Annotated in this window: 211 protein-coding genes and 7 tRNA genes; 128 read left to right on the forward strand and 90 right to left on the reverse strand. The window is 72.5% G+C overall.

Going from position 1 to position 226,365, the window contains the following annotated elements:
- Positions 1-170 precede the first annotated feature (170 nt).
- Positions 171-1,139 (forward strand): hypothetical protein, encoded by a 969-nt coding sequence (locus ACIA8L_RS41500; RefSeq protein ID WP_395913387.1) that lies wholly within the window; start codon positions 171-173, stop codon positions 1,137-1,139.
- A 130-nt stretch (positions 1,140-1,269) separates the two neighbouring features.
- Here the strand turns inward: ACIA8L_RS41500 and ACIA8L_RS41505 are convergent, their stop codons facing one another.
- From ACIA8L_RS41505 to ACIA8L_RS41515, 3 genes are all read right to left on the reverse strand, one after another.
- Positions 1,270-2,034 (reverse strand): maleylpyruvate isomerase family mycothiol-dependent enzyme, encoded by a 765-nt coding sequence (locus tag ACIA8L_RS41505; RefSeq protein WP_395913388.1) that lies wholly within the window; start codon positions 2,032-2,034, stop codon positions 1,270-1,272.
- A gap of 97 nt (positions 2,035-2,131) precedes the next feature.
- Complete coding sequence (locus ACIA8L_RS41510; protein WP_395913390.1) at positions 2,132-2,566, reverse strand: GNAT family N-acetyltransferase; 435 nt, start codon at positions 2,564-2,566, stop codon at positions 2,132-2,134.
- Positions 2,567-2,638: 72 nt separating this feature from the next.
- On the reverse strand, positions 2,639-3,241 hold the full coding sequence (locus tag ACIA8L_RS41515; protein ID WP_395913392.1) for a histidine phosphatase family protein: 603 nt from the start codon (positions 3,239-3,241) through the stop codon (positions 2,639-2,641).
- 139 nt (positions 3,242-3,380) lie between these two features.
- Here ACIA8L_RS41515 and ACIA8L_RS41520 point away from each other — a divergent pair, with 139 nt between their 5' ends.
- A complete protein-coding gene (locus tag ACIA8L_RS41520; protein ID WP_395913394.1) occupies positions 3,381-3,779 on the forward strand; it encodes a hypothetical protein in 399 nt (132 codons plus the stop codon).
- Here the strand turns inward: ACIA8L_RS41520 and ACIA8L_RS41525 are convergent.
- Both ACIA8L_RS41525 and ACIA8L_RS41530 read right to left on the reverse strand, forming a co-directional pair.
- Positions 3,730-4,389 carry a DUF998 domain-containing protein gene (locus ACIA8L_RS41525; protein ID WP_395913396.1) on the reverse strand — a complete coding sequence of 220 codons (660 nt, stop codon included), beginning with the start codon at positions 4,387-4,389 and terminating at the stop codon, positions 3,730-3,732. The genes ACIA8L_RS41520 and ACIA8L_RS41525 overlap by 50 nt on opposite strands.
- 78 nt (positions 4,390-4,467) lie before the next feature.
- Positions 4,468-5,373 (reverse strand): hypothetical protein, encoded by a 906-nt coding sequence (locus ACIA8L_RS41530; protein WP_395913398.1) that lies wholly within the window; start codon positions 5,371-5,373, stop codon positions 4,468-4,470.
- A 218-nt stretch (positions 5,374-5,591) separates the two neighbouring features.
- On the opposite strand from ACIA8L_RS41530, the gene ACIA8L_RS41535 reads away from it, so the two are divergent.
- Positions 5,592-6,908 (forward strand): condensation domain-containing protein, encoded by a 1,317-nt coding sequence (locus tag ACIA8L_RS41535; protein ID WP_395913400.1) that lies wholly within the window; start codon positions 5,592-5,594, stop codon positions 6,906-6,908.
- Positions 6,898-7,812: a hypothetical protein gene (locus ACIA8L_RS41540; RefSeq protein ID WP_395913402.1), complete on the forward strand. Its 915-nt coding sequence runs from the start codon at positions 6,898-6,900 to the stop codon at positions 7,810-7,812. The genes ACIA8L_RS41535 and ACIA8L_RS41540 overlap by 11 nt, the downstream gene beginning before the upstream one ends.
- On the opposite strand, the gene ACIA8L_RS41545 is transcribed toward ACIA8L_RS41540, so the two are convergent.
- The gene (locus tag ACIA8L_RS41545; RefSeq protein ID WP_395913403.1) at positions 7,809-8,363 is read right to left on the reverse strand and encodes a dienelactone hydrolase family protein; all 555 of its coding nucleotides are present in this window, start codon (positions 8,361-8,363) and stop codon (positions 7,809-7,811) included. The genes ACIA8L_RS41540 and ACIA8L_RS41545 overlap by 4 nt on opposite strands.
- Before the next feature lie 62 nt (positions 8,364-8,425).
- Between ACIA8L_RS41545 and ACIA8L_RS41550 the strand changes: the two genes are divergently transcribed.
- A complete protein-coding gene (locus ACIA8L_RS41550) occupies positions 8,426-9,166 on the forward strand; it encodes a winged helix-turn-helix domain-containing protein (protein ID WP_395913404.1) in 741 nt (246 codons plus the stop codon).
- Positions 9,167-9,370: 204 nt separating this feature from the next.
- Here the strand turns inward: ACIA8L_RS41550 and ACIA8L_RS41555 are convergent, their stop codons facing one another.
- On the reverse strand, positions 9,371-9,943 hold the full coding sequence (locus tag ACIA8L_RS41555; RefSeq protein ID WP_395913405.1) for an HD domain-containing protein: 573 nt from the start codon (positions 9,941-9,943) through the stop codon (positions 9,371-9,373).
- A gap of 31 nt (positions 9,944-9,974) precedes the next feature.
- Between ACIA8L_RS41555 and ACIA8L_RS41560 the strand changes: the two genes are divergently transcribed.
- Positions 9,975-10,631 carry a LuxR C-terminal-related transcriptional regulator gene (locus tag ACIA8L_RS41560; RefSeq protein WP_395913407.1) on the forward strand — a complete coding sequence of 219 codons (657 nt, stop codon included), beginning with the start codon at positions 9,975-9,977 and terminating at the stop codon, positions 10,629-10,631.
- 197 nt (positions 10,632-10,828) lie between these two features.
- Entirely contained in the window at positions 10,829-11,746 is a 918-nt protein-coding gene (locus ACIA8L_RS41565; RefSeq protein ID WP_395913408.1) for an NADP-dependent oxidoreductase, read from the forward strand.
- A 77-nt stretch (positions 11,747-11,823) separates the two neighbouring features.
- Here the strand turns inward: ACIA8L_RS41565 and ACIA8L_RS41570 are convergent, their stop codons facing one another.
- On the reverse strand, positions 11,824-12,255 hold the full coding sequence (locus ACIA8L_RS41570) for a hypothetical protein (protein WP_395913410.1): 432 nt from the start codon (positions 12,253-12,255) through the stop codon (positions 11,824-11,826).
- A 550-nt stretch (positions 12,256-12,805) separates the two neighbouring features.
- Between ACIA8L_RS41570 and ACIA8L_RS41575 the strand changes: the two genes are divergently transcribed.
- Positions 12,806-13,537, forward strand: a complete 732-nt coding sequence (locus ACIA8L_RS41575; protein ID WP_395913411.1) for a dienelactone hydrolase family protein — start codon at positions 12,806-12,808, stop codon at positions 13,535-13,537.
- On the opposite strand, the gene ACIA8L_RS41580 is transcribed toward ACIA8L_RS41575, so the two are convergent.
- Together ACIA8L_RS41580 and ACIA8L_RS41585 are read right to left on the reverse strand one after the other, a co-directional pair.
- Positions 13,523-14,320, reverse strand: a complete 798-nt coding sequence (locus ACIA8L_RS41580) for a sensor histidine kinase (protein ID WP_395913413.1) — start codon at positions 14,318-14,320, stop codon at positions 13,523-13,525. The genes ACIA8L_RS41575 and ACIA8L_RS41580 overlap by 15 nt on opposite strands.
- Positions 14,317-15,438 (reverse strand): DUF418 domain-containing protein, encoded by a 1,122-nt coding sequence (locus ACIA8L_RS41585; RefSeq protein WP_395913415.1) that lies wholly within the window; start codon positions 15,436-15,438, stop codon positions 14,317-14,319. The genes ACIA8L_RS41580 and ACIA8L_RS41585 overlap by 4 nt, the downstream gene beginning before the upstream one ends.
- Positions 15,439-15,775: 337 nt before the next feature.
- Between ACIA8L_RS41585 and ACIA8L_RS41590 the strand changes: the two genes are divergently transcribed.
- From ACIA8L_RS41590 to ACIA8L_RS41600, 3 genes are all read left to right on the forward strand, one after another.
- The gene (locus ACIA8L_RS41590) at positions 15,776-18,436 is read left to right on the forward strand and encodes a discoidin domain-containing protein (protein WP_395913417.1); all 2,661 of its coding nucleotides are present in this window, start codon (positions 15,776-15,778) and stop codon (positions 18,434-18,436) included.
- Between the two features lie 124 nt (positions 18,437-18,560).
- A complete protein-coding gene (locus ACIA8L_RS41595; protein WP_395913865.1) occupies positions 18,561-21,419 on the forward strand; it encodes a CHAT domain-containing protein in 2,859 nt (952 codons plus the stop codon).
- Positions 21,379-21,606 carry a hypothetical protein gene (locus ACIA8L_RS41600; RefSeq protein ID WP_395913419.1) on the forward strand — a complete coding sequence of 76 codons (228 nt, stop codon included), beginning with the start codon at positions 21,379-21,381 and terminating at the stop codon, positions 21,604-21,606. The genes ACIA8L_RS41595 and ACIA8L_RS41600 overlap by 41 nt, the downstream gene beginning before the upstream one ends.
- A gap of 104 nt (positions 21,607-21,710) precedes the next feature.
- Here the strand turns inward: ACIA8L_RS41600 and ACIA8L_RS41605 are convergent, their stop codons facing one another.
- Both ACIA8L_RS41605 and ACIA8L_RS41610 read right to left on the reverse strand, forming a co-directional pair.
- Positions 21,711-22,844, reverse strand: a complete 1,134-nt coding sequence (locus ACIA8L_RS41605) for an SMI1/KNR4 family protein (RefSeq protein WP_395913421.1) — start codon at positions 22,842-22,844, stop codon at positions 21,711-21,713.
- A gap of 27 nt (positions 22,845-22,871) precedes the next feature.
- On the reverse strand, positions 22,872-23,414 hold the full coding sequence (locus tag ACIA8L_RS41610; RefSeq protein WP_395913423.1) for a GrpB family protein: 543 nt from the start codon (positions 23,412-23,414) through the stop codon (positions 22,872-22,874).
- 133 nt (positions 23,415-23,547) lie between these two features.
- Between ACIA8L_RS41610 and ACIA8L_RS41615 the strand changes: the two genes are divergently transcribed.
- Positions 23,548-24,525 carry a hypothetical protein gene (locus ACIA8L_RS41615; RefSeq protein WP_395913425.1) on the forward strand — a complete coding sequence of 326 codons (978 nt, stop codon included), beginning with the start codon at positions 23,548-23,550 and terminating at the stop codon, positions 24,523-24,525.
- On the opposite strand, the gene ACIA8L_RS41620 is transcribed toward ACIA8L_RS41615, so the two are convergent.
- Positions 24,482-25,549 (reverse strand): glutamate--cysteine ligase, encoded by a 1,068-nt coding sequence (locus ACIA8L_RS41620; RefSeq protein WP_395913427.1) that lies wholly within the window; start codon positions 25,547-25,549, stop codon positions 24,482-24,484. The genes ACIA8L_RS41615 and ACIA8L_RS41620 overlap by 44 nt on opposite strands.
- 5 nt (positions 25,550-25,554) lie before the next feature.
- The gene (locus ACIA8L_RS41625; RefSeq protein ID WP_395913429.1) at positions 25,555-27,003 is read right to left on the reverse strand and encodes a diguanylate cyclase; all 1,449 of its coding nucleotides are present in this window, start codon (positions 27,001-27,003) and stop codon (positions 25,555-25,557) included.
- A gap of 93 nt (positions 27,004-27,096) precedes the next feature.
- On the opposite strand from ACIA8L_RS41625, the gene ACIA8L_RS41630 reads away from it, so the two are divergent.
- Positions 27,097-27,783: a nucleotidyltransferase domain-containing protein gene (locus ACIA8L_RS41630; protein ID WP_395913431.1), complete on the forward strand. Its 687-nt coding sequence runs from the start codon at positions 27,097-27,099 to the stop codon at positions 27,781-27,783.
- Here ACIA8L_RS41630 and ACIA8L_RS41635 read toward each other — a convergent pair.
- Complete coding sequence (locus ACIA8L_RS41635; RefSeq protein ID WP_395913433.1) at positions 27,761-27,991, reverse strand: ferredoxin; 231 nt, start codon at positions 27,989-27,991, stop codon at positions 27,761-27,763. The genes ACIA8L_RS41630 and ACIA8L_RS41635 overlap by 23 nt on opposite strands.
- Positions 27,991-29,220, reverse strand: coding sequence for a cytochrome P450 (locus ACIA8L_RS41640; RefSeq protein ID WP_395913435.1), 1,230 nt, complete (start codon positions 29,218-29,220; stop codon positions 27,991-27,993). Before ACIA8L_RS41640 ends, ACIA8L_RS41635 begins: the two co-directional genes overlap by 1 nt.
- Before the next feature lie 195 nt (positions 29,221-29,415).
- Between ACIA8L_RS41640 and ACIA8L_RS41645 the strand changes: the two genes are divergently transcribed.
- The 15 genes from ACIA8L_RS41645 to ACIA8L_RS41715 all read left to right on the forward strand — a co-directional run bounded on the left by ACIA8L_RS41645 (position 29,416) and on the right by ACIA8L_RS41715 (position 44,914).
- Entirely contained in the window at positions 29,416-30,399 is a 984-nt protein-coding gene (locus ACIA8L_RS41645) for a D-2-hydroxyacid dehydrogenase (protein WP_395913437.1), read from the forward strand.
- Positions 30,400-30,407: 8 nt separating this feature from the next.
- Positions 30,408-31,310, forward strand: coding sequence for a dihydrodipicolinate synthase family protein (locus ACIA8L_RS41650; protein ID WP_395913439.1), 903 nt, complete (start codon positions 30,408-30,410; stop codon positions 31,308-31,310).
- A complete protein-coding gene (locus tag ACIA8L_RS41655; RefSeq protein ID WP_395913440.1) occupies positions 31,307-32,077 on the forward strand; it encodes an SDR family oxidoreductase in 771 nt (256 codons plus the stop codon). Before ACIA8L_RS41650 ends, ACIA8L_RS41655 begins: the two co-directional genes overlap by 4 nt.
- Complete coding sequence (locus ACIA8L_RS41660) at positions 32,074-33,186, forward strand: pyridoxal phosphate-dependent aminotransferase (protein ID WP_395913441.1); 1,113 nt, start codon at positions 32,074-32,076, stop codon at positions 33,184-33,186. Before ACIA8L_RS41655 ends, ACIA8L_RS41660 begins: the two co-directional genes overlap by 4 nt.
- 47 nt (positions 33,187-33,233) lie before the next feature.
- The gene (locus ACIA8L_RS41665) at positions 33,234-34,856 is read left to right on the forward strand and encodes an ABC transporter substrate-binding protein (RefSeq protein ID WP_395913443.1); all 1,623 of its coding nucleotides are present in this window, start codon (positions 33,234-33,236) and stop codon (positions 34,854-34,856) included.
- Between the two features lie 114 nt (positions 34,857-34,970).
- Complete coding sequence (locus ACIA8L_RS41670; protein WP_395913444.1) at positions 34,971-35,948, forward strand: ABC transporter ATP-binding protein; 978 nt, start codon at positions 34,971-34,973, stop codon at positions 35,946-35,948.
- A complete protein-coding gene (locus tag ACIA8L_RS41675) occupies positions 35,941-36,729 on the forward strand; it encodes an ATP-binding cassette domain-containing protein (RefSeq protein ID WP_395913446.1) in 789 nt (262 codons plus the stop codon). The genes ACIA8L_RS41670 and ACIA8L_RS41675 overlap by 8 nt, the downstream gene beginning before the upstream one ends.
- Entirely contained in the window at positions 36,713-37,612 is a 900-nt protein-coding gene (locus ACIA8L_RS41680; protein ID WP_395913448.1) for an ABC transporter permease, read from the forward strand. The genes ACIA8L_RS41675 and ACIA8L_RS41680 overlap by 17 nt, the downstream gene beginning before the upstream one ends.
- A 90-nt stretch (positions 37,613-37,702) precedes the next feature.
- Positions 37,703-38,629, forward strand: coding sequence for an ABC transporter permease (locus ACIA8L_RS41685; protein ID WP_395913449.1), 927 nt, complete (start codon positions 37,703-37,705; stop codon positions 38,627-38,629).
- 23 nt (positions 38,630-38,652) lie between these two features.
- The gene (locus ACIA8L_RS41690; protein ID WP_395913450.1) at positions 38,653-39,783 is read left to right on the forward strand and encodes a Gfo/Idh/MocA family protein; all 1,131 of its coding nucleotides are present in this window, start codon (positions 38,653-38,655) and stop codon (positions 39,781-39,783) included.
- Positions 39,780-41,246 (forward strand): TldD/PmbA family protein, encoded by a 1,467-nt coding sequence (locus ACIA8L_RS41695; RefSeq protein WP_395913452.1) that lies wholly within the window; start codon positions 39,780-39,782, stop codon positions 41,244-41,246. Before ACIA8L_RS41690 ends, ACIA8L_RS41695 begins: the two co-directional genes overlap by 4 nt.
- Positions 41,246-42,589 carry a TldD/PmbA family protein gene (locus tag ACIA8L_RS41700; protein WP_395913454.1) on the forward strand — a complete coding sequence of 448 codons (1,344 nt, stop codon included), beginning with the start codon at positions 41,246-41,248 and terminating at the stop codon, positions 42,587-42,589. Before ACIA8L_RS41695 ends, ACIA8L_RS41700 begins: the two co-directional genes overlap by 1 nt.
- The gene (locus tag ACIA8L_RS41705) at positions 42,586-43,443 is read left to right on the forward strand and encodes a DUF4438 domain-containing protein (protein WP_395913456.1); all 858 of its coding nucleotides are present in this window, start codon (positions 42,586-42,588) and stop codon (positions 43,441-43,443) included. Before ACIA8L_RS41700 ends, ACIA8L_RS41705 begins: the two co-directional genes overlap by 4 nt.
- Entirely contained in the window at positions 43,440-44,237 is a 798-nt protein-coding gene (locus tag ACIA8L_RS41710; protein ID WP_395913458.1) for a DUF4438 domain-containing protein, read from the forward strand. The genes ACIA8L_RS41705 and ACIA8L_RS41710 overlap by 4 nt, the downstream gene beginning before the upstream one ends.
- Positions 44,234-44,914, forward strand: a complete 681-nt coding sequence (locus tag ACIA8L_RS41715; RefSeq protein ID WP_395913460.1) for a GntR family transcriptional regulator — start codon at positions 44,234-44,236, stop codon at positions 44,912-44,914. The genes ACIA8L_RS41710 and ACIA8L_RS41715 overlap by 4 nt, the downstream gene beginning before the upstream one ends.
- Before the next feature lie 500 nt (positions 44,915-45,414).
- Here ACIA8L_RS41715 and ACIA8L_RS41720 read toward each other — a convergent pair whose 3' ends face one another.
- From ACIA8L_RS41720 to ACIA8L_RS41750, 7 genes are all read right to left on the reverse strand, one after another.
- Positions 45,415-46,254 (reverse strand): TIGR03619 family F420-dependent LLM class oxidoreductase, encoded by an 840-nt coding sequence (locus tag ACIA8L_RS41720; protein WP_395913867.1) that lies wholly within the window; start codon positions 46,252-46,254, stop codon positions 45,415-45,417.
- Positions 46,255-46,396: 142 nt separating this feature from the next.
- Positions 46,397-47,455 carry a DUF2855 family protein gene (locus ACIA8L_RS41725; RefSeq protein WP_395913462.1) on the reverse strand — a complete coding sequence of 353 codons (1,059 nt, stop codon included), beginning with the start codon at positions 47,453-47,455 and terminating at the stop codon, positions 46,397-46,399.
- Positions 47,456-47,500: 45 nt separating this feature from the next.
- Positions 47,501-48,367 (reverse strand): fructosamine kinase family protein, encoded by an 867-nt coding sequence (locus tag ACIA8L_RS41730; protein WP_395913463.1) that lies wholly within the window; start codon positions 48,365-48,367, stop codon positions 47,501-47,503.
- Between the two features lie 47 nt (positions 48,368-48,414).
- A complete protein-coding gene (locus ACIA8L_RS41735) occupies positions 48,415-49,065 on the reverse strand; it encodes a LuxR C-terminal-related transcriptional regulator (protein ID WP_395913464.1) in 651 nt (216 codons plus the stop codon).
- Positions 49,062-50,249 carry a sensor histidine kinase gene (locus ACIA8L_RS41740; protein WP_395913466.1) on the reverse strand — a complete coding sequence of 396 codons (1,188 nt, stop codon included), beginning with the start codon at positions 50,247-50,249 and terminating at the stop codon, positions 49,062-49,064. Before ACIA8L_RS41740 ends, ACIA8L_RS41735 begins: the two co-directional genes overlap by 4 nt.
- Before the next feature lie 19 nt (positions 50,250-50,268).
- A complete protein-coding gene (locus ACIA8L_RS41745) occupies positions 50,269-50,868 on the reverse strand; it encodes a hypothetical protein (protein ID WP_395913468.1) in 600 nt (199 codons plus the stop codon).
- Positions 50,869-50,998: 130 nt separating this feature from the next.
- On the reverse strand, positions 50,999-52,519 hold the full coding sequence (locus ACIA8L_RS41750; protein ID WP_395913470.1) for a DUF1996 domain-containing protein: 1,521 nt from the start codon (positions 52,517-52,519) through the stop codon (positions 50,999-51,001).
- Positions 52,520-52,704: 185 nt separating this feature from the next.
- On the opposite strand from ACIA8L_RS41750, the gene ACIA8L_RS41755 reads away from it, so the two are divergent.
- The 4 genes from ACIA8L_RS41755 to ACIA8L_RS41770 all read left to right on the forward strand — a co-directional run bounded on the left by ACIA8L_RS41755 (position 52,705) and on the right by ACIA8L_RS41770 (position 54,947).
- Entirely contained in the window at positions 52,705-53,139 is a 435-nt protein-coding gene (locus ACIA8L_RS41755) for a hypothetical protein (protein ID WP_395913472.1), read from the forward strand.
- 81 nt (positions 53,140-53,220) lie between these two features.
- On the forward strand, positions 53,221-53,589 hold the full coding sequence (locus tag ACIA8L_RS41760; RefSeq protein ID WP_395913474.1) for a response regulator transcription factor: 369 nt from the start codon (positions 53,221-53,223) through the stop codon (positions 53,587-53,589).
- Positions 53,590-53,599: 10 nt separating this feature from the next.
- Positions 53,600-54,415: an alpha/beta fold hydrolase gene (locus tag ACIA8L_RS41765; RefSeq protein WP_395913476.1), complete on the forward strand. Its 816-nt coding sequence runs from the start codon at positions 53,600-53,602 to the stop codon at positions 54,413-54,415.
- Positions 54,416-54,611: 196 nt separating this feature from the next.
- Positions 54,612-54,947 (forward strand): STAS domain-containing protein, encoded by a 336-nt coding sequence (locus tag ACIA8L_RS41770; RefSeq protein WP_395913478.1) that lies wholly within the window; start codon positions 54,612-54,614, stop codon positions 54,945-54,947.
- A gap of 25 nt (positions 54,948-54,972) precedes the next feature.
- On the opposite strand, the gene ACIA8L_RS41775 is transcribed toward ACIA8L_RS41770, so the two are convergent.
- From ACIA8L_RS41775 to ACIA8L_RS41800, 6 genes are all read right to left on the reverse strand, one after another.
- The gene (locus ACIA8L_RS41775) at positions 54,973-55,425 is read right to left on the reverse strand and encodes a response regulator (protein ID WP_395913479.1); all 453 of its coding nucleotides are present in this window, start codon (positions 55,423-55,425) and stop codon (positions 54,973-54,975) included.
- Between the two features lie 227 nt (positions 55,426-55,652).
- Positions 55,653-56,285 (reverse strand): DUF4360 domain-containing protein, encoded by a 633-nt coding sequence (locus tag ACIA8L_RS41780; RefSeq protein ID WP_395913481.1) that lies wholly within the window; start codon positions 56,283-56,285, stop codon positions 55,653-55,655.
- 126 nt (positions 56,286-56,411) lie between these two features.
- The gene (locus ACIA8L_RS41785) at positions 56,412-57,041 is read right to left on the reverse strand and encodes an alpha/beta hydrolase (RefSeq protein WP_395913483.1); all 630 of its coding nucleotides are present in this window, start codon (positions 57,039-57,041) and stop codon (positions 56,412-56,414) included.
- 53 nt (positions 57,042-57,094) lie between these two features.
- Positions 57,095-57,364: a hypothetical protein gene (locus ACIA8L_RS41790; protein ID WP_395913485.1), complete on the reverse strand. Its 270-nt coding sequence runs from the start codon at positions 57,362-57,364 to the stop codon at positions 57,095-57,097.
- 86 nt (positions 57,365-57,450) lie between these two features.
- Complete coding sequence (locus ACIA8L_RS41795; RefSeq protein WP_395913487.1) at positions 57,451-58,950, reverse strand: alkaline phosphatase PhoX; 1,500 nt, start codon at positions 58,948-58,950, stop codon at positions 57,451-57,453.
- A 100-nt stretch (positions 58,951-59,050) separates the two neighbouring features.
- Positions 59,051-59,335, reverse strand: a complete 285-nt coding sequence (locus ACIA8L_RS41800) for a DUF1905 domain-containing protein (protein ID WP_395913489.1) — start codon at positions 59,333-59,335, stop codon at positions 59,051-59,053.
- A 75-nt stretch (positions 59,336-59,410) separates the two neighbouring features.
- Between ACIA8L_RS41800 and ACIA8L_RS41805 the strand changes: the two genes are divergently transcribed.
- The 3 genes from ACIA8L_RS41805 to ACIA8L_RS41815 all read left to right on the forward strand — a co-directional run bounded on the left by ACIA8L_RS41805 (position 59,411) and on the right by ACIA8L_RS41815 (position 65,063).
- A complete protein-coding gene (locus tag ACIA8L_RS41805) occupies positions 59,411-62,665 on the forward strand; it encodes a WD40 repeat domain-containing serine/threonine protein kinase (protein WP_395913491.1) in 3,255 nt (1,084 codons plus the stop codon).
- A gap of 11 nt (positions 62,666-62,676) precedes the next feature.
- Positions 62,677-63,570: a tetratricopeptide repeat protein gene (locus ACIA8L_RS41810; RefSeq protein WP_395913493.1), complete on the forward strand. Its 894-nt coding sequence runs from the start codon at positions 62,677-62,679 to the stop codon at positions 63,568-63,570.
- Positions 63,571-63,668: 98 nt separating this feature from the next.
- On the forward strand, positions 63,669-65,063 hold the full coding sequence (locus ACIA8L_RS41815) for a S1C family serine protease (protein WP_395913495.1): 1,395 nt from the start codon (positions 63,669-63,671) through the stop codon (positions 65,061-65,063).
- Between the two features lie 4 nt (positions 65,064-65,067).
- Here ACIA8L_RS41815 and ACIA8L_RS41820 read toward each other — a convergent pair whose 3' ends face one another.
- Positions 65,068-65,460: a MerR family transcriptional regulator gene (locus tag ACIA8L_RS41820; RefSeq protein WP_395913497.1), complete on the reverse strand. Its 393-nt coding sequence runs from the start codon at positions 65,458-65,460 to the stop codon at positions 65,068-65,070.
- 56 nt (positions 65,461-65,516) lie between these two features.
- Here ACIA8L_RS41820 and ACIA8L_RS41825 point away from each other — a divergent pair, with 56 nt between their 5' ends.
- A complete protein-coding gene (locus tag ACIA8L_RS41825; protein WP_395913499.1) occupies positions 65,517-66,404 on the forward strand; it encodes an SDR family NAD(P)-dependent oxidoreductase in 888 nt (295 codons plus the stop codon).
- Here the strand turns inward: ACIA8L_RS41825 and ACIA8L_RS41830 are convergent.
- Both ACIA8L_RS41830 and ACIA8L_RS41835 read right to left on the reverse strand, forming a co-directional pair.
- Positions 66,382-67,563 carry a cation:proton antiporter gene (locus ACIA8L_RS41830; protein ID WP_395913501.1) on the reverse strand — a complete coding sequence of 394 codons (1,182 nt, stop codon included), beginning with the start codon at positions 67,561-67,563 and terminating at the stop codon, positions 66,382-66,384. The genes ACIA8L_RS41825 and ACIA8L_RS41830 overlap by 23 nt on opposite strands.
- Positions 67,564-67,570: 7 nt before the next feature.
- Positions 67,571-68,053 carry a cation:proton antiporter regulatory subunit gene (locus ACIA8L_RS41835; RefSeq protein ID WP_395913502.1) on the reverse strand — a complete coding sequence of 161 codons (483 nt, stop codon included), beginning with the start codon at positions 68,051-68,053 and terminating at the stop codon, positions 67,571-67,573.
- 201 nt (positions 68,054-68,254) lie between these two features.
- Here ACIA8L_RS41835 and ACIA8L_RS41840 point away from each other — a divergent pair, with 201 nt between their 5' ends.
- Positions 68,255-68,473 (forward strand): DUF1348 family protein, encoded by a 219-nt coding sequence (locus tag ACIA8L_RS41840; protein ID WP_395913504.1) that lies wholly within the window; start codon positions 68,255-68,257, stop codon positions 68,471-68,473.
- Here the strand turns inward: ACIA8L_RS41840 and ACIA8L_RS41845 are convergent.
- Together ACIA8L_RS41845 and ACIA8L_RS41850 are read right to left on the reverse strand one after the other, a co-directional pair.
- Entirely contained in the window at positions 68,466-69,122 is a 657-nt protein-coding gene (locus ACIA8L_RS41845; protein ID WP_395913506.1) for a M23 family metallopeptidase, read from the reverse strand. The two genes, ACIA8L_RS41840 and ACIA8L_RS41845, sit on opposite strands and share 8 nt — an antisense overlap.
- Entirely contained in the window at positions 69,119-70,252 is a 1,134-nt protein-coding gene (locus tag ACIA8L_RS41850) for a transporter substrate-binding domain-containing protein (protein WP_395913508.1), read from the reverse strand. The genes ACIA8L_RS41845 and ACIA8L_RS41850 overlap by 4 nt, the downstream gene beginning before the upstream one ends.
- A 220-nt stretch (positions 70,253-70,472) precedes the next feature.
- Between ACIA8L_RS41850 and ACIA8L_RS41855 the strand changes: the two genes are divergently transcribed.
- Together ACIA8L_RS41855 and ACIA8L_RS41860 are read left to right on the forward strand one after the other, a co-directional pair.
- Positions 70,473-72,872 carry a hypothetical protein gene (locus tag ACIA8L_RS41855; RefSeq protein ID WP_395913510.1) on the forward strand — a complete coding sequence of 800 codons (2,400 nt, stop codon included), beginning with the start codon at positions 70,473-70,475 and terminating at the stop codon, positions 72,870-72,872.
- Between the two features lie 611 nt (positions 72,873-73,483).
- On the forward strand, positions 73,484-74,458 hold the full coding sequence (locus ACIA8L_RS41860) for a TerC/Alx family metal homeostasis membrane protein (protein ID WP_395913512.1): 975 nt from the start codon (positions 73,484-73,486) through the stop codon (positions 74,456-74,458).
- 125 nt (positions 74,459-74,583) lie between these two features.
- Here ACIA8L_RS41860 and ACIA8L_RS41865 read toward each other — a convergent pair whose 3' ends face one another.
- Genes ACIA8L_RS41865 through ACIA8L_RS41875 form a run of 3 tightly spaced genes read right to left on the reverse strand, consistent with a single transcriptional unit; the run spans position 74,584 to position 77,230 of the window.
- A complete protein-coding gene (locus tag ACIA8L_RS41865; protein WP_395913514.1) occupies positions 74,584-76,134 on the reverse strand; it encodes a glycoside hydrolase family 9 protein in 1,551 nt (516 codons plus the stop codon).
- A gap of 17 nt (positions 76,135-76,151) precedes the next feature.
- The gene (locus tag ACIA8L_RS41870; protein ID WP_395913516.1) at positions 76,152-76,904 is read right to left on the reverse strand and encodes a helix-turn-helix domain-containing protein; all 753 of its coding nucleotides are present in this window, start codon (positions 76,902-76,904) and stop codon (positions 76,152-76,154) included.
- A gap of 23 nt (positions 76,905-76,927) precedes the next feature.
- Entirely contained in the window at positions 76,928-77,230 is a 303-nt protein-coding gene (locus ACIA8L_RS41875; RefSeq protein ID WP_395913518.1) for a putative quinol monooxygenase, read from the reverse strand.
- A 251-nt stretch (positions 77,231-77,481) separates the two neighbouring features.
- On the opposite strand from ACIA8L_RS41875, the gene ACIA8L_RS41880 reads away from it, so the two are divergent.
- Positions 77,482-79,371 carry a putative bifunctional diguanylate cyclase/phosphodiesterase gene (locus tag ACIA8L_RS41880; RefSeq protein ID WP_395913519.1) on the forward strand — a complete coding sequence of 630 codons (1,890 nt, stop codon included), beginning with the start codon at positions 77,482-77,484 and terminating at the stop codon, positions 79,369-79,371.
- Here the strand turns inward: ACIA8L_RS41880 and ACIA8L_RS41885 are convergent.
- The 4 genes from ACIA8L_RS41885 to ACIA8L_RS41900 all read right to left on the reverse strand — a co-directional run bounded on the left by ACIA8L_RS41885 (position 79,368) and on the right by ACIA8L_RS41900 (position 88,091).
- Positions 79,368-81,404: a DHA2 family efflux MFS transporter permease subunit gene (locus tag ACIA8L_RS41885; protein WP_395913521.1), complete on the reverse strand. Its 2,037-nt coding sequence runs from the start codon at positions 81,402-81,404 to the stop codon at positions 79,368-79,370. The two genes, ACIA8L_RS41880 and ACIA8L_RS41885, sit on opposite strands and share 4 nt — an antisense overlap.
- 159 nt (positions 81,405-81,563) lie before the next feature.
- A complete protein-coding gene (locus ACIA8L_RS41890; protein ID WP_395913523.1) occupies positions 81,564-84,776 on the reverse strand; it encodes an NACHT domain-containing protein in 3,213 nt (1,070 codons plus the stop codon).
- A gap of 203 nt (positions 84,777-84,979) precedes the next feature.
- Complete coding sequence (locus ACIA8L_RS41895; protein WP_395913525.1) at positions 84,980-85,942, reverse strand: AraC family transcriptional regulator; 963 nt, start codon at positions 85,940-85,942, stop codon at positions 84,980-84,982.
- 262 nt (positions 85,943-86,204) lie between these two features.
- Positions 86,205-88,091, reverse strand: a complete 1,887-nt coding sequence (locus ACIA8L_RS41900; RefSeq protein WP_395913527.1) for an ABC transporter ATP-binding protein — start codon at positions 88,089-88,091, stop codon at positions 86,205-86,207.
- A gap of 273 nt (positions 88,092-88,364) precedes the next feature.
- On the opposite strand from ACIA8L_RS41900, the gene ACIA8L_RS41905 reads away from it, so the two are divergent.
- Complete coding sequence (locus ACIA8L_RS41905; RefSeq protein WP_395913529.1) at positions 88,365-88,760, forward strand: hypothetical protein; 396 nt, start codon at positions 88,365-88,367, stop codon at positions 88,758-88,760.
- Between the two features lie 10 nt (positions 88,761-88,770).
- Here the strand turns inward: ACIA8L_RS41905 and ACIA8L_RS41910 are convergent, their stop codons facing one another.
- From ACIA8L_RS41910 to ACIA8L_RS41925, 4 genes are all read right to left on the reverse strand, one after another.
- A complete protein-coding gene (locus tag ACIA8L_RS41910) occupies positions 88,771-90,726 on the reverse strand; it encodes a right-handed parallel beta-helix repeat-containing protein (protein ID WP_395913531.1) in 1,956 nt (651 codons plus the stop codon).
- Positions 90,727-90,870: 144 nt separating this feature from the next.
- Positions 90,871-91,533: a GrpB family protein gene (locus tag ACIA8L_RS41915; RefSeq protein ID WP_395913533.1), complete on the reverse strand. Its 663-nt coding sequence runs from the start codon at positions 91,531-91,533 to the stop codon at positions 90,871-90,873.
- 103 nt (positions 91,534-91,636) lie between these two features.
- Complete coding sequence (locus ACIA8L_RS41920) at positions 91,637-92,287, reverse strand: response regulator (RefSeq protein ID WP_395913535.1); 651 nt, start codon at positions 92,285-92,287, stop codon at positions 91,637-91,639.
- The gene (locus tag ACIA8L_RS41925) at positions 92,284-94,281 is read right to left on the reverse strand and encodes a sensor histidine kinase (RefSeq protein ID WP_395913537.1); all 1,998 of its coding nucleotides are present in this window, start codon (positions 94,279-94,281) and stop codon (positions 92,284-92,286) included. The genes ACIA8L_RS41920 and ACIA8L_RS41925 overlap by 4 nt, the downstream gene beginning before the upstream one ends.
- A gap of 164 nt (positions 94,282-94,445) precedes the next feature.
- Between ACIA8L_RS41925 and ACIA8L_RS41930 the strand changes: the two genes are divergently transcribed.
- Together ACIA8L_RS41930 and ACIA8L_RS41935 are read left to right on the forward strand one after the other, a co-directional pair.
- Complete coding sequence (locus ACIA8L_RS41930) at positions 94,446-95,165, forward strand: hypothetical protein (protein WP_395913539.1); 720 nt, start codon at positions 94,446-94,448, stop codon at positions 95,163-95,165.
- Positions 95,166-95,596: 431 nt separating this feature from the next.
- Positions 95,597-95,947 (forward strand): hypothetical protein, encoded by a 351-nt coding sequence (locus tag ACIA8L_RS41935; RefSeq protein WP_395913541.1) that lies wholly within the window; start codon positions 95,597-95,599, stop codon positions 95,945-95,947.
- A 316-nt stretch (positions 95,948-96,263) separates the two neighbouring features.
- Here ACIA8L_RS41935 and ACIA8L_RS41940 read toward each other — a convergent pair whose 3' ends face one another.
- The 4 genes from ACIA8L_RS41940 to ACIA8L_RS41955 all read right to left on the reverse strand — a co-directional run bounded on the left by ACIA8L_RS41940 (position 96,264) and on the right by ACIA8L_RS41955 (position 100,549).
- The gene (locus ACIA8L_RS41940; RefSeq protein ID WP_395913543.1) at positions 96,264-97,079 is read right to left on the reverse strand and encodes an MOSC domain-containing protein; all 816 of its coding nucleotides are present in this window, start codon (positions 97,077-97,079) and stop codon (positions 96,264-96,266) included.
- Positions 97,080-97,304: 225 nt separating this feature from the next.
- On the reverse strand, positions 97,305-98,723 hold the full coding sequence (locus ACIA8L_RS41945; protein WP_395913545.1) for a hypothetical protein: 1,419 nt from the start codon (positions 98,721-98,723) through the stop codon (positions 97,305-97,307).
- Between the two features lie 66 nt (positions 98,724-98,789).
- Entirely contained in the window at positions 98,790-99,455 is a 666-nt protein-coding gene (locus ACIA8L_RS41950) for a response regulator (RefSeq protein WP_395913547.1), read from the reverse strand.
- Entirely contained in the window at positions 99,452-100,549 is a 1,098-nt protein-coding gene (locus ACIA8L_RS41955; protein ID WP_395913549.1) for a sensor histidine kinase, read from the reverse strand. Before ACIA8L_RS41955 ends, ACIA8L_RS41950 begins: the two co-directional genes overlap by 4 nt.
- 288 nt (positions 100,550-100,837) lie before the next feature.
- On the opposite strand from ACIA8L_RS41955, the gene ACIA8L_RS41960 reads away from it, so the two are divergent.
- From ACIA8L_RS41960 to ACIA8L_RS41995, 8 genes are all read left to right on the forward strand, one after another.
- Positions 100,838-100,910 (forward strand) — tRNA-Trp (locus tag ACIA8L_RS41960).
- Between the two features lie 10 nt (positions 100,911-100,920).
- Positions 100,921-100,992: transfer RNA gene (locus tag ACIA8L_RS41965), tRNA-Glu, on the forward strand.
- 4 nt (positions 100,993-100,996) lie between these two features.
- Positions 100,997-101,068, forward strand: a tRNA-Gly gene (locus ACIA8L_RS41970).
- Between the two features lie 11 nt (positions 101,069-101,079).
- Positions 101,080-101,152 (forward strand) — tRNA-Gln (locus tag ACIA8L_RS41975).
- 39 nt (positions 101,153-101,191) lie between these two features.
- Positions 101,192-101,263: transfer RNA gene (locus ACIA8L_RS41980), tRNA-Gln, on the forward strand.
- Between the two features lie 9 nt (positions 101,264-101,272).
- Positions 101,273-101,344: transfer RNA gene (locus tag ACIA8L_RS41985), tRNA-Thr, on the forward strand.
- A gap of 47 nt (positions 101,345-101,391) precedes the next feature.
- Positions 101,392-101,464: transfer RNA gene (locus tag ACIA8L_RS41990), tRNA-Leu, on the forward strand.
- 26 nt (positions 101,465-101,490) lie between these two features.
- On the forward strand, positions 101,491-101,793 hold the full coding sequence (locus ACIA8L_RS41995; protein WP_395913551.1) for a hypothetical protein: 303 nt from the start codon (positions 101,491-101,493) through the stop codon (positions 101,791-101,793).
- 24 nt (positions 101,794-101,817) lie between these two features.
- On the opposite strand, the gene ACIA8L_RS42000 is transcribed toward ACIA8L_RS41995, so the two are convergent.
- Positions 101,818-102,207, reverse strand: coding sequence for a PPOX class F420-dependent oxidoreductase (locus ACIA8L_RS42000; RefSeq protein WP_395913553.1), 390 nt, complete (start codon positions 102,205-102,207; stop codon positions 101,818-101,820).
- Between the two features lie 9 nt (positions 102,208-102,216).
- On the reverse strand, positions 102,217-102,603 hold the full coding sequence (locus tag ACIA8L_RS42005; protein WP_395913555.1) for a pilus assembly protein CpaE: 387 nt from the start codon (positions 102,601-102,603) through the stop codon (positions 102,217-102,219).
- A gap of 18 nt (positions 102,604-102,621) precedes the next feature.
- Between ACIA8L_RS42005 and ACIA8L_RS42010 the strand changes: the two genes are divergently transcribed.
- Positions 102,622-103,353 (forward strand): NAD-dependent epimerase/dehydratase family protein, encoded by a 732-nt coding sequence (locus ACIA8L_RS42010; protein ID WP_395913557.1) that lies wholly within the window; start codon positions 102,622-102,624, stop codon positions 103,351-103,353.
- On the opposite strand, the gene ACIA8L_RS42015 is transcribed toward ACIA8L_RS42010, so the two are convergent.
- Together ACIA8L_RS42015 and ACIA8L_RS42020 are read right to left on the reverse strand one after the other, a co-directional pair.
- On the reverse strand, positions 103,301-106,999 hold the full coding sequence (locus ACIA8L_RS42015) for a CHAT domain-containing protein (protein ID WP_395913559.1): 3,699 nt from the start codon (positions 106,997-106,999) through the stop codon (positions 103,301-103,303). The genes ACIA8L_RS42010 and ACIA8L_RS42015 overlap by 53 nt on opposite strands.
- Before the next feature lie 13 nt (positions 107,000-107,012).
- Complete coding sequence (locus tag ACIA8L_RS42020) at positions 107,013-107,648, reverse strand: hypothetical protein (RefSeq protein WP_395913561.1); 636 nt, start codon at positions 107,646-107,648, stop codon at positions 107,013-107,015.
- A gap of 45 nt (positions 107,649-107,693) precedes the next feature.
- On the opposite strand from ACIA8L_RS42020, the gene ACIA8L_RS42025 reads away from it, so the two are divergent.
- Genes ACIA8L_RS42025 through ACIA8L_RS42040 form a run of 4 tightly spaced genes read left to right on the forward strand, consistent with a single transcriptional unit; the run spans position 107,694 to position 111,079 of the window.
- On the forward strand, positions 107,694-108,257 hold the full coding sequence (locus tag ACIA8L_RS42025) for a sigma-70 family RNA polymerase sigma factor (RefSeq protein ID WP_395913563.1): 564 nt from the start codon (positions 107,694-107,696) through the stop codon (positions 108,255-108,257).
- Entirely contained in the window at positions 108,241-109,320 is a 1,080-nt protein-coding gene (locus ACIA8L_RS42030) for a hypothetical protein (protein WP_395913565.1), read from the forward strand. Before ACIA8L_RS42025 ends, ACIA8L_RS42030 begins: the two co-directional genes overlap by 17 nt.
- Positions 109,317-110,243, forward strand: coding sequence for an ABC transporter ATP-binding protein (locus ACIA8L_RS42035; RefSeq protein ID WP_395913567.1), 927 nt, complete (start codon positions 109,317-109,319; stop codon positions 110,241-110,243). Before ACIA8L_RS42030 ends, ACIA8L_RS42035 begins: the two co-directional genes overlap by 4 nt.
- The gene (locus ACIA8L_RS42040; RefSeq protein ID WP_395913569.1) at positions 110,240-111,079 is read left to right on the forward strand and encodes an ABC transporter permease; all 840 of its coding nucleotides are present in this window, start codon (positions 110,240-110,242) and stop codon (positions 111,077-111,079) included. The genes ACIA8L_RS42035 and ACIA8L_RS42040 overlap by 4 nt, the downstream gene beginning before the upstream one ends.
- Here the strand turns inward: ACIA8L_RS42040 and ACIA8L_RS42045 are convergent.
- Together ACIA8L_RS42045 and ACIA8L_RS42050 are read right to left on the reverse strand one after the other, a co-directional pair.
- The gene (locus ACIA8L_RS42045) at positions 111,033-112,172 is read right to left on the reverse strand and encodes an NAD(P)/FAD-dependent oxidoreductase (RefSeq protein ID WP_395913571.1); all 1,140 of its coding nucleotides are present in this window, start codon (positions 112,170-112,172) and stop codon (positions 111,033-111,035) included. The genes ACIA8L_RS42040 and ACIA8L_RS42045 overlap by 47 nt on opposite strands.
- Positions 112,173-112,235: 63 nt before the next feature.
- The gene (locus tag ACIA8L_RS42050) at positions 112,236-114,980 is read right to left on the reverse strand and encodes a BTAD domain-containing putative transcriptional regulator (protein ID WP_395913573.1); all 2,745 of its coding nucleotides are present in this window, start codon (positions 114,978-114,980) and stop codon (positions 112,236-112,238) included.
- 24 nt (positions 114,981-115,004) lie between these two features.
- On the opposite strand from ACIA8L_RS42050, the gene ACIA8L_RS42055 reads away from it, so the two are divergent.
- Positions 115,005-117,830, forward strand: coding sequence for a glycoside hydrolase family 2 TIM barrel-domain containing protein (locus ACIA8L_RS42055; RefSeq protein WP_395913575.1), 2,826 nt, complete (start codon positions 115,005-115,007; stop codon positions 117,828-117,830).
- Here ACIA8L_RS42055 and ACIA8L_RS42060 read toward each other — a convergent pair.
- Positions 117,799-118,767, reverse strand: a complete 969-nt coding sequence (locus ACIA8L_RS42060; RefSeq protein WP_395913577.1) for an Lrp/AsnC family transcriptional regulator — start codon at positions 118,765-118,767, stop codon at positions 117,799-117,801. The two genes, ACIA8L_RS42055 and ACIA8L_RS42060, sit on opposite strands and share 32 nt — an antisense overlap.
- A gap of 84 nt (positions 118,768-118,851) precedes the next feature.
- On the opposite strand from ACIA8L_RS42060, the gene ACIA8L_RS42065 reads away from it, so the two are divergent.
- Entirely contained in the window at positions 118,852-120,288 is a 1,437-nt protein-coding gene (locus tag ACIA8L_RS42065; RefSeq protein ID WP_395913579.1) for an MFS transporter, read from the forward strand.
- A complete protein-coding gene (locus ACIA8L_RS42070; RefSeq protein ID WP_395913581.1) occupies positions 120,285-121,220 on the forward strand; it encodes a carboxymuconolactone decarboxylase family protein in 936 nt (311 codons plus the stop codon). Before ACIA8L_RS42065 ends, ACIA8L_RS42070 begins: the two co-directional genes overlap by 4 nt.
- 3 nt (positions 121,221-121,223) lie before the next feature.
- Here ACIA8L_RS42070 and ACIA8L_RS42075 read toward each other — a convergent pair whose 3' ends face one another.
- Positions 121,224-122,120, reverse strand: coding sequence for a LysR family transcriptional regulator (locus ACIA8L_RS42075; RefSeq protein ID WP_395913583.1), 897 nt, complete (start codon positions 122,118-122,120; stop codon positions 121,224-121,226).
- A gap of 92 nt (positions 122,121-122,212) precedes the next feature.
- Between ACIA8L_RS42075 and ACIA8L_RS42080 the strand changes: the two genes are divergently transcribed.
- The 6 genes from ACIA8L_RS42080 (at position 122,213) to ACIA8L_RS42105 (ending at position 128,084) form a co-directional block, all read left to right on the forward strand.
- Positions 122,213-122,836 (forward strand): NADPH-dependent F420 reductase, encoded by a 624-nt coding sequence (locus ACIA8L_RS42080; protein ID WP_395913585.1) that lies wholly within the window; start codon positions 122,213-122,215, stop codon positions 122,834-122,836.
- Between the two features lie 63 nt (positions 122,837-122,899).
- Positions 122,900-123,112: a DUF2997 domain-containing protein gene (locus tag ACIA8L_RS42085; protein ID WP_395913587.1), complete on the forward strand. Its 213-nt coding sequence runs from the start codon at positions 122,900-122,902 to the stop codon at positions 123,110-123,112.
- A complete protein-coding gene (locus ACIA8L_RS42090; RefSeq protein WP_395913589.1) occupies positions 123,103-123,669 on the forward strand; it encodes a 4Fe-4S single cluster domain-containing protein in 567 nt (188 codons plus the stop codon). Before ACIA8L_RS42085 ends, ACIA8L_RS42090 begins: the two co-directional genes overlap by 10 nt.
- Positions 123,670-123,694: 25 nt before the next feature.
- Entirely contained in the window at positions 123,695-125,305 is a 1,611-nt protein-coding gene (locus tag ACIA8L_RS42095; RefSeq protein WP_395913591.1) for an AAA family ATPase, read from the forward strand.
- Between the two features lie 14 nt (positions 125,306-125,319).
- Entirely contained in the window at positions 125,320-127,119 is a 1,800-nt protein-coding gene (locus tag ACIA8L_RS42100) for a hypothetical protein (protein ID WP_395913593.1), read from the forward strand.
- On the forward strand, positions 127,116-128,084 hold the full coding sequence (locus ACIA8L_RS42105) for a hypothetical protein (RefSeq protein WP_395913595.1): 969 nt from the start codon (positions 127,116-127,118) through the stop codon (positions 128,082-128,084). Before ACIA8L_RS42100 ends, ACIA8L_RS42105 begins: the two co-directional genes overlap by 4 nt.
- On the opposite strand, the gene ACIA8L_RS42110 is transcribed toward ACIA8L_RS42105, so the two are convergent.
- The gene (locus ACIA8L_RS42110) at positions 128,074-128,610 is read right to left on the reverse strand and encodes an NUDIX hydrolase (protein WP_395913597.1); all 537 of its coding nucleotides are present in this window, start codon (positions 128,608-128,610) and stop codon (positions 128,074-128,076) included. The genes ACIA8L_RS42105 and ACIA8L_RS42110 overlap by 11 nt on opposite strands.
- Positions 128,611-128,632: 22 nt before the next feature.
- Here ACIA8L_RS42110 and ACIA8L_RS42115 point away from each other — a divergent pair, with 22 nt between their 5' ends.
- Both ACIA8L_RS42115 and ACIA8L_RS42120 read left to right on the forward strand, forming a co-directional pair.
- Positions 128,633-130,231, forward strand: coding sequence for an Hsp70 family protein (locus ACIA8L_RS42115; RefSeq protein ID WP_395913599.1), 1,599 nt, complete (start codon positions 128,633-128,635; stop codon positions 130,229-130,231).
- A 17-nt stretch (positions 130,232-130,248) separates the two neighbouring features.
- Positions 130,249-130,656: a DUF1257 domain-containing protein gene (locus tag ACIA8L_RS42120; protein WP_395913601.1), complete on the forward strand. Its 408-nt coding sequence runs from the start codon at positions 130,249-130,251 to the stop codon at positions 130,654-130,656.
- 4 nt (positions 130,657-130,660) lie between these two features.
- Here ACIA8L_RS42120 and ACIA8L_RS42125 read toward each other — a convergent pair whose 3' ends face one another.
- On the reverse strand, positions 130,661-131,266 hold the full coding sequence (locus tag ACIA8L_RS42125; protein WP_395913603.1) for an NADPH-dependent F420 reductase: 606 nt from the start codon (positions 131,264-131,266) through the stop codon (positions 130,661-130,663).
- A gap of 65 nt (positions 131,267-131,331) precedes the next feature.
- Between ACIA8L_RS42125 and ACIA8L_RS42130 the strand changes: the two genes are divergently transcribed.
- From ACIA8L_RS42130 to ACIA8L_RS42140, 3 genes are all read left to right on the forward strand, one after another.
- Positions 131,332-131,700 carry a winged helix-turn-helix transcriptional regulator gene (locus ACIA8L_RS42130; RefSeq protein WP_395913605.1) on the forward strand — a complete coding sequence of 123 codons (369 nt, stop codon included), beginning with the start codon at positions 131,332-131,334 and terminating at the stop codon, positions 131,698-131,700.
- Positions 131,697-132,530, forward strand: coding sequence for a methyltransferase (locus ACIA8L_RS42135; RefSeq protein ID WP_395913607.1), 834 nt, complete (start codon positions 131,697-131,699; stop codon positions 132,528-132,530). The genes ACIA8L_RS42130 and ACIA8L_RS42135 overlap by 4 nt, the downstream gene beginning before the upstream one ends.
- Before the next feature lie 145 nt (positions 132,531-132,675).
- Positions 132,676-135,120: a glycoside hydrolase family 48 protein gene (locus ACIA8L_RS42140; protein WP_395913609.1), complete on the forward strand. Its 2,445-nt coding sequence runs from the start codon at positions 132,676-132,678 to the stop codon at positions 135,118-135,120.
- Positions 135,121-135,186: 66 nt separating this feature from the next.
- Here ACIA8L_RS42140 and ACIA8L_RS42145 read toward each other — a convergent pair whose 3' ends face one another.
- Positions 135,187-135,540 (reverse strand): ArsR/SmtB family transcription factor, encoded by a 354-nt coding sequence (locus ACIA8L_RS42145; protein WP_395913611.1) that lies wholly within the window; start codon positions 135,538-135,540, stop codon positions 135,187-135,189.
- A 97-nt stretch (positions 135,541-135,637) separates the two neighbouring features.
- On the opposite strand from ACIA8L_RS42145, the gene ACIA8L_RS42150 reads away from it, so the two are divergent.
- Together ACIA8L_RS42150 and ACIA8L_RS42155 are read left to right on the forward strand one after the other, a co-directional pair.
- A complete protein-coding gene (locus ACIA8L_RS42150) occupies positions 135,638-136,657 on the forward strand; it encodes an NADPH:quinone reductase (protein ID WP_395913613.1) in 1,020 nt (339 codons plus the stop codon).
- Positions 136,658-136,717: 60 nt separating this feature from the next.
- The gene (locus ACIA8L_RS42155; RefSeq protein WP_395913614.1) at positions 136,718-137,503 is read left to right on the forward strand and encodes a hypothetical protein; all 786 of its coding nucleotides are present in this window, start codon (positions 136,718-136,720) and stop codon (positions 137,501-137,503) included.
- A 19-nt stretch (positions 137,504-137,522) separates the two neighbouring features.
- On the opposite strand, the gene ACIA8L_RS42160 is transcribed toward ACIA8L_RS42155, so the two are convergent.
- Positions 137,523-137,702: a hypothetical protein gene (locus tag ACIA8L_RS42160; RefSeq protein ID WP_395913615.1), complete on the reverse strand. Its 180-nt coding sequence runs from the start codon at positions 137,700-137,702 to the stop codon at positions 137,523-137,525.
- Positions 137,703-137,862: 160 nt separating this feature from the next.
- Here ACIA8L_RS42160 and ACIA8L_RS42165 point away from each other — a divergent pair, with 160 nt between their 5' ends.
- The gene (locus ACIA8L_RS42165) at positions 137,863-139,524 is read left to right on the forward strand and encodes a M28 family metallopeptidase (protein ID WP_395913616.1); all 1,662 of its coding nucleotides are present in this window, start codon (positions 137,863-137,865) and stop codon (positions 139,522-139,524) included.
- A 74-nt stretch (positions 139,525-139,598) separates the two neighbouring features.
- On the opposite strand, the gene ACIA8L_RS42170 is transcribed toward ACIA8L_RS42165, so the two are convergent.
- Positions 139,599-141,596, reverse strand: a complete 1,998-nt coding sequence (locus ACIA8L_RS42170; RefSeq protein WP_395913618.1) for an FAD-dependent oxidoreductase — start codon at positions 141,594-141,596, stop codon at positions 139,599-139,601.
- Positions 141,597-141,782: 186 nt separating this feature from the next.
- Here ACIA8L_RS42170 and ACIA8L_RS42175 point away from each other — a divergent pair, with 186 nt between their 5' ends.
- From ACIA8L_RS42175 to ACIA8L_RS42185, 3 genes are read left to right on the forward strand one after another with little or no spacing between them, the layout of a single operon-like run.
- Positions 141,783-142,949: an alpha/beta hydrolase family protein gene (locus ACIA8L_RS42175; RefSeq protein ID WP_395913620.1), complete on the forward strand. Its 1,167-nt coding sequence runs from the start codon at positions 141,783-141,785 to the stop codon at positions 142,947-142,949.
- The gene (locus ACIA8L_RS42180) at positions 142,934-144,118 is read left to right on the forward strand and encodes a sensor histidine kinase (RefSeq protein ID WP_395913622.1); all 1,185 of its coding nucleotides are present in this window, start codon (positions 142,934-142,936) and stop codon (positions 144,116-144,118) included. The genes ACIA8L_RS42175 and ACIA8L_RS42180 overlap by 16 nt, the downstream gene beginning before the upstream one ends.
- Positions 144,115-144,774, forward strand: a complete 660-nt coding sequence (locus ACIA8L_RS42185; protein ID WP_395913624.1) for a response regulator — start codon at positions 144,115-144,117, stop codon at positions 144,772-144,774. Before ACIA8L_RS42180 ends, ACIA8L_RS42185 begins: the two co-directional genes overlap by 4 nt.
- Positions 144,775-144,820: 46 nt before the next feature.
- Here the strand turns inward: ACIA8L_RS42185 and ACIA8L_RS42190 are convergent, their stop codons facing one another.
- Together ACIA8L_RS42190 and ACIA8L_RS42195 are read right to left on the reverse strand one after the other, a co-directional pair.
- Positions 144,821-145,402: an SMI1/KNR4 family protein gene (locus ACIA8L_RS42190; RefSeq protein WP_395913625.1), complete on the reverse strand. Its 582-nt coding sequence runs from the start codon at positions 145,400-145,402 to the stop codon at positions 144,821-144,823.
- Positions 145,403-145,513: 111 nt separating this feature from the next.
- Positions 145,514-146,044: a hypothetical protein gene (locus ACIA8L_RS42195; RefSeq protein WP_395913627.1), complete on the reverse strand. Its 531-nt coding sequence runs from the start codon at positions 146,042-146,044 to the stop codon at positions 145,514-145,516.
- 575 nt (positions 146,045-146,619) lie between these two features.
- Here ACIA8L_RS42195 and ACIA8L_RS42200 point away from each other — a divergent pair.
- Positions 146,620-146,760, forward strand: a complete 141-nt coding sequence (locus ACIA8L_RS42200; RefSeq protein WP_395913629.1) for a hypothetical protein — start codon at positions 146,620-146,622, stop codon at positions 146,758-146,760.
- 26 nt (positions 146,761-146,786) lie between these two features.
- On the opposite strand, the gene ACIA8L_RS42205 is transcribed toward ACIA8L_RS42200, so the two are convergent.
- Positions 146,787-148,934 carry an Hsp70 family protein gene (locus ACIA8L_RS42205; RefSeq protein WP_395913631.1) on the reverse strand — a complete coding sequence of 716 codons (2,148 nt, stop codon included), beginning with the start codon at positions 148,932-148,934 and terminating at the stop codon, positions 146,787-146,789.
- A gap of 116 nt (positions 148,935-149,050) precedes the next feature.
- Here ACIA8L_RS42205 and ACIA8L_RS42210 point away from each other — a divergent pair, with 116 nt between their 5' ends.
- Positions 149,051-150,244 (forward strand): WD40 repeat domain-containing protein, encoded by a 1,194-nt coding sequence (locus ACIA8L_RS42210; protein WP_395913632.1) that lies wholly within the window; start codon positions 149,051-149,053, stop codon positions 150,242-150,244.
- 228 nt (positions 150,245-150,472) lie between these two features.
- Here ACIA8L_RS42210 and ACIA8L_RS42215 read toward each other — a convergent pair whose 3' ends face one another.
- On the reverse strand, positions 150,473-151,054 hold the full coding sequence (locus tag ACIA8L_RS42215; RefSeq protein ID WP_395913634.1) for a Uma2 family endonuclease: 582 nt from the start codon (positions 151,052-151,054) through the stop codon (positions 150,473-150,475).
- 330 nt (positions 151,055-151,384) lie between these two features.
- Here ACIA8L_RS42215 and ACIA8L_RS42220 point away from each other — a divergent pair, with 330 nt between their 5' ends.
- Positions 151,385-152,764, forward strand: a complete 1,380-nt coding sequence (locus tag ACIA8L_RS42220) for a DUF1996 domain-containing protein (protein ID WP_395913636.1) — start codon at positions 151,385-151,387, stop codon at positions 152,762-152,764.
- A 150-nt stretch (positions 152,765-152,914) separates the two neighbouring features.
- Positions 152,915-154,312 carry a glycosyltransferase family 2 protein gene (locus tag ACIA8L_RS42225; protein WP_395913638.1) on the forward strand — a complete coding sequence of 466 codons (1,398 nt, stop codon included), beginning with the start codon at positions 152,915-152,917 and terminating at the stop codon, positions 154,310-154,312.
- On the opposite strand, the gene ACIA8L_RS42230 is transcribed toward ACIA8L_RS42225, so the two are convergent.
- Positions 154,293-155,282, reverse strand: a complete 990-nt coding sequence (locus ACIA8L_RS42230; RefSeq protein WP_395913640.1) for a glycoside hydrolase family 5 protein — start codon at positions 155,280-155,282, stop codon at positions 154,293-154,295. The genes ACIA8L_RS42225 and ACIA8L_RS42230 overlap by 20 nt on opposite strands.
- 205 nt (positions 155,283-155,487) lie before the next feature.
- Between ACIA8L_RS42230 and ACIA8L_RS42235 the strand changes: the two genes are divergently transcribed.
- The gene (locus tag ACIA8L_RS42235) at positions 155,488-156,717 is read left to right on the forward strand and encodes an EAL and HDOD domain-containing protein (protein WP_395913642.1); all 1,230 of its coding nucleotides are present in this window, start codon (positions 155,488-155,490) and stop codon (positions 156,715-156,717) included.
- A 14-nt stretch (positions 156,718-156,731) separates the two neighbouring features.
- Here the strand turns inward: ACIA8L_RS42235 and fxsT are convergent, their stop codons facing one another.
- Complete coding sequence (gene fxsT, locus ACIA8L_RS42240; RefSeq protein WP_395913643.1) at positions 156,732-159,218, reverse strand: FxSxx-COOH system tetratricopeptide repeat protein; 2,487 nt, start codon at positions 159,216-159,218, stop codon at positions 156,732-156,734.
- Positions 159,219-159,711: 493 nt separating this feature from the next.
- Between fxsT and ACIA8L_RS42245 the strand changes: the two genes are divergently transcribed.
- From ACIA8L_RS42245 to ACIA8L_RS42265, 5 genes are read left to right on the forward strand one after another with little or no spacing between them, the layout of a single operon-like run.
- On the forward strand, positions 159,712-160,935 hold the full coding sequence (locus ACIA8L_RS42245) for an ABC transporter substrate-binding protein (protein WP_395913645.1): 1,224 nt from the start codon (positions 159,712-159,714) through the stop codon (positions 160,933-160,935).
- Between the two features lie 27 nt (positions 160,936-160,962).
- A complete protein-coding gene (locus ACIA8L_RS42250; protein WP_395913647.1) occupies positions 160,963-161,838 on the forward strand; it encodes a branched-chain amino acid ABC transporter permease in 876 nt (291 codons plus the stop codon).
- Positions 161,835-162,785, forward strand: a complete 951-nt coding sequence (locus ACIA8L_RS42255; RefSeq protein ID WP_395913649.1) for a branched-chain amino acid ABC transporter permease — start codon at positions 161,835-161,837, stop codon at positions 162,783-162,785. The genes ACIA8L_RS42250 and ACIA8L_RS42255 overlap by 4 nt, the downstream gene beginning before the upstream one ends.
- Complete coding sequence (locus ACIA8L_RS42260; RefSeq protein ID WP_395913651.1) at positions 162,778-163,584, forward strand: ABC transporter ATP-binding protein; 807 nt, start codon at positions 162,778-162,780, stop codon at positions 163,582-163,584. Before ACIA8L_RS42255 ends, ACIA8L_RS42260 begins: the two co-directional genes overlap by 8 nt.
- Entirely contained in the window at positions 163,571-164,290 is a 720-nt protein-coding gene (locus tag ACIA8L_RS42265) for an ABC transporter ATP-binding protein (protein ID WP_395913653.1), read from the forward strand. Before ACIA8L_RS42260 ends, ACIA8L_RS42265 begins: the two co-directional genes overlap by 14 nt.
- Positions 164,291-164,306: 16 nt before the next feature.
- Here ACIA8L_RS42265 and ACIA8L_RS42270 read toward each other — a convergent pair whose 3' ends face one another.
- Both ACIA8L_RS42270 and ACIA8L_RS42275 read right to left on the reverse strand, forming a co-directional pair.
- The gene (locus tag ACIA8L_RS42270; protein ID WP_395913654.1) at positions 164,307-164,681 is read right to left on the reverse strand and encodes a hypothetical protein; all 375 of its coding nucleotides are present in this window, start codon (positions 164,679-164,681) and stop codon (positions 164,307-164,309) included.
- A 130-nt stretch (positions 164,682-164,811) separates the two neighbouring features.
- A complete protein-coding gene (locus ACIA8L_RS42275) occupies positions 164,812-165,390 on the reverse strand; it encodes a transglutaminase family protein (RefSeq protein WP_395913656.1) in 579 nt (192 codons plus the stop codon).
- A 126-nt stretch (positions 165,391-165,516) separates the two neighbouring features.
- On the opposite strand from ACIA8L_RS42275, the gene ACIA8L_RS42280 reads away from it, so the two are divergent.
- From ACIA8L_RS42280 to ACIA8L_RS42300, 5 genes are all read left to right on the forward strand, one after another.
- Positions 165,517-166,854, forward strand: a complete 1,338-nt coding sequence (locus tag ACIA8L_RS42280; protein WP_395913657.1) for a condensation domain-containing protein — start codon at positions 165,517-165,519, stop codon at positions 166,852-166,854.
- 153 nt (positions 166,855-167,007) lie between these two features.
- The gene (locus ACIA8L_RS42285) at positions 167,008-168,456 is read left to right on the forward strand and encodes a DUF1996 domain-containing protein (RefSeq protein ID WP_395913659.1); all 1,449 of its coding nucleotides are present in this window, start codon (positions 167,008-167,010) and stop codon (positions 168,454-168,456) included.
- A gap of 135 nt (positions 168,457-168,591) precedes the next feature.
- On the forward strand, positions 168,592-170,808 hold the full coding sequence (locus ACIA8L_RS42290; RefSeq protein WP_395913868.1) for a glycoside hydrolase domain-containing protein: 2,217 nt from the start codon (positions 168,592-168,594) through the stop codon (positions 170,806-170,808).
- On the forward strand, positions 170,805-172,073 hold the full coding sequence (locus ACIA8L_RS42295; RefSeq protein WP_395913661.1) for a glycosyltransferase: 1,269 nt from the start codon (positions 170,805-170,807) through the stop codon (positions 172,071-172,073). The genes ACIA8L_RS42290 and ACIA8L_RS42295 overlap by 4 nt, the downstream gene beginning before the upstream one ends.
- Entirely contained in the window at positions 172,070-173,263 is a 1,194-nt protein-coding gene (locus tag ACIA8L_RS42300; protein ID WP_395913663.1) for a lanthionine synthetase LanC family protein, read from the forward strand. The genes ACIA8L_RS42295 and ACIA8L_RS42300 overlap by 4 nt, the downstream gene beginning before the upstream one ends.
- A gap of 28 nt (positions 173,264-173,291) precedes the next feature.
- On the opposite strand, the gene ACIA8L_RS42305 is transcribed toward ACIA8L_RS42300, so the two are convergent.
- From ACIA8L_RS42305 to ACIA8L_RS42315, 3 genes are all read right to left on the reverse strand, one after another.
- The gene (locus tag ACIA8L_RS42305; RefSeq protein ID WP_395913665.1) at positions 173,292-173,819 is read right to left on the reverse strand and encodes a carbohydrate-binding protein; all 528 of its coding nucleotides are present in this window, start codon (positions 173,817-173,819) and stop codon (positions 173,292-173,294) included.
- An 81-nt stretch (positions 173,820-173,900) separates the two neighbouring features.
- Entirely contained in the window at positions 173,901-174,200 is a 300-nt protein-coding gene (locus ACIA8L_RS42310) for a hypothetical protein (protein ID WP_395913667.1), read from the reverse strand.
- Between the two features lie 105 nt (positions 174,201-174,305).
- Entirely contained in the window at positions 174,306-174,740 is a 435-nt protein-coding gene (locus ACIA8L_RS42315) for a GNAT family N-acetyltransferase (protein ID WP_395913668.1), read from the reverse strand.
- A gap of 35 nt (positions 174,741-174,775) precedes the next feature.
- Between ACIA8L_RS42315 and ACIA8L_RS42320 the strand changes: the two genes are divergently transcribed.
- Together ACIA8L_RS42320 and ACIA8L_RS42325 are read left to right on the forward strand one after the other, a co-directional pair.
- Positions 174,776-175,114 (forward strand): hypothetical protein, encoded by a 339-nt coding sequence (locus ACIA8L_RS42320; protein WP_395913670.1) that lies wholly within the window; start codon positions 174,776-174,778, stop codon positions 175,112-175,114.
- Positions 175,115-175,184: 70 nt separating this feature from the next.
- The gene (locus ACIA8L_RS42325; RefSeq protein WP_395913672.1) at positions 175,185-178,127 is read left to right on the forward strand and encodes an AAA family ATPase; all 2,943 of its coding nucleotides are present in this window, start codon (positions 175,185-175,187) and stop codon (positions 178,125-178,127) included.
- 54 nt (positions 178,128-178,181) lie between these two features.
- Here the strand turns inward: ACIA8L_RS42325 and ACIA8L_RS42330 are convergent, their stop codons facing one another.
- Positions 178,182-178,733: an RICIN domain-containing protein gene (locus ACIA8L_RS42330; protein WP_395913674.1), complete on the reverse strand. Its 552-nt coding sequence runs from the start codon at positions 178,731-178,733 to the stop codon at positions 178,182-178,184.
- 422 nt (positions 178,734-179,155) lie between these two features.
- Positions 179,156-179,926 (reverse strand): enoyl-CoA hydratase-related protein, encoded by a 771-nt coding sequence (locus tag ACIA8L_RS42335; RefSeq protein WP_395913676.1) that lies wholly within the window; start codon positions 179,924-179,926, stop codon positions 179,156-179,158.
- 59 nt (positions 179,927-179,985) lie between these two features.
- Here ACIA8L_RS42335 and ACIA8L_RS42340 point away from each other — a divergent pair, with 59 nt between their 5' ends.
- Positions 179,986-181,302: a PLP-dependent aminotransferase family protein gene (locus ACIA8L_RS42340; RefSeq protein WP_395913677.1), complete on the forward strand. Its 1,317-nt coding sequence runs from the start codon at positions 179,986-179,988 to the stop codon at positions 181,300-181,302.
- A gap of 1 nt (position 181,303) precedes the next feature.
- On the opposite strand, the gene ACIA8L_RS42345 is transcribed toward ACIA8L_RS42340, so the two are convergent.
- Together ACIA8L_RS42345 and ACIA8L_RS42350 are read right to left on the reverse strand one after the other, a co-directional pair.
- Entirely contained in the window at positions 181,304-181,657 is a 354-nt protein-coding gene (locus tag ACIA8L_RS42345; RefSeq protein WP_395913679.1) for an OsmC family protein, read from the reverse strand.
- 416 nt (positions 181,658-182,073) lie between these two features.
- Positions 182,074-183,237, reverse strand: a complete 1,164-nt coding sequence (locus ACIA8L_RS42350) for an SDR family NAD(P)-dependent oxidoreductase (RefSeq protein WP_395913681.1) — start codon at positions 183,235-183,237, stop codon at positions 182,074-182,076.
- A 42-nt stretch (positions 183,238-183,279) separates the two neighbouring features.
- Between ACIA8L_RS42350 and ACIA8L_RS42355 the strand changes: the two genes are divergently transcribed.
- The 6 genes from ACIA8L_RS42355 to ACIA8L_RS42380 all read left to right on the forward strand — a co-directional run bounded on the left by ACIA8L_RS42355 (position 183,280) and on the right by ACIA8L_RS42380 (position 189,706).
- On the forward strand, positions 183,280-184,134 hold the full coding sequence (locus ACIA8L_RS42355; protein WP_395913683.1) for an LLM class F420-dependent oxidoreductase: 855 nt from the start codon (positions 183,280-183,282) through the stop codon (positions 184,132-184,134).
- 236 nt (positions 184,135-184,370) lie between these two features.
- Complete coding sequence (locus ACIA8L_RS42360) at positions 184,371-185,240, forward strand: SDR family oxidoreductase (protein ID WP_395913685.1); 870 nt, start codon at positions 184,371-184,373, stop codon at positions 185,238-185,240.
- Positions 185,230-186,375, forward strand: a complete 1,146-nt coding sequence (locus tag ACIA8L_RS42365; protein ID WP_395913687.1) for an acyl-CoA dehydrogenase family protein — start codon at positions 185,230-185,232, stop codon at positions 186,373-186,375. The genes ACIA8L_RS42360 and ACIA8L_RS42365 overlap by 11 nt, the downstream gene beginning before the upstream one ends.
- A gap of 11 nt (positions 186,376-186,386) precedes the next feature.
- Positions 186,387-187,385, forward strand: coding sequence for an acyl-CoA dehydrogenase family protein (locus tag ACIA8L_RS42370; RefSeq protein WP_395913689.1), 999 nt, complete (start codon positions 186,387-186,389; stop codon positions 187,383-187,385).
- Between the two features lie 123 nt (positions 187,386-187,508).
- Positions 187,509-188,009 (forward strand): GNAT family N-acetyltransferase, encoded by a 501-nt coding sequence (locus ACIA8L_RS42375; RefSeq protein WP_395913691.1) that lies wholly within the window; start codon positions 187,509-187,511, stop codon positions 188,007-188,009.
- A gap of 200 nt (positions 188,010-188,209) precedes the next feature.
- On the forward strand, positions 188,210-189,706 hold the full coding sequence (locus ACIA8L_RS42380) for a S8 family serine peptidase (protein WP_395913693.1): 1,497 nt from the start codon (positions 188,210-188,212) through the stop codon (positions 189,704-189,706).
- 15 nt (positions 189,707-189,721) lie between these two features.
- Here ACIA8L_RS42380 and ACIA8L_RS42385 read toward each other — a convergent pair whose 3' ends face one another.
- The gene (locus ACIA8L_RS42385) at positions 189,722-190,597 is read right to left on the reverse strand and encodes an SDR family oxidoreductase (protein WP_395913695.1); all 876 of its coding nucleotides are present in this window, start codon (positions 190,595-190,597) and stop codon (positions 189,722-189,724) included.
- A gap of 51 nt (positions 190,598-190,648) precedes the next feature.
- Here ACIA8L_RS42385 and ACIA8L_RS42390 point away from each other — a divergent pair, with 51 nt between their 5' ends.
- The gene (locus ACIA8L_RS42390) at positions 190,649-191,275 is read left to right on the forward strand and encodes a TetR/AcrR family transcriptional regulator (RefSeq protein WP_395913697.1); all 627 of its coding nucleotides are present in this window, start codon (positions 190,649-190,651) and stop codon (positions 191,273-191,275) included.
- Between the two features lie 76 nt (positions 191,276-191,351).
- Here ACIA8L_RS42390 and ACIA8L_RS42395 read toward each other — a convergent pair whose 3' ends face one another.
- The gene (locus tag ACIA8L_RS42395; RefSeq protein WP_395913699.1) at positions 191,352-192,128 is read right to left on the reverse strand and encodes an SDR family NAD(P)-dependent oxidoreductase; all 777 of its coding nucleotides are present in this window, start codon (positions 192,126-192,128) and stop codon (positions 191,352-191,354) included.
- A gap of 63 nt (positions 192,129-192,191) precedes the next feature.
- Here ACIA8L_RS42395 and ACIA8L_RS42400 point away from each other — a divergent pair, with 63 nt between their 5' ends.
- Positions 192,192-192,845 carry a winged helix-turn-helix transcriptional regulator gene (locus ACIA8L_RS42400; RefSeq protein WP_395913701.1) on the forward strand — a complete coding sequence of 218 codons (654 nt, stop codon included), beginning with the start codon at positions 192,192-192,194 and terminating at the stop codon, positions 192,843-192,845.
- Between the two features lie 46 nt (positions 192,846-192,891).
- Here the strand turns inward: ACIA8L_RS42400 and ACIA8L_RS42405 are convergent, their stop codons facing one another.
- Genes ACIA8L_RS42405 through ACIA8L_RS42420 form a run of 4 tightly spaced genes read right to left on the reverse strand, consistent with a single transcriptional unit; the run spans position 192,892 to position 195,443 of the window.
- Positions 192,892-193,017, reverse strand: coding sequence for a hypothetical protein (locus tag ACIA8L_RS42405; protein ID WP_395913703.1), 126 nt, complete (start codon positions 193,015-193,017; stop codon positions 192,892-192,894).
- A 36-nt stretch (positions 193,018-193,053) separates the two neighbouring features.
- Positions 193,054-193,398, reverse strand: coding sequence for a hypothetical protein (locus tag ACIA8L_RS42410; RefSeq protein WP_395913705.1), 345 nt, complete (start codon positions 193,396-193,398; stop codon positions 193,054-193,056).
- A 4-nt stretch (positions 193,399-193,402) separates the two neighbouring features.
- Positions 193,403-194,317 carry an SDR family oxidoreductase gene (locus ACIA8L_RS42415; protein WP_395913707.1) on the reverse strand — a complete coding sequence of 305 codons (915 nt, stop codon included), beginning with the start codon at positions 194,315-194,317 and terminating at the stop codon, positions 193,403-193,405.
- Entirely contained in the window at positions 194,292-195,443 is a 1,152-nt protein-coding gene (locus tag ACIA8L_RS42420) for an acetyl-CoA C-acetyltransferase (RefSeq protein ID WP_395913709.1), read from the reverse strand. The genes ACIA8L_RS42415 and ACIA8L_RS42420 overlap by 26 nt, the downstream gene beginning before the upstream one ends.
- A gap of 46 nt (positions 195,444-195,489) precedes the next feature.
- Between ACIA8L_RS42420 and ACIA8L_RS42425 the strand changes: the two genes are divergently transcribed.
- The 4 genes from ACIA8L_RS42425 to ACIA8L_RS42440 all read left to right on the forward strand — a co-directional run bounded on the left by ACIA8L_RS42425 (position 195,490) and on the right by ACIA8L_RS42440 (position 199,881).
- Positions 195,490-196,989, forward strand: coding sequence for a FadD3 family acyl-CoA ligase (locus tag ACIA8L_RS42425; protein WP_395913710.1), 1,500 nt, complete (start codon positions 195,490-195,492; stop codon positions 196,987-196,989).
- 2 nt (positions 196,990-196,991) lie between these two features.
- The gene (locus ACIA8L_RS42430; RefSeq protein WP_395913712.1) at positions 196,992-197,651 is read left to right on the forward strand and encodes an SDR family NAD(P)-dependent oxidoreductase; all 660 of its coding nucleotides are present in this window, start codon (positions 196,992-196,994) and stop codon (positions 197,649-197,651) included.
- 15 nt (positions 197,652-197,666) lie between these two features.
- Positions 197,667-198,857: an acetyl-CoA C-acetyltransferase gene (locus tag ACIA8L_RS42435; RefSeq protein ID WP_395913714.1), complete on the forward strand. Its 1,191-nt coding sequence runs from the start codon at positions 197,667-197,669 to the stop codon at positions 198,855-198,857.
- Positions 198,858-199,011: 154 nt separating this feature from the next.
- Positions 199,012-199,881, forward strand: a complete 870-nt coding sequence (locus ACIA8L_RS42440) for an SDR family NAD(P)-dependent oxidoreductase (protein ID WP_395913716.1) — start codon at positions 199,012-199,014, stop codon at positions 199,879-199,881.
- Between the two features lie 9 nt (positions 199,882-199,890).
- On the opposite strand, the gene ACIA8L_RS42445 is transcribed toward ACIA8L_RS42440, so the two are convergent.
- The gene (locus tag ACIA8L_RS42445) at positions 199,891-200,514 is read right to left on the reverse strand and encodes a hypothetical protein (protein WP_395913717.1); all 624 of its coding nucleotides are present in this window, start codon (positions 200,512-200,514) and stop codon (positions 199,891-199,893) included.
- Positions 200,515-200,754: 240 nt separating this feature from the next.
- On the opposite strand from ACIA8L_RS42445, the gene ACIA8L_RS42450 reads away from it, so the two are divergent.
- Positions 200,755-201,501 (forward strand): metal-dependent hydrolase, encoded by a 747-nt coding sequence (locus ACIA8L_RS42450; protein ID WP_395913719.1) that lies wholly within the window; start codon positions 200,755-200,757, stop codon positions 201,499-201,501.
- On the opposite strand, the gene ACIA8L_RS42455 is transcribed toward ACIA8L_RS42450, so the two are convergent.
- The gene (locus tag ACIA8L_RS42455; protein WP_395913721.1) at positions 201,442-201,915 is read right to left on the reverse strand and encodes a hypothetical protein; all 474 of its coding nucleotides are present in this window, start codon (positions 201,913-201,915) and stop codon (positions 201,442-201,444) included. The genes ACIA8L_RS42450 and ACIA8L_RS42455 overlap by 60 nt on opposite strands.
- Positions 201,912-202,499, reverse strand: a complete 588-nt coding sequence (locus ACIA8L_RS42460; protein WP_223104241.1) for a TetR/AcrR family transcriptional regulator — start codon at positions 202,497-202,499, stop codon at positions 201,912-201,914. The genes ACIA8L_RS42455 and ACIA8L_RS42460 overlap by 4 nt, the downstream gene beginning before the upstream one ends.
- A 151-nt stretch (positions 202,500-202,650) precedes the next feature.
- Here ACIA8L_RS42460 and ACIA8L_RS42465 point away from each other — a divergent pair, with 151 nt between their 5' ends.
- The 15 genes from ACIA8L_RS42465 to ACIA8L_RS42535 all read left to right on the forward strand — a co-directional run bounded on the left by ACIA8L_RS42465 (position 202,651) and on the right by ACIA8L_RS42535 (position 215,083).
- Positions 202,651-203,481: a CoA transferase subunit A gene (locus ACIA8L_RS42465; RefSeq protein ID WP_395913723.1), complete on the forward strand. Its 831-nt coding sequence runs from the start codon at positions 202,651-202,653 to the stop codon at positions 203,479-203,481.
- 8 nt (positions 203,482-203,489) lie between these two features.
- The gene (locus ACIA8L_RS42470) at positions 203,490-204,242 is read left to right on the forward strand and encodes a CoA-transferase subunit beta (protein WP_395913870.1); all 753 of its coding nucleotides are present in this window, start codon (positions 203,490-203,492) and stop codon (positions 204,240-204,242) included.
- Positions 204,239-204,526, forward strand: a complete 288-nt coding sequence (locus ACIA8L_RS42475; protein ID WP_395913725.1) for a hypothetical protein — start codon at positions 204,239-204,241, stop codon at positions 204,524-204,526. The genes ACIA8L_RS42470 and ACIA8L_RS42475 overlap by 4 nt, the downstream gene beginning before the upstream one ends.
- A 2-nt stretch (positions 204,527-204,528) precedes the next feature.
- On the forward strand, positions 204,529-205,581 hold the full coding sequence (locus tag ACIA8L_RS42480; protein ID WP_395913872.1) for an NAD(P)H-dependent flavin oxidoreductase: 1,053 nt from the start codon (positions 204,529-204,531) through the stop codon (positions 205,579-205,581).
- Complete coding sequence (locus ACIA8L_RS42485) at positions 205,581-206,240, forward strand: gamma carbonic anhydrase family protein (RefSeq protein WP_395913727.1); 660 nt, start codon at positions 205,581-205,583, stop codon at positions 206,238-206,240. Before ACIA8L_RS42480 ends, ACIA8L_RS42485 begins: the two co-directional genes overlap by 1 nt.
- A 5-nt stretch (positions 206,241-206,245) precedes the next feature.
- Positions 206,246-206,998, forward strand: coding sequence for an SDR family oxidoreductase (locus ACIA8L_RS42490; RefSeq protein WP_395913729.1), 753 nt, complete (start codon positions 206,246-206,248; stop codon positions 206,996-206,998).
- Positions 206,999-207,064: 66 nt separating this feature from the next.
- Positions 207,065-207,490, forward strand: a complete 426-nt coding sequence (locus tag ACIA8L_RS42495; protein WP_395913731.1) for a MaoC family dehydratase N-terminal domain-containing protein — start codon at positions 207,065-207,067, stop codon at positions 207,488-207,490.
- The gene (locus tag ACIA8L_RS42500) at positions 207,487-207,903 is read left to right on the forward strand and encodes a MaoC family dehydratase (RefSeq protein WP_395913733.1); all 417 of its coding nucleotides are present in this window, start codon (positions 207,487-207,489) and stop codon (positions 207,901-207,903) included. Before ACIA8L_RS42495 ends, ACIA8L_RS42500 begins: the two co-directional genes overlap by 4 nt.
- Complete coding sequence (locus tag ACIA8L_RS42505; RefSeq protein WP_395913735.1) at positions 207,900-208,649, forward strand: enoyl-CoA hydratase family protein; 750 nt, start codon at positions 207,900-207,902, stop codon at positions 208,647-208,649. Before ACIA8L_RS42500 ends, ACIA8L_RS42505 begins: the two co-directional genes overlap by 4 nt.
- A gap of 286 nt (positions 208,650-208,935) precedes the next feature.
- A complete protein-coding gene (locus ACIA8L_RS42510; RefSeq protein WP_395913737.1) occupies positions 208,936-210,075 on the forward strand; it encodes an acyl-CoA dehydrogenase family protein in 1,140 nt (379 codons plus the stop codon).
- A 9-nt stretch (positions 210,076-210,084) separates the two neighbouring features.
- Positions 210,085-211,251, forward strand: a complete 1,167-nt coding sequence (locus tag ACIA8L_RS42515; protein ID WP_395913738.1) for an acyl-CoA dehydrogenase family protein — start codon at positions 210,085-210,087, stop codon at positions 211,249-211,251.
- A complete protein-coding gene (locus ACIA8L_RS42520) occupies positions 211,248-212,090 on the forward strand; it encodes an enoyl-CoA hydratase (RefSeq protein WP_395913740.1) in 843 nt (280 codons plus the stop codon). The genes ACIA8L_RS42515 and ACIA8L_RS42520 overlap by 4 nt, the downstream gene beginning before the upstream one ends.
- On the forward strand, positions 212,087-212,812 hold the full coding sequence (locus ACIA8L_RS42525) for an SDR family NAD(P)-dependent oxidoreductase (protein WP_395913741.1): 726 nt from the start codon (positions 212,087-212,089) through the stop codon (positions 212,810-212,812). The genes ACIA8L_RS42520 and ACIA8L_RS42525 overlap by 4 nt, the downstream gene beginning before the upstream one ends.
- The gene (locus ACIA8L_RS42530) at positions 212,805-214,268 is read left to right on the forward strand and encodes a class I adenylate-forming enzyme family protein (RefSeq protein ID WP_395913743.1); all 1,464 of its coding nucleotides are present in this window, start codon (positions 212,805-212,807) and stop codon (positions 214,266-214,268) included. The genes ACIA8L_RS42525 and ACIA8L_RS42530 overlap by 8 nt, the downstream gene beginning before the upstream one ends.
- A gap of 353 nt (positions 214,269-214,621) precedes the next feature.
- Complete coding sequence (locus ACIA8L_RS42535) at positions 214,622-215,083, forward strand: peroxiredoxin (protein WP_395913745.1); 462 nt, start codon at positions 214,622-214,624, stop codon at positions 215,081-215,083.
- A gap of 414 nt (positions 215,084-215,497) precedes the next feature.
- Here the strand turns inward: ACIA8L_RS42535 and ACIA8L_RS42540 are convergent, their stop codons facing one another.
- Positions 215,498-217,063, reverse strand: coding sequence for a class I adenylate-forming enzyme family protein (locus ACIA8L_RS42540; protein ID WP_395913747.1), 1,566 nt, complete (start codon positions 217,061-217,063; stop codon positions 215,498-215,500).
- 147 nt (positions 217,064-217,210) lie between these two features.
- Here ACIA8L_RS42540 and ACIA8L_RS42545 point away from each other — a divergent pair, with 147 nt between their 5' ends.
- Positions 217,211-217,831, forward strand: coding sequence for a thioesterase family protein (locus tag ACIA8L_RS42545; protein WP_395913749.1), 621 nt, complete (start codon positions 217,211-217,213; stop codon positions 217,829-217,831).
- Between the two features lie 208 nt (positions 217,832-218,039).
- Positions 218,040-218,960 carry a phosphotransferase family protein gene (locus ACIA8L_RS42550; RefSeq protein WP_395913751.1) on the forward strand — a complete coding sequence of 307 codons (921 nt, stop codon included), beginning with the start codon at positions 218,040-218,042 and terminating at the stop codon, positions 218,958-218,960.
- Here the strand turns inward: ACIA8L_RS42550 and ACIA8L_RS42555 are convergent, their stop codons facing one another.
- Complete coding sequence (locus ACIA8L_RS42555; protein ID WP_395913752.1) at positions 218,961-219,881, reverse strand: NADP-dependent oxidoreductase; 921 nt, start codon at positions 219,879-219,881, stop codon at positions 218,961-218,963. It abuts the gene before it with no gap.
- A 266-nt stretch (positions 219,882-220,147) separates the two neighbouring features.
- Between ACIA8L_RS42555 and ACIA8L_RS42560 the strand changes: the two genes are divergently transcribed.
- Entirely contained in the window at positions 220,148-220,555 is a 408-nt protein-coding gene (locus ACIA8L_RS42560; protein ID WP_395913754.1) for a winged helix-turn-helix transcriptional regulator, read from the forward strand.
- Positions 220,556-220,717: 162 nt separating this feature from the next.
- Here ACIA8L_RS42560 and ACIA8L_RS42565 read toward each other — a convergent pair whose 3' ends face one another.
- Together ACIA8L_RS42565 and ACIA8L_RS42570 are read right to left on the reverse strand one after the other, a co-directional pair.
- Positions 220,718-222,127 carry a class I adenylate-forming enzyme family protein gene (locus tag ACIA8L_RS42565; RefSeq protein WP_395913756.1) on the reverse strand — a complete coding sequence of 470 codons (1,410 nt, stop codon included), beginning with the start codon at positions 222,125-222,127 and terminating at the stop codon, positions 220,718-220,720.
- 208 nt (positions 222,128-222,335) lie between these two features.
- Complete coding sequence (locus tag ACIA8L_RS42570) at positions 222,336-223,424, reverse strand: zinc-binding dehydrogenase (protein WP_395913757.1); 1,089 nt, start codon at positions 223,422-223,424, stop codon at positions 222,336-222,338.
- A 227-nt stretch (positions 223,425-223,651) separates the two neighbouring features.
- On the opposite strand from ACIA8L_RS42570, the gene ACIA8L_RS42575 reads away from it, so the two are divergent.
- The 3 genes from ACIA8L_RS42575 to ACIA8L_RS42585 all read left to right on the forward strand — a co-directional run bounded on the left by ACIA8L_RS42575 (position 223,652) and on the right by ACIA8L_RS42585 (position 226,325).
- The gene (locus ACIA8L_RS42575; RefSeq protein WP_395913758.1) at positions 223,652-224,203 is read left to right on the forward strand and encodes a 2-oxoacid:acceptor oxidoreductase family protein; all 552 of its coding nucleotides are present in this window, start codon (positions 223,652-223,654) and stop codon (positions 224,201-224,203) included.
- Entirely contained in the window at positions 224,200-225,258 is a 1,059-nt protein-coding gene (locus ACIA8L_RS42580; protein WP_395913760.1) for a hypothetical protein, read from the forward strand. The genes ACIA8L_RS42575 and ACIA8L_RS42580 overlap by 4 nt, the downstream gene beginning before the upstream one ends.
- Before the next feature lie 125 nt (positions 225,259-225,383).
- Complete coding sequence (locus ACIA8L_RS42585; protein ID WP_395913762.1) at positions 225,384-226,325, forward strand: thiamine pyrophosphate-dependent enzyme; 942 nt, start codon at positions 225,384-225,386, stop codon at positions 226,323-226,325.
- Positions 226,326-226,365 lie beyond the last annotated feature (40 nt).

Raw genomic sequence — 226,365 nt, forward strand, 5'->3', positions numbered from 1 at the left:
ACGATGGCGTAGACGCAGGCAAGCACAGGCCCGAGCCGCTCATTACCGCAAACGACTCGAACCGCCGTAGGACACGACCCGCCGTTGCAGTACTAGCCCGACGCGCGCGCGTGGGCCCGGCCGCGGCGCCGGCGCGGGATAATCGCCGCGGCGCAGGGTAGTCCGCCGCCGTGAGCACACGGACGAGCGAGCCACACGCCGGGATCACCCCGAACTTGTTCGGCATCGCGTACGGCCTGATCGGCCTGGCCGGCTGCTGGGGCTACGCCGCGCTGCTGCGGCTCACACCCGCGTTCGTTTCGGACATCCTGTGCGTGTCGAGTGCCGTGGTCTGGCTGGCGCTCCTCGCCGGCTATGTCGTGCAGGTGCCGCGGCGACCCGGCGGCTGGTCCGCCGAACTGACCGACCCGGTGCTGGGACCGTTCGTCGCGCTGATCCCGATCGTCGGCATGCTGCTGGCCATCGGCCTGATGCGACACGATCGCGCGGCGGGTCAATGGTTGTTCGGGGTGTTCGCCGCGGCCACGATCGTGCTGGCCGGGTGGCTGACCGGCCAATGGATCCTCGGCGGTCTCGACCTGGACCGACTGCACCCCGGATACGTGCTGCCCACCGCCGCCGGCGGATTCGTCGCCACCATGGGCGCGGCCCTCGCCGGTTGGTCAGGCCCCGCCCGGGTGTTCTTCGGCCTCGGTCTCGTGTCGTGGCTCGTCCTCGAGCCGATGATCCTGGCCCGCCTGTTCTTCCGCCCGCCGCTTCCCCCGCAACTGCGACCCACGCTGGCGATCGGGGCGGGGCCGCCCGCCCTCGCGGGCCTGGCGTACCTGGTCCTCACCCACGGCAAGGCCGACGCCGTCGCCTTCGCGCTCGCCGGCTATACGCTCCTGGCCGCGCTCATCCAGCTCCGGCTCATCGGCGTGTACCGCCACCTGCACTTCAGCTCCGGATTCTGGGCGTACGCCTTCCCATATACAGCGGTCGCCACCTTCGCGCTGCACTGGGTCGCATACGCCCACCCGCCGGGCTACCGGCTCTGGGCCTGGCTCGTCATCCTCGCCATCACCGCGTTCGTCGCCGTCCTCGCAGCCGAGACGACAGTCGCCCTCGCCCGGCACCGCTTCCTGCCACAGCCGCACTGAACCACCCGAGTTCCCCGCCACGGGCGGGCCCATGCCGGAGCCCCTCGCAGATCAGCGCCGGCCGTAGTCGCGGGTGTTGGCGGCCGCCGGTTCCCGGCTGACAACGCCGAGCTTGGGCACGATCCCGGCCCTAGGCGTGGAGCCGGTCGAGGATGCCCCGGTCGCCCTCGGTACGCAGCGACTCCGAGCGGATCCGGCCGTAGAAGAACATGACGAGCTCGTTCGCGGTGCCCCAGGCGGCTACGTCAGCCGGCTCCAGGCCGTCACCGGCGGTGGCGCCGTTCGGGAGCCGGTCGGCGCGCGTGTGGCCGTCGGAGACCCGCAGGCGCCATGAGCGGCCCTCGGTGGTGTGGTAGTCGACGACCACGGGCTCGTGCGGCCAGGGTTCCGTTCCCGCGCAGCACGTGGTCAGGAACTCGTCGACCCCGTCGAGCGCCACCTCGCTGGACAGTGGCCGCGGGGCGCCCACCGTGACCTGGGCGTCGTAGGTGTGCACGGCGAGCTGCTGGAGCTGGTGGCGGGCGACGGCACCGCTGGTCTGCGGCGACTGCGAGGTGCCCCACCACGTCCAGCAGGCACGGTCCGGTCCGGCCTCCCGCAGCGCGTCCAGCAGCTCCCGCACCGAGTCGGCGAACCAGTGCAGCACGGCGTCGCGCTCCCGGGGCGCCTCCGGCGCGGACACGACCGCGGGAGCATCGGCCGGCCCCGCGGCGACGATGGCGGCCCATTTGCGGCGCCCTTCCACCAGGTGCTGGACCAGGTCGAGCAATGTCCACTCGGGGCAGGTCGGCACCTGCACGTCGAGGCTGGGCGCCGCGGCGACCGCCGCCTGGAATGCGGTCGATCGGTCCTGCATCAGCCGCAACAGGTCAGGGAACTCCAACGTTGCTTCCACTGCGGCTTCCTAGCACCCGACCCGACCACTCGCCACCGGTTTTCTCGCCCCCGGCGCGAAGCAACGCGGCCCAGCCGGCGAACCGCCGGCGGATCGGCTACACCGGCCGGGTGTACACGATGAGGTCGCGGTGTTCGCCGAGCTGGTCGTACAGGCGGCGGGCGGTGTCGTTGTGCCGTTGGGTGTGCCAGTAGAGACGTGCGCAACCCTGCTCGCCGGCCCACGCCGACACCGCCTCGATCAGGCTCCGGCCGACGCCCCGCCCGCGGACGTCCGGGTCGGTGAACAGATCCTGCAGGTAGCACAGGTCTGATGACGTGGTGCTGGGGTGAACCAGGAAGTGAGCGATGCCGGCCAGACGGCCGTCCAACCGGCCACCGAGTGCGTGCATCGTCTCCGCCCGCGTGAACGCTTGCCAGGCCTGCTCATAGCGCTCGGCCGGCCAGCTACGGTCGTAGAAGGCGTTGTAGCCGGTGAACAGTGTCTCCCAGGTCTCACGATCTTCGGGCCGCAGCGGAGCGACAGCAATCATCGATCCAGTGTGACCGACGGCGGCCATCGGTGTGTTCCGACGCACCTGTCCGGAGCCGGCCGGCCTGGCTCGTCACCTTCTGATCGCTGCGGGGCCGCCGGGCTGGAGGTGACCCGTGTCGTTGAAGCTCACGAGTGTCGCCGGCCGGTCGGGCTCCCACTGCACGATGGTGATGGCGCAGTTGGCCTGGTTGAGGCCTATCCATCGCCACGCTGGAGCGTCCAGCGCGTGGCGGACGAACCAGCCGATGACGAAGTTGTGGGTGATGAGTAGTTCGCAGCGGTCCTCCTCGCCGGTGACCCCGAAGTGCTCGACAGCGGTCCGGAGTGTGACGGCGTCCTCATCGCGCTCCTCGTCGGGCACGCTGTCGAGCCAGGGCAGCCACCGGTCCGGGTACAGATCACGATGCCGTGGGGAGGGCACCGGCGTCCGGTCGGCGGCGAATTCGCAGTGGTGCCGCGGTACCCGTGGAAGATGGCCTCCGACGATGTCGGCGGTCTGGGCCGCCCGGGCCAGCGGGCTGCAATGGACGGCCGAGAACGGCACGGCCCGCAGCCGCCGGCCCAGCCGGTCGGCCTGCTCGCGGCCGAGCGGTGAAAGGCCACCGTCCGGGGCATGACCGGCCGTCGGGTCCTGCTCGCCGTGCCGAACCAGGTACAGCCGTGTCTGACCCATCGACAAACATCCTCCGATCGCGGTCCGGTGACGGGAACGATAGATCACCGGAGCGCCGATGCACCCGCCCACATCAACGTTCAACGTTGTCGCATGGATGTCGCCGTCCGGTCGCCGGGTCGGGCGGTACGCTGGAGTAGTGAGGTGTGTCGATGCACTGCTGCCGTTGGCGCTGGTGGTGCTGACCGCTGCGTGTACTGGGGGCAAGGGGGACGGGGAGCCGACGCACCCGGCTTCGCGGCCGGCCGTGCAGCGGGAGTTGCGGGCGGGTGTGCGGGTTGAGCTGACGGCCGTTGTCAGTCGGGTGTACGGGGAGCATGCCTTCGTCGTGGACGACGCCGATCTGCCGCCCGCCGGGCAGGTCGTGGTGTCCGCCGCGGCGGTGACCGTCTTCGTCGACGACCTCGTCACGGTGTCCGGCGCCACTGACCGCCTCGACCGGGCCGCGCTGCGGCAGTACGGCGTCGCCGACCCGGCGGGCGTGGTCGTCATCGCCACCACCGTCCGTCGCTACCCCGTGCCGTCGCCGACCCCCTGATGGCACGGCCCCGCAGAACGGTGAGACCGGCGGCGGCCATCCACAGCGGCACGGCGAAGGCGGCGACCCGCTCGGTGCCGCCCAGGCCGAGCCCGAGGTAGGTGCCCGACAGGTGCAGCGCCGCCGCGGCCAGGCCCAGCGCGCCGGCCACCACCGCGAGCCGGCGCAGCGACGCGGGCCAGCCGGTGCGGCCGACCAGGAGCAGGCCCGTGTTGCCGGCGAAGAAGATGAGGACCGCGCCGAGCAGATGCCACCCGAGCCGCACGTCGGCCGGCACGAAGCCGACCAGTGTCCAGCCCAGGGCCGCGGCCAGTAGCAGCGCCGGCGCGGCCCGGGTCCGCCAGTACCGGCGCAGCAGCGGCACCCCGGCCGTCAGCAGCAGTCCCGACACCATCAGTGCGGCGTTCATCCAGGCATGCCGCGGCGAGCACACGTACCGCGGGTCGTCGCCCCAGGGGCCGCAGGTCACGTTGCCGAGGTCGCTGATGTTGTGATCGGCCCAGCTGTACGGCTCGGCCCAGGCCGCCTGCACCACGAGCTGGGCAACGAGGAAGATGACGGCGGCGAGCAGCCAGCACGCCGCACCCGACCGGACGGATAATGATCTCATGCCGGTAAGCGTGCGGCCGGGGCCGGCGGCCCCGCATCTACCGAACGGCAGATCCGGCCGTTGGACGGCGGTCGGCGCTCATGCGAGCTTCGGCGTGTACAACGGCTTCTTCTCGGGGGCCTTCCAGCTCGTGTAGTCCTGGGTGAGGTCGACGACCTGGAGGTCGTCGGCGCCGATGGTGCGGAACGGGTGCGTGGAGTCGTCGATGGTCAGGAAGCCGGTGTTGCTGCCGCTGGACCAGTTGATGTCGACGTACCACAGGCAGTCGCACGTGTGGGTGATGCCGTAGACGTGGAAGACCTCGGGGTCGGACTCGGAGACCTTGAACGGGAACGGCCGGGCCGGGTCGTCGCCGAGCGGGCCCGCCATCGCCACGGCGCGCGGGCTGGGCTTGTCGAGGTCGATGCCGAAGTAGGCCGGTTCGAGGCCCCCGCACTCGACGTCGCCGTCGTGGTAGGCCACCCCGGCCGGCGTGCCGCGCCGGACCACGTGCACGGTCATCCCGGACAGTACCGTCGTCACGCCGGGCCGGCCCTGCAGCGTGATGAGCACATCGGTGTACATCGCGTCGGGCGCGCCGACCAGCGCCGGGTCCGGGATCTCGGCCTGGCGCGGCTTCACGGCGGCGACCCGCTCGGGCGGCACCACGTGGTATCCGGTCGAGCCCTCGCACGCGTGCTCGTTGACCGTGACCGTGGCCGTGAACGGCAGGTCCTTGGAGGTCTTGGAACTCACCGACGGCACCACTGACGGCACCACCGACGGTGCCGCCACCGTGCCGGCGCTGCCGGCCGTACCCGTCGCCACCGGTGCGGTCGGTTTGCCGGCGGCGTTGTCGGCGCTGGGCGACTGCGGAAACCACCAGGCCAGCATGGCGACGACGAGGCTGGCGGCGCCGACGATCCCGCCGATGCTCGTCCACGTCAACGCTCGCCGTCGCGGCTTCGGTTGTGGCTGCTCGGGTGCGGTTTCCTGCTCACTCACCGGTCATCCTCCCGGGACGTAGGGTCCGGCGAACGCTCAGATCCGGGCGCACATCATGTGTACTCGGAGCATCACCCGGTGTACATGCATCGATCGGCCACTCATGTGGGCCGATGGGCTACCGGCGGAGCGGTTCGAAACTTGTTTCGGAACGCTTTCAGGTTTCGAGCGGCAACTATTCCTTGACCGCGTCGCCATGGGCGGTCGACGATGGGTGGGTGACGAGCCGCATCCTGGTGCCGTTCCAAGGGGAGGGCGCCGGCGAAGGGCCCATGACGTGGGCGCAGGGCATGATGTGGCGGACCATGCTGGAGTCCGGGCGGTCCATGAACATCGGGGGGACCGTCGCGCTGCCGCCGGGCACCACCGTCGAAGCCATGACCCGCACCCTCCGGTTCCTCATGAGCCGGCACCCGGCGCTGCGCACCCGGCTCCGGTTCACCCCGGACAGCCCGCCGCGGCAGGTCGTGGCGGCGGCGGGGGAGGCGGTCGTCGAGGTCGTCGACGCGGAATCCGACCCGGGGGTGGCGGCCGAAACGTTGCGGGAGCGATACCTCGGCGTGGCGTTCGAGTACGCCGCCGAGTGGCCGGTGCGGATGGGGGTCGTGCGGTGCGGCGGGGCGGTCAGTCACGTCGTGCTCGTGTACTGCCACCTCGCCGTCGACAGTTTCGGGATCGACGAGCTCGTGCGCGACCTCGCCCACCTCGACGACGGCGGAAGTCCCCGGGAGAGCCTCACCCCGCTGGCCATCGCGGCCAGGGAGCGGACGCCGGCCGGCATCAACAAAAGCAAGAAGTCGCTACGGTACTGGGAGCAGCTCCTGCTGTCCCTGCCCGCGCCGCGGGTGGCAGCACACGGCGACGCGCGGGAGCCCCGGTTCTGGGAGCTCACGATCCGCTCGCCGGCGATCCACCTCGCCCTGCGGGCCATCACGCACCGCACCGGCATCGAGTCGACGTTCGTGGCCCTCGCCGCCTATGCTGTGGCCCGGGCCCGGCCCACCGGGGGCACACCGGTCGCGGCCCAGCTGGTGGTCGGCAACCGGTTCCGGCCCGGCTACGCGGACGTCGTCGGCCTGCTCGTCCAGAACGGGCTCTGCGTCATCGACGTGGACGGGCCCTTCGACGACGTGGTGCGCCGGGCCTGGAACGCGGCCACGAACGCGTTCATGCACGGGTACTACGACCCGGCCGCGCTCGCCGCGCTGCTGGAGCGGGTGCCGCGTGACATCGCCTACCTCGTCAACGACCGGCGGCCCGGGAACACCGCCGCCGCCGACCCGGCCGCCGCGGCGATGCCCGCGGCCGGCGAGGTCAAGGCGACCACCAGCTGGTGGAGCCGCAAGCTCGACGCGCTGACCTACACCATGATCGTCAACCTCGACGCGGCCGCCGACGGCACGGACGCGGTCGACGTCGCGATCCTGGCCGACACCCACGCGCTGGGGCCGGACGGGATCGAGGCGTTCGCCCGGGACCTGGAGACGGTCCTGGTCGACGCCGCCAGTGAAGGAGAGCCGACCGTTGCTCAGTGATGCCGACACCGAACACTTCCTCACCCGCGGCTACATCGTCGTCCGGAACTGTTTCAGCCGGTCCGACGCGGAGGAGTACACCCGCACGCTCTGGACCCGGCTCGGCTATGACCCGCAAGACCCGTCCACGTGGGCCGAGCCGTCGGTGCACATGCCCGGGCACCGCACCATCGACGTGGCCACGTTCGCCCCGAAGGCGTGGGCGGCCATCTGCGACCTCGTCGGCGGGCCGCAGCGGATCGCCGCGACGCACCCGCACCAGTGGAACGACGGGTTCATCGTCAACCTCGGCGAGGGCGCCGACCGGCCGTGGGCCGACGCCTCCGCGGACGCGCCGGGCTGGCACAAGGACGGCGACTTCTTCCGGCACTTCCTGGACTCGCCCGAGCAGGGGCTGCTGACCCTCGTGCTGTGGTCCGACGTGCGGCACCAGGGCGGGGCGACGTTCGTGGCGGCCGACTCGGTGGCGCCGGTGGCCCGGTTCCTGGCCGAGCACCCCGCCGGCGTCTATCCGCCCGGTGTCGACGCGCCGCCCGGCGGCTCCGTGCCGGCCGTGTTCGACTACGCGGACCTGATCGCCGGCTGCGGCGAGTTCGTCGAGGCCACCGGTGCGGTCGGCGACGTGTACCTGCTGCACCCGTTCATCCTGCACGCGCGGGCGCAGAACGTGCTGCGGGCGGTCCGGGTCATCACCAACCCGCCGGTGACCCTGGCCGAGCCGATGCGCTTCGACCGGGCCGACCCCGCCGAGCACTCCCTCGTCGAGCGGGCGGTGCTGCGGGCGCTGGGCACCGACCGGCTGCCGTTCACCGCGGCCGGCCCGCGGGAGGTGCTCGTCCCGCCGCGGGTACTGCGCCAGCAGCGGATGCTCGCCGACGAGTCGGCCCGGCTCGCCGCGTCCTAAAGGGCGTCGAGGAAGGCGCGTGAGCGCTCGAGGACCAGGGCGGTGGCGTCGGCGTCGTAGGACGGCAGGGTGCTGTCGGTGAAGAGGTGCCGATCGCCTTTGTAGACGTACAATTGCGCCCGGCTCGTGCTTTTGATCAGTGCCTCGGCGGCCTCGAGGTCACCCTCGCGCGCGAAGAACGGGTCGTCGTCCATGCCGTGGATCTGCACCGGCACGCCCTGCGGCCACGGTCCGATCGCCCACTCGCCGGTGACCGGCAGGCACGCCTCGTAGAGCAGCGCGCCGCGGGCGCCGGGGCGGGTCTGGGCGAGGCGCTGCGCGAGCATGACGCCCCACGACACCCCGGCGTAGACCAGGCCGTCGAACTCGGACCAGTCCCGCTCGTCGATCTCCTTCGCCAGGGCCGCCCCCGCTTCGAGGGAGTCGGGCCGCACGCCGCCGAACAGGTCGGGCGTGTGCACGGTGTGCCCACCGGCCCGCAGCCCGTCGGCGAGCGCCCGCACCCCGTCGGTCAAGCCGCGCAGGTGGTGGAACAGTACAACTTCGGCCATGCCGACCACCTTAAAACGCTCCGCGTAGAGTTGCCCGCGGGGGTACTGCCTGAGGAGGCGGCGTGGCGCGCAAAGCGGAGCGGATCGTCGCGGAGCTGCGCCGGCGGATCGTCGACGGCGAGCTGGCCCCGGGCCAGGCGTTGCCGGCCGCCAAGGACCTCATGAGCGAGTGGGGCGTGTCGATGGGCCCGGCCTACCGGGCGCTCACCATGATGCGCCACGACGGCCTGGCCGAGCGGGCGCCGAAGGGGCGCGGCCTGGTCGTCGCCGAGGGGGCCGGCACCGCCGAGACCGCGTTCGTCATGGCCGAGGGCGCCGAGACCCGGGCCGAGGTGGTCCGCACCGCCATCGCGATCGCCGACGCCGAGGGCCTGGCCGTGCTGTCGATGCGCCGGGTGGCGATGGAGTTCGACCAGGCCAACGTGTGGCTGCTCAGCTACGTCCGGGACCGCGGCCAGCTGGTGACGCTCATGTCGGACACCGTCTTCGCGGCGCATCCGCCACCCGTGGACGCGCGGGGCGGACCACGGGCGCGGCTGGAGTCGCTGTGCCGGCTGCAGTGGTCGATGTACCGCCGCCACCCCTGGCTCGCCGTCACCGTCTCCTTCAAGCAGCCCCAGCTCGCCCCGCACGTCGCCGCCCACACCGACTGGGCCGCCGAGGCCCTGGCCGGGCCGGCCGAGGCCCGCGCCATCGCCGCCACCGCCGCCAACTTTGTGCGGGGCAGCGCCCTCAACCTCGGCGGCGACGACCGCGCGTTCGAGACCGGCCTGGGGCGCCTCCTGGCCGGCTTCGCGCTGTAGCGGGACCTGAGCGTCCCCCGACGTCAGCGGCCGACGGTCACGCCGGGCCCGGCCGGGAAGTCCAGCGTCGTCGGCCCGACCGAGTCGCAGGAGTTGGTGAACGTGTTGAGCGCGACCGCCGCCGGGCCGGCCCGATCAGCAGCTGACCGACCGGCGGCGGCCCCGGCCCGTGATCCTGCATCCGCCCAGCCCAGGCCTGTCCGCTCAGATGAGCAGGTGACGGTGTTCGGCGGCGAGCGGGGCGAGGTCCGGCTCGCCGTACTGCGCGACCATCGCCTTGAACGCCGTGGCCTTGTGCTCGCCGAAGCGCTCCGCCGTCATGGCCGTGAACGTCGCGGCGGTCACGAAGCGCGGCGGGCTCGACTTGCTGTGGAACTTGTCGGCGTACATGACGAGCCGCTCTTCCGGGGTGTCGGCGAGATAATCGTCGGGCGGCAGCGGCAGTCCCTGCGCCGCGACGTCCTCGCGGGTGATGCCGACGCCGGTGTGGTGGGAACAGAACCGGGCCACCGTGTCCGGGAAGCCGAGCTCGGCGAGGGCCTCGTGGCCGAGCAGGCCGTGGCGGACGTACGCCTCCTCGGGCGCGAGCCGGTAGACGCCGATGTCGTGCAGCAGGCAGCCGGCCCGCACGAGTGCGGGGTCGGCACCATACGCCGGGAGGCCCGCCGCGATCCGGGCGACGATCTGGCAGTGCGTGTAGACCAGGTCGAACGCGGCCGGGGTCGGGGCGAGGCGCTCGTGCAGGGCCCGGATCTCGTCGTCGGTGGGGATGTTCACAGCTTCAACGTACTGTTTGTAGGGTGGTCCGGTGCGAGTAGTCGTGGCCGAGGATCTGACCCTGCTCCGAGACGGCCTGATCCGCCTCCTGGAGGCACACGGCTTCGAGGTGGTCGCCGCCGTCGGGACCGGCCCGGATCTGCTGCGCGAACTGCTGACCCGGAAGCCGGACGTGGCCGTGGTCGACGTCCGCCTCCCGCCGACCCAGACCGACGAGGGCCTGCGCGCCGCCCTGGCCGCCCGCGCCGAGATCCCGGGCCTGCCGATCCTGGTCCTGTCGCAGTACGTGGAGCGCCTGTACGCCCGCGAACTCCTCGCCGACGGCCGGGGCGGCATCGGGTACCTGCTGAAGGACCGCGTCTCCGACGTGACCGACTTCGTGGCGGCGGTCCAGCGCGTGGCCGCCGGCGGCACCGCCCTGGACCCGAAGGTGGTCGCGAAACTCCTGGACAGCCGCGAGCGAACGCTCCCCTTGGACCGCCTGACGGCCCGCGAACGCGAGGTCCTGTCCCACATGGCCCAGGGCCGCTCCAACGCCGCCATCGGCACCGCGTTGTTCATCACCGAGAAGGCCGTGGCGAAGCACACGAACAACATCTTCGCGAAGCTAGGCCTGCAAAACTCGGAAGACGACAACCGCCGTGTCCTGGCCGTGCTCGCCTACCTGGAAGGCGAACAGCCCAACTGAGATCCGTGCCTTCGGCATTCCCCGGATGTGAACGGTCCGAATACCGACGATGCTTCGATGTGCACATCCAGCGCAACATCACGCGGCTCCGTAGCTCTTGCCGATGGACGGGAAACGGTGAGTTTGTGGTCCACTCGGGCGGGTAGGCACTCGGGCTGGTCGACGACCTCGGCGGACGCCGGGGGAGGGGGTGCCGGATGAAGGCGATCGTGGTGACCGACCAGGCCGCTGGGACGGCCGGGATGCGGCTGATGGAGCGGCCGGAGCCGGCGGCGGCGATCAACGACGTCGTGGTCGAGGTGTACGCGTCGGGTTACGTGCCGACCGAGCTGGAGTGGCCCTCGACCTGGAGCGATCGGGCCGGGCGGGATCGGGCGCCGGCGATTCCTGGGCATGAGGTGGCCGGCGTGGTCGCGGTGCTCGGGTACGGCACGACGCGTCTGTCCGTTGGGCAGCGGGTCTTCGGACTCACGGACTGGCATCGGGACGGGACTCTGGCCGAGTTCGTGGCGGTCGAGGCGCGCAACCTGGCGCCGTTGCCGGGTGATGTCGACTTCGTGGTGGGCGCCGGCCTGCCGATCTCGGGGCTGACGGCGTGGCAGGGGCTGTTTGAGCATGGGCGGCTCCGGGCGGGGCAGCGTGTGCTTGCGCACGGTGCCGCCGGTGCCGTGGGGACGATGGTGACGCAGCTTGCACGGGAGGCCGGGGCGTACGTCATCGGCACCGGGCGGGGGGCCGACCGGCAGAAGGTGCTTGACTTCGGGGCGCAGGAGTTTCTCGACCTCGATGGCGACTCCCTGGCTGATGTCGGCGGTGTCGACCTGGTGTTCGACGTCATCGGTGGCGATGTGCAGAGGCGGTCCGCGAACCTGATCCGGGCCGGTGGGACGCTGGTGTCCGTTGTCGGGCCGGTCGAGTCGCGGCCCGCCGAAGGGCTGGCGGTGGACTTCGTCGTCGAGGCCGATCGCGCGCAGCTGGGGGAGATCGTCCAGCGGGTGCGGGACGGACGGCTGCGGACCAACATCGGCACCGTCGCGGGGCTCGGGGACGCTGTCGCCGCGCTCAATCCGGCCGGGCGGAGCAACGGCAAGACGGTCATCCGCGTCCGTCCATGACAACCAATCAACTCGAAGGGGAGGCGGACATATCCGCCGAGCGGGGCGATGTCCGAAGCGTTCCGGCCGACCGACGACTACCCGCGGCGGCTGACCGGGCGGGTGCGGAGCTGGTAGGAGATCGCGCAGGTGGTGAGGGCCAGGCCGTAGCCGGCGAAGGAGAGCGGCTGGGCTATGCCGATGTAGGCCAGTGCGGCGAAGCCGCTGCGGCCGTGCCACTCCAGCACGCCGGCCAGGAGCAGGGTGACGTAGACGGCGGCGCCCAGGCCGTACAGCACGAACGTGGGGGCGATGAGCCAGACCGGGACGATCGGCAGGAAGCGGGGCACGCGCCGGCCGGCCAGCCACAGTGTCCAGCGGGGGAAGGCCATGCCCCACGGGCGGACCAGGCCGAGCAGCAGGAACACGGCCAGGCCGAGGCCGGCGCCGAGGGCGACGGCCATGCTCGCGGTCGGTCGGTATCCCTCGGGCTCGAGGCCGGGCACGCCGGCCGCGGACAGCAGGTGCACGCCCCCGTACGGCAGCCACGCGAGACACCCGGCGTAGGCGATCCAGCGGATCCGGGCCGGGGCGGCGTGTGGCGGCGGGTGGACGCCACACGCCGGGCGGGCGGGGGCGCAGGACGGCGGCGACGAGCAGGGCGCCGGCCGCGGTCAGGGCGAGGCGTTGCAGGAACGCGGGCCAGTCGGGGTCGCCGTGGCGGTCGGTGACGGTGCCGGTGAGGGCGAGTTCGACGAGGTTGAGCAGCAGCCAGCAGCTGCCGGCGAGCAGGACGGCGGCCAGCGGCAGTACCGCCCACCGGCGGCCGGTCAGCACGGCCGCGCTCGCGAGCAGCAGCAGGGCCGCGCCGGGCCAGGCCGTGTGCGGGAAGCCGGCGAAGTCGTCGTGGCCGAGGAGGGCCCCGATGCCGGTACCGATGCCGAACAGTGCGGTGCACGCCGTAGCCGCCCCCGCGGGCCAGACCGTCGATCGCATACCCGGCAGTCTCGACGCCCGGCCTGTGCCCCGGCTGAGCCGAACTGAGAGATTCCAAAGGCCGCAGCGGTAGGGTCTCGTGGCATGAAGGTGCGCGAAGCAGATGTCTCGGTGGCCGCCGACGGGTATGCGATCCGGGTTCGAATCATCACCCCGGTCGGCGGCGGGCCGTGGCCGGGGTTGCTGCTCTACACCGACATCTTTCAGCTCACCGAGTCCACGTTGCGCACCGCGCGGCGGCTGGCGGCCGAGGGCATGCTCGTCTGCGTTCCGGAGATCTATCCGCGGGGGGAGCTGGCCGGGGTCGCGCTCGAGTTCGACGATGACGGCAAGCGGGCCGGGCTGGCGGCGGCGGAGGCCACCACGACCGCCGAGTTCGACGCCGACCGCGTGGCCGTCCTGGACTACCTGGCCGGGCGCGACGACGTTGCCGTACTGCTGGCGGCCGGGTTCTGCATCGGCGGGCACCTGGCGTTCCGGGCCGCCCTCGACCCGCGGGTCACGGCCACCGTCTGTTTCTACCCGACCGGGCTGCACGACGGGAAGCTCGGCGCCGACGACCCCGGGTCCCTCGCGGCGGCGGGAGACATCCAGGGGCGGCTCATGGTGATCTTCGGGGCGCAGGACCCGCACGTGCCGGCGGCGGCCCGGGTGCGGATCCTCGACTCGCTGTATTCGGCCGGGCACGACGACCTCGAGCTGCACGTCTACGCGCAGGGGGAGCACGCGTTCATGCGGGACGTCGGCGGGCGCTACGATCCGCGGCTGACCGACCTGGGGCTGGCCGAGGCGGTGTCGTTCCTACGCGGGCGCTGACGGCAGGCTGACCCGCACGGTCGTCGGGCCGCCGGGCGGGCTGTCCAGCCGCAGCGTGCCGTCGACGGCGTCCAGGCGTTCGGCGATGCCGCGCAATCCGGTGCCGGCGGCCAGGGACGCGCCGCCACGGCCGTTGTCGGTCACGGTGATGTGCGGCGTGGTGGCAGTACCCCCGAAGCAAATGACAACCGCGGTGGCGTCGCTGTGTTTGACGACGTTGGCGAGGCACTCGGCGACCGCGAAATAGGCCGCCGTCTCCGCCGCCGGGGACAGGTCCGGCGGCGGGTCGCCGTCCACCGTCACCGGGACCGGCAGGTCGAGGGCCAGGGCCCGGACGGCGTCGTGCAGGCCGCGGTCGGCCAGGACGGCCGGGTGGATGCTGTGCATGACCGCCCGCAGGTCGTCCAGCGCCGCGACGGCCGTGGTCCGGGCCTCCTCGACGAGCTGCGCGGCCGCGTCCGGGTCGACCCGGACCAGGCTCCCGGCCAGGCCCAGGGTCAGCGACAGCGAGACCAGCCGGGCCTGGGCGCCGTCGTGCAGATCGCGCTCGACCCGCTTCAGCTCGGCCGCCTGCCGGTCGACCGCGCCCCGCCGGGACCGGGTCAGGGCGGCGACACGGAACGTCAGCGCCGCCTCCCGCCGCCGCAGCCAGGCCCACCCGCCGAGCAGGACGGCGAGGGCGAGGATCTCCCAGGCCGGCCAGAAGTACCCGCCGCCGGTCAGCACCCACACCAGCAGATCGGCGACGGTGACGACGGCGGCGAGCACCACGGCGCGTCTCATCGGTAGGCGAACTTCCGCAGCAGTACCTCGGCCGGGCCACGCTGCCCACGCACGCTGAGCGCGTGCGCGGCGAGCGCCGACACCGTCCAGACCACGACCGCCGCGGCGAGGGCGGCCCAGGTGCCGCCCAGGTTGAGCGCGAACGGTGCGAAGAGCACGAGCCAGCAGACGGACTGCAGCAGGTACCCGCTCAGCGACCGCTGCCCGAGCGCCACCACGGGCGCGAGGATCCGCGGCGCCCGCCCGCCGAAGCGCAGGGCGAGCAGCCCGAAGAGGGCGACGTACCCGGCGCCGCCGTACTCGCCGGTGATCGCGTGGACCCGGGCCATGGCCTCGACGGTACCGGTCGAGGCGTGCACAACCCCGGCCGACATGAGCGCGTACGGTGCCGCACCCACGGTGGAGATCCCCAGCCCCACCCACGCCGTCCGGCGCAGCAGCCGGCGGTGCCGCGAGGGCTCCTCCAGGACCCGGCGCCGGGCGGCCCAGATGCCGAGCCAGACGATGACGATGAACGGCAGCACGGAGGCGGTGTGCACGGGCCACTCGGCCACCCGGTCCAGCAGCGAGTCCCAATAGGACGGTGCGTCGAGCGAAGGATTCGGTGCGTTGCTGATGCCGGTGGTACCGCCCTGCCAGCCGAGGACCCCGATGACGGCGAGGATCACGGCGTTGACCGTCTGGATGCCCCACAGCCACAGGACGATCCGGTGCACCTTGTCGCTACGCCGCACCAGCAGCAGGGTCGCGACGAGGCCGACGATCCCGTAGGCGCCGAGGAAGTCCCCGAAGTACAACAGCGTCGCATGCGCGAGTCCAAACACGACGAGCCAGGCGTTTCGGCGGTACAGCACGCGATCCGACTGCCGCCGCGAAAGCTGCACGAGCCCGTAGCCGAACATGATCGCGAAGACCGGATAGGCGCGCGCGTCGACGAACGTGGCCATGAGGAAGTTGACGACCCGGCCGAGTCCGTGCGGTGCCGGGTCAAGCCCCGGCTGCCCGGCGAACGCGCAGTTGGCCGCGTTGGCGAGGGCGATGAACAGCAGCATGGCCCCGCGGGCCAGATCGGGCGCGAGCACCCGTGTCGATGGCTGATGGTGCTCGAGAACGGTCATGCCCTCAGCGTCGCGATCACCGGCCTGGCTTTCGAGGACAGTGGAGCCCCAGCCGCGGTGGTAGTAGTACCCCTATCCACGCTTCTGCTTTGCTTTCGCTTTGGCTTTCCAGTCGTCACACAAATGTCAAAGAATCATGCGGAGAGCGCTCCCAGGCATCGACATCGCGCCGGACACCGCAGGCCAGGGCGCCGCCGCACCGCTCCGAGGTGCTCGTGGGCGGGTACTGGTGAAGCCTTAACGGCACCTTGCGGCGCATTGACACTGCTGCACGCGGCGTTCACAGTGACGGTTCTGAGAGCGCTCTCTCACACCCCCGCTCTGCGAAGGAGTTCCCATGGAGTGGTCGGAACCCCGCCCCGGCCATCGACGCCGCCTGCGTCTGGTCGTCATCGTTTCCGCGGTCGCCGCCATGCTGGCCGCCTACATCCTCGTCGTCACGACCCGCGCCGACGCCGCCGAGACCCTGCTGTCACAGGGCAAGCCGACGACCGCCTCGTCGACGGAGAACGCCGGCACCCCCGCCAGTGCCGCGACCGACGGCAACACCGGCACCCGCTGGTCGAGCGCCTTCACCGTCCCGCAGTGGATCCAGGTCGACCTCGGCAGCACCCAGTCGATCACCCGGGTCGCCCTGAACTGGGAGGCGGCCTACGCCAACGCCTTCCAGATCCAGACCTCCGCCGACGGCACCTCCTGGACGAACATCTACTCGACCACGACCGGCCCGGGCGGCCAGCAGAGCCTGGCGGTCACCGGTTCCGGCCGCTACGTGCGCGTCAACGCGACCGCGAAGGCCACCGCCTACGGCGTGTCGCTGTGGGAGTTCCAGGTCTTCGGGGGTACTCCCGACACGCCGGGCGGCTGCGGCACGACGAACGCGGCCCAGGGCAAGCCCGCGACCGCCTCCTCCACGGAGAACGCCGGCACGCCGGCCTCGGCCGCGTTCGACGGCAACACCGGCACCCGCTGGTCCAGTGCCGCCGCCGACCCGCAGTGGCTGCAGGTCGACCTCGGCGCCGCCGTCTCCGTCTGCGGCGTCTCGCTGAACTGGGAGGCCGCGTACGCGTCGGCGTACCAGATCCAGGTGTCAACGAACGGCACCAGCTGGACGAACATCACCGGCACGACCGCCGGCGCCCTCGGCGTGCAGACCCCGGCCGTCACGACGACGACCGGCCGCTATGTGCGCGTGAACGGCACGGCGCGGGCCACGCAGTGGGGGTACTCCCTCTGGGAGTTCCAGGTCTTCACCGGCTCCGGCCCGTCGGTCTCGCCGTCGACGTCGCCCAGCGGCCCGGCCCTGCCCACCTCCGACACCCCGGACCTCGGCCCGAACGTGCGGATCTTCGACTCGTCCTCGTCGGCGGCGACCATCCAGGCCGCGGTGGACCAGGCGTTCAACGCGCAGCTGCGCAGCCCGACCGCGCAGTTCGGCACCCAGCGGTACGTGTTCCTGTTCAAGCCCGGCACCTACGGCCGGGTGTGGGCGAACGTCGGCTTCTACACCACGATCGCCGGTCTCGGCCTCAACCCCGACGACGTGACGATCAACGGCGCGGTCAACGTCGACTCCGGCTGGAACTACGGCGACGAGGCCAACGCGACCCAGAACTTCTGGCGCAGCATGGAGAACCTGTCGATCGTCCCCGAGGGCGGCACCGACCGGTGGGCCGTCTCCCAGGCCGCCCCGATGCGCCGCGTGCACATCAAGGGCAACCTGACCCTGGCCCCGTCCAACCAGGACAACGGGCAGGGCTACTCCAGCGGCGGCTACCTGGCCGACTCCGTCGTCGACGGCCGCGTGTCCTCCGGGTCGCAGCAGCAGTGGTACACCCGCGACAGCCGGATCGCCGGCTGGGACGGCGGCGTGTGGAACATGGTGTACTCCGGCGTGCAGGGCGCCCCGCCCAACGCGTTCCCGAACCCGCCGCACACCACCCTCGCCACGACCCCGGTCACCCGGGAGAAGCCGTACCTGTACGTCGACAGCGCCGGCCTCTACCGCGTCTTCGTGCCCTCCATCCGCCGCAACTCGGCCGGTGCCACCTGGCCCAACACGGCCGGCTCGTCGATCCCGATGCGCGAGTTCTACGTCGCCAAGCCCGGTGACAGCGCGGCCCGGATCAACACCGCACTCGCACAGGGCCTGAACCTGTTCTTCACCCCGGGCACCTACTCCCTCGACCAGACCCTCCGGGTCACCCGCCCGAACACCGTCGTCACCGGCATCGGCTTCCCGACCCTGATCCCGAACAACGGGGTCGAGGCGCTGAACATCGCCGACGTCGACGGGGTCAAGGTCAGCGGCCTGACGTTCGACGCCGGCACGACCAACAGCCCGACACTGATGAGCGTGGGCCAGGCCGGCGCCCACACCGACCACGCCGCCAACCCGATCAGCATCCAGGACGTCTTCTTCCGCATCGGCAGCAGCGTCCAGGGCAAGGCGACCACCACCTTGGCCGTGCACAGCGACGACACGATCATCGACCACATCTGGGCCTGGCGCGCCGACCACGGCGGCGCCCCGACCGGCTGGACCGTCAACACCGGCGACACCGGCCTGGTGGTGAACGGCGATGACGTCCTGGCGACGGGCCTGTTCGTCGAGCATTATCAGAAGTACGAGGTGATCTGGAACGGCAACCGCGGCAAGACCATCTTCTTCCAGAACGAGAAGCCGTACGACGTCCCCAACCAGGCCGCCTGGATCGGCCCGCGGGGCAACGGCTACGCCGCCTACAAGGTCGCCGACGCGGTGACCGACCACGAACTGTGGGGCGGCGGGGTCTACTGCTACTTCAGCGCCAACCCGGCCGTCCGCGTGGACCGGGGCTTCGAAGTCCCCAACCGCACCGGCGTCCGCCTCCACAGCGTCATCACGGTCTCCCTGGGCGACGTCGGCACCATCGCCAACGTCGTCAACGACACCGGCGGCCCGGTCCCCAACCCGGCCGGCAACACCACCCCCCGCCAGGTCGTGAACTACCCGTAACCCCTCGCTGATCGCCACTGCTGTATCGCGGCCACCGGTGCACCAACGACCGGTGGCCGCTCCCATTGCGCCGCCTCCCTGCCCGTCAGCAAGCGGTATGGAGCCGCGCGGTGTTGCGTTGGATGTGCTGTTCGCGGTGACCGAATCGACGGTCCGCCTGGCCGGCGCCGGGGAGGACGTCGCGGCGGCGCACGGCGGGGTCCGACCGGGGCTGGTGCATGCGCTGCACGATGTGCGGCGGGAACGGATCCGGGCCGGCGAAGTGCCCTTGAGGGATTTGGCGCCGGCGCAGGCGCCGGGTACGGGGCCGGGTCTGGTATCGCTGCGGCGGGCCGGGGAGTTGCTGGCGGAGTCGTTCCTGCCCGAGCCGGTGGCGTCGACGTTGCGGCGTCTCGTGGAGCGGGCGACCAGGGAGTTCGCCGTCCTGCGAGTCGGGGTCGAGGCGCCCGGGCTGGCGGGGTTGCCGTGGGAGGCGTTGCCGGACCCGGTCACCGGCCGGCCCTTGGCGCTACATCCGCACGTAGTGGTGTACCGGTGCACCGCCGCGACGGCACCGGCACTGTTGGCGGGGCCGCTGCGGATCGTGGTCGCGATCGCGTCCCCTGACCACGGCGGCGGACCGCTGCTGGACTACGAGCACGAGCTACGCGCCGTCCTCGCCGCAGTGCGGCAGGCCCGGCAGCACGCGGCGCGAGTCGAGGTGGTGCCATTCGCGACCACGGCCGCGATCCGGGCCGCGCTCGACGTCCCCGGCGGCGTCCACGTCCTGCACATCTCCGCGCACGGCAAACCCGGCGCCCTGATCCTGGAAGACGCGACCGGCGCCGCCCGCGAAGTCACCGTCGAGCAGCTCATGACCGAGGCGGTCCCGCCGGGCCGGATGCCACCAGTCCTGGCCCTGGCCGCCTGTTACACCGACGTGGCCGGCGAGGAGCAGGGCACCTCGTTCGCGGGGCAGCTCGCAGCGCGGGGGGTGTGCGCGGTGATCGGCACCCAGACCAGTGTGTCCGATCGGTACGCCACCCTGCTGTTCGCGAAGGTCTACGCGGAACTCGCCGCCAGCCCCGACCCGGACGTGGTCCGCGCGGTCGGCAACGCACGCCGCCTCGTGCAGGAGGAGCTCGCGGTCGGCGGCGACCGGCTGACACAGACATTGGCCGGCATGGACGAATGGGGCGTCGTGACGGTCTCCGCGAACGCCCCGCACGTCAAGATCATCGACCACCGGCAGACCCGGATTCCGGCCCCGACGGTCCGTGGCACGCAGTGGGGCCAGGTTGCGGGCCGCCCGGCCGGGCAGTTCGTCGGTCGCCGGGCGCTGCAGCGCGACCTGCCGGCCGTGCTGGCCGGTGATGAGGGCGCGGGGCTGGTGCTGCACGGCATCGGCGGGATCGGCAAGACCACCCTGGCCGCCGAGGTGCTACGTCGCACGGTGGGCACAGATCCGGCGTGGCAGGTGGTGCCGCTGTATGGCGTGGTGAGCCCCGACGTGATCCTGGCCGCAGTGGCGGCGGCGGCCCGGCGGGAGCAGTTGCGCCGCGGCATCGCGCCCAGCCTGGCGGTGCAGGTCGCCGCACAGCTGGATGTGCCGTGGCCGGACCGTCTCGCCTTACTGCGTGACGACGTCCTGGACGACGTGCCGCTGCTGGTGGTGCTGGACAACTTCGAGGACAACCTCGACCCGGCCACGAACGCCATCCTGGACGAGCCCTTGGCCGCATTCCTCACCGACTGGGTCACCGCCCCCGGCCGCAGCCGCCTGCTGATCACCTCCCGCCACCCGATCGGACTGCCCGGCGGGGCCGAGGTTCGGCTGCGGATGGTGCCGGTCGGGCCGATGTCGGCCGCGGAGACCGGGAAACTGCTGTGGTCGCTGCCCAACATCGACCGGCACGCCACCACCACGGCTGTGACCGAACGGGTGTGGCGGGTCGTCGGCGGCCATCCGCGATCCCTCGAATACCTTGACGCCCTCCTCGGCCACGGCCACGCCCGCTTCGACGACATCACCACCCGCCTCACCACCGCCGTCGAGCACCGCCTCGGCGCACACCAGGCCGAGGTGTGGCTGGCCCAGGACCGCACGCTCGAAGCGGCCCTGGCCCACCGACCAGAACACCGCCGACATCAGCGCGTACCACGCCCGGCGGCGGGCCGCGGCCCCGAGATCGCCGCTCTGCTCACCACCTACGGCCTCACTGCCGACCAAGTCCGACACGCCCTTGGCGACGGCGGTCCGCTCACCTCGGCCGAGCGCGACACCCTTCGTCAGCTCATCGACGTCTTTCGCCAGCCGCCGCCACCGCCATACACCGCACCCGGCGGTCTGGCCGAGATCGTGGACGCGCTGCGAGAGTCCAGTCTGATCCACCTCGACACGGCGGCCCAGACGGTGTTCATGCATCGGTGGACCGCCACGGAACTCCACCACCGCTGGCAGAACACCGCCACCCTCGACGCCGGCAAAGACCCCATCCGGCAAACCCACCAGGCCGCGGCCGCCTACTGGCGGTGGCGGTTCGACACATGGCCTCAGGAGACCGCCGCGGACATCCATGACCTGCACGAGGCCCGCCATCACTACCTCGTAGCCGGCGACCTGGACGCTACCGGCGCCGTCACCGAGCACCTCTGCCTGCAGCTGCAGGAATGGGGTGCGTGGGATCAGGCCGCCGCGCTGATCCACGACGCCCTGCGCTGGCTGCCGACCACCTCCCCGCGCTACCCCGCCTACACCGGCACGCTCGGCAACCTCGCCTACCTGCGAGGCGACTACGCCGAGGCCGAACGCCGCCATCGGCCGCATCCTGCACCAGGTGGGCGTGCTGGCCCACGTCCAGGGCGACCATGCCGAGGCCGAACGCCGCTACCGGCAGTCCCTCACGATCAAGGAGCAGCTCGGCGACCAGGCCGGTATCGCCCTCGGCCGCAGTCAGCTCGCCATGCTCCGCGCCGCCGCCGGCGACGCCATTGCCGCCATTGAGCTGCACATCCACGCTCTCGGTACCCGGCTCGCCATCGGCGTGCCCGAAGCCGTGATCGACATCATCGGCCTCAAGGAACTCCGGGAACGCGTCGGCACCACCACCTTCGCCGAAGCTGCCGGCCAAGCCCTCGACGCCGACTCATATACCAACCTCATCACCTTGCTCGACTCCTACAAGAGGTGAAGAACGGCCGCTCCGGTCGAGCAGCCCGGGCCGCGGGCCCGGCGCGATTGCTGTGGGAGGCGCGGCCGGACCCCGCGCCCGGTCCGCCCCGACAACGTCTCCGGTCAGCGGTTGAAGTGCTCGATCGCGCGGTTCGCCGGCCGTGGTGCTCGGGGGCGGAGTTCGGCGACGCGGCGCGCGGACGAGTGGAGGAGCCAGCCGAGGCCGCCCACCAGGTCCGGCCAGGACTGGGTGGCGTCGACGACGATGTCGCCGCGTTCGCGGATCGTGGCCGGCAGCAGTGGCGGCCGGTTCGCTCGATGGGGTGTGCCGTAGTCCTCGTGGTACGGCCCGCACATCGCGACCAGTCGCTCCCCGGCGTCGGTGAGGTGCCGGCGCACACCGTCCAACCCGCCGTGCCCGGCCACATACGCCCGCAGCGCCGCCCCGTCGTTCGGGTCGGGGTCGTCGTACCGCGCCGACGAGCCGGCCATGGCGTGGGCGCCGGAGTCCAGGAGCGCGTCGACCACGCGGGCGACCCGGGCGACGATCGTCGCGGCGAGTGCCGGGTCGGCGAGGTCGGGCGCGGCGGCGTGGTCGAGCAGCGCGGCGAAGCCACGGGCCAGTTCGCCGGTGTGGATGCGGCCGCGGGCGGGCCAGAGCCCCTCCGGCAGCCGCCATTGCAGGCACCCGGCCTCGTCGACCTCGGGCCGGCACCCGTCGGCGACCCCGTCGTTGACCAGCGCCGCGGCCACGTCGGCCAGCATCCCCGACACGCTGGGCCACGTCGCCGGGGCCTCACAGGCGCCGACCTTGTCGTACTCCACGACGCACCCGTGTTGCTCGCCGGTGCGCAGGTCGACGAAGAGGGTCACGCTGCCGGTGTCGGCCGCGACGGGCAGGAACAGCGGCTGCCACAGCTCGCTGGCGTCCCCGGCGACCGGGCTGAGCGGGTCGTCGGGCGGGAACTGCGCGGCGACGCCGAGCATCATCCGCCGGATGTCCAGCGCCATGGCGAGCGGGTAGGGCCGGAACCACGCCGGAATCAACGTCCCCCGCCACGGGCCGATCCACCGCATCCCGTCGGCGCGCAGGTACCACCGCCGCACGTCCTCGGGGAACGCGGCCCCGACCTCCCGCTCGGCCGCGTCGAGGGCCGCCGGGGAGGTCGGCGGGTTGACCGTCGCCGCCGTGGCCGGCGCGTGCTCCCGCAGCCACGCGAAGATCCGTTCGGCCGAGACATCGACGCTCTCCGTCACGCCGATACGGTATCGCGAGCCCGGCGGTCAGGCGTCGGTCGGGCCGGGGGTCCAGCCGGTGCGCTGGGCCCACGCGTCGGCCTGGCGGATGGTGGCCCAGACACAGGCGTCCTTGGCCTCGACGTAGCCGGGGCGGTCGTGGCGGAACTGGGCCGCGCAGCGGCGCTTCACGGCGGCGTACTCGTCGGCGGCCGCGGGATGCGACCGCAGGTAATCGCGGAACAGCAGCGGGAACTGCTGGGAGAAGCTGCCGAGCCGGCGTACGTGTATATGCGTGCGCCGGCGGCCGGGCGGTTCGCGGAAGTAGCGCTTCGTCCGCTCCGGGTTGGCGGCGCGGTAGATGTAGCCGAGGCGTTCCAGCGGCACGAGGAACGGGTCGGCGGGGTCGAGTGCGGATACCGAGATCTGGATGTCGATGACGGGCTTGGCGGCCAGGCCGGGTACGGCGGTCGAGCCGATGTGGTCGATGCGGGCCGCTACTTCGCCGAGGGCGTCGCGAAGTGCGGCGCCGAGTTCGGTGAAGACGGTCGTCCAGGCCGGGTCGTGGTCGGCGATCTCAACGGGGTCCATGACGTTCCTGGGGATAGCCCCCGGGTCGGTCCGGGGGTGCGTCGGATGGTTCGGGGCGGGCCGGTCGCCGAGGCTGTGGGGGAGTTCGCGGCCGGCTGCGGGCCGGTCGCTCGGCCCAGGTCTGGAGCGTCCGATGAACGGTCTCACGCGGTTCGGTCATGCGGTTCGGGGGTGGCACCGGCCCCTGGTCGTGCACGCGGTGCTCATGTTCGGGCTGGCGGTGTTCGCGGCCGTGGCGGTGTTCGCCGACGATCGGCGGCTGCTCGGCGAGCCGATCTGGGCCAAGCCGATGAAGTTTGGTGTGGCGATGGGGATCTACAGTCTCACGCTCGCGTGGCTGCTGCCGCGGTTGACGAAGGGGCGGCGGACCGGGTGGTGGGTGGGGACCGTGTTCGCGTTCGCCGGGGTGGCGGATGTCGGGGCGGTGGTGTGGGCGGCGGCGCACGGGACGTTCAGCCACTTCAACGAGAATACCGACGGTGTCGCCAGGACCGTGCAGACCGTCTTCTCGTTCGGGATCATGCCGCTGATCCTGACGACGCTGGTCATCGCGATGCTGCTGCTCATCCAGCGGACCGGGGATCGGGCCCTGACCCGGGCGCTGCGGGGCGGGCTGGGGCTGGCGTTCGCGAGCATGGCGGTGGCGTTCTGGCTGGTCGGCGTGTCCGGATCGGCGACGCGGACGGAGGTCGACGCGAACGGGCAGACGGTGTCGCTGGTCGGGGCGCACGGTGTCGGTGATCCGGACGGGCACGGGATGTTCCTGACCAACTGGAGCACGACCGGCGGGGATCTGCGGGTGCCGCACTTCGTCGGGCTGCACGCCGTCCAGGTGCTCCTCGCCGTCGTCGTGGTCCTGAGCCTGCTGGCGAAGCGCCGGGCGTGGCTGCGCGACGAGGGGGTCCGGGCCCGGATCGTCGGGGCCGTGCTGTTCGGTTACGCCGGGGTGTTCGCGGTGCTCAGCTGGCAGGCCTCGCGCGGGCAGTCGGTCCTGCACCCGGACGGCGCGACCATCACGGCGTTCGCCGCGATCGCGGTACTGACCGCGGTGGGGGCGGTGGCCGCGGTCACGAACGCTCGCCGGCCGCTGTCTGTGCGGCCCGGGTCCTGAGGGCGTCGGCCAGGGACGGGGCGCGGCGCAGGCGGGTCGCGCCGTTGCCCTCGTGGTACAGCCGGACCAGGCCCTCCCGCACCAGCGCGAGGTCGCCGTGCTCGATCAGGGCCGGCGTCACCGTCGCGACGAGGTCCTCGACCAGGTCCCAGGCGGGGCGGACGACCCGGTGCCGCAGATCCATCAGGTTGCCCGACAGGCCGGTGTGGCAGGCGTTCCAGTGCGCGGCCCGCAGCAACTGCTCCGGTACATCCACGATCGCACCGACGGAGGCGACGAGGCCACGCACCAGCGCGGCCAGCAGGACGGCGTCGTCGGCGGTGGGGGAGACATCGGCGATGCGGACCTCGACCGTCGGGTAGTCCAGCGACGGGCGGGCGTGCCACCACACCAGCTCGGGCTCATACAGCGCGCCCGTGGCGACCAGCTCGGCGACCGTGCGCTCGTAGTCGGCCCAGGAGGTCAGCGGCGGGGGCGGCCCGAGGGTCGGCCAGCGCTCGACGACCACGCCGCGCCAGCTGTCGTGGCCGGTGTCGGCGCCGTCGGCGAACGGGGAGTTGGCGGTCATCGCCTGCAGCACCGGCAGCCACGGGCGCAGGGCCGTGCAGATCCGCACGGCCCGGTCCCGGTCGTCGACGCCGACATGGACGTGGGCGGCGCACACCGCCGGGTCGCGGGCGATCGGGCCGTAGTGCCGGGCGATGGCCCGGTAGCGGGGGGAGTGCGCGGCGCTGCGGTCCGGCTCGGCGACCGGCGTGGCCCCGACGGCGACCAGGCGCACACCGGCCCGGGCCGCGGCCGCGGCGGCGGCCGTCCGGTTGGCGACCAGGGCGGAGCGCAGGTCGGTCAGGTCGGTGCAGACCGGGGTCACCATCTCCAGGCAGCTGAGCCGGAACTCGTGGCGGCTGGCCGGCCACACGTCGCGGGGCAGCGCGGCGCGGACCTCCCGCACCTTGGGGACGCTGTGCCAGGAGGACGGGTCCAGCAGGAGGAACTCCTCCTCGACCCCGACCGTGAGCGGCACATCGATCAAACTACCGCAGCCGCTTTGCGGGCCGTCTTGATGCGGTACATGTCCGCGTCCGCGTCCCGCAGGAGCGCGTCGAGCGCCGAGGCGGTCCCCGTGGCGACGCCGACGCTGGCGCCGACGAGGGCCATGGGGTACGGCGCGCTCAGCGTCGCCGTCACCCGCACGGCCAGGCGGCGCGCGTCCGCCGAGGTCGCGCCGGGCAGGACGACCGCGAACTCGTCGCCGCCGAGCCGGACGGCCAGATCCTGTTCGCCGACGGCGGCGGCGAGGCGGCGGGCGGCCTCGACGAGCAGGGCGTCGCCGGCGTGGTGGCCCTGGCGGTCGTTGACCTGTTTGAAGCCGTCGAGGTCGAGGACGAGGATGCTCACCGGGCCGTCCGGCGGGAGCGCGGCCAGGTGCTCGGCCAGCAGGGCCCGGTTGGCCAGGCCGGTCAGGGCGTCGTGGGTGGCCTGGTGGCGCAGCTCCCCGTGCAGTTGCCGCAGTTCGGCGTTGCTGCGGTCGAGGCTGGTGAGCAGGCGGTCGTTGTCGTGGAACGCGACGAGCTGCCGGGTCACGACCAGGCCGGTGATGAGCAGCACGCCGGCGGCGACACCCCAGAGGCGAGGGTCGGCTCCGGTACCGCCCAGCGCGAACATCAGCAGGAGTTCGGTGACGGCCACGGCGACGTACGGCATCACGCTGACCCGTCGCCGCACGGCCCGCACCCGCTCGCCCGGCTGCCGCAGCCGCACCTCCTGCATCCGCAGGCTGGCCGCGGTGAGGATGCACGACAGCAGCGACGCGACCGCCTCGGCCCGCGGGTCGGGGCCGCCGGTGATGATGATGCTCGCGGCCGAGCCGAGCGCGGACCCGGCGATGCCGACACAGCCGGCCACCCCGGCCAGGCGGCTGAAGGGCGCCGTGCCGCTGAGGATGAGCTTGAGGACCCCCAGGACGATCACGAGCATGACGACGGAGCTGGCGGCGGCGAGGAACCGGTCGGCGACGCGGGGGCTGCCCAGCTGCGCCCCGAGGGAGAAGTACCACAGCAGCACCGCGACCCCGGCGAGCACGGTGGCCGCGTCCAGCCACAGCCGCAACCGCAGCCGCCCCGTGTCACCGAGCGGATGGCGCAGCATGAGCACGACGACGACGGTCATGGAGCACACCACGAGCGCCGTCTGCACGACGCTGACCGGCGTCCCGGGCCCGCCCCGGGCGACGAGCACGGTCTGCAGCCCGTCCCCGGTCGCGCACATCGCCCCGACGGCGATGAGCCCGCGCCAGAACCGCCGCGCGGCCCGGTCCCCGGCGTTGAGCACCGCCAGCCGGCGCGAGAAGACGATGATGGAGACGTCAAGTGCGGTTTGAATGGCCCACGACACGGTGGTACCGCCTGGTCCCGCCAGGAACCACACCACGACTCCGACGGCCAGCGCGGCCATGCCGAGCAGCACAGGATCGCGCACCAGTGCCGACGACCGCCTCATGCCCAAGCGCATCGGCCACGAGCCACGACAGCTGAGCGGTTCGCAAGGGGGCGCGGTCACTACGATGGCGCCGTGGATGTCCTGGCGGCGGTGCTGCGGCGAGCCGAAGCGGACCCCGGCGTGCTCGGCGTGATCCTCACCGGCTCGCACGCGCGGGGCCTGGCCACGGAGCACTCCGACGTCGACGTCACGGTGGTGGTCGCGGAGCAGGCGACGCCGTGGCGGCACGCGTCCCGCACGGCGGTGCTCGACGAGGTGGTGTGCACGGCCGCCGCGCTCGGGGACACCTCGGTGCAGTGGGCGCGATACGGGTACCGCGGCGCCCAGGTCCTGCTCGACCGGCTCGACGGGGGCATCGCCGCGCTCGTGGAGCGCCAGGCGACCCTGACGCCCGAGGAGGCGGCGGCGCGGGGGCGGGCGGCCCTGGACGCCTACCTCAACCAGCGCTACCGGGCGGCGAAGAACCAGCGGGCGGGTGCCGTGGCCGCCGCCCGCCTGGACGCGGCCGAATGCGTGCCGTGGCTCCTGGAGACCGTCTTCGCGCTGCACGGCCGGCTGCGCCCGTACAACGCGTACCTGCGGTGGGAGCTCGACACCTACCCGCTGCCGGACCCGTGGCGGCGGACGCTGCGACCCGAGCGCGTCGCCGTGGAGGAGCACTTCGCGGCGGTCGAGGCGCTGGCCCGGGCGCGCGGGCACGCGGACGTCCTCGCCGGGTGGGGCGAGGACCTCGGGCTCATCCGGAGTTTCGCGGGTTGACGCCGGCGGCCCGGTTGGTGTGGATCTCGATCACCGACGCCGGGCAGCGGTTCGCGGCCTCGTACGCCGACGCCTCGTGCTCGGCCGGTGGCCGCTCGGCGAGCAGGATCACCACGCCGTCGTCGTCGCGCTGGTCGAAGACGTCCGGGGCGACCAGTGCGCACACACCCGAGCCGATGCACTTGTCGGCGTGGACCTCAACCCGCATCAAGCCCCACCTTCACCGGAAGACACGATCTCGTCCCAGGTCACGGGGACCGCGACCGGCCCCAGCACGGCCGTCGCCACCTTGAACCGGATGTCCGCGAACGGCACGGCCAGGCGCAGTGTCGGAATCCGGCGCGGCAGCGTGCCCAGCACCGCGGTCAGCTCCAGCCGGGCCAGCTGCTGCCCGACGCACTGGTGCGGGCCGTGCCCGAAGCCGATGTGCGGGCCGGTGGGGCGGGCGACGTCGAGCCGGTCGCCGTCGGCGTGCAGGGCCGGGTCGCGGTTGGCGGACTGGATCGCGACCACCACGTAGTCGCCGGCCTTGACCGGCCGGCCGGCGATCTCGGTGTCCTCGGTGACGCCGCGCAGCAGGCCGCCGCCGACGCCGAGGTAGCGCACCAGCTCCTCGGCCGCCGTGGGGGCCAGGGCCGGGTCGGCGCGCAGCCGGGCCAGCTCCGGCGGGTGCTCGAGGAGCGCGAGGACGCCGTGGGCGATCATGCTCGCGGTGGTGTCGTAGCCGGCGACGAGCAGGCCCGCGCTCATCCGGACCAGCTCGGTGTCGGTGAACGGCCGCTCGGTCTCGTCGCTGCGCACGATCATGCGGCTCAGCACGTCGTCGCCGGGTGCGGCCCGGCGGGCGGCGACCATACCGTGGAGGTACTCGAACAGCGGCCGCATGGCGGCGGCCACGTCGGCGCCGCTGGAACTGCCCGCGAAGAGGGCCTCCGCGGCGTGCTGGAACAGCGGGTGGTCGGCCGCGGGCACGTCGAGCAGCTCGGCGATGACGGCGGTGGTGACCGGCTTGGCGAACGACGCGTACAGGTCGACCGGGGGCGCGGTGGTGGCCAGCGCGTCGAGGCGCTCGTCGACGATGCGCTGCACGACCGGGCGCAGCTGGGCGATCCGGCGCATGTTCGACAGCTCCGGCGCCATGTGCCGGCGAAACCGCAGATGCTCGGGCCCGTCCATGCGCGGGAACTCGCCCTCGCCCGGCTCGTCGGCCGCGTAGCCGGCCAGGATGTGCGACCCGGTGCCGGGCCGGGTGCTGAACCGCCGCGGGTCGCCGAGGACCGCGCGGACGTCCGCGTAGCGGGTCACCAGCCAGGCCTCGATGCCGGTCGGGCACTCGACCCGGCGCACCGGCTCGTGTTCGCGCAGCTCGGCGTAGTCCGGCGGCGGCCCGAACGGGCATTGCTGCGCACCGGCGAGCGGCAGCGGCACGACACTCATCGAAAGCCCCCGATCAACGTAATGTGCTCATCCTTGTCGATATCTGGGCGACACGCCAAGCCTTCGCGCCCGCCGGGTTCGGGGGAACCTGTAGAAATCCGGCAAAAGGGCCGGGCTCCGGTGGATCATGTAAAGAGCTGGTAACAGGTGAAAGTCGGTTGTCGACAATCAGCCGTCGACCGTTAAGGTTCTCGCATGCCCCAGACCGCGGCGCTGATCGCCACCTACCTGGAGCCCGAGCTCGTCGCCCGGATCGCGGCCGAGCCGGGCGTCGAGGTGCTCTACGAGCCGGAATTACTGCCCGTGCCGCGGTACTGCTGCGACCACACCGGCACGAAGCGTGACCTGAGCCCGGCCCAGCAGGGACGCTGGACCGAGCTGCTCGGGCGGGCCGACGTCGCGTTCGACTTCGACTGGCAGGACCCCGCCGAGCTCCCGCGGCGCGCGCCGAACCTGCGCTGGGTCCAGGCCACCAGCGCCGGCATCGGCGGGTTCGTCCAGCGCACCGGCCTCGACCGCACCGGGATGACGTTCACGACCGCGGCCGGCATCCACGCCGTGCCGCTCGCCGAGTTCGCCGTCACCGGGGCCCTGCACTTCATCAAGGGCATCCCCGAGCTGCGCCGCCGCCAGGCCGCCCGCACCTGGGAGCGCTACACCACGGCACAGCTGGCGGGACGCACCGTCACCGTCGTCGGCCTCGGTGGCATGGGCCGGCAGGTGGCCGCCACGTTCGCCGCGCTCGGCACGAAGGTGCTCGGCCTGGGCCGGGATCGCATCGGGGAGCTGGACGAGGTGCTGCCCGGCACTGACGTCCTCGTCCTGTGCTGCCCGCTCACCCCGCGGACCGAGGGCCTGATCGGGGCGAAGCAGCTCGACCTGCTCCCCGCCGGCGCGATCCTGGTCAACATCTCGCGCGGCCCGGTCGTCGACGAGCCCGCCCTGATCGCGGCGCTCGTCGCCGACCGGGTGAGCGCCGTCCTCGACGTGTTCGCCACCGAGCCGCTGCCGGCCGGGTCGCCGCTGTGGGACCTCGACAACGTGCTGGTCTCGCCGCACTCGGCCTCGACCGTCGGCACCGAGAACGCCGCGCTCACCGACCTGTTCTGCGACAACCTGCGCCGCTACCGCGCCGGGGAGCCGCTGCGCAACCTCTACCACCGCGACCGCGGCTACTAAGGAGCCTCATGCTCACGGGAACCTGGTACATCAGCCCGACCCCGTTCGACGAGGCCGGCGCCGTCGACTCGGCGAGCCTGGGCCGGATCGTCGCGGCCGCGGCGAGCTGGGGCGTCGACGGGATCACCATCCTCGGCGTCATGGGGGAGGCCACCGACCTCACCGCGGCCGAGCGCGAGACGGTGCTGTCGGCGGTCGCCGCGGCCGCCGCCGGCAAGGTGCCGTTCGCGGTCGGCTGCTCGGCCCCGTCCGCGGCCGTCGTCGCCGCCAATGTCCGCCGGGCCGTGGAGGCCGGCGCGGCCGCGGTCATGGTCTCCGCGCCGCCGCTGCTCAAGGACACCGACCAGATCGCACCGTTCTTCAAACGGACAGCCGATTCGGGGGTACCGGTCATCGTCCAGGACGAGCCGGCGGCGACGGGCGTCAACCTTCCGGTGTCGGCGCTCCTGGCCGCCCTGGACGCGAGCGGCAGCAGCGTGGTGAAGCTCGAGGACCCGCCGACCCCGCCGAAGATCTCGCGGCTGCTCGCCCGGCGCCCCGACCTGACCGTGTTCGGCGGCCTCGGCGGGGTGAGCGCCTACTCCGAGCTGCGCCGCGGCGCCGCGGGCACGATGACCGGCTTCGCCTACCCGGAGATCCTCCGCGCGATCCGCCTGGCGTTCGAGCGCGGTGACCTCGAGGCCGCGGCCCGGATCAACGACCGCTTCCTGCCCTACATCGTCTTCGAGGGCCAGGTCCGCATCGGCCTCGGCATCCGCAAGGAGGTCCTGCGCCGCCGCGGCGTCATCACCACGGCCATGACCCGGGCCCTCACCCCGCGGCCGGACCAGGCCACCCTGGAAGAGCTGGACGACGTCCTGGCCCGCGTCGGCCTGACCCCGTCGATCGAGCCGCTGGAGGTCACCCCATGACGGCGGTGGTCGGCGGCGCCGGCTCCGGCCTGGGCGCGGCGATCGCACACGAACTGGCGGGTCGCGGCCACGACCTGCTGCTGTGGGCCCGCAACCGGGATCGCCTCGACCTGGTCGCGGCCGACCTGCGCGCCAAGCACGGCATCACCGTCCACACGCTCAGCGCCGACGCCTCCCTCCCCGACGCCGCCGCAACCGTCGCGGACGCGGCCCCGCACACCCTCGGCCACGTCGACGTGTGCGTCCTCAACGCCGGTGGCCCGCCGCCCGTCCCCGCCGACCGCACCGACGCCGACGGCTGGCGGACCGCCCTGCAGCTGCTCACCGTCACCCCGATCGACCTCGCCACCCGGCTCCTGCCCGGCATGCGCCAACGCGGCAACGGCCGCATCATCGCCGTGCTCTCCTCCGGCGTCCGCGAGCCCCTCCCCGACCTCGCCTACTCCAACGGTGGCCGCGCCGCTTTGACCGCCTGGCTCAAGACCGTCGCCCGGCTCGTGGCCGCCGACGGCGTGACGGTCAACGGTGTGGTGCCGGGCCGGATCGACACCGAGCGGGTCGCCGCCCTCGACGCGGCGAGGGCCCAGCGCACCGGCCAGGACGTTGCCGAGGTGCGGGCGGCCGCGATGGCCGAGATCCCGACGGGCCGCTACGGACGCCCGGAGGAGTTCGCGTCGGTCGTGGGCTTCCTGAGCTCCCCGGAGGCGTCCTACGTCACCGCGAGCCTGCTCTCGGTGGACGGCGGCCTGATGCGGAGCCTGACGTGATCTCGCCCGAGGTCGCCTCGACGCCCGCCTCCGGCATCCGCGCCGTCGCCAACGCCGCCTGGGCCGTTCCCGACGCGATCCACCTCGAGTTCGGCGAGCCCGACTTCCCGACCCCGCCCCACATCGTCGAGGCCGCCCACGCCGCCGCCCTGGCCGGCCACACCCGCTACGGCCCCAGCGCCGGCCTGCCCGCCCTGCGCGAGGCGATCACCGCGAAACTGGCCCGCGACAACGCCCTCGACGGCATCACCCCGGACCGCGTGGTGGTGAGCGCGGGCGGCGTCGGAGCCCTCTTCTCCGCCTACCGCACCCTCCTGTCCGCCGGCGACGAGATTCTGGTCCCGGACCCGGGCTGGACCAACTTCTCCACCCTGGCCACCATGCTCGGCGCGGTCCCGCGCGGCTACCGCCTGGACCCGGCCGCGAACCACAGCCCCGACTACGACCATCTCGAGTCCCTGTACGGCCCGCGCACCAAGGCGATCCTCATCAACTCGCCGTCCAACCCGGTCGGCTACCAGTGGGACGCCGAGCAGCTCGCCGCGGTAGGTGCGTGGGCACTGACGCACAACCTGGTCGTCATCTCGGACGAGTGCTACGACCAGCTCTGGCTCGACCGGCCGGCGGTGACCTTCTCGGCCGCCGCGCCCGGAGTCCAGTTCGTAAGTGTGTACTCACTTTCAAAGAGTTATGCGATGACGGGCTGGCGGGTGGGCTACGCGGTGACGACCCCGGAACTCGTGGGCGGCATCACCCGGGTGCAGGAGGCCACCGCGTCCTGCGTGAACACGATGACCCAGCACGCGGCGATCGCGGCCCTCACCGGTGATCAGGCGTGCGTAGCGCAGATGCGCGACGCCTACCGCGGCCGCCGGGACGTCGCGCTCGAAACCGCACGAAACCTGGGACTGTCCGCCACCCGTCCGGCGGGTGCGTTCTACCTCTGGCTCAAGTCGGACGTGTCCACATTGGACTTACTGCACCGGACCGGGACCGCGGTAGCGCCCGGGTCCGCGTTCGGTGCCGAAGGAGCCGGGCACGTCCGGCTCTCCCTCGCGGCCGCCCAGGACGACATCGTCCGCGGCCTGACGAACATCGCAACGCGCTAACCCCCAACGAACCCCCCATCCCCCCAGTACGAACGAAGGAGGCGCAGATGCCTTCCAAGCCGAAAATCCTCCTGGCGGCGTTCACCGCCGGCGTGGTCGCCCTGACCGCGGCCTGCGGCGGCGACGCCAAGGACTCCACCCAGAGCTCCGGCGGCGGCGACCAGGCCCGCTACGGCGGCACCATGACCGTGGCCTACCAGAGCGACCCCAAGACCTTCGACCCGGCGGTGTGCTACGACGCCACCTGCTGGAACAACATGCGCATGCTGTACGACCGGCTCTACGACTACGTCGGCGACACCATGAACATCGAGCCCCAGGCCGCGACCGCCCTGCCCGAAGTGAGTGCGGACGGACTCACATACACCATCAAGATCCGTTCGGGCATGACGTTCAGCGACGGCAAGGCGGTCACCGCCAAGGACTTCGTCTCCTCGTTCACCCGGATCCTCGACCCGGCCACGAAGTCGCCGGTGCAGAGCTTCTGGACCGGGATCGAAGGCGCCGCCGACTACGCGAAGGCCCCGTCCGGCTCCCTCGCCGGGATCTCGGCGACCGACGACAGCACCCTGCAGATCAAGCTCACCGCGCCTAACAGCTCGTTCAAGTACGTCCTGGCGATGCCGCACGCGTCGGTCATCGAGTCGGGCTCGGCGAGCAAGCCGGTCGGCTCCGGCCCGTTCGTGATGGACCACTTCACGCCCGGCCAGGAGATCGTCGTCAACCGCAACGCGAAGTACTGGGCCGCGCCCAAGCCGTACGTCGACAAGGTCGTCGAGAAGCTCGGCGTCGACCCGCACGTGCAGCTGCTGTCGCTGCAGAAGGGCACCATCGACCTGATGGGCGACCCGATCCCGGCCGCCGACTACCTCTCCGTCGCGGGCGACGCGGCCCTCAAGCCGCAGATCAAGACGATCGTGAAGCCGTCGACCTACTACGTCACCATGAACACGAAGATGGCGCCGTTCGACAACCCGAAGGTGCGCGAGGCGGTGTCGTACGCCTTCGACCGCAACTTCCTGCTGAAGCTGGTCGCCGGCCAGGGCACCGTCGCCAACGAGTACCTGCCGCCCGGCATCACCGGCTACACCAAGGACAAGCTCGTCCACGACCAGGACATCGCGAAGGCCAAGCAGCTCCTCGCCGAGGCCGGCTACCCCAACGGCCTGTCGACCACGATGTACTCCTGGAACACGTCGCCGTGGACGGCGCTGCTGCCCCAGCTGCAGCAGGACCTCGGCAAGATCGGCATCACGGTCGACGCGAAGCCGATCCAGCAGAGCGCGTTCTTCGACCTCGCCGGCACCCCGGACAAGGCCCCGATGACGCTGACGTTCTGGGTCGCCGACTACCCCGACGCCAGCGACTTCTACCAGGCGCTGCTGTCGTGCGCGGCGGCCATCCCGGGCGGGCAGAACTACCCGTTCTACTGCAACAAGAACGTCGACGACCTGGTCAACCAGGCCCTCGCGGCCAAGGACAGCGACGCCGCCACGGCGATCTACGTGCAGGCCACGAAGGCGATGCTGGCCGACAACCCGGTGGTGCCGCTCTACTACGGCTCCAAGACCGAGGTGTTCGGCAAGACCGTCGGCGGCTACCACTCGCAGCCGATCTGGGGCTGGGACATGACCAACTACTGGAAGACGACGGGCACCGCCAGTCGCTGACCCGGTACTCCCGCCGGGGGCTTTGCGAAAAGGTCCCCGGCGGGGCTGAAGCCGCCGCCGGCCGATCGCGTCTGGAACGACGAGGCCTGTGTCGCCTGAAATGAGGACATCGATGTGACAACGCTTCTCGAGGTTGACGACCTCACCGTCGACTTCGACCGCGACGGCGAGCGCTCCGCCGCCGTGCGCGGCGTCTCGTTCGCGGTCGCGGCCGGCGAGCGGGTCGGCATCGTCGGCGAGTCCGGCTCCGGCAAGTCCGTGACCGCGCAGGCCGTCATGCGGCTCCTGCCGCCGGCCGCGGGCGTCGGCGGGCGGATCCGCTTCGACGGCGACGACGTGCTGACGTTCGACGCCAAGCGCCTGGCCCGGTGGCGCGGGGCCGACATCGCCATGGTCTTCCAGGACCCGATGTCGAGCCTCAACCCGCTGCTGCGGATCGGCACCCAGCTCGCCGAGGGCCTGCGGCACCACCGCGGGCTCGGCAAGGCGGCGGCCCGGGAGGAGTCGGCGCGGCTGCTGCGGACCGTCGGCATCGGCGATGCCGAACGGCGGCTCAAGGAGTACCCCCACGCGTTCTCCGGTGGTATGCGACAGCGGGTCTGTATCGCGATCGCGGCCGCCTGCACGCCGCGGCTGATCGTGGCCGACGAGCCGACCACCGCCCTCGACGTCACCGTGCAGGCCCAGGTGCTCGACCTGCTCGACGAGCTCACCGACTCGCACGGCACGGCGACCATCCTGATCAGCCACGATCTCGGCGTCGTGTCCAGCTTCTGCGACCGGATCCTCATCATGTACGCGGGCCGCGTCGTCGAGTCCGGCCCGACCGACGAGATCGTGGCCCGCCCGGCGCACCCCTACACGCGGGCGCTGCTCGACTCGATCCCGCGGCTACGCGGCGAGCTGCCGCGGCGGCTGCCGACGATCCCGGGCGCCCCGCCGTTCGGTGGCGTCCCGGCCGGGCAGTGCGCCTTCGCCGACCGCTGCCCGCGCGCGCAGGACCTGTGCCGCACGGTCGATCCGCGGCTGGAGTCCAAGAAGCCCGGCGTGTCGGCCGCGTGCCACTTCCCGCTGGAGGGCACCGATGCCTGAGCACGCGGTGGCGGTCCGCGACCTCACCGTCGCCTACCGCAAGCGCGTCGCCGTCGACGCCGTGAGCTTCGCCATCGAGCCGGGCCGGACGCTGGGCCTGGCCGGTGAGTCGGGCTCCGGCAAGAGCAGCGTGGCCCGGGCCATCATGCGGGTCGTCGACCCCGCCGGCGGCTCGGTGCGCATCGGCGGGCAGGAGGTCACCAAGCTCAACGGCGGCGCGCTGCGCACGTTCCGGCGGCACATGCAGATGGTGTTCCAGGACCCGTACGACTCGCTCAACCCGCGGCTCACCGTCGGCGAGAACGTCACCGAGGCCCTCGTCGCCGCGGGCGTGCCCCGCCCCGATCACACGATCCGGGTCCGGGAGCTGTTCGGGCGGGTCGGGCTGCCGGCCGGGTTCACCGGGCGGTATCCGCACCAGCTCTCCGGTGGCCAGCGGCAGCGGGTCTCCATCGCCCGCGCCCTGGCGGTGCGGCCGCAGGTCCTCGTGTGCGACGAGGCGGTGTCGGCCCTCGACGTCTCCGTGCGGGCCCAGATCCTCAACCTGCTCAAGGACCTGCAGGAGGCCGACGGCCTGGCGTACCTGTTCATCTCCCACGACATGTCGACGCTGCGGTTCATGGCCGACGACATCGCGATCATGCAGGGCGGCCGGATCGTCGAGACGGGTCCGAGCGCTTCGGTGTTCGCCGCGCCTTCCCACCAGTACACCCGAAGCCTTATCGCAGCTGTTCCTGAGCCCGGCTCCGGAAGGAGGCAACGCCGTGACCCTTCCCGTTGAGGTCGGCACCGAGGTCGCCGCGCCCGGATTCTGGCGGCGGGCGCGACGCAGCCTGCGCCACGACTGGCCCGCGCTGGTGTCCATCGTCCTGCTGGTCCTGCTGGCCCTGGCCGCGATCCTGGCCCCGCTGCTGGCCCCGCATCCGCCGCTGACCACCTATCCGGAGGGCCTGGAGGTCACCGGGGCGCCGGTCGGCCCGGGCGGCGGGTTCCCGCTGGGCGCCGACCCCAACGGCCGCGACGTGCTGTCCCGGCTGCTCTACGGCGCCCGGGTCTCGCTGGTCATCGGCATCCTCGCCAACGGCCTGGCGACCGTCCTCGGTGTGCTCGTCGGGCTGGTCGCCGGCTACCTCGGCGGCTGGGTCGAGACGGTGCTCATGCGGATCACCGACGTCGTCATGTCGTTCCCGATCCTGCTGTTCTGCATCGCGCTGATCTCGGTCACCGGCCCGAGCGCGCGCAACGTCGTCATCGTCATCGCGCTGATCTACTGGACGGCCCTGGCCCGGATCATCCGCAGCCTGGTGCTGTCGCTGAAGGAGCGCGAGTTCATCGTCGCGGCCCGGACGCTCGGCCTGTCGCACTGGCGGATCATGCGCCGGCACCTGTTCCCGCACCTGGTCCCGACGATCATCGTGTACGCCACCCTCGGCGTCGCCTCCTCCATCCTCATCGAGGCGTCGCTGTCGTTCCTCGGCGTCGGCGTGCCCGTCCCCGACCCGTCCTGGGGCCAGATGATCGAGCAGGGCAAGGAGTACTTCACCATCGCGCCCTGGCTGCTGTTCTTCCCCGGCATCGCACTGCTGCTGACCGTGCTGTCGTTCAACCTCGCCGGCGACTGGCTGCGCGACCTGCTCGACCCGACCGCCCCGGAGCGCCGCTGACATGAGTGGTTCGAAGCGAAGCGGAGAGGCCGCTCATCAATGTTGCAGCGTGGAGCTCAGGCCGGCGCCGGAGCTTGCGGAGGTGACGGCATGAGCCGCTTCCTCTTGCGCCGGCTGCCGCAGGCGATCGTCGTGCTGTTCGGCGTCGTGACCCTCGCGTTCTTCATGACCCACGTCGTCCCCGGCGACCCGGCCCGGCTCATCGCCGGCCCCAACGCCAGCGCGGCCACCGTCGCCTCCATCCACACCCAGCTCGGCCTCGACCGCAGCCTCGGCTACCAGTACTGGACCTACCTGCGCCAGGTCATCCACGGCGACCTCGGCACCAGCTACGCCCTGCAGGGCACCTCCGTCGGCGAGGCCATCTGGCGGGCCCTGCCGGTGAGCGCGGCCGTGGCGCTGCTGGGCGTGCTGTTCGAGGTCCTGCTCGGCGTGCCGGCCGGCATCATCGCCGCCTACCGGCCCAAGGGCGTCCTGGACCGCACGGTCACGCTCACGTCGCTCGTCGGCCTGTCGGCGCCACCGTTCTGGCTCGGACTGCTGCTGTTGTACGCCCTCGCCTACAAGAGCAGCGTCTTCCCGCTGAGCGGATACGAGTCGCCGTACCTCAACTACCTGATCCTCCCCGGCTTCACGCTCGGCCTCGGCGGCGCCGCCTGGTACGCCCGGCTCACCCGCACCAACATGCTCGAGGCCCTCCGCAGCCCCTACGTGCAGACCGCCAGGGCCAAAGGCATGCCGGAGCGGGTCGTGCTCCTGCGGCACTGCCTGCGCAACGTCCTCAGCCCGCTGCTGACGATGCTCGGCATGGACCTCGGCTACTTCCTCGGCGGCGTCGTCGTCATCGAGTCCGTGTTCGGCCTGCCCGGCATCGGCAAGCTCACCTTCGACGCCATCGGCACCCTCGACATCCCGATGATCACCGGCGCCGTGCTGTTCGCCGCGTTCTTCATCGTCCTCATGAACCTCCTCGTAGATCTCGCCTACGCCGCAATCGATCCCCGCGTGCGGCGTTAGCTTTGGAAAGGACCGACCCCCCAATGAGTGACCAGAAACTGCGTGTGGCCGTCATCGGCTCGGGCCGCTGGGCCCAGCGCGCGCACATTCCCGGCTGGCAGCGCGACCCCCGCGCCGAGGTCGTGGCCATCGCCGACACCGACGCGGCCATGCTCGACGAGGCCGGCGAGCAGTTCGGCGTGGCCAAGCGGGTGACCGACTACCGCGAGCTGCTCGACGACCCCGGCATCGACGTCATCGACGTGGCCACCGCCAACCGGGCCCACTTCGAGATCTCCGCCGCCGCCCTCGACGCCGGCAAGCACGTGCTGTGCGAGAAGCCGGTGCACCACGACTACAAGCAGACCCGGGCGCTGTCGGAGCTGGCCCGCTCCAAGGGGCTCAAGACCAAGCTCGGCTTCACGTTCCGCTACGCGCCGGCGATCCAGTACGCCAAGCACCTCATCGACTCCGGGTTCGTCGGGCAGCCGTACGTCTTCAACGGCTACGAGCAGAACAGCCAGTGGATCGACCCGGCCACCCCGATGCGCCAGTACGACCCGGACGCCGACCCGGACGTCATCGCCACCTCCTCCATCGAGGGCTACGGCGCCCCGATCATCGACATCATGCACTGGTGGGCCGGCACCGACCTGCAGTCCGTCGTCGGGACGATGCGCAACTTCGTGCCCGAGCGGGTGGTCCGCGACACCGGCCTCATGCAGCGGCTCAACATCGACGACGGCGACATGTGGATCGCCGAGTTCGGCGGCGGCCTGCTCGCCTCCATCCAGTCCTCCTACGTCACCGTCGGCAACTTCCCCGGCATCGAGGCCCGCATCTACGGCTCCGAGGGCGCCATCATCGTGCGGCTGGTCGAGGAGTTCGGCATCTGCCAGACCATCAAGACCGCGACCCGCCAGGAGGTCGAGTTCGTCGAGCGGGAGATCCCGCAGGAGTTCTTCCCCGAGGGCGGGCACTCCCGCGAGGACTGGGACTTCCTGTTCTACTCCAACCTCTGCGCCGACTTCACCACCGAGATCCTGTCCGGCAACCCGCGCAACCAGGGTGACTTCGGGCAGGGCGCGCTCGTCCAGGAGACCATCAACGCCTTCGAGCGCTCGTTCCGCACCCGCGCGTGGGTGAACCTGCCCCTGACCGAGGAAGCCGCATGACCTGGGGATCGCTCGCCGACGACACCACGGCGGCACGCATCCTCGACTCGGCCCTCGGCGCGGTCGCCGGCCGGGTGCGGTTCGCCGACGCCCGCCTCATCGAAGCCGAGGAGCTGCGGTCGTACCTCCAGAAGGGCGCCGACCCCGACGAGCGGATCGAGGCCAACATCGGCATCGGCGTCCGCGTGCTCGTGGACGGGCAGTGGGGCTTCGCCGCCCGCCCCCTGGCCGAGGAGTCCGACGCCGCCGCGGCCGCGGCCCAGGCCCACCGGGTCGCCGTCGCCCTGGCCGGGCACGGGAAGCCGACCGACCTGCCGCCGCGGGAGCCGGCCGGCGGGCGCTACGAGACCGTCGTCGAGCAGGACCCGTTCGCGGTCGCACCGGCCGAGCGGCAGGAGCTCCTCGCGGCGTGGCTGGCCGCCGCGTCCGCGCCCGCCGAGGTGGCCGCGGCCCAGGCCGGGATCAACGCCAAGCGGCAGCACCGGCACTACGCCGACACCGAGGGCTCCCGCCAGCACCAGCACTTCACCGAGACCGGCGCGATGCTCATGGTGACCGCCAGCGGCCACGGTGACGTGCAGCGGCGCAGCTACCCGAACTCGTTCCACGGCAACACCGCGGCGGCCGGGTGGGAGTACCTCGCCTCGCTGCGCATGCTGGAGAACGCGGCCCGGGTCGGGGACGAGGCCGTGCGGCTGCTGACCGCGCCCGTCGCCCCGGCCGGGCCCGCCGACGTCATCATCGGCGCCCAGCAGGTGTCGCTGCAGATCCACGAGTCCTGCGGGCACGCCCTCGAGCTCGACCGGATGCTCGGCGACGAGGCCAACTACGCCGGGACGTCCTTCATCAAGCCGTCCGATGTGGGGTCGCTGCGGTACGGCTCGCCGGCCGTCACCATCACCTCCGACCCGACCGTGCCCGGCACCCGCGGCTCGTTCGCGTTCGACGACGAGGGGACACCGGCCCGCGGTACCCACCTGATCGACGCCGGCATCGTCACCAACACCCTGTCCAACCGGGACTCCGCGGCCCGGGCCGGCCTCGCGCTGACCGGCGCCGCCCGCTCCGACGGCTGGGGGTACCTCCCGGTGTGCTTCGCCACCCACGTGTTCCTGCAGCCCGGCGACGGCGGCACCCTCGACGACCTCCTGGCCCGGCTCGGCGACGGCTACTACATCGACGACAACCGCAGCTGGTCGATCGACAACCAGCGGCTCAACTTCCAGTTCGGCACCGAGGTCGCCTACGAGGTGAAGAACGGCAAGCGGGGGCGGCTCCTCAAGAACTTCTCCTACGGCGGCGTCACCCCGCGGTTCTGGGGCTCCGTGGAGGCGGTCGCCGGCCCGTCGGAGTTCCACGCGTTCGGCTACCCGTGCGGCAAGGGCGAGCCGAAGCAGTGGGGCTTCCTCAGCCACGGCGCCGCCCCGATGCTGGTCCGCGACCTGCAGATCGGAGTGGCGTGATGACCGGACCGGTTGACCTCGATCGGCTGCGGTCGGCGCTGGCCGGGGCCGCGGCCGACGCGGTCGAGATCGCGCTGCTGGGCAAGGCCGGCGAGTACACCCGCTTCGCCGGCGGCCGCGTGCACCAGCCCCAGGACATCACCGAGACCCAGTACACCGTCCGGGCCCTCGTCGACGGCCACGCCGCCCGGGCCGCCACCGGTGTGCCCGGCGGTCTCGCCGCCGCCGTCACCCGCGCCGCCGAGCTGGCCCGGGCCCTCGCCGAGCGCGCGGGGCAGCCCGGCACCGCGACCATCGCCGAGCCGGCCGCCGCGCCGGAGCTCGAGCTGTGGCACGACGACACGGCCGCGTTCGACGCCGGCGCCCGCTCGGCCCTCGCCGGGGACACCATGCGCCGGGCCGAGGCGGCCGGCGGGCACGCGGCCGGAATGTTCGGCCGGGCCGTCACCGAGCTCGCCGTCGTCAACAGCAACGGCGTCGCCCACCAGACCCGGGCCACGGAGGCGATCGGGACCCTCACCGCCACCGTCGACGAGGGCACCTCGCACTGGATCGACCTGCACCGCTCCGTCGGCGCGCTCAACGCCGGGGAGTCGGTGGCCCGGACGATCCGCGAGGCCGTCGCCGGGCGGGGCCGCGGGCCGCTGCCGGACGGGCACTACACCGTCGTGCTCGGCCCGCAGGCCGCCGGGGAGCTCCTCGGCTTCCTGGAGGCGTTCGGGTTCGGCGGGGATCTGGCCGCGGCCGGCGTCGGCCTGGTCGCGCGGCGGGCGGGGGAGCGGGTCGCGTCCACCCTCGTCACCGTCGCCGACGACGCCACCGCGCCCTACGGGCTGCCGATCGGGTTCGACCTGGAGGGCACCCCGAAGTCGCGGGTGCCGATGCTCACCGAAGGAGTCGTCGGTGCCGCCGTCACGGACCTGCACACAGCCCGGCTCCTGGGTACCGCCCCCACCGGCCACGCGCACGTGGCGCGGGAGGAGCCGCCGAGCCCGGTCGCCGCGAACATCGTCCTCAGCCCGGGCGACCGCACCGAGGAGGAGCTCATCGCCGGCGTCGAGCGGGGCGTCTACGTGCAGCGGTTCTGGTACACCCGGCTCGTCGACCGGGTCGCCGGGACCATCACCGGCGTCAGCCGCGACGGCTGCTTCCTGATCGAGAACGGCCGCCTGGCCGCGCCCGTCGCCGGAGCCCGGTTCACGCACTCCGTCCTCGACCTCCTGGCCACCGTCGACGGCGTCGGTTCCCAGGTGCGTTCGCAGCCGGTCATGAACGTCTGGAACGGTGCCGTCAGCGCGCCCGCCCTGCGCGGCCACGGGTTCCGGTTCGGAGCGGCCACGTGAGCACCGTGCGCACCAACCGCGACCGCCTGGTGACCCAGATCCTGGCCGGCGAGGTCTGGCCGGCCCTGGCCGACCGGCACGGGTATCGCGTCGACGCCGACGGCACCCCGTTCCTGCTGCCCGGCATGGGCGGGGTCACGCTCGGCGCGCACCCGGGGGATCCGGCTGTCGGTCATTCGAGTGATCACCTCGAGCCCGGCCTCTCCGTGCGAGCCGCCGACCCCGGTGCGAACATGGCGCTGCAGTTCCTGTCGTGCGTCGGCAACGTCGTCACCGTGCGCAGCGGGCCGGCGACCGGCGCGACCGGGCGGGTCACCGGGCAGCACGCGTATGTGCTCGTGGACCTGCCGGAGGAGCAGCTCGCACTGGTCAGCTCCGGGGACCGGGTCAGCGTCGCCGCCCGCGGGCAGGGCCTGAAGCTCACCGACCATCCGGACATCGTGGTGAAGAACCTGGATCCGGGGGTACTGGACGCACTGCCGATCCGCACCCGCGACGACGGACGTCTCGAGGTCGGGGTCGCGGCCCGGGTGCCGGCCGCCGCGGTCGGAGCCGGGGCCGGGATGGTGTCGGAGTTCGCCAACACCGACCTGATGGGCGCCTACGCCGGGCAGGCCGAGGACCTCTCCCTGGGCCTGGAGTCCCTCCGCCTCGGCGACCTCGTCGTCCTCGAGGACCAGGACCACCGCTTCGGGCGCGGGTTCCGCCGCGGATACGTCACCGTCGGCGTCATCAGCACGGGCCACTGCCGCCTCTTCGGCCACGGCCCCGGCCCCAGCACCATCCTCAGCGGCCCGGCCGACGCGTTCCGTGTCGTCGACGACGCCGACGCCAACCTAGGAGCGTTCCTGTGACGACCGTGGCCATGAACCTGACCGGGGTGGTGGAGGCGCCGGTCATGGGCTCCTCGCCCTACCTGGTCGACGCCGACGGTGCACCCTATGTGCCCATCGGGACCTCGGGCGTCGTGCTCGGAGTACACCTGGGAGATTCGGTTCTCGCCCATGACGCCGACCACGTCGCGCCCGGCGTCACCCTCGAACACCGCGACCAGGCGGCCCGGCACGCGCTGACCGCGTTCGCGTGCCTTGGCAACGACGCCGTGGTCCGGACCGGGGCGGCCGCCGGTGCGCGGGGCACGGTCCTGGGCAAGCGCGGCGAGGAGGGCCGGGTGATCGTCGTCTTCCCCGACGACGTTTTGCGGTTGTTGTTGCCGGGCGACGCGATCGCCGTTCGCGCGCACGGGCAGGGCGCAACGCTACCCGGACTTTCGGTGCTGAATGTGGATCCCCGGATGCTGCCGCGGCTGGAGCTGCCACTGGGAGTGCGGGGGATCGTGCCGTCCTCCGTGGTGGGCAACGGGATCGGCCGTCCGGCGCAGATGTGGGACCTCGACCTTCAGGAGGTACCAGATGGATTATGTTTGGGGGATTTTGTGGCCATTGACGACCTTGATGTGCGGCACAACGCCGGCTATCGGCGGGGGTGGCGGACCGTCGGCGTCATCGTGCACGGCGGGAGCCCCCAGCCCGGCCACGGACCCGGGCTCATGCCGCTGCTGTGCGGGCCCGCCGCCGCGCTGACCGTGCACGTCGACGGTGACCAGCACCTCGGCCTGCGCGCCGACGACCTAGACTTCCGGCCATGACCGACCCCGCCAACTTCCTGCACCGGTCGCTGCCCGAGGCGGTGTATCTCGTGCTGAGGCGCAAGATCCTCAACAACGAGTTCACCGCCGGGCAGCGCCTCGTCGAGGCCCCCCTCGCCGAGGAGCTCGGGGTCAGCCGCTCGACCGTCCGCGAGGCGCTGCGCCAGCTGAGCGTCGACGGCCTGGTCGACATCTCGCCGCGGCGGCACAGCGTCGTGACCCGGATGTCCTACGAGGACATCCGGGACGCCTGCTATGCCCGCTTCGTCCTGGAGGCCGGCGCGGTCCGCTGCATCACCGGCAACAAGGACGACGTCCTCGGCCGCATGCAGGCCGTCGTCGACCGGATGGCCGACGTCGCCGCCGACAGCGACGTGGCCACCATGATCGACCTGGACACCGAGTTTCACGGCTGCATCATCGACGCCGCCGGCAAGCAGCGCCTGGCCGCGCTGTGGCGGACCCTGGACGCGCAGATGGGGGCGCTGATGCGCTCGTCGATCGACCGGCAGCACATCGGCCTGGACGAGGCGGTGCGCCGCCACCAGTACGTGGTCGACGTCTTCCGGGTCGGGTCCGGTGAGGAGATCGTGCAGATGCTGGAGGAGCACTACCTGGGCGCGGTGGACAGCATGGCCGAGGCGGGGGTGCTGCTCTCGAAGCCCGGCACGGCCTAGCTCCGCTATTCCGAGTTTCACCTCCACCCACGCCCCCGCACGATCTACGCCAGCAGCGGCCGGCCGGCCGGGTCAGCGTGAGAGCCGGCACCGAGGCGATGCGCGATGGCGACCGGCTCGACCGTGTCGCCGGCGACCAGCCGGGACGTGAAGGCCACCCAGACCCCCGTGGCGCGGCACGATGTTGTGCGCGGCGCTCGGCTGCGGCGGGATGCCATCGGATAGTGGCATGTGCAGGACGAGCTCGCCGTGCTCGACGCTCGGAGGCTGGCACGAAACCGTCTTCCGCCGAACCGCGAACCGCGAACCGCCGAACCGCGGAACCCGTCGAACCGCGGAACCCGTCGAACCGCGGAACCCGTCGAACCGCGGAACCCGTCGAACCGCGGAACCCGTCGAGTCGCGGAACCCGTCGAGTCGCGGAACCCGTCGAGTCGCGGAATCCGTCGAACCGCGGAATCCGTCGAGTCGCGGAACTGCCGGTCAATGCCGTGGAGCCGTCATCCGCCGGAGCGCCGGGCGATGAAGCGCTCAGCGAACCGCTCCAGCTCGTCCTCCTCCCCGCCGATGACGACCCGGGTGACGCCCTCGTCCCGCAATCGGTCCAGGGTCTCCTCGTCCATCGTCGCGGAACCCCACCGGGTGTACTGCAACGCCGAAGGGTCCCGCCCGGCCTCCGTGGCCGCGGAGCGGGCGATCGCCAGCTGACGCCGTCGCTCGTCCGGTGGCAGCAGTCCGCCCGGGAACCAGCCGTCGCCGCGGCGCCCGGCTCGGCGCGCCGCAGCCGGGCTCGAGCCCCCGACGTGGATCGGCAGGGGCGTGGCGGGCTGCGGGAAGCTGCACAGCGAGTCGAACGAGAAGAACTCCCCGGCGAAGCTGACGCCGTCCGGGCCTCCGCTCATGAGCAGCCGCAGCACGTCGATCGCCTCGTCGGCCCGGCGTCCGCGGGACGCGAAGTCGACGCCCAGGGCCGCGGCCTCGCCCGGCAGCGAGCCGAGTCCGACGGTGAGCAGCCGCAGCCGGCCCTTCGCCAGCAGGTCGATCGTGGCCAGGCGCTTCGCGAGGACGACCGGGTGGTGATAGGGCAGGAGCAGCACCCCGGTGCCGAGGAGGAGCCGCTCGGTGGCCGCGGCCGCGAACAGCAGCAGGTCCAGAGGGTCGCCGTAGGGCAGTGTCGTCGGCACCGGATGCCCGCCGAACGTGGCCCCCGGATACAGCGCGACGTGCTCCGGCACGTACAGCCCCTCGAACCCGCACGCCTCCACGTGCCGCGCGAACGCGGCCAGCCGGTCGGGGTCGACCCCGAACGTCGGCGTGCTGTAAGCCACCGCGAAACTCATCACGCGAGCACGCTAAACCCTGACACCGTTGGAACCTCAAGCCCCGATCGGCCGGCCCGGCCCGCTCGGCCCCGATCGGCGAAGGCCCCGATCGGCAAGGCTCCGATCGGCATAGGCCCCGATCGGCAAGGCCCCGAACCGCTCACACCTGGATGACGTGCCCGACCCGCGGCGGCGTCCTCCCGGCGAGGACCTCGAGCCAGGCCGCCCGCAACCCCTCCGCCCCGCGCCCTTCCGCGACGTCGACCCAACCCGCGGCCACCTCCGCGAACCGGTCCCAGGCCGCGGCGAACCGGGCGTCGAGCCCGTCGCGCCCCCAGTCGACGGTCCGCTTGCGGATCCGCGTCGGCGCGAAGAACACCTCACCGGCGGCGAAAGCATTGGGCGACCGGGTGGTGAGCCCGACCGCGATGTCCTTGGTCAGCCGCGCCCCGAGGTGGCTCTGGAGCGCGTCCCGGGTCGCGGCCGATCCGGACAGATCCAGATACGTCGTGGGTACTGTCGGCAGCGCTGCGATCTCGTCGTATCCGAGCACCAGGTCGTAGCACCCGAGCGACTCGGTGAAGCCCTTGTTCCCGGCCGCCGTCAGCCCGACGGTCCGCGGCCCCTTGCCCAGCAGTTCGAACGCGGTGGCGTAGGCGGTCTTGCTCGACGCCGACGACAGGACGAGCTGCTCGGCACCGTACCCGTCGTGGTCGAGCACCTGGTCGGCGAGCATGAACGAGGTGAAGAACAGCGGCCGGAACAGCACGAGCAGGTCCTCGCGGTCGGGCCGGTAGGCGGGGTCGCCGGTGGTGAGCCGGTATGCGTTGTAGGGCGACGGCAGTCCCGCCCGGTGCGGGCTCTCGTCCCGGAACCCGGCGTCGTCGACCCGCCCCGGCCGCACGAGCAGGTGCCCGGCCGGCGGGAGGTACCCGTAGACGCGCCCGCCGACCCGCACCTGCTCGTGCCGCGAGGTGACGACCTCGGCGAACCCCCACAGCGGCACGAGCCCCCACCGCGGTTCGAGGCCGGCCGCGCCGGGCGGGAAGAACTCCCAGTAGCGCATGGCGTCCCCGAGCACCGCGTAGGTGACGTTGTTGGCCGTGATCCCGACCCGGTCGACCCGCAGCACCACCTCGCCGTCCCCGGCTTCGGGCGGGTCCGCCGCGCCGATGGTCGTCACATCGAGCTCGTGCCGGTCAACTCCGAACGCCCACATGCGAGCCATTGTGCCCGTCGCGCCCGCCGGGCGGCATCGGCGATTTCACCGGCGGTCCCGGAACGGGGCGAGGGTGGCCCGGATGTGCCCGGCCGCGCCCCAGTCGTCGTCGAACTGGGCCAGCACGGCCAGGTGCTGGCGCAGCTGCAGGATCGGCATGCGCTCCGGCCAGCCGGGGTCGAGGCCGGTCAGCTCGGCGTACACGGCGAAGAACCGCGCCGCTTCGGGTGGTGGCGCGGTCGTCCACACGTGCGCCAGGTCGACCTCGGCCCACATGTACGACACGGCCGGGTCGATGAACGCCGGCCGCCCGTCCGCGGTGGCCATGACGTTCTGGGTCCACAGGTCGCCGTGGGTCAGGCAGGCGGGCCGCTCCGGCAGCAGCTCGGGCAGCCGCGCGCAGAGCCGCTCCAGCGCGACCCGGTCGCCGGCGTCGAGCGCCGCCTCGACCTTCGGCTCCGGCAGCCACCGCAGCAGCCGATGCCGGGCGAAGAACGCGAACCCGTCGTCGTCCCAGCCGTTGACCTGCCGCCGCCGCCCCAGCCAGTTGTCACGGTGCCAGCCGAAGCGGTCACTGACAGTACCCATATGGAGCCCGGCAACCGCATGCGCGACCTGCTCCCAGAACTCCCCGGTGTGCGGCCGCGGCCGCAGCCGGGACAGGGCCAGCACATCGCGGCCGGCCAGCACCACCTCGGGGGTGGCCACCCCGCCGAGCTCCCGCAGCGCGGCCAGCCCCTCGGCCTCGGCCGCGAAGACGTCGTCGTCCGGCGGCTCGGCGAACGCCTTGACGAACACCGCCTCGGCACCGCGCCGGAACGCGATCCCAGCGAGGGCCGCCATCCCGCCGCCCACCGGCACAACCGTGACGACGTCTCCCATACCGGCCCGCCGCAGCCGCTCCAGCAACATCGCCCGACGATAGACGGGCGACGGCCGCACCGGGAGCCCGCCGGCGCTCAGCCGGCCCCGTGGGTCCAGCGGATGACGGCCTCGGTGCGGCTGCGGACCTGGAGTTTCGCGAAGACGTGGTTGAGGTGGTTCTTCACCGTCTTCTCGGTCAGCCGCAGGCGGTGCGCGATGGACGCGTTGGACAGGCCCTCGCACAGCAGCCGCATCACGTCCTCCTCGCGGTCGGTGAGGCCGAAGTGGCGGCGGGCCAGGACCTGCTGGTGCCGGACCCGCTCCCGGGCCTGCTGGTCGCGGACCATCGTGGCCGCGACCGAGGCGGCGATCGGGGACAGCCAGCCGCGGCCGCCCGCCACCTCCCGAACCGCGCGCAGCAGCTCCGGTGGGTCGAACTCGCCGTGCACGAGGTATCCGCGCGCACCCTGGTGCAGCATGCCCCCGATGAGCTCCGCGTCGTCGTCACTGGTCAGGACGAGCACGCTGGTGTACTGCGCGAGCGTCGCAATCACCGACAGGCCGTCCGCGATCGGCATGCGATGGTCGAGCAGGGTCACGGTCGGCTGGAAGCGCCGGACCGCGGCCAGCCCCTCGCGGCCGTTCGCGGCCTCGGCCAGGACCCGCATGTCGTCGTCGCCCTCGACGATCCCGCGCAGCGCGGCCCGCACGATCGGGTTGTCGTCGACGATGACCAGGCTGATCACGACGCGCCGTCCACGGCGTGGACGCCCAGCGGGACGCGGACGGTGATGGTGGTGCCGGCTCCGGGGGCGGAGTCGACGTGCAGGTCGCCGCCCACGTTGCCGGCCCGCTCGGCCATGCCGACGATGCCGAAGTGGCCGCCGGTCTGCAGGCGGGACAGGTCGCGCGGCACCGCGAAGCCCGTGCCGTCGTCGGAGATCTCGACGCGCACGCCGCGGCGGGTCTGGGCCAGGCGGACCACGACCCGCTGGGCGTAGGCGTGGTTGGCGATGTTGGCCAGGGCCTCGCGGACGATGCGGCTCAGCTCGTAGCCGACGGGGATCGGCGGGTCGATCGGCTCCAGGACGGTCCGGACGGGGATGCCGGTGGCGGCGCTCCAGGCGTCGCAGAGCTCGCGGACGGTGGTGGCGAAGTCACGGTCGGGCACGTCCAGGCGCATCGCCTCGAGGAGCTCGCGGGCCTGCCGGGCGGCCGCCGTCGCGCCCTCGGCGACGGTGCCGGCCAGCTGCTCGGCCAGGGCCGGCTGGCGGCGCAGCGAGGTCGGCAGGGCCAGGGCGGCCAGGGAGACGCCGCGCAGGGTCTTGCTCACCGAGTCGTGCAGCTCGCGGGCGAGCCGGGCCCGCTCGTCGGCGGCCGCGGAGCGCTGGGCCGACGCGACCAGGGTGCGCGACAGCTCCAGGTATCGCGCCAGGGCCGAGGTCAGGATCGACGCGCCCAGGCCGGCCAGGGCACCCGCGACCGGGAGGGCGACGACGAACGCGGCCAGTTCGGCGGGCGGGTCGAGGCGGTGCAGGACGTCGCCGATGACGGCGAAGCTCACCGCGGCCTGCACGATCCAGACGGGCACGGCCCACAGCCCGAGCAGCACCCCGGCGAGGGCTCCGGCGCCGGCCGCGAAGCAGAAGTACGCGACGTCGCCGCGGCCCAGCGCCAGCACCGCCAGGACCAGGATCGAGTCGGCGGCCAGGGCGAGCAGCGGGCGGGCGGCCAGGCGGGGCCACCGGGCGAGCAGGCCGACCTGGACGACGGTGCCGGCGGCCACGACGGCCAGGACTTCGGCGATCCGCCACCGGTCGGCGACGAGGAGCAGGCCCGCCGCGCCCGCGATCATCGTCGCGACCGCGCGGCCGATGAGCACGGCGCGGGTCAGCGCCGCCGCGGCGACCGCACGGTCGGGACTCACCACGGCAGGGACGCTACCAGGATCAGGCGATGACAATCTCGTCCAGATCGGGGGCCGGGGAGTCGTCGTTGAACAGGGTCAGCTGCACGTCCCCGGCCGGCAGCTCGGTGGTGAAGCGGAACGACTGCGGCACGGCCCAGTCCGGTCCCGTGACCAGGAACGCACGTGGAGTACCCCCGCCGACGCGCACTTTGATCGAACGGTTGCCGTCGGCCTCGTAGTAGACGGTCACGGTCCGGGTGCCCGCGCTCGGCAGTGTGGCCTTCACGACGAGGGTGCAGGCGGCGCACATGTACCGCACCCGTTTGCCGCCACGGCAGGTCGCGCACGCCACCGTCGAGGCCCCGCCGGTGATCTTGTTGGCCGGGTCCTCGGCCTGGATGGAGATGGGGGTGAAGCCACTCGGCGCGGACGTCGTCGCCGTCGCACTCGGGCTCGGACCGGGCTGGCGGGCACTCGCGGCCGGCTGCGCGGATGGCGACAAGGACAGCGATTGGGACGGCTCGGCCGCGTTGGGCGATTTGTCGGCGTTGTCATGATCGGGCAGCAGGAGCGGCGGCACGACGATCGCGGCGGCGGCGATGCCCACGGCGACGGCCGTCACGCCGATCCACTGCCGCACGCCCACGCTCCCAGTCGCTGCCCATCCGGGTCCTGCGGCCGGCTCTTCGGGGCGGCCCGCTGGCGTCAGAGAATACGCCACGGCGCCGCCGCCCCAGGCCGGGACGGCGGCGCCGTGGTGCTCGAAAGAACTACGGCAGCACGTAATTGTTGTTCAGCACGTACGGTGCGGGCTGCTGGTCGTCCCGCCCGTCGTGGCCCTGGGCGTCGCACTGGCGGGCCGCGACGATGCACCCGTCGATCATCGCCTTGAGGGTCCGGTCGTCCCACGCGTTGACGAAGTCGTAGTGGAACGTGGGGCCGGCGCCGCTGGCGAAGTGCACCTTCGACATGTCCCCGTTGACCGGCCAGGCCATCTTGAACTCGAGCTTCGGCACCGCGACCGGGTGGTCATCGGGGCAGACGACGCCGGCCGCCGAGTGCGTGTCGACCGGGTACGCCATGTGGCTCTGGTGGTCCGGCGAGTCCAGGTGCAGCCCGTCCCAGCAGCTCGGGGCCTGGTAGCGGATGTTGAGCTTCACCGAGCGGTCGGTCGGGCAGCTGACCGGGATGTTCTTGTTCTCGTAGCTGTCGCCGCACTCGAAGCCCTTCTCGGTCGCGGCGAGGAACTTGTCGGCGTCGGTGTTCTTGGCGTTGCCGACGACGAACCGCAGGCCCTTCGGGAACGGCTGGATCGTACGGTAGTCCTGCACACCGGTCTTGTAGTAGATGGTCTGCAGGCCCTCCGGGTTGACCGCGACGTCGCCGTTGTAGAGCGTCGGCATCCAGTACGCGGACAGGTCACCCTTGGCCTTGCAGGTCGTCGAGCCCTTGGTCAGGGAGTCGACGGTGGTGTTGGCGTTGGTGGTCGTGTTGCCCATGAACGTGTGCATGTGCGACGCGCCGGCGAGCCCGGGGAAGACGATCGGGTCGTCCTGCAGGTTGGTCCGCGAAACCGAGCAGTTGGCCTGGAATTCGTGGAAACCGCCTTTGTTCGGGGGTACCGCGTGTGAGGGCTTGATGTTCGTGACGGGATTCGGCGCCATGACCCAGCCGGCCGGTGCGGTCCCGGTGGGGGTCGCGGTCGCCGTGCCGGTCGGGACGGGCCCGGGGCTGGAAGGGCCGGTCGTCACCGGGCCGACCGTCGCCGTCGCCGGGGCGCCGGAGGTGCCGTAGACCTGGAACTCCCACAGCGAGTACCCGTAGCCGGAGGAGCGGGCGGTGCCGTAGAGCCGCACGTACCGGGCGGTGCCGGAGATCGCGACGGTCTCCTGGCCGCCCTTGGAGGTCGTCGTGGAGTACACGGTCGTCCAGGTGGCGGCGTCGGCGGAGGTCTGGATCTGGTACCCGGTGCCGAAGGCCCGCTCCCAGTGCAGCGCCACCTTGCTCAGCGCGGTCGGGGCGCCGAGGTCGACCTGCAGCCACTGCGGGTCGCTGAACGCGCTGGACCAGCGGGTCTTCTCGTCGCCGTCCACGGCCGCCGAGGCCGGGTAGCCGCGGCCCTCGCTGGAGGAGGCGGTCGCCGGCTTGCCCTGGGACACGGGCGCGGCGTCGGCGCTGGCCGAGCGCAGCGGCCCGGTGGCAAACCAGCCGAGCAGCGCCACGAGCGCCACCGCGATGCCGGCCAGCACGAACAGCCGCGACCGCGGCTGATGCCGAAGGGACAGGGTCATCGATACTCCCGTACGTAGGGTCACCAGTTTCGCGACCCGAACGCTAGTGATCGCCGGGCCGGTGATCCTGGGCCTTTGGGCCCAGTCCGGGTCCCAATCCGTGGGCAGTCGCGGGCCGGGGTGCGGTGATTCCGGCCACGGTTTGTGGGGTCTCGACCCCTCGCGCTGCGGGTTACGCTCGGTGGATGGGCGCTGAGGGGGAGAACAGCGGTTTCGAGCCGCGGTCGCGCGTGGGGTCCGTGTTCGTCGCGTTACTGAGCGGCGACGAGGCGGCGGCCGCGGAGGCGGCCGAGCTGCCGCCGGACGAGCACGACGACGAGGTGCTGGCGGCCGCGATCCGCCTGGCCGTGCGGAGCCTCTTCGACGAGGACACCCCGCCGGACGCAGTCGCGGACTTCGTCGCCGCCATGGGCCGCGACGTCGAGGTCAAGCCCGACGTCGCCGAGGCCCTGGTGCGCACGCAGCTCGGCGAGGAGGGGCTGCTCGACGGCTACGGCCCGCAGGACGTCTCCGACGCCACCTGGTCGATGCTCGGATACCTCTGCGAGCACCGGATCGGCCGCGAGGACTCCCTGGAGCTGGTCGAGCTGGCCGAGCGGGAGGCCCTCCCGGCGGCCTGACCCCGTTTTGCACCCGAATTGCCCCTCCGGTGCACCCCGGCCGTTGGACGATCAAGGCCGGACAGCGCACGAGGGGGCAATGTGACCGGGTACATCGTCGCGGTCGACGACGACGAGGACCTGCGTGAGCTCATGGCCACGCAGCTGCGCAAGGGCGGCTACGAGGTGGCGACCGCCCACGACGGGCCGTCGGCGATCGCCCTGATCCAGCGCCGCCCGCCGGACGCGGTCGTGCTCGACGTGTCGATGCCGGGCATGTCCGGGATCGAGGTCTGCCGCACCCTGCGCCAGATCACCTCGACCGTCGCCGTCCCGATCATCATGCTCACCGCGCAGACCCAGATGGACTCGGAGCTGGCCGGCCGGATGGCGGGCGCCGACGCCTACCTCGCGAAGCCGTACTCCGCCCGCACCCTCCTGGCCAGCGTGGAGGACCTGCTGCTGTCCTAGGGTGGGGTCCATGAGCACCGGAAACTACGCGGACGTCAACGGCATCAACCTGTACTACGAGACGCACGGCTCCGGCCGCCCGCTGATCCTGCTGCACGGCGGCCTCGGCTCCGGCGAGATGTTCGGGCCTGTGATCCCGGCCCTGGCCGAGCGGCACCAGGTCATCACCGTCGACCTGCAGGGCCACGGTCGCACCGCCGACGTCGACCGCCCCCTCGACCTGGGCACGATGGCGGCCGACATCGCCGCGCTCATCGGCCACCTCGGCCTCGACCGGGGCGAGCACCGCCCGGCCGTCGTCGGCTACTCCCTCGGCGGCGGCGTCGCCGTGCGCACCGCCCTCGACCACCCGCGGCTGGTGTCGAAGCTGGTCGCGGTCTCCGCGCACGCCTGGACCGAGGCCGTCTACGCCGAGATGCGGGCCCAGCAGGGCCAGGTCAGCGGGGCCGCGGCCGAATTCATGAAGGACACCCCGATGTACCAGGACTACCAGCGGGTCGCGCCGCGGCCGGAGGACTTCCCGCGCCTGCTGGACAAGATCGGCGAGTTCATGGCGAAGCCGCTCGACCTGCGCGAGGCGATCGCCGGCCTGCGGGTCCCGACCATGTTCGTGGCCGCCGACGCCGACATGGCCCCGCCGAGCCACTACGTCGAGGTGTTCGGCCTGCTCGACGGCGGCCTGCGCGACGGCGGCTGGATGGGCGAGGGCCGGCCCAAGGGCGGCCACGCCCTGGCCATCCTGCCCGGCCTGACCCACTACACGATTTTCGCGTCGCCCCTGCTCGCCGCGGTCACCGCCGACTTCCTGAGCAGGGACCAGGTGTAGCGTGGCCGCCCGGCCACCGGTGTTGTAAGCGGGCTACCGCGCTGCGTGCGCACGCCCGGGGCGGGCCGACCCGCGCAACGCCGTCGGGCCGGCCCGGGCGAGGGGATCCGGGCCTGTCGCCGCCCGGGCGCGGCCGCGAAGCCGGTCCGGGTCCAGCGCTGCGGCCCCGGGCCGGGCGGGTTACGCTTCGCTTCTCATGAACAGTGACCAACGTTCCGGCTCGGGGCTGACGATCACGGCTGCCGCGGGCCCGGGCGGGGTCGTGCTGGTGGCGTCCGGTGCCCTGGACTACCACTCCTCCGAGCACTTCGCCGCGGCCGTGAACCAGGCGTTCGCCGGTGGTGCGGCGGAGCTGGTCGCGGACCTGAGCGGGCTGGCCTACTGCGACTCGTCCGGCGTGGCGGCCCTGGTCCGGGCCCACAAGCAGGCGCTGCGCGAGGGGCGCCGGTTCGTCGTGCGCAACCCGGACACCACGCTGAGCCGGGTCCTGGCGCTGACCGGGCTGGACTCGGTCCTCACCATCGAGCACTGAGCGCCGGTTCGCTTCCCGGCCAGGATCAGGCGGCCGCGGCGGCGCCCGGGAGCCGGACGGTGTCCAGCCAGAACTGGTTGATCTGGCGGACCACGTCGACGAACTCCTCGTAGCCCTGCGGCTTCGTGATGTATGCGTTCGTGTGCGCCCCGTAGCAGGCGGCCACGTCCTCGACCGCGCTCGACGTCGTCAGCACCACCACCGGGATGCTGGCCACGGTCGCGTCGGCCTTCACCTGGCGCAGGACCTGCCGGCCGTCGACGCGGGGCAGGTTGAGGTCGAGCAGGATGAAGTCGGGCCGGGGCGCGTCGGCGTGGCGGCCGCGCCGGTAGAGGAAGTCGAGCGCCTCCTGGCCGTCCCGGGCCACGTGCAGCTCGCTGGACTGCGCGTCGTCCTCGAACGCCTCCCGGGCCATGAGCTCGTCGCCCGGGTCGTCCTCGACGAGCAGGATCGTGGCGGCACGGTCGGGGGTCGGCATGGCGCCGAACTGTACGGCAAACCGGCAGGCTTCGCACGGCAACGGCCGCCAGCGCTGCGCGGCAGCGGCGGCGGCCTTCGCAGGGCAACGATGGCGGGCTCTGCGCGGCAGCGGCGGCGGGCTTCGCAGGGCAACGGCGGCGGGCTCTGCGCGGCAGCGGCGGCGGGCTTCGCAGGGCAACGGCCACGGGCGGCTGGACCACGCCGCCCGGGCCGGTGCGGACGGTGTTACGGGCAGCGCTTCCAGGCGATCTGGTACACGGTGCTGAAGGCGGCGTCGGTCGAGTCCATGCTCATGAAGCTGGTCGTCGTCTTCTTGTTGGAGCTGCCGGCGCTGACCCGCAGCTCGGTGTTGATGTTGAGGTGGCGCTGCTCGCCACACTTCTCGAAGACCAGCGCGGTCATGGCGACGGCGTCCTTGGTCTGCCAGTTGTCCTCCATGGGGCCCCGGAACGGGTGGCTGGCCCGGGCCGTCTGCGAGTTGCCCTGGAAGTAGTAGCCGGCCACCTGGGTGGCGGTCGCGCCGCGCGCGAGGCTGGCGAAGCCGCGGTAGTCGGCTTCGGCGATCGCGTAGGTGAAGCCCTGCGGGATGTTGACGTCGAGGGCGAGCTGACAGTTCTTGCGGAAGTCGGTGGGCTTGGTCCCGACCCCGACCTGGGCCATGTACTCGCTGTAGGTGACCGTGAACGCCTTGCGGTCCGGCGACACGTCGACCGCGGCGCTGCCGTCCGGGCAGCCGGAGCCGTTGGCGGTGACGACGCTGATGGTGACCTCGTTCGGCGGTGGCGGCGGAACGGGCGGGGCGGCGGGCGCGGCGAGCGAGGACAGCAGCATGGCACCGGCGGTGACGGCGTGGAACATGAATCCCCCCGAGGTTCGACACTGAACGCATTGACACGGTGACTCTACGGAGTCAACGGCGTCGAGGTTCGGGAGTCCGGCCTGGCTGCTCAGGTCGTTGTCGGGCGCTAAAGGAATGACCGCCGGTCAGCCGTTCGGCCAAATGCCGCGGTGGCCCTGACGCCGCGGCACCGTGCGGGTGAACTCCGTGACGAGGCGGTTCCAGGTCGAGTACCGCCGCAGCATGGTGTGGTTCTCGCCCTTCACGAGCACGAACCGTCCGCCGTGCGCGGCCGCGAACCGCTGTGACCCGGCCGGATCGGTCGTGCGGTCGCGGTCACCGTGCGCGACGAGCAGCGGCACGGCCGGGTCGACGGGCAGCGCGTGGTCGGGCGGCTCGATCCACGGCGCTAGGGCACAGATTCCGGCCACGCCGGGCGCGGTGGCCACGTGCAGCGCGACCCGGCCGCCCATCGAGTGCCCGACCAGGATCACCGGCACGCCCGGGTGCCGCTCGGCGGCCCGGGCGAGGGCCCACCGCGCGTCGGCGACCGGGTGCCGCTCGGGCTCGTTCCAGCCCCGATAGCGGTACCGCAGCCGCCAGACGCCGACACCCGGTCCGCCGCCCGCCGCCGCCCACCCGAACGGCAGCATGCGCAGATAGGCGACTCCGCGCCGGGCCCGCGCCGTGCTCCGCGTCCGGCCGCCGGGCAGGAGCAGCACCAGCACGCGCGGGTCGGCGGCGCCACGCGCTACCACGTGCGGCTCGGGAGGCATGTCTCCGAGGAGATCACATCCCGCGCCGATCCGCCCTGGGAGCCGCCTTCGAATCAGCGCCGGCGCGAACTTGTGCGACCTCGCCGCGCCGGCGTCGCGCGCCGCGACGAGACGTTGCGAGCCTCGATGAACTCGTCGACGTCCATATCGTGCAGGTGCGAGCCGCCGGCGAGCTTCATCAGCGCCCGCAGCGCGGCCGGCGGGTCCTGGCCGACGAGCGGCCTGCACGATCGGCATGGCCGAGCCCCTCGTGGTCCTGCACACGGCAACGCCGCCGCACCGAGGGGATCGGGCGCGGCGGCGTTGCTGTAGCGGTTGGTCACCTCAGCCCCTTACGGCCGGCCGCCGTCGGCGCCGATCGTGCGGGGGTGCGGGTGGAGGCGAAGTCTCCCCCGCCTCGAAAGGAAACTCAGCCGAGGTACTTCTCCCACGGGCCCGTGATGGCGAGGGTGATGCCGGGGACCTGGATGTTGACGAAGAGGACCTTGCCGTCGGGGGAGAAGGTGGGGCCGGTGAACTCCGAGTAGACGTTCGCGCCGTTGGAGGTGCCGATGACCACCTGGTTGCGGGCGATCGCGTAGGTCGGGCCGCCGGGGATGGCGCTGAGCACGTGGGAGGCGCGGACGCCGTCCTCGGCCAGGACCAGGGAGCCCCACGGGGTGACGGTGACGTTGTCGGGGCCGTCGAAGGTCATGTCGGCGTACTTCGGGTTGGCGCCCTCGCCCTCGGCGGCCGCGTTGTGCGGGAAGTACGTGACGAGCGTGATGGTCTCGTCGGCGTAGTTGTAGAACCACACCATGCCGTCGTGCTTGGTGGCGTCGGCCGGGAGGTCGTTGGCGGCGAACGCGAAGCTGTTGACGACGTAGCAGCCCTTGCTGGTCGACCAGACGCCCTCGAACTTCTTGCCGCGGGTGACGGTGCCGTCGGCGAACTGGGTGCGGACCGTCTTGGTCCGGGCGTCGCGGTCGGGGACCTCGAGCCAGGTGACCTTGAACGGGCGGCCGAGCTGGGCCGAGGTCAGGTAGGACACGTCGGGCAGGATGCTGCCGTCGTCGAGGCGGATCTGCATCGCCTCGAGCTTGCCGACGCCCTCGTCGAGACGGTTGGCCAGGCCCGACTGGAGCTTGATCTTCTCGGTGTTGGACCAGCGGTAGAACAGGCCGTTGGGGCCGGACGCGTCCTCGGAGAGGTACACGTGCTTGCCGTTCGGCTCGACCGCGAGGGCCTCGTGCTCGAAGCGGCCGAACGCCTTGATGGGCTTCGGCAGCTGGTACTTCGAGTCGTTGGGGAGCACCTCGAAGACGTACCCGTGGTCCTTCTGGTAGGTGCCGGTCAGGCCGGCCGCGGACCAGGTGGCGCCCGCGTTGATGAAGGTCTCCTCGCAGGTCAGCCAGGTGCCCCAGGGGGTCACGCCGCCGGCGCAGTTGCGCACGGTGCCGGAGATGCCGACCCACTCCTCGCGCGCCTTGCCGCTGCGGTCGGTGGTGATGATCGTGCAGCCGCTGGCGTTCTGCGCGCCCGGGTCGTAGACGGTGCCCTCGATGTGCGGCACGCCGTACTGCGACATGTGCGGCGTCATCTCGTGGTTCTGGATGAGGGTGAGGCCGTTGCGGTCGGAGCCGACGACGCCGGTGCCGTCGTGGTAGGCGGGGGTCTTGCCCTGGCCCTCGGACAGGTCGGTCTGGCCCTCGCGGGTGACGATCGTGTACGAGAAGCCGGTCGGCAGGGCGAGGATGCCGTTCGGGTCGTCGACCAGCGGCGGGAAGGGGCGGCCGGTGGCCGGCTTGTTCTCCGACGCGGTCGAGGCGGCGGCGGCCGGCTCGGCCAGGGTGGGCAGCGCACCCGCAACGGTAAGCCCGACACCCGCGGCGGCGCCGCCGGTCAGCACTTGACGACGAGAAATGGTCATGGTGGCACTCTGCTACGCCACGACCGAATGCAGATGCGTCAGTTCGTAAGTATTCGATGGATGCGAAATGAACGAACGATGAATCAGCACGTAGGTAAGGCTAACCAATCACCAGTCTGACCTGCACAATGTCACCGACGTCAATTTGCTCTTTCCGGCGTACCGCCAGCTTCAGGGGCACGATGTACCCGCCGTCCTTGGCGAACAGGGAGGTCGTCCAGGTCGATGCGCCGACGGTGACGGTCGCCGGGATCATGCCCCAGCCGTAGCTGACCATCCGCGCCGCGTCGGCGATCGCCACGCAGTCGTCGGCGGGCACGGTCACGAAGTGGTGCGGTGCGGGCCCGCGCCAGTGCCACACCTCGCCCGAAAACGAGAGGTCCATCGTTCCTCCGCCGATCGGCTACCCTGTGTGGATCTTATCCGGTTCGATGCCAGAGCAGCCGAAAGGTGACCGTCCGTGTTCCGCGCCGGTGACATCCTCCTCGAAACGTACGAGGTCCGCGACGTCATCCGCAGCGGCGGCATGGGCCTGGTGTACCGCGTCCACCACCGCGGCTGGGGCGTCGAGCTGGCCGTGAAGACGCCGCGGCCGGAGTTCGCGGGCGACGAGCTGTTCCAGGCCGAGGCTGAGAACTGGGTCGGGCTGGGTGCGCATCCGCACACGGTCAGCTGCGCGTACGTGCGGCAGCTCGACGGCCGCCCGGCCGCGTTCGCGGAGTGGGTCGACGGCGGCAGCCTCGCCGACGCCGTCCGGCTGGGCACGATCGCCGAGCTGCCCGACGTCCTCGACGCCGCGATCCAGTTCGCCTGGGGCCTCACCCACGCTCACGCGCAGGGCCTGGTCCACCAGGACGTCAAGCCGGCCAACGCCATGCGCGAGCCCGACGGCACGCTCAAGGTCACCGACTTCGGGCTGGCCGCGGTGAAGTTCGGGGCCGCGCTCACCCCCGCGTACTGCTCACCCGAGCAGATGCGCGCGGCCGCGGGCGAGCCGGTGCGCCTGACGCCCGCCACCGACGTGTGGTCGTGGGCCCTGAGCGTCCTGGAGATGCTGGTCGGGGGGCCGCCGACGCGGGCCGGGCACATCGCCGGGGACGTGTTCGCGGCCCTGGTCGAGGCCGGCTTGCGGCTGCCGGGCGGGCTCAGGGCAGTACTGGAGGAATGCTTTCGCCTGGAAGTCGCGGCGCGTCCGCAGCTCGGTGCGGCGGCTGACCGGCTCGCGGCCGTCTATGCCGAGATCGCCGGCCGGCCGTATCCGCGCCGCCGCCCCGCGGAGATCGAGCTGCGCGCCGACGGCCTGAGCAACGCGGCCCTGTCGATGCTCGACCTCGGCCACCCGCAGCGCGCCGAGGAGCTGTGGGAGCAGGCACTGCGGGCCGACCCGCACCACGCGCACACCGCGTACAATCGGGGCCTGTACCGATGGCGGCACGGCCGGATCACCGACGCCGACCTCGTCGCGGAGCTGGGCCAGGTCCGCGACGCCGGGCCGCTCCTGGCCCGGGTCCAGGCCGAGCGCGGCCTGGAGACCGAACGGTTTCTGGAGCTCGCGGGCGGGCCGTCGGTCAGCGCCGTCGCCTGCACGCCCGACGTGCGCCTGGCCGTGCTCGGCGACGAGGTCTACGGCGGCCGTGACGCCCCACCGGCCGCGATCCGCCTGTGGGACCTCGACACCGGGCACTGCCGCCACGTCCTGCCGGCCCACCCGCGCCGCGTCACCGCCCTCGCCGCCGACCCGGCCGGCCGCTTCGTGGTCTCCGGCGGCGACGACGGCAATGTCGTCGTCTGGGCCGCCGACTCCGGCCGCCCGCTGCACCGCTGGGAGGCCGGCGGCGCCATCCGCTCCCTGGCCCTCGACGCGAACGGCGAAACCCTCGCCGCGCTGAGCGACACCGGCGAAGTCCACCTGTGGACGATTTTCAACCCCTCGCAGGGGTACTGCCTGCAGCGCGCCAACACCACATACGAGCACGGTGCGGTGGCGATCGGCCGCGGCCACGTGGTGCTGTACTCCTCGCGCAACCGGCGCCTGCGCGTGTGGACGGTCGCCGGTGAGCTCGTGCGCTCGGGCCCGGTCGCGGCCGACGCGCTGCTGCTGAGCCCGGACGCCTCCGCCGCCCTGCTCACCGGCGACGACAGTCAGGCGACACAGGCCTCGTCGGTCGGGACGCGATCGGCCGGCGGCGGGTTCACCGAGCTGATGGACCCGGTGACGGGGGAGCGGCTCTGGCGGACTGCGCGCGGGGCGACGCCGGTGACGGACACCGGTGTCCTGCTCGGCGACGGGCGGCTGCTGCTCACGCCGGCCGGCGACACCGTGCAGCTGTGGGACGTCACCCGCGGCCGCTGCCTGCGCACCGTCGACGGGCACGGCGGGCCGGTCCGGGCGCTCGTCCTGGCCCGGCCCGGGATCGCACTGACCGGCTCCGGCGACGCGACCGCGCGGCTGTGGCGGCTGCCGCGGCCCGGCGACCCGGCCCGGTGGAGCTACGCGCGGCCGCGGCCCGCCGTCGAACTGTCCCGCGACGTCGACGTCGTGCGCGCGGCCGCGGCCGAAGCGACCGGTCTGCTCCACAGTGGACAGTACGGGCGGGCCGCGGACGTCCTGCGCGCGGCCCGGGCCACTCCCGGGTTCGAGCGCGACCCGGCCCTGCTGACGCTCTGGGACACCGCCGGGCAGCACGGGCGGCGCGGCGGGCTGCGAGGGGCCTGGCCGGTGGCGCGGCTGCCGGAGGGGTCGGTGCTCACCCCGGACGGGGCGCTCGCGGTGCGGTGGCGCGGCTTCCAGTACACCCTGGAGGTTGTGGATGCGGCGGACGGGTCGGCGAGGCACACGCTGCGCGGGCACGGCGACGCCGTCATCGGCCTGTGGCTGCCGGACGACGGGCGGACCGCGGTCACGGCGGCCGAGGACCGCACCGTGCGCGTCTGGGATCTGGGCACCGGTACCGCCCGGCACGTCCTCGAGGCCCACAAGGAGAAGATCTCGGCCCTCGCCGTCACCGCCGACGGGCGCACGGCGATCTCGGCCGACCGGCGCGGCACCGCCGTCGTCTGGGACCTCGTCAAGGGCCGCAAACGCCAGGTCGCCACCCCGCACGGCGGCTGGATCGGCGATGCCGCGCTCACTGCCGACGGCGCGATCGCGCTGCTGTTCCACCACGGCGGCGACGTCTGCGTCCTGGACACCGCGACCGGGCGGTGCCTGCACGTCCTGCCGGGCAAGGGGGTGCGGCGGGCGGCGACCGCGATCGGCGTCGACGGTACCGTCATCTGCCCCTCGCACACCGGGGCGTCACTGTGGGTCGCCGACGTGCGCACCCGCGACCTGCGGCACATGCTCCTCGGCCACGACGGCCCCGTGCGCGCGGTCGTCCTCAGCGCCGACAGCCGCCGGGCCGCCTCCGCCTCCGACGACGGCACGGTGCGCGTCTGGGACGTCGAAACCGGCCGTGGTACCGCGGTGCTGGCCGGACACGACGGACCGGTCCACGCGCTCGTGGCGATGCCCGGCGACCGGTTCGTGGTGTCCGGCGGCGCCGACGGCACGCTGCGCGTCTGGGACCTCGACACCGGGGAGTGCCTGCGGGTGCTGCCGGCCGGTGCGGTACCCGACCGGATCGGCGTCGCCGCCGACGGCACCGTCGTGTTCGCGACCACTGCCCGCGCCGAGACGGCGGTGTGGCGGCTCGACTGGGACTACTCCTACTGAAGGGACGGCACGTGCTCCTCTCCTGCGCCGGATGGCGCTGCCAGCGGATGATCTCGATCTCCGACATCCCGGGCGGCAACCCCGTCGCCCGCAACGACCCCGAGCACTACTCGATCAAGTTCCAGATCTGCCCGGACTGCCACAAGAGCTTCTGCGACCGCTGCGTGGCCCCGAAGACGATGCTGCGGGCCGCGAAGTGCCGCGAGTGCGGCGGCAAGCTGGTCGACGGGTCGCAGCGGCAGAAGGTCAACGGCACCGCCGTGGCCCCGCTCGTGCAGCTCCACGACGAGGGCTACCGGCACGGCGCCGCGGGCAACATGCCGGCCGCCCTCGGCTGCTTCGACCAGGTCGTCGCCGCCCGCCCCGACTACGTCGCCGCGCACTTCAGCCGGGGGATGGCGCTGCGCAACCTGGGCCGGCACGACGAGGCGATCGCCGCGTTCGAGCGGGCCTTCGCGCTCGACCCGCGCAACCCGCAGTCGATGTTCGACGTCGGCAGCATCTACGCCGCCACCGGGGATTACGACCGGGCCCTGGCCGCCTACGACCGCGCCCTCGCGGCCGAGCCCCGCTACGTCGGCGCGATGGTGAACAAGATGGTGGCCCTGCTCAACTCGGGCCGGGCGCAGCTGGTGCCGCCGCTCGCCGAGCACGCCTTGATGCTGGAGGCGGCCGGCCAGTCGGCCGACCACACCCCGAACGCCACCGGCTACATCAACGGGGCCAAGGGCGCGGCGCTGCTCGCCCTCGGGCACAACCCGCAGGCCCTGGCCGCCATCGACCAGGCCATCAACGACGGCCCCGACACCCCCGACAACTACCGCAACCGGGCCACCGCCCTCGAGCGCCTCGGCCGCGCGGAGGAGGCCGCGGCGGCCCGGCGGATCGCCGAGCAGCTGCGGTGATCCGCCGCGCGGCGGCGCCGGCAGGTTCGTTTGAACCATTGGGCGGGGGTTGCCCGTAGTTGCTGTCAGATGGCCGGCAACCGGGCGGTGGTGGATCGATGACAGCGTCGCGCTATGCACAGGGTGTCGCGACGACCCGGGACCCGGCCGTGCCGGTGACCGCGGTGCCGGTCACGTCCGTGCTCTCCAACGGGCGCTGGGACGGCTGGGGCGACCACCCGGTCCCCCCGCCGCGCCCGCCGGAGTGGACCCGCCCGACGAGCGAATGGCAAGGGCCGGACTGGACCGCGGCCCCGCCCCGGGAGCGATACCCGGACTGGGGCCCGCCGCCGGCACCCCGGCACTCGGCCGTCCGCCGCGGCGGCCGCGCGCTGCGGTGGATCGTCGGCGTGATCATGCTCGTCGGCCTCGCCGGCATAGTCAGCGTCGCCGGGCTGGTGGCGATGTTGGAGGCGCGCTCGGATGGCCCGCAGGCGCGCCCGCCCACGACCGCCGCACGGCCCGGTGCGGCGGTTCCCGCCCCGCCCGGCGACGCGCTCACCGCGACCCAGGAGCCGTCCCTCGCCCCGTCCGCGACCCTCGACACGGCGACGATCGTCAAGTCGGTGAACAAGAGCGTCGTGAACATCACGAGCACCCTGGGCCTGCGCAACGCCCGGGCCGCCGGCACCGGCGTGCTGCTGAGCAACACCGGCCTGGTCCTGACGAACAACCACGTCATCGCCGGGGCCACGGCCATCAGCGGCGTCACGGTGGCGACCGGCCGCTCCTTCACGGCGACCGTCGTCGGCTACGACCGCAGCCACGACATCGCCGTCATCCAGCTCGCCAACGCCTCCGGCCTGACCCGCCTGGCCGTCGCCGACTCCGGCAAGGTCCAGGTCGGCGACGACATCGTCGCCGTCGGCAACGCCGGCGGCCAGGGCGGCGAGTCCGTCACCGGCACCGTCACCGGCCTCAACCGCACGATCACCGCCCAGGACCCGGAGGGCGGCAGCTCCCAGCGCCTCACCGGCCTCATCCAGGTCGCGGCGGCCATCAAGCCCGGCGACTCCGGCGGCCCGCTCGTCGACCGCACCGGCCGGCTGATCGGCATCAACACGGCCGCTTCCACCGACACCGGCGACTCCATCGGCTTCGCCATCCCGAGCAACGCGGCCCTGGCCATCGCCCAGCGCATCACCAACGGCGAGGCCTCCGACACCATCCACATCGGAGCGACGGCCCTGCTCGGCGTCACCACGAAGGACGCCGACGGCCGCGGCGGCGCCGAGGTCACCGGCATCCTCGCGGACACACCGGCGGCCCGCGCCGGCATCGCCGAGGGCGACGTGATCCGCTCCCTGGACGACAAGGACGTTACCGGCGCGGCCGGCCTGACCGCCCAGATCGACGCCCACCGGCCCGGCGACACGGTCCGCCTCACGTGGATCGACCGCACGGGCCGCACCCGCACCGCCAACGTCCGCCTGGCGACGGGTCCCGCCGGCTGATCGTTCACCCGGTCCAAAGTCCGGCGGCGGTACCGCGAGCGACGTGCTCCTCGTACGTGGCGACCTTGCCCTCGATCAGCTCCAGACACGCACCGAGCTGCCGGAGCTGCTCCTCGACCCGCAGCTGATGCCGCTTGAGCAGCTCGAGCCGCTCGGCCTCGTTGCCCGGCCCCTCGCGGACGAGCGCGGCGAAGCGCCGGATCGACTCGAGGGGCATGCCGGACGCCCGGAACTTCGTGCACACGTCGAGCCAGTCGAGGTCCGGCTGCCCGTACACCCGCCGCCCGCTCGGGTCCCGGCGCACCTCGGTGTGGAAGAGCCCCTCCCGCTCGTACATCCGCAGCGCGTGCACGCTGAGCCCGGTCCGCGTCGCCACTTCCCCGATGGTCAGCTCCATCCCGGCAGCGTAATCGTCTTGCGTTAGACCGCGGTCTAGCGGTTAGCGTCCGCCGCATGACGTTCGACGCTTCCACCACCGCCGACGAGGTCCTCGCCGGCGTGGATCTGACCGGCCGGACCGCGATCGTGACCGGGGCCGGCTCCGGCATCGGGCGGGTGACCGCGGCCGCCCTGGCCCGGGCCGGGGCGACGGTCGTGGCCGGGGTGCGTGACCCGGCCGCGTTCGACCTGCCCGGCGTCGAGGCCCGGCGGCTGGACCTGGCCGACCTCGACCAGGTGGCGAAGTTCGCGGGTACCTTCGACACGGCCGACATGCTCATCAACAACGCCGGGGTCATGGCCTGCCCGCTGACACGGGTCGGCGCCGGGCGCGAACTGCAGTTCGCGGTCAACCACCTCGGGCACTTCGCGCTCACGCGGCACCTGTGGCCGGCCCTGCTGCGCGGCGCGGACGCCGTCGTCGTGGCGGTCTCCTCGAACGTGCGGCCCGACGCGCCGATCCGCTGGGACGACCCGTACTTCGTCGCCGAGCCGTACGACCGCTGGGCCGCCTACGCCCAGTCGAAGGCGGCCAACGCCCTGTTCGCCGCGCACCTCGACGTCCTCGGCCGGCCGCACGGGGTCCGGGCCGTGTCCGTGCACCCCGGTGCGATCCTGACCCCGCTGCAGCGGCACCTGACCCGCGAGGAGATGGTCGCGGCGGGGTGGATCGACGCGCAGGGGCGGGCGGCGGAGTACTTCAAGACCGTCGAGCAGGGTGCGGCCACGCAGGTATGGGCGGCCGTGACCCCGTCCGTCGCCGGTGTGCACTGCGCCGACTGCGCGGTCACCCCGTTCCGTCCGGACCCCGCCGACGCGGCCCGGCTGTGGGCGTTGTCGGGGCGGCTCACCGGCCTGCCGCTGGACCGGGTCGGCGCGGCTACTGGGCTCCTTCCGGGGTGATGCCGCGGCGGCGGGCGAAGCGGCGGCTCAACGGTTCCAGGGAGCGGGCGAGGATCGGGCCGAGCACGGCGAGCACCAGCACGTAGGCCGCGGCCAGGGGGCCGATGCTCTCGTTCAGTCCGGCCGAGACGGCCAGGCCGGCGATGACGATGTTGAACTCGCCGCGCGGGGTCAGGGCCACGCCGGCCCGGGCCCGGCCCATCGGGCTGATCCCGGCCCGCTTCGCCGCCCACCAGCCGGTGGCCAGCTTCGTCAGGATGCTCACCAGGGCCAGGAGCAGCGCGATGCCCAGCATCGGCGGCAGCGCGGCCGGGTCGGTGTGCAGGCCGAAGAACACGAAGAAGACCGCGGCGAACAGGTCCCGCAGCGGGCTGAGCAGCTCCCGGGCGGTGTGGGCGAGCGGGCCGGACAGGGCGATACCGACCAGGAACGCGCCCACGGCCGCCGAGACCTGCAGCAGCTGCGCGACCCCGGCGACCAGGACGGTGAGGCCGAGGGCCTTGAGGAGCAGGACCTCCTCGTTGGGGGAGGCGATGAACATCTCGACGTAGCGGCCGAACTTCAGCGCGATGACGAGGATGACCGTGATCGTCGCGGCCGCGATGGCGAGCGTGGTCAGGCCGGCGGCGAAGCCGACCCCGGCGAGGAGGGCGGTGAGGATGGGCAGGTAGACCGCCATCGTCAGGTCCTCGAAGACCAGCAGGGACAGTACCACCGGGACTTCGCGGTTGCCGAGCCAGTTGAGGTCGGCCAGGACCTTCGCGGTGATCCCGGACGAGGTCACGTAGGTCACGCCGCCGAGCGCGACCGCCGCGACCGGGCCCCAGCCCAGGATCAGGGCCGTCGCCACGCCGGGGGCCGCGTTGAGCACCAGGTCGACCACGCCGGATATCGCGTTGTGGCGCAGCGTGCCGACGAGCTCCGGGGCCGTGTACTCCAGGCCGAGCGTGAACAGCAGCAGGATGACGCCGATCTCGGCGCCGGTGGCCGTGAACTCCTCGCTCGTGGCCAGGGGCAGGAACCCGCCGTGGCCGAAGGCGAGGCCGGCGATGAGGTACAGCGGGATGGGGGAGATCCCGAACTTGGCCGAGACCGCGCCGAGCAGGCCGAGGCCCAGGATGACCGCGCCGATTTCGATGAGGACGGCAGCACCGTGCATGCGCGGGTCAGCCGTTGGCGAGGATGTCGGTGACGGCGGCCGTGCCCTCTTCGGTGCCGACCACGACGACGAGGTCGCCGGGGATGAAGACGAAGTCGGGGCGCGGGCTGGCGAGGATCTGCCCGGCCCGGATCACGGCGACGATCGACGCGCCGGTGCGGGTGCGGGCCTGGGTCGCGCCGAGGGACCGCCCGTCGTACGGCGAGCCGGCCGGTATCGGCACCTGGACCGTTTTCAGGCCGGTGACCTGGCGCTGCAGGTCGGCCAGGCGCTCCACGATGCGGGCGGTGCCGAGCAGTTCGGCGACGCCGTTGGCCTCGTCGGTGTTGAGCGACAGGGTGGCCACGACGGTGTCCGGATCATCGATGCTGTACAGCACGATGTCCCGCCGCCCGGAGACGTGGGAGACGACCGCGGCGTGCTGGCCCTTGGCGGTCACGAACTCGTGCCGGAGTCCGATGCCGGGCAGGGCGGTGCGTTCGACGTCCACGGTGCGTCGCTCCTTACATCACGGGTCGCGCGCCAGGCGCGGGTCGGCTCGCGCGAGAGCGCGGGCAGGGGGAGCCCCAACCTTGTCGAATCGATGTGACCGAACCTCCGCGGCGCCATGACAGTCGTATGACAAAAGGTGCCAAACCGTACAGCGTCGCTGGTTGGTTCGTTCGCGCCCGGCCGGGGTAAGGGCCGCCGGATGGAGCCGTTCACCGAGGAGACCGCCCGGGCCAAGGTCCAGGCGGCGCAGGACGCCTGGAACACCCGCGACCCCGGGCGGGTCGCGCTCGCCTACACGCCGGACTCGGTCTGGCGCAACCGCGACCGGTTCCTGCGCGGCCGGGCCGAGATCGTCGCGTTCCTGCGCGAGAAGTGGGCCCGGGAGCTCGACTACGTGCTGCGGGCGCCGGTCAGCTAGCGCAGTTGCGGCTGGTGCGGGTCTGGTCGGGGGAGCTGTCGTCGGACGTGATCCCGGACGGTACCCCGTCGAAGAGGGCCTCCACCTTGTCGCCGTTGCCGCGGGTGCGCTTCGGGTCGCGGCCGTCGTCGAGCTGCTCGTAGTGCAGGTGGTCGACGGTCGTCGAGCCGGTGTGGCCGACGACGCCGATCGGCTGCCCGGCCGTGACCCGCGCACCGGTGCGGACCTTCGGGACGGCGGCGAAATGGCCGTACTCGGTGTACCAGTTGCCGCCGTGGTCGATGATCACGCCGTAGCCGAGGCCGCCGCGGGTGCCCGAGGACCCGGGCGGGGCCGGCTGGCCGTCGCCGAGGGTGGCGCTCCAGCCGGCCCAGGTGACGGTGCCGGCGGCCGAGGCGAGCACCGTCCGGCCGCCGGTGGGCCCGCCGGTGAAGAAGAAGTCGATGTCGAAGTCGTCGTGGCCGGGGTACGTCGTGAGCGTCCACACCTCGCCGCACGTGAACGGCAGCTGGAAGGCGGGCCGCGGCCCGGTCGGCGGCGGCGGCCGGTCGGCGTCGTGCGCGCGCAGCTTGATGACGGTCCACGACACCGCGACGCAGACCGCGATGAGCCCGAGCACGGCCCAGCGGTACGCCGCGCGGCCGGTCATTTGCGCCAGGGCGCCGCGGGCTCGCACGGGTCGGTGCGCTGCGGGTTGCGGTCGATGCGCGGCTTCGTCACCGTGGACTGCACGCCGAGCCGGCCCAGCGAGTCGTCGAAGTCGCTCTGCCAGCCCAGCTGCATGTACTTCTCCAAAGCCTCGTTGATCTTGGCGCACAGGTTCGGCGAGTTGTTCGGCAACCCTACGCCGTACTGCTCGGTGCCGATGTTGACGAAATTCGGCACCTCCTGGCGCTTGTCGGCCGGCAGCGCGTTGACGTACGCCTGCACGATCGACAGGTCCGTCGACACCGTCAGCTCCGGGTCGTCGTTGCGGAAGAACCGCTGGAAGCAGCCCTGCACCGTCGTCTCGACCACCGGCTGGATCTGCAGCTTGCGCAGCCGGTCCTCGGCCGTCGAGCCGGCCGGCACGCACGCCTTCTTCACGTCGGGCAGGCTGGTGGCGCTCTTGTTGTGCGTCGCGAATCCCTCGGCGTCGTTGAAATACGGCCCGGCGAAGTCGATCCGCTTCCGGCGCCCCTCCGTGATGGAGAAGTTGGCGATGACCAGCTTCACCGGCTTGAGCTGGTCGTCACCCCAGGGGCCCTCAAGGGCTTCCAGACGATCGTCGAGCCTTGTCAGCGGTACCCACTGAATGCTCTTCATGTCCGGGAAGTAATCGAGCAGCGCTCGCGCCACGGCGACGTCGAACCCCGAACGGCTCGACGAGGTCCCCTCGTTCCAGCCCGGGTAGCCCGGGTCGACGAAGCCGATCCGCACGTCGCCGGCCATGTAGTCGAACGGGTCCGGCTCGCGCTCCCACAGCCACACCACGACGCTCACGATCGCGAGCGCCACCACCGTCACGGCCGCCACCAGCCGGCGGCGCCGCCGGGGCGGAGCCGGTGCGCCGTCGCCCTTGCGGCCGCCCCAGACCCCGCGGGCGATGAGGATCGACATGACCACGCCGACCGCCTCGACCGGCAGGGTCAGGATCCCCGCGACGTTGGCGCCCCACTTCTGGTTGAGCAGCAGCAGCGCGACCAGGCAGGCCAGCAGCAGCAGGACCGGCGTGAGCCAGTGCAGCTCGTCGCGCAGGGAACGGGGGCGCTCGGCCGGCTCATCGTCGGTCGTGGACATTGACGGATAGTACGTCATTGATCACATTGCGGCCGCCCGCCGCCGTCGCCGCCCGGTGATCACGAGCACATGTCGGGTACCTGTCGGCAACCCCGCGAGAATCCACCGCTATCTGCCGAATCGACACCTAACCGTCACGTGTGCACTGGTCAGGGGGCGGTAATGTAAGTGGCGGCGCAGGGTGGCATCCGGGCAGAGCTGGGGGGCGTTGCAGGAGACCATGGAGCTTGACGGGCGGTACCGTCTCGACCGGCTGGCCGGGACCGGCGGGACCGCGGAAATCTGGCATGGCGCCGACCGGCTTTTGCACCGGCCGGTCGCGATCCGCATCCCGCGCCGCTCCGGCCCGGACGTGACCGACCAGTTCCTCACCGACGGGCGCACCGCCGCCCGTCTCGTCCACGCCAACATCGCCGCCGTCTGGGACGTCGGCCTGGCCGAGCTGCCCGACCGCGGTGAGACGCCCTACGTCATCATGGAGCTCGCCGACGGCCCGTCCCTCGACGTGCGCCTCGAGCCGGGCCACCCGGCCGGCCCCGTCGCCTGGCGCGCCTCGGCCCGCATCGGCGCCCAGGTCGCCGCCGCCCTCGCCCACGCGCACGGCCAGTGGGTGACCCACGGCGGCCTCACCCCCGCCAAGATCCTGCTCAGCGACATCGGCGCGAAAGTCATCGGCTTCACCGGCGACACCGAGTACGACCCGGCCGCGGCCGCCGCCGACGTGCGCGCCCTCGGCACCGTCCTGGCCACCGGCGTCGGCGGCCGCGCCGGCGACGGGGCGCCGGCCACGCTGTTCGAGCTCGTCGAGCGCTGCCTGAGCGCCGACGCCGCCGCCCGCCCGTCCAGCGACGAGGTCGCCCTGGTCCTGGCCGAGCTGTCCGGCACCTCCGTCGACCTGCCGGCCTGGCTCAGCGAGGCCGCCGAGTCCCGCCGCACCGCCGTGCTCGCCGCGATCCGCCCCGACATTCCCCGCGACGGCCACCCGTCGTTGGCCTCCCGGCTGTTCCGCCCCGGCCGCTTCCCCCGCTTCGGCCAGGCGGCGGGCCGCGCCTCCGGCCGCAACGGCAGCCGCCACGCCGCCGCCGACGGAGCCGCCCGCCCGGCCGACGTCGAGTTCGTCAACCTCGACCGGGCCGCGTTCGCCGACCACGCCACCGACGCGGGCGGGCGGGTGGCGCGGCTGGGCTACGTCGACCTCGACCCGGCCACGTTCGGCCGCCACGCCGCCGAATCCCGCGCTTCCGCCGCGGACTCCCGCGCTTCCGCCGCGGACTCCCGCGCGTCCGCCGCGGACTCCCGCGCGTCCGGTGTGGGCTCCAGCGCCTCCGGGGCCTCCGGTGTTGACGGCCGGGTCTCGGGTCTGGACGGCCGGGTCTTCGGGGCCGGTGACCACGCCGCCGGTTCGGGTCGCCGCGTCCACTCGGACTCCAGCCCGACCGTGCACTCCACCTACGCCGACCTCGTGGGGGCGGACGACGAGTTCCGGGACCAGAACCCGACCGTCTTCGCCGCATACGTCCCCGACACCGAGTCGCAGCCCCGCCCGTCCGTCCGCTCCGCCCACTTCACCGAGCCCGACTCCGTCCCGACCGTGCGCGCCGGCCACGTCGCCGACACGGACTCGGACCGTTCCGTGCGCTCGCTGCGTTCGTCGCGCTCGTCCCGCTCGTGGCTGTCCTCGCGCTCGGCTCGTGCGTCCGGCTCGGGTGCGGGTGTCGCGGGTTCGGGGCGGTTCGCGTCGCTGTGGCCGGCTCGTTTCGCATCGGGCGCTGCGGCTTCGGGCGCCGGGGGTTCGGGCGGCGGCCGGTTGGTAGCTTCGGGCGCTGCGGCTTCGGGCGCCGGGGGTTCGGGCGCTTCGGTTTCGGGCGGCGGCCGGTTGGTAGCTTCGGGCGCTTCCGGTTCGGGCGCTTCGGCTTCGACGTCGGCTTCGGGCGGCGGGCGGTTCGCGGGTTGGGGTTCGGGCGGTGGGCGGTTCGCGGGTGTCGGGGGGTTCGCGCGGGCCGGGGCCGTCAGTGGCAACGAGTTCGTGCGGAACGTCCGGGCGTTCGTTCGTGGTGATGGGACCTCGCAGTCGCGGCGGTGGGCGTTCCGGACCGGGGCCGTGACCGCCGGTCTCGCCGTGGTGCTGGCCGGGGCGGTCGGGGCGGTCGGCTCGTCGGTGAACGGTTCGAAGCCGTGGTTCGGCCGGGTCCCGCAGGTCGCCGCCGTCCCGCCGGCCATCGACACGGCACCGACCCCGCAGGACGCCGCCCCGCTGCCGTCGACCGCGCCGACCACCGCCGGTCCCGTGCCGACCGCGACCGTCGCCGCCACCGCGAAGAACCGCCCGGTGACGAGCACGACCCACCCGACCCACACGACGACGACGGCCCCGCCGGTGATCCCGCCGACCGAGTCCTCCCCGAAGCCGAGCACCTCCCCGACGCCGACCGCGACCAAGTCTCCGACGCCGACGACGTCGCCCACCACCTCCCCGACGGCGACCCTCTCACCCGACCCGACCGACACCGACCCGTCACCACCCGCCGACGTCGCCACCGACCCGGGCACCCAGCCGGCCACCAGCGGCCCGCCGCCCGGCTTCACCGACGTGTCCGGCTCCACGGCCATCTCCGACTGACCCGGCGTTCGCCCGCACGAACGCGTCCGACCGCACGAACGCGTCCAATCGCACGAACGCGTCGATTGCGCAAATGCGTTCGATCGCACGAACGTGTCGGGTTGCGCGGAGACGAACACGGCCGGTTGCGCCGATGCGTCTGGTCGCACGAGCGCGTCGGTTTGCACGAACGCGTCGGGTTGCACGGAGACGGACACGGCCGGTTGCGCGAATGCGTCCAATCGCACGAGCGCGTCGGTTTGCACGAAGACGAACACGGCCGATTGCGCAAATGCGTCCGGTGCGCCGAATGCGTCGGGTTGCGCAAATGCGTCCGTCTGCACGCTGACTGACCGCCCGGCCGGCGCTCGACGGCTGGTGATCCGCCGCGTGCGACAAGCCGTCGCGAACGAACGCGCCCGGGGCCGGTCGGGGATCGGAACGTCGCGGGCGGACGGGCCGGTGCTCTCAGGAAACGTCCAGGTAGCGGCCGTATCATCGTGGGCTGAGGGGAGTACCTCGCAAGGCCGACCCGGTCAGTACGAGCCGCCGATGCGGTTCCCGGGCGGCCACCCGCCGCAGGTGGGTGAGGGAGACCTCGGACGTGTCACGCTGCGTTCGAGGAGTCTCGCATGCCTTCTGAGTCCATCGCGTCGCCCCAGCTGTGGGCGGTGACCATCGCCGTCCTCCTGGGGCTGCTCGCCCTCGACTTCGTCATGACCCGGCGGCCGCACGACGTGCCGATGCGCGAGGCCATCGCCTGGTCGGTGTTCTATCTGGCGCTGCCGGCCGCGTTCGGCGTCTACGTGTGGGTCGTCCACGGCGGGGAGCCGGGGGTCGAGTTCTTCACCGGCTATGTGGTCGAGAAGTCGCTGTCGGTCGACAACCTGTTCGTCTTCATGCTGCTGCTGACGGCGTTCGCGGTACCGTCGAAACTCACGCAGCGGGTGCTGTTGTACGGCATCGTCGGTGCGCTCGTCCTGCGTGGCATCTTCATCGCCGCCGGGGCGGCGCTGCTGTCCGCCGGGACGTGGGCGTTCCTGCTGTTCGGGGCGGTGCTGATCGTGACCGCGGCGAAGGTCCTGCGCGACGCCCTGCGCGGCAACGAGCACGCGGTCGACCCGGGGCAGATGCGGGCCACGAAGCTGCTGCGCCGCCTCATGCCGGTCACCGACGAGTATCACGGGACCAAGCTGACGATCCGCCAGGCCGGGCGGCGGGCGCTCACCCCGATGGCGCTCGTGGTGGCGGCGGTGTTCCTGACCGATGTGGTGTTCGCGGTCGACTCGGTCCCCGCGGTGTACGGCGTGACCAGCGACCCCTACCTGGTGTTCGCCACGAACGCGTTCGCGCTGCTGGGGCTGCGTGCGCTGTACTTCGTGCTGCGCAACGCGCTGTCGAAGCTGCGCCACCTCAACCACGGGCTGGCCGTGATCCTGGCGTTCATCGGCGCGAAGCTGGTGCTGCACTGGGCGCACACGGTGTGGTCGTGGGTGCCGGACATCCCGACGCCGCTGTCGCTGGTCGTCATCATCGCCACCCTGGGCGTGGTGACGGCGACGAGCCTGCTCGCCAACCGCCGCGACGCCTTGGCCCAGAGCCCGTGACGGCACGAAACCGGGAGTGAGATCCGTGGCGGCCGGCGGTACCGTCGGCCCCATGGACGACATCGACAGCTTCGACCCCTACGCCGGGGCGGAAGAGTACGACGGGGCGGAGCTGCTCGACGACGTCATCCCGGGTGACGATCCAGAAACGCGGTGACGTAGACCAGCGGCGCGTTCCAGCGCACGCACAGGTCGTTGGTCGTCTCCGAGGTCGGCTCGTCCAGGTAGCACAGCTGCGGCGGCCGGCCCGCGAGCCGCGGGTCGCTCGGGAACCCCGGCGTCGGCACCGAGTTCGCGCCGCCGGCGAGCGCGCCCGGCGGCGGTGGCGGCATGGCCGGGTCGAGGTCGTGGCCGAACTGGCGGGTCCGCAGGTGGCGGCTGGCGTCGGGCCCGTAGCCGACGATGTAGCTCTGCCCGAGGCCGTTGCGGCCGAGCAGGTAGTCCATCCCGCGCGCGACCCCGTCGCGGAACCGCCGCGCACCGGTCAGCTGGTGCGCCACGGCGAGGACGACGAGGTTGTTGAGGATCCGGCCGTTGGAGCCCCACGACCAGCCGCCGGCCGGCGCGTACGGCTGGCCCCAGGGCTGGCGGGCCTGCAGCTCGAGGAGCCGGTCGCCGGCCTGCCGCACGCCGTCGGGCGGGATGCGGCCGGCGAGGGCCAGGTCGAGCTGGGTCGGGCCGCTGACGGCGTCGAAGTCGAACCCGTCGAGGGGGAAGTCGCCGGTCGGGGTTTCGAGGCCGAGCGCGGCCGCGGCGAAGGCGAAGTCGTCGGTGACGTCGGGGTCGCCGTAGGGGCCGCCGCCGTACCGGCCCTCGTCGTCCGGCGCGATGAGGTCCGGGTGCGCCGCGGCGGCCCTGTATGCGGCGTGCGCCATGGGGAGGTATGCCGGCTCGTGCAGTACCAATGCCGCTTTCGCGACAACCGCGGCGAGATGCAGGGTCGCCGCCGTCGAAGGCCGGTGCAGGACCCGTTCCGTCGGGTCCTCGTGGGGCCATCCAGGCATGGGCGACCAGGTGTGGCCGTGGACGCGGTGGAACGCCATCCCGGCGTAGGGCTGCCCGTCCGGCACGCGCATCCGCAGCATCCAGGCGAGCTGAAACCGGCACTCCTGCTCCAGGAGCGGGTCGGGGCGCAGCCGCTGCGCCTCCAGCAGCTGCCAGAGCGCGATCCCGCCGCTGACCGTGTACTTGCCGTAGTCGCCGGCGTCGTACCAGCCGCCGGACACGTCGAACGTCCCGGTGGGCCGCCACCCCGGGTAGACCCGCTCGCCGACGCCCGGCACGGCGGTGTCCGCGGTGTGTCCGGCGGGCCGGCCGTATCCGGGGGCCCGCGCATCGTCGATCGGGCACCCGGACCGCAGCAGATAGAAGACCCGCAGCGCGTCGCGGTACAGCGGCCCGTAGAGCCCGGAGCCGACCCGGAACGGATGGCTGTGGTCGTCGCCGGCGACGAGGTGATACCCGGTGCCGTCCGGCAATGCGCCAAAATCCAGCAGGTGTACTGCCAGTGCGCTCGCGGCATCGACTCCGCGCGGCTGCGAGGCTCCCCGCAGTACCACCGAAGCATCTTGCACAACGGCGAACGGCTCGGCCGCGGCGGAGTCGTGCACCCAGGTGGCGCACTTCGGGCCGGCGGTGAGGTAGCCGACCTGGTTCACCCGGATCAATGGCCGCATCCGGCCCAGGGTAGTGCTCAGGGCCGGAAGCTGCCGCGGTACTGCGTCGGTGTCCGGCCGGTCAGTTCCCGGAACGCGGCGTTGAACGCGGACAGCGAGCCGTAGCCGACCCGGAACGCGATCGTGGTGATCGGGAGGTCCCCGGCCGCCAGCTCCTCGACCGCCCGCAGGACCCGCATCCGGCGCAGCGCCGCCCGCCAGGTCATGCCGGTCTCGTCCTCGAAGCGCCGGGCCAGGGACCGGGGCACCAGGCCGACCGCGGCCGCGATGTCCTCGAAACGGACCGGGCCGCCGAGCCGCTCCTCGGTGAGCCGCAGGGCCCGGCGCAGCTCCGGCGACCGGCCGGCCGGCACGACGACCGGGCTCGGCTCGGTGGCCAGCCGCCAGGTGACCGCGGCGAGCGCGGCGAACAGCGTCTCCGCGTAGGCCGGGAGCGGTTCGTCGCTCTGGCCCCACGGTCCGCACTCGGCGACCAGCGCCCGGGCCAGGGGGCTCAGGTCGAACACGGTCAGCGGCGCCGGGGGTGCCGCGGTGAAGCCGGTGTCGAACAGGACCGACGCGGTGGTGACCGGCTGCGGGATGCTGACCCGGATCGTCCGGCCGGCCTCGATCAGGGCGGCCCGGGCCGGCGGCAGCAGCCAGGCCTGGCCCTGCGCCTCCAGCCGGAGGGTACCGGCGGAGGCGCAGAGCAGGTAGTGGCGCTCGACGCACAGGTCGCGCGGGGCTTCGGCCGCGAAGGTGCGGACGAAGGTGTACGCCGGCCGGGTCACAGCCCCGATCGTAGGCGTGGCGCTCAGGCGACCGTCTCCAGCAGGTCGGCGTGGAAGCGGCGGCTGACCGGGGCCGCGGTCATCATCGGCCGGAGCACGGCTCCGGAGCGGGCGAACGACTCCGACTCCTGGTAGCCGTTGAACGACGCGGCGTCCTGCCATTCGTGCACGATGGTGACCGCGGTGTCGTCGGCGCGGGAGGAGTACACCCGGAAATTGATGTTGCCGGGCATCGCGTTGACCTCGACGCGCTCGGCGTCGAGCTGGCGCAGGGCGGCCTCGCGGTCCGCCGGGGCGACGGTGAAGTCGACGATGGCGATGAGCATGTGTCGCAACCTCCTGGGTTTCTTGTGGACGCTTCGATCGTCGCGTGGCCGGGGCTCGCTGGGCTTCCGTCAGTGAGACGCGTATGCGCTGCCAGCGGACGGGCGATCTACACCTAGGATCCTAGGATGCCCGAAACAATGTGATCCCGATCCGCAACCCGCGGTCCGGTCAACGGGCGGGCCGCGGTGCCGACGATCCCGGTAGTGCAGCCCGCTGTGGGCTTGCGTTCGCGCGGACGGGAGAAGTGCCGGTGCCACGATCGCAAGCCAGACGGCGGGCCGCGTTCACCGGCCTGGCCGGAGTGCTGCTGGTGCTGACCGGGGTGAGCGTGCTCGGGACCGTCGCCACCCGGCACGCGGCGGGCCGCACGCAGACGGCGTCCATGCTGGCCGAGGCGTACCACCGGGCGCACGAGGCGGTCTCGGCGGAGGAGATCGCCGAACAGCAGTACCGCCTGGAGCCGGAGCGGCACGCCCGGGTCGAGCACGCCGAGGCGGCGGCCGAGCTGGAGACGGCGTTCAAGGACATCGAGTCCCGGGGCGGCTCCTCCGGGCGGGCCCTGGTCGCGCGGGTGCGGGTGCTGCAGGGGCAGTACCTCGCGGGTATGGAGGAACTGTTCCTGGCGGTGGACCGGGCCGACCCGGTGGAGATCCGCCGGATCGACCTCGACGACGTGGACCCGGTCGAGGGCCAGATCGCCACGGCGCTGCGCGAGGCCGAGGAGGAGCAGGACCGGGCCGCGCTCGCCGCCAGCGACCGGCTGTATCAGGTCGAGGAGCTGGTGTTCGTCGCGACGCTGTCGACGTTCGCGGTGGGGCTGGCGATGATCGTGGTGTTCGCGGTCGTGGCGACCGGCTACCAGCGGCGGCTGGTCCGCCAGGCGATGCACGACGAGCTCACGGGCCTGCCGAACCGTTCGGTGTTCAACGCCCGCACGGCCGAGGCGCTCGACGCCGGCCCGTCGGTGCTGATGCTGGACCTGGACCGGTTCAAGGAGGTCAACGACACGCTCGGCCACCAGTACGGCGATGAGCTGCTGCGGCAGGTGGCGGCCCGGACGACGGCGGCGGTGCGCACGACCGACACGGTGGCCCGGCTGGCCGGTGACGAGTTCGCGATCCTGCTGCCGGCGACGGGCGCGGCGGACGCGACCCGGCTGGCGGAGCGGGTCCAGGCGTCGCTGCACCGCAGCTTCGACCTGGTGGATGTGACAGTCGACATCGAGGTGTCGATCGGGGTGGCGTCGTCGCCGCAGGAGGATCTGGTGCGGTGCGCGGACATCGCGATGTACGCGGCGAAGGACACGAAGACCGGCATCGTCGCCTATCAGCCGGCGCTGCACACGGAGGACAGCAGCCGGCTGCAGCTGCTCGGGGATCTGCGCCGGGCCCTGGACGCCGACGATCAGATCACGCTGCACTACCAGCCGAAGGTGTCCCTCGCGGACGGGGCCGTGTGCGGGGTGGAGGCGCTCGTGCGGTGGCGGCACCCGGACCGCGGGCCGATCGCACCCGCCGACTTCATCCCGGTGGCGGAGACGACGGGCCTGATCACCCGGCTGACGTTGTACGTCCTGCGGCACGCCCTGGCCCAGGCGCGGACGTGGCTCGACGCGGGCCGCGACCTGCCGGTGGCGGTGAACCTGTCCCCGCGCTGCCTGCTCGACCCGGGCCTGGTCGAGGACGTGACACGGCTGCTGGCGGAGTGCCGGGTGCCGGCGAACCGGCTGCGGCTGGAGGTGACGGAGTCGGCGGTGATGGCGAACCCGGCCCTGGCCACGGCGACGCTGCTGCGGCTGCACGACCTCGGGGTGCGGCTGTCGATCGACGACTACGGCACCGGGTATTCGTCGATGGCGTACCTGAAGGCGCTGCCGGTCGACGAGCTGAAGGTGGACCGGACGTTCGTGCAGCACATGGACACCGACCACGATGACGCGGTCCTGGTCCGGGGCGCGATCGAGCTGGGGCACAACCTGGGGATGACGGTCGTCGCGGAGGGTGTGGAGACGGAGGCGCACGCGGACGCGCTGCGGGCGCTCGGCTGTGACATCGCCCAGGGCTACCACTACGCGCGGCCGTTGGCGGCGGCGGATCTGGAGCTGTGGCTGCACGCCCGGCACCCGGCGTATCTGTTCTAGATGGTGGCGGGTTGCCGCTCGCCCTGTTCGTCGACGAGGCGGACGGCGATGTTGGACAGGGCCTGGTCGAGCAGGACGCGGTCCTCGGCGTCGGCGAGGGTGATGTCGTCGAGGCGGGTGTCGAGCCAGGCCTTCCACGCGGCCCGGACCCGGTCGAGCTGGGCCTGGCCGGCGTCGGTGAGGTGGACGGTGTCGCCGTCGACGTGGGCGAGGCCGGCGTCGGCGAGGCCGGTGAACGTGGGTTCGAGGACTTCGCGGGGCATGCGGTGGCGGCGGGCGATGGCGTCGAGGTTGGCCTCGCCGCGGACGGTCGCGTGCAGGTGGGTCTGGCCGACGGCCCAGGCCTGGGCCGGGCTGAGGCCGCCGCCGGCGGTGGTGAGGATGCGGTTGATGAAGCCGGGGTCGCTGCCGCGGGTCTGGCGGATGGTGTCGCTGATGGCCCGTTCGAGGCGGCCGACACGGTCGCAGGGCGGTGCCGAGAACCCGTCGCCGACGTCGGTGGCGGCGGCGCGGGCGCTGTCGCGCAGCGGGACCTCACGCAGGAACCAGGCGATGACGAAGCCGAGCAGGGCGACGGGGACGACCCAGCGGAACACGTCGGTGATGCTGCCGGCGTAGGCGTCGATGATGGGTGCGGCCTGGGTGTGGGGGAGCCGGTTGAGCAGTTCGGGGTTGCTGGCGGCGGCGGGCGGGACGCCGGGTTCGCCGGCGAGGGCCTTGGCGAGGGCGGGCCCGAAGTGGTTGGTGAAGAGGGTGCCGAAGATGGCGGTGCCGAAGGAGCTGCCGAGGGTGCGGAAGAACGTGACGCCGGAGGTGGCGGTGCCGAGGTCGGCGTAGGGGACGGTGTTCTGCACGGCGATGGTGAGGACCTGCATGGACAGGCCGATGCCGAGCCCGAGGACGAACATGTACAGCGACTCGAGCCAGGCACTGGTACCGGGTTTCATTGTCGACATGAGGAACAGCCCGGCCGCCATGACGGCGCCGCCGGCGATCGGGAACGCCTTGTATCGCCCGGTCCGGCTGATCAGCGTCCCCGACAGGATCGACGTGGTGAACAGCCCGGCGACCATGGGCAGGGTCCGCACCCCGGACGCGGTGGCGGAGACGCCGTCGACGTACTGCAGGTAGGTCGGCAGGAACGTCATCGCCCCGAGCATGGCGAACCCGACAATGAAACTCAGTGCCGAGCAGACGGTGAACACCGAGTTCTGGAACAGCCGCATGGGCAGCATCGGCTCGTCGGCCCGCATCTCGACGGCGACGAACGCACCGAGCAGGACGACGGCCGCGATGAAGAGCCCGATGATCATTGAGCTTTTCCAGGGGTACTCGTTCCCGCCCCACGACAGCGCCAGAATCATGGCCGACGCCCCGGCCGCGACGAGCGCGATCCCGAGGTAGTCGACGACGGGTTTGATGGCCGCCCGGATCGCCGGCAGCGCCCGGGCCGACATGGCGAGCACGACGACGGCGACGGGCACGTTGATGTAGAACGCCCACCGCCAGCTGAGATGGTCGGTGAACAACCCGCCGAGCGTCGGTCCGACGACGGTGGTGACCCCGAAGACGGCCCCGAGCGCCCCCTGGTAGCGCCCCCGGTCCCGCAGCGGGATGACGTCGGCGATGAGCGCCATGGCCGTGACCATGAGCCCGCCGGCCCCGATCCCTTGCACGGCCCGGGCCGCGATGAGCATGACCATGCCGGGCGCGACCCCGCACAGCGCCGACCCGGCCACGAACACGACGGTGCTGACCTGGAAGACGAGCTTGCGCCCGAAGAGGTCCCCGAACTTCCCGGCGAGCACGGTGGCGACCGTCTCGGCCAGCAGGTACGACGTGACGACCCACGACATGTGCCCGGCCCCGCCGAGGTCCGCGACGATGGTGGGCAGTGCGGTGGACACGATGGTCTGGTCGAGCGCCGCGAGCAACATCCCGAGCAGAATGGCCGCGAACACGACGTTGACCTGCCGCCGGTTCAACACCGCCGGGGCATGCTGGGCCCCCTCGGCGATCGCAGAGGTGCTCATACAAGCAGTCTGCGCCGCGGTTGCCGGCCGAGGGGGAGCTTTGCGCCACCCGCACCGCCCCCGCCTGACGGCCCGATCCGGCGTTGCCGGTACGAATCGCGGGTCGCCCCCAGATGCCTTCTCTTGCGCCCGTCGTGCATCGTCCGGCAAGCGCGGATGTTATTGCTCGTCCTGGAGCGTGGCGTCGTCGATGATGCTGCGCCTCAGCACGCGGAGGTCGGACTCCTCGACTCCGTGGTCATCGAGCATGGGCTCGGCAATGGTGGCCAGTCGTTGACGCGTCTGCGGCTGGACGGGCCGACGCGCCAGGAAGTGGATGATGCACCGCACGATGGTCGGGGCGAGCGCGCTCCGCATCGTCACCGGTCTGAACGTCTCCACGAGGATCTCGAGTACGTCAGCGGCGAGTTCTGCAGAAGCGGCGGGGTCGGCGGTCAAGGAGGTGACGAGCACGGCGATGTAGCGGTCCGGGCTGTCGTCGTCGTGTGTGCGCAGGCCGGTGACGGTGGCGATGGTGGCGCAGCGCAGGTAAGCAGTGCGTCGTACGTGGCTGTCGCATGCGGCGGTGGGCAGGAGCAGAACGTCGATGAGGGCGCGGGCCGCCGATGGTGCCGCGCCGTTAAAATGCTCCAAGGCGTAGAAGCGGGTGAGCACACTGGCGCCGAGTGCGGTCACCAGCGGCTCGACGGCGTGCAGGACGACGTCGTCCTGCAGCCCGGCCTGCAGGTGGCCCCGGATCGCGATCGCTTCTGACGGTGCCTCGTCATAGATCCGGTTCGGCTTGCTGTTCGGCGGGACCTTGTGAATCCAGAACGGGTCGATGGACAGTCTGCGGCGCTGGCCGTTGTGGATAGTGAGTGTCAGGGCCCGCTCGGCACCGTTCCAGCCTCGCTCCAGGGCATAGGTGTATATGATGCTGGTGTATTCCGCGTGGTTGAGCTGCGAGTGCCAGAACAGCGTCAAGTTGTGCCAATGATCGACGTGGTCGTCACCGTCGATGGCGAGGAAGCGCTGAACGTTCAGCGATCCCGCAACGATGGTTGCGAGCAGGACCAGGTTGGCGCTGTAGGCGGCATGACGGGCGGAGACGGTGGCGGTGGTCGGCTGGTAGGCGGAGAAGCCGTGCCGGGCCCGGGGATGCCCCGCTGCGGCGTGCAATCGGACCAGCAGTTCGTTCAGCTGATCGCTTTGGTGTTCGGGCAGGTCGCTGAGGCCGGCGGTGAGGAATTCGACGATGGGGCTGCGCCCGGCTAGTGCGGCGAAGGAAAGCAGCGCATGCAGCAGATCGTCGTCGATTGCGGCCGATGGCAACGTGCTGCTGGCATCCCGTGTCGCAGTTTCCAGCAAGGCCTGCACGGTCAGGCGGGCGACGAGGTATTCACCGAACGTGGCGTGCAGGAATTCGTAGGTGCTGATCTGAGTGTCGTCTCGGCTGGCTTGGGCGCGATGGATGAAGAAGAACCGGCCCAGCACCAGTTCTGCGGACCCGGCGCGACTTCGCAGGTCCGGTTCCACTTGCCTATGCTCACCGAATATCGAGGTCAGGTCACGTTCGAGTTCGTGCTGCCCGATCCATTGGGCGCCGCGATTGAACATCGCGAAGGCGACAAGGGCCAGCCGCCGCAGCTGTTCCTCGACTTCTCGTGCGGTGGACTGCGCGTCGAGGTGGGGACGGTGTTTGGCGACCTCCCGCAGGGCGAAGCTGTGCAGCAGGCGTTCGTAGAGGTGGTGGCGGCTCAAGCGGGCGACGTTGCGTTGCAGGGCGTTGGCGTCAGCGTCGTAGAGGCAGAGCATCAGCAACAGCAGTGGCTGAGCAGCCAGTTCCGGGTAGGCCAGGACCGTCTGCGTCGACAGCGGTGCGACGCCGGCAGCGAGGAAATGGGCCCTGTTGGCCCGATTCCAGATCTGCAGCCAGATATGGATCTGGTGGTTGTCGAACGGCTCGATTCTCAGCAGGAGGGTGTCTGCCGGGGCTCGGGAGCGGTCGGCGACGCTGGTCCGGGTTGTGACGAGCACCGCGACTGGTCGGCCTTGGTCGGCTTCGCGTTGCTGGAAGGCCGCGACCCGCGTCAGATAATCGACGTAACGCACCCCGGTGGCTTGGATGAGTTCGTCGAACCCGTCCAGCAGCACGACCGGTAAGGCGCCATCAGCCGCGCGGACAAGGGCCGGCCACGACAGCTGTTCGCCGGTGGCGGCTCGGAGGGCATGTTCAAGTTGGTCCTGCACGTCGGCGTCGGCAGGTACATCACGCAACACCACTCGGACCGGTAGGAAGTCCGCTGGCAGGCGTGCGGCGAGAATGCGGGTGAAGACGGATTTACCGGCGCCCGGCTGACCGAGGACGAGGATGGGCGCCTGTACAGCTCGGACAGAGGTCAGGTAGCCGGCGAGAAACTCGTCAAGATTGTGGTGGACCGGTTGTTTGGACCACCACCGCTCGCTGTTGGGCGGGACGTCGGGATCGGCGTTGCTGACCCGGAATCGCGGTGTGAGGTACGCCTGTTCCAGGGTCGGAACCGACATCCCGGTGGTTACCTCGCCGGACTCGACGATCGGGCGATCGAGCGCGGCTCGGTAGGCTCGTGGCAGCGCGGTGACCTGCGCCGGCGTCGCTCGCCCGGAGGCCACACTGGTGAGGAGCTGTTCCAGATGTGTCAGGGACGGCCGGAGTGCGCGCACGGCATCGCGGGTGCCCTGATGCTCGCGTGTCGCTGTCCAGAAGCCGAACTCGGGAAACTCCGTGGCGAGTGAACGCAGCAGTTGCTGATACCTGGCCACCGCCGCCGCGGGCACATCGCGGAGCCCGGTGGTGAACCTGGCACGCGCCGTGTCATCCAGGTCATCCCACACGGACAACCCCGCCACGAACCGGCCGACCTGCTCGTGCAGTCCTGCATAGTATGTGGCAAGCCGGGCCTGGAAGGCGTCGTCGCCGATGTGCGGCTCGGGCAGCACCACACCGGCTGCGAGTACCGATGTCACGAATCCGCCGGAGCCTCCGGCGGCGCCGTCACCGGCGATCGCAAGCTGTTCCGCACGTGACAGCTCAAGATCAGCAAACCGGATCGACAGCGGAGCTTCACTCATCGCCTCGAAGAAGCTAGTAACAACGATGACGGTGTGTGCCGCGACGAGCCGTTCGGTCCGGTCGAACCGGCCCAGGCCGCCGCGACGCTCGGCCACGTCCCGCACGAGCCGATGGCACAGTCTGACGAACTCCGCTCGCGCATCGAGCCAGCCGAGCACGGCCGGAAACGCCACACCCGCACCCAGCAGCAAGCCGCCCGTCAACCGGTCGAGTGCGCGAACCGTCGGGCCTTCACCACCGAGCAGACGAACAGCATCGCTGTAACTGAGCACTCTTGGCATGCCGTAGCCCCTCCGCCTCGATCCCATTGTCGACTATGAGTGCCAACGCCGGTACCCACAGTTGATGGGGGGCTGTCAACCGACATGCGAAACACCCGGGCGGCTTCATCCTGTCGAGCGACGCCATTGCTCCGAAGAGCAGTGGGTGGAGGTCGAGCTTTTCCCGCTGCGAGCGGAGCCAGTCAGGGGCCAGGGGCAAAAAATCAGGTCCGGAGGGTTCGGCTCGGAAGGTGCCCGTAGACGGTGCGGTATTCGGCGGTGAAGCGGCCCGGGTTGGCGAAGCCCCAGCGTTTCGCTATCGCTTTCACGGTGGTGCCGTTGCCCGGCTCGGCGGCCTGCAGTTCGCGGTGGACGTGTTCCAGGCGGACCCTGCGCAGGTACTCCAGCGGGGTCTGGTCCAGGTGGCGGCGGAAGGCCACCTGCAGGCCGCGTACCCCTATGCCGGCGGCGGCCGCGATGGTGGCGGCGGTGAGCGGGGCGGCGGCGTTGGCGTCCATGTAGGCGATGGCTCGCCTGACCGCGGCCGGCGGGACCTTGCCCGGGGTGGGCAGGCGGGCGGCGGTCATCGTCGTGTTGGGGAAGACGGCCAGCACGGAGGCGGCGGTCAGCTGGCGGAGCTGGTCGAGGACCAGCGGGGGGAGGTTGGCGTCCGGTACGGCCAGCTGGCGGACCAGGTGCGTGACGGTCGCGGCCCAGTAGCGGCGCATCGGCTCGGAGACCGGGGTGACCGACTCGAAGCGCAGGTCGGCGGCGGGCAGGCCGGTGGCGGCCTCGGCGACCTCGGCGATGTCGGCGATCGGCATCCGGACGATGGCGAGGGCCACGTCGTCCCAGTCGACGCTGAAGGGCACGCCGATCGGGTACAGGAAGCCGCCGTTGCGGGGCAGTTCCACCGACGTGTGGTTGCTGTGCAGGATGCCGCCGCCCTCCAGGACGGCCCCGGCCAGCAGGAAGTCGGCCGAGTCGACGGCGCCGGTGTACTGCGCGCCGCCGATGCGGATCGCGTCGGCGCCCAGGTCGGCGTAGTTGGCGCTGCGCAGCGAGACCTGCACCCGGGCCGGGTCCGCGAAACGCATCCGGGGGCGGTGCTCGATGACCTGGTTGAGGGACTCGGCGGCCACCTCCCGGTCGTGGGTGCGCACTTCGAAGTACGCGGGACCTCCCACAGCTTCCTCCTGCCACTGCTACCCCGTCAGCAGTCATCGTGCCGCAACCGTCGCTCGGATGGAGCCGGTCCGCCAAGTCGGACCGGCCACGGCGAGGGCGGCCGGTGCCGCCAGGAGCGCCGAGGCCGCTCCGGGCCGGTGTTGGATCAAGGCGCTGACCTGCGTGAATGCCCAATAGCACGGCAGGGATCGGACCGGTCCGGCGAAACATTGTACGGCCGAGTGGCGGCCAGATCGGGCCGATACGGCGACTGCCAGGGTGCTACGCCAGATACCCGGCGGCCTGCAGCCGGAACAGTTCGCTGTAGCGGCCGCCGGCGGTCATCAGCTCGTCGTGGGTGCCCTGCTCCTCGATCCGGCCGTGGTGCATGACGTAGATCCGGTCGGCGTGGCGGACGTTGGCGAGCCGGTGCGTGATCAGGACCGTGGTGAGCCGCCCCTGCCGGTCCCGGATGGCCTGGAACAGCGCGTCCTCGGCCCGCGGGTCGAGCGCCGACGACGGCTCGTCCATGATCAGCAGGTCGGCGGTGCGCAGGAACCCGCGGGCGGCGGTGATCCGCTGCCACTGCCCGCCGGAGAGGTCCTGGCCGTTGGCGAAGGTGCGGTCCAGGAGCGTCTCGTACCCGTGCGGCAACTCGATGATCATGTCGTGGGCGGCGGCCCGGGCGGCCGCGGACTCGATCCGCGGCTGTGACGGCTCGGCGGCCGCGTCGCCGATCGCGATGTTCGTCGCCGCGGTGAACGGCCACTTGTGGTACTCCTGTGTCACGACCGCGATCCGGGCGTGCAGCGCGGCCGGGTCCCAGTCGCCCAGCGGCCGGCCGTTCCACTCGACGGCGCCGGTGTCGGGGGTGCGCAGCGCGGCCATCATCGATGCGAGGGTCGTCTTGCCGGAGCCGTTCTCGCCGACGAACGCGACCGTCTCCCCGGCCCGCACGCTCAGTGTGACGTCGTCGACCGCCGGGGTGTCCCGGTCCGGGTAGGCCAGCCCGACCCCGCGCACGTCGATGCGGCGCAACCGGTCCGGAGCCGGGTGCTCCGCGACAGCGGCCGACAGGTACTGCGCGGCCCGGGCCATGAACCCGGTGTAGTCGCCGAAGTGCCGGCCCTCGGTGTAGATGTTGTCGATCTGCAGGGTCACCGTCGTGAGTGAGCGCTGCGCCGTCTGCACGGCGATGACGCAGGTGGCCGCGGCCGCGATCGGGATCTGCCCGCGGATCAGCAGCAGCCCGAGCAGGATGTACACGCCGACCGTGGCCAGGCCGCCGATGACGGACCCGACGCTGGTCGTGGTCGTGACCCGCCGGGCCAGGTTCAGCTGGATGTCGGTCTCGGCGCCCATCACCCGGTCGTACTGGTCGAGCAGGAACCGGCGCAGGTCGTAGGAGCGCAGCTCGGTCGCCGAGTCGCGTTCGGCCATGAGCCGGTGCAGCAGCCACAGCCGGCGGCGGCGGACCGACCCGGCGATGAACGTCTGGTACCGCTGGTGCCCGGCCCGCAGCGACGCCCACGCGTTCGGCACGGTCGCGACGAGCAGCGCGAGCAGCAGCAGCGGGTGGATGACGATGACGGCGGCGGCGACGGCGAGAACCCCGGCCAGGCCGGCGAGGAGGTTCATGGCACCCTGGACGAGCCCGGCCGCGGAGTGGGTGCCGCGGGAGGCGCGTTCCATGTCGTCGGCGAACGCGTCGGCGTCGAACGCGTCGAGGCGGACCGCGGTCGTCACCTCGAACAGGGACCGTTCGACCTCGCGGTCGACGCGCGGGGTGAGGCCGTTCTGGGCGTAGCCCATGGCGATCCCGAGCCCGGCCCGCAGTCCGGTCACGGCGGCGAGCGCGGCCAGGGCCGGCAGGGCGGCGGTGACCCGCTGCGGGGTCGGCCCGCCCTCGAACAGCTGCACGAGGACCTGCCGGGTGGCCAGGAGCCCGAACGACGCCAGGACGCCGGAGCCGACGGTGGCCACGCCGACGAGCAGGGTCCGGGCCCGGTCGGCCCGCCAGCTGAGCCGGACCGCGGCGGCGAGGAGTTTCGGCAGTTCGGCGAAGACGGCCCAGGTGCCGGCCTCGGCGCGGGCCCGCACGCCGCTCTCCCACCACATCTCGCGCAGTTCGGGCAGGACAGAGTGTTCGATGCTGCTCGCTGCCACCACGGCCAGCCCCTCCCGTCCGTCGATATCCGACGATGCCTGACGGGCCCGGGCAGGAACAACCTGACTCAACCGGAAGGGTGCGTTCATTCACGGGTCGGCTTCGCGACACGAGTCCCACCGCATCATCGCCGACGGCCCCACACCGGAGATCCTCGACAATGGCGACCTGCTCCTCGAAGCTGACCTGATCCACGCCCGCTCCCCGTTCGGCCCCGGCGAGGAACGGGACGGAACGCCCGGCCTGCGGAAGCGTGTGACGGCGAAGGGGACGGCGTGAACGAGTTCGAGGCGTTACTGGCAGGGTTCTTCCGGGCGGTGTCGTTCGAGGCCGGGGCGGCCCCCGACTACGAGGCGATCCGCGCCGTGTTCGTGCCGCGCGGCCTGCTGATCCGGGCCCTGACCACCCCGGCGGAGGTGAGCACCATCGACGAGTTCATCGCGCCCCGCGTCGAACAGGTACGGTCCGGCGCGCTGACCGCCTTCGCGGAGTCGGAGATCAGCGGCGAGTCGCAGGTTTTTGGCAACGTCGGGCAGCGATGGAGCCGATACGACAAGCACGGCGTGCTCAACGGGGCGGCGTTCGCGGCGCAGGGCTGGATCTCGACCCAGTTCGCCCGCACGAGCGACGGGTGGCGGATCACGTCGATGGCGTGGGACGACGAGCGCTGACGTCGTCCGGCTACCAGATGCGGGTGCGAGCCGGGCCTGGAGGCAGGGCGGCGACCGGGCCGGCCGCGCCGGTCGTCCTCGGCTCGCCGGTCAGGTCGACGGCCATGACCGCGGGCGTGCCGTCGAGCTCCTCGAACTCGGCGTCGGCGACGCGGACCCTCGGCAGGTCGCTTCCGGTGACGGCGGCCACGCGGGTGCCGGCGAAGGGCTGCGGCAGGTCCGTGTCCAGGTACACCGCGTCGCCGTCCTCCGTCACCGCGGCTGTCCCGGTCGGTAGGACCTGCGGGTCCTGTTCGCCGGCGAACGGCTCCGCGCCGGCGGCGTAGACGTTCTGGGTCGCGTAGACGGGCTGCAGTACCCCCAGGAAACGACGATGATCGCCCGGAGGCTGGGCGGCGATGCGGGACAGGTATTCGGCGAACGACGCCGGGTAGTCGTCGTATCCGGCCAGGCCCGCGACCGGGGCGCCCAGACCCTCGGCCTGCGGGCCGTAGGCGGCCGCGGGGTCGGCACCGACGAAGAGGTTGCCGATCCAGCGGTCGTCGCCGCCGGTGATCGTCGCGAAGCCGGCGACCTGCGTGCTGTGCGGGCGGTGATACGGCGTCGCCCGGTCCGGGACCGGCTCGAGGCGGACCGTGCCGCAGATGAGGTTGGCGACGAACGCGCCGCCCTGGCTGAACAGCTCCAGCGCCGCGGGCGAGGCGAAGACGTTGTGCTCGGCCAGATACGGGCCGTGACTGACCTCGACGAACAGGTCACGGTTGTTGCGGTACAACACATTGCGGGAGATGCGGGTGCCCTGCGTCTGCCAGTCGAGCCAGACTCCGAGGGTACAGTCGTGGATACGGTTGTGCCGGATCGTGACGTCGATCGCGGCGTGCAGCTTGATCCCGGCGATCTCATAGCCGTAGAACTCGCGCTTGGTCGCGATGTTGAAGATGTGGTTGTCCTCGATGGTCGAGAACACGCCACCGAGGTGCCCGACGATGCCGTTCTGGCCGCAGTCGTGGATGGTGTTGCGGCGGATCACGTGAGAGCCGATGTGCTCCCGGTCCCACCCGATCTGCCGAGCCGAGAAGACCGATTCCAACTGGTACTGGTAGCCCGGCTTGTCACCCCGCTCGCTCGCGTAGTTGTGGCCGGTCGACGCCTCCTTGCCGATGGAGATCGCCGAACACTTCGCATCGTGGATGTGATTGTCCTCGATGACCCACCCCTTGGCCCAGTTCGGCCCGATGAGCCCCGGCTGGTCGGCGGTCGGCGGCGTCCACGGGCAGGCGGCGTGGGCCAGCTCGAACCCGCGGACGGTGATGTAGTCGAGATGGTGGCGCTCCGGGAAGAACACCGACCGCCGAACGTTGATCTCCACCAGCTCGTCGTTGGGGTCGGCCGCCCCGAAGTTCGCCCAGATCGTCGTACGGTGAGGCCCGGCCTCGGCGTACCAGACGGGCCGCGGCCGATCCGAGTCCGGTGCCGGCACGGTGACCCCGGTCCAGTCGTCGAGCACTTCGGTGCGCGCCACGGCCCGGCCGACCTGCTCGCGCCCACCGACCTCATACCCGCTCAACCCGTTGAGGTACACCTCGCCGAGATGCTTGCGCGGCGCCCCGTCCCGGTAGACGACCCAGTCCCCGGCGATCTCCTCGACGAACGGGTTGAACTCGCCGAACACGGTGTTGTCGACGTCCACCCGCCAGACACCGCTGTCGCTCTCCCACCCCGTGACCCGCTCGGACCCTTTGATCACGACGTGTTCCCCGGCCGCGGCCTCGTACGTGATGCGCCGGCTCTCACTGAGCCCACCGCGGCGCGGCTTCACCCACTCCCGGTACTCCCCGCCGTGCACCACAACGGTATCGCCGGCCCGCGCAACCGAAGCCGCCCGGTTGATCGTCCGAAAGGGCCGCTCAGCGCCGCCGTCATCCCCATCGGAGCCGTTCAGCGCGACATGCAACACCGTGGTCACCGCGGCCACCCTTTCGCCAGCATCAACGCTTGCGAATGCTAATCGCGATCCGCCGGGTCGCACACCCCAACGACTTTTCGAAAAAACCACCGCCCGGATACGCGGATGTTCGGCCGGGATCGGGCCCCGCGCCGGGCCGGGACCTCACTCCTCCCAGACCGGGACGCGTGGAAGCCCACGCTCGTCCCGGGCGGCGTCAACGAGCCGCTGGATGAGCGCAGTCTTCCCGCGCGTGTACCCGTCCCCGTCCAGCCCGGCCGCGGCGAGGCGCTGCTTCAGCCGCCCGTACTCCGCCCGCTCGTCAGCGTGGCGCAGCAGAAAGTCCCGCAGCAGCCGCTCGTTGCGCGTCTCCCACGAAGCCCAGGTCACGACATGCAGGTGCACCGGCAACTCCCACCCACCGCCCGCACTGATTTCGCGCGCGCCGCCCGGCTCCGACTCGCGCGCGCCGCCCGGCTCCGACTCGCGCGCGCCGTCCGGCTCCGCTGGGTGCGCGGTGGGCGGGTCGGCTGGGTCGGGCGCGTTGGTCGAGGTGGGTGGGGTGGGGTCGCGGCGGTAGAAGTAGCGGTCCGGCATGCCGGTCTCGATCAGGGTGAAGCCTTGGCCGAGGGTGGCGGGTACCGCTTCCAGCGTGTCGACGGCGGTCATGAGGTCGATGACGGGCTTGGCGGGGAGGCCGGGGATTGCGGTGCTGCCTACGTGTTCGACGGCCTTGAACAGGGCCGGGTGGGCGGCCTGGAGTTCGGCGATGACGGCCCGGGCTTGTGCCGGCCAGGCTGGGTCGTACTCGTCGATGTGGATCACCATGTCCGGGACAGTACCCGGGTGCTGCGGGCTGTGTGGGTGATGCGTGCGGCGACGGGCAAGGAGCCGGTGTCTTCGCCGGTGCGGATGCGGTCTTCGACGCGGGCTAACCTGCCGATCCGTGACCGAGGCCGGCGTCGCGGGCTCGGACGATCGCCTCGGCTCGGCTGGCGACCCGCAATTTGGCGAAGATGTTGGAGATGTGGTTGCTGACGGTGTTGGGTGACACACTCAGCTGGGCGGCGATGGTGGCGTTGCCCTGGCCGGTGGCGATGAGGTCGAGGATCTCCCGCTCCCGTGGAGTCAGGGTGGGGAAGGGTGCTTCGGCGGTCACCGGCGCGGACAGGTGTGCAATGGCGCGGCGGGCGATGCCGGGGCCGAACACGGCGTGGCCGGCGGCGACACCGGAGATGACGCGCAGGATGTCCTCGGGGTCGGCGCCCTTCAGGACGTAGCCGAGGGCACCGGCGCGCATGGCGGCGAACACCGAGTCGTCGTCGTCGAACATGGTGAGCATCAGGACGGCGACCGCCGGTGCGCTGCGGCTGATCTCCCGGGTCGCGTCGATACCGGACTGGTCCGGCATGTTGATGTCCATGACAAGGACGTCGGGCTGCAGGGTCACCGCTGCCTTGACGGCCTCGCGGCCGGTCGCGACGGCGTCCAGGAGTTCGTACCCCTCCACGGCGCCGAGCAGCGCGCGCAGTCCCTCACGAACGACGGAGTGATCGTCGGCGACGACGATGCGGACGGTCATCGTCGGCCCTGCAGCGGCAGCGTGACCCGCACCTGGCCCCCGCTTGCGCCGGCGCCGGCGCAGCAGTGACCGCCGAGCTCGGCGACGCGTTCCCGCATGGACGTCAGCCCGACACCGGGCTGCCAGGGCCGGCTACCGCCGCCGTTGTCGCTGATCTCGAGGGTCATGGTGGCATTGTCCGTGTCGAGACGGATGGTGGCGGTCGTGGCAGTGGAGTGTCGCGTGATGTTGTTCAACGCCTCCGTGGCGATGCGGTACGCGGCCACCTCGACCGCGGCCGGCAGGTCCGGCAGCGGGCCGGTGGCGGCGACCGTCACCCGCAGCGGGCTGCCGTCGGTCCGCTGCGACAGCACCTCGGCGTGCTCCCGCAGCGCGCCGAGCAGGCCGAGGCCGTCCAACGCCGGCGGACGCAGCTCGTTGACCAGCCGGCGGATGTCGTCGATCGCGGCCGTGGTCTGCACCCGCAGTTGCGCCATGACCTCGGCGGCGCGCTGCGGGTCAGTGAGCGCGATGCGGCGTGCGGTGTCCGCCTGCAGCACCACCCCGGTCAGCGCCGGTCCGAGCCCGTCGTGCAGGTCGCGGCGCAGCCGCCGGCGTTCCTCTTCGCGGGCGGTGACGAGCGCTTCTCTGGTGCGGCCGAGCGCTTCGGCGAGCGCGGTCGCATGGACAGCCACCGCGATCGAGGTGGACACCAGCGCCAAGATCCTCTCGTCGGCGGGGTCGAGCCTGGCCTCGCCGGGGCGCAGGCCGACGATCAGCTCACCGACGTGTTCACCGCCCTGCTGCAGCGGCACCGAGCGGCGCAGCGGCGGGGGCGCACCGTACGTGGCCAGTTCCCGGTGCTGCGCCACGATCGCCGCCGATGGCAGGCGCAGCACACGGCACACCGCCTCCAGGACGCCGTCGAGTCCGGTCGCATCGATGGCACCGATCCGCTCACCGATCTCCGCAATCGCCCGGACCGGGTCGTGCCGCGCTCCGTAGAAGACGCGGTCGAGGCGGTGCTGCAGCCAGACGCGGACCGGGTTGAAGCCCGCCGCGACGACCAGCGTCGCCAGTACCGAGCTGCCGAGGCCGACCTCGCGGCGGACCACCGCGTCCAGGCCGGTGACGAGCAGCGCGTAACCGGCGACGACCGCCGTGGTCAGCAGCAGGTACAGCACCGACCGGGAGATCACCAGCCGGATGTCGAGCAGCTGGTGGCGGAGCACCGCCACCGAGATCGCGATCGGGACCAGCGCGACGACGAAGATCGACCACCAGCCCTCGACCCGCAGGACGTCGCTGACCACGAACGTGGTGACCATGACCAGCGCCGCGAGCAGCAGCCAGAGCAGCTGCCGGCGGACCCGTTCGTCACCGCGCCGGTAGCGCAGCACCAAGGAGAGCACGGCCGCCCCGTACACACCGAACCCCAGCACGGACGTGACGCCGGCGAAGACGGTCAGGTCGCTCGAGGCCGCCGCCGGATATCCGCGGACGCCGAGCTTGCCGCTGAGCGTGTCGGCCGGCGCGACGGCGGTTGCCGCGAAGGCCACCGCATCGGCGACCGCCGCGAGCACCACCCACCGCCAGCCGCGGCCCAGCAGCCGCCCGTCCGGGAAGACCAGCAGGACAACCGGCAGGACCAGACTGATCACCCACGTCCAGCCGACGTTGGTGAGGGTCGCGACCACGCGCCACCCGGCGCCGTGCTCGCCCGGCGCCGCGCCCGCGGCCAGCAGGGCATACCCGGCGGCGCTCAACGCGTAGCAGATGCCACCGGCCAGCAGCAGCCAGCCGACGACGTTGCCCGGCCGGTGCCAGGCGATCGGCCAACCGGCCACCGCCAGTGCCAGGCCCAGCGTCGCGCTGCTCACCGCGAAACCGTCGACGAGCGCGGCCAGGCTCAACCCGGACACCACACCCGCGACGGCGGTCGTGGCGACCTCCGCCACCGCGAGCGCGAATAGCCCCGCGGCGATCGCGGGGCCTGTGACCCGTACACCTGACATCCCATCATCATGACGGCGACGCCGCCACCGGCCGTGGTGGCCCGCCACCACCACGCCCGGGAACAATCCCCGGCCGCACTGGTGGCGGCGCATCTGCCGGGCAACGACGGCCGGGCGCACGCTGGTCAGGACCGCACGCCCCACCTCACCGAGGAGCGCCAACCATGCCCGAGACCACCGCGACCGCAGCCTCGGTGACGACGACCAGACCGCCACGCGACGTACGCGGCTTCTGGCGCACGCTGCTCGCCGTCATCACACCGGTGCCGATGCTCGCCGAAGGCATCTACTACCTGTTCGTCCCGGCCGAGGGAAGCGCCGACTTCGACACCACCGTCGCCGCGTTCGCCGCGCACCAGCAGCTCGTCGACACCATCAGCCGGCTCAGCAGCATCTTCGTGATCGGACTCATCCCCGCCACCATCGCGGTGGCTCTCGCCACCCGCCGCGGCGCGCCACGACTGACCACCTGGGGTGCGGTCATCGCACTGACCGGCTTCATGGTCGGCTTCCCCATGCTGGGAGGACCGTTCACCCCCGCCTACATGACCGTCGAGCACAACCTCGACCGGCCGAGCATGCGCGCGCTGCAGTCCGCGCTGGAGGGTGAGCCGCTGCTGGCGGTCTCCGGGCTGCTGTTCATCGTCGGTGTGGTCTTCGGGCTCGGGCTGCTAGGGATCGCTCTGTGGCGCAGTCGCGTCGCTCCGGCCTGGACCGGAATCGCCCTGGCGGTCGGCGGCTTCACGCACCCGTTCATCCCCAACCACGTCGGCCAGGGCATCGGGCTGCTGGTCGCGGCGGCCGGCTTCGCCGGTGCCGGGTACGCCCTACTGCGCATGCGCAACGACGAGTTCGACCTGCCCGCGACCGCGGCATCGACCTGAGCCGGGCCACGCCGGCCCTACTCCGCCTACCAGTCCGAGGTACGCCGCTGGTTGTAACCCAGGAGCCCCGCCGGCAGGACACGAACTTCGACGGAGGCGTGGACCTCGTCATCCTCGACCCCGACAGTGACGGCCACCCCGGGACCACCCTGTCCCACCACCGGGACCACCCTGTCCCACCAACCGAAATCATTCCCCGCCGAAGGCGCCACGAATAGCGCCCACCGAAAAAAGACCACGACGGCCCGCGCACCGACAGACGAACCGCAACCAAACAAACCGCACCCAAACTACGGTCCGGACCACGCTACCCGGTAGTTCCCATCGGCCGAGCCCACAACGCGGTGCCCCTCCAACCGGCACCTGGCGCACCTGGCCACCCACGAGCGCGACACCCGGCGAACAACCGGACGCGCCGACCGCAGCGGCCCATGACGCACCGGGCCGGTCCGCTCAACGAATTCCGGCTCAGCGGCGCCGGCATCCGCAACTACATCGACATCAAGCGCCGGGGTCGCCGTGGGCTCTTCGACCTGCTCCGGCGGCTCGACGGCTTGCGGCTCGACGACCTGCGCAAGCCGGGCCGCCCGGGCCTGGAGCCACTCCTCCTTGGTCACCGGCACATTGTCGCCATAGATCCGGCGGAGCTTGGCGGCGTGGCGTTGTTCAAGTCCCCAGTCGCGTTGTTCCCGATGCACACGGCGAAACGCTTCCACCATCGGGCTGTATTTCCGCGACCGGGTCCGATCACGCATCGTCGCCGTTTCGCTTTTGCCGAATAGGCTCATCTGCCCCCGCATGAATCAATTATCCCAAATCCGGAGATCAAGTACACTACCCATTTTTCTTGACGTTATCTCAACGAAGAATGGCCCTTCTCCAAGGGCGACATCGGCATAGCGGCGGTATCGGGCGGTGCCGGAGCTGGGCGTGGAGCCATCGGTCGAACGAGAGGGCTCCACCCCGGCGACGGCCGCCCAGCCGCCGGCGGACGCCACACCACCGCCAGGCCCCGCGCACCCGGCGACATCGTCACCGCGGCGCTCCACCTGACCCACTTCGAATACCGATACCTACCGCAATCTTGCTGAGATCACGTCACTGCACCCGGCATTCGTCGTGCAGGGTCACCGCGCCTGGGCGTTCGACCGTCGCGAAGACGCCGAACTCCATGTTGTGGTGCGTGGCCAGAAGTTTCAGCAAGTTGCTGTGGGTGTGTGCGGACTCCTGCGGCAGGTCGATCATCACGCATCTTGTGAGAGGGCGAACTACGCGTAGGACCAGGTTCGGGCCCACCTGCAGGCGTCGGCCCAGCCAGTTGTCTTCGATGAACGTCGACTCGGGGGTGTCGATCAGCAGGTTGGCGCGGAAGCGGGTCGCGGCGGCCGGGGTGCCGTCGAGTTCGGTGCCGCCCAGTGCGGTCAGTGCCCGGAGGGCGGCGGTCGTGATGATGCTGATCGGGCCCTCGTCGTGGTGCGGGATCCTGGCTTCGGGGGTCATGGTGACGGTGTGGCCCAGGACGGCGCTGATCGCGTGGTGGCCCAGCGGGTCGTCGGCCTTGAACCGGCGGCCGTCCGGGAGCTCCACCAGCGGAGGCCAGACCCGGTCGCCGGCCCCCGACAAAGCGCCGTCCGCCCCGAACAAAGCGCTGTCGGGACCCAGCAAAGCGGCGTCGGGCCCGAGTAGCGCGGCGGCGGGCCCCGGCAAAGCGGTGAAAGCGCGGAACCTGAACAAGCCGTCCATGCGGCGGAAGCGCCGGGTCGTCTTGCCGCTGCCGAACTTGCCGTCGGTGCCCCGGACGGCCCACTGCCGGTCGCCGGCCAGGCCGCGAGCGTCCACCGCGGCGGCCGGGAGGGTCTCGCCCAGCATCGACTTCACCGGGTACCGGCGAATCTCAACGATGCGCAAACGCACCCCCGAACAGGTCGACCGGCCGGCCGTGCGGCATCCCCGAGGGGCCGGCCCAAGTCGGCAAAGCATCGAGCGCCATGTGTTTCGAAAATCCACAGTGGACGAGGAGCGAGGGTGGGGCCCCAGGCCGCGTGCCGGCCGGTCGTCCGGTCACCGTGCCGTCACGGCAATCGCCGGGGCGGGGCAGACGCCGGCCGCCCGGGTTATCGCCGATCAGCACGACGCGCATCACGCCAACAGTACCGGCACGGCGGCCGGCCGGCGGATCGCCACCGTCCCCAACGCCACCGTCAACACCGCAACCGCGGCCAGGAACAGCCGGTCCACCGCCCCGTCGGCCTGCGCCACCAAGCCGAACACGCTGTGCGCCGCCAGCGCCCCCGTGCACGCCGCGATGAGATGCGAACGACCCCAGGCCGGGCCCGCACTCCAGCGGCGCAGGCAGTACACCAGCGTCGTCACGAGCGCCGCCGCGGCCGCCATCGGCAGCAGCGACCACCCGCCGTGCGTGAACAGCGGGCCGCTCGCGTGGCCGAACGGCCAGACCAGGAAGAAGAACAGCAGCGCACCGGCGCCGGTGACGACGGCGACCGCGGGGGCCGGCGGCGGCGCCAGTGGTGCGGCGCCCGGCACGTGTACCCGCAGTGCCACCACGGTCACCGCCAGCGCGACGGCCGCGAAGCACACCGCCGCGGCGAGCGGCATCGTGTAGCCGGGGTCCTCGTTGGGCACGACGGTCAGCCGGACGAGCGCCGCGCCCGTCAACGCGATCAGGCCGGTCGTGATCAGGCCGCCGCGGCGCAGGTAGGGCGCGTGGCCGTGGCCGGGGAAGCACAGCTCGACCAGGACGACGGGGATCGTGATGCTGAAGACCGCGTGGTACACCAGGTTGAGCAGCGTGTAGTCCGTGTTGAGGCCGAACAGCCGCGGCGCCCAGTCGGCCGCGTGATACAGGCGCGGACTGGTGAGACTCTGCAGTACCAAACCCTCTTCCACCACACCGTAGGCGACACCCATGAGCAGCAGGTTCGCGTAGCCGCCGCCGGTGCGCCGGACGAGCTCGCGGATGAGGAGCGCACCGCCGCCGTACAACGGTGTGAAGATCAGCAGGGTCCAGGCCAGCCGCAGCGGCACCGTGCCCAGGGTGAGCTCGGCGACCAGCGGTGCGGTGAACACCAGCAGCCACGCCGCCTTCCGGTTGCGCGGCCGCGGGTCCGGCACCCGCGGGAACGCCGAGCGCATCACGGGCCGGTTCACAGCGACGATCAACAGCGCCAGGAGCGTCAGTTGTACTCCCTGCACCCCGCGCATCCACCCCGGGTATTCGGCGGTCAGGAACAGATAGGCCACGGCGACGAAACCCATGGCCGACACGATCCGGATCCGGCGGTATGCGGCCGCGGCACCGGCGAGGAGCTGCCGCGTCACCCACACGTAGAGCACGGCGACGGCGAGGATCGGGACCGGCCGGGTCCACAGTGTCCGCTCCAGCGCGGCCCGGTCGGCGCCGGGGTCCCGGGCCAGCTGGTAGGCCAGCACGTCGTGCCGGAACAGCACCGTGAGCAGGGCGAAACTGACGCTCACCGTCAGGCTGGCGATGAGCAGTGCGACGACGACACGGATCGCGGAACGCTGCTGCGGGGTCATGTGATGAAGGTAGGAATTTCCGGGCCCGGGGGCGTCGGACCACGGTCTGGACTATTTTCTGCGACCTCAGGATGAGGGGCGGGGCCGGACCAGCCCCAAGTCGTACGCGAGGATGACCGCCTGCACCCGGTCCCGGACGCCGAGCTTGCGCAGGATCGCCGACACGTGCGTCTTCACCGTCGCCTCGGCCACGACGAGCTGGGCCGCGATCTCCGCGTTGGCCGCACCCCGAGCCAGCAGCAGCAACACCTCCCGCTCCCGCTCGGTCAGCTGGGCGAGGGCCCCGACCGGCGGTGGCGGTGTCGTGTCGGTGGCCACGAACCGGTCCAGGAGCCGCCGGGTGACCGCCGGCGCCAGCAGCGCCTCACCGCGGGCCACGACCCGGATCGCCTCGACCAGCTCCGCCGGCCGGACGTCCTTGAGCAGGAACCCGGAGGCACCGGCCCGCAGCGCCGCGTAGAGGGTGTCGTCGAGGTCGTACGTCGTGAGGATGATGACCCGCGGCCGCTCCCCGGCCGCCGTGAGCCGGGCGGTGGCGTCGATCCCGTCGGTGCCGGGCATGCGGACGTCCATGAGCACCACGTCCGGTGCCGTACGGGCCGCGAGGGCGACCGCCTCCGCGCCGTCCCCGGCCTCCCCGACCACCTCGAGGTCGTCGCGGGCCTCGATGATCATTCGGAAGCCGGAGCGGACGAGGGCCTGGTCGTCGGCGATGAGCACCTTGATGGTCACGCCCGGCCGCCCGTCGGCAGCGCCGCCTCGACCTGAAACCCGCCGTCGGGGTGCGGCCCGGCCCGCAGGGTCCCGCCCAGCAGCGACGCCCGTTCCCGCATGCCGATGAGCCCCTGCCCGCTGCCGCGGTGCGGCGACGGCCCGGCGCCGCCGAAGTCCCGGACCCGGACCAGCACGGCGTCGCCGTCGACCCGCACCAGCACCGCGGCCCTGGACCCGGCTGCGTGCCGCAGGGCGTTGGTAAGGGCCTCCTGGACTATGCGGTACACCCCCAGCTGCACTGTCAACGGCACGTCCCCATCACCTTCCCGCACCAGGTCGACCGGCACCCCGGCCGCCGTCACCGACTCACCGAGCCGCTCCAGATCCGCGAGGGTCGGCTGCGGCCCGCTGTCCTGACCGCCGTCCTCGCGCACCGTCCGCAGGAACCAGCGCAGCTCGGCCAGGGCCTGCCGGCCGGCCTCCTCGGTCCGGCGCAGCGCCGCCCGGGCCTGGCCCGGATTGCTGTCGAACACGTCATCGGCCGCGGCCGCCTGCACCACCATCACCGACACCGTATGCGACAGCACGTCGTGCAGCTCCCGCGCGATCCGGGCCCGCTCCTCCAGGGCCGCCTGCCGCCGCTCCGCGACCCGCCGCGCCCCGCGGGCCCGGGCCTGCGCACCCCAGCTCCACGCGAGCAGGCACGCGACCAGCCACAGCCCGGCCGGCAGCCACCGCTGCTGCACCAGCGCCGGCCCGCAGACCGCGACCACGGCCAGGGCGAGGCCCCGCAGCGACTCGCCGGCCGGCCGCAGCCACGCGTAGGTGCACAGCACCACGAACGCCACACCCGGCCCGAACGCCGGGAACAGCACCTGGAACCAGGCGCTGACGAACAACACGACCGCGGTCCCGGCCCGCGGATGCCCGTCGAGCCACCACAGCGCCGCGGCCTGCCCGGCGATCAGCGGCACCGCCACCATCCGCGCCCACACCGGCCCGAGCACGGCCGGCTCCAGCGCGAACACCGACCCGGAGACGACGACCGACCCGGCGACCAGCACCCGCCGCCACCGCGGCGCCAGCCGCGCCGAATACCCGTCGTCCCCCATGGCCCGACCTTACGCAGTTAATGCGTTGCCCGCCCGGAGCGGGGCCCGTATCGTTTTCCGTGTAAGCGAACGAGACACCCCCACCGAGAGGCGAGGACGATGACGACGTGGACCGCGACCGGAGCCGGGCAGCAACCGCCCGAGCCGGGTGCCGCGCTGTTCGCGGGCCTCGAGTGGCCGGGACGGTGGCAAGGGTAGGCCTGTTCACGAGGCCCCCGGAGCCGCCCATCCCGTCAGGGACAAGGGCGGTTTTTTCATGGGTACTGCCAGACACGCGTACCGCGACATAGGGGTGTAGCTCAACTGGCTGAGCGTCGGTCTCCAAAACCGAAGGTTGCAGGTTCGAATCCTGTCACCCCTGCGCACGACTTGGCGGGTTCGGCCAGCGGTCAGGCCGCCGCGTTCTCAGCGCGGAAACAGGGGTTCGACTCCCCTACTCGCTACTCGGCCACCGGGGTGTCCACGGTGACATGTCTGTCTTCCAAACAGAAGTGACGGGTTCGATTCCCGTCGGTGGCTCGCGAAGATGTTCCGGGGTACGGCGCTGGCGCCGTAGCCGCGCTTTGAACGCGGAACCCGCAGGTTCGATTCCTGCCCCCGGAGCGGCACAAAGGACACAAGACACAAGTCCACAGTAGACATTCCCTCGTCGTCCAGTCGGCAGGACACAGCACTCTGGATGCTGGAAGCGTGGTTCGAGTCCATGCGAGGGAGCGGCGTCAGGCCAATGCAGCACGAGTGGTGGTGCACCGGATTCGTAACCCGGAGGAGGGAGTTCGATTCTCCCCGTTGGCTCGCGACAAAGCGCTCCGCGTGAGCGAAGTGCCAAGCAGCAAAGCCCGGCCCGGGTGGCCCAACGGTAGAGGCCGTCGGCTCAGAACCGGCGTACTGGGGGTTCGACTCCCTCTCCGGGTACAACCAGAGAACGAGGGGACCGTGCCATGGGTGTCAGGTTGCGCACGTTGCACGTCGGGGCGCGGGACTTCGTGTGGCGCACCGCCGTCCGCTACGTGCCCGGGTCCGAGGGCGCCTGCCTGCGGGTCGTGCGGGTCCGGGTGTGGGGCGGCGGCAAGCAGTCGCGCGTGTTGCAGGCCGACCTCGCGGCGCCGGTGACGGACGAGTCCTGGCATCCGACGCCGAAGGACGTCAAGGCCGTCGTCGAGCGCGCGCTGGCGCATGGGTGGCGGCCCGACGTGCGCGGCGGCATGTACGTCATGCGCAACGCGCAGTTCCCGGCCATGTGACGGGGCTGCGCACCGCGCCGGTCGTCACTGCCCCGTGATGTGCTCCGGCTCGATGGTGATGAGCAGGCGGACCTGGTCGCGGCCCCCGAACCACGGGTAGGGGCCGCCCAGGTAGCGCTGGGCCAGGGTCTCGATGTGCTCGGCGGCGCCGTCCTCGGTGACGCTGACGACCCGGCCGCGGACCTGGAAGTAGCGGCGGGGCTGGGCCGGGTCGCCGATCGCGACGGCGACGCGCGGGTCGCGTTCGATGTTGCGGACCTTCTGATGGCCGCGGACCGAGTTGATCAGGACGTGCTTGCCGTCGGTGTCGACCCAGACCTGGGTGATCTGCGGTGAGCCATCGGGCATAAGGGTCGTCAGGTAGCAGAGGCTGTTGTGTTCGAGCAGCTCGCGCAGCCCATCAGGAAGATCCACACCTGAACCTTACAGCGTGCGCAGCACCGCCAGGGCGTACGCGTCCTGCGGGGTGGCGCCGAACGAGTCGGGCCGGCCGGCGACGGCGACCCGCCAGCCGTCGCCGGAGCGCTCCAGGCGCAGGAACGCCGCGCCGAGCAGCGCCCGCGGCTGGTGCTCGTGCGGCAGCCAGATGGCCTCATCGCGGGAGATGTCGTCGAGGGCCCACTCGGTGGTGCCGTTGAAGCCGATGACCGCGTCCCCGCCGGGCCGGTCGTGCAGCTGGATGATCATGTCGCTGAGGACGAAGGCCTGGTCGTCGAGGTCGCGGTCGGGGATGGCGAAGCGGTCGCCGGGGGCCGGTTGCCAGACGAGCCCCGCTTCTCGCAGCTCGAGGGCAAGTTCGATGCTGAGCATCCAACTAGTATGCAGCTCATGATCGTGTTGGCGGGTGCCGCCGGCGGGGTCGCGAGCCACCTGAACCTCGAGCAGCTCGATACGACGGTGCGGCGGACCGACATCCGCGAAGGCGCCGGCATCGAGCAAGGTGATCTGGCCGACAAGGCGTTCGCGCAGCACATCACGCGGGGCGCCGACGCGGTCGTGCACCTGGCCGGGCAGGCGAACCCGAACACGCCGTGGCCGGACCTGCGGCAGCCGAACGCCGACGTCACCGTCAATATCCTGGACGCCGCCGTCGCCAATAATGTCCCGCGGGTGATTCTGGCGAGCTCGCTGCACGCCGTGGCCGGGCACCTCGACGCCGGGCGCACCACGGTGACCGAGGACCTGCCGCCGCACGCGTGCTGCCCGTACGGCGCGGCCAAGGTCCTCGGCGAGCAGCTGGGCCGCTGCTACGCCGACATCTGGGGCATCTCGGTCATCGCCCTGCGCCTCGGCGGTGTCGCCCCGCGGCCGCTCGGACGGTCCTGGTGCGGCGGCTGGCTGAGCCCGGGCGACCTGAACCGCCTGGTGGCGGCCGCATTAGAAGCCACGGACCGATTCGGGGTGTACTTCGGGGTCTCCGCGAACACACCACGCGTCTACGAGTACACCCTGAAGAACTACGCACCGCGGGACGACTCGGCGGTGTTCACGGACCTGCCCGACGACCTCACCCCACCGTCGCCGCGGCGTCCGCGGTGGGGGATAGCGCATCGGAGCTGACCTGGTCCGCGGCCTGGCGCTGGCGGCGGGCCCGGCCGTGGTGGCCGGCGGCCTCGTCGAGCTCGGCGAGGCGGAGGTGGACGGCGGCCTGGGCCTGGCGGGACGCGGTGTCCTCGGGGTCGAGGGCGGCGCGGCGGCGGCGGCTGGACAGGGCCAGGCGGTAGAGGGCGCGGGCCGCGGCCGGGTCGCCGGTGTCGCGGAGCCAGTCGCCGAGGCGTTCGCGGGATTCGGCGAGGTCGCGATGCAGGGCGCCGGTGCGGGGGAAGCGGTGCACGAGCGACTCGATGATCTCGGTGGCCCGTTCGAGGTTGCCGCGGACCTCCTCGGGCTGGGCGTTGGCGGCGGCGTACTCGGCCTGGCGGCGGTAGGACGCGGCCAGGTCCCGCTGGGCGTCGACGGAGTCGTCCGCGGCGAGGTGCTGGGCCAGGCTCAGGGCGCTGGAGACGTGACCGGCCGCGCACCGGAGGTCGCCGGCGGCGGTGTCGAGGTCGCCGAGGCGCCAGTATGACTGCAGCAGTTTGCGCTGGTAGTCGTGGTTGCCGGGGGCCATGTCGGTGAGCCGGTCGGCGACGGTGAACGCTTCCTGGCCGTAGGCGGGGTCGAGGTCGGCGAGGGCGTTGAGGACGTCGAACTGGTTGGCCAGCAGCGCCGTGTTGTCGGGGTCGTCGGGGCCGAGGCGGCGCCAGATGGCCAGGGCCTCCTCGAGGTACTCGCGGGGGTTGAGGAAGCTGACGGTTCCGAGGCAGACCGCGAGGTCCCAGAAGAGCCGGGGGTCGGCGTCGGCGGCGGCGAGGCGGCGGCGGATGCGCAGCGCCTCCGTGGCCGCCGCCCGGGCCCCGTCGGGGTCGGAGTCGTCCAGGGCGACCTGGACGAGTTTCTGGTGGCTCAGGCCGAGGTTGCGCTGCAGCTGGACGTCGTCGGGGTCGGCCGCGGCGAGTTCGGTGTCGATGGCGAGGGCGCGTTCGTAGGCGCGGCGGGCGTCGGTGAGGCGGCCGAGGCGGTGCAGGAGCCGGCCCTGGGTGTCCAGGGCGGCGCTGAGCTCGAGCTTGTCCCCGGCGAGCCGGACGGCCTCGGCGCCCTTCTCGGCGGCCGCGGCGGTGCTGCCGATGGCCTCCAGGGCGTCGCGTTCCCGTTCGATGAAGCCCTGGTAGGCGGGGTGCTTCGCCGGTAGCCGCTCGGTGACGTCGCCGAGGAACGCCGCGACCGTGCCCTCGCCGGAGAGCTTCGGCAGCACCGCGGCCGCGAAGTCGGCGAGGCCGTCGTCGTCGCCGGCGAGGTGGTAGACGCCCTCCAGGACGGTCGCGAAGTCGGCCCGGCCGGCGTCGACGATCAGGCGGCAGGTGGCGGCGGCCCGGGCGTGGCGTTCGGCGAGGCGGTCGCCCTGGGCCTTCGTGAGGGCTTCGCGCAGCCACGGCTCGACGACGGTGCCGACGAGGGTGAGGTCGCGCAGCCGGGCCAGGTGGGCCTCCATGGCCGCGGTCTCGTCGGGGCGGCCGTGCACGGTGTAGGCGAGGTCGGCCGCGCTGACCGGGATGCGGAACACGGCCAGCTGCAGCAGGGCCTCGCGCTCGTCCGGGGTGACGAGGTCGAGCAGCTCGGTGAGCAGCACGTCCTGGGCGCCGAGGGCGACCGCCTGCCGCGCCGCGGAGCCCGGGTCGGCGGGGCCGATCTTCTCCAGGCGCAGCAGCGTGCGCAGCCGCTCGGTGACCTCGGGCAGCCGCGCCCCGCCGTGCAGCAGCGCGTCGACGAACTCGACCAGGCGCGGGTGCCCGCCGACCGTGGACACGATGAGCGTGAGGTCCTCGGTGGACAGTTCGCGCAGGCCGGGCAGGCGCAGCAGGAGGCGGCCGAGCTCGGCGTCGGTGAGCGGCGGGACCTCGATGCGCACCAGCGAACCGGCCGACGGTACCGGATAACGGGAAGTCACCAGCAGCTTGCCCCGCTCGGCCGCCGCGCTCAGCGCCGCGAACGCCTCGCCGAAGCCCGGGTCGGCGAACGCGTCCCCGCCGACGGTCAGGTTCTGCTCGAAGTCGTCGAAGACGAGCAGGAGCCGCTCGGTGCGCAGCCGCTCGGTGAGCCGGTCGAGGTCGTCGACGACGAAGCCGGCGCCGGTGTGCACGACGATCGTCCACGGGTCGGCGGTGTCGTCGCGCAGCCGCTGCACGACCCGCCCGGCCAGGGCCGTCTTGCCGATCCCGGCCGGCCCGGTGAGCACGATCCCGCCGGCGAGCGGCCCGCCGGACAGTTCGTCGCGCAGCGTCTGCGTGATGACGCGCAGCAGCCCGCGCCGCCCGACGAGGTCGCCGAGCAGCAGCTCGCGCACGCCGGCGCCGGTCGGCAGTTCCGTCGGATTCTGCAGGGGTACCGCCGGTGCGTCCGCATTCCACAAGGGACCGTCGGACGCGGCGAACAGCGCCGGCACCGCATACTCGGGCCGGCGCGGCGGCCGGCTGCCGGAGGTCTCGTCGAACAGCTCGGCCCGTGCCCGCGCCACGGCCGCCGCGACCGTCGTGTTGTCCCCGGCGAGGGTGCGGTACACCTTCGTCAGCAGGCTGGTCGCGTACCAGTCGGTGATCGACGTCTGCATGGCCAGGACCCGGTCGGCGCCGTGGCGCAGCAGCGTGACCGCCAGCCCGGCGTCGGCGTCGGCGGCCCCGCCGCAGCTGGACAGCACGATGAGCGGCAGGGCCCGGCCGCCGCGGCGCAGGGCCCGGACGAGGTCCTCGGCGCTGACCTCGACCGCGTTGCCGTCGCGGTCCTCCAGCTCGACGCCGTACGGCGAGCCGTGGGCCGACAGGTGCATCACGTGGTAGGCATCGCGGCGCAGCGCGTCGGCGATCTCCGCCGCCCCGGCCACCTCCAGGATGGTGATCTCGGCCCGGCCGACCTCGCCGACGACGGACACGATGGCCTGCATCTCGGCCTCGACGTCGAGCGGCGGGTTGTCGGTCCGCTCGGGCGCGCCGACCGCGACGAGGATCTTCAGCGGCCCCGGCGTCGGCTCGGGCCGCGCCACCCGCACCCCGGTGACGGACCGGGTCAGCCGCACCCCGTCGACGGCGACGAGGACCCGCTGGTCGGTGAGGCGCAGCAGCTCGAACGGCAGCTCGTGCGCGGGCCCGTCCCCTTCGACGACGACGTCGAGGGTCGTGCCCGGCACGCCCGCGCTGAGCAGGACCGTCACGTAGTCCAGGGCGTCGGCGTCGAACAGCGCCGCCGACAGCCGCTGCCCGAGCCGGGCCAGACGCGCGTCGGCGTCGGCCCGGTCGAGCAGCTCCCACACCTCGTCCCGCCCGAACGGCAGCGGCTCGTCCCGCTCGCACAGCACGGCCCCGGCGAGGGTGACGGTGCTGCGGACCCGGCCCCCGCCGACCGCGACCCCGATGTGCAGATCGTGGGCCGTCGTCCCGCCCGCTGCGCGGCTGTGCAGCCACGCCAGGTCTTCGTCGGTCAATTGCCCCAGGTGTACTTCCTGAGCCCGCCCGTCCGCCTCGAGCACCACGACGTCGTGGTCGACCCCGTCGCGTTCTTCGAGCCGCGCGTCGAGGCCGGCCGCGCGGACCAGGATCCACAGGTCCCGGACGGCATCGACGTGGGCGGCGTCGCCGGGGGAGTAGGCGACGGTGACGAACCCGGAATCCGACATGCGCGCCATCATGTCAGGACGCCAGGATCACGTCCTCGGGGCGGGTGCCGGGCTCGGCTACGCGCCGTGCGGTGGCGATGACAGCGGCGAGCGCGAAGCCGGCGAAGGTGATGTACAGCCCGGCGTCGAACGGGAAGATGTCCTCCAGGATGAAGCGCTCCATGTATTCCGGATGGGCCAGCCCGAACGAGGTCCGCAGCAGCATCGCCGGCAGCCACACCAGCGCGTACTCGCGGTCGAGCTGAGGATCGTCCGGCGACACCGCCTGCGCCACCGCCACGTCGGCGGCGGCCGCCATGAGCAGCACCCCGGCGATCCACGCCCAGACCGTCCAGCCGGCCCGGGTGAGTAGTCCGGCGACGGCCATCGCCACCGCCAGTCCGCCGAAGTACCAGGCGTAGCCGACGGCGTGCCAGCCCGGCTGCCAGCTGTCGAACGCGTACATCGCGGTCGCCGCGAGGCCGAACGCGGGCAGCACGACCACGGGGATCACCAGCAGCGGCGACTCCCGGCCGGCCACGGCCCGGCGGACGACCACGGCCACCACCACGGCGAGGGCGACCGGCCCGACCGGCGACGCGCAGCCGGAGACCAGCGAGACGACCACCATGACGGGCGAGGCGATGAGGAGGACCCAGACGGGGCGCATCGCAAGACTGTGTCACAAAGACGCGCCCGGCGGTGCTACGTACATGTGAACCAGGAAGTGCTGACCGCGGAGTGGAGGGGCGCCCGGGCCGTGCCGAGTCTGCCGAGGCGCGAGGTGGCCGTGCGGGCCGACCTCGAACAGGTCTTCCGCGCCGCCTACCCGCGGGTCGTGGCCGTCGCGGCCCGCGTCCTCGGGTCGCGGGACCAGGCCGAGGACGCGGCCCAGGAGGCGTTCCTGGCGTTCGGGCGCTCCGCCGTCCCGGCCGGTGAGGCCGTCGGCTGGCTCTGCGTCGCCGCCGCGCACACCGCCCTCAACCAGCTGCGCTCGGGCCGCCGCCGGGCCTCCCGCGAGGAGGCCGCCGCGGGTGTCGCGGTCGCACCCGACATCGCCGACGACGTGGTGGCCCGCGACGAGCGCCGCCGCGTCCGCGCCGCCCTGGGCCGGCTGCCGCGCCGGCAGGCGGTCGCGCTGGTGCTGCGGCACAGCGGTCTGAGCTACGCCGAGGTCGCCGCCGCCCTCGATCTCTCCCCCGGCAGCGTGGGCACGATCGTGCGCCGCGCCGAGTCGGCCCTACGCAAGGAGCTGAACCGTCATGCGCCATCCGAATGACGGCACGCTGCGCCGCCTCCTCGACGAGCCGGCCGCCGTCGCCGACACCGACCGGGCCCACGTGACGACCTGCGCCGCCTGCCAGGCCGCCCTGACCTCCGCCCGCCACGACCTGGAGACCGTCCGCGCCCTGCTCAGCCCGGACGTCGACGTCGACGTGGACGCGGGGTGGCGGCGGCTGGCGGCCGGCCTCGACACGCCCGCGGGCCGCGCGGCGACCGTCGCCCGGGCCCGGCGGTGGCGGATCGCCTGGCGGAGCCCGGTCGTGGCCGGGATCGCCGCGGCCGCGCTGCTCACCGGGGCCACCGCCGCGGCCGCCACGAACTGGCTGCCGATCTTCCGGACCGAGCGGGTCGCCCCGGTGACCGTCTCGCCCGCCGATCTGGTGGCGCTGCCGGACCTGTCGGCGTACGGGGACGTCGAGTTCACCGAACGCGCCCGCGTCCGCGAGGTCCCCGACGCGGCCGCGGCCAGGGCCGTCGCCGGGCTGCCCGTGCCCGAGGTGAGCGCGCCGCCGCGGGGTGTGACCGGCGGGCCGAAGTACTACGCCGGTGACCGGGCGAGCGCCGTGTTCACGTTCTCCGCCGCGAAGGCCGCGCGGACGGCCGCCGCCGCCGGCCGGCCGCTGCCCCCGCCGCCGGCCGGGCTCGACGGCAGCCACTTCCGGCTCACCGCCGGGCCGGGCCTGGCCGTGGTGTGGGCGTCGGGCTCGGGGGCGCCGGCCCTCGCCGTCGGGCGGGTCGTCGCGCCGACCGCGGACTCGTCCGGCATCCCGTTCACCACCGCCCGCGACTACCTGCTGTCGCTGCCCGGCCTGCCCGAGTCCGTCGCCGGCCAGCTGCGGTCGTTCACCGGCGACGGCACGACCCTGCCGCTGCTGGTGAAGTCCGGGAAGGAGACCAGCTCGACCGCCGACGTCAACGGGGCCCCGGCGGTGGTGCTGAGCCTGCGGGACGGGTCGATGGCCGGCGTGTTCTGGGTCGAGCGGGGGATCGTGACCGCGGTCGCCGGGTCGATGCCCGCCGACGAGGTCCTCGCGGTTGCGCGGGGGCTGCGGTGGTGACGGCGCCGTCGGCCGCGGTGTGGTGCTCGGGGCTGCGCAAACGGTACCGGCGCCGGACCGCCGTGGACGGGGTGTCGTTCACCGTCGGGCGGGGCGAGATCATGGGGCTGCTCGGGCCCAACGGCGCCGGCAAGTCCACCGCCATCAAGATCCTGCTCGGGCTGGTCCGGGCCGATGCCGGGGAGGTCCTGCTGCTCGGGCGCCCGGCGGCGGACCCCAGGGCCCGGGCCCGCGTCGGGTACCTGCCGGAGCTGTTCCGGTACCAACCGTGGCTCACGGCCGAAGAGGTGCTGCGGCTGCACGTCCGCCTCGCGGGCGACCCGGTCCCGCCGTCGGCCCGGCGCGAGTCGCTCGGCCTGGTCGGGCTGGCCGACCGCGCCGACGACCGGGTCGGGGCCTTCTCCAAGGGCATGCAGCAGCGCCTCGGTCTCGCCGTCGCCCTCGTCGCCCGGCCCGAGCTCGTCGTCCTCGACGAGCCGACCAGCGCCCTCGACCCGATCGGCCGGGCCGACGTGCGCGACCTGCTGCTGTCGCTGCGCGAGCGCGGCGTCGCGGTACTGCTGAACTCGCACCTGATCGGGGAGGTCGAACGCGTCTGCGACCGCGTCGTCATCCTCGACCACGGCCGGGTCGCCGCCGCCGGCACCCTGCCCGAGCTGCTCGGCCGCCGCGAGCTGCGGCTGCGCCTCGGCGACGCCGGCGCCGCGGCGCAGGCCCGGCTGGCGGCGACGGGGCCGGTGGCGAAGGACGGCGACGAGTACACCGTGACGCTGCCCGCCGAACCCGATGAAGCCCTGGTCCCGGCGCTGGTCGCGGACCTGGTCGCGCTCGGCGTGCGGGTCCACGCGGTCGAGCCCGGCCGGATCACCCTCGAGGAGCGCCTGCTGGACATCCTGCGGGCCGGAAAGGCCGACGAGCAGTGAACACCGTCCTGACCATCGCCCGGCTGACCCTGCACGAGGCCGCCCGCCGCCGCGTGCTGCGCTCCCTGGCCGTGCTCACCGTGCTCCTGCTCGGCCTGAGCACGTGGGGCTTCACCCGCCTGGACGCCGAGTTCGGCGACCTGACCACCGGCGAGGCCCGGATCGCGGCGTCGGTCATCCTCAACCTGGTCCTGTTCGGCCTGTCGCTGGTCGCCGCGCTCGGCACCGCGTTCCTGGCCGGGCCGACCCTCGCCGGTGACATCGAGTCGGGGATCGCCCTGGCCATCCTGGCCCGCCCGGTCCGCCGCCCGCTCGTCCTGCTCGGCAAGTGGCTCGGCCTGGTCGTCTTCGGCGGCGTGTTCGTCACCGTCGCCGGCCTGGCCCAGCTCGTCATCGTCGAGGTGACCGTCGGCTACTGGCCGCCGCAGCCCGTCGCCGGGCTCCTGCTGCTGGCCGGGCAGACGACAGTACTGCTGACGCTCGGTCTGCTGCTGTCGGCCGTCATCTCCCCGATGGCGTCGGGCGTCGTGGCGGTCGGGTTGTTCGGCGCGACCTGGGTCGCCGGCGTCGTCGGGGCCATCGGCGGCGTCCTGCACAACGACAGCGTCCGCCGCATCGGCGACGTGTCGCGGGTCCTGCTGCCGACCGACGGGCTGTGGCGGGGCGCCATGCACGCGCTGCAGAGCCCCGGCGTGACCGGCGCCGACGCCTCGATGGCCGGCCACCCGTTCCTGGGCGCCGACCCGGTCACCGGCGGCTACCTGGCCTGGTCGGCGCTGTGGACATCGGTCATCCTGGGCTTGGCCGCAGCCGCGTTCGCCCGTCGTGACCTCTGACGTCGGGGAACGACCCGTCCCCGAACAGGACGCGCGCGGCCAGGGCCCGCCCGCCGGGCCCGCGCAGCGCCGCCACCGCCGCCTCCACCGCCAGCGGCGAGCGCAGCCCGCCGAACGCGCGCCGCAGCAGCAGCCGCCCCCGGAACCGGCGGCGCAGCATCGCACCGTCGTACCGTCCGAGCGCCGACACATCCCCCGACTTCACGAACGCCCCGGCGACCGCCGCCGCGAACTCCGACAGCCGCAGGCACGGGTCGAGCCCGCCGGCGGTGAGCGGTGACACGGCCCCGGCCGCGTCCCCGACCAGCAGCCCACGTGCGCAGGCCAGCCGCTTGAGCACCCCGCCGACGGGGATCGGCCCGCCCCGCCGCTCGACGTCACCGGCCGGCGCATGGACCCCCGGCGCGGTGGCCGCGAACTCGTCGAGCAGGTGCCGCACCCCCCTGGCCATGCCCCGCGCGTAGCCGGCCACCCCGACGTGCGCGTGCCGGCCGTCCTCGATGACCCACCCGAGGTATCCGGGCGCGATCCGCGGATCGAGGACGCAGTGGAACGTGGGCCGCCCGCCGGAGGTGCGCACCGGGTAGACGACCTCGGCCCCGACCAGCATCCGCCGGTTCACGTCGAGGCCGAGGTCCCGGGCCACCCGCGACCGGGCCCCGTCCGCCCCCACGACGAACCGGGCCCGTACCGCCCCGAAGCCGTGCAGCGCCACGACGTCGCCGACCATCCCGTCGTACCGCACCCCGAGCCGCACCGCCGCCCCGGCCGCTTCGGCCCGCCCCTTGGCGTGCGCGTACACGCCGGGCATGTCCGCGACCCGGTACTCGTCGCGGTCGCTGGTGAGCCGGATCGGGCCCCGCCGCGACGGCGGATACAGCACCACGTCGCGCACCCCCGGCCCGAGCAGGTCCTCGGGCAGGTCGAAGTCGTCGAGGGTCCGCCGGACGAAGATGCCGGTGGTCCGCACCCCCGCGGCCAGGGACCGCCGCTTGTCGACGACGAGCACGTCGAGTCCCTGTGCCGCGAGGAGCCGGGCCGTGTGCAGCCCGGCCAGTCCGGCCCCTACCACCAACACGTCGATCGTCCGCACGACCCGACGCTAGGCCCGCCCGGGCGGCCGGGCGACGGCCTGCACCGAACCTCCGCAGGACCCTCACCGCCCCGACGCGGCCAGCCGCCGCCGGATGGGCTCCGCGGCCGGGTCGCCGAGCTGCTCGTAGAGGTGCACGGCCCGCCGCCACGCGTCGGCGGCGCCGGCCGGGTCACCGGCGGCCAGGCGGGTGTCGCCGAGCTCGACGAGCATGCTCGCGTTGGAGGCGCGGTCGCCGAAGTCGTGCATGAGCCGGATCGCCTGCCGGTGCGCCCGGGTCGCGGCCGGGTAGTCGCCGCGGCGGTGGTGGATGTCGGCGTTGTTGCTCCAGGCGAACGCCTCGCCGTGGCGGTCACCGGCCCGCAGCAGCAGCGCCTGCGCCCGGTCGCCGAGCTCCAGGGCCCGGTCCAGGTCGCCGGACTGCGCCCAGGCCCAGCTCAAGGCGTTGAGGGTGCGGCCCTGCCAGAGCAGGTCACCGGCCGCCGCGGCCAGGGCCAGGGTCCGGGTGAACTCCTCCCGCGCGCGCTCCGGCCGGCCGGCCGCGGACTCGAGCATCCCCACGCTGTAGCGGGCCCGGGCCTCGCCGATCCCGTCGCCGAGCTCCGCGTAGAGGCGCACGGACTCGGCGAGGTGCTCGGCGGCGTCCCGGTCGTGGCCGAGCCGGTGCAAGGTCCGGCCGATCTCGCGGTGGGCGTTGGCCCGGCCCGGCACCTCGCCGATGCGCCGCATGACGCCCAGCGCGGCGGTCTGGGCGGCGACGAGCTCGGGGCGGTGGCCGCGCCAGTCGAGGTATGTCGTCATCGTCCACGGCAGCTGCCAGGCGTGCACGTCGAAGCCCTCGTCGGTGGCGAGCTGGACGGCCGCGGTGAGGACCCGGTGGTTGGCCGCGAACCAGGTCAGCGCCCGCCCGGGATCGCCGAGCCGCGGGACCGTGAGCCCGGCGACCGGCACGGGCGGGTCGAGCGGGCGGCGGCCCGGGTCGATGGCGAGGGCCGCGGCGTGCGCCGTGTGCAGGTAGTGGTCGAGGACCCGGTGCACTGCGGCCGGCCGGTCCTCGGGGGCGTCCTCGGCCTGGCCCAGGCGGTTGGCGTACACCCGCAGAAGATCGTGCAGTGCGTAGCGGCCCGGGCTCGGCTCGGCGAGGAGGTTCGCGTGCAGCAGCGAGCGCAGCCGGGACTGGGTCCGGGTGAGCGGCTCACCGGCCAGGCTGGCCGCTGCGGGCGCGGTGAGGTCGGGGCCGGGGTGCAGGCCGAGCAGCCGGAACAGCCGGGCGGCGGCCGGACTCAGGGCCCGGTAGGACCAGGAGAACACCGCCCGCACGTCGGTCGCCGGGTCGCCGCCGTCGAGGGCGTCGAGGCGGCCGCCGGCGTCGCGCAGCTGCGCCGCCTGCTCGGCCAGGGACACCCCGGGCCGGGTCGCGACCCGGGCCGCCGCGACCGCGAGGGCCAGGGGGAGCCGGGCGCACCGGGCGATGATCTCGCCGGCCGCCTCGGGCTCGGCCGCCACCCGGTCCCGGCCGAGCCGCCCGGCGAGGAGGTCCCGGGCCTCGGCGTCGCCGAGCAGGTCCAGGGCCAGGGCCGCGGCGCCGGGCGGGCCGAGGCCGGTCCGGCTGGTGATCAGCGTCATCGACCGCCCGGACCCCGGCAGCAGCGGCCGGACCTGCTCGGCGTCGCGGGCGTTGTCGAGCACCACCAGGATCCGGCGGCCGGCGACGCTGCCGCGGAACCGGGCGGCGAGCTCGTCCGGCTCGTCGGGCAGCGCCTCCGGCCCGTTGAGCGCGCTCAGGAAGCCCCGCAGCGCCTGGACCGGGTCGGTGGCGGCGCCGCGCGGGTCGAAGCCGCGCAGGTTCACGTACAGCTGCCCGTCCGGGTAGTCCCCGGCCACCTGCTGCGCCCAGTGCACGGCGAGGCTGGTCTTGCCGACCCCCGGCGGCCCGGTGATCGCGGCCACGACCGGCCCCGGCGCCGCGGCCAGGGCATCCAGGCGGGCCAGCTCCCCGGTGCGGCCGCTGAAGCCGCGCACGGCCAGGGGCAGCTGGGCCGGGACCAGCGCCGGGGCCGCGGCCGGAGCCGTCGCGGCGTCCAGCGCCGGGTCGCGGCGCTCGATGGCCGCCTCGAGGTCGCGGATCGGCGGCCCCGGATCGATCCCGAGGTCGGCGCCGAGCGTCTCCCGCAGCCGCCGGGCCGTGCTCAGCGCCAGTTCCGGACCGCCGCATCGGTACTGCGCGATCATGAGCAGCCCGTGCAGGCGCTCGTCGAGCGGATGGTCCGCGGCCAGTCGGGTCAGGTCGGCGACCACGGCCGCCGCCTCGCCGAGCAGGAGCAGGTCCTCGGCCAGGGCGACCCGGGCCCGCAGCCACACGCTGTGCAGCCGCTCCACGTCGTCCGGCCGGCCGGCCACCCCGGACAGCGGCCGGCCCCGCCACAGCGCGCAGGCGGCCCGCAGGAGCCGGACCCGTTCGCGGGGGTCGTCGGCGTCGGCGGTGGCCCGGATGAGCCGGTCGGCCCGGGCCGCGTCGGTCGGGTCGCCGCCGCCGTCGACGGTGAGCACGTAGCCGGGCGGCCGGGCCGCGATCGTGCCGCCACCGGCGAGGGCGCGGCGCAGGTAGGACACGTGCTGCTGCAGCGTGTTGAGCGCGGTCGTGGGCGGGTCCGCGCCCCAGACGGCGTCGATGAGCCGGTCGGTGCTCACGACCTCGCCGTGCGCGAGGGCGAGCACGGCCAGGACGGTCGTGCGGCGCTCCCCGGCGACGGTGCGCAGCTCACCGCCGGCGGCGATGCCGACGGGTCCGAGGAGGCGGATGTACACGCTTGGCAACCTATCCTGAGGAGCGTGACGTACCTGACCGGATTCGGCCGCCCCATCGGCACCGGCGCCCCCCGCGCCGCGTTCGGCACCGACGCGCCCACGCTGAGCCTCAACGGCGACTGGCGGTTCCGGCTCGCGCCGAGCGTCGCCGAGGCCGCCGACGGGTTCTGGGCGCCCGGCTTCGACGACTCGGGCTGGGCCGAGCTGCCGGTGCCGTCGAGCTGGCCGATGCACGGGTTCGGCCGCCCCGCCTACACCAATGTCGTCTACCCGTTCCCGGTCGAGCCGCCGCACGTGCCGACCGACAACCCGACCGGCGACCACCGCCTCGTGTTCGACGTGCCGGCCGCGTTCGGGGCGGCGGGCCTGGGCGCGAGCCTGCGCTTCGACGGCGTCGACTCCTGCGGCCGGGTCTGGCTCAACGGCGTCGAGCTCGGCGTCACCCAGGGCAGCCGGCTGCCGGCCGAGTTCGACGTGACCGGGGTGCTGCGCCCGGGTGAGCCCAACGTCCTCGCGGTCCGGGTGCACCAGTGGTCGGCCGGCAGCTACCTGGAGGACCAGGACATGTGGTGGCTGCCCGGCATCTTCCGGGACGTCACGCTGCTGGCCCGGCCCGCCGGCGGCGTCGACGACGTCTTCGTCCACGCCACCTACGAGCCCGACGGGCACGGCCGGCTGCGGGTCGAGGGCCCGGCGGAGGCTCGGGTGAGCATCCCCGAGCTGGGCCTGGCCGACCTGCCCACCGGGGCCGCGCACGACGCCGGGCCGGTCGAGCCGTGGACGGCCGAGACCCCGCGCCGCTACGACCTGGTCGTCGCCACCGGCACGGAGACGGCGACGCTGCGGATCGGCTTCCGGACCGTCGCGATCGTCGACGGCATCCTCACCGTCAACGGCCGGCGGATCGTGTTCCGCGGCGTCAACCGGCACGAGTTCCACCCCGAGCGGGGCCGGGTCGTGCCGCCCGACGTGGTCCGGGCCGAGCTCGAGCTCATGAAACACCACCACGTCAACGCGATCCGCACCAGCCACTACCCGCCCCACCCGGCCGTGCTCGACCTGTGCGACGAGCTCGGCTTCTGGGTCATCGACGAGTGCGACTACGAGACGCACGGGTTCGGGGAGCTGGGCTGGCGCGGCAACCCCAGCGACGACCCGCGCTTCGCCGACGCCTGCGTCGACCGGATGCGCCGGATGGTCGAGCGGGACAAGAACCACCCGTCGGTCATCATGTGGTCGCTGGGCAACGAGGCCGGCGTCGGCGCCAACCTGGGCCTGATGGCCGACTGGGCCCGGCGGCGGGACCCGGGCCGGCCGCTGCACTACGAGGGCGACAAGAGCAGCGCGCACACCGACGTCTACAGCCGCATGTACGCCAGCCACGCCGAGGTCGACGCGATTGGCCGGGGCGAGCACCACGGGCCGCGGCTGCCGTTCATCCTCTGCGAATACGCGCACGCGATGGGCAACGGGCCCGGCGGGCTCATCGAATACGACGAGCTGTTCGAGCGGTACCCCCGATGCCAGGGCGGTTTTGTCTGGGAGTGGCTCGACCACGGCATCCGGCGGCCGGCCGGCGACTACGCCTACGGCGGCGACTTCGGCGAGCCGCTGCACGACGGCAACTTCGTCATCGACGGCCTCGTCTTCCCCGATCGCACGCCGTCGCCGGGCCTGACCGAGCTGGGGGCCGTGTACGCGCCGGTCCGCCTGGCCGTGCGGCCCGGCGAGGTCACCGTCCGCAACCGGTACGCGTTCCGCTCGCTCGGGCAGGCCGTGCTGCGGTGGGACGTCTCGGTCGACGGTGTCGTCGCGCGGCAGGGCTCGGTGCCGCTGCCGGCCGTCCCGCCGGGGGAGAGCGCGGAGATCGCGGTGCCGTACGAGGCGGTGGTGCCGCCGGCCGGGGAGGCCTGGCTGACGGTGCACGCCGTGGACCGGGCCGGCCTCGTGCTCGGCAGCGGGCAGGCGTTCCTCGGAGCGGCGCCGGCCCGGCCCGCGGTGATGGGCGGGGCGCCGCGGCGGGACGGCGGTGTCATCCGGCTCGGGGCCGGGGAGTTCGAGCCGGTGCACGGGCGGCTGGTGCGGCTCGGCGGTCTCGCCCTGCGGGGGCCGGTGCTCGACGTGTGGCGGGCCCCCATCGACAACGACCGGCTCGGGCCGGACCCCCTGGCCGACCGCTGGCGGGCCGCGGGGCTGCACCGGATGACGCACCGCCTCGTCGACCTCGAACTCGGCGGCGACGCCCTCGTGGTGGCGACCCGGGTCGCGGCGGCGGCGTCGGACTCGGCCCTGCTGACCTGGTACACGTGGCGACTTTGCGGTCCCGGGCTGGAGCTGACCGTGCGGGTCGAGCCGGTCGGGGCGTGGGACATACCGCTGCCGCGGCTCGGTGTGCGGCTGGAGCTGCCGGCCGGGCTCGGGGACGTGACGTGGTTCGGGGCCGGGCCGGGGGAGGCCTACCCGGACTCGCGCACGGCGGCGCTGATCGGGCGGTACACCTCCACTGTGGATGCTCTGGTGACGGACTATGTCGTCCCGCAGGAGAACGGCAACCGCGCCGACACCCGCTGGCTGACGCTGAGCGCCCCGGACGGGACGGGCCTGCGGGTCGACGCCGCGGACCGGATCGGCTTCACCGCCCGGCGCTGGTCGACGGCGGCCCTGGACGCGGCCCGGCACCGGACCGACCTGCTGCCCTCCGACCGGGTCCACCTGCACCTCGACCACGGCCACCACGGGCTGGGCAGCGCCGCCTGCGGGCCCGGGGTGCTGCCGCAGTACGCACTGGAGGCCGCCCCCGCGACCTTCACGCTGCTGTTCACGGCACCAGCAGCGTCCCCGCCTTCTTGAGGCAGCGCACGATCGGCGACGTCTCGGCCCCGGTCACCCCGGGCAGGGAGCCGACCTGCTCGGCCAGGTAGTCGTACAGGGCGTCCAGGTCCCGACAGATCACCGTGGCCGAGATGTTCGCCGGGCCGGTGATCGCGGCCGCGTAGCCGATCTCCGGATGGGTGGCGAGGGCGCGCGTCACCGGCGTCAGCGCGGACGGCGCCACGGTCAGCCACAACAGCGCCTCCGCGTGATAGCCGAACAGGGCGGGCTCCACGTCGACGTCGAAGTACACGATCCGGCTCTTCTGCAGCTCCTCCAGGCGTCGCCGGACCGTCGTCTCCGACCAGCCGGTGGCCCGGGCCAACGCCGGGAAGTCCGCGCGGCCGTCCCGGGCGAGGGCGGCCAGCAGCGCGTTGTCGGCGGCGGTCGGCGGCCCGGTGCGCGCCGGCGGCGACGGCGGCGGTTCGAGGGCGGCGATCTCCTCCGGCGTGAGCGCGGACGTGCGGCCCGGCCAGCCGTTGAGGCCGGCCACGCCGCGCAGGACACAGTGGGCGGTGACGGCGGTGACCTTCGGGGAGCGGGGGAGCCGCTGCAGGAGCAGCTCGCCCTCGTCGGCCTGGCGGCGGGTCCGGGTGATGCACGAGATCTCCGTGCCGCCGGACAGGACCATGACCCAGCTGGTGTCGGCCCGCCGGGCCAGGGCGGTCGCCAGGGGCAGGGCGGCGTCGGGGGTGCACTGGATGCGGACCAGCCAGTCGACGTGGCCGATCGCGGCGGCGTCCGGGAGGCCGATGACGCGGACGACACCGGCCGAGCGCAGGCGGCGGTAGCGGCGGGCGACCGTGCGGTCCGACGCGCCCAGGACCTCGCCGAGGCGGCTGAACGGGGCCCGGCCGTCGATCTGCAGGGCGTGGACGATGCGGCGGTCGAGGTCGTCCATCGTGAGTGGATCCACCGTCCGACGGTATCAGCGTGCCGGATTCCGCCGTTTCTCGACGGGTAGTCGTCGCCGGTCCGGGGCGGCGGCACGCTGACGGGCATGCGCAAATGGCTGCCGCTGCTCGCGGTCTCGCTGAGCACCCTCATGCTGCTGATCGACATCACGATCGTGTCCATAGCCGCCCCCGCCCTGGCCCGGGACCTGCACGCGTCGTTCGGGGCGCTGCAGTGGACCGTCGACGTGTATGTCCTCACCCTCGCCGCCCTGCTCATGGCGGCCGGGTCGTTCGCCGACCGGATCGGGCACCGGCGGGTCTTCGTCGCCGGGCTCGTCGTGTTCGCCGTCGCGTCCCTCGCCTGCGGACTGGCCCCCGGCACCGGGGCGCTGATCGCCGCGCGGGGCGTGCAGGGCCTCGGCGCGGCCGCGATGTACGCCACCAACGCCGCGCTGCTGGGCCTCACCTACTCCGGCCGGGACCGCTCGGTCGCGTTCGGGATCTGGGGCGCCGCCAACGGGGCCGCCGCCGCGGCCGGGCCCATCCTCGGCGGCATCCTCACCGAGCACGTCGGCTGGCGGTCGATCTTCCTGGTCAACCTGCCGGTCGCGGTCGCGGCGCTGCTCCTGGCCCGCTACGTCAACGGTGCGGTCGCGACGCGTCCGGCCGGCCGGGTCGACCACCCCGGCGTCGTGAGCTTCACGGCGGCGGCGACGCTGCTGGTGTACGGCCTGATCCGCGCCGGCGACGCGGGCTGGACGGACCCGCTCACCATCGGTGCGCTCGTCCTCGGCGGCCTGGCGGTGCTCGTGTTCGTGCTGGTCGAACGCTGGAACACGGCGCCGATGCTCGACCTGCGGCTGTTCCGCCGGGCCTCGTTCTCGGTGCTGATGTTCGGGGCGGCCGCGCTGACCGCGTCGGCGTTCGCCGGGCTCGTCTTCGTGTCGGTGTGGGCGCAGACGGTACTGCGGCTCGACGCGATGGACGCCGGGCTCGTGCTCGCGCCGATGGCCGTCGTCGCGTTCGTGGTCGCCGGGGCCGGCGGGCGGCTGCTGCACGCGGTACCGGCCCGGTACAGCATCGGCGTCGGCCTGCTGCTGATCGGCGCCGGGGACGCGCTCGGCCTGCTGGTGGGCCCGGACTCGGGCTGGCCGGCGCTGATGCCGTTCCTGGTGGTGGGCGGGCTCGGGGTCGGCCTGGCCACGCCGGTCATCGCTTCGGCGACCTTGGCGGTGGTACCGCCCGCCCGCGCGGGCATGGCCAACGGCGCGTCGAACACGTTCCGGCAGCTCGGCTACGCGCTCGCCCTGCCCGTCTTCGCCACCGTCCTCGCCGGCGCCTCCGGTGACGTCCTGGGCGGCGGCGCCTCACCGGCCGCGTTCGCCGACGGCCTCGACCGCATCTTCGCCATCGGCGCGATCATCGCGTTCGCCGGCGGGTTGGCCGTGCTCGCGCTGCTGCGTACCACCACGGTTGTACGCGAAAGTGACGACCGTGGGCTGACGACCGAGGCCGCTTCTCCGGCCAGCATTGGGGCATGAGTTCCTACCGGTTCGTCACCCCGGTGTCCGGGCGGTCGGCCACGGGGCCGGTCGCCGCGGTGTATGCCGCGTCCACCCGCGAGCTCGGCGCCCGCTTCGCGCCGCACCTGTCACCCGCACCCGACCTGCACGCCGCGCTGTGGACCCTGCTGCGCGAGTCGCTGCTGGCCGGCACCGTCCCGCGGGCCCGCAAGGAGGCGGTCGCGGCGGCGGTGGCGATGGCGAACCGGTGCCCGTTCTGCATCGACGCGCACACCGCGATGCTGCACGCCACCGGCGACGGCGAGACGGCCGCGGCGATCCTGCGCGACGAGTCGCCGGACCCGCTCGTCGCCTGGGCCCGCTCGACCCGCACGGCCGAGCCGGACCCGTGGCCGTTCCCGGCCGCGCAGGCCCCCGAATACGTCGGCACCGCCCTGGCCAACCACTACATCAACCGGATGGTCGACGCGCTGCGGCCCGGGTCGCCGCTGCCGGGCGGGGTGCTGCGGGCACCGGCCCGGCGGGCGGCGGGGCGGCTGCTGACCCGGACGGTGCGGCGGCCGGTGCCGGCCGGGGCGACGTCGATCGACGCCGCGTGGGGCGAGTTCAGGCGAGTCGCCGGGCGCGGCGGCGAGCTGCTCGGGGCGACGGCCCGGGCGGTGCTGCACGACGTGGTCGGGCGGTGGCGGGGCGAGCACCCGGAGCTCGGCGGCGGGTGGCCGGGCACGGTGCTGGCGGAGGTGCCGCCGGACGAGCGGCCGGGGGCGCGGCTGGCGGTGCTGGCCGCGCTCGCGCCCTACCGGCTGACCGAGTCCGCCGTCGCCGCCTGGCGCAGCACCGTTGGAGCGCGAGGAGATGAGGAGCTGGTGCGGGTCCTGGGTTACGGGGCGTTCGTCGCGGTGGATCGCATCGCCAGGCGGATGGCGATCGCGGCGGAGAAGGTCGGGTGATGGCTATTGGTGCGAGGAGGTCGGCCACATCGTTGCGTTGCCGCATTCGGCCGTGACATAGGCCGTCGCCCGGGCCGCGGCGAGGAAGTCGTCGACCACGGGGGAGGTGCGCGCGGCCGGCACCGCGAGGCACACCTGGTCGGGGGCCAGGTCCGGGATGGGGACGAAGCTGACCTCCGGGTGGGCGTAGAACACGGTCGCCGAACGGGCCAGGAACGAGATGCCCCGGCCGGCCGCGACGTGCTCCAGGGTCTCGTCCACGCCGCGCACCAGGTAGCCCGAGTCGGGGTGGGGGCGCGTGGTCGGCGGCGGGCCCGCGTCCGGCGGCCAGACCAGCGCCTCGCCGCCCAGGTCGGCCTCCGTGATCTGGTCCTTGCCGGCCAGCCGGTGACCGGCGGGCAGGACGGCCACGCGCGGCTCGGTGAACAGCGGGCTGACGCGCAGGCCGGCCTCGTCGATCGGCAGCCGGACATAGCCGACGTCGATGCGGCCGTCGAGCAGCCGGGTGGCCTGATCGTCCCCGTCGATGCGCTGCACGTCCACGAGCACGTCCGGGTGCCGCTCGGCGAACAGCCGCACCGCCGGGGTGACCGCGATGCCGGCCCGGAAGCCGACCGTCAGCCGCCGGCTGCCCCGCGCGGCCACGGCGACCCGACGGCGGACCGCGTCCGCGGAGGCCAGCAGCGGGCCGGCGTCGTCGAGCAGCTGCCGGCCGGCGTCGGTCAGCGCCACGCCGTGACTGTCGCGGACCAGCAGCGGCGTGCCGAGGTCCTGCTCCAGCGCGCGGATCTGCCGGCTGAGCGCCGGCTGGGCGATGTGCAGCGCAGCGGCGGCCCTGCCGAAATGCCGCCGCTCGGCGACCGCGACGAAGTAGCGCACCTTGCGCAGGTCCAGATCCATCGCGCCTCCCCGGTCCGGCGATGCCTTCAGGGTATCGCGGCCGCTACAACAGGTCTTGGACACCGAATCGCGGCGGTGGCACCGTCGAATCCATGAACACCATCAGCATCATCGGCGTCGGCAACATGGCCCGCGCGATCGGCGTCCGCGCGATCGCCGGCGGGCTCGCCGTCGAGGTCATCGGGCGCGACCCGGCCAAGGCCGAGGCCCTCGCCGCCGCGCTCGGCGACGGCGCCACCACCGGGACCTTCGGCGCCGCCCCCGCCGGCGACATCGTCATCCTCGCCGTGCTCAACGCGGCCGCCGTGCCGGTCGTCACCCGATACGGCAACGCGCTGGCCGGCAAGGTCATCATCGACATCACCAACCCCGTCAACGCCGACGCCACGGGGCTGGTCACCCCGGACGGCACCTCCACCGCACAGGAGATCGCCAAGGCCGCCCCGGCGAGCGCGCCCGTCGTGAAGGCGTTCAACACCATCTTCGGCCAGTCCCTCGCCCCGGGCCGCACGCCGGACGTGCTGTTCGCCGGCGACGACCACCAAGCCAAGGCCCGCGTGTCGGCGTTCATCGACAACCTCGGCCTGCGCCCCCTGGACGCCGGCGGCCTGGAGATGGCGCACTGGCTGGAAGGCGCGGCCCTACTGATGATCAATCTGGCCAGGCACGGCGTGGGCAACATCGACTTCACCCTCGCCGTCAACCCCCTCGCCTGACCGGCGGCCGGCCGGCGGAAAAGGGGCGGCTTGGTGGGTGCGGGGCTGTGCGAGGATGTGGGCATGGCGGACGAGATCGTCGATGTCGTGATCCGGGCCGACGGCAAGGTCGAGATGCACGTCAGCGGGGTCGACGGGATGGTCTGCGTCGAGCACACGGAGCAGCTCGTCGGGCTGCTCGGCGGCGAGGTCGAGACGCGGGAGCTGACCGCCGACGCCTACGTGCGGACCGAGGCCGACGTCGACATCGACGAGCGGAACCGGCTGTGGCACTGAGCGAGTCGCTGCTGATCCACGCGGTCGTCGCGCGCAGCCGGGCCAACGGGCCGGGCGAGCGGATGGCGGTGTGGGTGCAGGGGTGTTCGCTCGCGTGTGCCGGCTGCTTCAACCCGGAGACCCACCACGGTGGCGCCGGTGAGCGCCGCAGCGTCGACGGGCTCGTGGCGCTGGCGGCCGGCCTCGGTGTCGAAGGGGTGACGCTCACCGGCGGGGAGCCGCTCGAGCAGCCCGACGGGGTGGCCGCGTTCGGTGCCGAGCTCAAGCGCCGGACCGGGCTGGGGCTGATCATCCTCACGGGCTACTCGCGGCGCGAGATCGAGGCCGATCCCGCGCGGCTGCGGGCCGTCGCCGACGCCGACCTGGTCGTGGCCGGGCGGTATCAGCGCCGGGCCCACCTCGGCGGGGCGCTTCGCGGGTCGGTCAACAAGGTGTACTGGTGGCGCACGGAGCGGTACCGAAGAGCCGATCTGGACGCCGTGCCCGAGCTGGAAGTGATCGTCGGGGCCGACGGGACCATGACGATCACGGGCATGGCGGCCCCGGCGATCGGCTGAACACACCAACGGGGAGGACAGGCGCGTGGCTGGGGTCGGGGACGAGATTCGGCTGTACCTGCGCGCCCGCGTCGCGCTCATCGTGCTGGTCACGATCGAGGAGCAGCGGGCCATCGAGATCCTCGACGACGTGCGCCGGGACCGCGACCAGAACACCGACCTCGTCGTGTGGGACATCGCCGACCATTTCACGTCGGCCGCGCGCCCGCCCGCCGGGCACCGGCCGCTGCCCGAGACCGGCGACCCCGGCACGGCCCTTGACAAGATCAAGGAGCTGGCGAACAAGAGCCCCGACCGCCGCGACCTCTACGTGCTCAAGGACTTCCACGAGTTCTGGGCCCGCGACCCGCGCATCCGGCGCAAGCTCAAGAACCTCGCCCAGCAGCTCGTCTACACCGGAGCGTCGCTCATCGTCATCGCGCCGACCCGCACCGTCCCCGTCGAGCTGCGCAACGACGCCGTCGTCATCGAGCTGCCGCTGCCGAGCGCGCCGCAGCTGCGCCAGGAGCTCGACGGGCTCATCGAGGGCACCGCGGGCGTGAAGGCCTCGCTCGGCGAGCCAGGGCGGGCCAAGCTCGCCCAGGCCGCGCTCGGGCTCACCGTCGCGCAGGCCAAGCGGGCGTTCGCGAAGGCCATCGTGCGCGACGGGGTCCTCGACGACCGGGGGCTCGACACGGTCCTGCAGGAGAAGAAGGCCGTCGTGCGGGAGAGCGGCGCCCTCGAGTTCTACCCGGTCGAGGAGAGCCCCGACGACGTCGGCGGCCTCGACGCGCTGAAAGGCTGGCTGACGCTGCGGGAGCGGGCGTTCTCGGCGGAGGCGACGCAGTACGGGCTGCCCGCGCCGAAGGGGCTCGCGCTCATCGGCATCCCCGGCACCGGCAAGAGCCTCACCGCGAAGATGATCGGCGGGCTGTGGCGGCTGCCGCTGCTGCGCCTCGACGTCGGGGCGCTGTTCGGCTCGCTCGTCGGCGAGTCCGAGGAGCGGGTGCGTCTGGCGATCCAGCTGGCCGAGACCGTCGCGCCGTGCGTGCTGTGGATCGACGAGATCGAGAAGGCGCTGGCCGCGGGCGGCCTCGACGGGGGCACCTCGCAGCGGGTCTTCGGCACCATCCTGACCTGGATGCAGGAGAAGACCGCGCCGGTGTTCGTGGTCGCCACCGCCAACGACGTCGCCGCGATGCCGCCGGAGACGCTGCGCCGCGGCCGGTTCGACGAGGTGTTCTTCCTCGACCTGCCGACCGAACGCGAACGGCGCGAGATCATTGCCGTGCACCTGCGCAAGCGCCGACGCGACCCCGAGGCGTTCGACGTGCACCACCTCGCCCAGATCTCCGACGGCTTCGTCGGGGCCGAGCTGGAGCAGGCCGTCATCGACGCCATGTACCACGCGTTCGCCGAGGACCGCGACCTGCGCACCGCCGACCTCACCGAGGCCCTGCTGCGCACCGTCCCGCTGAGCCGCTCGCAGCGCGAGGTGATCGAGCACCTGCGGGCGTGGCTGCGCCAGGGCCGGGCCCAGCCCGCCTCGGCCGCCACCGACCGCCGCGACCCGGCCGACCGCGGGCCCGGCCTGGAGCTCGACCTGCCCGCCGACCTCCCCCGCGACCCGGACGGCTGGGACGGTGACCTGAACTGAACCTGTTCCGGGCCGTGCGCGTGCGTGACCGGCTCATCGCGGGGGTCGCGGCCGGGAACCGGTGGGCGATCTGGGTCCTGCGGCTCACCGTGCGGCGCCCGCCGGCCGTCGGGGAGTGGCCCGCCCTCGCCGGGGCCGACCTCGTCGCGGCGGCCGGGCGCGGCGACGGGCACCCGGTCGTCGACTACGCCCGCCGGCGCATCCTCGACACCGTCGCCGCGCACGGGCCCGGCGACCTGGTCGAGGAGCTCGGGCGGCACGCGCTGGAAGCGCGGGAGCTGGCCGCCTGGTGCCGGGCGCACGACCTCGAGCCCGCCGAGCCGACGATCGCCGCCGCGTTGCTGCTCGTCACCGGGCATGAGGCCCGGTACCACGCCGTCGACCCCGGCCACGGCCTGCTGCGGGCCGCGTTCGCCGACGGCGGCCCGACGCGGCGGACCCGGCTGCTCGCGGCCCTGGCCGCGGCCGGCCTCGACCCGGCCGTCGTCGCCGGGAACGCGGCCACCGCCGAGCCGATCTGGGACCTGCCGATCGCCGACGCGGTCGCGGCCGTCGCCCGGTTCGGGGCCTGGCGGCCGGCCGGGCCCGCCGCGGCGGCGCTGTTCGAGCGGCTGGCGGCGGCCGACCCGCAGCGCGTCGCCGCCGCCGTGGCCGCACTGCCGGAGGCCTACGAGCTGCCGCTGCCGGGGCGGCCCGGGGACGTGGCGCTGTCGGCCGACGGGACCCGGCTGGCCTACCACTACCGCGACGCCGGCCGGGGCGCGGTGTGGCTGGTGGAGGCGGACGCCCGCACCGGGGCCGGGCTGTACCGGTACCGCCGCGATCGCCTCGCTGACGCCCTGCTGCTGGCATCGCCCAACTGCCGCACCCTGGCGCACCTCGGTGACGCGGTTGTCGGCATCGAGGGCGACGGCCTGTACCGCTACCGCCGCGGCGAGTGCACCCGGCTCATCCGGGGCGAGTTCGGCGGCGTGGTCCGCCTCGGCGCCGGCGGGCGGTTCGTGGCGATCCAGCTCGACCGGGCCCGGATGGTGTCCGGCACCGCGGACGGCGTCACGCCCCGGGCACCGGACGGCCCGTGGGACTTCAGTGACCTGCTCGGGCGGTGGCTGTCCGCGGCCCCGGACGGCCGGCACATCGTCGTCGGCAGCCTCGACCGCCTCGTGCTGCGGACCGGCGACTCCCGCCGCACCATCGTGCAGTGGGCCCGCGACCGCGCGTTCGACGACAACTTCCCGGAGACCGGGTTCGAGGGGGCCGTCTTCCCCGCCCCCGACCGGCTCGTCACGCTCGAGACCTACGCAACCGGCCGCCACAGCCGCCTCACCCGCTGGCGCATCGCCGGTGCCACGCTGGAGGTCGAGGCGGAGGAGACCGTCCCGCCGGGCCTGGGTCTCGACATCGTCGACGGCACCGGCCTGCTCGTGCTGACCGCCCGGGACCGGCAGGGACTGCGCTACTACGACGCCGCGACGCTGGAGCCGGCCGAGCCCGGGCCCCTCGCCGACGCGACGGCGCCGGTCTACCCGCGGCACGCGGCCGGCCGGTCCGCGTTCGTCACATGGCAGGTGGAGCTGCCGCGCGACGCGGTCCGGGTGTCGCCGACCCGGCTGGAGGAGCTGGCGCGGCGGCCGCTGCGGGAGCTGACCCCGGCCGACGCCGAGCTCCTCGACGCGGCGGCGAAGGCGGAGACCGACGGCGAGCTGTACGGGCTGCTGCGCGACTGCGTCCACCTCCGCTACGGCCATGACATCGTGCTCGGCCGCGGGCCACGGCCCGGTGACGACGACATCGCGATCGGGGGAGTGGTGTGAACGCGGCGCTGCGGCTGACGGTGGGGCGGGCGGCGGCCGGGGACCGCGCGGCGGTCGCGGGCCTGCTGTGGCTGCTGGACAAGGACGGCGGTCCGCAGCTGCGGGAGGCGGTGTGGCGCGCGCTGCTGACGGTACCGATGCCGGATCCTGCGCTGTGGTCGGCCGTGCAGGGCGACTGTCTGGCGGCGCTCACGGGCGACGAACTGCTCGCCGCGGCGGAGCGGGAGGACGGGCATCCGGTCGCGGTGCCGGCGCGGCTGCGGGTGCTGGACGGGCCCGCCGGCGACCTGGAGGCGCTGTGCCTGCGCGCGCCCGGGCGGCCGGGGCTGGCCGCCTGGTGTGCCGCCCACGCGATCGGGAAGGTGCCGGCGCCGGTCGCCGCGCTGCTGCTGATCGTGTCCGGGCAGGTGGAGCAGTACCACGCGACCGACCCCGACGGCGGTGCCCTGCGGGCCGCCCTCGAACGGCCCGGGCTGCGGGATCGCGGGGCGGTCCTGGCCGCCATGGCCGCGGCCGGGGTGGAGCCGGTGCTGGTCGTCGGCGGCGGGCCGGCGGCCGACTCGGGGCGGGCCGGGCTCATCTGGAGCCTGCCGGTGGCGCAGGCGGCGGAGGCGGTGCACGGCCTCGGCGGCTGGCGGCCCGACGGGTCGGCCGAGGCGCGGCTCTTCGCCCGGCTGGCCGGGGCCGACGCGGGCCGGCTCGACCGGGCCACGTGGGAGCTGATCCGGCTCGGCCCGCCGGTCGTGCTGGTGCCGGCGCCGGACGGCCGGGACCGCGTCGTCGACCTGTGCGAGCTGCCCGAACGGCCCCTGGGCGAGCTGGGGCCGGTCGAGCTGGGGGTGCTGGAGCGCTACCTCACCGCGAGCCGCCCGCCGGCCGCCGTCCGCGACCTGCTGGAGCTGCTGCGCGACTGCCTGCGGGTGCGCTACGGCGACGAGATCGAGCTGGGCGGGTTCACAGCGTGACGCGGGCCAGCGTCTCGCGCAGGTTGGGCTCGGTGACGACCGCCAGGGCCTCGGCCACGGACAGCCAGCGCAAGGGTGCGTCGGGCTTCTCCGGACGAGCGGCTTCGGGGGTACTGGTGGCAAGCACGAACCGCACATCGGCGTGCTCGTGCGCGGGCTCGTCGCCGCGGGCGTTCACCGGCACCACGACGACGTGCACGATGGCGGCCGCGGCGGGGTCGGGCCACGGCTTGAGATCGGCCAGGCCGGTCTCCTCGGCCCCTTCCCGCAGCGCGATCGCGAGGGGGTCGGTCTCGCCCGGGTCGCCGTGCCCGCCGACCTGCAGCCAGGCCTCCTGGCGGGCGTGCCAGCGCAGCAGCACCCGGCCCGTCGGCGGGTGGACGATCAGCGCGGAGCCGGTCACGTGCAGCGGGGTCGACCGCGACCACACGTCGCCACCGGCGGCGAGCAGCGCGCGGACCCGGGCGACGTCGGCCTCCTCGGCGGGGTCGGTCGGGCGGTATCGGTCCAGGGCATCGGCGAGCACGTCCGAAACCTATCCTGGGGGCGTGACCACGCGCATCGGGATTGATTTCGGGACCGCGAACACGGTGGTCGCCGGGTGGGACGCGGCCGGGCAGCGGGCCGAGCCCATCCCCCTGCCCGGCTACGACGTGGTCCGCGAACCCGTGCCCGGGCTGCTCCAGCGGGTCGTGCCCTCCGTGGTCGGATACCGGATCGGTCCGGACGGCCGGGTCGGCACCGCCCTCGGCGCCGGTGGCCTCACTGACCCCGGCCCCGGCGGCACTGTCTTCCGATCGATGAAGGCAAACCTGGCCGGCCGGGTCGCCGACGTCCCCCGGACCGTCGGCGGGCACCGGATCACCGGCCGGCAGGCCGCGACCGACTTCCTGCGCGGCGTCACCGCCCTCGCCGTGCTCGCGGTCGGCGCCGACGACCTCGAGATCGTGGCCACGGCCCCGGTCGAGACGTTCGACCGCTACCGCGACTGGCTCGTCACCGAGGTCGGCCGCGACCTGCCCCAGGCTCGCCTCCGCGTCGTCGACGAGGCGACCGCCGCCGCGGTGGGCTACGGGGGCCGGATGAGCCCCGGCGACGCGTTCGCCGTGTTCGACTTCGGCGCCGGCACCCTGGACGTGTCCGTGGTCGTCGTCCGCGACGCCGACGAGGCGGCCGGGGGTGCCGCCGTCCGGGTCGTGGCCAAGGCCGGTGCCGACCTGGGCGGCAACCACGTCGACGCGCTGCTGGCCCGCTGGCTGCTCGAGCGTTCGGGCGGCGGGCCCCGCGATCCGGTGCGACACAACAAGATCTTCGCGGGGGTACTGGCCGAGGCCGAGACGGCGAAGGTGACGCTGAGCCACCAGGACGCGGTGCGGGTCGCGGTGCCCGGTGGCGCCCCGGTCACCGTCGACCGGGCCGACCTGGAGCGGCTCCTGCGCGACGAGGACCTGTTGGGCCGGGTCAACCGCACCCTGCGCCGGGTCCTGGACGCCGCCGCCGCGCGCGGCTACCCGGCCGGGGAGCTGGCCCGCGTGTACCTCGTGGGCGGCACGAGCCTGATCCCGGCCGTGCAGGACCTGCTGCGGCTGCAGTTCGAGCCGGGGGTACTGCACCTCGATCGCCCGCTCGAAGCGGTCGCCGTCGGCGCGGCCGGCATCGCCGGCGGCCGCGAGCTGCACGACCACATCCAGCACGACTACGCGATCCGGCACGTCAACCAGGGCTCCGGCGGCTACGAGTTCGAGCCGCTCGTCGCCGCGGGCACCCCGTATCCGACCGAGGAGCCGGTCAAGTCCCTGACCATCCGCGGCGTCCGCACCGGCCAGCGCCGCCTCGGCCTGGCCGTCTACGAGCTGGCCCACGCCACCTACCGCGACGCCGGCGCCGACCTGGAGATCGTCTTCGACCGCGACGGCGGCGCCCGGGCCGCCCCGGTCAGCCCGCAGCAGCGCCAGGAGCGCAGCACCCTGTGGCTCAACGAGGACAGCCCGACGTTCCTGGACGCCGACCCGCCCGCGGTCGCCGGCGCCGACCGCTTCCTCCTCGAGTTCCGCATCGACTCCCAGAAACGCCTGACCGTGTCCGCCTTCGACCTCGACCGCAGCATCTGGCTGCTGGACCGCCGCCCGGTGGTCCAGCTCGCCTAGCCCATTGGAGGCCTCGCATGTCGCACTTCACCCGCGTCCGCACGGCCCTGCGCGACGCCCAGCTGCTGGCCGAGGCCCTGGCCGGGGTCGGCTACCCGGGCGCCGAGGTGCACGACGCCCCGCAGGTCCTCTTCGGCTACCAGGGCGACGCCCGCCCGGAGACGGCCGAGGTCATCGTCCGCCGCGCCCAGATCGGCGACGCGAGCAACGACATCGGCTTCCGCCGCGCCGACGACGGCACCTTCGAGGCGATCATCAGCGACTTCGACCGCCACCGCCACGGCGAGCCCTGGCTGCGGCAGCTCACCCAGCAGTACGGCCGCTCGGCGACCCTGCAATACGCCGAGCGCAACGGCTTCGAGGTGACCGGCGAGGAGCGCCAGACCGACGGCTCGATCCGCCTCCTGCTGCGCCGCAGCTCGTAGGCCGTCAGTTCGCGTTCCCGGCCGGCACCCGCCCCACGGACGGGAACATCGCCCGGGGGGAGCCGCCCGCGAACCAGACGCCGATCGCCAGGGCCGCCGCCGCCTCCAGGTAGGGCGCCCGGTCCAGGCCGCCGCCCGCGACCGGGGTGCAGCCCATCGACGCGATCAGCGCCGCGACCCGCGCACCGGCCTCGGGGGTCGACGCGCAGTAGGGCACGCCGAGCGGCACGCCCTCGAACACCGGCGGGTCGAGAGTCCAGATGCTGGCGTGGCAGAGGTTGAACGCCTTGACCACCGCGGCCGCGGGTGCCGCCGCGGCGATCCGGGCGGCGACCGCGTCACCCGGCGCGACGGTGAGCATCGGGCCGCCGGGGCCGGGCGCGACGGGGTTCGTGCAGTCCAGGACGATCGTGCCGGCCAGCTCCCCGGCCAGGTCCGCGGCGATCTCGGGGGCGGCCGCGGCGGGGACGGCGAACAGGACGAGGTCGCCGTGGCGGGCCGCCTCCCGCCGGGCGCTCCGGCCGCCGACGAGGACGTCGTGGCCGGCCCGAATCCAGGCACGGCCGAGCGAGGCGGACATGTTGCCGGTACCAATGATGCCGATCTTCATGGTTTTTCACGCTAGGCCGTCCGATGCACACCGAATGGTGTCCGGTGCCGCGGCAGAATCGAACCGTGGACGAGGACGACTTCACCGCTGACTGCCAGGCCCGGCTCGCGTTCGAGATCCTCGCGAACCGGTGGGACAGCGTCGTGGTGTTCACGCTCGGCGCGAGCGGCCCGATGCGGCCCAGCGCGCTGGCGGCCCGCATCGGCGGCATCAAACCGAAGGTCCTGCACGACGCGCTGCGCCGCCTCGAGCACAACGGCCTGGTGTCCCGGCAGACGTTCAGCGAGGCGCCGCCGCGGGTCGACTACGCGCTCACCGAGATCGGCCGGGCCCTGCTGGAGCCGATGCGCGCGATGGGCCAGTGGGCGCTGCGCTACGGCGACGCGGTCCTGGCCGCGCAGTGCGCCGCGGCCAGGTCCAAGATGGAGGCGTGAACTCGTCGTCGCCGCCGCCCGATCGCCGCTATCTGCTCGACAACGCCCGGGTGGAGGCGGGGGAGCGGTTCACCTGGATGGCCGAGCTGTTCGACGGTGTGACCAGGGGGCACTTCGACCGGCTCGGTGTGCGGGCGGGGTGGCGCTGCTGGGAGGTCGGCGCCGGCGGGCCCGGCATTCCCGACGCCCTGGCCGCGGCCGTCGGACCGACCGGGCACGTGCTGGCCACGGACATCGATCCGGCCTGGCTGGACCGGCACGGGCGATACGAGGTGCTCCGGCACGATGTGGTCGCCGACCCGCCGCCGCAGCCGGGCACGTTCGACCTGGTCCACGCCCGGCTGGTGCTCGTCCATCTGCCGGACCGGGACCGGGCGCTGGCGACGATGGTGGCGGCCCTGCGGCCCGGCGGGTGGCTGCTGGTCGAGGACGCCGACACCGAGCTGCAGCCCCTCGCGTGCCTCGACGAGACCGGCGAGGACCAGCGGCGCGCCAACCGGCTGCGGCGGGCCGTGCGGGAGCTGATGACCCGCCGCGGCGCCGACCTGCGCTTCGGCCGCACACTGCCGCGGGCGCTGCGGGCGGCCGGCCTGGCCGACGTCCGGGCGGCCGGCTTCTTCCCGTTCGGCGGGGTGGCCTGCGACCGGCTGGAGGCGGCGACGGTGCGCATGGTCCGCGCCGAGCTCATCGCGGCCGGCCTGGCCGACGACGCGGAGATCGACGCCCATCTGGCCGCTGTCGACGCCGGCGCGCTCGACCTCACCCTGGCGCCGCTCATTTCGGCCTGGGGACGCCGCCCGGAGGAGTCCGGCGGTATCGGCCGGCGGTAATTTTCAGGGAATAAGCCCTTGTGACGGCGCAGTCGCGGCCCGTGGGTTGACAGCGTATGGACGTAAATCGAAGGGTTGGGAACGCTCCCACCTGATCGCTGATCAGTTTAGCCCCGCCGCGTCCGCACACCCCGCAGGAGGCTCCATGTCCCGCCTGTCCCGCAGAAAGTTCGTCGCCGTCGCCGGCGGCACGGCCGCCGCGATCGCCGTCGGCTCGAAGGTGATCGAAGCATCGGCCGCCACCAATGCCGCCGCCGCCCCGGACGCCTACGCGCAGCAGTTCCTCGACCTGTACGCCAAGATCAAGAACTCCGCCAACGGGTACTTCCACTCCTCCGGCGTGCCGTACCACTCGGTCGAGACCCTCATGGTCGAGGCGCCCGACCACGGGCACCAGACCACGTCCGAGGCGTTCAGCTACTGGATGTGGCTGGAGGCCACGTACGGCCGGGTGACCGGGGACTGGGCCCCGTTCAACGCCACCTGGGCCGCGGCCGAGAAGTACATCATCCCGACGAACACCGACCAGCCCTCGAACGGCTCGTACAACTCGAGCTCGCCGGCGACCTACGCGCCGGAGTGGCCGCTGCCCAGCAACTACCCCAGCGCCCTGGACAGCTCGGTGAAGGCCGGCGCCGACCCGATCGCGGCCGAGTTGCAGTCCGCCTACGGCACCGCCGACATCTACGGCATGCACTGGCTGCTCGACGTCGACAACGTGTACGGCTACGGCAACACGGCCGGCACCGGCGCCGAGAACGGCCCGAGCGCGCCCGGCCCCTGCTACATCAACACCTACCAGCGCGGCGCCCAGGAGTCGGTCTGGGAGACGATCCCGCAGCCGTGCACCGACCTCATGAAGTACGGCGGCACCAACGGCTACCTGGACCTGTTCGTCAAGGACCAGAGCTACGCCAAGCAGTACAAGTACACCAACGCCCCCGACGCCGACGCGCGGGCCGTCCAGGCCGCCTACTGGGCCTACCGCTGGGCCTCGGCCCAGGGCAACGCCGGTGCCGTCTCCGCCTCCGTGGCCAAGGCCGCGAAGATGGGCGACTACCTGCGTTACGGCATGTTCGACAAGTACTTCAAGCAGGTCGGCGGCTGCACCAGCCCGTCGGGCTGCGCGCCCGGCAGCGGCAAGAACTCGGCGCACTACCTGCTCGGCTGGTACTACGCGTGGGGCGGCGCCGTGGCCGGCGGCGGCTGGGCGTGGCGCATCGGCGACGGTGCGGCCCACCACGGCTACCAGAACCCGGTGGCCGCGTGGGCGCTGTCGACGGTGACCGCGATGGCGCCGAAGTCGGCCACCGGCCGCTCGGACTGGGCGACCAGCCTCACCCGGCAGATCGAGTTCCTGCGCTGGCTGCAGTCGGCCGACGGCGGCATCGCCGGCGGCGCGACGAACAGCTGGGACGGCCAGTACGGCCAGCCCCCGGCCGGCACGCCGACGTTCTACGGCATGGCCTACGACTGGGAGCCGGTCTACCACGACCCGCCGAGCAACAACTGGTTCGGCATGCAGGCCTGGGGCATGGAGCGCTGGGCCGAGTACTACTACCTGACCAAGGACAGCCGGGTGAAGGCCGTCCTGGACAAGTGGGTCACCTGGGTCTCCGGCAAGGTCACCGTCGGCACCAACGGCACCTTCTCGATCCCGTCGACGCTGAGCTGGAGCGGGCAGCCCGACACCTGGAACGCGTCCAGCCCGGGCGCCAACGCCAACCTGCGGGTCAGCGTCACCGAGTCCGGCATGGACGTCGGCGTCACCGCCGCGCTCATCAAGACCCTGCTGTACTACGCGTCGGCCGCCAACAACACCGCCGCGCAGACGCTCGGCAAGAACCTGCTCGACGCCCTGGCTGTGCACACCGACAGCAAGGGCATCGGCATCGCCGAGACCCGCACCGACTACAGCCGGTTCAAGGACCCGGTCTACGTGCCGTCCGGCTGGACCGGCAAGATGCCCAACGGCGACACCATCAACTCCAGCTCGACCTTCCTGTCGATCCGGTCCTTCTACCAGCGGGACCCCGACTGGTCGAAGGTGCAGGCGTACCTCAACGGCGGGGCCGCGCCGTCGTTCACGTACCACCGCTTCTGGGCCCAGGCCGACGTCGCGATGGCGCTGGCGCTGTACTCGGAGTTGTTCCTGGGCGGCACCACCACCAGCCCGTCGCCGTCGAAGAGCGTGTCGGCGTCGGCCTCGGCCAGCGCGTCGGCCTCGGTCTCCGCGTCGGCGTCGGCCTCCCGGTCGACGTCCCCGAGCCCGAGCGGCGGTGGCGGCACGGGCGTCACGGCCACCTACAAGATCGAAAGTGACTGGGGCGCCGGCTTCGTGGCCTCGATCACGGTGAAGAACAACGGCACCACCCCGATCAGCTCCTGGCGCGTAGCCTGGACGTGGGCCGGCAACCAGCAGATCGGCAGCAGCTGGAACGCGGGCGTCACCAGTTCGGGCCGCAACGTCACCGCCACGAACCTCAACTACAACGGCACCATCCCGCCCGGCGGCTCGACCAGCTTCGGCTTCCAGGGCACCTACTCCGGCACCAACGCCGCCCCGACGCTGAGCGCTTCGGGCAGCTGACCCAGCACCTCCGGTAAACCCGGCCCGGTCGCAGCACCACGCGACCGGGCCGGACCGTTGCCGGAGTCATGTGGCGGCGGCCGGCGGCTCCACGGTCGGCCGGGCCGGGCCGGCCTCGCGGAGCATGGCCAGCAGCCCTGGAAAGCGTCCCTCCACGTCGTCGTATCGCAGGATGACCAGCCGGCGGATCCCGTCGACCCGCGTGCGGATCAGACCGGCGTCCCGCAGGACCTTGATGTGGTGCGACAGTGTCGACTTGGCGATGGTGGCGCCGGTGTCCTTGAGCACGTCGCTGCCGCAGGTCCAGTCCCCGGCCGCGTCGAAGGCCCGCACGAGCGCGAGGCGCACCGGGTCGGCGAGCGCGCTGAGCATGACATCGATGGTCACCGTTTCGATGGCCGGTTGGATCACCTCGGTCACGGGACGAAGCCTAACCCGGGCTTGCGAAATGTTCGACCCCCATCGTACCGTTCGATGCGACTCGAACAGTACGATCACGATCGAACAGGGGTCGGCCATGAAAGCGATCATCTATCGGGAGAACGGCGGGCCCGAGGTCCTGCGGCTGGTCGAACGGGACCGACCCGACCCCGGTCCCGGCGAGGTCCGCGTCCGGGTGGTCGTGTCCGCGGTGAACCCGACGGACTGGCAGGCGCGCTCCGGCATCGCTCATCGCAAGCTCTTCGCCGAGGTCACGCCGCATCTCGACGGCGCCGGGGTGATCGACTCCGTCGGTGCTGGGGTTGATCCGGGACGGGTCGGCCAACGGGTATGGCTTTTCATGGCCGCCGCCGGCCGGTCCACCGGCACTGCGGCGGAGTACACCGTCGTGCCCGCCGAGCGGGCTGTGCCGCTACCCGCGAAGGCCGGTTACGACGTCGGCGCCGCGCTCGGCGTCCCCGCGCTGACGGCGCATCGCGCGCTCACCGTCGCCGAGGACGGGCCCCGCCGCCTGCACCCCGGCGCGCTCGACGGCAAGGTGGTGCTCGCCGCCGGTGGCGCCGGTGCCGTCGGGCACGCCGTGATCCAACTCGCCCGCTGGGCCGGCGCCACGGTGATCGCCACCGTCAGCGGCCCCGGGAAGGCGAAGCTGGCGACCGCCGCCGGTGCCCACCACGCCATCAACTACCGCGACGGTGACCCGGCCGCCGCCGTTCGTGCCATCGCGCCGGACGGCGTCGACATCATCACCGAGGTGGCACTGGGCGCGAATCTTTCCCTGGACCAGGCCGTGCTGCGCACCCGCGGCACGATCGCGGTGTACGCCAACCAGGGCGGGCGGACCGTCGAGCTGGACGTCGGGCCGCACCTGGTCCTGAACTCCCGGATGCAGTTCCTGGTGCTGTACACGGCCGGCCCGGACGCACGCGCCGCCGCCGTCGCGGACATCGCCGCCGCCCTCCAGGACGGCGCGCTGCCCGTCGGTGAGGAGCACGGCCTGCCACTGCTCCGCTTTCCACTGCATCGCACCGCCGACGCGCACCGGGCGGTCGAGGGCGGCGAGACCGGCAAGGCGCTGGTCGACGTCACATCCTGAACCCCGGCGGGAGTCATCCACACGACTGCGGCGCGGGTGCTTGTCGATCATGCTGCTGCGATGACCTCCAACCGCGGGCCCATCGGCATGGTGTTGATCGGCTCCGTCGAGCTCGCGATCGGTGCCGCCATGCTCGTCGCGGTCCTGTTCGACCTGGCGCCGGCGGCTGGATCGGTGCTGCTCATCATCGGCATCATCCTGTTCGTCACCGGGGCGCTGTTCCTGCTGATCGGTCTGGGGCTGCGGGGCCACGCCGCCGCGGCCAGCCGGCTGCGGGCGACCGGCGTGGCCGGGCAGGCGCAGGTCCTCGCGGCCCGGCAGACCGGCGTCTTCATCAACAACCAGCCCCAGGTCGAGCTGGAGCTGCGGGTGGTCACGGCGGTCCACGGCTCGTTCGACGTGGCCCTCAAGGTGTTCGTCCCGCTGGTCGCGGTCGGCCGGCTCGGCAACGGTCAGCCGCTGGCGGTGGTGGTCGACCCGACCGACCGGGAGCGGATCGTCGTGGACTGGTCCGGCCCCGCCCCGGCGCCCGCCGCGCCGCCGGCACCCACCGCGGCCGAGGCCGCCCGGCTCCGGGATCGCCTGCTGCGCACCGGTGTGCCGGCGACCGCCCGGGTGCTCGGCGCGACGTACACCGGGCAGCTCGACGAGCAGGGCCGTCCCGTGTACGACGTCCAGCTGCTCCTGGAGCTCGACGGGCGGGCGCCGGTGGCCGGCCCGGGCCGGTTCGCGGTGCCGGCCGACCGGGTGGGCGTCATGCAGCCCGGCGGGGTCATCCCGGTAAAGGTCGACCCGCACGACTCCGCGACGATGGCCGCCGACTGGGACCGGCTGCCGTCATCGTGACGAGCCGGCCGGGTGCCGCTCAGGCGCGACCGCGGCGACCGGTCAGGCGACCGGCGATGGCGCTGAAGAGCCGGCCCACCCATGACGGGTCGCCGCCGCCGGACAGCGAGTGGGCGCCGAGGAACTTCGCATTCGGATCGGGACCGCCGTTGTACTCGGCGTCGGTCTGGCCCGGGACGCGCTTGGGCTGTGCGCTCATGATCGCCACTCCTCCGTCCGGCGCGGCGACGGTACCCCCGCCGCACTCGCATTTGCCGCCTGAACAGCTCGACTGTACCCCTGACGCATAGATGAGGGTTGTGACCTGACATCGGGCTATGGGACGGTGGCGGTCCAGGAGGCACGACTCAGGAGGCGAGATGCATCGGGTCGGTATCGTGGCCGCGGCCGTCATCATCGTTGCGCTCATCGGCGCGCCGCCGGCGGCGGCCGCACCGGCGGAATTCGACTCGACCGGGCTGGAGCGGCTGGTGACGGTGGAGGGCATCACCGCGCATCAGCGGGCGCTGCAGCGCATCGCCGACCGCAACGGTGGCACGCGGGCCACGCGCACGCCGGGCTACACCGCGTCGGCGGCTTACGTGAAGGCCACGCTGGAGAAGGCCGGCTACCGTGCCCACTACGAGATGTTCAACATGCCGGAGTGGCGCGAGACGGCGGCGCCCGTGCTGCGGCAGACCGCCCCGGCCGCCAAGTCCTACACCGCGGGCAGCGCCGCGGACGACGACTCACCGTCGGTCGACTTCATCGCGTTCGAGCACTCGCCGACCACGTCGCTGACCAACGTCAAGGTCATCCCAACCGACGATGTGGTGATCCCGAGTCCCGGCGGCACGACCTCCGGCTGTGAGCTGTCGGACTTCCCCGCGGCCACGAGCGGCGCCGTCGCGCTGATCCAGCGGGGCACCTGCACGTTCACGGAGAAGCTCGACAACGCCCGGCAGGCCGGCGCGGCCGGGGTGATCGTGTTCAACGAGGGCGACACGGCGGCCCGCGGCAACGCGCTGTTCCGATCGGGCCCGGCCGGATACCCGCTGCCCGCGGTGGTGTCGAGCTTCGCCGTCGGGCAGGAGCTCTACAACGCGTACAAGGCGGGCCAGAACCCGACCGTCGACCTCGCGACCAGCGGTGTCGACGAGGACCGGTTCTACCCCAACGTGGTGGCCGAGACCAAGCGCGGTGACGCGAACCACGTGGTGCTGCTCGGCGCCCACCTGGACTCCGTGACGGCCGGTCCGGGCATCAACGACGACGGGTCGGGTACGGCGTTCCAGCTCGCACTGGCCGAGCAGCTCGCCCGGGCCGGCACGCCGCCGCGCAACAAGATCCGCTTCCTGTGGTTCGGCGGCGAGGAGGACGGCCTGGTCGGTTCGCAGTACTACGCGGCCCACCTGTCCGACAGCGACGTCGCGCGCACGGACATGATGCTCGACACCGACATGATCGCCTCGCCGAACTTCGCGCGGCTCGTCTACGACGGCGACGGCTCGACGTTCGGCTCCGAGAACTCCGGCCCCGAGGGCTCCGGCACGATCGAGCGGGTGCTCACCGACTACTGGGCCCGGCGCGGCCTGGTCAGCGAGCCGATCCCGTTCGACGGCCGCTCGGACTACGTCGGCTTCGTCAACCGCGGCATCCCCGCGGGCGGCGTGTTCGCCGGCGCCGAGGCGCCGAAGACCGCCGATCAGGTCGCCAAGTACGGCGGCGTCCTGGGCGAACAGCTCGACCCGTGCTACCACGAGGACTGCGACACCTACACCACGGTCACCAGGCAGCCACCGGCCACGACGATGGAGACGTACGCCACGAACCCCGCGCTCGCCCAGCAACAGGCCAACAGCCTCCGCGGCAACGCACTGCGCTCGCTGCAGCAGTTCAAGAACACACTCGTGCACACCGTCTGGTACTTCGCGCACGCCAAGAACGCCTTCCCGCCGAAGACGAACACGACGAACACCAAGACGGCCGGGAACGCGCACCAGTTCAAGAACCAGGGCCACCGAGGCGACCGGGACCGCTGAACGGCACGAACCGACCGCTGCCCCGGCATCCACGCCGGGGCAGCGGCCTGCGCGGGCACGATGCCGGGCACTGGCTAGGCGGGGGCGAACCGGACCGCGTCGGCGATCACGTACCCCTCGGTGTGGTCGGTGCGGATCAGGACGCTGCCGGTGGTGCCGGCGGCGAACGAGTAGGTGCCGAGCGGCACCCAGGTCCCGCCGGAGGCGCGCTGGTCGACTGTGCGGGTCGTGGTGCCGTCGCTGTGCACGATGTCGACGGGCACGGCCCGGGCCCGGTTCTCGGCCGCGGTCCAGCGCAGGTAGACCGTCCAGCGGCCGGCCTTCGGCAGATTCGGGGTGAACCGGAAGCTGGTGTCGGGGCCGCCGCCGGCGCCGCTGTCGTGCGCGAAGTCGGCACCGAAATAGCCGGCGGTGCCCGAGGCGTCCGTCCAGTCCCCGGTGGCGGTGACGCCGGTGTAGGCGGCGTTGTCGACGACGATGTCGCCGTCGGGCAGCGGCGGCCAGGTGAGCACCTGGCCGTCCCGGGTCAGCCGGGCCCGCAGCGCCGGGTAGCCGACCCGCTGGACCGCGGTGCCGGCCTCGATGGCGAGCACGGCGGCGGTGGCGGCGGACTGGCCCAGGATCATGAAGACCGGCTCCATCCGGATCGAGCCGTACGCGATGTGGCTGGCGGCCAGGCAGACCGGCACCAGCAGGTTGGCGCACTCGGCCTCGCGCGGCACGATCGACCGGAAGCTGACCGGGTAGGGGCCGGGAGTCCGGACCAGCACGTCACCCTCGGTGTAGACCGCGCCGTCCACCACCACCCGTTGGATGTTGTGCGAGTCCATGGTGTAGCTGGCCAGAGCCACCGGGTCGGCGGCCGTCCGGGTGCCCCGGCAGTCGTGTTCGGTCATCACGTACTCCGACCGCATCCGCCGGGCCTCGCGCACGTAGAGCTGCGGCGGCCAGCCGCCGGTGGCGGTGAACTCGTCGGCCGCCAGGCCCCACGACGCGGCGGTCTTGCGAACCGCGGCCGGCAATCGGGGATCGTTGGCCAGGAACCAGACCAGACCCTGCTGGTACGTGCGGTGGGCGGCGACGATCGACTCCCGCTGGGCCCAGGACGCGGTCGGGTAGGTGTTGCTCTGTCCGACGAAGTCGGTGGAGTAGGGGCCGAGGTTGTTCGCGTCGGTCTTGCCGCCGCCGACCGGGTAGGTGCTGAAGAACGGCCCGGAGACGCCGTTCTTGATGTAGCGCCGTAGCAGCTCGTAGGTCGCCGGGTCGTAGCCCTCGGGCTTCGCGAGGGGGATCCGGTCCGCGGCCTGGGTCAGGCACATGCGGAAGGTGTACGCCTGGATGAGCTCGTCGCCGCTGCCGTTCGCGGCGACCGGCGTGGCGGAGACCCCGGGCAGGAGCCCGCTGGCCGCGTTCCCCGGCTCGATGTACGGGTCCACCAGCATCTTGGCCGGGACCTCCCGGAGGAGTTGGACGCCGTTGGCGGTCTCGCCGTGCTCGGAGTTGGCCTCCCGACCGGCGGTCCAGCGCACCCCGGCCGCGGCCATCAGGTCGCCCTCGTAGGTGGCGTCGATGAACATCCGGCCCCGGTAGGCCGGCCCGGCCTCGGCGACCAGCGACGTGATCCGCCCGCCGGCGCGGGTCACCGTGCGCAGCCGCACACCGGTGCGCACGGTCAGGCGCGCCTCGGCGAGCATCTCGCGCAGGACGGCGGTGGCGACCGACGGCTCGAACGTGTAGCGCGGACTGCCGTCCGTGGCGCCGTAGCGGACCGCGATCCGGCGGTAGAACTCGGCCGCGATCCCGCCGACCGAGTCCGGGGCGCCGATGTCGGTGTAGCCCAGCCCACCGGTGGTCATGCCGCCGATGTGGTTGCCGGGCTCGAGAATCAGGGCGGTGCGGCCCATCCGGACGGCCTGGATCGCCGCCATCACCCCGGCCACGGTCGCGCCGTAGACGACCACGTCGGCCTCGGGCGGGGCGGGGCTCGGCAAGCACCCGGCGAGGGCCGCGCCGCCCAGGGCGACGGCGCCGATCCCGAGCAGGTGACGCCGACTGAATGGACGCGACAACATGGCTCCCCCCGGATGGCGTCCCGGACATTCTTGATAGAAGCGGGCATCCGGTCAACTTGGTCCACGTTGCGCGGGCCGCCTCCGTCGGAGGTCGCAAGCGCGGGTTCCGGCCTCCGCCGGATGTGCCCGGCGGCCCGCGGGCGGCACGCTCTGGGTGTCGAAACGACCCGGAGCAGGGAGAATACGATGAGGCTGAGGAAGATCGCGGCACTGGCCGCGGCCGCGCTCGCGATCGGGCTGGTGCCGTTGGCCCGCGCGCAGGCGACCGACCGGCCGGGCGGTGACTGGGACGGGATCGCCCGCGAGGCCGTGACGATCCCGATGGACGGCGGGTGGGTGGCGGCGGGCGAGCTCACCTACCCCAAGGGCGCGAAGGGGCGGCTGCCGGTGGTGGTGCTGCTGCACGGCAGCGGCCAGAACGACATGGACCAGACGCTCGCGCCGGGCGTGGCCACGCTCAGGACGGTCGCGCAGTCGGTGAGCCGCGGCGGGTTCGCGGTCCTGCGCTTCAACAAGCGCGGGGTGGTCGCGGTCGGGCCGAAGCTGAGCGACGACCCGGCGTTGCTCGACCCCGAGAAGCCGTACGAGCAGACCGTGCGGGACGCGGCGGCCGCGGTCCGGTTCGCCGGGGGCCTGTCGCGGGTCGACCCGAAGCGGGTGTTCCTGCTCGGGCACAGCGAGGGCACCCAGGTCGCCGGGAACCTCGTCGCCGACCCGCGCGGCTACGGCATCGCGCGGCCGGCCGGCGTCGTCGCGATGGGGGTGGTCGCCGGTACCCCGCGGGAGGTGCTGTACTACCAGGCGGTGGGGCGGACGCTGGGGCAGCTGCACGAGGAGTTCGACTTCGACGGCGACGGGCGGCTGAGCGCGGCGGAGGTGAGCGACGGGCTCCTGGGCCGGCCGGAGGACGAGGCGGCGCAGTTCCGGGCCGTCCTGACCAACCCGGCGACCGACGCCGACGGCGACGGCCGGCTGGACATCGACGCCGAGGTGGAGCCGGTCGTGCGCGCGGCCGTCGGCTTCGACCGGTTCCCGCACCTGCCCGGCACGTCGGAGCGGTTCGCGCGGTACGTCACCGACATCGCCCGGTTCCGGACACCCGCGCAGGAGCTGCCGAAGTACGACGGCCCGGTACTGCTGCTCAACGGCCAGACGGACATCCAGACCCCGGCCCGGGGCGCGATCGTCACCGACGCCGCCCTGGGCGCGGCCGGCAACCGGGACCACACCCTCATCACCTACCCGGGCGTCAGCCACCTGATGAACGTCACGCCGGAGTACCGCCCCGAGCCCGGCAACCCCGACCCGTCGGTGCTGCGCGACATCACCGCCTGGCTGTGCGGACACCGCTGACCGTGACCCGCAAACAGCTCATCCAGGACGGCGCGCTCGCCGCGGCCGCCGTGCCGTTCACCGGGGTGGTGCTGTGGCTCTCCGCCCCGGACGGCCGGCCCGGCCGCGCCGTCCTGGCGCTGATGGCGGCGCAGGCCCTGCTGATCGGCGTGCGCCGGGTCCGCCCGGTGTGGTGCCTGGCGCTGATGCTGGTGCTGCAGACCGCGATCTCCGCCGCCGCCCCGCACGGCACCGGCCTGCGGGGCGTCGGGCTGGCGATCGCGGTCTACACCTGCGGCACGCTGATGCCGAGCCGCACCGCCATTGCCCTCGCCGTGGCCACGGCGGTCGTGGAGATCGGCGGGTACGCGACGCTCAGCCTCGCCCCGCTGCGCGACCCGGCGCTGGAGCTGACCCAGATCGCGCTGCACCTCGTGCTGTCGGTGCTGCTCTACGTCGGGGCCGCGCTGCTCGGCACGCACCTCGCCATGCGCCGCCGCTACGCCGAGGCGGTCGCCGCGCGGACCGCCGCCGACGCCGAGGCGCACCGGGCCCGGACCGAGGCGGTGCTGACCGCCGAGCGGGCCCGCACCGCCCGCGAGCTGCACGACGTCGCCGCCCACCACCTGACCTCGCTCATCGTGCAGGCCACGCTGGTCGAGCGGCTGCTGGACCGCGACCCGGAAGCGGCCCGCCGGCACGCGGCCACCGTCCGCGAGGAGGGCCGCAACACTCTGCACAACCTGCGGTTGATCGTCGGCGCGCTGCGGGACGAGGCCGGCGCCGACCCGCAGCTGCCCGACGGGAGCGGGCTTGCGATGATCGAGCGGCTGGCCGCCGGCGCCGGGGCGGCACTGACGGTGCACGGCGCGCCCGCCGGGCCGGACCCGGCGGTGGAGCTGGCGCTCTACCGGGTGGCGCAGGAGGCGCTGACCAACGCCCGCGAGCACGCCCCCGGCGCGCCGGTGACGATCGCGCTGGCCTACCGGGAGTCGGAGACCACAATGGAGATCGAGAACGGTCCGGCCGCCGCCGCACCGACCGGCCGGGACCGCCGCCACCGCGGCTTCGGCCTCGTCGGCATGCGGGAGCGGGCCGCGCTCATCGGCGCCGAGCTGGACGCCGGACCCGTCGCCGGCGGCGGCTGGCGGGTCCGGCTCACCGCCCCGCCCACCCGGGACGACGCTTGATCACCGTGCTCCTCGCGGACGACCAGGCGATGCTGCGGGCCGGCTTCCGGTCGCTGATCGAGCTGGCCGGCGACATCACCGTGGTCGGCGAGGCCGCCGACGGACCCGCGGCCGTCCGGATGGCCCGCCGGCTCAAGCCCGATGTGGTCTGCATGGACGTGCGGATGCCCGGCGGCGACGGGCTGACCGCGACCCGCGAGATCGTCACCACCCTCGACCCGGCGCCGGCGGTCCTGGTGCTGACGACGTACGAGCTGGACGAGTACCTCTTCAGCGCCCTCGAGGCCGGCGCCAGCGGTTTCCTGCTCAAGGACGCGGACGTGGACACCCTGCTCGACGCGATCCGCCGCCTCGCCGCCGGTCAGGGCCTGGTCGACCACGCGGTCACCCGGCGGGTCATCGTCGAGTTCGCCCGCCGCCGCCGGGCCGCCGCGCCGCCGGGCCCCGCGCCGGACCTGCTCACCCCGCGCGAGGCCGAGATCGTCCGGCTACTGGCCGAGGGCCGGTCCAACGCCGAGATCGCGGCCGAGCTGGTGGTCGAGGTCAGCACGGTGAAGAGCCACCTGGGCCGGGCGATGGCGAAGATCGGTGCCCGTGACCGCGTGCAGACGGTCATCTGGGCGTACCGCAGCGGCCTGGTGCCCCTGGAGCCGTAGCCAAGGCCTCAGGCCGTCGACTTCGCTGCGAAGACGGGTGCAACGATCACCATAGCGGCCTCTGACCCTGGTCCAGGACGATGCGATGCTGCTGGCGTCCTTCGGCTTCCTCGCGGGTCCAGGACTCGGGACCCAGCCACAGGGCCGGCCGTGCCCACACGGTGTGCGGCTGCCCGGCCAGCCACGCGGCAAACCATTCGGGCAGTGTCAGGTGGAGTTTGTGCCGGTCGCCCTGGTCCCACCACCACATCTGGCCCTGCGGGTGGCGGCAGTCCAGCAATGCCCACATGGCGCAGCCGAAGTCGCAGAAGAACACCACCCCGCGTGGTGGGGCGGGCGGCTCGTCCGGGTCATCCCACGGGCCTGGCGGCTCGTCCGTCGACTCACCGAGCGGGAAGTCACCGTCGGCAATACCTTCGATCCCGCCGAACGGGCCGACGCCGCCGTCGGCGAGTTCCAGGTAGATGCGCCGCGCCAACGGCGGAAGCGGATAGCCGATCGCCGCCTCAGCGAGCCGGACGTCCTCCTCGGACACCGGCGCCGGCGGTCGCGCCTCATGGTCCAGATCAGTCGAGCGTCCCAGCGCTACCCGCTGGCGGATCGCCTCGAAGATCTCATCGTCGGTCACGCTGGCGGACTCTACGTGCGCATCACCCACCCGTGAGCACGAGGGACGTCCGGCCGCGCGAGTCGCGTCAGATCCGTGCAGTCGCTTTTGGCCCGAATGGCGTGGCCCGGGTTACCCCTGGCCGACAGGCTCAGGCGGGCCGGGCTCATGGACCAACGAACGACACGCCGCCAGCCGGCGGAGCGAGGTGATCCCGACGACCATCGCCGACCCGCGGTGCGCCTGTAGCTGGCGAACGGCCATGATCGCGACAGCGATCGAGGCGATGTACAACACGAACGGAAAGGCCAGCAGGCCCCAACCCGACATCACCAGCACGCCACAGACGGTGGCGGTCGCCGCGTTCGAGGCGACATAGCAGCGGGCCAGGCCCTTCCCGAGTCGGTACGCCCACCCGCGGTCGCGGCGCAATCCCTGACAGGCGACCCCCGTCGCAACGGCGAACAGGAACGACGCGACAATGTCGCCGAGCCAGATCGCCGTGCCGATGGTGTGGCCGAGTGCCGGCACAAGCAGCAGGTCGACGGGCCCAAGGAGCGGCCCGACGTTCAAGACCGTGACGACCCACAGGGTTCCACGAAGCAGCACTGATCCGATCAGCCCGATCAGCAGCCAACTACCGGACCACCCGCGTTTGAACACGTTCAGATTCTCTACCGCCCTGCGCCGTGCCGGGAAGGCGCCGACCGGCCATGATCGCGGTCGGCTCGTTGCCTCCGGCGCCGGGTGGCCCAGTCGTCGGCATCCGCGGCGTTGTACGGCCACCAAGGCCGGCCGGGTGAGGTCGCCGACCGGGTGGCCGAGCTAGCGTCGCAACTGTCGCCTTGGGAGGGATATGGCATCTCGGAGGGCAACCGGACCGACACGCTCAGCGTCGATCGTGCTCGGCGGGCCCCGCACCCGATGAACCGCAGCGAAAGGCGGAGAACCGCCATGAGCCAGCAGCAGTACCCCCAGGATCCGAGCCGGCCCGCGCAGCCCGGCACCGCGCCGCCGACCCCCGAATCGCCCCCACCCCCGCCACCGCGGGCGGCTCCCGCGCCGGCGGCGGAAGCGCACGCGCCGGGGAACGGCGCGGGGCCGCAGCGAGCGGAGGGGCCGCTGTGGGACGGCGCCCGGGCCGGCGAGTTCCGGCAGCGCTGGTACGACATCCAGACCCATTTTGTCGAGGACCCGCAGGCCAGCGTCGCCGAGGCGCGCCAGGTGTCGGCGACGCGGTGCGCGGCCTCGCTGACAGCGTCCACGAGCGCGAGGTGCAGCTCGCCCGTTCCGGCGCCCGCGCCTCCGACAGCACCGAGGGCATGCGGGATACGGTGATGCAGTACCACCGGCTGCTCGAACAGGTCCTCTCGGTCTGACGCGGCCAGGCCCGGCCGGTGGCAGGTCAGCGGGAGGGCTGCGGGGACGGGGCGTTGAGCTTCACGTCGGCCTGGTTGTGTACCGCGCTGCTGTAACGGTCGCGGTCGAACAGGCGCAGCGTGTACTGGCCGGTGACCGGGGCGGGAACCACCCACACGGCCTGGATGCCGCGCTTCTGGCCGTCCTTGGGCACCACGTCGCTCGGGGCGTCGTCCGGGGCCAGTTGGTTGCCGTCGGGCAACAGCAGGCGCAGGTTGTCGCCGTAGATGCCGTTGTTGATCTCTGGGCCGCGGTAGCTGACGTCGAACGTACAGGCGACGGCGCGACTGCCGGCCGGGACCTGGGCGCCCTTCTTCGGGTCGTCGCCGCGCTGCTCGCAGGTGAGGTTGTCGTACTGGTACGCGCCGACGGGCACGTTCGTCGGCGCCAGCAGCAGGGTTGGCTTGAGGTCGACGAGGCCGTCGGCGGCGCCGAGCGGGACGCGGGCGCGCAGGTCGTTGTCGGCGCCCAGCGTCACCACCCCCGCGCCGAGGGCCGCGGGCGGGGCGTCGAGATCGAACACGGCACTCGACGGGATCTCGGAGCCGGCGCCGACGGTGCGCGTGTCGCCCGGGTACTCGCCCGGCGTAGGGCGGCCGGCGAGGTCGAGCGTGATCGGCAGGGTCACCGGGGTCAGGGCGCGGTCGGTGCGCAGGGTGTTCTTGACCTTCAGCGCGACGGTGACCCGCCTGGCCGCGGCGTCGTACTCGGCCCGTCCGAACGTCACCTGGAAGCCGGCGAACCAGGCGACCTTACCGCCGATGTCGAGGGCGAGCGCGCCGCCGCTGCCGGCACTCGGCCCGGCGCCGGAGCCGGCGGCGTGCGGGCCGGCGCCCGGGTCGGCGCCGCCGGGCCGGTGCACGCCCCGCCACACCGCGAAGCCCACGAGGGCCAGCGCGAGGACGGCTGCGGCCGCGACCGCGGCGCCCCGGCGCCGCCTCGGTGCTCCAGGCCGGGCCGGAGGCGCGGAGGACGGCCGGGCGGGCGGGGACGCGGAGGCCGGCACGCCGGACGTCGCCGCCGGTGGGGCCGCTGCCGGCATGCCGCCCGTCGCCGTCGGCGGGGGAGCGGAGGGCTGGTCGAGGGGGACCAGCAGGGCGCCGCGAGCGACGACCAGCTCCGGCTCGTCGACCAGCAGCGGCGCGAGGCCGAGGTGGCGGTGCAGCAGGGTCGCCACCAGCGGTACCCGGCTGGAGCCCCCGACCAGGAACAGCGCCTCGGGCCTCACGGCGGCGTCGCGCAGGACCCGGGCCAGCAGCTCGACCGTCGGCTCGAGCAACGGGCGTATCCGGGCCTCGAACTCCTCCCGCGTGACGTGCGTGTCGACCTCGAGGACCGGCACGTGCACCCGCACCGACGGGGTGCGCGACAGCTGCTCCTTCGCGGCCCGCAGGTCGGCCCGGAAGCGCTGCAGGGTGCGCTGCCCGGGCGGGTCGGCGGGGCTGACCAGCCGTCGCCACCCGCGTGTGTCGGGCACGGCAGTGCCGACGAGGTCGAGCAGCGCCGCGTCGAGGTCGAGGCCGCCCACGTCGTCGCGCCCGGCGGTTGCGAGGATGTCCCAGCCCGCAGCGGTGCGGCGCAGCACCGTGCAGTCGAACGTGCCGCCACCCAGGTCGTAGACGGCGAGTGTCTGCCCGGGCGCGGCGGGCCGGCCGGGCAGCGATGCGTGGTACCAGGCGGCGGCGACCGGCTCGGGGACCAGCGCCACCGCCGGGAGCTCCGCCGCCGCGGCCGCCCGCAGCAGCACCCCCCGGCGTCCGGCGGCCCAGGTCGCCGGGCAGGTAAGTACGGTCGCGGCCGGAGCGGCGCCGAGGTGGCGGGTGGCCTCGGCCAGCACCCGGCGCAGCGGCGCGGCGATGAGCTCTTCGACGGGCAGCCCGGCGGCGCCGAGCAGCACCCGGCCGTCGCCGATGCGCAGCTTCGGGTTGGGCTCGAAGCGCGCTGGGTCGAGCTCCCCGGCCCGCAGCGCGTCGCGTCCGGTCAGCAGGCGCCCGTCGACCTCGGCCGCCACCGCCGAGCTGAGCAGCGGCGACGCGTCGAACAGCAGCGGCGACGCGGACCCGAGGACGGCGACGGTGTGGGTGGTGCCGAAGTCGATCCCCAGCCGCGGGCCGCCCAGCGGTACCTCCGGCATCGCTCACTCCTCGCGTGGCGGCGACTCTGTCGGGTACATCTATACGACCCCGCCGCAAGTGCGCAGCCAGCCCCGGGCAAGGCCGACGCTCCGCCCTTCACCGCTACGGTGTGCCGATGGAAACCGTGGCGCGGATCCGTTCCGAAGCCCCGCTCGAGCGGCTGCTCTGCCATCCCAAGCTGCCGTTGATTGCCGGTTGGGACACCGAACGTCCGGCGATTCGAATCTGGGAGTACGCGATCGGGCAGCTGCGTGAGATCGGCGCTGTCGGTGCCGATGCAGCCGTCTATGACGCCATCGGCTATAACCGGTTCAGACGGACACCCAGCGCCGCCTGGCATCCGGACAAGCCGCAGCTCGCGGTAGCGGATGGCGACAATGCGGTCTGCTGGACCCGCGCCAACACCTTCAGAATCGACGGTGTTCCACCGACCAGATACCACCGCAACGTGGCGTTCAGTCCGGACGGTCGGACCCTCTGGTTGTCGCCGGTCGGCGGAGAGGAGGGCTGGGAGTCCTCCATCACGCTCGACCTGGCCTCCGGCGCAACCGCCATGGGCCCGCGCTGGGACACCGGAGTTGTGACGTATCCGGGCGGTGGTCTCGTGGCCACCCTGCAGAGCGATCAGGGTGCCACGCTGGTGCTCTTCTCTCGAGACACCGGGCCTGTGCTGCGGCCGATGCGCCGGGCGTTGGTCCTCGACGGCGACGGCTACGAGGCGCCTGTCTTCAGCCCGGACGGGCGGCAGTTCGCGGTGCAGGGCAACGCCTACCACAACTCGCTGGAGGTGTTCGACTTTCCCTCGCTGCGCCGCGTTCTCGGCCTGACCCTCGGGCAGCCGAGTCCGGGATACCCGTACCCGCAAGCGTGGCTGGACAGGATGCACGCCTGGTCGCGCCACAACCTCGCGTTCGGGCCGCTTCCGGGCGTCCTCTGGATCGGGACGCCGGATGGTGCCCTCATCGAGCTCGGAATCGACGGGCAACAGGCGACCGAACATGAGACGCTGCCCGGGTCGGCCGTGATCGCACTGACGGCCACCGCCACAGGTGAACTGATCGTTGCCGGCCGGGACGGCACGCTGCTCGTGCTTTCGATCGGACGGGCCGGCCCAGCCGAGGCGTCGCCGGCCGCAGTGACCGACTTCCTCACCGGCACCTCTGAGGCTTCGGCCGTCGACATGGACCAACTCGACCTCACCGACGGAACCCGAACTTGGCGGCCGGGCGATCTGGAAACTGTCACCGAGGCGTCCGAGAGTGATCCATCCTGGCTGCAGATCCAGGCGGCCATGAACCGGATCACCTAACCGTTCCGCCGAGGCGTTGCAACGAGTTGCGCGACCGGTGCGCGTCGCCGCTCGGTCGGCAAGGAGGCCGCCAACGTCACGGCCGTTTCAGCGGGACACCATCCGACGATGCCGCGATTGGTGCCGGATCGTCCGCTGCGTCAAGCGGCGCCGAGTGCAGGCTGCGCCAGGCTGCGCTCGCCGCCGGGCCAACTGCGCCTTGTCCGCTCGGCTGGCCGGCGATTGCGATCAGAGGTCTCGGATTTCCGTCAAGTCGAGGTCGATGCTGAATGGAACGATGACCTTGACCCGATCGTGGAATATGCCGGTCAGGGCGTAGGCGTTGCTCGCTGGATCGAGTTCGTAGATGTAGACGATGGCGTTGCCTGAGCCGTCGTCCTCGACACGCCAGAAATGGCCGATGCCCGCGCGGGCGTACAGCTGCGGTTTGCGCTCGCGGTCACGGATTTCGGAGTCGGGTGAGACGACCTCGATCGCGAGCACGACAGCGTCGGCGGGGTACGCCGTCTGATCTGCTCCCGTGACCGCGTCAGCCCGCACGACCGTCACGTCAGGCTCGGGTCGTTGCCGACGGTCGAGAATGACGGACATCTCCCGCCGCACCCGCAGATGTTGGGGAACGCTGACCCGCAGCGACGTGACGAGCAGGTCGAGGACGAGGGTGTGGAACGCCTTCTGCGGGCTCACGAACACCAGACTCCCGTCGATGAGCTCGGTGTGCGCCGGAAGGTCGGTGAGCCGATCGAGATCCTCCGCGGTGAACCCGCCAGGAGGCGGCACCGGCCATCGCATTGAAGCTGGCGCGCTCATCGAACCTCTCTCCACTGACCTGCTGAGGCCAGACTATCAGCGTCGCTGTCTCCAACCCGCGCACGAGTCCGTGAACTGGAAGGCGTCGAGCGGTAGGCGGAGATTCTGCGGGGGTGCGGGTGGAGGCGAAGCCTTCCCCGCCGCGAGCGAAGCGAGCCATGTTACAGCGAGCCATGTTATATCGACCTTGGGAGAGCGCTCTCCGATTCTGCGTAGTTATTGACATGGGTCGAACGGGCGGTCAGAGTGGGAATCTCAGAGAGCGCTCTCTGGCAAGATCGATCGGACTCCGCCCCCGGTCGACACCGCCTCACCCCGGAAGGTGCACTCATGTCTCCACCCGCTCGCGCGGGGCGATCCCGCCTGCGCACGATCCTGTTCGGAGCCGCGGCCACCACGCTCGTGGCCTCATTCATCACTGGGCTCGCGTTGCGTTCCGCCGACGCCGCCGAGACGCCCATCTCGCAAGGGAAGCCGGCCACCGCCTCGTCGGCCGAGAACGCCGCGACGGCCGCCTCCGCGGCGGTCGACGGCAACGCCGGCACGCGGTGGTCCAGCGCCTTCAGCGACCCGCAGTGGCTGCAGGTGGACCTCGGTTCCAGCGCGACCATCAACAAGGTCGTACTGAGCTGGGAGAACGCCTACGCCAAGGATTTCACGATCCAGACCTCGGCCGACGGGGCCGCCTGGACGACGATCAACACGACGGTGAACGGTACCGGCGGCACCCAGACGCTGACCGTGAACGGCTCCGGCCGCTACGTCAAGCTCAACACGACCAAGCGCGCGACGCAGTACGGCGTGTCGCTGTGGGAGTTCCAGGTCTTCGGCACCGGCGGCACCCAGCCGACGCAGGGGGCCGGCTGGGTCAACATCGACCCGGCGAAGTGGCAGGCGCAGGTGGCGGCGTTCAACGCGCTGCCGACGCACCCGTACCCGGCCAACGCCGTGCGGGTGTCGGAGTTCAACGCCGCGTGCACCTACGACCACTCGTTCAAGGATGACCCGATCGTGTTCCCGGGGCTGGCCGGTGCGTCGCACATGCACAGCTTCCTGGGCAACAAGAGCGCGAACGCCAACTCGACGACCGAGTCGCTGCTGGGCTACACCCAGACCAGCTGCGGGCCGGCGAACGACCTGTCGGCGTACTGGATCCCGACGCTCTACGAGAACGGTGTCGCCGTCGAGCCCAGTGGTGTGACCGTGTACTACGGCTCGCGCCTGCCGGACCCGAGCGTCACGATGCCGTTCCCGCAGGGGCTGCGGATCATCTCCGGTGACGCCAAGCTGCAGGTCGCCACCCCGGCCGGCTCGCCCAACCAGTTCTGGTGCGCCGGGGCCGGCGGCGAGATCGGGCGCAGCACGGACGGCAACTGGCCGCGGTGCGCCCAGACGGCGTTCCTCAACTACCAGCTCGTGTTCCCCGACTGCTGGGACGGCGTCCACCTGGACAGCCCGGACCACAAGTCGCACATGGGCAACGCCGTCAACGGCAAGTGCCAGGGTGCCTACCCGGTCGCGGTCCCGAACATCTCGTTCGTGATCGCGTACCCGACCCACGGCAGCGCGGCCGGCTTCACGCTCGCGTCCGGTATGGCCTCCTCGATCCACGGCGACTCGTTCCTCGCCTGGGACAACACGGCCATGGGCCAGCGGGTGAAGGACTGCATCCGCCAGAAGGCGAAGTGCAACACGGCGGGCCAGTTCTAGCCCAAAAACGGCGAATACCCCGTCGGGCGAAAAATCCGATATGTCGAGCGCAGCGCGGCGCGCAGCGCCCGACATATCGGCCATGAGCACGCCAGGGGCACGAGCAAGGCGCCCGGGAATGGTCCCGCCATTCCCGGGTAGCTCGCCGCGGTGGGAGCATCGCAGCGCTGGCGGCCCGCGTACGCACCGCTGATCCTCGCGTACCTCGTCATCGTCGTCAGCGAGACCTGGCTCACCCAGCCCCATCCCGGCGTCCTCGGCTGGCCGCTCACGATCCTGTGGACCTGGCCCATTTTCACCACGCTCACCGGCATCTTCGGCCTGAGCCGCACCCGCAAACGGCTGCGCGCGTCGGCCCGGCGGTGGAGCGGGCACGGCCCGACGCGGACCGGCGAGCAGCTCATCGTGGTCGTCCCCACCGTCGGGCGGTACGACACGCAGCCGGCCCTGGAGCGCTCGGTCCGTTCGTACATCAGCTGGCTGCCGCCATGCTTTGCGAACCTCCGGGTGGACATCGTCGTGGACGCCGGGTGCGAGGCGGAGCACCGGATCAAGGAGCTGGCGGCCGAGGACGGGCGGGTGCGGGTCGTCGCCGTGCCGGCCGACTACCGGACCGCGAACGGCACCCGGTTCAAGGCCCGGGCCGCGCACTACGCGCACGAGCTGCGCATCCACGAGGGCGAGGCCCGCGACGACGTGTGGGTGCTGCACATGGACGACGACACCGGCGTCGGGCCGGACACCGCCGTGGCCATGGCCCGGTTCGTGGCGGAGCAGCGGGCCGCGGGGGCCGACGGGAAGCATCTGGCCCAGGGCATCCTGACCTATCCGCGCGAGTACGCCGTCAACCGCCTCACCTGGCTCGCGGACTCCGCGCGGCCGGCCGAGGACGTCGGGCGGTTCTCCGCCTGGACCGGCAGCGGCACGCCCCGCGCCGGCGTGCACGGCGAGCTGCTGCTCGTGCGCGCGTCGATCGAGGCGGCGATCGGCTGGGACTTCGGCCCCCGCAGCCTCGTGGAGGACGCGCAGTTCGCCCTCATCTTCAGCGACCGCTACCCGGGCCGCAGCGCGTGGTTCGGCGGCCGCTGCTACGGCGCGTCCCCGGCCCGCCTCAAGGACTTCTTCCGCCAGCGCGAACGATGGTCGTGGGGACTGGCCGCACTGGTGTTCAACGGCAGCCTGCCCCTGCGCAACCGGATCCTGCTCGGTTACTCGGTCCTGTCCTGGGTCATAGGACCATTGCAGAACGTCGCGGTGGTACTGCTTGTCGGCGCGCTGATCGCAGACCCCAACACGTCACCGACGACCGTGCTCATCATCCCGCTCTGGGCGGTCAACATGGCCTACGTCGTCTGGATGTACTGGGAGGGCCTGCGGGTCAACGCCAGCGTCTCCGCCGACGGTCGCCGCCGCTGGTGGGAGCCCCTGGCCGTGGTGGCCCTCATCCCGGTCTTCGGCCTGATGGAGGGCCTGCCGGGCCTGCGCGGGTTCATGAAGTTCGCGCGCCGCGCGGAGAACCGGTTCACGGTCATCGCGAAGCCTTCCTGAACGTCGCCGCCTCCGTGGCCGTGGCCCGGATGTCGGCGAACAGGCTGCGGCCCCAATCGGTGAGCCGGTCGGGGTCGAAGCCGTTCGCCGCGTCGAGGTACTCCACCCCGCCGCTGTTGCCGCTCCACGACCAGCCCAGGTAGCCGACCCCGCGGGCACCGGCCGCCCGCATGATCGCGTCGGCGGCGACCGGTCCGTCGGTGTGCCGCCGCCCGAACTCGCCGACGACGAGCGGCAGCCCGGCCGCGCGGAACGCGTCGAGGTAGTCCGTCACCTTCGCGGCCGTGTCGTAGACGCCGTACATGTGCACCGAGAACACCGTGTTGTGGTGCGGGTCGTCAGCCAGTACCCCCGCCGCATTGCTTTGCATGGTTTTTGACCAGTCCTGGCCCCAGTTCGGGCCGTCGGCCATGATCAGGTGCCGGACCCCGGCCGCGCGCACCTTGGCGATGGCGGCGCTCGTGTCCCGGGCCCAGCCGGAGGTGTCGCCGTTGCCGTAGGGCTCGTTGCCGAGGTTCACGACGACGAAGTCCTCGGTGCCCCGCAGCGTCGGCGCGAGCCCGACCCAGAAGTCCGCGGCCCGATCGAGGGTGATCGCGCCGGCCCGCTCGCCGTAGCCGGTGGTGTCGTGGTTCTCGAGCACGCAGACGAGCCGGCTCGTCCGGCACCGGTCGACGATCGTGTCCACTTCCTGCGCGACCGTGTCGCTGGTGAGCACGACCCGCACGGTGTTCGCGCCGAGTCGCTTGATGTCCGCGAACGCCGCCATTCGCTCACGATGCCACGCGTACGGATGACTGATGCCGCGCATGACGAACGGCTCGCCACCCCCCTCCACGATCGCCGTTCCCCGCACACGCAGCCCGCCGGCCTCATGCCCGGTGGCGGTGTGGGGCCGCTTCCAGTACGCGGCCAGGCCCAGCATGATCACAACGCCCATGATCGCGGCGATAAGGGTCGGTTTACGCATCGCGGCGAGTCTGCCCGCCGGATCACCCGCTCGACCACCCCGCCAGCCGGAGTCCCGGCCGCGCGTTTCGTGCCGCGACTCAACGGATTCACCGCCTGTGTCCGGTTCGCTACAACCGTCCGGCAACTGGGTTCGGGGGTGGGGCGCAACCCGGGCGGCGGAGGCTGAGGGCAGTCGTTGGCGGCGTTTGTATCCGGGACGGACCATGCTTGAGCACCCACACGCGCAGATGATCGAGCCGGCCTCGCCCGACGTGGTCGTCGGGCGGCAGGCGATCTACGACGCCGCCGGCGCCGTCGCCGGGTATGAGCTGCTGTTCCGCTCCGGGCCCGAAGCCGTCGCGGCCAACCGCAGCGGTGCCGCGGCGACCAGTCAGGTCATCGTGAGCGCGTTCACCGCGTTCGACTTCGACGAGCTGACCGGGGGGCTGCCGGGGTTCGTCAACCTCACCGACGACTTCCTGCGCGGCGACCTGCCGGTGCCGCTGGTCCCGGGGCGGGTCGTGCTCGAGGTCCTGGAGACGGTGAACGTCGACGACCGCGTGGTGGAGGGGGTCGCGGCGCTGGCCGCGGCCGGCTACGCCATCGCGCTCGACGACTTCGTGGCCGGCTCGGAGCACGAACGCCTGCTGCCGGTCGCCGCCTACGTCAAGATCGACTTCCTGGGGATGGACGCGGCCGGGCGGGCGATCATCAAGAGTCTCCGCGAGCGCCACCCGCACCTGCGCTTCGTCGCCGAGCGGCTGGAGGCCCCCGAAGACATCGCCGAGGCCCGGGAGCTCGGGTATGAGCTGTTCCAGGGGTACGCCCTGGACCGCCCCGTCATCGCCAGTACCCGCACGCTCAGCGCCTCCCGCATGCGCTGCATCCAGCTCCTGGGCGAGTTCATGGCCACGGAGAGCGACGTGTCGGCGATCGTCGCCCACGTCTCGGCCGACCCGGCCCTGAGCTACCGGCTGCTGCGCGCGGCCAACTGCGCCTGGAACGGCTCGGCCCGCCGGGTGGGGACCGTCCACGGGGCCGTCATGCTGCTCGGCATCGCCAAGGTCCGCGACTGGGTCATGCTGATGCTGGTCGGCGACCTCACCCTGGCCGGCGACGAGCGCATGGCCGACACGCTGATCCGGGCCCAGCTGTGCCGCCTGGTCGCGGAGCGCTCCGGCCTCCCAGGCGACGAGGCGTTCGTGGTCGGCATGCTGTCGTCGGTCGCCGAGATGATCGGCCAGCCGGTCGCGGTCCTGTCCGAGCAGCTCCCGCTCTCCGACACGACCCGCGCCGCCCTGGTCGACGGGTCCGGCCCGCTCGGCGCACCGTTCTCGGCGGTCGACGCGTACCTCCGCGGCGCTTCGCCGTCGGCCGAGACCGGCGATCTGGTGACGCCCTACCTGCAGGCGGTCCGCTGGGCCACGGAGACGGTCCGCCGCATCGGCGACTGACCGCCACCAGCGGTTCACGACGGCGGCGGCTCGATGTCGCAGTCGGCCCGCCACCCGCGTAGTACGTCGGCGGGCGACGAGTCCTCGGACCCATCGTCGTCGCCGACCGCCCGCCGGTCGATGGCCGCGTTCCGCGCGCACGCGAGGGTGTCGGGGTGGGCGTGGCCGCGGATCCGGCGGGAGATCTGCAGCGTCTGCTCGGACAGCGCGTGGGCCGCGGCGGGCTCGTGACTGAGGGCGAGGTCGCTGGCGAGGTTGCCGGCCACGGACAGGACGAACGGGTGCTCGTCACCGAGGGTCTCCCGCATGGCGCCGTACACGGACCGGTTCAGTTCCAGGGCGTCGCGGACGTGGCCCCGGCGGCGCAGGATGATGGCCCGATTGGCGTTGGCCGCGAGGGTCAGGCCGTGCCGCCGGCCGAACTTGCCCTCATACAGCGTGCAGGCCGACGCCGCCACCCGGTCCGCCGCCGTGAACCGGCCGGCCGCGCGCAGGGTGTTCGCGTAGGTCATGGCCGAGGCCAGAGTGTGCTCGTGGTCGGCGCCGAGACGCTGGTGGAGGCCGCGGGCGTTCGCCTCGGCCCGCGTGAGCGCGGCGAGGTAGGCGCCGACCTTGCGCAGTGTCATGGCGAGCGTGCGGGCGGCCAGCAGGACGTGCACGTGGCCGGTGCCGAGCCGCGCCCGGTAGACGGGGTAGAGGCTCTCCAGCCGCAGCAGCGCCTCGCGGTAGCGGCCCAGCCCGAACAGGTCGCGGGCCAGGTTGATCCAGTAGAAGATGGTCCGCGGATCGTTGTCGCCGAAGGTCTGCCGGGCTACCTCGACGTTGTGCTCGTCGATCGTCCTGGCCGCCTCGAAGTCGCCGGTCTGCCGGAAGCTGACCGCCACGTTGTTCTGGGCCCGCAGCGCCGCCGGGTCGTCGAGGCTGTAGTGGTTGAGGTGCCGGTCGACGTTGTCCAGCTCGTGCTCGAGGGCGAGCTGGACCCGGCCGGCGATGCGCAGGTCGGCGCCGAGCGCGCTCGCGGCCGCGAGGGTGTGTTCGTGGTCGTCGCCGAACACCTGCCGCAGCACGGGAAGGGTGCGGGCGGTGATCGCGCGGGCGGTCTCGTAGTCGCCGAGGGAGCGCACGGCGGTAGCGAGGTGCCGGGTCGCCAGCAGCGTCCACTCCCCGTCCGGGCCGATGCCCTCGCCCGGCGCGTTCGTCCACCGGTCGACGGCTTCCTGGGCCAGCCCGCGCGACTGTTCGTACTCGCCGGAGGCCCACAGGTAGCGAATCTGGTCCAGCACCGCCCGGCGAGCCGAGCCGGACGGGTCGTTGACCAGGCCGGCGGCGGCCATGTGCGGCCCCAGCTCGGCGTGGGCCGGCCAGTGCGCGGGGTTGTCGGGATCGCCGGGGTTCGCGGCGGCCAGGATTGCGACGACATTGCCGAGACACTCCGCGGCGAGGCCGGGCATCCCTTCGATCCGGTCGCGCAGCACGTGCTGGATCAGCCGGTGCACCTGGACGCCCCGGTTCGAGTCCACCCTGACCAGGCCGATCCGGCACAGGTGGCGGATGAGGCGGTTGAGCGCGATCGGCTTGCGCAGCATGTCGCGCAGCGGCTCGCTGACGTCGCCGCGCTGTCCGCGATGCAGCAGCTCGGTGGAGATCGGCTCCGGGCCCAGGTAGGCGAACAGCTCCAGCAGCCGCGCGGCCGCGGGCCGGTCGGCGCGGAGCTGTTCGTGAGCCATGCCCACGAACGCCGCGACCGTGGTGGGGTAGCCGCGCGGTCGCCCCTCCGAGAGCAGCTCGTTGAGGTGCGCGTCGAGCAGGTCGAGGTACTCCGCCGCCGACATCGCGGTGGCGGCCAGCCACGACGCCGCCTGGTCGAGCGCGAGCGGCAGGTCGCCGAGCTTCTCGGCCAGCCGGTCGGCGTCCTGGCTCGCGATGATCCGGCGTCGCGTGAGCAGCGTGATGCTCTCGCGCCGGTGGAACAGGTCGACCTCGACGAGGCCGGTGTGTCCGGCCCAGGCCTGGTCGCGGGACGTGAGGATGACGTGACCGCCGGCGGACGGGACGAGCTCGGCGAGCTCGTCGGGGTTGTCGGCGTTGTCGAACACCAGCAGCCAGCGCCGCTCGCCGGTGGCCAGCGCATCGCGGACGGCGGCGGCCGTCCGCCGGCGGTCCGCCCGCACCGGCAGGCCCAGCCGCCGGGCCAGCTCTTCCAGCGACTGCAGCACGGCCGCCGGATGCTCCGCCGGAACCCACCAGATCAGGTCGTATTCGTCGAGGTGCCGGTAGACGTACTCCAGGGCGATCTGCGTCTTGCCGACGCCGCCGAGGCCGTGCAGCGTCTGCGGCACCACGTTCGCCGCGCCGCTGCCGTGCAGGGTCCGGCAGAGCGTGTTCTGGGTGGCCCACCGACCGGTGAAGTCCGGGTTTCGTGGCGGCAGTCCGCCCCGGATCGGGATCGGTGCGGCGTCCGGCCGTTCGCGTGGCGATGGGGAGATCGCGCTCGCGCTCATATGCGGCTCCAGGTGGCTGGCGTATCCAAATTATCCGATTTGTCAGTAGTGCACACGTTACTGCGGGTGTGCAACCCTTTGCGGCGGTTGCCGCGGTCCTTCGCCGAGCGCGTGCCGCGCTCTCGGAATGGCCTGTGCCTTAGCCGTCGCGAAACGTATCCGGGCCAGTGAATGACCAGTTCGGCAGGGGCTCCCGGCTTGTCCAAACTTGACAGGACACCGTCGTGTCGGAGTCGCGCCGCCGACGGCGGGTCGCCGCACCGCATTGTCGCGATTACGGCGTGTTTCCGGACGGTGACCCTCATGATGCCCAAGGCGGGCAGGTCAGTGGCCCTCCGACTTTCACAGTTCTGTTACGTCCAGGTGTCCGGCGTGTCCTTGACACGCTCGGCAGGCCTCGCCAAGATGTAAAAACCAAGCGCTTGTTAGGTTTTGAATCACACGAACAAACCACCTGAGGCTGACGATTCGTATAATTCCGACAGGGGTACACATGGGCGTTTTAGCGACGAGGTCTCGTCGGATCGTCAGCTGCCTGGCGGTCGCCGCGATCGCGCTGGCGGGCTGCGGGAACAAGGCCGGAGAAGACAAGCCGAGCAACGGGACCGCGACCGGCGAACCCATCATCATCGGCATGGACGAGGACAGCACCGGCTCCGGCGCCGCCTACAGCGTCATCGCCGGCAAGACGATCCGCCTCGCCATCCAGGACATCAACGACAAGGGCGGTGTGCTCGGGCGGCCGCTCAAGCTCGTCGTCGAGAACGACGAGTCCGACCCGACCAAGGTGCCGGCGACGCTGCAGAAGCTCGCCAGCCAGGGTGCCAAGGCGCTGTTCCTGCAGAGCGGCAGCGCGGCCATCCTCCAGGCGAAGTCGACGCTCACCCAGCTCGGGCTGCCCGCCATCGCACCGACCGGCGTGACCGCCACGCTCGTCACGCCGCCGGACAACGAGCTCATCTACATGCTGGCCAACACCACCAACGACTGGGCCCAGGTCTACTGCGGCGCGTTCGCGGCGGCCGGCATCAAGAAGATCGGCGTGCTCACCGACGACACCACGACGATCGCCGCCCTCGACAAGGCCCTGTTCGCGCAGATGACGTGCGTGGAGTTCGCGGCGACGGAGAAGGGCGCGGCCAACGCCAGCGACCTGTCGGCACAGGTCGCGCGGTTGAAGAACGCCAAGCCGGATGCGGTACTGGTGACAAGCGTCGGCGGTGCCTTCGAAGTGCTCGCGCAGAACACCCTCGGCTCGCAGATGGCCGGCACGAAGCGCTTCTCGCTCGCCTCCATCGGCAACCAGCCGTCCTCGTGGAAGCTGGCCGCCCCCGGCGCGCTCAACGGGCTCATCTTCATGGGCTCCATCAACACCGAGAACCCGCGCACCAAGGATCTCATCAAGCTGCTGCAGGACAAGAACGGCAAGGACTACGACATCACCGCGTACGACGCCCAGGCCTGGGACGCCGTGCACGTGCTCAAGGCCGCCATCGAGAAGGCCGGCGGGGTCGACGACCCCAAGAAGCTCAACGAGGCGATCCAGAGCATCAAGGCCTACCCGGCCACGTTCGGCCAGGGCAACTTCACGCTGAGTTTCAGCGCCGAGAAGCACCTGGGCGCGGACGGTGCGTGCGGTCTGTCCCTGGTGGAGTTCGGCTCGGACAACAAGCCGAAGGGTCCATGGGCGACCTTCCAGCCGCCGTGTAACAAGTAACCCCACCGGGCAGAGAGGTACTACGTCGTGGGCCAGTTGCAGCTGTGGATGTCCGCGCTGGAGATGGGAAGCTTCTTCGGCCTGCTCGCGCTGGCCTACTACCTGACGCTGGTCGGGGCGGGGTTCTTCAACTTCGCCATCGGCCCCTACGCGATGGTCGGCGGCCTGTGCGCGTCCTACCTCGTGCTGTACGAGGACATGAACGTCTGGGCGGCCGCCGGGGTGGCCGTCCTGGCGGCCGTCGCGCTCGCCGTGTTCACGGAGCTGGCGGTCGTCCGGCAGGTGCAGAAACGCTCCGGCCGCGGCGAGCTGCCGGCGCTGGTCGCGGTCGCCGCGATCATGTTCGCCATCCAGCAGCTGGCCGGGTACCTCTTCGGCTACACCACCCTCCCCGGGCAGGCGCTGTTCACGTTCGACCCGGTGACCGTCGGCGACACCGTGGTCCAGCCCAGCACCGTCGTCCTGCTCGCGTTCACCGTCATCGCGTTCGCGGCCGCCGCGGTCTGGATCCGGTACACCCGGACCGGGCGGCTGCTGCGGGCGGTCGGCGACAGTACCCAGGCCGCGACGTTGCTGGGTCTGCCGGTCAACCGGGTCCGGCTCATCGCGTTCCTGCTGTCCGGGCTGCTGGCCGGCATCACCGGCCTGCTGTTCGCCCCGAAGGCCGGCGTGAGCTCGCTGTCCGGGCTCGCCTGGGCGCTGTCGAGCTTCCTGGCGATGGTCATCGGCGGCACCGGCTCGGTGTGGGCCCCGCTCGTCGGCGGCCTGCTGCTCGGCCTGGTCGAGGTGTTCGTGCCGTACTACTTCGGCGGGCAGTCCCACGTCTACGGCCTGCTCCTGGTCGGCCTGCTGTTCTTCGCCTTCAAGCCCAGTGGCCTGTTCGTTCGGAGGATTCGGACATGAAGCGCGTTCCCGGCTCCTTCGGCCTGCTGCTGGGCATCGCCGGTGCCGTGCTCATCCTGGTGTGGGTCGGCGCGGACGGGTACAAGCAGACGCTCGTCACGACAACGGCGACCTATGCGCTCATCGCGCTCGGCATGTATGTGCCGTACCTGATGGCCGGGTCGCTGTCGATGGCGTACGGCGCCTACGCGGGCATCGGCGGCTACGCCGTCGGGCTGCTGTCGTCGCGGACCGGCCTGCCGCTCATCCTGGCCTGGATCGCCGGCCCGGTCGTCGCGGCCGCGGTCGCCGTCCTGCTGGGCCTGGCCACCCGCCGGCTGTCCGGGTTCTTCCTGGCCGCCGTCACACTGCTGTTCGGCATGGCGTTCACCGCGCTGCTGGTCGACGCCGAGAGCCTCTCCGGCGGCTCCGGCGGCCTGGGCTCGCTGCGCAAGCTCAACCTCCTCGGCTGGGAGCCGTCGCACTACCAGATCGTCGTCGGCTCGCTGGTCGTCGTGTGCGTCATCGCGTTCCTGCTCGACCGGCTGCGGATGTCGCCGTGGGGCGTCATCGTGCGGACCATGCGCGACGCGCCCCGCGCCGTCGAGGCGGCCGGCGTGCGCGTCTCGGTCATGAACCTGGTGTCCCTCGCGATCGGCGCGGCCATCGCGGCCGTCGGCGGCGGGCTGTTCACCTACTCGGCGGGCAGCGTCACCCCCGACACGTTCACGCTCAACCTGGTGTTCCTGGCCATCTTCATGCCCCTCATCGGCGGCTCGGGGACGCCGTGGGGGGCGGTGCTCGGCGCGGTCATCGCGGTCGAGCTGACGCTGAACTTCCCGGCCGTGCAGACCAGCGGCACGCTGATCCTCGCGCTGGGCGTGCTGGTGATCCTGCTCCTCGCGCCGCAGGGCGTGATCGGCTACGCCACCCGGCTGGCCAAACTCGTAGGGGGACGACGTGGCTGAGACGCTGCTGGTCGGATCCGGGCTGACCAAGCGGTACGGCGGGGTCACCGCCCTGGAGGACGTCTCCTTCGAGCTGCGGGCGGGCGAGATCCTGGGCCTGGTCGGGCCCAACGGCGCCGGCAAGACGACCCTGGTCGACCTCATCTCCGGCGCCCAGCCCGCCACCGAGGGCGCCCTGACGCTGCGCGGTCAGCGGCTCACCGGGCCCGCGGCGAGACGGGCCAAGGCCGGGCTGGCCCGCACGTTCCAGTACCCGCAGCTCGCCCTCGAGCTCACCGTGGCCGAGAACCTGCTGCTGGGCCGGGCCGCCCGCCGCCACGGCACGGTGTGGCAGATGGTCGCGGGGAGTTTCGCCGGAGCGCTGCGACCCCGTCTCGCCGCCGACGCACAGGCAGTACAAACGCTGGCTCTGGAGCTTGGCATCGAACGGCTCGACCGTCCGGCCGGCGACCTGTCCCTCGGCGAGCAGCGGCTGGTCGAGGTCGGCCGGGCGCTCGGGCAGGACCCCCTCGTCCTGCTGCTCGACGAGCCGTTCGCCGGGTCCGACGCCGGCGGCGTGCACGGCATCGTCGAGGTCGTGCGCACCGTCCAGCGCCGCGGCCACGCCGTCATCCTCGTCGACCACAACGTCGACCTGGTGGCCGGCCTGGTCGACCGCATCATGCTCCTGGACCGGGGCCGGGCCGTGTTCGACGGCAACCCGCAGGAGTGCCTGTCCAGTCCCGAGATGCAGCAGGTGTACTTCGGGGTCGCCGCGACCGAGGACGACGAGGAGGACGCCGAGCATGTCGGCTCATGAGCTGCGCCTGGAGGGTCTGACCGTCCGCTACGGCCACGCCAGCGCCGTGACCGCCCTCGACCTCACCGCGCCCGGCGGCACCGTCACCGCCCTTGTCGGCCCCAACGGCGCCGGCAAGAGCAGCGCCCTCCTCGCGGCCTACGGCTCCGTCGCCGCCACCGGCAAGGTGTTCCTCGACGGCGAGGACGTGAGCCGGCTCAAGCCCGCCGCCCGGGCCCGGGCCGGCATCGCGGTGGTACCACAGGGCCGGCAGCTCTTCCCGAAACTGAACGTCGCCGACAACCTGCAGGTGATGGCCGAACTGCTCCGCCTGCCGCGCTCGGCCGTCGACACCGCCATCGACCGGTTCCCGATCCTGCGGACCCGCCTGCGCAGCCTCGTGGGCGTGCTGTCCGGCGGCGAGCAGCAGATGCTCGTCGTGTCCCGGGCGCTGATGGGCTCGCCGCGGGTGCTGCTGCTGGACGAGATGATGACCGGGCTCGCCCCGCTGATCGTCCAGGAGCTGCTGCGCACCGTCACGGCCCTGGCCGGCGAGGGGGTGGCGGTGCTGATGGCCGAGCCGGCCCTGGGCGCCGTCCGCGGCGCCGTCGACCGCGGCTACGTCCTGGTGCGGGGCGAGACCGTCGCCGTCGTCGAGGACGGCGGCAAGGCCCTCGACGCGGAGTACCAGAAGCGGATGGGCGTCCTGAAGAGCGCCGCCGCCTAGGCCGTGAACCGGGTCCCTAGGCCTTGAACCGGTTGCGGCGCCGTCCGACCTTGTAGAGGATGCCGCCCGCGCCGGCGACCGCGAACCCGGCCACGACCAGCCCGGTCAGCTGCCCACCGGTCGCACCGCCGGTGACGGGCAACGCGGTCGTGGAGGCCGACACCGACCGGCTGGGCGACGGGGACTTCGACGGGGATGTGCTGGGCGACGGGGATCTGGACGGCGACTTGCTGGGCGACGGGGATTTGCTCGGCGACGGGGACTTCGTGTGGGACCGGGAGGACTTCGGGTTCGGGTCGGCGTCGGCCGGGGCGGTCAGCAGGAAGCCGGCGATGACCAGCGCGAGGCCGGCTCCGGCGAGCAGCAGCCCGCGAGCGAAGAATCGTGACATGCCGGGTAGCTAAGCGCCGCGCCCGGTGACCCCGTCCTCACCTTCCGGGGCGATGTTTCCGCCGGTACCGCCTCACCCGGGCGGGTCCGCGAGCACCGCGACAAGCCGGTCGTGCTCCGGTCCGGCGTCGCTACCCGTGGACCTGCTGGGGCAGGCCGCCGTCACGCAGGGACAGCACGTCGTCGGTCGCGCGCAGGACGGCCAGCACGCCGGCGTCGGGCTCGGCGTAGACGGCCGGATAGTCGCACTCGCCGGCCGATTCGTCGAGGGTGAAGGCCAGCCGCGGGCGGTCCAGAGCGAACTGCGCGTCGACGCCGGGCTTGTTGCCGCGCGGGTCCTGGCGGTGCCAATCGCCGTCCAGGTGTACCGCCACCAGGCCGTGCAGGACAAACGAACCGTCTCCGGCGGCGAGGCGCTGGTAGCACAGTCCGGCGCGAATCCCCTGCGCCCGCAGCAGCGCCGCGAGCAGGTGGGACTTCGCGTAGCAGAGGCCGACCCGGTGCTCCAGGACGTCCGCGGCGGTGACGGTGACCCGCGGGTCGCCGGCGTCGAAGGAGTGGCGCACCTCGTCCCGCACGAACTCGTACGCCGCCCGCGCGAACTCCACGTCCCCGGCGTGCCGCGTCCGCAGCCCGGCCGCGGCCGCCCGGATCGCGGGGTGATCGGCCTGCACGACCTCATCGGCCGCCAGGTATGGGTCGGACACCATGCCTCGAGCCTACCGCCGCCCGCCGGCGGCCGCGGTGTGCGCAACTTTCATCGGTGGCCTGGGGCGACGGGGTGCTTCGGCCGCGGGTGTTGACGGTCGGGGCCGGGCGGTCTAAGGGTCTCAGGCGTGGAGATCGCGGTAGCGTTCGAGGGTGACGGGTCCGGCGTCGCGGAGCTGACCTGGGGGCAGCGCGACGTCTGGGATCTGATGCGGCGGACCGGCCGGACGATGAACATCGGCGGCACCATGCCCTGCGTGCCGGGGGAGACCGTCGAGCACCTCGCGGAGCTGCTGCGGTTCATCATGAGCCGGCATCAGGCGCTGCGCACGACCATCATCGACGGCGATCCGCCGCGGCAGCAGGTGCACGCGTCCGGCGAGGCGAGCATCGAGCTGGTCGCGGCCGGCGCCGACCCCGCGGGCACGGCCGAGGCGCTGCGGGTCCGCTATCAGACCGCGCACTTCGACCCGGGCCGCGAATGGCCCGTGCGCATGGGTGTCGTCGTCGACGGTGACCGGCCGACGCACACGGTGCTCATGTACTACCACGTCATCATCGACGGCTTCGGCATCGACGCGATCGTGCGCGACCTCGCCAACCTCGGCGACCCCGCGGCGCCGGTGCGAGGGGTCACACCCCTCGAGCTCGCCGCGCGGCAGCGGGAGCCGGGGGCGGTGCGGCAGAGCGAGAAGGCGCGGCGGTACTGGGAGAAGCAGCTCGACCGCATCAAGGCCGCCGGCGCTGCCGGTGCAGCGAGCGTCGCCGGTCCGGCCGATCCCGGACTCGGCCGGCCACGCCACTGGGAGGTCGTCTGCGAGTCGCCCGCCCTGGCGCTCGCCGTGCGGGCGGTCGCCGCGCGGACCGGGCTCACCTCCGGACCGATCCTGCTGGCCGCGTACGCCGTCGCGCTGGCCCGGGCGACACGGATGGACATCGCCGCTGTCCAAGTGATCGTGAGCAACCGGTTCCGGGCCGGATTCGGGGACGCCGCCACCAGCCTGCGGCAGTTCGGCCTGGTGGTACTGGACATCGAAGACGCCGACGCCGAAAACGCCGGCGCGGGATTCGATGCGATCGCGAAGCGGGCTTGGGCGGGGACGCTGTCGGCGTACAAACACGGGTACTTCGACGGGGCGGGAATGGCGGACGTGCCCGAGCCGACGGCGTTCTTCAACGACCGGCGGCGCGGCATCGACGACCCGGCCGCGGCACCGCCCACAATGGACGACATCGCCGCCGCTCGGGAGAAGACCGGCGTCCGCTGGGGTGGGCGCGAGGACACCTACGACGGCACGTTCTACCTGCACCTGGAGGACGAGCCGGGCCGGACCGTGTACACCCTGTGGGGCGACACGCACCGCTACGAACCCGCCGTGATCGAACGGTGCGCACGCGACCTGGAAGCCGTCGTCATCAGCGCAGCGAACACGCCACCACACGTACCGTCGCTAAAGAAGATTTAAGGTCGGATTCCGCAAAAGATGTAATCGACCGACCGAACGCGCCCTGACAACGATCTTCCAGAGAGCGCTCTCTAAGTTTTCCTTTAGCCTCTTGAACCGGCAATAGGCACTTTGAATACTGGCTGCGCACCCGAGCCTACGAAAAGGATCGACATGCGCAGAACTCGCGTCCTGATAGCCGCTGCCGCGGTCGCAGCGGTCGGCATAGCGGGCGGCGTCTACATGGCGACCGCGAGCGCGGACGAGAACACCGCGCCGAAGCTGGAGGCCGAGGCGTTCTCGGCCCAGTCCGGCGCGCAGACCGAGGGCACCCGCGACACCGGCGGCGGCAAGAACGTCGGCTGGCTCGCCAACGGCGACTGGCTGCAGTACGACAACGTGAGCATCAGCGGCGCCGACCTGAGCGTCCGCATCGCCGCCCAGAACCAGGCCGGCGGCGCCATCGAGCTGCACCTCGGCTCGCCGACCGGACAGCTCCTGGCCACGTTCCCGGTGGCCTACACCGGCAACTGGCAGAGCTGGAAGACCGTCACCGCCACCGCGACCAGCATCCCGGCCGGCAAGCAGACGCTCGTCGCGGTCATGAAGAGCGCCCAGCCGCAGGACTTCGTGAACGTCAACTGGTTCACGCTCGGCACCGGAGGGCGCCCGCCGGCGACGGCGACGGTGGCCCCGCCGACCTCGGCCGCGCCCACGAAATCGGCGACTCCCGCACCTACGGGCAGTACCCCCACCGGCTCTGGCTCTGGCACTGCCGGCTGGGTCGACGTCGACCAGGCCGCCTGGCAAAAGCAGCTGGCCGACTTCGACAAGGTCCAGCAGTTGCCGATCCCGGCCGGCACGACCCGGGTGTCGGAGTTCCACACCGACTGCTCGGTGTCGGGCGAGGCGCCGGACGACCCGATCGTGTTCCCGGGCCTGCCGGGCGCGTCGCACATGCACACGTTCTTCGGTCCGAAGGTGAGCGCGACGAGCAAGCCCGCTGACCTGTTCGCCGAAACGACAAATTGCAACGCCCCGGGCGACAACAGCGCCTACTGGGTGCCGCAACTGCAGCGCAACGGGCAGCCGGTCAAGATGAAGAGCTTCCGGGTGTACTACGGGAGCCGTCTTCCGGACCCGTCGGTGACCAAGCCGTTCCCGCCGGGCCTGGTCATGATCGCCGGGGACGCGAAGAAGCAGACGCCCACCCAGAAGGGCACCAACGGGCAGTTCTGGTGCGCGGGCAGCGCCGAGATCGGCCGCAGCGCCGACGGCAACTGGCCGGTCTGCGCCGCCGGCGGCAACCTGATCTTCCAGCTCACGTTCACGGACTGCTGGGACGGCAAGCACATCGACTCGCCCGACCACAAGTCGCACATGGGCAACGCCGTCAACGGCAAGTGCCAGGGCGACTACCCGGTCGCCATCCCCAACCTGTCGTTCATGGTCAACTACGACTCGCTCGGCGGCGACGGGCTGGCCCTGTCCTCCGGGATGGCCTCGTCGATGCACGGCGACTTCATGAACGCCTGGAAGCCCGAGAACCTCAACCCCCTCGTCAAGGTCTGCCTCGACGCGCACGCCAAGTGCGGCACCACCCCGTCGTTCACCGGCGGCTGAGTCCTTCCTCCACGCAGGTGCGGCGGGCGCTCCCGGCTCAGGGGAGCGCCCGCCGTTTTTCTTCATCTCCTCGAAACCCAAGGCCAGGGGGCGGGAAGGTAGTGTCCCGTCATCCTTGACGACGTAGATCCCTTTATCGGCACCGCCGCGACCGACCTGCCCGCCGCGCATGGTCTGGCCGCCAGTTGGTGGTGGCCCAAGCCGCAGGTCGGCAACACGCACCCCGGTGCGACCTCGCCCCTGGGCATGGTCTCAGCCTGCGCGTACTCCGGCGCGTACCCCACCGGCTACGGCCGGTACGCGAAGAACACCGAGGGGGTGCCGGAGCTGCTCTTCGACCGGCTCCAGGCCTCCGGGTTCACCCACTTCCAGCAGTCGGGCACCGGCGCGATCCGCAAGTACTACAACTACGTCAAGGTCACGCCGATGGTCCAGCAGCTCGACGCGCTCGGCGAGGCCTGGCCCCTGCGCGACGAGGTCGCCGAGGCCGGCTACTACGCGGCGACCCTCGACACCGGCATCCGCTGCGAGATCACGGTCGGCGAGAAGGTCGCCGTGCACCGCTACACGTTCCCCGAGAGCAGCAGCGCCCGGATCGTCATCGACCTGTCCGTGGGCGGGCTGGCGATCGACCTCGGGCGGACGGTACCGCTGCGGGCGCACTGTGAGAGCCTCGGCCACGGGCACGTCCAGGGCACCGTCGTCATGGAGGGCGTGCCGCTGTCCGTGCACGCCGAGGTCGTCAACCCGCGCTGGCGGCAGATGCTGTGGTATGACCGGCGGCTCATCGACGGCGGCACCCGCCTCGACTTCGACAGCATCCGGCACACCACCATGCGCCCGTTCGGCATGCTGTTCATGGGCCCCACCCGGGCCGGGCAGACGGTGGAGATCCGGCTCGGCTTCTCACTGCGCGGCTGCGAGCAGGCGGCGCGGAATCTGCAGCTCGAGTGCGGTACCGAAGAACCCGCGTTCGACCTGGTCCGGGAGGCGACCCGGGACCGCTGGCGCGACCTGATCGGCCAGGTGAAGGTCGACGGGGGTACCGCGGCCCGGCGCACGGTGTTCGCGACCGCGATGTACCACAGCCTGATCAAGCCCTGTTTCGCCGACGACGAGAGCCCGTTCTGGCCGACGTCCGGCCCGTTCGCGTTCGACGTGTGCACCATGTGGGACATCTACAAGACCCAGCTCCCGCTGCTGGCCGCGCTCGCCCCCGATCGCGCCTCCGACCTGCTCGAATCCCTGATCCGGGTGTGCGAGGAGGAGGGCAACTTCCCGATCGGCTACCGGATGGCCCGCGGCGCCGACCGGTTCTTCCGCCAGGCCAGCGCGCTCGCGCACACCGTGCTCGCGGACGCGCAGGCGCTGGGCCGGACCCCGCTGGACTGGAACTGGGCGCTCGTGCACATGGTCGACGACCTGCGCCGGATGTACGGCGAGGACTTCTTCGAACACGGCATCGTCCACCCGATCAGCCACACCCTCGACCTCGCCTACGCCCACCACTGCACGGCCCAGGTCGCCCGCGCCCTCAACGACGTGCACCTGGCCGAGGACCTGGAGCGGCGCAGCCGGCACTGGATCAACGCGTTCGACCCGGTCACCGGCCTGCTGCGGGACTCCGAGTTCTACGAGGGCGGCAAGTGGAACTACTCGTTCCGGCTGCTGCACGACATGGCCGCCCGGATCGCGCTCGGCGGCGGCGACGACGAGTTCATCGAGAATCTCGACAAGTTCTTCGGCTACGGCGCCGGCCCCGTCACGCAGCCGGGAAGGCGCCCGCCACCGGCCGAGATGCTCGCCGGCTACGCCCTCAACCGCTTCGAGGGCCTCAACAACGAGCCGGACATGGAGGCCCCCTGGGCCTACCACTACGCCGGCCGCCCCGACCGCACCGCCGAGATCGTCCACGCGGCCCTGACCTGGCAGTTCGGCACCGGCGCGGGCGGCCTGCCCGGCAACGACGACTCCGGCGGGCTCAGCTCCTGGTACGTCTGGGCCTCCCTCGGGCTGTTCCCGGTCGCCGGGCAGAGCCTGTTCCTCATCAACACGCCCGCCTTCGAGCGCTCCGCCGTGCGCATCGACGACCGGGAGTTCATTGTTGAGACCAGCGGGCACCGTTCGACCCCCATCGGCGCCGATGGCATCGACCGTGACCCGGCCCCGCAGTACGTGCAGTCGGTGACGTTCAACGGCAAGCCCCTCGACGCAACCCACATCAGTGCCGCCGACGTCCACCGAGGAGGCCGGCTGCACCTCAAGCTCGGCCCGGAACCTTCCGATTGGGGGCGCAAGGTCCGGCCCCCCTCGGCGTCAGATGCACTCTTCGGCTTGAAGGAGACCAGGTGACGTACATCAACCGCCGCCTTGTCATCGTGGTCCGCGCGGACCCGGTCATCTGCGGGCACTCCGGGGAGGCCCGGAACCTGGCCGAGGTCGCGCTGCGGCGTGGCTTCGACGACGTGCGGCTGCTGACCTGGCCGATCGCGGCGCTGCAGGCGGCCGGGCTGCCGCTGAAGCCCCTCGACCGGCTGCTGCCCTACAGCCCCGGCATCACCGTCGAACGCCCCGAGCCCGTCGGCGACTACCGCGTCCCCGACGGCCGGCACCTGGCCGGGCTCACCGGCCGCCTCACCGAGCTGCTCCTCGAACCGGTCCCGACGACGTGCCTGTCCATGTACCTGGTGCCGCACGCCACCGTCGTCGCCGACGCCGTCACCGCCGTCCGCGCGGCCGGCTTCAACCCGACGGTCCGCACCGTCGCCAAGGCCGTCGGCTCCGACGTGACCAACGTGATCCGCTCGTGCCTGCGCGACGACCGGATGGGCGCGGCGATCAACCTGTTCACGACGTTCCTCGGCAACGACGAGCTGGTCGCCGTCTCGCAGTACACGGCCGACGAGATCGTGGCCGCGGCCGAGCAGGTCGACGCCCGCTGCGGCACCCGCTTCGCCGAGCAGTGCCGCCACCGCGTCACCATCGGCTACCCGCCGATCGACGCCTCCGCCTACCTCGACCTCGACCCGGCCGACGTCGACCGGGCCCTGGCCCGCCGCGGCCTCGAACGCGACGGCTACATCCTGTTCCTGTCCCGGGTCGCCCGGGCCAAGGGCATCCACGACCTCGTCCACGCCTACCAGCGGATGCGCTGCCGCCCGGCGGTGAAGCTCGTCGTCGCCGGCACCGGCCCGGCCCTCGACGAGATCCGCGCCCTGGCCGCCGGCGACGACCGGATCGTGTTCCTCACCGACGTCGACGACAGCGAGAAGCCGCTGCTCATGCGCGGCTGCGCGGCCTACGCGCTGCCGACCCGGCCCGAGCCCGACTTCGTCGAGACCTTCGGCATCGCCCTGGCCGAGAAGATGCTGGCCGGCGGCGGCCCGGTGATCACCACCCTGACCGGCGGCACCGGCGAGGCCGTCGGCGACACCGCCGTCATCGTCGAGCCGTTCGACGTCGACGGGCTGGCGCTCGCCATCGACCGGGTCATCCTGGAGATGACGCCGGCCGAGCGGGCGGCCCGGGAGGTCCGGGCCCGCGACTTCGCCATGGCGTTCGAGCGGACCGCGGTGTTCGACCGGCTGTTCCCGGATGCGGTACCGTCCGTGCGGTGACCTCGTACCGGACGCTCGGCGAGTCGGCCTGGACGTGGGTGCTCGGCCAGGTCCAGGACGCCGACGGGCCGTGGCTGCCGGTGTCGGTGCCCGGCGCTCTGGGGAAGTTCCGCGACTCGCTCTACGAAGGGATCGCGGGACTGGCTCCGGTGCTGGCCGAGATCCGGCAGTACCGGCCGCTGTCCGGCGGGGAGTCGGCGCTCGCGGACGCGATCGTGGCCCGCCTGGCCCGGGAGGCCGCGACCCGGACCGACGTGTCGCTCTTCGACGGCCTGGCCGGGGATGCCACCGCGCTGCGGCTGTTGGGCTCCTCGTCGGTGCCGGCGCTGGACGTGGAGCCGCCTGAGTACCACGACATCATCTCCGGCACGGCGGGCGTTCTGCTGACCCAGACGTGGCTCGGGCAGGATGTCGGCACGCTGCCGGAGGCGCTGGTGGCCGGGGGCGAACAAGCGCTCGGTGGGCTCGACTGGCGGATGAAGCCCGGCTACCGGTCCAGCTCCCCGAACTACTCCCACGGCACCGCGGGCGTGGCCGCCGCCCTGGCCGTCGCCGGGCACGTGGACGCCGCCGTGCGGGGCGCCGAGCATCTCCTGGCCATCGCCGACCTGTCCGGCGGCGGGTTCATCGTCGAGCACACGATCCCGCGTTCCGAGCGGGAGGTGGAGCCGGTGACGTACACCTGGTGCCACGGCCCGGCCGGCACGTCCCACGCCTTTGCGGCCCTCGCGCACGCCGGCGTCTCGTCGATCGGCGACCATGCGGTCGATGAGCTGCGCCGCCGCTGCCTCCACTCGACGCTGTCCTCGGGCCTCCCGGAGCGCCTGCGCCCCGGCTTCTGGGACAACGACGGACGCTGCTGTGGTACTGCCGGAGTCGGCGACATCCTCCTGGACGCCTACCAGTCCCTCGGTGACGACCGCTACCTCGACGGTGCCCGCACGATGGGCGACGCCCTGGTCTCCCGCGCCGTCGACGGCCGGTATTGGCGCTTCGTGGAGTACCGCAGCGAAGCACCGCTCCTGCCCCCGGGCACCGGCTGGATGCAGGGCGCCGCCGGCATCGCGGCCTTCCTGCTGCGCCTGGAGCGGGTCCTGGCGGAGGGTCTGACGGCCCCGATCGTGGACCGGCCGGACAACTGGTTCGCCGTGCCGGCCGGTCTGCGGGTGTCTGCGGGACCGGCTGCTTGAGGGGCCGGCGCTTTACGGGGCCGGCGCTTTACGGGATCGGCGGGCCGGTCTGCTTGATCATCTGGAAGCTGTCCAGGCGGTAGAACTCGCACCGGCTCGTGCCGCCGAAGGACAGGTACAGGTCGTGGACTCCGGTCGGGGTGGTGGCCAGGCCCAGCCGGGTGCTCGACTGGAACCACTGATCGCAGCCGCCACCGTTGGGCTGGAACGTCAGGAACGGCGTGGCGGTGGGGGAGTCCAGGCGCAGCTCCACGGTCCCGGCCCCGGTCGCGCAGGAGCGCCAGGTCGCGAACCCGCTGGCCTGCCCGGGCACCCCGAAGTCGACGGCGTCGAGGCGGAGCCGGTCGCCCGCGGAGAAGGCGACCCCCTTGCCGCCGGAGGCCGCCGGATCGTTGAAGACCCGGACGCCGTGCTGCGCGTCGTACGACTCGGCCTCGACGACCGAGCCGAACGCGCGCACCGGGGCCGCGGCGGCGGGTGCGGCGGTGGCGGCGGTGGCGGCGGTGACGGCCGCCGCGGCCAGCATCGCACCGGCGATGACGAGTAGTCGTTTCATGCGCCCGAGTCTATTAACAATCATCAATCTTTGCTACGGCGTCTCGGCTGCGCCTCGCTACGGCGTCTCGGCTGCGCCTCGCTACGGCGTCTCGTCCGCGCCGTCGTCGGTCACGCTGTCCAGGCGCGGCACCGGGGGCAGGCCGGGGAGTCGCCGGTCGTAGCGTTCGATCTCCAGCTCGGCCTTGCGCACCTCGAGCGCGGTCTGCCGGTTCTGCTCCTCGACCAGCTTGGCCCGCGCCTGCTCCAGCTTGAGCTTCTCCTTGGCCATCGCCAGCTTGAACCGGTGCCGGCGCGACTGCAGATGCTGCACGAAGCCCGCGGTGCTACCGCCGAAGAGGAACAGGAATACGACGATGTACCAGAACGCGTCGTGCACCACCACAGCACCTCCCGTATGCGACGCGGCAACGTCACACTACGGCCGGGCGTCAAGGTCGATGGAACCGCGTCGATGATCCCGGCGCCCGGCGGCGGCGTCGGTGGGTCAGGTGATCGGCAGGTCGCGGGCGAGGTCGATGAACTCCGCGCCGTCGACCTCGTAGCGCTCGACCTCCGCGAAGCCGTGGCGCCGGGCGAAGGTGAGCCCGTCGGCGTTGGCGGCCAGCACGACCGTGGCCACCGTCGTCGCGCCGAGCTCATCCGCCACGGCCAGCAGGTGCGCCAGGTATTCGGTGCCGTAGCCGCGGCGGCGATGGTCCGGCCGGACGCGGACGATCACCGTCGCCTGCCCGTCGACGACCGGCCGCACCGTGGCGTTGCCGACCACGTGCCCGTCGACGACGCCCAGCGTCAGCAGATTCCGGCCGCGGCGCTCCTCGACGTCCGCCGCCGACAGCGGCGCCGCCGGGACGATCTGGTTGTGGATCTCGCGCCACACTTCGGCGGTCTCGTCGGACACCGGTACGACAGTCAAGGCCATCGACCGAGGGTAGCCGTTGCGTATCGTCAGTACCCGTGCCGCTGTCATTCCTGACCGACGTGCTGCCCGAAGGGTCGGCGGTCACCGAGGTCGTGCCGCGCACCGGCGGGTCGCTCAACGAGGTCCTGGCCAAGACGCTGCAGTTCGAGCTCGGCGAGTCCGCGGCGAAGCGGGCCGCGCTGCTCGACGACTACGGGCCGCTGCCGCCGCGCGGGGCCGAGCGGATCGAGCTGTACCGGCTGTATCACGCGATCGAGCTGTGGACCTGGTACACCTCGATCGGCCGCACCAAAGACCTGGACGCGTTGCTGGGCCGCCTGCGCGCGAACATCGCCCGGCTGTCGGCGTCAGGCCTCGGCGCCGGCCGGGTGTGAGCCGAGCAAGCGCCGCCGGGTACTTCCGCGCGGTCCCGGCCGGACCCCGAGAGGGCGTATTGTCGTCGATGTGATCGGGGATCTCGCCAGTCCCGTGTTGATCGGCCGGCGCGTGGAGCTGGAGCGGCTGCGCGCGCTGCTGGACCGGGCGGTCGGCGGGCAACCCGCGGTGGCGCTGCTCGCGGGCGAGGCCGGGGTCGGCAAGACCCGCCTGGCCCGTGAGATCACCCGGGCCGCGGCCGAGTGCGGGGTGCGGGTGCTCAGCGGCGGCTGTGTCGAGCTGGGCGGGGAGGGCGTCCCCTTGGCGCCCCTGGCCGACGTCCTGCGCGTGATCGTCCGCACCACGCCGCCCGAGCACCTCGACGCGTGTTTCGGGCCCGCGCGGCGAGAGTTCGCCCGGCTGCTGCCGGAGCTGGACCCGGCCGCCGCCGGCGCCGCACCGTCCGACGGATCGGCCGCCCAGCTGCGCGAGCACGTCCTCGGCCTGGTGACCCGGCTCGCCGCGGACCGGCCGATGCTGCTGGTCGTCGAGGACCTGCACTGGGCCGACCGGTCCACCCGGGACCTGGTCGCGTTCCTGATCCAGACCATCCGCGAGCTCGGCGTCTTCCTGCTCATCACGTATCGCTCCGACGAGCTGCACCGCCGCCACCCGCTGCGGCCGCTGCTGGCCGGGTGGGAGCGCAACCGCGGCGTCGACCGCATCGACGTCGAGCGGTTCGGCCGGTCCGAGGTCGCCGCGCAGGTGGCGGCGATCGCGGGTGGTGCGTCCGCGGCCCGCCTCACCGACGTGATCTTCGAACGCTCGCACGGCAACGCGTTCCTGGTCGAGGAGATCCTGGCCGCCGTGGCCGGCGGCGCCGACCCCGGCGACCTCCCGCCGTCGCTGCGTGACGTGCTGCTGGCCCGCACCGAGGCGGTGTCCGGCCCGGCCCAGGAGATCCTGCGGGCGGCCGCGGCGGCCGGCCCGCGGGTGACGGAGCGGCTGCTGCGGATCGTGGCCGACGTCTCGGAGGCCGACCTGCACCCGGCCCTGCGCGAGGCCGTCGAGCACCACCTGCTCGTCGTCGACGCGTCCGGGCGTGGCTACACCTTCCGCCACGAGCTGACCCGCGACGCCCTGTACGACGACCTGCTGCCCGGGGAGCGGGCCCGGCTGCACACCGCCTACGGCCACGCGATCGCGGCCGACCCGGGGCTGCTCGCCGACGACGGCGGCGCCGCCGGGGTCCTGGCCCACCACTGGTACGCCGCCCTCGACCTGCCCCGCGCCTTGGCCGCCGCGGTGGCCGCCGGCACGCAGGACGCGGCCGAGCTCACCCCGGCCGAGGCGCTGCGCCACCTGGAGCGGGCGCTGCGGATCTGGCCGCGCGTCCCCGACCCGGCCACGGTCGCCGGCCGGACCTGGTCCGAGGTCGGCGTGCGGGCCGCCGAGGTGGCGGTGGCCGCCGGCGAGGTGCAGCGGGCCCTGGCCCTGATGGACGAGGTGATGTCCGCGGCCGATGCCGGCGCCGACCCCTTCGGCGACGCCCGGCTGGTCGCGCGGCGGGTGCCGATCCTGCGCGCGCTGGGCCGGGACGAGGAGGCCACCCGGCAGCTGCGCGACGCGCTGGCGAAGCTGCCGGGCACCCCGGTGACGAGCACCCACGCGGAGCTGCTGGCCGCCCTGGCCAGCTCACTCATGCAGATCGGCGAGGAGCACGAGTGCGAGGCGGTCGCCCGCCGCGCCGTGGCCGCGGCGACGGCCGTCGGTGCCACCGCGGCTCAGGCCGACGCGCTGGTCAGCCTGGGCATCACCTGCTATCTCGGCGACCCCGGGACCGGGCTGGCGGCGCTGCGGGAGGGGCTGGCGCTCGCCACCGCGCACGGCCTGCACAACGTCGCCCTGCGCGGCCACATCAACCTGTCGGACTGCCTGGAGCTGCTCGGCCGGCACGCCGAGGCGGCCGACGTCGCCGCCGCCGGCCGGGCCCTGGCGATCCGGCTGGGCCAGGCCCGGTCGCGGGGTGCGATGCTGGCCGGTAACGTCGCCGAGCCGCTGATCCGCCTCGGTCGCTGGCGGGAGGCCCTCGACCTGATCACGGAGTCGCTGGCCGAGGACCCGCGCGGGACGTTCGCGAGCACGTTGCTGATCCTGCGCGGCGAGCTGCACCTGTGGCAGGGCGACGCGGACGCCGCCCGCCGCGACGTCGCCGAGGCCCGGCGCCAGTTCGGTGGCGGTGTCGACCCGCAGTACACCCTGCCGATCGCATACATCGAGGCCGACCTCGAGCGGGTTGCCGGATCGTTCGCCGCCGCGCGGGACCGGGTCCAGGCCGCGATGGGCCGGGCCACGACGGGCCGGGCCAGCGGGGGAATGGCCGTCCGCTACAGCTGGCCGCTGGTGTGGCTCGGGCTGCGGATCGAGGCCGACGCCGGGGCCGGCTCGACCTCCATGCCCGCGCGGGCGGCTCTGCGGGAGCTGGCGGCCACGCTCGACCGGGCCACCGGTCCGGCGCAGGCGTACCACGCGCTGGCCGCGGCCGAGGCGGCCCGGTGCGACGGCCGGGCCGATCCGGCCGCGTGGCAGGCGGCGGTCGCCGCGGCCCGCCGGGCCGACGAGGCCTTTCCACTCGCATACGCCCTATTCCGGCTGGCCGCGGCCCAGGCCGCGACGGGCGACCCGGCGGTCGCGGCCGCGACCGCGCAGGAGGGCCTCCGGCTCGCCGACGATCTGGCCGGCGCCGTCGCCGACGACATCCGGACGGTGATCCGGCGGGCCCGGCTGCGCACCGACGCCGAACGACCGGCCCCGGCCGTCCCGGAGCGCCGGTTCCGGCTCACCGACCGGGAGTACGAGGTGCTGGTACTGCTGGCCGAGGGCCGATCCAACGCGCAGATCGCGGCCGCGCTGTACATCAGCCCGAAGACCGCGAGCGTGCACGTGTCCAACATCCTGGCCAAGATCGGGGCGGCCAACCGCACGGAGGCGGCCGGCACCGCTCACCGCCTCGGCCTGCTGCCCGCGTCGTAGCCCGCCGGAACGGGCCCGGCGCCGCCGAGCCCGCCCCACTGCTGTCCGCGCCGCTCAGATCTCGAACACCAGCTCGTTGTCGGCCGGCGTGGTCCGCGGCCACAGGTGCCACCCGATGATCTCAGCCCCGTCCGCGAGGCTGCCTCCGCCGACGTTGACGAGGTCGCCGGTCTGCACGTTCGCGAGGTACGACAGGTCCTGGCCGTTCCAGTTCGCGTAGCGGACGATGAACCACTGCTCGATCGGGAGGTTCCGGTTGCACGGCCGCTGCTGCAGCCGGTGTCCGCTCACCCCGTCGGTGGCCAGGCAGCCCGTGGACCACTGGTTCTGCAGCAGGAACGGGCCCTCCGGGGTGACCGTCCCGCCGGCCGCCAGCAGGCACCACGTGAACTTCGGGTCCGGCGTTGGCCACTGCTGCACGATGCGCCCGCCGTCGGCGTTGTCCACGACGGTCATCTCCAGCCGGCTGCTGAAGAACTGATACCGGTGACAGCTGCCGACCACCCCGGCACTCGCCGGCGCGGCCACCGCCACCGCGCCGGCCCCGCCCAGCAGGACCGCCGCGATCGCCGCCGCCGCCCGCAGGGCCCGCATCCGCTTCATCATCTCCGTGCTCCCTTCCGGCCCGCTCGGGCCGACACCGAGGAGCCTGCGCGCTGAGGCCGTACCGGCACATTGAGCGCCTGCCCTATCCGGCCGTCAGGTAGGCGACCTAAGGGGTTGCCCAAGGACAGGCCCGGCTCCGGCACCGCCCTGGCGGGTCGCTGACGCCTACCCGACCGGCGCCTAGGGATTTCGTCCGATGCGTGGCTCAGGCCTCGGCCCGGACGAGCCTGGCCTCACCGCGTCGCGGTGTGGGTGGCGCGGCCCGTGCCGCTGGGCGACTATCTGCCGTTGCCGTTGCCGTTGCCGTTGCCGTTGCCGTTGCCGTTGCCGTTGCCGTTGCCGTTGCCGGTGCCCGTGCCGTTGTCGCTGCCGGTGCCGGTGCCGGTGTCGGTGCCGCTGCTGCTGGGCGGCGTCGGGCGGTGTCAGGCGTCGGCCGGGTGTGCGTCGAGGAACCGTCGCAGGCCGGTGCGGACGCCGTCGGTGGGGACGGTAGCGGCGAACGCGGCCGCCTCGACGGCGAGGGCCTCGTCGATCGGCAGGTTGAGGCCGCGGGTGACGGCGCGCAGGCAGGCGGTGATCGCGGTCGGGGCGTGGCGGATCGTGCGGGCGGCCAGGTCGCGGGCGGCCGGCAGGAGCTCGTCGGCCGGGACGACGGCGTTGACCAGGCCGAGTTCGGCGGCGCGGGCGGCCGGGATCGGGTCGCCGGTGAGGATCAGCTCCAGCGCGCGTTTGCGGCCGATGTGGCGGGCCAGGCGCTGGGTGCCGCCGAACGGGGGCGGAAACCCGAGCGTGATCTCCGGCTTGGCGAACGAGGCGTGCTCGGCCGCGATCGCCAGCGGCGCGGCCTCGGTGATCTCGCAGCCGGCCCCGTAGGCCAGGCCGTTCACGGCGACGATCAACGGCTTCGGGTACTCCTCGATCCGCCGCGTCAGCGCCTGCCCCCGCCGGACGAAGTCGTGCAGCGCGCGCTCGGGGCCGAGGCCGATGCTCGCCGCCAGGGCCGGGATGTCGGCGCCGGCGCTGAACGCCCGCCGGCCGGCCCCGGTCAGGATCACGGCCCGGATGGTCCCGTCGGTCGCGATCCGGTCCAGGGCCTCGAGCAGCGCGTCGATCGCCGGATAGTCCAGGGCGTTCAGCTTGTGTTCGCGGTCGATCGTGAGCGTGGCGACACGGTCGTGCAGTTCGACGATCATGCCGTTCACGGTAGGTGCGGTAGGCTGTGACAATCCAACGATTGTCCTAAGGACAGCTCATGTCGTACCGGCCGGTCGCCGCCGAGCTCGCGGAGTCGATCCGGTCCGGGGCGATCCCGCCCGGCACCCGGCTGCCGACCCACCGGGACCTGGCCCGGGAGCGCGGGATCGCGGTCGGCACGGCGACGCGGGTCTACGCCGAGCTCGCCCGCCTGGGCCTCACCGTCGGCGAGCCCGGGCGCGGCACCTACGTCCGCGAGCCGGCCGGCTACGACGGGCCCGAGCCGTCCCGGGCGCTGCCGGTGCCCCGGGTCGCCGACCTGTCCTTCAACCAGCCCTTGGCCCCGGAGCAGGCCGGCGCGCTGCGACAGGCCCTGCGCCGGCTGGCGGCGGCCGGGGATATCGAGGTGCTGCTGCGCCAGGAGCCGCCCGGCGGCCGCCGCGCCGACCGGGCCGCCGTGGCCCGCTACCTGCTGAGCCGGGGCATCGACACGGCGCCGGCGAACGTCCTGCTGACCGCGGGCACGCAGGCCGGCCTGGACATGGTGCTGGGCGCGCTGACCCGGCCCGGCGACGTCCTGGCCGTGGACGCGCTCACGTATCCGGGCATCAAACTGCTCGCCGCCGCGCACGGCCTGCGGCTCGCCCCGATCCCGGTGACCGCCGACGGCCCGGACCTCGACGCCCTGGCCAGGATGATGCCTGTTCGCGCTGTCTATGCCGTGCCGACCGTCCACAATCCGCTGGGCTGGGTCCTTGACGAGCACCAGCGACGACGGATCGTTGACCTTGCACGTGCACATGACTGCGCGATCGTCGAAGACGGCACGTACGCGTTCCTCGAGCCCGCCGCCCCGCCGCCGCTGCAGGCTCTGGCACCCGAAAGGACCTGGTACGTCGCCGGTCTGTCCAAGAACGTCGCCGCCGGTTTGCGGTTCGGCTTTGCGGTGGTGCCGGACGCGCACGCCGGCGCGGCGGTCCGGCGGCTGCGCACGACCGCGTGGGGCAGCCCGGCACTGGTAACGTCCCTGGCCACGGGTTGGCTGGCCGACGGCACGGTGACGAGGCTGGAAGCGGCACGACGCACGGACGCGGCCGCCCGGCAGGAAATCGCGCGCACGGTGCTGCACGGGATGGACACGATCGCACACCCCGGGTCGTACATCGTGTGGCTGAAGCTGCAACCGCACCAGCGCCTGGATCACGCCGCCAAGGTCCTCGCGCGCGAGGGCATCTTGGTCTCCACCGCGGACGCGTTCGCCACCGGCTCCTACCGCCCGCACGCCTTGAGACTGGCTCTGGCCACCCCGCCACGCGACGAACTCGGGCCGATCCTGCGGCGCCTGCGGGCGGCCCTGGACGCGATGCCGCCGTAGGTCAGGCGCGCTCGACCGCCGCGCCGGCGCGGATGGCGCGGGGGATCTCGGCGATCTCATCGACCCGGCGCAGGAGCTCGGCCTGTTCATCGGCGGACGCGGGCGTGTCCAGCTCGACGCGGTACCTGATGCCCGTCGACGACCAGGTGTCCGTGTCGAACCCACCCGAGGCCGTTACCTGTACACCGTCCAGATGTAGGCCGAGCGTTTGCGCCTCGCGGTACACGTCGTTCAGGACACATCCGGCCGCGGCCAGGTGCAGCAGGTGCGCGCCGGTGAACTCGGCCTCGACGGTGACGCCCTCCGGCGTCCATTTGTGCGGAAAGCCGACCGCCCGCTCATCGCCCGACCGCAACGAGCCCGCGCCCACCGTCGCTGAGAAGTCGCTGCCGACCGCCCGCTCGTCGCCGGACCGTGACGAGCGCGGGCCTGGCGTCGTTGAGGAGTCGCTGTCGATCGCTTGTTCGTTGCCGGAGTGTGGCGAGCGCGGGCCTGCCGTTGCTGTGAAGTCGCTGTCGGTCGCTTGTTCGTTGCCGGGCCGTGGCGAGTGCGGGCCTGGCGTTGCTGTGAAGTCGCTGTCGGTCGCTTGTTCGTCGTCGGAGTGTGGCGAGCGCGGGCCTGCCGTCGTTGAGGAGTCGCTGTCGGTCGCTTGTTCGTTGCTGGGCCGTGGCGAGTGCGGGCCTGGCGTCGCCGAGAAGTCGCCGCCGGCCGATCGCTTCCGCGCCGGCGAAGCCTGGGGCGCCCGATTGTCCATGGTCACATCCTGGCTGGTCAGACCCCGTAGCCGCCGTCGACGTCGAGTTTCTGACCGGAAATGAACTTCGCCCGGTCGCTGGCCAGGAAGCAGACCGCCTCGGCGATGTCCGCGGCGGACCCGAACGTGCGCAGCGGGGTGTTCGTGCGCGACGCCTCGAGTGCGCGCTCGTGCAGGTCGCCGTTCGCGATCAGCCGGGTCGCCATGCCGTCGGTGAGCATGCCGGGGCCGACGCAGTTCGCTCGCACCCCGAAGCGGCCCTCCTCGGCCGCGATCCCGCGCACGAGCTGCTCGACCGCGCCTTTCGGCACCGCCGACAGCCCGTCGCGGGCCGGGAACCGGGACGTCGCCGCCGTCGTCACCACGACGATGCTGCCGTGCGCGGCGCGCAGTGCGGGCAGCGCGGCGTGCACGATGTTGAACGAGGCGAGCACGTCCTGCGCGATCTGTTGCGCGAACTGCTCCGGGCCGACGCGGCTCAGGTGCACCATCGGAACATGAGGTCCGGCCGCGTGCACGAGCGTGTGCACTTCGCCCGCCGCGGCAATGAGCGCAGCACACGCCGCCGGATCGGTCAGGTCGGCCTGCACGATTCTGGCGACAGCGCCACGCCCGCTGCCGTTGCGTGCAGCATCGGACACCACGACACTGCGCTTCGTGTCGTCGGGCGCCACGGTGCTGCGCTTCGTGTCGTTGTCCGCATCGTCGGGCGCGACGACGTGGCGGTTTGTGTCGTTGTTCGCGGCGTCGGGTGCCTTGGCGTTGCGGTCTGTGTCGTTGTCCGCCGGGCCGGACGCCACGATGCTGCGCTTCGTGTCGTTGTCCGCAGGTTCGAGTGCCGCTGCGTTGCGCGTTGTGTCGTTGTTCGCCGGGACGGACGCCACGGTGCTGCGGTTTGTGTCGTTGTCCGCAGGTTCGAGCGCCGCGGCGTGGCGGTTTGTGTCGTTGTTTGCGGCGTCGAGTGCCTTGGCTCTGCCGTTCATGTCGTTGTCCGCCGTGGCGGCTGGCCGGGTGGCGTTGAGTTCGGCGGCGAGGGCTGCGGCCGCGGTGGCGTCGGAGCGGTAGGCGAGCACGACCGTGCAGCCGCGGGCGGCGAGCATGCGGGCGACGGCGGCGCCGATGCCGCCGGTGGCCCCGGTGACCACCGCGACACCGGGCCGGGCGGCGAAATCCTGCTGCATGACGCCTACGTTACCAAGCAAGCGTTTGGTAGACTACCGCCCGTGGAGCTGAAACTCGGGGTCATGCCGGCGCACGGCAAGGCGGGCCCGGCCACCGTCGCCCGGTTCGTGCGACTCCTGGAGGAGCTCGGCTGCGAGTCCGTGTGGGCCGTCGAGCACGTCGTGGTGCCCGACGCCTACGACAGTTCGTACCCGTACGACCCCACCGGCCGCATGCCCCTCGCCCCCGGCGACGACATCCCGGACCCGCTGCACTGGCTGACCTTCGCGGCCGCGCACACCACCACGCTCAAGCTCGGCACCGCGATGCTCATCCTGCCCGAGCACAACCCGGTCGACCTGGCCAAGCGATTGGCCACAGTGGACGTGCTCAGCGGCGGCCGGTTCCTGGCCGGGATCGGGGTCGGCTGGCTGCGCGAGGAGTACGACGCCGTCGGTGTGCCGTTCGAACACCGCGGTGCGCGAGCCGACGAATACCTGCAGGCCATGCGCGCACTGTGGACGCAGGCGCCGGCGCGGTACCAGGGGCGCTTCGTCTCGTTCGGACCCGTACACTCCCGGCCCTGGCCGACCCGCGGCACCGTGCCGATCGTCGTCGGCGGGCACAGCCTGGCGGCGGTCCGGCGGGCGGCGCGGTTCGGTGACGGGTGGTATCCGCTCGGTGTGCGCGGCGAGGAGTTCGCCCGACTGCGCCAGGCTTTGCGGGACGAGTGCGTGGCCGCGGGCCGGGAGCCCGACGCCGTCGAGGTCACCGCCCGCGCGCCCGGCAACCGCGGCGAGCTGGAACGGCTGCGTTCCCTCGGCGTGGCCCGCGTGGTGATTCGTGCGGACCCGGACGACCTGGTCGGGGTGCGGGACAAGGTGCGCAACTACCAGCGGGAGGTCCTCGGCATATGAGCGACACGAGCAGCGAATGACCGCCACGAGCAGCGAATGAGCGACACGAGCAGCGAATGAGCGACACGAGCAGCGAATGAGCGACACGAGCAGCGAATGAGCGACACGAGCAGCGAATGACCGGCGCGAGCAGTTTGTGGGCGGCGCGAGCAGTGTGTGGGCGACACGAGCAGCAAATGAGCGACACGAGCAGCGAATGAGCGGCACGAGAGGCAAACGAGCGACATGAGGGGCGTATGAGCGACATGAGAACCGTCGTCGTCACCGGTGCCGGGCAGGGGCTCGGCCGCGCGCACGCCCACGCGTTCGCCGCCGCCGGGCATCACGTGGTGCTCAACGACCTCGGGGCCGAGCGCCTCGACGCGGTCGCCGCCGAGTGTGTCGCGGCCGGCGGCAAGGTGACCGCGGTGCCCGGGGACATCGCCGACTGGGAGTTCGCGGCGTCCATTGTGGAGCGGGCGGTGGCCGCGACCGGGCGCCTCGACGCGCTCGTCAACAACGCCGGGCTGACCCGCGACCGGATGGTCACCAACGTGACCGAGGCCGAGTGGGACGACGCGATCCGGGTCAACCTCAAGGGCCACTTCGCGCCGCTGCGCCACGCGGCCGCCTACTGGAAGGGCCTCGCGAAGGCCGGCACGCCAGTCGCCGCGCGGGTCGTGAACACCACCTCGGGCGCGGGGCTCATGGGCAACGTCGGCCAGGTGAACTACAGCGCCGCCAAGGCCGCGATCGCCGCGATGACCCTCGTCGCGGCGGCCGAGCTGGAGCGGTACGGCATCACCGTCAACGCCATCGCCCCCAGCGCCCGCACGCCGATGACCGCGGACGTGTTCGCCGACGCCATGCGCGCACCCGAGTCCGGCTTCGACGCGATGGCCCCGGAGAACGTCTCGCCGCTCGTCGTCTGGCTCGCCTCGGCGGAGGCCGGCTTCGTCACCGGCCGCGTCTTCGAGGTCTCCGGCGGCAGTGTGAGCATCGCCGACGGCTGGCAGCACGGCCCGGCCATCGACGCCGGCCGCCGTTGGGACCCGAACGAGCTCGGCCCCGTCGTGCGGGACCTGCTCACCCGCGCACCGCAGCCGGCGGCCGTGTATGGAGCCTGACTTCCGCGCCGAGGTGCGGGCCTGGCTGGCCGCGCACCTCACCGGCCGGTTCGCGCCGCTCGTCGGCAGTGGCGGCCCCGGGCGCGAGCACGAGCACCTCGAGCTGCGGGCCGAGTGGGAGCGAGAACTCGGGGCGGCGGGGTGGATCGGGCTGGGCTGGCCGCAGCCGTACGGTCGCGGCGCGTCCATCGCCGAGCAGGTCGTGTTCTTCGAGGAGTACGCCCGCGCCGGTGGACCGGGCCGGCTGAGCCACATCGGCGAGTACCTCCTCGCGCCCACCCTCATCGCCCACGGCACGCAGGAGCAGAAGGCCAGGTTCCTGCCGCCGATCGCGGGGGCCGAGGAGCTGTGGTGCCAGGGCTACTCCGAGCCCGGCGCCGGCTCCGACCTCGCCGGTGTCCAAACGCGCGCGGAGCTCACCGGCGGCCGCTGGCGGATCACGGGCCAGAAGGTCTGGACGTCGCTGGCGCACATCGCCGACTGGTGCTTCGTGCTCGCCCGCACGAGTCAGGAACAACAACGCAAGCAGGGTTTGTCGTATTTCCTGGTGCCGATGCGCCAGCCGCGCGTCGACGTGCGTCCGATCGTGCAGCTGACGGGCACCTCCGAGTTCAACGAGGTGTTCTTCGACGAGGCCGAGACCGACGCCGACCTGATCGTCGGAGCGCCCGGCGACGGCTGGAAGGTCGCGACGAGCACCCTGGCCTTCGAGCGCGGCGTGGCCACCCTCGGGCAGCAGCTGGGCTTCGCCCGGGAACTGAGGTCCATTGTGGATCGTGCACGCACGGGCGGTACCAGTGAAGATCCGATCATCAACGACCGGATCGCCGCCGCCTGGGCGGGACTGCAGGGCCTGCGCCACCACGCGCTGCGCACGCTCAACGCCACCGAACCCGACCCGGCCGCGGCCTCCGTCGCCAAACTGCTCTGGGCCGGCTGGCACCGCGACCTGGGCGAGCTGGCCCTGGCCGTCGAGGGGCCGGCCGCGACGGTGGCCCGGGCCGCGCCGTACGACCTGACCGACGCCCAGCGCCTGTTCCTGTTCACCCGGGCCGACACTATCTACGGCGGCTCGAACGAGATCCAGCGCAACATCATCGCCGACCGTCTCCTCGGCCGCGTCCCCCGAGCGTAGGAGTGTCCACAGTGGAGATCGGCGCCGCGTTCGCCGGAGAGTTCACGCCGGAACAGCTCGCGCTGCGCGATTCGGTCCGGGCGTTCCTGGCGTCCCCCGGCTACAGCTGGGCCCGGCTCGCCGGTGAGCTCGGCCTCACCGCGCTGGCGATCGCCGAGGAGCACGGCGGCTTCGGCGCCACCGCCGTCGAGGCCGGCCTCGCGCTGGAGGAGGCCGGGGCCGCGCTGTTGTCCGCGCCGCTGCTGTCGACCACCGCCGCCGCCCTCGCCCTGGACCCGGCCGAACCGGCCGCGGCCGAGCTCCTGCCGGCCATCGCGGAGGGCAAGTCGATCGCCACCCTAGCCCTCGGCCACGGCGTCGAGGCCCGCCCGGCCGCGCACGGCACGGTCCTGGACGGCCGGGCCGAGCACGTGCTGGACGGCGACGCGGCCGACGTGTTCATCGTCGAGGCCGGCGGCGACCTGTACGCCACCGACGCGGCCGTCGTCCAGGCGGTACCCACGATGGACGTCACCCGCGGCCAGGCCACGCTCATCCTCACCGCCGCGCCGGCCCGCCCGGTCGCCCGGGCCGGCGCCGCGCACGCGATGGCCGTGATGCACGCACTGCTGGCCGCCGAGTCGATCGGCCTCGCGCGCGCTTCGTTGCAGTCCACCGTGGACCATCTGCGCACCCGGCACCAGTTCGGTGTGCCGCTGGCGTCGTTCCAGGCGCTGCGGCACCGGGTCGCCGATCTGTACGTCGTACACGAACAGGCGACGTCCACCGCCCGTTATGCTTTGCGCGTTTTCGGGACTGCGGAGTTCGCGCTCGCCGCGCCGCTGGCCAAGCTGGCCGCCACCGAGGCCGCGTGGACGATCACCCGCGAGGCGATCCAGCTGCTCGGCGGGATCGGCTTCACGTGGGAGCACCCCGCGCACCGCTATCTGAAGCGCGCGACCGCCAACCACCTGCTCTTCGGCGACCCGCCCGCCCTGCGCCGTCTCCTGCTCGCCCGCGCGTTCGCGTGAAGCGTTGGGCTGTGCCGTCTCCTGCTCGCGCGCGTGTTCGCGTGAAGCGTTGCGCTGTGCCGTCTCCTGTGTCACCGTCACCGCTCCGAATGGGGTTCGACCGCGCCGGATAGGGTCGGCGACATGCCGGAACCCCTGATCCGCCCCGCCCGCGAGTCCGACATAGCCGCCCTGGAACGCCACCTGCCGACCGGCCCCAACCGCTATCACGACGCCCGATACGCGCGCCAGCTCGCCGGCCGCAGCACGTTCCTGCTCGCGTTCGTGCACGGTGAGCCGATCGGCCACGCCTCCGTGCTGTGGGACGGCGGCCACGCCGAGGCGGTCCGCACCCGCTACCCCGGCTGCCCGGAGATCAACGCCCTGGCGGTCGCCGCACCATTGCAGTCGCAGGGCATCGGCACCGCGCTGATCCGCGCGGCCGAGACCCTGGCGGCGGACCGCGGCTGCCGGCAGATCGGCCTGGGCGTCGACGACAGCAACCCGCGGGCGGCCGCGCTGTACCGGCGTCTCGGCTACGAGGAGACGGACTTCCACTACACGGACCGCTACTTCTACACCGACGACGCGGGCCACCACGAGGTGGCCGACCCCTGCCGCTTCCTCATCAAGCACTTGACCTGAGCCCGGCCGGGACGGCGGGGAGCGCGGCGGGCGCGGCCCGGTTGCGGCCCGGTCGCCGCCCGCCCACCCGGCTGACACCGGCCGAACGATTCGTGTCGGGTCATCGGCCAGACTTCGGCCGCGACCCGTGACGAACGCCGGCCGGCGGCTGATGGTTGATCTTCGGGAGACACCCATTCCAGGGACGGAGCAACCATCTCGTGAACAGGCGCAAGAAGATGCGGGCGGTCGTCGCCGCCGTGCTGGCACCCGCGGCCACGGTCGCGCTCAGCGCGCACCCGGTCGCCGCGGCCGTCACACCGGCCGGCACCGCGGCGACGGCGACGACGCTCGCGCAGGTCCGATCGAGCATCGGGGCGGACACCGGCACGGCCGCGGCGCTGACCGGCAAGGGGGTCGGGGTAGCGCTCATCGACACCGGCGTCGCGTCGGTGCCCGGCCTGCCGGCCGCGCAGATCGTCAACGGGCCGGACCTGTCGTTCGAGTCGCAGGCGGCGAACCTGCGCTACCTCGACACGTACGGCCACGGCACGCACATGGCCGGCATCATCGTCGGCAACGACAGCACCTCCGGCAGCAAGGGCATCGCGCCCGACGTCAAGCTCACCTCGGTGAAGATCGGCACCGCGACCGGAGCGGTCGACGTGTCGCAGATGATCGCCGCGATCGACTGGGTCGTGCAGCACAAGAACGACGACCCGAGCAGCCCGATCCGCGTGCTGAACCTCTCCTACGGCTCGGGCGGCGCCACGAAGTCCTGGACCGACCCGCTGCAGTTCGCGGTGCAGAAGGCGTGGAAGGCCGGGATCGTGGTCGTCGCGGCCGCCGGCAACAACGGCAACACGGCCGGCGCGCTGACCAACCCGGCGATGGACGACTCGATCCTGTCCGTCGGCGCCACCGCGACCAACGGCACCGCGACCACCGCCGACGACACGCTGGCGACGTTCACGAACCTGGCCGGCACCAGCACCGCCGGCGTGGCCGGGCAGGTCGACCTGCTCGCGCCGGGCACCTCCATCGCCTCGCTGCGCGACCCCGGCTCGAACATCGACAACCTGTACCCGGACGCCCGGGTCGGCACCACCCTGTTCAAGGGCAGCGGCACCTCGCAGGCCACCGCCGTCGTCACGGCCGCCGCCGCGCTGCTGCTGCAGGCCAAGCCGGCCGCCACCCCCGACCAGGTCAAGGACTGGCTGGTCAAGGGCGGCACCGCGCTGAGCACCGGCACCGCCAAGACGCTGGGCCTGTCCGCGCTCAACGTCAACGGTGCGCTCGCCCGCACCGGCCTCGCGGTCACCGCGCCGGCGGTCACGCTGTCCAGTGGCACCGGGTCGCTGCAGGGTTCCCGCGGTACGGCCGGCCTCACCATCGACGGCGTCAAGCTCACCGGCGAGCGGACCGTCTGGGGCACCTTCGGCACCGCGCAGTGGGCGAAGTCCACCACGCCGTCCTGGTCGGGCGGCCTGTGGCTCGGCTACCGGCTGGCCGGCGACGGCTGGACCGGTACATCCTGGGCCGGGAAGACGTGGGCGGCGGCCACCTGGACCGCGGCCCCGTGGGGTGGCAACGCCGCCGCCGGCTGGAGCGACCCGGCCTGGTCCGGACGCACCTGGTCCGGTCGGACGTGGTCGGCCGGCACCTGGTCGGGCCGCACCTGGTCGAGCGACGGCTGGTCCGCGGCGACCTGGTCCTAGAGCGCGATCGAAGGCTCACGCGCGGGCGGGCACAGTACCCCCGGCGGCTTTTGGAAAGTGCGGACGCAGGTCGCGGGCCACGATCCGGTCCAGCAGGCGGCCGGGCAGGAATCGGGACAGCGGGATGAACACGGCGGCGTCGCGGCCGATCGTGTAGCGGATGCGCGGGTTGGCGGCGGTCGTGGCCTTCACGATGACCTTCGCGGCGGCTTCGGCGGACTGGCCGGCCTTCGTGAACGCGTCGGCGTGGGCCATGACCGCCCGCATCAGGTCGCCGTACCGCTGCCGCTGCGGCCCCGTCATCCCGGCCGCGAGGTCGGCAGCGGTCGCGGCGCCCCGTTCGTTCATCGCCGTCCGCACACCGCCCGGCTCGACGACCACGACCTGGACGCCGTGCGGGGCGAGCTCCTGGCGCAGGGCGTCGCTGACGGCTTCGAGGGCGAACTTGCTCCCCGCATACGCCCCGTAGGCGGGCATCGCGACCCGCCCGCCGACGGAGCTGATGTTGACGATCCGGCCGCGGCTGCGCAGGAGGGCCGGTAGCAGGGCCTGGGTGACGGCGATATGCCCGAACAGGTTGACCTCGAACAGGCGGCGCCAGTCGGCCAGGGGCAGCGCCTCGACCGGCGCGTTGACGGCGATGCCGGCGTTGTTGACCAGGGCCCGCACGGCGGAGCCTTCGACCCGGGCGGCGAGGGCGGCGACCTGGTCGGGCGCGGTGATGTCGAGGATGACGGGTTCGACGCCGTCGGCGCGGATGGCGTCACCGTCGCGCTCCCGGCGCACTCCGGCCAGCACGTGGTAGCCGCGCCGGGCCAGTTCGCGGGCGGTGGCCGCGCCCATGCCGGTCGAGGCGCCGGTCACGACGACAATTCCATGTGACGTTGTCATATGAGTGAGGGTAGGCATTTCATATGACAGTGTCAACCGTAGACTGGTGGCATGGTCGCCCGCGCTGAGCACGCCGCCGCCTCCCGACGCGCCGAGTCGGCCGCCGCCACCCGCCGGGCCCTGCTCGACGCCGCCGCCGAGCTGCTCGACGAGGGCGGCCCCGACGCCGTGACGCTGCGCGAGGTCGGTGCCCGGGCGGGCGTGAGTCGCGGCGCCCCCTATGGGCACTTCGCCGACAAGGAGAGCCTGCTCACCGCGGTCGCGGCCGAGGCCTGGGACCGGCTCGGGGACCAGGTGCACGCCCTGCGCGCCGACCCGGACCGGTCCGCGGCCGAGAAGCTGCGCATCGGCCTGGCCGGCCTGATGGCGCTCGGACGCGGGCACCCCCACCTGTACCAGCAGATGTTCATGACCCCGACCGGCGACCCGGACGCCGTGGTCCGCGCCGCCCAGCGCAGCCAGGACGAGTTTCTCGCGATCGTCACCGAGGTGGTCGGCGCGGCCGCCGCCCACCGCTACGGAGCCCTGCTCATGACCAGCGTCCACGGCATCACCGGCATGACCGTCTCCGGCCACCTCAACCAGGAGAAGTGGCGCACCACGGCCGAGGAGCTCCTGGACACCCTCGTGGCCATGGTCGCCGCCGAGCCGGCCGAGCGGGCCGAGCGGGCCGGGTAGGCCGGGCGGGCCGAGTGACCCGGGTAGGCCGAGTGACCCGGGTAGGCCGGGTAGGCCGAGCTGGGCCGGCCCGGTGTCAGTCCACCAGCGCCCCGGCCGAGAGATTGGCCACCGTCCCGGTCACCGCGGCCGCCCGGTCCGAGGCCAGGAACGCCGCCGTCTCCGCGACCTCGGCGAGCGTCGGCAGCCGCTTGAGCAGCGTCCCCTGCGCCAGCCCGGCCAGGTCGGCGGGCCCGAAGAGGTCGGCGGTGTATGACCCCGCCGCCCCCGCGTCGACGACGGCGTGCGGCCGGATCCCGGCGACCCGGATGCCGCGCGGCGCCAGCTCCGCCGCGAGCAGCCGCGCGAACGTCTCCTTCCCGGCCGCGCTCACCCCGTGCCCGAGAATGCCGGGGATCGTCAGCCGCGCGCCCGGCTCGGACAGCGTCAGGATGACCCCCGGCCGCTCCCGCCCCATGTGCCGGGCCACGGCCTGGCTGGTGATGAACAGCATGCGCAGGAACCCGTCGATCGGCCGCATGAACTCGTCCACCGACAGGTCCGCAAGTGGCGTTCCCTGATCGTGCGGCACGCTCACGGCGTTGAGCGCGATGTCGATTCCGTCACCCGCCGCGGCCACCGCATCGGCGTGGTGCACGACGGCGACCTGATCGAACACGTCGACCTGCGCGGTATCGACATCCCCGCCCGCGGCCCGGATGTCGCGCGCCACCGCATCGAGTCGCGCGAGCGTGCGCCCGGCGAGAAACACGCGCGCCCCTTCCCGTGCGAAGACGCGCGCCACGGCCGCCCCGATGGAACCCCCGCCGCCATAGATGACGGCGCTCTTGTTCTCCAACAACAGTCCACTCATGTGCAAAACCCTAACCAAAGCTAGTTGTTAAAAGCAACTGGCAGCTGTGGTACTTTTTGAGCCATGCCGACGAGCAGGAGTTACCGGGACGCGTGCGGCGTCGCCCGGGCGCTCGACGTCGTAGGGGAACGCTGGGCCCTGCTCGTGGTCCGCGAGCTGCTCCTGACGCCGCAACGCTTCTCGGAGCTGCGTCAGGCCCTGCCCGGCGTCAGCTCCAACCTGCTGGCCGACCGCCTCCGCGAGCTCGAGCACAACGGCGTGATCCGGCGCGCCCCGTCGGACGGCTACGAGCTGACCGAACGCGGCCGCGCCCTCGAACCGATCGTCCGGGCCCTGGGCGACTGGGGCATCGAAGCACCCCAGCCACCGGCTCCGGCCGCGCTGAGCGCCACGTCGGTGCTGATCTTCCTGCAGGGCGCCGCCCACCCCGACCCGTCAGCGCCCCCGCTCACCTGCCGCCTCGAGCTCGACGGCCGGGTGTGGACGGTCCGCCTCGCGCACGGCCGGGCGGAGGTCGAGGCGGGCGAGCCGGGCTCCGCCGACGTCTCCCTGAAAACCGACCCGAAGACCTTCGCCGCCCTGCTCACCGCCCCCGGCACGCTCGAGTCCACGTGCGCCGACGGCCACGCCGCCGTGGTCGGCGCCCCGACGGCCATCCGCCGCCTCCTGCACGCCGTCACCGACCCGCACCCGCCCCGCTCCGACGGCGCGCACTGACGCGCTCCGACGGCGCGCGCTGGCCCGTTGCGTCGGCGGCGACCGGTCAGTGGCGGAGCAGCAGGTTCGCGCCGAACGTGCACAGGGCCGACAGCACCAGCGAGCCCAGGACCATCAGCAGGCACCCCAGCGGGCCGCCCAGCACGCGCACTTCGACGTTGCCGATTCGCATAGTCGGCCGGTTACCCGGCCCGGCGGCGCTCACGCATCACTGGCCGCCCGCGGTGACGTCCGGTGTGACGCCCCAGCGGTCCAGGAACTCGCCGGCGGTCAGCTCGTCGAGCTGCTGCTGGACGTGGGCCAGGAGGTGGTGGTCGTCGAAGTCGGCGTCGACGCGCAGGAGCTCCTCGCCGGTGTCGCGGCGGGTCAGGACGAAGTGGCTGAACGGAAGCATCGGCTCGCCCGGGTCGTCGTCGGCGTCGGCGGCCAGGCGGGCCAGGCCGGCGGCGACCCAGCGGGCGGCGGCCCAACGGCCGGCGCGCTTGGTCGTGTGGATGTCGGCGGCCAGCACGTCGGCCGCCCGCGCGGTGAGGTCCAGATCGGTAGCCGTCACCGGGTCAGGGTAGAGCGGGTCCGCCAATCGCGTCCGAGTAGCGGGGGAGCTGGCCGCCGCCGTCGACGAGCAGGGACGCACCGGTGATGTAGCCGGCCAAGGGGGAGGCGAGCAGCAGCACGGCGTCGGCGATGTCGTCGGGGGTCGCCATCCGGCCCAGGGGTACCGTCGCCGCGACCGCCGCCAGTGCCCGCTCGTCGCCGTAGTGGGCGGCGTTGTCGTCGGTCCGCACCACGCCCGCGGTCACCGTGTTGACGCGGACCCGGGGCGCCCACTCCAGGGCCAGGGCGCGGGTGAGGACCTCGAGGCCGCCCTTCGCCGCCGCGTAGGCCGCGGTGCCCGGGGCCGGTCGCAAAGCCGACACGCTGCCGATGTTCACGATCAGGCCGCCGGTGTCCTGGGCCTGCATCACCGCGTTGGCGGCCTGGGCGACGAAGAACGGGGCCAGGAGGTTGAGCCGGACCACGGCCGTGACCAGGTTGGGTGAGGCGGTCGCGGCCGGGACCGGGGGGCCGCCGCCGGCGTTGTTCACGACCAGGTCGAGCCGGCCGAACGCGTCCATGGCGGCGGCGACGAGCGCGGCCGCCTGGTCGGGTTCGCGGATGTCGGCGCGGTGGAAGAGGATGCGACCGGCTCCGGCTCCGGTTTCGGTTTCGGTTTCGGCTCTAGCTCCGGTTCCGGCTCCGGCCCTGGCTCCGGCTCTGGTTCCGGCCCTGGCTCCGGTTCCGGCTTCGGCCCTGGGTTCGGCTCTGGCTTCGGCGCCGGCTAGGTCGCCGGGGTCGGTGCGGCCGCAGGTGACGACCCGGTAGCCGGACGCGGCCAGGCGGGCCACGATGGTCCGGCCGATGCCCCGGGTGCCGCCGGTGACCAGCGCGACCGCACCGGCCCCGGCGTCAGAGCCGTTCGATGATCGTGACATTGGCCGTTCCCCCGCCCTCGCACATGGTCTGCAGACCGTATCGGCCGCCGCGGGCCTCCAGTTCGTGCAGCATCGTCGTCATCAGCCGCGCGCCGGTCGCGCCGAGGGGGTGGCCGAGCGCGACGGCGCCGCCGAGAGGGTTGACGCGCGCGAGGTCCGCGCCGGTCTCGCGCTGCCAGGCGAGCACGACGGGGACAAAGGCCTCATTGATCTCCACCACGTCGATGTCGTCCATGGACAGTCCGCTCTTGCGCAGTGCGTGCTCGGTCGCCGGGATCGGACCGGTCAACATGTACACCGGGTCGTCCGCGCGAACGCTCAAGTGTGCGATGCGCGCCCGCACGCGCAGGCCGTGTTCGCGCACCGCGCGTTCGCTCGCGACGAGCAGTGCGGCCGCGCCGTCTGAGATCTGGCTGGCCAGGGCCGCGGTGACGACTCCGCCGGGCTTGAGCGTCGGCAGGCCGGCCATCTTCTCGAGGGTCGTGTCGCGGCGCGGGCCCTCGTCGGCGGCGACGCCGGCGATGGGCTCGATCTCGCGCTCGAACCGGCCGCTGTCGATGGCGGCGGCGGCCCGGCGGTGGCTTTCCAGGGCGTACGCCTCCATCTCCTCCCGGGTCAGCGCCCACTCGGCGGCGATCAGCTCGGCCGCCCGGAACTGGCTGATCTCCTGCGTGCCGTAGCGCGCGTGCCAGCCGGCGGAGCCGCGGAAGGGGTCGTCGAAGCCGTACTGCTGCCCGGCGAGCATCGCCGCGGAGATCGGGATGGCGCTCATGTTCTGCACGCCGCCGGCCACGACGAGGTCGGCCGTGCCGGACATCACCGCCTGCGCGGCGAAGTGCACGGCCTGCTGCGAGGAGCCGCACTGCCGGTCCACGGTCACCCCGGGCACGTGCTCGGGCAGCCCGGCCGCCAGCCAGCTGGTGCGGGCGATGTTGCCGGCCTGCGGGCCGAGCGCGTCGACGCAGCCGAAGATCACGTCGTCGACCGCGCCCGGGTCGACGCCGCTGCGCTTGACCAGCGCGGTGAGCACGTGTGCGCCGAGGTCCGCGGGGTGGATCGCGGACAGTCCGCCGCCGCGCCGGCCGACCGGTGTGCGCACGGCCTCGACCAGAAATGCCTCCGTCATGACTTGGACCTTACCAAGCGCTTGCTTGGTTGGTAAGGTGCCCTCCATGGAACCGTTGGACGCCCGGACCATCCCCGATCTGGTCCGGGCCGGCGCCGCTCACTACCGCCTGCGTGAGGCGATCGTCGACGGCGACGTCCGCCTCAGCTACGCCGAGCTCGGCGCCGAGGTCACCCGGTGCGCCGAGGCCCTGGCTGCCCGCGGGGTCGGCAAGGGTGACCGCGTCGCCCTGTGGGCCCCGAACGGCTGGCGGTGGATCGTCGCCGCCCTCGGCATCGTCTCAGCCGGGGGCGTCCTCGTGCCGCTGAACACGCGGTTCAAGGGCCCGGAGGCGGCGTACATCCTGGCCCGCAGCGGGGCCCGGCTGCTGCTCGTCGACGACGGATTCCTCGGCAACCGCTACATCGACTCGCTCACCGACGCGGCCGCCGAGACGCCGACACCGGCACTGAACGACATCGTCCCGTTCGCGGAGTGGGACACCTTCATGGCCGTCGGCAAGGGCGTCGACGCGGTCGTGTACCCGGACGACCTCGCCGACCTGTTCTTCACCAGCGGCACCACCGGCCGGCCCAAGGGCGCCATGCTCACCCACCTCCAGAGCACCGAGCTGTACGTGGCCTGGAGTGAGCTCGCGCAGCTGCGCGAAGGGGACCGGTACCTGCTGGTCAACCCCTGCTTCAACACCTTCGGCTACAAGGCCGGCGTCATCGCCTGCCTCCTGCGCGGCGCGACGATCGTGCCCCAGGCCGTCTTCGACGTGCCGACCACGCTGGACATCGTCCAGCGGGAGCGGATCACGGTCCTGCCGGGACCTCCGACGTTGTACACGTCCATGCTCGACCATCCCGCCCGCACGGCGTACGACCTGTCCAGCCTGCGCGTCGCCATCACCGGTGCGACCACGGTTCCCGTGGTGATGATCGAGCGGCTGCGGGCCGAGCTGCGCCTTGAGACCGTCCTCACCGCGTACGGCCTGACCGAGTCGTGCGGGACGGCCACCATGTGCCGCCCCGACGACACCCCCGAGACCGTCGCCAGCACCTGCGGCGCGGCGGTCCCGGGGGTCGAGGTCCGCATCGACGGCTCCTCCGGTGAGGTGCTGATCCGTGGTTACAACATCATGCGGGGGTACTTCGACGACCCGGCCAGCACCGCCGACGCGATCGACGCCGAGGGCTGGCTGCACACGGGCGACGTCGGTGTGCTGGACGAGCGCGGCTACCTGCGCATCACCGACCGGCTCAAGGACATGTTCATCGTCGGCGGTTTCAACGCTTACCCGGCCGAGATCGAGCAGGTGATCGCCCGGCATCCGTTCGTGGCCGAGGTCGCCGTCGTGGGCGTGCCGGACGGGCGCCTCGGTGAGGTCGCGCGGGCGTTCGTAGTACCACGGCCGGGCTCGGTTTTCAGCTCTGACGACCTCGCCAAGTTCTGCAAGGAGCGGCTCGCCAACTACAAGCTGCCCCGGTCGTTCGTGTTCCTCGATGCCCTGCCCCGCAACGCGAGCGGCAAGGTGCTCAAGACAACGTTGCGGAGCGGATAGTCGTGGATTCGGTCGTCATCACCGGCGGGGCCAGCGGTATCGGTGCCGCCATCGCCCGGTTGAGTGTGGAACAGGGCCTGCGCCCGATCGTCTGGGACCTCGCCCCGACGCACGGCGGCTCCATTGTGGACGTCCGCGATCCGGCCGCCGTCGCCGCCGCGTTCGCCGCGGCCGGCCCGGTCCGTTACCTGGTCAACAACGCCGGCCCGGCCAGCGGCGGCCCGGCGCTGCCCTTTGTGGACGGTCTCGCGTTCACCGCGGGCAGCGTGGAGATGGTGACGTCGGCCTGGCTGGCCACCGGCCCGCCGGACGGATCGGCGGTGGTGAACGTCGCCTCCGTCGCCGGGAACCTGGTCGGCACCGACTCGCCGTGGTACTCGGCGGGCAAGGCCGCGATCGCCGGCTACACCCGCCACCTCGCCACCCGGGCCGCCCCGCGCGTTCGCGCGAACGCCGTCGCACCAGGCTTCATCGACACGCCGCGCATGGCCGGCTTCGCGGACACACCGCTCGGCCGTTCGCTCATCGAACGCAACCCGATGGGCCGGGCCGGCCGTCCCGAGGACGTCGCCGCCGCCGTCCTGTTCCTGCTTTCCCCGGCCGCCGCCTACATCAACGGCGTCCTGCTGCCCGTGGACGGGGGCTGGACCGTCTCCCAGTGAAAGGGGTGTTCCACTGTGGACGCCGTCATCGTCTCCGCCGTGCGCTCGCCGATCGGCCGCGCCTACAAGGGTTCACTCGCCGGGGTGCGCGCCGACGACCTCGCCGCCGACATCGTCGCCCAGGCCCTGGCCAAGGTGCCGGCCCTGGCTCCGTCCACGTTGGACGACCTGATCCTCGGCTGCGCGCAGCCGGCCGGCGAGCAGGGGTACAACCTCGGCCGCCAGGTCGCCATGCACCTCGGCCTGGACATGGTGCCCGGCACCACCGTCAACCGCTACTGCGCGTCGTCGCTGCAGGCGATCCGGATGGCCTTCCACGCCATCAAGGCGGGGGAGGGCCACGCGTTCGTGGCCGCCGGCGCCGAGATCGTCTCGCACTACCCGGCCGGCAAGGCGGACGGTATGCCCGACACCCGCAACCCCCGCTGGCCGGCCCGCACATCGACCGTGCCGTGGACCGATCCGCGCACCGAGGGCGGACTGCCGGACGTGTACATCGCGATGGGGGAGACGGCCGAGAACGTCGCGTCGCTGTGCGGCATCACCCGCCGCGAGCAGGACGAGTTCGCCGTGCGCAGCCAGAACAACGCCGAGAAGGCCCAGGCCGACGGCTTCTGGGACCTTGACATCACGCCGGTGACACTGCCCGACGGCACCACGCTGTCCCGCGACGACGGCCCCCGCGCGGGCGTGACCCTGGAGAAGGTCAGCACGCTGTCGCCGGTTTTCCGCCCCGACGGTACCGTCACCGCCGGCAACTGCTGCCCGCTGAACGACGGCGCCGCCGCGCTGGTCGTCATGAGCTCGGCCCGCGCGCGGGAACTCGGCCTCACCCCCCTCGCACGAATCGTGGCCACGGGCGTCTCCGCGCTCAGCCCCGAGATCATGGGCCTGGGCCCGGTGGAGGCGACGCGACGCGCGCTCGCACATGCGCGAATGAGCATCGACGACATCGACCTGATCGAAATCAACGAGGCGTTCGCCGCGCAGGTGATCCCGTCCTACCGCCAGATGAACGCCGACCCGGAGAAAGTGAACGTCCACGGCGGCGCGATCGCGGTCGGCCACCCGTTCGGCATGACCGGCGCCCGCATCGCCACGACGTTGCTCAACGGCCTGTCGTTCCGCGACAAGCAGCTGGGCCTGGAAACCATGTGCACCGCGGGCGGCCAGGGCATGGCGATGATCGTGGAGCGCATGTCTTGAGCACCGGCCACCTGTCCCGCCGGGCGATGGGCGTGCCGTGCCGGAGCGTTTGTGTTGAGCGTCGCGCATCGGTCCGGGCGGGCGATGGGCGTGGAGCGTTGCTCATGAGCGGCGCGAATCTGCCGGGCGGGGCGATGAGTGTGGAGCGTTGCTCATGAGCGGCGGGCACCTGGCCGGCAAGGCGATTGTCGTCACCGGCGCCGGTCAGGGGCTGGGCGCGGCTTATGCCCGCCTGGCCGCCGCCGAGGGGGCGAACGTAATTGTCAACGACGTAGACGAAAATCACGCACTGTCGGTCGCCCGGTCGATCAGGGCCGACGGTGGTCGGGCGGAGACCGCGATCGGCTCGGTCGCGGACTGGGCCACCGCCGGCGCGATCGTCCGTTCGTGCATCGAAGCGTTCGGCACGATCGACGGTCTGGTCAACAACGCCGGCATCTTCCGCCTCGCGCACCCGAGCGAACAGGACCCGGACGAGTTCCGCGCAGTCCTGGAAGTGAACGTCCTGGGCACCGCGTACTGCGGCCTGCACGCGATCCGCGCCATGCTCGAACGCGGCACGGGCTCGATCGTGAACGTGACGTCCGGTTCGCACGCGGGATCGGCCGCGATGGGCGCCTATGGGGCCAGCAAGGGCGCGGTAGCGTCGCTCACGTACTGCTGGGCCGCCGACCTGGCCGGCACGGGCGTGCGCGTGAACGCCGTGTCCCCGAACGCGCACACCCGGATGGCCGACACGTACGAGGCCTACCTGGGTGCCGCCGCGCAGGGCCAGAACGTGCACAAACCGCCGGCCCAGAACGCACCGGCGATCGTCTACCTGCTGTCCGACGCGTCCACAAGCCTGCACGGCCAGGTTGTCCGCATCGACGGCGACGAGCTGTCCATGATCGCTCACCCCACCGTCCAGGGCCCAGGCACCCGGAACCCGGCCTGGACGGTCTCCTCGGTGGCGGCGGCGTTCGGCGCGGGCGAGGTCGGCCCCCTGAGCCCGGTCGGCCTGCACCGGGCCCCAGTCGAGTAGGTTCCCGGGTCAGGCGAACGTCACGCCGGCGGCCTCCGTCAGACGGACGGAACGCACGACGGTCGCGCCGTCGGCGGTGTACCAGCATTCGTAGAACGGACTGCTGAAGTTCACCAGCGAGCGCTCCGGCATCCGCGCATCGCACATCGCCGTGCCGGTCGCGCCCGGGGCATTGGCGGAGACGTACCGATACCACGCGGCATGGACGGCCGTCCGGATGAGCGGCCCGCTGGTCTGGGTGGCGCGCCACTGCGCGTAGGCCCCGCCCGCTCCGGCCGTCACGCTGAACGGCACCGCGAGGCCGTCGAACGTGATGGTGCAGGTTGTCGTCACCGCGGCCGAACCGTCGATCCGCTGGTCGCACGAGCCGAGCAGGCTGCCGTTGGCGCCGGCCTGGCGGAGCGTGCGATCCTCCAGTTTCCAGAGCACCTGGCGCTCGTACACCGGGAGATCGCCGTAGATGTTCTGCTGCTTCTGCGGCGTGATCGGGGCGACGCTCGGGACGGCAATGCCCTGACGGCTCGGCGACGGCGACGCCGATGGCGGCGCGGGCGGCCGCTGTGACGAGGCGGCCGCCGGGCCGGGCGGGGCGGGGTTCGCGCCACAGCCGGCGGTCGCCAGGGCGCCGATCATGCACATCGAGGCAGCGATCCGAACGGCCGCTCGTCGCCGTCGCTTCATGGTGTCGAATCCCCCTACCGGCCGCAGGGGGCCTGCCTCGACTATCACGCACCGTCATCGATATATCAAGAGGATCGTTGAACAATCCTCGAATCATCAGGCCGGTGGGGCCGGGCGGTCGCGACCCGTCGGTTCGTGTCGTTCCCCGTGGGACGAGGTCATTTGCGCGGATGGATCACTATCGAGTGCGTGATGGGATCCTCACATGCCGTGTCGGGTGCGGCGGGCTGGCTGGGCGGGTGCGCGGTACTGGCCGCGGCCGGTCACCCGGTCGGCCTGCCGGTGATCGTCGTCGGTGCGGTGATGTCCGCCGGGGCGGCGCTGCTGCCGGACTGCGATCACCACAGCTCCTGCGTCGCGCGGACGTTCGGGCCGGTCAGCCGGTGGGCCTGCAAGCGGATCGGGCGGGCTTGCGCGGTGCTGCACGCGCGGACACGGACCCGGCTTGACGTGCGCGATCTCGACGGGCATCGGACGCTGACGCACACCGTGCTGTTCGCGCTGGTCACCGGTGCCCTGATCGCGCTCGGCGGGATGCTCGGCGGGCTGGTGTTCGCGGCCGTTGTGATGTTCGCGACGACCGGGCTGGCGGTCCGGGCGCTGTGGCCGCGGCGCAAGCGCGGGACGCTCGGCGCGACCCTGGCCGGGGTGCTCGCGGCGGCGGCGCTGCTCACATTCGCGCCGACCGGCGGCTGGTGGTGGCTCGGGGTGCCGATCGGGTTCGGCTGTCTGGCGCACATCGCCGGTGACATGCTCACCAACACCGGGGTGCCGGCGCTGTTTCCGGTCATGGTGCGCGGGCGGCGGTGGATGCGGCTGCGGGCGCCGCGGCCGCTGCGGTTCGGGACCGGCGGGCGGACCGAGCATCTGGTGCGGTGGCTAATGCTGGTGGGTGCGCTCGTGGCGGGGTGGTCGCTGCAGGTCTCGGCGCAGATGTGAACGGTGCGGACGGCCGGTGCGGGCCAGGCGGCGCAGGTCGGCGCGGGTGTCGTGCATGAGCTGGACGTGGAAGTAGTTCACGTACTCGAGCAGCGCGAACAGCCAGAACAGCACGGCCGGGAGTGTCGGGTCGAGACCGATGACCACCGCGCCGGCCGCTAGAGCGGCCACACCCAGCCAGTTGAGCGCGCGGAATACGTGCATGCCGGCCGGGTGGCGGTGGCGGGCGGCGAGCTGGGCGTACTTGAGCGCCCAGTACGCCGCGCCGATCAGCAGGAACAGCGCGATCAGCGTCATACCGAGCACATTCGGCAATGTCGGGCGCACGTGCAGTACCCCGAAGAAGAGCCAGCTGAGCAGGAAGACGTTGACCAGTTCCAGGACCGCCAGGGTGCGGGCGCGGCGGCGGATCACCGGCGGGACAGGCCGTCCAGGAACAGTGACGTGCAGTCCTCGGCCAGGCGGGTGATCGGGTACTCCTTGGTCGGCTTGAACCACCGAACCGACAGCCACACCGCGTCACGCATCAGGCGGTACAGAATCTTGGGGTCCAGATCGGAACGGATCACGCCCTGGGCGATGCCGGCCTCGATGACCTGGAGCCAGGCCGACTGGACCTCCTTGCCGGCGTTGCGCAGATAGCCGAAACGCTCAATTTGCGTCAGGTAGTTGACATCGTTCTGGTAGATCTCGGTGGCGTGCGGGTGCGCCTCGACCACCTCGAGCGACGCCACGATCAGGTCGTGCAGGCGCGTGCGCGGATCGGTGTCCGCCGCGAGCACCCGCTTGTAACGGGTGCGCAGATCCTCGAGGTAGGAGGTGACGATCTCGTCGACCATCGCCTCCTTGGACTCGAAATGGTGGTACAGGCTGCCGGAGAGAATGCCCACCTCGTCGGCGATCTCACGCACCGTGGTCGCCGCCACGCCCTTGTTGGCGAACAGCGCCGCGGCGGACGCGAGGATTCGCTCGCGCCGCTCTCCAGACTCCCGCGCCATGCCGTGTCCTTTACAGAGAAGAAGGTGTATCCCGCAGACCAACACGGAGTGTACCGATCCCGCGAGAAAACGAGTGTAGCGTAATCAAGCAAGCGCTTGGTACGGTCGTGGGGCAAGTCAGCCTGCGGGAGTAAGGCGGCCAAACACAGCGATGGCGAACAAGCAGATGTCCCCTGACGAGGTCGTGGCGCAGTTACGCTCCGGCATGACCATCGGGATCGGCGGCTGGGGGTCGCGGCGCAAGCCCATGGCCCTGATCCGGGCGATCCTGCGCTCCGAGCTCACGGACCTCACCGTGGTCACCTACGGGGGGCCCGACGTCGGCCTCCTGCTGGCCGCGAAGAAGGTCCGGCGCCTGATCTACGGGTTCGTGTCGCTGGACTCGATTCCGCTCGAGCCGCACTTCCGCGCCGCCCGCCAGGCCGGTGCCGTCGAGGTCACCGAGTACGACGAGGGCATGCTGCAGTGGGGGCTCTACGCGGCCGCCTGCCGCCTGCCGTTCCTGCCCACCCGGGTCGGGCTCGGCTCCGACGTGCTCACCGTGAACCCGGATCTGCGCACGGTCGCGTCTCCCTACGACGGTGAAGAACTGCTCGCGGTGCCCGCTTTGCACCTGGACGCCGCGCTCGTGCACCTCAACCGCGCAGATGTGTACGGCAACGCGCAGTACCTGGGCCCCGATCCGTACTTCGACGACCTGTACTGCAAGGCGGCCGACCGCGCGTATGTGTCCGTCGAGCGCATCGTGTCCACCGCCGAGCTGACCGAACGCGCACCCGTGCAGAGCCTGCTGCTGCAGCGCTGGATGGTGCACGGTGTCGTCGAGGCGCCCGGCGGTGCGCACTTCACCTCGTGCGACCCGGACTACGGGCGCGACGAGGCGTTCCAGCGCGAATACGTGGAGGCCGCCGGCGACCCGCAGCGCTGGCCGGCGTTCTACGAGCGCTACCTCAACGGCGAGCAGGCAGAGGCGGTGGCATGACTTCGGTGATGAGCCCGGTGACCCGGGCCGAGATCTGCGTCGTGGCGTGCGCCGACGCGTGGCGGGGCGACGGCGAGATCCTGGCCAGCCCGACCGGGGTGGTGCCGAGCATCGCCAGCCGCCTCGCCCGCGCGACCTTCGCCCCCGACCTGCTCCTCTCCGACGGCGAGGCCCTGCTCGGCCGCGGCACCTGGGCCATCGGCGAGCGCCCGGCCGAGATCGAGGGCTGGATCCCGTTCCGGACCGTGTTCGACCTGCTCTGGACCGGGCACCGGCACGTGATGATGATGCCGAGCCAGATCGACCGCTACGGCAACGCGAACATCTCCGCGATCGGCGACTTCGCCCGCCCGACCCGGCAGCTGCTCGGCGTGCGCGGCGCGCCCGGCAACACCGTCAGCCACCCGACCAGCTACTGGGTGCCCAAGCACGGCCCGCGCTCGTTCGTCGAAGCCGTGGACATGGTCAGCGGCGTCGGCTACGACCGGGTCGCCGCCCTGCCCGCCGCGGCCAAGTACCACGAGCTGCGCCGGGTCGTGAGCAATCTCGGCGTGTTCGACTTCGGCTCCGAGGACCACCGGATGCGCCTCGTGTCGGTACACCCGGGCGTGTCGGTCGCCGAAGTGCGGGACGCCACCGGTTTTGCTCTGGTGGTACCCGCGGAGGTCCCCGAGACCCGCCGCCCGACCGACGACGAGTTGGCCCTGATCCGTGACGTGATCGACCCGAAGGGTGCCCGGAACCGGGAGGTGGCCGCGTGAGCGGTACTGCGCGAAGCGACATGACCGCTCACCGGGTGTGCCGAGTGGATACGCCGGCGTCGGAACTCGCGCCGGCGTCGGAAGTGGCGCCGGCGTCGGAACTCGCGCCGGCGTCGGAAGTGGCGCCGGCGTCGGAACTCGCGCCGGCGTCGGAAGTGGCGCCGGCGTCGGAACTTGCGTCGGCGTCGGAACTCGCGTCGGCGCTGGAACCTGCGCCGGCGCCCGAACTCGCGCCGGCGTCGGAACTTGCGTCGGCGTCGGAACTTGTGCTGGTGATGGCGTGACGCTGCCGGCTTTGCGGACGCCCATTTGCGAGCTGTTCGGGGTGCAGTACCCGATCGTGCAGACGGGCATGGGCTGGGTGTCCGACGCGAAGCTCACCGCGGCGACCGCCAACGCGGGCGGGCTCGGCATCCTGGCCAGCGCCACGCTGTCGTACGACGAACTGGTCACCGCGATCGCCGACATCCGTGCACGGACGGACAAGCCGTTCGGCGTGAATTTGCGCGCGGACGCACCGGACGCCGCCCGCCGCGCGGATCTGCTCATCCGGGAGGAGGTGCGGGTGGCCTCGTTCGCGCTCGCGCCGAAGCCGGAGCTGATCGACAAGCTCAAGACGGCCGGGGTCGTCGTGGTCCCGTCCGTCGGTGCGCGCCGGCACGCCGAGAAGGTCGCGGCCTGGGGTGCCGACGCCGTCGTCGTGCAGGGCGGCGAGGGTGGCGGGCACACCGGCCCGGTCCCGATCTCACTGCTCCTGCCGCAGGTCGTCGACGCCGTCGACATCCCGGTCGTCGCGGCCGGCGGCTACCACGACGGGCGCGGCCTGGTCGCCGCCCTCGCGTACGGTGCGGCCGGCATCGCCATGGGCACCCGGTTCCTGCTCACCACGGACAGTCCGATCGCCGAGGACGTGCAACGCCGTTACCTGGCCGCGTCCGTCACGGACACCGTCGTCACCGACGCGCTCGACGGGGTGCCGCAGCGCGTCCTGCGCACCGGGTTCGTGGACGCGCTCGCGAAGCCGTCCGTTCCCGGGCGCCGATTCGTGCGGGCGTTCGCGAATGCGCGCGCATTTCGTGCGCTGTCCGGACGTTCGTGGTTGTCGCTCGTGCGCGAAGGGCGGGCGATGCGCGGACAGCACGGGCTGCGGTACGACCAGGTCCTGCTCGCGGCGAACACCCCGATGCTCATTCGCAACGCAATGGTCGACGGCCGCCCCGACGCCGGTGTCATGGCCAGCGGGCAGGTGGCCGGCCTGATCGACGACCGGCCCAGCTGCGCGGAGCTGATCGACCGGATCATGGCCGAGGCCGAGGCCGTGTTGAAACGGCTGGCCTGATGCCGGTGTACTCGCTCGAAGGGGTCATCCCGGTCGTCCATCCGCGCGCGTTCGTGCACCCGGCGGCCGTGCTGATCGGCGACGTGCACGTGCACGCGGACTGTTACGTCGGCCCGTTCGCCAGCCTGCGCGGCGACTTCGGCCGTATCGTCATGCTGGAGGGTTCGAACCTGCAGGACTCCTGCGTGTTCCACACGTTTCCAGGCACCGAGGCCGTGCTCGGCCGGGACGGGCACGTCGGGCACGGCGCCATCCTGCACGGCTGCCGCATCGGCGCCGGCGCGCTCATCGGGATGAACGCCGTCGTCATGGACGGGGCGGACGTCGGCGCGGAGGCGTTCGTCGGTGCGCACGCGTTCGTCAAAGCCGGTTTCGTGGTACCGCCGCGAACCCTCGCCGCCGGCTCACCGGCCCGGATCGTGCGCGAGCTGAACGCCCAGGAGCTCGCGTGGAAGGCCAACGGCACGAAGGTGTACCAGGAACTGACCGTTCGCAGCCGCGAAACCATGCGCGAATGTGCACCGCTGGCCGAGGTGGAGCCGAACCGGCCGGCGCTGTCGACCGGGGCCGAGACCTCCGTGCTGCTCGACGTGCACCGGTCTGGTCCGGGCGGGCCGGAAGTACGGTCTGGTGGACCAAGCAAGCGCTTGGTAGAGTGACCGCCATGGTGGACAAACCTCCAGCTCACGGGCTTCTGGCCGGTCGCACGGTCCTCGTCACCGCGGCGGCCGGGACCGGGATCGGGTTCGCGACCGCGCAGCGCTGCATCGAGGAGGGCGCGACCGTCGCCATCAGCGACCGGCACGAGCGCCGGCTCGCCGAGGCGGCCGAGCGGCTGGGCGCGTTTCCGGTGCCGTGCGACGTCACCGACGAAGCGCAGGTCCAGCACCTGTTCGACACCGTCACCGAACGGTTCGGCGGTCTCGACGTCCTCGTCAACAATGCGGGTCTCGGGGGTACTGCGAACGTCGTCGACATGACCGACGAGCAGTGGTCGGCCGTGCTCGACGTGACGCTCACGGGCACGTTCCGGTGCACGCGCGCGGCGCTGCGGCACATGATGCCCCGCGGCCGCGGTGTCATCGTGAACAACTCCTCCGTCATCGGCTGGCGGGCGCAGGAGGGCCAGGCGCACTACGCGGCGGCCAAGGCCGGGGTCATGGCCCTGACCCGGGTCTCCGCCGTCGAGGCGGCCAAGGCCGGGGTCCGCGTCAACGCGGTCGCGCCGAGTCTGGCCATGCACCCGCACCTGGCCAAGGTCACCACCGATGCGCTGCTGGCCGAGCTGGCCCAGCGCGAGGCCTTCGGCCGCCCGGCCGAACCGTGGGAGGTGGCGAACGTGATCGTCTTCCTCGCCAGCGACTACAGCAGTTACATGACCGGCGAGGTCGTCTCGGTCAGCAGTCAGCATCCATAGCCGCCGCCGGCCGACCGCGTCTCCACCGACGAGGCCCGTGTCGCCTTACTGCTAGGGGGTATCCGCATGGTCGACGACAGCGCCGCCGGCATCACCGGCGAGCCGTTCTCCCTCGACGTCGAACGCGGCAAGATCCGCGAGTTCGCCCGGGCCATGCACTCGGTGAACCCGGCCTACCTGGACGCGGACACGCCGGTGATCCCGCCGACGTTCCTCACCACCGCCTTCTTCTGGCAGCAGGGCAAGGCCGACCCGTGGCTGGAGGTGGCCATGGACCAGCACAAGGGGCTGCACGCCGAGCAGGAGTACGTGTTCCACGGGCCGCCGCCAAGGGCCGGGGACCGGCTCACCGGCGTGTCGCGGATCGAGTCCGTCACCCGCAAGGAAGGGCGCTCCGGCCCACTGGCGTTCGCCGTCATGGTGACCGAGTTCCGCGACGAGACGGGCCGGCTGGTCGCCACCGCGAAGCTCACGGGGGTCGAGACCGCATGAGCGTCTCGGATCGAAGCGGCGGGACCGCGCTCGTCGTCGGGCCCCTGACGCGGACGGACCTGGTGCGGTACCAGGGAGCGTCCGGAGATTTTCAACCGATCCACCACGACGAGGGCTTCGCCCGCGAGGCCGGGCTGCCGGCGCCGTTGTCGCTCGGCATGCTGCAGGCCGGGTTCCTGGCCACCTGGGCGACCGACCGGTTCGGCGCGGAGAACATTCGCGCATTCCGTGTCCGCTTCGCCGCCCGAGTGTTTCCCGGCGACACGCTCACCTGCGACGGCACGATCACGGGCGCACGCACGAACGAACACGGTGAACATGTGCAGGACGTCGAGATGACCTGCACGAAACAGGACGGCACGGTCGCCGTGCACGGCTGGGCGACGTTCACTACTTCGGATGAGGCAGCATGATCCAGTCCACTGTGGATGACCGCGGCGTCGCCGAGATCGTCATGGACAATCCGCCCGTCAACGCGCTGCCGGTCAAGGGTTGGTTCGACCTGGCCGCGGCCCTCGATGCGGCCGGCGCCGACCCGGGGGTACGGGCGGTCGTGCTGCGGGCCGAGGGCCGCGGGTTCAACGCCGGGGTCGACATCAAGGAGCTGCAGGCGGCCCGCGACCACAGCGCGCTCGTCGGTGTCAACCGGGGCTGCGCGGCCGCGTTCACCGCTGTGTACGACTGCCCGGTACCCGTCATCGTGGCCGTGCATGGGTTCTGCCTCGGCGGTGGGATCGGCCTGTGCGGCAACGCCGACATCATCGTCGCGAGCGACGACGCGACGTTCGGGCTGCCGGAGGTCGACCGGGGCGCACTGGGCGCGGCGACCCACCTGTCGCGGCTGGTGCCGCAGCACAAGATGCGGGCCATGATGTACACCTCCGCCACCGCGACCGCCGCCGAGCTGCACGCGTTCGGCTCGGTCCTGCGCGTCGTACCCCGTGCCGAGCTCCGGGGGGCCGCGCTGGAGGTGGCGCACGGCATCGCGGCCAAGGACCCGAACGTCATCCGGGCCGCGAAGGAGTCGCTCAACGGCATCGACCCGTGGGATCCGAAGCGCAGCTACCGCTACGAGCAGGGCTTCACCTTCGAGCTCAACCTCACCGGCGTCGCCGACAAGGTTCGCGACGAGTTCGGCCAGCCGCCGACGTCGACATGACTGCATCGACGTGATTATGCGGACTGACTTGATTGCGCTGACTTTGGTCGACGTTGACGAAAATCAACGTCGGTGCGGGCGGACGGCGGGCGGACTGCGAGCGGCGTGCGGGCGGATTTGCGAGGTCCGCTACGAGATCGGCCGCCCGCGGATGTCGACATGACTGCATCGACGTGATTATGCGGACTGACTTGATTGCGCTGACTTTGGTCGACGTTGACGAAAATCAACGTCGGGGCGGTTGGCGGGCGGACTTGATCGGCTGCTTCGAAGGGCTGGAGTTGCGTTGACTGGGGTTGACCTGGCGGACACGGCGGCCGAGGCGGCGTTCCGGGGTGAGGCGCGGGCGTGGCTGCGGGCGAATGTGCCGGGCGAGCCGTTGCCGTCCGGGGACACCCGGGCGGGGTTCGCCGCGCATCTCGAGTGGGAGCGGCGGCTGTTCGACGCGCGGTGGGCGGTGGTGTCGTGGCCGGTCGCCTACGGGGGGCGGGACGCCTCGCTGTGGGAGTGGCTGGTCTTCGAGGAGGAGTACTACGCGGCCGGGGCGCCGCAGCGGGTCACCCAGAACGGGATCTTTCTGCTCGCGCCGACGCTGTTCGAGTTCGGCACCGACGAGCAGCGCGACACCCTGCTGCCGCGGATGGCGGCGGCCCAGGATCTCTGGTGCCAGGGGTGGTCGGAGCCCGGGGCCGGGAGTGACCTGGCCGGGATCGCCAGCCGGGCCGTGCGCGTCGACGGTGGGTGGCGGCTGTCCGGGCAGAAGACGTGGACGACCCGGGGTGCGTTCTGCACGCATCTCTTTGGGCTGTTCCGGACGGATCCGGACGCCGAACGACACCGTGGGCTGACCTATTTTCTGGTGCCGCTGTCCGCCGACGGCGTGACCGTGCGCGGGTTTGGTCGCCTCGACGGTGACGAGGGGTTCGCGGAGGTGTTCTTCGACGACGTGTACGTGCCGGACTCGGCCGTGCTCGGCGCCGTACACCAGGGATGGAAAGTGGCGATGGCGACGACCGGCTCCGAGCGCGGGCTCACGCTGCGCTCGCCGGGGCGGTTCCTGCACGCCGCCGAGCGGCTCATCGCCCTCGCGGTCGCGCACAAGGACCGGCTGCGGCCGGCGACCCGGGAGCGGGTCGTGCGCGCGTGGCTGCGCGCTCGGGCCTACCGGCACTTCACGCTGCAGCAGGTGACCGGGCTGATCGAGGGGCGTCCGCCGGGTGCGCGTTCGAGCCTGAACAAGCTGTACTGGTCACAGCTGGACATTGACCTGCACGAGGTCGCGCTCGAACTGCTCGGCGCCGGCGCGCTGCTCGACGGTCCGTGGACGAAGGGGTACCAGTTCTCGTTGTCCGGCCCGATCTACGCGGGAACGAACGAGATCCAGCGCAACATCGTGGCCGAGCGTGTGCTCGGCCTGCCGCGGTAGGGAGCTGTCATGCGATTCGCGCACACGGACGAGCAGCTCGCGCTCGTCGACGCCGTCCGCGCGCCCCTGGCCGCCGGTGACTGGAACGCCCTCGCGGAGATGGGCGTGTTCGCCGCCTTCAAAGAGCTCGATCTCGCGGAGACCGACCTCGTCGGGGTGCTGGAGGCGGCCGGGTACGCGGCGATCGCCGAACCGTTCTCCGCCACGGCGTTCGTGGCCGGGCCGCTGCTGGCCGCCATCGGCGACGCGCGCGGCTGGGACGGCTCGCGCATCGCGCTCGCCGGGCCGGACGGACTCACACCGTTCGGGGCGAACGCCGACTGGATCCTGCACCTGGATGCGCGGACCGCACGCCTGGGTGCGGCGGCCGGTGCGCCGGTGTCCGCCGTGGACGGTTCGCTCAACGCCGTGTACTCGACGGGGGCAGAAGTGCTCACCGACGACATCGCACTTGTGCGGACCGCGCACCTGCGGGCCGGGATCGCCCTGGCCGCCGAGCTCGTCGGGCTCGGGCGGCGGATGCTCGACCTGACCGTCGGCTACGTCAAGCAGCGCCACCAGTTCGGGGTGCCCGTCGGCAGCTTCCAGGCGGTCAAGCACCAGCTCGCCGACGCGCTGCTCGGCCTCGAGTTCGCCGCGCCCGAGGTCCTCGCGGCGGCTTGGGCGGTCCAGCACGAATTCGACGCCGGGCGCGGTGAGCGTGGCGTGCACGTCGAGGGCGCTGAGCGTGGCGTGCACGTCGAGGGCGCTGAGCGTGTCTCGGACGCTGGGAGCGGCTTGGGTGGCGTGGACGGTGAGCGTAGTGAGCGTGGCGTGCACGTCGCGCATGGTGAGCGTGGCGTGCACGTCGAGCATGGTCTGCTGCACGTCGAGCATGGTGAGCGTGGCGTGGACGTCGAGCGCGGTGAGCGTGGCGAGCGTGGCTTGGACGCTGGGGGCGGCTTGCGTGGTGTGGACGCTGAGCAGGCTGTGGATGCTGCTGTCGTTTTGGCCGCCGAGGCTTGCCACGGGGCTGGGCGGGCGGCGGTGCAGTGCCATGGGGCGATCGGTTACACGGTGGAGTACGAGCTGCACCGGTACCTCAAACGCGGCTGGGCCCTCGAAGCGCTCGCCGAGACCGGGCGCCGGATTGACCGGCTTGCCGTATCCCTCGACCTTCCGGGAGGCCGTCCATGAGCGACGACGATGTTGTTCTGTATCGCACCGAAGGGCCGGTCGCGGTCGTCACCATGCATCGGCCGCAGTACCGAAACGCGCAGAACTCGGCCATGACTTACGCCCTCGACGACGCGTTCTACCGTGCCGCCGCCGACGACGACGTGAAGGTGATCGTCCTGGCCGGCTCCGGTGAGCACTTCTCGGCCGGCCACGACATCGGCACCCCCGGCCGGGACATCGACCAGAGCTTCGACCGCCGGGCCGGCCTGTGGTGGGATCATGTCGGTAAGAACGGCGCGGAGAGCCGCTACGCGCGCGAGTCCGAGGTGTACCTCGGGATGTGCCGGCGGTGGCGGGAGCTGCCGAAACCCACGATCGCCATGGTCCAGGGCGCCTGCATCGCCGGTGGGCTGATGCTCGCCTGGTGCTGCGACCTGGTCATCGCGGCCGACAACGCGTTCTTCGCCGACCCCGTCGTGCGGATGGGCATCCCGGGCGTGGAGTACTTCGCGCATCCGTGGGTCATGGGTCCCCGGTACGCGAAGGAGTTCCTGTTCCTCGGTGAGCGGGTCGCGGCCGACCGGGCCCTGGCGCTGGGCATGGTGAACCGGGTCGTGCCCCGCGACGAGCTGGAAACGTCCACCATGGACATCGCGACCCGGATCGCGGCCATGCCCCGGCTCGGACTGGCGCTGACGAAGAAGGCGGTGAACCAGGCCGAGGACCTCATGGGGCTGCGGGCCGGGATGGACTCCGTGTTCGGCCTGCACCATGTCGCGCACGCGCACAATGCGGAGGTCGGTCAGGATTCGCTCGGCGGACACGATGCGCGTTCGATGCGCGATCGCTCATCATGAGGTACGCCGGGAGTGTCGCCCTGGTCACGGGCGCGGCCTCGGGCATCGGCGCCGCCACCGTCCGCCGCCTGCGGCGTGAAGGGGCCCGGGTCGCGGCGCTCGACCTGGCCGCGATCGACGAGTCCGCCGACGATCTGCTGCCGCTGCGCTGCGATGTGCGCGACGAGACCGCGGTCGCGGAGGCGGTGGGGGCGGCCGCGGCGTGGGGCGGCCGCCTCGACCTGGTCGCGAACGTGGCCGGCGTCGCCTCCTATCAGCACACGTCCGATGTGGAGCTGGCCGAGTGGGACCGCATCATCGGCATCAATCTGACCGGTACGTTCCTGGTGTCCCGGGCCGCGTTGCCGTTCCTCGTCGCCGCCCGCGGTGCGATCGTGAACGTGGCCTCACTGGCCGGGGTGCGGGGATGGCGGTACAGCGCCGCGTACTCGGCCGCGAAGGGCGGAGTCGTCGCGCTGACCCGGTCCCTGGCGGTGGAGCTCGCTCCGGACGGTGTGCGGGTGACGTGCGTGTGCCCCGGTTCTGTGGACACGCCGTTGCGGTCCGGGCTCAAGGCTGTACCACATCCGCATCCGCGTCTTGAGGGAATCGGTGGTGCGCTCGTCGATCCGCCCGTCGCGGACCCCGCCGAGGTGGCGGCCGCGATCGCTTATCTGGGGTCGGCCGAGGCGCGGTTCGCGACCGGAGCGGTGCTACGACTCGATGGGGGAGCGGGTGTCTGACCGGACGATCGCCGAGTATGTCGCCGCGCACGACCCGGCGGCGGTGGCGTTCTACGCGCCGGAGGGGGCGTGGACGTGGGGGGAGTACGACGAGCTGTCCTCCCGGCTCGCACAGTCCTATGTGGACTATGGGTTCGTCGCGGGGGACCGGCTGGCCGTTCTGCTGACCGGGGGCGCGCTGACTCACATCGCCTACCTCGCCGCGCAGAAGGCCGGCCTCGTCACCGTCGGCATCGGGCCCCGGGCCGGCGACGCGGAGATCACCCATCTGCTGCGGAAGACGGGCGCGGCCCTGGCCACCCGCGAGTCGCACCGGGGCCGACCGGGTGCCGAGATCGCGGCCCGCTGCGGTGCTCCGCGGCACGTGGTGCTCGATCTGGACCGGCTGCCGGCGTCGCGATGGTCCGGGCCGGGGGTGGGGCCGGACGACGTGTTCTTCCTCAACTCGACCTCGGGCACGACCGGGCTGCCGAAGGTCGTGCGCCAGACGCTGAACAACCGCAAGTACTTCGGGCCGCTCGCCCACGCCGCGGCTCGTATGGGCCCGAACGAGGTGTTCGCCAGCGTGCTGCCGGCGCCGTACGGGTTCGGGCTGTGGAGCGCGCACGTGGTGCCCGCGATGTACGGCTACCCGACCGTCCTCACCGCCGAGTTCGACGCGGCCGAGACGCTGCGGCTGATCGAACTGCACCGGGTGAGCGTGCTGTGCGCGGTGACGGCTCAGTTCATCATGTTGCTCAACAGCCCGGCGTTCGCGACGGCCGACCTGTCGTCGCTGCGCGTTATGTTCACCGGCGGTGAGCGAGTACCTCTGGCCCGTGCGCGCGAGTTCGAGGAGCGCACCGGCTGCGCGGTTTTGCAGTTTTACGGCTCCAACGAGGCCGGCCCGATCTCGGTGACCACCGTCGACGACCCGGTCGAGCGCCGCCTGACCACCGCCGGCCGTCCGATCCCGCGGATGCGGCTGCGGCTGTCCGCCGAGGGGCAGATCTCCGTCAACGGCCCTGGCTGCACGCCCGGGTACCTCGACGACGAGGCCGCCAACGCGGCGCTCTTCCGCCCCGACGGCTGGCTGCTCACCGGCGACATCGGGGCGGTGGACGCCGAGGGCTACCTGTCGATCACGGGCCGTATCGCCGACTTCATCATCCGCGGCGGCCACAACGTCAGCGCCCTCGTCGTCGAGGAGGCCGTCGCCGGCCACCCCGCGGTCGCCGCCGTCGCGGTCGTCGCGGCCCCCGACCCCGTGCTGGGTGAGCGAGCCTGCGCGTATGTGGTCACCCGGGCCGCGCTCACCCTGGACGATCTGCGTGCGCATCTGGACAAAGGCGGCGTGAGCAAACAGAACTGGCCTGAGCACCTTGTCGAACTGCCCGTGCTGCCGCTGAGCACCGGCGGCAAAGTGGACAAGGCGGCCCTGCGCGCCGACGCCGCCCGGCGTTTCGGATCTGGCTGAACGGCTGGCGGGTTTGTTCATGCTGCTCGTGGCGGTGCTGGGCGTGGGCGGCGAAGTGGACAGGGCGGTACTGCGCGGCGGCGCCGCGGTGTTTCGGATTCGGCTGGCGGTTTGGTTCACGCCGCTCGTGCTGCGGCTGGGCGCGGGTGGCGAAGTGGACAGGGCGGTCCTGCGCGGCGGCGCCGCGCGGTGTTTCGGATTCGGCTGGCGGTTTGGTTCACGCTGCTCGTGCTGCGGCTGGGCGCGGGTGGCGAAGTGGACAGGGCGGTCCTGCGTGACGGCGTCGTCCGGCGTTTCGGATCCGGCTGAGCGGCTGGCAGTATTGATCACGACGCCTGGGAGAGGAACCCGCTATGAACGTCGGCGACGTGGTCGAGGACTTCGAGCTGCCCGATGAGACCGGAACTCCGCGTAAGCTCAGCACGCTGCTGGAGGGCGGGCCGGTCGTGCTGTTCTTCTACCCGGCCGCGATGACCGCCGGCTGCACCAAGGAGGCCTGCCACTTCCGGGACATGGCCGGTGAGCTGCGCGCGGCCGGGGGGCAGCCGGTCGGGATCAGCGGCGACGAGGTCGAGAAGCAGGCCGAGTTCGCGAGCAAGCACAGCCTGGGCTACCCGCTGCTGGCCGACACCGCCGGCGCGGTCCGGGAGCAGTTCGGGGTCAAGGGCGGGTTCGGCGGGCTCACCCCGACCAAGCGCACCACGTTCGTCATCGACACCGACCGGCGCGTCCTGGCCGTGGTGAAGAGCGAGATCCGGATGGACGTGCACGCGGACAAGGCGCTCGTGGCGCTCAGGGGCCGGACCGCGCCGTAGCGCGGTGGTCGCGCGAACGTGCGCGTCGCGTTGCGTCGTGTGCGTTGCGTCGTGTCGGGTCGCGTTGTGCGCGTCGCGTTGCGTCGCCTCGCGTTGCGTCGGGTCGCGTTGTGCGCGTCGCGTCGCGTCGCCTCGCGTTGCGTCGCCTCGCGTTGCGTCGGGTCGCGTTGTGCGCGTCGCGTCGTGTCGGGTCGCGTTGCGTCGTGTCGGTTCGCGTTGTGCGCGTCGCGTCGGGTTGCGTCGGGTTGCGTCGCGTCGGGTCGCGTTCAGTCGTCAGGAGCCGGGCGGGCGCCGCGGTGGCGTTTGCGCGAACGTGCGTGTCGTGTCGTGCGCGTCGCGCTCGGCCGCCGGACGGCAGTTGTCAGGGGTCGGGCGGTGCCCTCGCAGTGGCGCGAAGGTGCTCGTTTATCGTGCTCAGGAACCCGACGGCGCCGTGGTGGCGGTTGGGCGCAGGCGGGCGCGTAGCTGGGACTTGGCGACCTTGCCGCCGGAGCCGCGTGGCAGGTCCTGGACGATTTCGAGGCGCTCCGGCCAGTTTTCCCGGGACACGCCGCGGCTGTCCAGGTGCGCACGGAGGGTGTCCAGGTCGAGCGACGCGGACTCGCGCAGTACGACGAACGCGCATACTCGCTCACCGAACGTGGCGTCGGGCACGGCTACGGCTGCCACCATCGCCACCGCGGGATGGGTGCCGACCTGGTCCTCGACGGCGGCGGCGCTGATGTTCTTGCCGCCGCGGATGATGAAGTCCGACTTGCGGTCGACGACCCGCAGGTAGCCGTCCTCGTCGATCGTGCAGATGTCGCCGGTGAGCATCCAGCCGTCCGCGGTGAACAGCTTCGTGTTGGCCTCGGGGTCGGCGAAGTAGCCGAGGCACGTCGCCGGGCCCGCGCACGCCGCCTGGCCCGGGCCGCCCGCGGCGGTCACGTCCGTGCCGTCCTCCGCGAACAGCCGGACCCGCATCTCGTCGATGACCTTCCCGGCGGTGCGCAGCCGCTGATCGACCGTGTCGGTGACGGACGTGCGCGACAGCGCGCCGGTCTCGTTGGAGCCGAAGAACTGCAGGACCCGCGCACCGGTGCGCCGCTCGAACTCCGCCGCCCGCTCGAACGGTACGGCCTCGCCGCCGGTGAACATGCAGCGCAGTGACGACAGGTCGACCTGGTCGAGGACCGGCGAGTTGAGCATCATGATGAACTGCGTGCTCACACAGCACACGACGGTCACTCGCTCGCGTTCGATCAGCCGCAGGGCCTCGTCGGCGGTGAACCTCGGCATGACGACCGTCGGCGCGCCGAGCAGCGTCGGGGTGAAGTTGGCGGTCCATTGCGCGAATCCGTACGGGGCCGGGATGAGCGTCAGGAACACCTCGTCGGTGCGCAGGTCGCCGCACTCGACTGCGAGCTCGTGGTAGTAGAACCAGCGGTTCTGGTTGTGCACGACGCACTTCGGCATGCCGGTCGTGCCGGATGTCGAGTTGAGCAGGTGGATGTCGCCGAGGCCGAGCTGCCGGCCGGCCAGATCGCCTTCGGGTGCCGTCTTCCGCAGGCCTTCCGGACCGAGGACGATGTGCGTGTCGATGCCGAGGCCGTCGACGAGGCCGGCGACCGGCTCGCCGCGGTGCTCCTCCAGGCTTACCAGGGCCGTCGCGCCGCCCACCGTGAGCAGGTGGCGGACCTCGAGACGGGCCGCGCGGGGGCCGATCGCGACCACGACCACGCCGGCCTTCATCGCGGCCAGGTAGACGACGTGCACCTCGACACCGTCCGGCAGCAGTACGCCGACTCGCGCACCCTTCGGCAGTCCGGCGCGCGCGAGTGTGTGCGCGAACGTGCTCGACCATGCGTCGAACTCGCGCCACGTCATCCGGTCGGTGCCGGAGATGAACGCGAGGCCGTCCGGGTTCGCGCGTGCGTGGCGGCGCACCACGTCCGGCAGTGTCTCCTCGCCCCACCGTCCGACATCGGCGAGCCGATCCACGACATATCGTTCGTGAACGCTGTCGGCCGCCGGAGCCGTACCGGGTGGGAAGTGCACGAGCCGACCCCTCTCGCATCTACCAAACAAGCGCTTGGTTGTGCCATTCTGTGTCGGTCGGAGAGACGGTGTCAAGGCGGGAGCGTGCGCATGGACGACATCTGGCAGGCACCGATCGGCGAGCCTTTGGAACTGGCGGTGACGGCGGGGCTGCCACCTGTACCACTGCCGGATCAATGTCATGTCGAACAGCTCATTTGGCACGGGGATGCGCTCACCGGCGAACTGCGCGCGCACGTGGCCGCCCGAAGCGCGGACACGGTCACCGTGCGCATAGCGAACAGTGCGCGAATCGTCGCGGACGTGCGCATCCGGCGCGGGCCGGTGCGCACTGCGCGAACGCACACACTCCTGCGCCGGGAGCCGGAGCTCGGCACGGCGCTGACCCGGCTGTTTCCGGTCACGAAGGACGTGACCACCGACCACGTCCCGGACGCCGACCCGGTGCTGAGCACACCGTCCATCATCGCGTTCATGGAGGACACGGCGGCCGACATCCTGCGGGCCGTGTTCGCCCCCGGCACCGCGTCGCTCGGCACGTGGATCGGGGTGCGGCACAGCGGCCCCGCCTACATCGGGCAGACGGTGACGGTGACGGCTGTGCTCGCCGATGTGCGCGGACGTCGCTATCTGTTCGACGTGCGCGCGACCGTCGACGGCCGCGACGCCGGTGACGGTCAGGTCGCGCAGACGCTTGTCGGGTCGGTCTGAACGCCATCGGACACGGGGTCAGGTTGTGCAGACGCTTGTCGGAGCGGTCTGAACGCCATCGGACACGGGGTCAGGTTGTGCAGACGCTTGTCGGGCCGGTCTGAACGCCATTGGACATGGAGTCGTGCTGGGCAACCGTGGCCTGATCAGCACGCGGCGAAATCTCGGCGGGGCGCTGCTCGACTCGGGCGGACCGTAGGATGCCCGGGTGACGATCGGACTTGATGCCGTGCGCACGGCGCTGCTCGACGCGTGCCCGGGTGTGCAGGTCGGCGACATCCGGCCGCTGGAGGCCGGGTACACCAGCCGCCAGTGGGTCGCGGACACCGACGAGGGCCAGCTGCTGGCCAAGCGCCCGGTGCGCAACCCCGACCCCGAGCACATGCGCCGCCTCATCGCCGCGACCCGCCGCGCCGCCGACGCGGCCGTGCCCGTCGTGCGCTTCCGGGCCTTCCAGCCGCATTCCGCGGTGCTCGGCGGCCCGCTGCTGGTCCAGGAGTTCCAGGCCGGCACCCCCGCCGACGCGCTCTGGGACGGCCTCGACGACGCGGCGCGAAGGGCCTTCTCGGCCGAGCTCGGCAGCATCGTCGCCCGTATCCATACCAGTTACGGGCCCTGGTTCGGTGACGTCCTCGGCCGCGAGACCTGGGACGACGTGCGGTCGTACCTGCACGCCCGGGTCGACAATCAGGTCGCGAAGGCCCGGACGTTGCTCCCCGCCGGCGCGGTCGACCGGGCGGCGCAGGCGCTGCACAACGTGATCGACCTGGTGGTGCCGGTGGACGAGTACCCGACGCTGCTGCACGGCGACCTGTGGCTGCCCAACATCCTGCTCCGCGACGGCCACATCCGGTGCGTCCTGGACTTCGAGCACGCCCGCTGGGGAGACCGGTTCATGGACTTCGCCAAGCTGTACGAGCACATCTTCGACGGCTACCCGGACGGTGTGGTGCCGTTTTTGGAGGCGTACGACATGCAGGCCGGGCTGCCGCACGACTGGGAGGCCCGGGTCCGGTTCGGCAAAGCGCTGCACTCGCTGACGACGGCCGTCTATTTCGCGAAGTGGAACCCGGAGTATGTGCCGCAGTACCTCGGCGAGCTCGAGACCTGGCTGGCCACGCCGAACTGATCAGGGCACGAGCACGAGCCGGCCGCGCATCCCGCCGGCCTCGAGGCGTTGGTGGGCCGCGGTGACTTCGGTGAGGGGTAGCGTTCCGGCTACCCGCGGCGTCAGGCCCAGCCTGGCCAGGGTGGCCAGACGCGGTCCGTCGGCCCGGATCCACACAGAGGCGACCCGGATGCCGCGCAGTGGCGGGGGTGTGGCGCCGAGGACGCCGACGTACGCGCCGCCGCCGCGGACCGCGTCGAGGGCGCGTACACCGAGATTCGCCGCGTCGAGGGCGGCGTCGACGCCACCGGGGACGGCCGCGCGCACGGCTGCGGCCAGGTCGGTGCCGCGCGGCACGATCACGTCGGCGCCCAGGCTGCGGACCAGGTCGGCGTCGCGATTGGCGGCGGCGGTGACGACCCGGACGCCGGCCCGGGCCGCGAGCTCGACCGCGTAGCCGCCGACCGCGCCCGTCGCGCCGGTCACCAGCAGCGTTTGGCCGGCCGCGACCGGCACGAGGTCCAGGGCCTGCGCGGCGGTGAGGGCGTTGAGCGGCAGCGTCGCGGCTGAGACCAGGTCGGTGTCTGAGGGCAGGGCGGCGAGCGCCGTAGCATCCAGTACCGAAAAATCTGCTTGTGTCTTTGCCGGAAGGCCTGGGCGGTCGCACAAACCGATCACCTGGTCGCCGGCGGCGAAACCGGACACGCCCGGACCGAGGGCGTCGATCGTGCCGGAGACGTCCCAGCCGAGACCGATTGCCGGGCGGGGAGCCAGGATGCCGGCGCCGGTGAGCGCGCCTGTGCGAGTCTGCACGTCGACCGGGTTGACCGCGGCGGCGGCGACCCGGACGCGGACCTGGCCCGGGCCGGGCTCCGGGATCGCGATCTCGGCCAGTTCGAGCACTTCGGGGCCGCCGAAGCGGCGGATGATCACTGCACGCATGCGGCGAACATATCGAGCGCTACTCTCCATCGGGAAGTGCGCACTCCGAGGTGCGTACCGCACAGAGATGTGCGTGCTCCGAGGTGCGTACCGCACAGAGATGTGCGCTTCGAGGTGCGTACCGCACAGAGGCGTGCGGGTTCCGAGGTGCGTACCGCACAGAGACGTGCGCGGGTGCGCGCCGCGCAGAAAGGTGCGCGCCCGAGGTGCGCACCGCACAGGGAAGTGCGCATGCCGATGTGCGCACCGCACAGAAAGGTGCGCACATGGCGACGCGCACGGCGCAGCAGCGGCGGGCGGCGGCCCGGGCCGAGTACGACGCGTTCATGGCCGACTGTCCGGCTCGCAAGCTTTTGGACCGGATCAGCGACAAGTGGGTGAGCCTGGTGCTCGTGGCGCTCACCGATGGACGGCAGCGCTACAGCGACCTGAACCGCCGGATCGCCGGGGTCAGTCAGAAAATGCTCACGCAGACACTGCGAACCATGGAGCGAGACGGGCTGCTGACCAGACACGTGACCGTTTCGGTACCGGTACGCGTCGACTACGAACTGACGCCCCTCGGCACCAGCCTCCTGCCGCTGATGGCCGCGATCAAAGGATGGGCGGAAACGCACATCGCCGATGTCGCGCGCGCTCAAGAACGCTACGACGCCTCAGGCGCCGACCAGTGACGGTACGGCGCCTCAGCCGCTGGCCAGTGACGCTACAACGCCTCGGCCGCTGGCCAGTGACGCTACGACGCCTCAGTCGCCGGCCAGTGACGCTACAACGCCTCAGCCGCTGGCCAGTGACGCTACAACGCCTCAGCCGCTGGCCAGTGACGCCACGGCGCCTCAGTCGCCGGCCAGCAATGCGCGTAGGCGGGTGCGCTGGATCTGGCCCGTGGCCGGTGTCCTCGGGATCGCGTCCACGATGGACACCCGGCGCGGCTGCTTGAACGAAGCCAGGCGGCCGGCGACGTGCGCGCGTAGGTCGGCGACGGTCGGCGGTTCGGCGCCCGGTGGCAGGACGAGGACCGCGCAGACCACCTCGCCCCAGCGGGTGTCGGGGACGCCAACCACGGCCAGGTCCAGGACGCCGGGGAGACCGCGCAACGCGTGCTCGACCTCGGCCGGGCCCACCGATTCGCCGCCGGTGCGGATCACCTCGCGGGTGCGGCCGGTCAGGTACAGGTAGCCGTCGTCGTCGAGGCGGCCGACGTCGCCGGAGCGGTACACCCCGTTGAGCGGTTCGGCGCCGAGGTATCCGCGCATCAGCGCCGGGCCGCTCGTGCACACTTCGCCGCCGTCGCCGAGCCACAGCGCGTTGGGGGTGGCCGGGCGGCCGACGCTGCCGGGGTGGTGTTCGAGCTCCCAGTCGTGCAGGGCGGCCATGCGGCCGGCCTCGGTCGAGCCGTAGAGGATCGACGTCGTCGTGCCGGGCAGCCGCGACTTGATCCGCTCGACCAGGTCGGCGGCGACGCTGGACGTCCCCGTGTCGGCGTGCCGCAGCGAGCGGAGATCGGCGTGGCGGTGCTCGGGGTCGAGCAGGCGCTCCCAGACGGCCGGGATGCAGTACAGCGCGGACGGGCGGCGGCGCTCGACGACGGCGATCATGTCGGCGGCGTCGGCCCGGCGGACCAGGTGCACGGCGGTACGGTGCTGCCAGGCTTCCATCACGTAGTGCCAGCCGCCGTAGTGGTACAGCGGGAACGTGCACACCACACCGCCGTCGCCGCGCAGGCCGGTCGTGAACGTGCCGCCGCCCGGGGCCGCGCGCAGCCAGCTCGCCCGGTGGCTGACCAGGGCGCCCTTCGGTGCGCCGGTGCTGCCACTCGTGAGGTACAGGATGTGCGCGTCCCGGTCGTCGATCGTCACTCGAGCGAACCGGGCCGCACCGCCGTCCAGGGTGGACGGCGGGAGTGCCGGTGCTGAGAAGTCCACATCGGACAGGACGACCTTGGGGTCCACATAGGACCGGATCCGGTCGCGTTCGTCGCCCGGCAGGCCCGGGTTGACGGGGGCGAACACGGCCCCGACGCGGGCGCACGCGACGAACACCTCGACCGAGCGCAATGTCGGTGTCACGCACCACAGCACGGTGTCACCTTGGCCGACGCCGAGGCCGGACAGGGCGTTGGCGGCGCGGTCGGCCCGTTCGTCGAGCTCGCGGAACGTCACTTCGTCGGCGCCGAGGGTGGCGGCGGTCGCATGTGGCACGGTGAGCGCGGCGGTCGTCACAATGTCGCCGATGAGCAGACTCATGCCGGCCCCTCCGTTTCGCTGCGGCACCGGGCTGAGCATGAACGGCTGCGTTTCTGGAGAGCGGCCACGTCGCGCCGCCCCACGTCGCGTCGCCCCACGTCGCGTCGACCTGGGTCGCGTCGTCCCAGTGCGCTCAGCCCCACGTCGCTTCGCTCAATGTCGCGTCGCCCTGGGTCGCTTCGCTCAATACCGCTTCGCTCAATACCGCTCATGCGCCATCCCAGTCGAAGAGGTCCACCTGCGCCGGGCCAAGCGCGCCGAATCTGCTTTTGTACCGTGTGATGTCGAGAGCTTCCGGCAAGGACTCGACACCGTTGAGCCGGTGGCTGATCAGCCCCTGCACGTCGACGTCGCCGCGCTGCACCAGGCGCAGTGCGTGTTCGAACACACTGCTGCCCGGTGCGTAGCCGCCCGCGCCCGAGCGTGGATGCAGCAGCGAGACCGAGCGTTCGCGCAGCAGCGCAAGGGGCGACGGAGCGTGATCGGGCAGCACGGACACCATCACGATCGTGCCACCGCGCCGGGCGCAGCGGGCGGCCTGTTCGAACTCACCCGCACATTCGAACACGACGTCCGCGCCGATTCCGTCCGTGGCGTCCATAACGCGCGCGACGATGTCGTCTTCTGTCGCATCGAGCACAAGGTCGGCGCCTGAGCGTTTTGCCAGTTCGCGCTTGGCCTCGCTGCGCCCGGTGACGATGACCAGACCGGCGTTGCCGTGCCGGGCGACCTGGGTGTGCAGGACGCCCATGACGCCGGCACCTATGATCAGGACGGTGTCGCCGGGCTTGACGGCGGCGATCGCGTGGCCGTGGATCGCGCCGGCGAGGGGCTGGATCGCGGCAGCGTGAGCGGCCGGGACGCCGTCGGGAACGCGGACGACAGTCCGGGCGGGCACCACGACCCGCTCAGCGAACGCGCCCGGCCCGGTGAAGCCGAGGACCTCGGGGGAGCGGCAGGCGTCCGGGCGGGCTCGGCGGCAGGCCGCGCACCGGCCGCAGGTGGCGGTCTCGACCGCGGTGACCCGGTCACCGACCGCCAGCCCCCAGTGCGCCCCGCTTTGTGTAACGCGCGGTGACACGACCGGGCCGGGGGTGTTGATCACGTCCGAGCCAAGAGCGGTGATCACGTCCGAGCCGAACGCGGTGATCACGTCCGAGCCGGGAGCGGTGATCACGCCGGGGCCGAGCGCGGTGATCACGCCCGCGAACTCGTGGCCGCCGAAGCGGGTCGGGCCGGCGGCCAGGCGCTCGGCGAGGACGGTGTGCATGGCGATCGGCTCGCCCGCCAGCAGCATGCATTCGGTGACGCTCGGCTGGACGCAGGCCACGTCGATGACGACCTCGCCGGGTCCGGGGACCGGGTCGGGGACCTCCTCGACGGCTGCGTCGCCGAAGCCGCGCAGGACCAGTGCCCGCATCCGCGACCTCCCTTGACGCTCGGATTAGATTTTGTATTCAATATTCAAACCGCGTCAAGGTCCGGATCGGCCGGAGCGGCGGCAACGGCGGAAGGAGGCGGGCCATGGAACGGGAAGTGCTCGTCACGGGCGTCGGCGGACAGGGCATTCAACTGCTCGCCAAGACCCTCGCCCTGGCCGCCACCCGCGAGGGGCGGTACGCGATGCTGGCGGCCGACTACGGCGGGGAGATGCGGGGCGGGCCGTCCAAGGCGGGCGTCGTCATCGGCGACGCCCCGCTCAAGGCGCTGCCCATCCTCCCGTCGGCCTGGTCCGGGATTTTCGCCCATCATCGGTACAGCGAAGGCGTCGAAGAGCGGCTGCGGACCGGAGCCCTGGTGCTGGCCAACACGCCGCTGGTCGATCCGGGTGCGTTCCGTGCCGACCTGCGGGTGTTCGCCGTCGACGCGATGGCCGCGGCGAAGCGGGTCGAGGCGCCGAACGCGTCCGGTTTCGTGTTGCTCGGGGCCTACAACGCGCTGACCGGACTGGTCGGCGCCGGCGCGCTGGTGTCGGCGATGGAGGAACTGCTCCCGCCGTACCGCAAACAGCACGCGGCCGCCAACGCCCGTGCCCTCGAAGCAGGGGCCCAGGCCCTGGAAGGAGTCGCGGCATGACCCTCGAACTGCTCGAAGGGACCGCGGCGATGGCCGAGGCCGCGATCGCCGCCGGCTGCCGGTTCTTCACCGGGTACCCGATGTCGCCCTTCACCGGACTCCTCGAGGAGATGTCGCGGCGGCTGCCGAAGGCCGGCGGGGTCTGCCTCAACGCGGAGAGCGAGATCGAGGGTGTCAACATGACCCTCGGCGCCGCCGCGGCCGGGGCGCGGGCCGCCACCGGGTCGTGCGGGCAGGGGATCGCGCTCATGCAGGAGGCGATCGCCGAGGCCGCGCTCAACGAGACGCCGTTCGTCGTGTTCAACCTCGCCCGCAACCAGCAGGACTACTTCCAGGCGACCCGCGGCGGCGGCTGGGGCGACTACCGCACGATCACGCTCGCGCCGAAGGACATCCCGGAGGCCGTCGAGCACACCCAGCTACTGTTTCACCTGGCCGACAAGCACCGGGCGCCGGTCGTGCTCTACGGCGACCCGCTCCTCGCGCAGACCCGGGTCGGCGTCGAGATCGAACGCCGCGACTTCGGCGAACTGCCACCCAAGGACTGGGCGCTCGACGGCACCGGCGGCGGCACCGGGCAGAGCCGGCAGATCTGGACCTGGGCCATGGGCAAGGCCACCGCTCCCGGACTCGGGCCGGACGGGCACTGGCGGGCGATCGCCGAGAAGTTCGACCGGATCGGCGCCCTCGAACAGCGGCACGAGGTGCACAACCCGGGCGCCGAGACGATGATCGTCGCGTTCGGCTCGGCCGCCAAGTTCGTCGAGCACGTCGTGTCCGAACTGCGCGCGGAAGGCCACGACATCGGCTGGTTCCGCCCGATCACCCTCTGGCCGTTCCCCGGCGACGCCCTCGAGGCGGCCACCCGCGGCGCCGAGAACGTCCTCGTGTTCGAACTCAACGGCGGGCAGATGCTCGACGATGTGCGCATCCACGCGCACGACCGCAGAGCGGTGCGTTTCATCGGCGGTGTGAGCATCGCCGAGTCCGGGCTCTCCTACGGCCCCCTCCTGGACGCCCCAGTCCTCCGCCGCCGCATCCTGGAGGCCCTGTGACCACGAACGACACTGTGTCCACGAGCGACAGTGCGATCACGAACGACACTGTGTCCACGAGCGACAGTGCGATCACGAACAACGCTGTGTCCACCAACGACACTGTGCCCACCAACGACGCCGTCTTGACGATCGACACCTCGCGCCCCCCGTCGAGGCCCGCGAAGACGGCCGCCGCGGCCAAACCGAACCTGATCCTCGGCGAGCACTCGCTGTGCCCCGGCTGCGGCGAACCGGTCGCCCTGCGCATCCTGCTCGAAGTGCTGCAGGACCTGGACATCGTGCAGCGCACGATCGGTGTCGTCGGGCACGGCTGCTACGGCAGCTTCGTGCGCATCATGGACGTCGACGTCCTGCAATGTCTGCACGGTCGCGCACCGGCATGCGCGACGGGCATCAAACGTGTGCGCCCGGACGTCGCGGTGTTCACACTCCAGGGCGACGGCGACATGGCGAACGAAGGGCTGCAAGAGGTTTTGCACGCGGCCGCGCGAGGCGAGAACATCACATGCGTGATGCTCAACAACGGCGTGTTCGGCGACACCGGCGGACAGCAAACCGCGACAACAGTGCTCGGCCAGCGAACAAAAACGAGCATCGACGGGCGTGACCCCGAGGCCCACGGCTACCCGATTCCGGTGGCCGACCTGGTCGCGGGCCTGGACGGCGTCGGCTATGTGGCCCGCGGTGCGGTTTCCACAGCGGCGGGGGTACTGCAAACAAAGCGCATGCTCAGAAAAGCGTTCGAGAACCAGCTCAACCGCGGCGGGTTCGCGCTCGTCGAGATCCTCACCATGTGCCCGACCGGATGGTTCGTCCCCACCGCCGAAGGCCCCGGCTACCAGCAGGACACGATGGAGCAGACCTACCACCTCGGCGAACTGACCAGTCACCGCGACGAGTCGACTGGTCACCGCGGCGAACTGACGCGCAACCGCGGTGAGCTGACCGGTCACCACGGCGAACTGACGGGCAACCGCGGCGAGTTGACTGGTAGCCGCAGCGAGGTGACCGGTCGCGGCGGCGAACTGGCCGGCCATCGCAACGAAGTGGACGGTGCGGCGTGAAGCTTGAGTGTGCGAATACGAGTGAGGTGGTCGCTGCCGA

It is taken from the genome of Dactylosporangium sp. NPDC051541, assembly GCF_044454505.1.
Lineage (GTDB): Bacteria > Actinomycetota > Actinomycetes > Mycobacteriales > Micromonosporaceae > Dactylosporangium.

Bases quoted from the DNA above. Each gene is read 5' to 3' on its own strand.
- ACIA8L_RS42120 (WP_395913601.1), top strand. From the start codon at position 130,249: ATGTCGCACTTCACCCGCGTCCGCACGGCCCTGCGCGACGCCCAGCTG.
- ACIA8L_RS42535 (WP_395913745.1), top strand. From the start codon at position 214,622: ATGAACGTCGGCGACGTGGTCGAGGACTTCGAGCTGCCCGATGAGACC.
- ACIA8L_RS41855 (WP_395913510.1), top strand. From the start codon at position 70,473: ATGGAGCTTGACGGGCGGTACCGTCTCGACCGGCTGGCCGGGACCGGC.
- ACIA8L_RS42160 (WP_395913615.1), bottom strand. From the start codon at position 137,702: ATGAGCGCACAGCCCAAGCGCGTCCCGGGCCAGACCGACGCCGAGTAC.
- ACIA8L_RS41695 (WP_395913452.1), top strand. From the start codon at position 39,780: ATGACCTGGGGATCGCTCGCCGACGACACCACGGCGGCACGCATCCTC.
- ACIA8L_RS42155 (WP_395913614.1), top strand. From the start codon at position 136,718: ATGACCTCCAACCGCGGGCCCATCGGCATGGTGTTGATCGGCTCCGTC.
- ACIA8L_RS41830 (WP_395913501.1), bottom strand. From the start codon at position 67,563: ATGCACGGTGCTGCCGTCCTCATCGAAATCGGCGCGGTCATCCTGGGC.
- ACIA8L_RS42125 (WP_395913603.1), bottom strand. From the start codon at position 131,266: ATGAAGATCGGCATCATTGGTACCGGCAACATGTCCGCCTCGCTCGGC.
- ACIA8L_RS42575 (WP_395913758.1), top strand. From the start codon at position 223,652: ATGGAACGGGAAGTGCTCGTCACGGGCGTCGGCGGACAGGGCATTCAA.
- ACIA8L_RS42490 (WP_395913729.1), top strand. From the start codon at position 206,246: ATGGTGGACAAACCTCCAGCTCACGGGCTTCTGGCCGGTCGCACGGTC.
- ACIA8L_RS41920 (WP_395913535.1), bottom strand. From the start codon at position 92,287: ATGACCGTCCGCATCGTCGTCGCCGACGATCACTCCGTCGTTCGTGAG.
- ACIA8L_RS42440 (WP_395913716.1), top strand. From the start codon at position 199,012: ATGAGCGGCGGGCACCTGGCCGGCAAGGCGATTGTCGTCACCGGCGCC.
- ACIA8L_RS41675 (WP_395913446.1), top strand. From the start codon at position 35,941: ATGCCTGAGCACGCGGTGGCGGTCCGCGACCTCACCGTCGCCTACCGC.
- ACIA8L_RS41860 (WP_395913512.1), top strand. From the start codon at position 73,484: ATGCCTTCTGAGTCCATCGCGTCGCCCCAGCTGTGGGCGGTGACCATC.
- ACIA8L_RS41825 (WP_395913499.1), top strand. From the start codon at position 65,517: ATGACGTTCGACGCTTCCACCACCGCCGACGAGGTCCTCGCCGGCGTG.
- ACIA8L_RS41610 (WP_395913423.1), bottom strand. From the start codon at position 23,414: ATGGACCCCGTTGAGATCGCCGACCACGACCCGGCCTGGACGACCGTC.
- ACIA8L_RS41640 (WP_395913435.1), bottom strand. From the start codon at position 29,220: ATGAGTGTCGTGCCGCTGCCGCTCGCCGGTGCGCAGCAATGCCCGTTC.
- ACIA8L_RS42335 (WP_395913676.1), bottom strand. From the start codon at position 179,926: ATGATCGTCGAACTGCACGACCGTGTCGCCACGCTCACGATCGACCGC.
- ACIA8L_RS41875 (WP_395913518.1), bottom strand. From the start codon at position 77,230: ATGCTCATCGCCATCGTCGACTTCACCGTCGCCCCGGCGGACCGCGAG.
- ACIA8L_RS41785 (WP_395913483.1), bottom strand. From the start codon at position 57,041: ATGCCTCCCGAGCCGCACGTGGTAGCGCGTGGCGCCGCCGACCCGCGC.
- ACIA8L_RS41755 (WP_395913472.1), top strand. From the start codon at position 52,705: ATGGGCGCTGAGGGGGAGAACAGCGGTTTCGAGCCGCGGTCGCGCGTG.
- ACIA8L_RS41850 (WP_395913508.1), bottom strand. From the start codon at position 70,252: ATGTCCACGACCGACGATGAGCCGGCCGAGCGCCCCCGTTCCCTGCGC.
- ACIA8L_RS41615 (WP_395913425.1), top strand. From the start codon at position 23,548: ATGAACGGTCTCACGCGGTTCGGTCATGCGGTTCGGGGGTGGCACCGG.
- ACIA8L_RS42460 (WP_223104241.1), bottom strand. From the start codon at position 202,499: ATGGCGCGGGAGTCTGGAGAGCGGCGCGAGCGAATCCTCGCGTCCGCC.
- ACIA8L_RS41765 (WP_395913476.1), top strand. From the start codon at position 53,600: ATGAGCACCGGAAACTACGCGGACGTCAACGGCATCAACCTGTACTAC.
- ACIA8L_RS41510 (WP_395913390.1), bottom strand. From the start codon at position 2,566: ATGATTGCTGTCGCTCCGCTGCGGCCCGAAGATCGTGAGACCTGGGAG.
- ACIA8L_RS41815 (WP_395913495.1), top strand. From the start codon at position 63,669: ATGACAGCGTCGCGCTATGCACAGGGTGTCGCGACGACCCGGGACCCG.
- ACIA8L_RS41700 (WP_395913454.1), top strand. From the start codon at position 41,246: ATGACCGGACCGGTTGACCTCGATCGGCTGCGGTCGGCGCTGGCCGGG.
- ACIA8L_RS41925 (WP_395913537.1), bottom strand. From the start codon at position 94,281: ATGTCAGGTGTACGGGTCACAGGCCCCGCGATCGCCGCGGGGCTATTC.
- ACIA8L_RS41820 (WP_395913497.1), bottom strand. From the start codon at position 65,460: ATGGAGCTGACCATCGGGGAAGTGGCGACGCGGACCGGGCTCAGCGTG.
- ACIA8L_RS42255 (WP_395913649.1), top strand. From the start codon at position 161,835: ATGAAGCGCGTTCCCGGCTCCTTCGGCCTGCTGCTGGGCATCGCCGGT.
- ACIA8L_RS42085 (WP_395913587.1), top strand. From the start codon at position 122,900: ATGGCGGACGAGATCGTCGATGTCGTGATCCGGGCCGACGGCAAGGTC.
- ACIA8L_RS42505 (WP_395913735.1), top strand. From the start codon at position 207,900: ATGATCCAGTCCACTGTGGATGACCGCGGCGTCGCCGAGATCGTCATG.
- ACIA8L_RS41915 (WP_395913533.1), bottom strand. From the start codon at position 91,533: ATGGTGATCCACATCGACGAGTACGACCCAGCCTGGCCGGCACAAGCC.
- ACIA8L_RS42450 (WP_395913719.1), top strand. From the start codon at position 200,755: ATGGGATCCTCACATGCCGTGTCGGGTGCGGCGGGCTGGCTGGGCGGG.
- ACIA8L_RS41750 (WP_395913470.1), bottom strand. From the start codon at position 52,519: ATGACCCTGTCCCTTCGGCATCAGCCGCGGTCGCGGCTGTTCGTGCTG.
- ACIA8L_RS41795 (WP_395913487.1), bottom strand. From the start codon at position 58,950: ATGACCATTTCTCGTCGTCAAGTGCTGACCGGCGGCGCCGCCGCGGGT.
- ACIA8L_RS42005 (WP_395913555.1), bottom strand. From the start codon at position 102,603: ATGCTCAGCATCGAACTTGCCCTCGAGCTGCGAGAAGCGGGGCTCGTC.
- ACIA8L_RS42175 (WP_395913620.1), top strand. From the start codon at position 141,783: ATGAGGCTGAGGAAGATCGCGGCACTGGCCGCGGCCGCGCTCGCGATC.
- ACIA8L_RS42570 (WP_395913757.1), bottom strand. From the start codon at position 223,424: ATGCTGCTGGCGGGCGAGCCGATCGCCATGCACACCGTCCTCGCCGAG.
- ACIA8L_RS42230 (WP_395913640.1), bottom strand. From the start codon at position 155,282: ATGCGTAAACCGACCCTTATCGCCGCGATCATGGGCGTTGTGATCATG.
- ACIA8L_RS41690 (WP_395913450.1), top strand. From the start codon at position 38,653: ATGAGTGACCAGAAACTGCGTGTGGCCGTCATCGGCTCGGGCCGCTGG.
- ACIA8L_RS41525 (WP_395913396.1), bottom strand. From the start codon at position 4,389: ATGAGATCATTATCCGTCCGGTCGGGTGCGGCGTGCTGGCTGCTCGCC.
- ACIA8L_RS42140 (WP_395913609.1), top strand. From the start codon at position 132,676: ATGTCCCGCCTGTCCCGCAGAAAGTTCGTCGCCGTCGCCGGCGGCACG.
- ACIA8L_RS41515 (WP_395913392.1), bottom strand. From the start codon at position 3,241: ATGGGTCAGACACGGCTGTACCTGGTTCGGCACGGCGAGCAGGACCCG.
- ACIA8L_RS42275 (WP_395913656.1), bottom strand. From the start codon at position 165,390: ATGGTGTCCGACCCATACCTGGCGGCCGATGAGGTCGTGCAGGCCGAT.
- ACIA8L_RS42470 (WP_395913870.1), top strand. From the start codon at position 203,490: ATGAGCCCGGTGACCCGGGCCGAGATCTGCGTCGTGGCGTGCGCCGAC.
- ACIA8L_RS41800 (WP_395913489.1), bottom strand. From the start codon at position 59,335: ATGGACCTCTCGTTTTCGGGCGAGGTGTGGCACTGGCGCGGGCCCGCA.
- ACIA8L_RS42350 (WP_395913681.1), bottom strand. From the start codon at position 183,237: ATGCAGCAGGATTTCGCCGCCCGGCCCGGTGTCGCGGTGGTCACCGGG.
- ACIA8L_RS41955 (WP_395913549.1), bottom strand. From the start codon at position 100,549: ATGGGGGACGACGGGTATTCGGCGCGGCTGGCGCCGCGGTGGCGGCGG.
- ACIA8L_RS42170 (WP_395913618.1), bottom strand. From the start codon at position 141,596: ATGTTGTCGCGTCCATTCAGTCGGCGTCACCTGCTCGGGATCGGCGCC.
- ACIA8L_RS42235 (WP_395913642.1), top strand. From the start codon at position 155,488: ATGCTTGAGCACCCACACGCGCAGATGATCGAGCCGGCCTCGCCCGAC.
- ACIA8L_RS41635 (WP_395913433.1), bottom strand. From the start codon at position 27,991: ATGCGGGTTGAGGTCCACGCCGACAAGTGCATCGGCTCGGGTGTGTGC.
- ACIA8L_RS42445 (WP_395913717.1), bottom strand. From the start codon at position 200,514: ATGATCGGCGCCCTGGCGACCGCCGGCTGTGGCGCGAACCCCGCCCCG.
- ACIA8L_RS42330 (WP_395913674.1), bottom strand. From the start codon at position 178,733: ATGATGAAGCGGATGCGGGCCCTGCGGGCGGCGGCGGCGATCGCGGCG.
- ACIA8L_RS41935 (WP_395913541.1), top strand. From the start codon at position 95,597: ATGACGCACCGGGCCGGTCCGCTCAACGAATTCCGGCTCAGCGGCGCC.
- ACIA8L_RS41890 (WP_395913523.1), bottom strand. From the start codon at position 84,776: ATGCCAAGAGTGCTCAGTTACAGCGATGCTGTTCGTCTGCTCGGTGGT.
- ACIA8L_RS42495 (WP_395913731.1), top strand. From the start codon at position 207,065: ATGGTCGACGACAGCGCCGCCGGCATCACCGGCGAGCCGTTCTCCCTC.
- ACIA8L_RS41730 (WP_395913463.1), bottom strand. From the start codon at position 48,367: ATGTTGCTGGAGCGGCTGCGGCGGGCCGGTATGGGAGACGTCGTCACG.
- ACIA8L_RS41685 (WP_395913449.1), top strand. From the start codon at position 37,703: ATGAGCCGCTTCCTCTTGCGCCGGCTGCCGCAGGCGATCGTCGTGCTG.
- ACIA8L_RS42015 (WP_395913559.1), bottom strand. From the start codon at position 106,999: ATGTCGGATTCCGGGTTCGTCACCGTCGCCTACTCCCCCGGCGACGCC.
- ACIA8L_RS41775 (WP_395913479.1), bottom strand. From the start codon at position 55,425: ATGCCGACCCCCGACCGTGCCGCCACGATCCTGCTCGTCGAGGACGAC.
- ACIA8L_RS42400 (WP_395913701.1), top strand. From the start codon at position 192,192: ATGCCGACGAGCAGGAGTTACCGGGACGCGTGCGGCGTCGCCCGGGCG.
- ACIA8L_RS41770 (WP_395913478.1), top strand. From the start codon at position 54,612: ATGAACAGTGACCAACGTTCCGGCTCGGGGCTGACGATCACGGCTGCC.
- fxsT (WP_395913643.1), bottom strand. From the start codon at position 159,218: ATGAGCGCGAGCGCGATCTCCCCATCGCCACGCGAACGGCCGGACGCC.
- ACIA8L_RS42365 (WP_395913687.1), top strand. From the start codon at position 185,230: ATGGAGCCTGACTTCCGCGCCGAGGTGCGGGCCTGGCTGGCCGCGCAC.
- ACIA8L_RS41865 (WP_395913514.1), bottom strand. From the start codon at position 76,134: ATGCGGCCATTGATCCGGGTGAACCAGGTCGGCTACCTCACCGCCGGC.
- ACIA8L_RS42525 (WP_395913741.1), top strand. From the start codon at position 212,087: ATGAGGTACGCCGGGAGTGTCGCCCTGGTCACGGGCGCGGCCTCGGGC.
- ACIA8L_RS41885 (WP_395913521.1), bottom strand. From the start codon at position 81,404: ATGAGCACCTCTGCGATCGCCGAGGGGGCCCAGCATGCCCCGGCGGTG.
- ACIA8L_RS42210 (WP_395913632.1), top strand. From the start codon at position 149,051: ATGGAAACCGTGGCGCGGATCCGTTCCGAAGCCCCGCTCGAGCGGCTG.
- ACIA8L_RS42385 (WP_395913695.1), bottom strand. From the start codon at position 190,597: ATGACAACGTCACATGGAATTGTCGTCGTGACCGGCGCCTCGACCGGC.
- ACIA8L_RS41600 (WP_395913419.1), top strand. From the start codon at position 21,379: ATGCTCCGCGCCGCCGCCGGCGACGCCATTGCCGCCATTGAGCTGCAC.
- ACIA8L_RS42520 (WP_395913740.1), top strand. From the start codon at position 211,248: ATGAGCGACGACGATGTTGTTCTGTATCGCACCGAAGGGCCGGTCGCG.
- ACIA8L_RS41945 (WP_395913545.1), bottom strand. From the start codon at position 98,723: ATGACCCCGCAGCAGCGTTCCGCGATCCGTGTCGTCGTCGCACTGCTC.
- ACIA8L_RS42245 (WP_395913645.1), top strand. From the start codon at position 159,712: ATGGGCGTTTTAGCGACGAGGTCTCGTCGGATCGTCAGCTGCCTGGCG.
- ACIA8L_RS42565 (WP_395913756.1), bottom strand. From the start codon at position 222,127: ATGAGTCTGCTCATCGGCGACATTGTGACGACCGCCGCGCTCACCGTG.
- ACIA8L_RS42305 (WP_395913665.1), bottom strand. From the start codon at position 173,819: ATGAAACGACTACTCGTCATCGCCGGTGCGATGCTGGCCGCGGCGGCC.
- ACIA8L_RS42390 (WP_395913697.1), top strand. From the start codon at position 190,649: ATGGTCGCCCGCGCTGAGCACGCCGCCGCCTCCCGACGCGCCGAGTCG.
- ACIA8L_RS42270 (WP_395913654.1), bottom strand. From the start codon at position 164,681: ATGTCACGATTCTTCGCTCGCGGGCTGCTGCTCGCCGGAGCCGGCCTC.
- ACIA8L_RS41585 (WP_395913415.1), bottom strand. From the start codon at position 15,438: ATGACCGTTCTCGAGCACCATCAGCCATCGACACGGGTGCTCGCGCCC.
- ACIA8L_RS41655 (WP_395913440.1), top strand. From the start codon at position 31,307: ATGACGGCGGTGGTCGGCGGCGCCGGCTCCGGCCTGGGCGCGGCGATC.
- ACIA8L_RS42420 (WP_395913709.1), bottom strand. From the start codon at position 195,443: ATGACGGAGGCATTTCTGGTCGAGGCCGTGCGCACACCGGTCGGCCGG.
- ACIA8L_RS42405 (WP_395913703.1), bottom strand. From the start codon at position 193,017: ATGCGAATCGGCAACGTCGAAGTGCGCGTGCTGGGCGGCCCGCTGGGG.
- ACIA8L_RS42205 (WP_395913631.1), bottom strand. From the start codon at position 148,934: ATGCCGGAGGTACCGCTGGGCGGCCCGCGGCTGGGGATCGACTTCGGC.
- ACIA8L_RS41650 (WP_395913439.1), top strand. From the start codon at position 30,408: ATGCTCACGGGAACCTGGTACATCAGCCCGACCCCGTTCGACGAGGCC.
- ACIA8L_RS41645 (WP_395913437.1), top strand. From the start codon at position 29,416: ATGCCCCAGACCGCGGCGCTGATCGCCACCTACCTGGAGCCCGAGCTC.
- ACIA8L_RS42465 (WP_395913723.1), top strand. From the start codon at position 202,651: ATGGCGAACAAGCAGATGTCCCCTGACGAGGTCGTGGCGCAGTTACGC.
- ACIA8L_RS41720 (WP_395913867.1), bottom strand. From the start codon at position 46,254: ATGAGTTTCGCGGTGGCTTACAGCACGCCGACGTTCGGGGTCGACCCC.
- ACIA8L_RS41575 (WP_395913411.1), top strand. From the start codon at position 12,806: ATGAAGGTGCGCGAAGCAGATGTCTCGGTGGCCGCCGACGGGTATGCG.
- ACIA8L_RS41590 (WP_395913417.1), top strand. From the start codon at position 15,776: ATGGAGTGGTCGGAACCCCGCCCCGGCCATCGACGCCGCCTGCGTCTG.
- ACIA8L_RS42150 (WP_395913613.1), top strand. From the start codon at position 135,638: ATGAAAGCGATCATCTATCGGGAGAACGGCGGGCCCGAGGTCCTGCGG.
- ACIA8L_RS41725 (WP_395913462.1), bottom strand. From the start codon at position 47,455: ATGTGGGCGTTCGGAGTTGACCGGCACGAGCTCGATGTGACGACCATC.
- ACIA8L_RS42220 (WP_395913636.1), top strand. From the start codon at position 151,385: ATGTCTCCACCCGCTCGCGCGGGGCGATCCCGCCTGCGCACGATCCTG.
- ACIA8L_RS42360 (WP_395913685.1), top strand. From the start codon at position 184,371: ATGAGCGACATGAGAACCGTCGTCGTCACCGGTGCCGGGCAGGGGCTC.
- ACIA8L_RS42285 (WP_395913659.1), top strand. From the start codon at position 167,008: ATGCGCAGAACTCGCGTCCTGATAGCCGCTGCCGCGGTCGCAGCGGTC.
- ACIA8L_RS41930 (WP_395913539.1), top strand. From the start codon at position 94,446: ATGCCCGAGACCACCGCGACCGCAGCCTCGGTGACGACGACCAGACCG.
- ACIA8L_RS42010 (WP_395913557.1), top strand. From the start codon at position 102,622: ATGATCGTGTTGGCGGGTGCCGCCGGCGGGGTCGCGAGCCACCTGAAC.
- ACIA8L_RS42075 (WP_395913583.1), bottom strand. From the start codon at position 122,120: ATGGATCTGGACCTGCGCAAGGTGCGCTACTTCGTCGCGGTCGCCGAG.
- ACIA8L_RS42265 (WP_395913653.1), top strand. From the start codon at position 163,571: ATGTCGGCTCATGAGCTGCGCCTGGAGGGTCTGACCGTCCGCTACGGC.
- ACIA8L_RS42215 (WP_395913634.1), bottom strand. From the start codon at position 151,054: ATGAGCGCGCCAGCTTCAATGCGATGGCCGGTGCCGCCTCCTGGCGGG.
- ACIA8L_RS42580 (WP_395913760.1), top strand. From the start codon at position 224,200: ATGACCCTCGAACTGCTCGAAGGGACCGCGGCGATGGCCGAGGCCGCG.
- ACIA8L_RS42375 (WP_395913691.1), top strand. From the start codon at position 187,509: ATGCCGGAACCCCTGATCCGCCCCGCCCGCGAGTCCGACATAGCCGCC.
- ACIA8L_RS42500 (WP_395913733.1), top strand. From the start codon at position 207,487: ATGAGCGTCTCGGATCGAAGCGGCGGGACCGCGCTCGTCGTCGGGCCC.
- ACIA8L_RS41665 (WP_395913443.1), top strand. From the start codon at position 33,234: ATGCCTTCCAAGCCGAAAATCCTCCTGGCGGCGTTCACCGCCGGCGTG.
- ACIA8L_RS42030 (WP_395913565.1), top strand. From the start codon at position 108,241: ATGCGCCATCCGAATGACGGCACGCTGCGCCGCCTCCTCGACGAGCCG.
- ACIA8L_RS42415 (WP_395913707.1), bottom strand. From the start codon at position 194,317: ATGTCACGATCATCGAACGGCTCTGACGCCGGGGCCGGTGCGGTCGCG.
- ACIA8L_RS42065 (WP_395913579.1), top strand. From the start codon at position 118,852: ATGCGCAAATGGCTGCCGCTGCTCGCGGTCTCGCTGAGCACCCTCATG.
- ACIA8L_RS42165 (WP_395913616.1), top strand. From the start codon at position 137,863: ATGCATCGGGTCGGTATCGTGGCCGCGGCCGTCATCATCGTTGCGCTC.
- ACIA8L_RS42315 (WP_395913668.1), bottom strand. From the start codon at position 174,740: ATGGCCTTGACTGTCGTACCGGTGTCCGACGAGACCGCCGAAGTGTGG.
- ACIA8L_RS42080 (WP_395913585.1), top strand. From the start codon at position 122,213: ATGAACACCATCAGCATCATCGGCGTCGGCAACATGGCCCGCGCGATC.
- ACIA8L_RS42560 (WP_395913754.1), top strand. From the start codon at position 220,148: ATGGCGACGCGCACGGCGCAGCAGCGGCGGGCGGCGGCCCGGGCCGAG.
- ACIA8L_RS41545 (WP_395913403.1), bottom strand. From the start codon at position 8,363: ATGGCCGAAGTTGTACTGTTCCACCACCTGCGCGGCTTGACCGACGGG.
- ACIA8L_RS41780 (WP_395913481.1), bottom strand. From the start codon at position 56,285: ATGTTCCACGCCGTCACCGCCGGTGCCATGCTGCTGTCCTCGCTCGCC.
- ACIA8L_RS42395 (WP_395913699.1), bottom strand. From the start codon at position 192,128: ATGAGTGGACTGTTGTTGGAGAACAAGAGCGCCGTCATCTATGGCGGC.
- ACIA8L_RS42070 (WP_395913581.1), top strand. From the start codon at position 120,285: ATGAGTTCCTACCGGTTCGTCACCCCGGTGTCCGGGCGGTCGGCCACG.
- ACIA8L_RS42425 (WP_395913710.1), top strand. From the start codon at position 195,490: ATGGAACCGTTGGACGCCCGGACCATCCCCGATCTGGTCCGGGCCGGC.
- ACIA8L_RS42020 (WP_395913561.1), bottom strand. From the start codon at position 107,648: ATGCGCCCCGTCTGGGTCCTCCTCATCGCCTCGCCCGTCATGGTGGTC.
- ACIA8L_RS41840 (WP_395913504.1), top strand. From the start codon at position 68,255: ATGGAGCCGTTCACCGAGGAGACCGCCCGGGCCAAGGTCCAGGCGGCG.
- ACIA8L_RS41580 (WP_395913413.1), bottom strand. From the start codon at position 14,320: ATGAGACGCGCCGTGGTGCTCGCCGCCGTCGTCACCGTCGCCGATCTG.
- ACIA8L_RS41565 (WP_395913408.1), top strand. From the start codon at position 10,829: ATGAAGGCGATCGTGGTGACCGACCAGGCCGCTGGGACGGCCGGGATG.
- ACIA8L_RS42340 (WP_395913677.1), top strand. From the start codon at position 179,986: ATGTCGTACCGGCCGGTCGCCGCCGAGCTCGCGGAGTCGATCCGGTCC.
- ACIA8L_RS42515 (WP_395913738.1), top strand. From the start codon at position 210,085: ATGCGATTCGCGCACACGGACGAGCAGCTCGCGCTCGTCGACGCCGTC.
- ACIA8L_RS42545 (WP_395913749.1), top strand. From the start codon at position 217,211: ATGGACGACATCTGGCAGGCACCGATCGGCGAGCCTTTGGAACTGGCG.
- ACIA8L_RS42485 (WP_395913727.1), top strand. From the start codon at position 205,581: ATGCCGGTGTACTCGCTCGAAGGGGTCATCCCGGTCGTCCATCCGCGC.
- ACIA8L_RS42555 (WP_395913752.1), bottom strand. From the start codon at position 219,881: ATGCGTGCAGTGATCATCCGCCGCTTCGGCGGCCCCGAAGTGCTCGAA.
- ACIA8L_RS41715 (WP_395913460.1), top strand. From the start codon at position 44,234: ATGACCGACCCCGCCAACTTCCTGCACCGGTCGCTGCCCGAGGCGGTG.
- ACIA8L_RS41845 (WP_395913506.1), bottom strand. From the start codon at position 69,122: ATGACCGGCCGCGCGGCGTACCGCTGGGCCGTGCTCGGGCTCATCGCG.
- ACIA8L_RS41995 (WP_395913551.1), top strand. From the start codon at position 101,491: ATGGGTGTCAGGTTGCGCACGTTGCACGTCGGGGCGCGGGACTTCGTG.